Source organism: Mesorhizobium sp. Mes31, from assembly GCF_024519675.1.
Lineage (GTDB): Bacteria > Pseudomonadota > Alphaproteobacteria > Rhizobiales > Rhizobiaceae > Mesorhizobium.
Window position 1 is genome coordinate 228,515 of sequence record NZ_JALJRL010000004.1, and the last position, 212,009, is coordinate 440,523.

Sequence of the window (212,009 nt, forward strand, 5' to 3'; positions counted from 1 at the left end):
CGCTAATCGCATCGGCGATCAGCAATATCGCTTTGTCTAATGCCGGCTTTCTCTGCTGATGGTCCTCCTGAAGGCGCCGCTTCAAGTTGACACGATCGATGTCTAGCTGAGTAGACTCGCCTTCCAAGACCTCGGCGGCCTTATATCGCTCGCGAAGCGAGGCTGCAGACGCATCCAGGTCGGACAGTTCGCGCTGTAAGGTCAAGAAGTCGTCTAGCGCTCCGCGTCCTTCCAGTGTCCTGAGGATATTGCTCCGCTCCAAATCGAGACTGGCAAGTCTCGCCTCATTCTCGGTCAAGCGGAGCCTAGTTTCAGCAATCTCTTGTTGCAGATGCGCACGTCGGTTTGAAATGATCGAGTCATAGAACCTATTGACCTCATCAAAACGCCGCAGAGCCACCCCAGGTAGTTCTATGCCACTAGCCGCATAAAGCTTTTGCAGGTCAGCGGGATCGGGAGGGCTTTCAAACGCAAGCGCGCGTTCGAGGTGTTCTCGGGTTTCATGGAGGCTAACGGCCTCGCGGCCGATCCCTTGCATATCGCTTTTTACCTTGGCAGCTCGTCGAGAAAGATCGCGGTAGGAGTCCAATACCTCGAAGTTAGCGAGTTGAGACCGAAGCTTTTCAGCTTTGGTTTCTGCGATAGTCAGTTGAGGACGAAGCTCGGCCACCGTGCCTAAGATTCCGCCGAACGCACCATTTCTGGATGCCTTTTTCAGCTCTTCCAACGTACGTTCGCGTAGTCTTACAGCTTGAAACTCGGCCGGAATTTTCCAATCGAGGCCAAGAAGGTATGAGAGGTTTACCTGCCAGTCGCCGCGCTGTTGCTGCTCCGCTTGACGTTCGGGGTAGAGGAACGCTCCCGAGCTGCGGCGTCGCGAAAAATAGGCGAAGAGAGACCGGAAGCTCGGCGATCCTGCGTCTTCGAAGATTGTTCCGCGAACGTCGGCAGGCATCCCGAAAAGCGCGTGACCAAGAAAGACACGCCAATTTGTGTTGCTGATATATGCCCGCCCGCTAGTCTTGTCGATCTTAGTGGGAAAGTGGAAATCGTTCTCGATGCCCTGAAGTACGAATATCTTCGCGGGATCTGCTCCACTGCGCTCGACTCTGTACCCCTTCCCCAAAATCTTGAACGAACCAGTGAAGCTGTGGCCGACCAGGGCTTTAGTCCGAAAAAGCGAATCCTTATCGCAATTTGAACCGGTTAAGAAATGGATGATCTCCAACAAACTTGTTTTGCCGGCGCTGTTGCGTGTCTGCTTCTCGGTTGCATCAGGCCGAGTGTCAGCAAGGACAACATTGAGCCCGGAGTGAAACCGAACTGTCTTGAACGTCGGCAGCGAGCTTTCGATTGTTTCGATCATGATGGTGAGCTCGCTCGTATCGCGCCTTCCGCAAATTCGATTGCGGCAACCGTGTAGAGGAATGTCAGCGCCAATATGAACCAGTCGAATGATAAGGATGCAGCGGCCGGTCCCCGTGCATATCGAACCCGTTCCCATATTTCCGAGACTGTGCAATCGTCAGTCAGCTGGGAAAGGATTTCTGCCCCCACTCCCAGGAGAGCCCGTTCGTACTGCAAGTGCTTTCCGGGAAGGATCATGGGAGCACTTTCGAGGGATCATCTTCGAAAATGTCGCAACTCTCAAATAGGAATGCGAGTAGCGCCTGCGCTGCCACTTGGCGAGCCGGCGTTACTGTTCCGATTCCAGTAACGAATTCATAGAGCGATAGCATAATCGCGCTCGCTGGCAACTTCTGCGCTTTCACATATTGGTAGCGGACTCGCAAGGCTTGAGCGATGCGCTCTCCGATAAGGGGATCAGGATGCCGGGACAAATACTGACTGACCAAATGTGCATTTTGCCAACCGCTTGCGATCATGGAACGCCAGTGGCTCGGAAGCTTATTGAACTCCAACTTGTCCGGCGGGACGGGGCGGATCGCCGTCACGTCAAACGGTGTATCGTCAGCCGCAACCGCCACGTTCGTTACTAGGGCTCGCAGATCCGCAGCTTGGAGATTTTGAGCATCTTCGCTCGTCGCTGCGATCCCCAGAAGATCCTCGATGCTGCTAAGGTCCATGGTGAAGATACGCTGCTCAAATCCTTCAATGCCTATGAACCCAAATCCCAACGTCGGATTGGCAGTCTTCAACTCATCGAGCCTCTCTACGGCTTCGATCGGCAGACCGTCCACGAGATTGTGGACCATATGCCACTCTTTCATGATCTTAGGAACGCCGACGAGTGCCTTGGCGAAGTCATCCGCCATCTTACCAATCAGATAGGTGACCTTTCCCGAATCGGCATTCAATGCGCCGTAGCATTGGAAGACATGACCGACCGGCTGAAGGTAACCATCGCAACCCTTATCTCCGAGCACGCCGAACGCACGTAAACGAACAAAATCAGACCCATATGCCTTTGACATCATAGAAGAAAAGAAGTCCTGAAATGCGTCGCCGCTACTTTTGCGCAGCTTCAATTCGAGAGAAATTCGCCACCAAAATCTCTGACCTGGAGTCATGCTGAAGCTTATCCCAATCGGAGACCGGGTGTTGGATGATTCAACGACCTCATCTTCCCAGCCTCGAGAATTTCGGATTATGCCTTCGACGGCCTCAAAACGCGGGGACTGATCGCATCGAACACCTGCTGAGCGTCGAACGCGCCGAAGTTGTTTTGGCCTGTCAGGTTGCCGACCTTGATCATGACGTCCTGGCCAGGCTTGATAATCTGGTAGGTGGCGCCGGGCGTGTAGGTCGAATACGCCGTGTTGCCGATGACGTTCGTTTGCATCATACCGGGCGTCTGACCGAACTCTTGGCGGCTGGCGTCTTGGCCACCAATGATGACGAAGTGGGTATGGCCGCTCTGTAGCGTTGTCTCGGCAGCTTTCAACAGGACATAATCTTGGACCATCGTCTGATCGGTGTAGCCATTACCGCGGGCCGAAATGCGATAGACATCGCCGCCGATCGGAGCCGCGGTGACACCGCCGGTAAATCCCATCTCCTGATATGGCGTTTGACAACCGACTAGTGCCAGCATGAACGTGCCGGCCATCAACAATCTCAACTTCATCCCCAAGCCCCTCCCCAAGGCCTTCCCGTCGCGATCTAACGACTATTGCTTGGCTTCCACAAGGGCTGGTCTAGCAGAACTAATAGAAGCGCATGCTAATAATGCAGTGCAAAGACAATGAAATGCATTGACCGAAAGTACACGAAGGCAGGAACTTAGCGCGCCCAATGCGAACTTAACTCTGGGGGATAAGCGATGGTAACCTACCAAACGGAGCCGAGTAGCAGTACCAGCGGGCTTGCCGGCGCAATGCTCACCCTTGCGATCGGACTGGTAATGACTTTCGCGGCCGGTCTGTGGGTTTCGCAGATACCGCAGACGCGGGGTGAACTGATTTCGGAGCTTGCCGAGACCAATGGTGTAATTGAAAGCCTGACGACCCAAGTTCAGCAGGCCAACGCGCAAACTGACGAGATCATCGCCAGCCTCACCACGGTAAGCAAGCAAATTCAGGATTCCACCGTCGACGAGAAAACGAAAAACGCACTTCTAGGCTCGCTCAATGAAGCCTCTGCCAAACTCCTTGGCATGAGATCCGGCTCGGACTTGGTGCTTCAAAGATTTGATCTGACTTCGATCGAGACACCCAGATTCTCGCTGATCAGCCAGGCGGAGGCTGCGCCGCGGAAGAAAGCCCCGAAGCAGCTTCCCGATCCCTGGTATTTCAGGCCGGCTTATCGGATCTATATCGTTGGCGCGCTGGGGCTTTTCGCCGGCGGCATCTTCCTCGTTTTGTACGTCATCAGCAAAGATGCAACCAAGCTGAAGTTTTATCAAACCTGCCTCAAGGGCATCGGGACCTTTCTAGGTGGATTAGCCAGCGGCGGCGTATTGGTGTCCTAGCGTGAAATCGGAAAAGGCACGGCGCTCCACCAAGGCGCACTATGAATGACATACGCGCGACACTACTGCTGTCGCTGCAGCGTGCTCTGCTTAACGCCGTCCCACTCAACCTTCGAGCGGTTAGCTGCGATTGGGAAGGAACAGATATCAAGCTTCGCTTCGTGTTCGACGGCGAAGTCTCCGATGCGAACTTTGACGAAGTGCAGATCGTGGGAGCCGAGGTGATCGCCGACTTCCCGGCGCCATGGACCATCAGCGAGGATGTTGTTCGCCTTGATTACCCTGCCGACACGCGCCCCGGCTCGCTTGCGCATTGGGCGTACATGCGCAAGGAGGACGCCAAATGGGAAAGACCGATAGAGCAATAGTTCCAATGGCATACGGAAAAGCGACATACGAAATATAGATTGAATAATATTCCTCTTATCTGAACAGAATAACAACATAGACACAGATTCTATCCATATTATATTGACCACAACACCGTAATGGCCTATTGTCCGACGAAGAAATCGAGAAACGGATTGGCTGGATTGGCCTGAAGCACCCCCGACTAGCGCCCTTGCGCTAACTGGAAAGGCCAATCGATGTCCATTCAAGCGCAAGCTACGCGTGCGTCGCGTTCGACCAAATCTTCACTTCGCCAGAAGTCCGAAATCCCTTGGCGCCAACGCCCTTGGTTGCCGCTGACGCTGGCCGCCGATCTCCTGGGTGTTTCGTCGACCAGCTTGTACCGACTCGAGGCCGAGGGCCAACTTTGCTTCCGGCGGTTCGTTGGGCGCACAGTCGTCATGGTGGCGTCGATCCTGCCCCTCATCGACGGTGTCGAAGAATGGACTCCATCAAAGCGAGGTGCGGCCGCTCGTCAGCAGCGCACCGAACGGCTGCGCGCCGAGGCACAATCATGAGCCGCGCCGCTCGCACAGAGACTGCCGTACAGCCGGCAGTCTTCACCATTCCTGAGCTTGCGGACTATTTTCGGATATCCCGTGCGGGTGTGTGGCGCCTGCTGCAGGACAACCGTCTGCCGAAGACGAAGATCGGCGGCCGAACACTGATCCGCCGGGTCGACGCTGATTCCTTCCTGGCCCGGTGCGTTGAGGTGACGTCGTGACCGAAAGACGTCACAAAGATGCGTCGTTTGCCAGCCCCCACCCCGACAGCTGCCTGGCATTTTTACTGGCCGGCGCCAACCTCTTGGCGACCGACCTAGGTGTCGAACTCTACTGGCCGCCATTCGAGATACAGGAGAGCACACCGCCGCAAGTGGCCGCCTGGATGCGGCGCGTGAACCCGTTGCTGACGTACGTCGAGACCGAGTTTCGCGAGTACATCATCAACGATCTTCGAGCGGCCGGCATGTCCGAAAGCAGACTGGCCGCGCCCCGCCCCGCCGAGGTCGAAGCCTACATCGAGCGCCGGCTGCGGGAACTTCGGTTGGCCGAAATGGCTGTCGAGCAGAAACTGCTCCCCGGCAGAACCCAGTACCGCGATCAATTCAAGTCAGCAGCCAGGGTCATTGCAGGCGTCGTATCAGTCACACCGCTTGGCCGAAGCGAGAGCGATCGGTTCAACCGCGTGGCTGCGATACTCAATCGCGATGCGCCAAAGGGCCTCACAAGCGCCCTCACCGGCCACCATATCCGCCGGGCGGATGCACGGTATCGGGCCGATCTACTCGAGGTGGTCAACGCGGGGATCAGGCGAAACAGCATCATCAGCACCGACCTCCTTTTGAGGGCGGAAATGATCGGGGTGACCAGCACAGTTCGCGGCCTCCTAGCCTTGTGGGAGGCAGCCAAAAAGCATCCGCGTTTCGGTCGTCTGAAGGGCAGCGAGCTCGCTGGGAGGATCCGCGCGGAAGATGACTTCTCCCAGCGGTTCACCCGAGCTCTCGAACTGACGGCACGCCAAACCGCAGCCTGAGTTGTGCGATCGGCGCTCTAAAATCGGCGCTGTTTTCGCACGCGCCTGGCTCGCATCATCATTTGCCCAACACGAGGATGACGACCATGAAATTATCAAGAGAAAACGCGCCCCCAGAATATCTGACCATCCCAGAAGCCGCGGCGATTTCGCAAAGGTCAGCAAGCTGGATTCGGAACTGGATTTCGTGCGGACAGCTCACGGCATGGCGCATTGGTGCTCGGAACAGAATGCATGTGCTGCGCTCGGACGTGGAATTTCTGATCAGCCAGCGGCGGCCGAAACCGAAGTCGCCGAGCTCCTATCTGCGGCTCGTCGTCGACAATACACGAAACTGAAAAACGAAGACCGGCCGCCCCGTTGCAGGGGGCGAACCGGTCGAAATTTGTTACGGGAACGAAATGACTTTAGCAGAAAAGATCCCGGTCGGGCAAGCGGTGGCGTTCGGCGATTTGCTCGCGAAGACGCCGCAGATGTCTGCCTCCGCGGCGGAAGCAATTTCGTTCCTCAAGATTTTGGACCCGACGGGGCGCCACAACCTCGTCGCGTTCGATCCGGCCCGTGATCACGGGGCACCACTGGAGGGACGAACCTTCGCGCCGACCGATTGGAGCGGCATTGCTGCCTTCGTCGACAAGCATTGCGGGATCAACAACGTCTATTTCAGTGCGAACGAGCCCGCCGCAAGCGCCCCGAATGATAAGCTGCGGAAAGAGCATATCGGAAAGATCCGAGCTGTTTACGCCGACGTCGACCCGGCTTCGGGCGTGGATCTGTCCAAAGCCCGCGACGCCCTAGCCGCCCAAGCGAAGAGCTTGGCGGCCGGCACCATCCCGCCGACGGTCATCATCGATTCCGGCGGAGGTTTTCAGTACCTTTGGCGCCTTGTCGACAAGCTTGATCCAAAGACATTCCAGCCGTGGGCAGAAAGCCAGGGCCGCGCCCTTGCTCAGGAACTAGGCGGAGACGCCGTTCAGAATATCGACCGCATCCTGCGTCTCCCCGGCACCGAAAACCTTCCGACGCCGAGCAAGATCGCCAAGGGGCGCATCAAACGTAAGGCAAAAGTCGTCAGCGCTGACCCAGGGCGCCAATACCCGCCGACAACGTTGTCGAACGCCGTGGCGCCGGTGTTGCTGTCCCTAGCCACAGATGATTCCGATCGGCATATCTTTGCCGCGCGGCTGGCGATCGACATCAATGATGTCCAATCCCATTCGTCGCTCGATGACTTGCCGGCCGAACTTCAGACCAGATTTGCAAGGGCGCTAGCCGATCATCCTGGACTTCAGCAGCTTTGGGCCGGCGATCGTTCAGCTCGCATCGGCGATGCCAACGACGACAGCAGCTCGGCCTGGCGGATGAGCCTGGCGATCCGGCTGAGCGGGATCGAAGGCTTCAACGCACACGACTATGCGCGGCTGGTATATGTATGGCCTCACCTCGCCGACGATCAGCATAAGATGGACGAGCGCCAGCTGTCGAAGGATTGGGGCAAATTCGGCGCGCCGAACGTCGAAGCGCGCCGCCAGCTTATCGAGAAGTTCTTTGACGCAGAGGACCCCGGCTCCCTATTCGGCGAACAGCCTAGCGATGCGCCGTCCGTTGAAATGTACCGGACGCTGTCGATCGCAGATATGCTTTCAATGCCAGATCCCCAATTTGTGGTCGACCGGCATCTGCCTGAGCGCAGCCTAGGGTTCCTGTACGGAGCGCCGGGGGCCAAGAAATCCTTCATTGCGCTGGACTGGGCACTGCATCTCGCATTCGGCAAGAACGACTGGCACGGCGACCCGATCAAAACGAAGCCAGACGGCGTTGTGCTATTCCTGGCCGGCGAAGGCGCTGCCGGCATGAAGGTTCGGGCAAGAGCTTGGATGCAGCAGCATCAGATCCCGCAGCGCGAACAGAACGCCGGCCGATTTCACCTCATTCCGCAAAGCGTCGAGTTGATGAAGCCGGAGAACGTCCGAAAGCTGGCTAACACGCTGCGACTGGGTCTAGGGAAGCCCGTGATTGCGATCATCGTCGACACCGTCTCGAGGGCGATGCCTGGCGCGGATGAGAACATGCAAAAGGACATGTCGCTGTTCGTGCGAGCCTGCGACACCTTGAAAGACGAATTCGATTGCCTGGTGCTAGGCGTGCATCATGCAGGCAAGAAGGGTGATATGCGCGGCTCGACGGTGCTCCTGGGCGCGGGCGACTTTGTCTTCAGGATGGAATGCGACCGAGGCCGGTTGGCCGGGCACCTGCATTGCGAAAAAATGAAGGATGCTCCGGATGGCTGGAGCAACGCTTACCGGTTTGACGTCGTCAATGTCGGCGTCGACGGAGCGGGAAAGGTACTTTCTTCGCTGGTCCCATCCCGTTCGGGCCAAGTTGAAACGGACGCCACGCCGGAACTGACAGCGCGGATATTCGCCGCCATGCAGGCCGCCTGGGATGCCGGCGCCCCTTGGGCGAAGTCGAACCACAAGACTGGCGATCGGTGGGCCGTCCGACAAATCGTCACAGGCTTTGGGATCGCAGCGGATCAGGCCGAACGACTTCTCGATCTCTGGGAGCGCACCGGTGAAATCATGGAAGAAACCTTCGACAAGAAGAGCAAGCGCAAAGGCTATCGCGTCGCCGACGCGGAGCAAGACAGCGAGGGAACCGACGGTGTTTTTGAATAGGCCGAACGCAAGCGCCTCCGCTGCAGGCTCCCATTCGATGGACAATTTGTCTGTGAAGCACCCTCACGCATTGGCGGAAATGCGGCGGAAATGGTCCTCGCGGAAATGCCGCGGAAATAGGCGGAAAAGCGGAAATGCGACATCTAAGGCATTGAAATCGTTGGCGGAAATACTTTGCGGAAATGGTGGCGGAAATGGTAGGGTGTTTTGCGGAAATACCCGACCTAAGTCATTGATTTCATTGATGGCGGAAATGCCGCGGAATTCCCTTAAGGGGGATCGGCGGCTGCGCACCGCCCGCCCGCTCGGCTTCGCCGCCTCCCCCTCGATTAAGGCCCAAGGCAATTTGGGAATGCAAAGACAAGTTGTCCGACCGGCATGCAGAACGACAGTCATTGATGGGAATTGGGAGGTCGGCTCGGCGATACCTCATCAACCCCTTTTAGGAAATCGGCTGTGAGACGCCCCGGCCCGCACAAAGTGCCCGGTGGGTGGCGAGGCAGCTCAGCGCAGGTTGCCGTCGCCCGCGCAGCGATCATCCGTTGGAACCGCGCCCGCCATCTGCAACCCAAATGCGGTGCTGCCAGGAAGCGCGACGGCGAACCTTGCCTAAACCTCGCGATGGCCAACGGGCGTTGCTGCAAACACGGCGGCAAAACTCCCAAGGGCGACGACTGGCACCGGCCGGCATACCCCGCTCGCGGTTCGCCCAACTCGCCAGCAAGGCTGAACCACAAGCTGAACAATCTGCAACGCGCCGCGGCGAAGCGAGCAAAGCGCGTAGCGCGCATGTCTCCTGACGAGCGACTAGCCCACGAGCAATGGCAGCGAGATCACAAGCCTGGCAGCGCAGGCGAACGTGAGCGACGACGCGGCGAGCGGCACCAGGCCAAGCAAGCGCATGGGGTACTATCGACCGCGCCGGTGGCGCCCTCGCCCGAAGTCCAGGCATTCCAAGCGCGCATCGACGAATTGAAAGCCGAGCTTCTACGGCGACAGATTGAACGCGGCGAAGGGGTATTTGGATGACCGAAATGGAAAACGATGTCGAAGACGGCGAGGACGATCGGCGGCGAGCCGACATCATTCGTCGCGCCCGGGTCGAAGGTATTGAGGTGGCCTATGAAACCGCCTTGGCGGTATGCAGGGACGAGAAGGCGCCTGCGCAGGCGAAGGCATCAGCGCAACGGACGTTGATGCAGATCGGAGGGCTGCTTGATCGAACTGAGCGTCAGGCCGAGCAGGAGAAGCCAGCGCACGAGATGACGCCGGAAGAACTTAGTCGAGCGGTGAATCGCTTGACGCGCTCGCAGCGTGCGAAATCTGAAATCGACGGCGGCGTCTTCGATTAGGCGGCGGCAAGTGCCCGGTATACCGATCGCTCACTGATGCCGAGTTCGTGCGCGATGGCCGTCCGCATCTTGCCATTTCGGGCAAGCTCGCGAATTTTCTCGGCCTGGCTCATCGCCTTGGGCTTTCGGCCGGTATATTTGCCCTCTGCCTTCGCTTTTTCGATACCCGCACGTTGCCTTTCCAGCATCATCTGGCGCTCGAACTCTGCAAAGGCCGCGAACATCGCCAGTTGCAGCTTTCCGGTCGCGGAGCGTGTGTTTATCGTCTCGCCTGCAAAATCCAGGATCCGAAGTCCCACGCCACGTCTTTCCAGCTCGTCGACTACCGCTAGAAGGTTGCGGAGATCGCGCGCCAAGCGGTCCATCTTCGTGACAATTAACACGTCGTCCTGGCGCAGAAATCGAAGCGCTTCGTCCAGCTTCTCGCGCTGCTTAGCGCCAGACGCATGCTCGCTAAATATTTTCTCGCAACCTGCAGCCTTCAGGGTGGCCACTTGGTCTTCCAATCCTGCGGTCTGATCGGCTGTTGACGTTCGAGCGTAACCGGTGAGCATAGCTTGTATTCCCTGCCAATAGGTTCTAGAGGCTACGATACTGCACCTGCCAAAATGAAAATGCAAGCTATTGGCATGCGAATTTGGCACGAAACCTGACACACTCATTCGGCTGCCTAAACCTTGCCCCAGTGTCAGGTCGGTCACTTGGGCCTGTTCGAGATCAGGTTCACGGCGTCACGCAAATCGTCCGGTTGATACTTCGCATAAACTCGCTCGATCATAGGTAGGGAGTTGCCCAAAATCTTGCTGATTTTGAACAGCGGCACACCCCTTCGCGCCATCATCGTTGCGGCAGTGTGACGAAAAACGTGGGGTGAAATTCCGGTCGCTTTTGGTTTCTGGCCAAATCTAGCTCGCTTGCTGTCGTCAGCGAACCCGGCCTCAATGGCGACATGCTGAAGCAGCGCCCAACATTTTCCCTTGTTATCCAGCACCAAGTCGTTGATCCGCTCGGCGTAAGCACGCTCGAGCACTGGCAACAAAACATCCGAGATCGGGACCGTCGCACGCCGTTTCTTGGTCTTTTTTCGGCCAGGCACGTCTAGCTCGATCACACGAATTTCGAAATCTACGCGATCCCAAGTCAGATCGAGTAAAGCCTGCTGCCGGCCAGCGGTTTCCAAAGCCAAAGCGATGAATCGCTCTATGCGAGAAAGGCGGTTCGCCGTTGGTCCGCCCTGGCGTATTCGCATCTCATAGGCAGCGTCTTTCAAGCGCTTAATCTCATCTTCCCGCAACCAACGTTGTCGTGGCTCCCCGGGCTCGGGGAGCTCCAGCTTTCTGACGAAAGACAATGGGACGAATTCGCGATTTGCGCAGAATTTTAAAGCTGCACAAATATACGCCAGCTCTTTCAGAACTGTCGGAGACTTAACTTTTCGCCCAAGGGCGCCGGACATTCGCTTTTCGGTGTAGTCGTCGGCCTTCGCTTGCGTCAAGTCGGAAGCGGGCAGCTTGCCAAAGTACGGTTCGAGCTGCCTCCACGCCTGTTTCGCGGTGTCGGACGAAATCAGCTTGGGTACGACGTGCCGCTGGAAATAGATGCTCCAGACTTCTCCCAAGGGCGGGACGGCCGGCGGTGCCGCAGGTCGGACGGTGAGCGGCGCCGCTCGTGGCTTGCCGGCCAAGAGGTAGGAGTTCAACGCCCGTTTGGCCTGGTTTAAATCCCGCGTACGCGTCGTGACCCGTTTACCGATCCGGTCTTCCGTCCAGTGAACGTAAAACACTCCGTTCGCGGCCTGCTTGAGGTAGGGAGCTGATTTCACCATAGGCGCAGACCTGCTGCCAATTGCACGTCGGGCTCAATAGCCCCCTCGCTTGCCAGAATCAAGTATACGTGCGTGTGCGTCAAATATGACGTGCGACGAAATTGACTATATCGCCAGCTAAACGGCAATTGACTTTGGCTCAACGGTTAACTATACTTTGAATACGGCCTGAAACGCCGCTTAACAAGCTATCTCCACTAGGATAGTGCACATAGTCCCGGGGCTGCGCGCGAATGTCCAAGGCGTCGCCCAAAGGCGCGCAGGGCCGAGCTTGTTCGGCCGTTTCACCCCGGGGCCAAATCCGTCTGAAACGCGGAAGGTGAACAAGCAAATGGCGCTCATTATCGACTTTATGACTGAAGAAGTGGCCGATCTGAATCGGCTCGACAATGAAGAACTTGCCCACACATGCGGGAGGTCAAACATGGAAACTGACTGGCATTTTCGTACAGATCCCTCCCACCACAAAGGTATGGTGATCCTTTCGATTTTGACGACTTTGGAGGGCGCCGACGAAGTCGAGAGCGCTTTTCACAGCGCGCTCGCGCGCCAGTATCGCGCATACGATCTAGTTTCCGACGCTCGGACATGACGACCCGGAGGGCGCTCCGGCGCCCTCCATCTCCCGCCCCTGGTGGGTTGAATCCTACTGCCCGGCGCGTGAGCAGCGGCATTCGCGCAGCGCACGGCTCGACGATCGGCCCTCGATATGGCCCGCCTCCGCCCCGGCTGCCACCCTGCCGCCAGCGCGGCGGTCACCCCCCTGGACACCCCAACGTGATAGCGCCAGACGCCGTCGGACAGCGCGAGGAATTTTGGCCGAATTGAAACTTTTGATCCGCCGCCAACGCCAAACCCACCCTCGCCGCATCGCCGATCTGTGCGATTAGGCCGTCTCGAAATCCTGTAGTTTCGCACGCGCTCTTCCCTCACTGTCAGTGCAGAAAGGGCGCCCCAATGGACAACCATATCGCCGAGCATGACTATTCGATCCCGAACGCCGATCAGGCTTTCGACGGCAACCCGCCTTCTCGCGAAGAAGACGAGCACCACGAAGAGGTCGCCAACCTTATCTTCCAGTTCAACAAGCTCGCCCTGCCACACGTGGATCTGCTGTTCGAAGGGCGGTACACCCTGGGCCTTTTCGATAGCCGGAAATCGAAGCTGGACCTCCATGAGGACGATCAGAACCAAATGGTAGCCGCGGTGGCGCGAGCGCTAAACGCCTTTGAAGCAAGTGCAGTCGGTTGGCGGCTTCGATACCTCCGCAAAGGCTTCCAAGGGATTATCGCCGAGGTTCTGTGGTGGGCCAATGTCGACGACTATCGAGAAACGGTTACTCGCGATGAGCGACTCGATCACCAAGCGTATTTCCAGTGCCTGCGAAATGAAATTCGCACCGCAGACCTCGTCCTTTTCATCCGGCAGCGTCGTGCTGCCAAGACCGTAAAGGCGCTGAAGGCCATGGCGAAGAACGTCGCGAGGCGCGCGGCATGACGCTGGCGTCGAGCATCAGGTTTTGCTATCATTTGCCCACTCGAATATCTGCGGACTCGAGTGACCGCTCCCGCCGCCAGGCAGACGCCCGGCAAGTTCTCAACGAACCTCCCAATATCGCGCAGCATCTGCGCCGAGGTTCTTGAAAATCGGAGCGCGCTTTGACCCCCATCGATCATGAAATCTCGTCTGCAGCCATCGCAAAGCAGCGCGTTGAAAACGCCATTTCGTGCTTGCAACTCACGGAGCAAAACAGGTTCGCGCCGGAATACCTCGCGAGCGTGGCATTGAATGAAATTTTCATGGCCGCCGCTGGCGCGAACCTTCCTGCCGTCGCGCCGGAAGCGTCGTTGACCGCGAGCAAGATGCTACGCGATTGCTGCCCGGTCGTTGACGCATCGGTGGGCCGAGAACTTTCTTCCGAACGGCTGTATCTTCTGATGGGAACGGCAGCGGGCCTGCTCACACTGTCCGACGATCCCTTCCGTGCCGACCGCCTCGCGTACACCGGCATTCTCGCGGCACAACTAGGCGTCATCCATCATCAGCGCTGCCTCAACGAGCGCGGAAACCCGCTGCTTCGCGATGCACGCATGCGCCACGCCTGGGCAGCGCCCCGCGACCCTGACGGCTTGGAACAATAGGAGAGCCCGCCATGCCGATCCGCTCAACAAATGGCTATTTCAACTCGCCCCAATTTGCTGCCGCCGCGAGCAATCTCACGGCCTTGTTCGAACCGCCGAGTGGCGCGGATGCTGCCGGATGGGCCGACGCGAACGCCAAGAAGGCCGCCGCCTCGCGCATTCAGCAATTGTTCGATTACCGGAACGATCCGAATTTCAATCAGCAGTCCTTCGACCGCGGCAATATCGCTGTCGGCAACTACGCTCCGACGTCATCGTACCAGGCGCAGGACCAGAACGACGCCACGAGGCGACGCGGCGATGACATTACTGCGTCCACTTCGCGCGCCAACAACACGGACGACAACGCTCGCGCGCTCGAGGTTGGCCGCATTGGTGGCCTAGCTAATCTATATCGCCCGCTCGACCAAGGTCAGGTCCGGCCCGAACTTCTGCCCGAAGCCGCGCAACATTTCGGTATCACCTCCGCGCCGCAAGTCGCCGGCGCCCCGAAGCCGCTGTCCGAATCTGAAGTCCAAGGCAACTTGGTCCAGCAGATGCGCGACGCCGGCCTGATCGACGACAATATGGTGGTTGATCGCTATGTCGGAGACAAGACACCGGTCGAAGCGGTCGGCCCCGACGGCAAGCCCCGGTACATGTCGCCGGGCGCTGCTGTACGAGCCGGCGCAGCCCCGTACGACGCTCCGAAGGGCGCCGGCATGACCACGACGCTGCCCGATGGCACTATCATTCAGATGGGTGGGTCTGGCGGCAAGCCAACTGATGCGCAATTAAAAAGCGCCTATGCCGGTACGATGTCCACGGCGCCGACGATTGATCTCTTGCGGGCTTACGACACCGGCGCGCTGCCGAGCGGCTTCGATTACCAGTTGAACAACGCACGGAAGCTTGCGCCCGACGCGCTGCAGCCAGCCATCGTGGGCGGCATCTCCGACCCAGGCCAGATTTTCTACCAGAACTTGTCGACCGTTCTCCCCTATCAGCTCATGGCGCAGTCGGGCCAAGCCGTCACCGAACAGGAATACACGCGCAAAATGCGCGAACTGGTCCCGGTGCCGGGTGAGAGCAAGGAAGTTACGGCGGCCAAGCGCCGCACGCTCGAGACGTATCTGCAGGCTGTTGCCAGCTACGCTGGCGCAAACGGCAAGCCAATTTATGATGCGCTTGAACAGTATCGCTCCGGCAGCGCACCGCCGCCCAGCACCTCCGGCGCAGCTACCGCCCCGCCCGCTTCAACTGGCGTCCCTTCGCAAAAGGCCGTGGACTTCCTGAAAGCGAATCCTTCCGCCGCAGAGCAGTTCGACGCGAAATATGGGGCCGGCGCTTCAGCGCGCGTGCTCGGAGGGCAATAAACGTGGCCAACATCTTCGACCAATTCGACGAGCCGACGCCCCTCCCGGGATCGCCGCTGCTGCGGCCGTTCAAGCCCGACGAAAAGCGGCCGAATGCCGATGGGTCGTACTCGACCGAAATCAGCACCACATGGCAGCAGCCCGACGGGCAATGGGTCAACATCCCGTCGCTCTGGATGAGCCCGCAGGGGCCGAAGCAGTTCGATGCCGGCGACGAAGACGGCATCAACACGGCCGCCAAGAATTTTGAGCAGATCAACGGGCCGACGTTCAAGCGGTTTCCGGATCTGGCTTCTGCTGAAGCAGCTGCGAAGCTTCGCTCTTCCGAAGGCGGCGCCGCGGCGCCGGCCGGAAACGTCTTTGATCAGTTCGACGAGCCAGCCGCGGCCAAATCCGAAACATCGGCGATCGCCGACATGGGCGCGTCCTTCGTTGCCGGCGTTCCGCGCGGCGCGATTGAAACCGCAATGAGCCCGATCACCCTGAACCGCCTTTCCAACGACGCCGCGGGCTGGGTCTTTGACAAAGCCGAAGGTCCTGTTCGCTCCGCGCTCGGTATGGATCCGGCAACGCCTGGACCGGAGCGCGATCATTTTAAGGATATGCTTTTCAGCCCAATCACGGGCTTGGTCAATTCCGCGCTCGGCGCGGTCACCGGCAAAGAGGCCGACGTCCGCAGCGGGGTTTACGACGCGCAGAACAAGGCGCGCGAAGTCATGGACGCCACGCTATACAAGCCTAAGACCACGGCCGGAAAGGTCATGGGAACGATCGGCGAATTTGTCGCTCCCGGCGGCCTTCCGAGCAAGATGGCTCGAGAGGCGCCCAATTTGTTGAGCAAGGTCGGCCGCTATGCGGAAGAATCGCTCGGCAATGTCGTCGCGCCCGCGGTTACGTCAGAGGTCGCAGGACAGGCGACTGAGGGAACGCCGTATGAGGGCATGATGCGTTTTCTCGGCGCGCTGTTCGGCAATGCCGGGGCCGCAACGGTCCGCAGCTTCAAGGCGCCAGAAGCCGAGCTGCGTCGTGCTACCGAAGGAATGACCGACACCGAATGGCAGGCCGCCAAGCGTCTCCAGGACAATCAAACGGGCGTCAAACTGACAGGTCCGGAAGCCATCGCTCAGGCAACCGGCGGCGCCAGCGCATTGCCGAACCTTCTGCGGGTTGTGGAAGGTTCCGTCAACGGCCGCGCAAAGACAGCACCGTTTTTCGCGGCGCGTCCTGGACAAGTCGATTCCGCCGTCGGCGGCGTGCTCGATCAGATCGCCCCGCAGAGCGGGCAGCCGTCATCCCTTGGCCCACGGGCAGCGAATGCCGCCGAACGGGCTATTGCCGCCACGCCAGAAGGTCAGGAGCTGCTTGACGCCATCTTCGGCGCCGGGCCTCGGACAACGCCGCTGCAAGCCGGCCAGGCCATGCAGCAGCCGTTGCGGGACGTCTTCGAACGGCGCGACGGCATGCGCGACGCGTTGGGCGATCGTGACTACGCCGCAGCGCGCGCCGCGCAGCCTGGCATCGAGGTTCCCGGCTTGCGGCCCGAAACGGTTGCAGCCGCCCGCCCGGTGTACTCAATTCGACCCACGGCCGGCGACGAAGCGGCGGGGGAAGCCGCATCAATGCAGCCGACGCGGGTTGACGCGCCGCCGCAGCCGATCGCGCTCGAGAGCCGCACCGGCCAGGAAGCCATTCAGGTCGATCCGCGCCCGGTGCTTCGATACATCGACGATGCCCTCTCGAATGCTCGGGGCACGACCGCTGACGCCCTGACGACGGTCCGAAACAACATCATGGGGCCGCATGGCGCCGACACCGGTGTAACGGGGCTCGACAATCTCCGCGGTAACATCAATGGCATGATCTCGCGCGCCGTGCAGGACGGCGACGGCCAGACAGCGGAAGCGCTGCGCAACGTGCAAGGCCATCTCGACCAGGCGCTCGAAAGCGTCCCGGAATACGCTCGTGCGCGGGAAGGCTTCCGCGCGGCAAGCGCGCCACTGGCGCCGTTTGAGAACCCGGCCGTCGCCGACGTCGTTCGCCGCGATCCCTACAATCGCAGTTTCGCGACCCCTACGGAGAAAGTGCCAGGCGCGATCGATGCGGGCGGACCGACCGCGGCCGCGGCGTTCAACGGCGTGGCGCCGACCGAAGCGCGTATGGCCTACGAAAACCATCTGGCCACGCAAATTCTGGACGGCGTGACGAACGCAAAGGGCGCGGTGGATGGTGATCGCCTCGCAGTCGCCCTACGCGACAACCAGGACATGCTTTCGCAGTTCCCCGCGGTCGCCGATCGGCTGCGACGAGTGGTTGACACCAACGCCGCAACCGCGCCGGTGCGCGCTGGTCCATTGGGTCAGGTGGCCGCTGCCAAAGACACGGCGGCTGCCGTCAATGCGGTGTTGCCACAAAACCCACTGACAGGATCCGCGCAGGAAACTGCCGACGCAGTGAAACGCATCGCGCAGCAGGATCCGAACACGGCCGCCTCGCTGGTGCGCCAGAACCTCGCCGATCGATACAGCAAAGCGTCGACCGAAACGCAGGAAGGCTCGCGGGAATTCGCCGGCGCAAAGTTCCGTAAGGACGTCGCCGGCAACGCGCAGCGTGACGAGATTTTGAAAGCTGTGGTAGGCGCGCTGCCCGACGGCAATGCGGCGTCGGTGCTTCCGGAAATCCTGAACGTGTTGCAGGCAACGGGCCGCCGCAAGCAGATCGGCAGCGCGACGGAATTCAATCGGACGATCAACGATAGCCTAAGCGGCTCATCCCCTGTCGGGGCTCTTACCGGCCTGATGAAGTCATTCGGCGCCAGCTACGTTAAGGCAGGTGATGCAGTAAAGCGTGCCACGTTGCGCCGGAACTTGGGCACTCTCGCCGGCCTATTCATCGACCCAGCGTCTGTCGACCTGATCCGCGCTGCCGCAAACGCCAGCCCGAAGATCAATTTCGGCGAAGCGGCCGGCCGCTCGGGCTTGCAGGTCGGCGGGACGTTGAGCGATCCTCGCGGGGCGCGCTGAAAGGCCAAGTCCAGTCGAGCAGCGCCGCCCTTGCGGGATCTGCCGCACCGAGCGATTGTAGAGCGTCCTGGGAGCGGCAAAAGGCGTCGAAAACGGCGGGGCGCTTTCATCTTATTGGTCTTGGCGCTGGCCGGCTAGTTTGCCCTGGGCGACCGTGGTCGAGCAGCAAGCCGGCCTGGATCGGTCAATGCATGTCGTGATTGGGTCAACGGCGCCGCCTATGCGCACGGCGACCCTGGAATGGCGCGATCAGGTTGGGAGTGCGGGCTCGGTAAGCCGACGCGATATGGCGAGTTGTCTACCTTCGTCCGGGAGGGCACGAAAGCCTTGGCGTCGGGGGTGCATCTTAAGGGGCGAGTTTTATAGCACCGGCGCCGTGGAGGGCGGCAAAGACGCCCCGAAGAACGAATGCCGGCCAGATGGGACTTGGGCGACCGTTTCGGCGCACTAGCAGTCAGTGTGCAGCTCCGCTCTATCGTCAAGCGCGGCAAACGGTGGTCTGGCAGACTGAGTAGCGCGTTGAAATGCGACAGATCGAGGTTGCCGCCGTGGATGAGGGTTCTGAATGACTTACGCACAGGAGACGATCAGAACCTTTCGGACAGAATTGGCCGCGGTGCCGGCAATCGCTGATCGGATCATCCAGACGGTGACCGCACACCCATTCAAAACTGAAGCGGCGTGCGAGTTCGCACTTCAAGGGCTTCTACGTCGGGTGAAAACACTGCGGCGCTGCATCGGAGAAGCATTTAGGTTGATACCCCCAGGTCGTCGCAAGGCGGTGGATTCACTGTGCCGGGAAAAGACAGAAATTTATCTCCAGAGCTATTTCATCAACATCGCAGGATCCCTCGATAACTTGGCGTGGATATGGGTCCACGAGCGCGGGCTCAAGAAAGTAAATGGAAAGCCGCTGAGTCGAAGCGAGGTAGGGTTCCGTAAAACCCAGGTTGCCGTTCGCAGATCAGTGCCACCAAGCTTTGCGTCGTACCTCGACAGCATCGAGCCTTGGGCGCTCGCTGGGGAAAACTATCGTGACGCGTTGGCTCATCGAATACCGCTCTACATTCCACCTTTCAGTGTCCTTATCAGCAACGTGGAAGAGCATCGACGACTTGAGGCCGCCAGCCGCCTGGCTCAATTCCGTGCAGAGCACGAAGCATCGGCAGACTTCGAAAAGCAGCGCGGGAAACTTGAATTCTTTCAGGCGGTCATGATGCACTCCTACTCAGAAGGCGCCATTCCGATGCTGTTTCATGCCCAAATGATCGCAGATTTGAAAACGATTGACGAGCTGACAAGGCGGCTTTTCGCCGAGCTGTAGCCTTACGTCGACCTAATCCTCGCCGCCGGGCGGCTAGCGGCGGGGCCGAGCCTGTCGATCAGTCGCCCTCGACGTAGTGCTCGGCTTACACCCAAAAATTTACGGGTTCATCGAACGACGCGAACAAATTAGCCCTTTGCTTTTGCAACGCATCAAAAACCAGATCAAAGGCGTTCTGCTCGTCACGGTTCTTTTGGAAAAGATTTAGCGCATCGACGGCATGCAAGTCGTCGCCAGGGTGCCTTAAATCGACATCATACCAAGCAACAACGACGTACTTCTGTAATACAGGATCAAATGTGCCGTGCCTACGATACTTGCCTCCAGCCGATGCTTCGAAGTAATAATCCTGTCCATAGGGAATGACATCTTGTCTCTGTTCGATATATGGATTGTGTGGATTGACCCAATTCGTATAGAAATCAGCGGCCTCTTGCATTCGCTGGAAGCCTTCGTCGAAGTCCTTCCTTGAATCGATCATGAATGATTGTTTCCATGGCGAATCGAGGACGTGGCCAGCCGTATAAGCCAGCGAAGCTTTCTCGAAAGCCACTCGCCCGGTCAGCCAGGTGGACAAGAGAGGCGCGGTCAAGAATAGCCCGGCCAACCCTTTGGCTCCCTTCACTGCACCAATCTGATTTTGCAGGTCATTGAGATCGATGAGCATGGCTGGAAGGCTTTGCTGAAGATAAGCAGGCCTCATATAATCATTTAGGCGTTCGCAAATTGAGCGCGAGATGCCCAGCGCAACTCTAGCGTTGGCATCGTCGACTATCCCCCGAACTTTGTCGGGAAGTTTTGCGATTTCAGTTTCAATGTCGACAAGCTTGTCCTTTATATCCTCCAGTTGCAGAGAGATCTTATAGAGATAAGCTTGTATATCGGCCAGTTTTGCGAGAAAATCGCCACCGTTGTTTGCGTCTTGAACAGCGGCGTAAGCGTAGGCAAGTGAGATGACGGCTTCCACGATGACCAGGTACATTTGGTTGAACCTCCCAAAGAGAACTCGGCATAAATTTCTAATTGAAGACCTATACCATAGATCAATTGGCAATGTTGATTTTGCAAACGCCGGCCATGCACGTACTGCGATGGGTCATGCGGGAGGCGCTTGTGGGGTCAGGCAGATTAGTTTCGCGGCAGCTTGTGGATCACCAGCCTGACCGGCCCGCTTCTTTCACAACTCGTGCAAAACAGTGCGCGCTCGACAGTACTGAACCGGCTTCACCTCCGCATGGAGTGAGCAGTTCTCGCACCAGGCGCGTAGCGTGTGCCACTCGCGCCGACGAGCACAGGGAATGCCCGAACGCGACCCTGGCGACGCAGCCCGGCCGGGGGCCGGTGCCACCACCCGGTATAGTCAAACGCGCGCGGCGGAAACCTCGGCGAACACCGCCAGGAATTTGCTCCGCCGTGGAACTTTTTGGCCTCCCAACCATCGAGGACGCGCTTGGCAACGTCGTCGTTCCGGCCGTCGTGTCGGAAACTGCTGGTCAGGCGACGGAGGGGACGCCCTACAGGGCACGTCGCGTTTCCGTGGCGCGCTGTTCGGCAATTCGGGGGCCGCCGCGGCGCGCGCTCACAACGCGCCCGAAGCAGTGATCCGCCGCGCGACCAGTGGCACCACGGATGCGGAACGGCAGGCCGCGCAGCACCTTCAGGACAACAATTTTGGTATCGATCTGTCGAGCCCCGAGTCGTTGGCTCAGGCGCGCGCAGGCGCCAGCAAGTTGAGGGATATTTTGCGTGTCGTCGAAGGGTCTCCGACCGGGGGGAAATATCACGGCCCCGTTTTTCGCCGCGCGCCCCGCCCAAGTCGATACGGCTGTCGGCGGCGGGCTCGACCAGATCGCGCCGCAACACCCGCAGCCATCGACGCTTGGCCCTGCAGCGGCGGAAGCTGCCAACCGCGTGGTCGATCAGACGCGCCAGGGCATCAACGCGCAGACCAGGCCGCTCTACCAGGCGGCCGAACCGCAGATCATCCCGCAGGCCGATTTCGCACCGATCGCCCGCCGATCCGCGTTTCACAGCGGCGCTCGCGCCCGACTACGCCGGCATGCCGGATCATTCGATCGCCGTCGTAGACGCGGTGACGAAGGGCATGAACACCCGCGGCGAAGCTCTGTTCCAATTCGGCCAATCCGCTCTACGGCCCCGAGCTGGCGGCCAAGCAGAAGGCCGGCGCCACCGACGCGCGCAACACCGCCACGCAGCAATCGCCGGAATACGCCCAAGCACTCGGCATACAGGGGCGTTTGCGCCGCGAGCAGTTGAACCCGCTCATGCAGGGGCCAGTCGGCCGCGTTGCAGCCGCCGAGGACACCGCAGGCGCCAGCAGTGCTATTCTCCCGCAGAACCCGCTCGCCGGGTCCGCGCCCGAGGCTGCCGACGCCGTGCAGCGTCTCACTCGCCAGGATCCCGAAACCACCGCTGCGCTCGTTCGCCAGAACCTCGCTGATCGCTACGCTACGGCGCAGACCGAAACCCAGGGTGGGAGCCGCGAGTCTGCCGGTGCCAAATTCCATCGTAGCGTTGCGGGAAACGATGCAAGGCGGCAAGTGTTAGACGCTGTGCTGCGCAATCTGCCTGGCGGGCAGGCCGCCGCGGCGATGCCCGAATTGCTCGACGTCCTGCAGGCCACGATGCGGCGCGACGCTCCGGGCAGCAGCACGGCCGCCAACCAGTTGATACATGGCGACCCTGGCGCCAGGTCGCCCCTGGGCACGCTCATCGATCTCACAAAGTCGCTCGGCACCAGCTTTGTCACGCAAGCTGGAGACGCGGCGAAGCGGGCGCAGTTGCGCGGCAACCTGGCGGACTTGGGCGATATCCTGACCGGGCCGGAAGCCGTCCAGCGCACACGCGCCGCTGCAGACCGCCGCCCGGCGATCAGCTACCCGGAGGCTGGACTGCGCACGCTTTTTGAAAGCGGCCAGACGCTTCAAGACCCACGAGGCGCGCGCTGATGCTGCGCGTCTCGTTTCTCGATGCGCTTCAGGCGCCGGCTACTCCGAATACCTTCGCCAATGTCGCCGAACATAGAGAAGACGACGTTCGCTAGACCGACGCAAATCAGGATACCAATGATAGTTAGAACGAGTTCCACGTTTCTCGCCTACCGGGGGGCGCCATGGTCGATAGTGGCGAACTCGCACCGCCACCAGCGTACCTAGAATCAGGTCGAAGACGCGAATTGTTTTCCCACCGCCTGCTCCAGCACAGGTTGCGCAGCCTTCATATCTCGAAACATAACCACCAGAGCCGCGCCGAGGGTTTCAAGATCCTGCTTCTTCTGCATTAACTGAACGTGCTTCTTTACCTCATTGATGGAGGTCTGGAGCTTTTTGACAGGTGGCTCTTGGTCAGGCGGAAGGTTGACGGTGAAAGCACCCAATCCGCTATAAAGGCGTACCAGGCTTGCAGAAATCTCTTTGCGTTTCTCAGGGTCAACCGTCCCACTCGTGCCAACCTCTTCCGTGAAGGCGCTGAGCAGCTCTTCGAATTTCTTATTCTCGGCAACGAGACCTTGAAATTCCTGAACCTTCATCTCCTCGACGCGATTGACGCGGGCCTCGTACAGTTGCCACGCCGTCCCTGCGCCCCCGGCGGCGCCGGTCGCAAAGCACGTTATCACGGTCCCGAGTATGTGCGCGCGAGCGAATTCTTTGATCGCCTTCAGCACTTGTCTGCTCCTAGCGGCGGCAAACACAAACGATACCCGCCTTCCCCATTATATAGCTATTCGTGGCCGAACTTTTAATTTCCGGCTACCGGAGCTACTTTCTTTACCGTTACGTCCGTCTTAAGACCAACGGAATCTTTCGTAGCTTCGCGGCGTGGGCAAACTTCGGCCTCCCACAGATGTATGTTGGCGTACATTTCCATGGTCTGGCGAATGTCGGTTTCCAGTTCCATGTCGCAGATCGACGTGACGGCATTGGCGGAATTCGATACTTGAGCGTTAGCCGCCTCCTGCGCGCTGACGCCAGCGCCGGATAAGGCCAGCATTGCTGACACATAGCCTGCCATGGCTGCCTTCCTCATCGGGCGCCCAAAGTAGCCAGGCGAGTGAATTTCCACATTCACGCCGCCAAAGTAGCTTTTGTCATAGTAAGTATCGATGGCTTCGTGGAAAGGTAGACTCAAAAATTCCGCGAGCTCCCCTTTCTTCAGGGCAAGATACTGTGAAGCAAAATAGTTCGCTAAGTCGACTGCCCTGTTCAGATCGTTCAGATCGATGTCATCTTTCGTTACCTTAATCAAGTTTCCTGACGATTCTTTCCAAACGTAGTCGCCATAAGCGTGCGTATATATTTCACGGCGGTCGTCTTCACGAGTAACCTGGATGATTGCCTGTCGATTCTGCATCAACCGGATCAGCCGTCTATTAAACTGCTGCTTCGAAAGATTGATTGGAAGCCACTTCACCTTTCGGGCGGGAATCTTTTCCCCTGGATAGCGATGGCTCTCCACGGTAAAATCGGGGTCGAAATCGTTCATCACCTCGCCGAAGAAGACAGTCGAGCCATATCCCTTTCCAGGGACGATGATCAAATCTCCGGTCTTCGCCTCAGTGTAAAGGTCGTGAACCTCGTGCACAAATCTGGGCGCATCTATCACGACCGTAGTCACTGCATAATCAGCCGGGTTTCGGCTCGGCTTGTCTTCTGGATTCGATCCGCGTCTCCGCCAGATGCCTATGCGCCTCGCCATTCGAAGCCTGTTGCGGAGGTCCGTGTCGTTCAAGTCCGGCGCAGTGCTGAACGATATGCCGGGAAGATCGAGAAACACGGATTCGGAAGCTTGAAAATCAGCATAGAACCGTTTTCCCTCACCAGGATGCAGCACGAATATACGATGATCATCCGGTAGAATACGAATTGCCGGATCGACAATTATTGTCATTTCACCCCCGCCAGCCGGTCGCCAAGCGAATCAACTACCTCAGAACTCGGAGTTTGTCAGTTAGCAGATCAAATCTTCCCCCAGATTAGATGAGGCCCTAGTGTTCGCCTCGCCAATCTACTATTCTTGCAGTCGCCGGAACACTCGCGAATCTCGGGCAGTCGCATCACCCGCCTTGGCCAACCAGGGCTTCGATCAACCAGCTTCCTTTCGATCTCATCCTTAGTTGAGAAAGTGCCGCCCCAAGTGGGGTGCATTTAGGTCGGGAAGCCGTGTTGCGAGTGATGCCATATGTCCTCCCCGACAAAGCCACAGATCAGCTTTTCTTACACTTCCTGGCAACAGGATCAGCAGGGGGCGCCATTTCCAGGCACGCGCATGGACGCCGACCTGGCGGAATTGACGCGGTCCGCCGGCGACACGATCGACGCGCTGGCCGATGTGAGACGCTCTGACGGCAAGCTGAACAATCAGATCGTCACGCCAGACGCGCTTTCGCCGGCCGTTCTGGCGCTGCTGCGCGGCGACGGCCCCACAGGCCCCACGGGTCCGACAGGCCCGAGCGGGGAGCCTTCTACCGTAGCGGGGCCGACTGGCGCAACGGGCCCGGTCGGCGCAACCGGACCGACCGGACTCGGCGCGACCGGCGCAACCGGGCCTGCGGGAACGACTGGTGCCACCGGCGCAACGGGGCCGACAGGGGCGGGAACAACCGGGGCAACGGGCCCAACTGGGATTACGGGCGCGACTGGTCCTGCAGGCGCAACGGGTCCGGTCGGGGCGACAGGCCCCGCTGGCGGTCCGACTGGTGCTACCGGGCCGGACGGAGCGACTGGCCCGATCGGCATAGCAGGAGCCACTGGCCCTACCGGCGTGACAGGGCGCGATGCCGGGATCCGGTATCTATGGGACACCGGGACGACCGCGGCCGACCCGACGACCGGCAAGTTGCGCATCAACAACGCTACGCTGGCTTCGGCGACGGCGCTGTACATTTCGGAGACAGACAACGACGGCAACGCAATCGCGGCGTCGATCGCGTTGTGGGACGACAGCACGACGACCGCGACGCGCGGTCTGGTGACGATTCGCAAGATCGGCGCGCCCGCGACATTCATCCAAATCGAGGTAACCGCGGCGTTGACCGACAACGGGACGTGGGATTCGTTCACCGTCGCTCATGTGGCGTCCGGCGGCACCTTCTCGAACAATGATCCCGTTGCCGTGTCGTTTGAACGCACCGGTAACGTTGGCGCGACCGGCCCTGCGGGCGTGACCGGACCGACTGGCCCGGCCGGCCCAACCGGCGTCACCGGAACGACGGGAGCTGTAGGTCCGACCGGAGTTACCGGGGCGACCGGAGTTACCGGGGCAACCGGCGCGACTGGGCCAAACGGGGCCGTAACGAACACTCCAACGGCGAGCTATACCCTGGTCTTGGGAGACGCCAACAAGACGGTCGAAATGAACGTTGCCACAGCCAACAATCTCACAGTGCCTCCCAATTCGTCGGTAGCTTTCCCTGTCTCGACTGTAATCAACGTATCTCAGATCGGCGCCGGCCTGACGACAATCGTCGCGGGTGCTGGCGTGACTATTCGCAACAGATTTGGTCTCGTCATGGGCGGGCAGTATGCCTTGGCGACACTCTACAAAAGGGCCACCGACGAGTGGGTTGCTGGCGGGGATCTGGCCTCATGATCTATCTCGACGCTTTGCCGCCAAGGGGTCTTGCGAGACCGGCCATCATCCGGCCCGCTCCGAAGGAACTCATCGCCCCGCAAAAGTCGCGTTTCATCGGGCTAGACGAGACCATCGCCTTTGCCCCTGGCTTTCGGACAGGGGTCCCGAAATCCGTCTACGACGTCATCTACAAAAGGAACCTCGAGACAAGTCTTTGCCTATGCCTCGATGCAGGCGACAAGCGCTGCACGACGGGCAGCGCGAGTCAGGTCTGGAGCGATCTCAGCGCTTCCGGTGCCGACTACAATCGTGGTGCTGGATCGGGATCGAGCACTGACGATCCATCGTTCAACGGAACGCCCGGCGCGCTGACATCGGCCGAATATTTTTCCTGCGACGGCGGTGATTTCTTTTCGCCGGTTGCTACGACGACTTTCGACGATAATTGGCACAAGGATGGTGCCACGGAAACCGTCATGGCGATTGTGTGGATACCCACGACGCCGACCAACACCTTTCGCACCATTTTGGGTAATTTCAACGGCAATCCTGGAAGTACCCTCACGGTCATCAACACCAACAATTTAAGCTGGCGTATCGAAGGCTCGTCCACGAACAACTTCGCGTGGGGTCTAGCATCCGCCATCGCTGGCGCTTGGGCGATTATCTTCGTGTCGTTCAATGAAAACGGCGGGGCTGGAGCCAGTCATTGGAACGTAAACGGCACGATTACGGCATTTAACGGTAACCTGACCGGCCCTGGGGCTGGCGCGCCGAACGGTAACTTACAGATCGGTCGTGACGCGAACGGCGGATCCATCGTGCCCAATGGCTTCAGGTATGGCTGCATTGCGGCTTGGAACCGCGCCCTATCCCAGGCTGAAACCGCGTCCTTGTTTGACGGCATGCGGGCAAGATACGGCCTCTAAACGGGGAAGTTTGTCGTTCGGGGTGCGAATGCTTGCGCATGCGGCACTGGTGCGGCACGTTGGCTTGGAATGGTTTAGGTACCTTCTGATGAGCCGCTTATCCATCTCCGCAGAGCTTGAAAGCGCTGCCGACCGCATTGCCGATATCTCGCGCGCGAATCTGCAGATCATACTTCGGCGGGCGGCCCTTATGCTCCGGAACGTCGCTGGCGTGCCGCTGGAGCCGGCGACCGATGACGCGCTCAACTCCATTGCCGCTGAGATGGGCATTGGTCGGTCAGACCTAATTCAGATCGTGCTGCGCGAGTGGCTGGAAGCGAATGCTTATCTGCCGGTGCGAATGATCGATGAGGAAAGCGAGACCGAGGGTAGCGCATAGGCTTCCGCGATCACGCCATAACCCTGACCGTCCGAATAGGCCATGTGTGCGGGGCGGCGGACTTGATGTCCGCTTGGCCGGCGCTTGCCCTAAGCCCACCCCCGCCCAACTGGCGCCGGCCTTTTCCGCCCGTAGGTCGAACAGATCGTCCTTCACCGGGCTAAGCAGGTCGGGCCGATTGCTTCGCGGATTTCCGATAGTTGCGAAGTGCGTTGCGCCGCTGAAGCCCCTCAAGTAATAGCTGTCCACACGCAGAGGGACCAACAAATGGCAGAAGACACGGACTACCGCGCCGTCGAACTCAACGATCTAACGGCAGAAATTGTTTCCGCATATGTGAGCAACAATCCATTGCCCGTGGCCAGCTTACCGGATGTGATTGCATCGGTTCACATGTCGCTGTCCGGTCTTGGCGGGCTCGCAGTAGCGCCGAGCGAACCTCTGATGCCTGCAGTTAATCCGAAAAAGTCGGTGTTCCCCGACTACGTCGTCAGCCTGGAGGACGGTCGCAAATTCAAGTCGATGAAGCGGCACCTCGGTTTGCTCGGCATGACGCCAGACGAGTACCGGGCAAAGTGGAACTTGCCGCACGACTACCCGATGGTAGCTCCGAACTACGCCGCAACTCGGTCGGCGCTCGCCAAGGCTAGCGGGCTCGGCCGCAAGGCAGCTCCAGTCAAAAAGGCGCCTGCGAAGCGGAAAGCCAAGGCGTAGTCCGCGATCGCGCCATATCGCGTATTTTAGGATCCACTAATTATAAGCACGGCGGCGATCGCCAGTCCCTGCCCCGCCCAGCACGGAGCTTTCAGGCAATTGCCTTCACCGGCATCTGCGCTGGCCACACTGCCCCTGTAGTATTCCTCGCAGATTATATTAGGCGTATCTTATAGGATTATTTAACCTACTGCGCCTTACCATACTGTCACAGTTGGCAGCGTGACGAACGAAGCTTTGAGCGACGAATTCCAATACGGCAGGGAGCGCAAGCGTCTGGAAAAAGCTAGGCGACACCCGCTCAATTTTGTCTTCGACCCGCTCTATCCAATGATTGTTGCCATCGTCTCTATCACAGTGGTCGTCTGGTATTTTGACATCCCGATCGAACGGATGATCGACTTGGATGTGGGCCACCTTTTGCGGAAATTGCTTCACTAAAAGCAGACACCAGACCGCTGCCCGCACAACTGGCGCCGACCATTTTGCTCACCGCTTCTTCGGCTCAGGGGTGATAAACTCGATCTCCACCCTAACCCATATTTGGTGGGCCTGTTCGTCATCCCACCCATGCGAAACGTCAACGATCTTTTATCCGCATTTTAACTAATGTAGGCAACCATACTACTGACGTTCTGTCGACGCGGGGGCGAAGTGGAATGACAGACCTTGCTGATGAGGATGAACTTCCAAAAAGCGGTCCATCCGGGCGCTGGCACACAATAGCGCTGACGACAATACGTTTTGTCCCACCGAGCATTTCGATAGTTTGCGCCATCGTGGCCGGTTATTTCACGTTTATGACTGTCAGGCCAAAACCGCCGGTCGATATAGTTGCGCTGGCGGTGTCAATATTGAAATCCGGTGATGCTCCCGCTGAGATGCAAGACTGGGGCGGACACCCTAGGGATACAGACTGACATTCCAATGCCGGCAAGATCAACCCGGAAGTAATGAAAATATGCAAAACAACGCAGCCAAATTGCTAGCCGCGCTGGGCAACTGCATCGAATCCATCCAAGCACATCTCGCAACGATGGACGATGCTCAACTCGAAAATCTTTTGGAGTCCATGCCATCAAAATCGATAGCCGGCAGTGCCGAGATGGTGATGCTAATTCATCTCTATCGGGACATTGAAAACCGCAAGCGCGGCAGTAAGGTGCTCCCCTTTCCGGCACGCAAGGCAAGGCCAGCACCTGCCACATGACGTCACGTCAAGAATCAGCTATCGCTAAGGCTCGGCGGACCTTTTCCGTCCGGCCGGCGGCAGTTCAGGAAACCTCCCACTGAGCGGCGCCGGCCTTTCTTTTCCGCTAAGTCTACTGCGAACGCTCGACCGCAAATGTCGGTGCATCATTGCCCTCGCCGGCCTGAAGAAACTCAACGAGAACGGCCATAAGGCGCTCGGCGACAACCCTATTAATGGCCAGCTCTATCGTGCCGCTGTCGGTCTCAAGGTCGAGCAGTCCGATTAGCGGATCCGCCGACAAATGCATCGTATCAGCGGCGAGAAGTTTGGTGAAACCGGTTTTCGAGGGTCTGTGCTTCATGACGCAACCCTACCGCTTCTTGAGCTTCGGCGTAATCTCTTCGACCCGCACCTTGTCGCCAATTTCCTTGGCCATAGCTAACGCCTCGGCCTTGTCCTTGGTGGTCAGCACGGTGCGCCACGTGGGTTTCTCGAAGACACTGACGATGTAGGAGGTCACGGGCTTTTCAGGCATCGCGTCCACTTGGGGGCATTTGAAAGCCCGCGCCTCCGGGGGAGAACGCGGGCCGATCAGGGGTTGCCTCCCCAATCTTCAGCAGGCAATGGATAGGCCAATACCTGCCGCAACACAAACATTTAGCAGTGGCTAATATTCCGTCAAGCCGTCGGATCGAACGTCGGCTTCCAGTCGCGGTTGCGCTGCCCCTGCTTGCCCTCGTAGTCGGGAATGACGGTGAAGAAAACTGGCTTGCGGTCGCGGCCAGCAGACTTGCATTTCGAGCAGCCAAAGAGCCCAACCAGATCCTCATGCATCGAGCCGTGATCGGCGCCGAGCCGGTCGATCAGTGCCTGGATGTCAAGTTTGCTCGATTTGCAGCACATCGGATGCCCGCAGTTGACGTAGATGGTCTCACGAGCGGCCAGGGTGTCGGCGAGCGTCTTTGTCATCCTCGGAAGCGCTCGGTGTGCCAATGGATCTTGCCGTCGACCTTCGTCGGCTTGTGGATCATCAGGCGCTTGGGCAGGTGTTCGGGATGCACTTCGAGCAACGTGATCTTCACCTGCGGCTTGCAGCGGCGGCAGTCGAACTTCAGGGCGAGCGGATCGACGCCGCCGCCATAGACCATCATCAGGTCGGCCGACCTGCAATAGCGGACGTTGCCGCAGCTGCATTCCGCTTTCACAAGCATGTTGTGCCGGGTCGCCTTGCCCAGCGTGTCGATCGGTTCGTGCGCCATGAGAACGAATAAAGAACATTTCTCTTGCTCGTCAAGCCGGCCTGTGGAATGTTTTCCCCATGAGCGACGAACCGACACGCCTTGCCGACACTATCGGGCCAAGGGAGCACGCTCCGATTCTTGGCCATATCTGCGAGCATGGAGGCTGCGCCAGGCATGCGGGCTTCGGCTTCGCACGGCCGCGGCAGGAACCCCACTGGTTCTGCTTCGCCCATCGCGGTGATGGCGAGCGCTACCTTTAGACATCAAACAGGTCGGTTGGCCCGAGGCCGATCTCGTCGATGATGTCAGGCGTGTTGTTGCGCGGGCTGCCGACCTTGCTGTCGATCGGCCACATCTTCATCAGCTCGGACGGATAGGACTTCATCAGGTCGCGCGGATCAGGCTCCGGACCAAGCCAGCGCATGTAGTCAGACGGCGCCAGGATGACCGGCATACGATCGTGGATGGTCGCCATCAGCTCATTCGGCTCACAGGTGGCAATGGCGAATGTGCGCACCAGCTCGCCAGTCGCCTTATCGGCATATTCTTCCCAGATGCCAGCCAGGGCGAACGGATCGCCGGACTTCATGGCGATGGCATAGGGCTGCTTCTTCTTGCCCGATGCGTCGAGCTTCTGCCATTCAAAATAGCCGTCGACCGGCACAAGGCAGCGGCGTGAGGCGTAGGCCTTGCGAAACATACCATTGGAGGCAATGGTCTCGCAGCGCGCGTTCACGGGCGGCGGCCGGCCGCTTCCATCCCGAGCCCAGCCCGGGACCAGGCCCCATTTGGCCGACACGAACCCGGCCATGCTTGTGGAAAGCTCTTCACGAACGATGATCGGGTACATGAGGCTTGGCGCGCCGTTCCAGATCGGAAAGGCATTTCCCATGCGCTCGATGTCGCCGGGATGGGCAAATTCGAACCGCCGCACCATGTCGGGGATGGTCGATTTGACGAAGACGCGTCCGCACATTTTAGGCCAAGCTCACTCATCACCTTGGGACGACGAAAATGGGAACAAGGCGGGAACAAGTCAAGGTGTTGGGAAGCTGTTGCGGCGGCGCATCGCCTCGAAGATCACCTCGAAGACACTCCAGACTTCTTCATTGATCTCGACAGGCTTGATCCCCGCTTCGCCAGCGGCTTTCATCATCTGGTCGGCCACGTCGCCAGCAGTCATAGGGTCACCAGCAACCGGCAGGTGGTTTGCAATCCAATCGTCGAGGAACTTGCGGCCGCGGGTGGTCATTCTGGCAGGCCCGGATCGTGGTGCACTATAGCATCAAGGATCGTGCGGTAGAGGCTGTCGACCTCTTCGTCGATCTCTTCCCGCCTGATGCCGAGCGCCTTGGCGTCGGCGATCAGCTTGTGCGTCAACTCCTCGACGGAGATTACATCAGCGTTTGTCGTCTCCGGGATGTTGTTGGCGATCCATTGATCGAGGAAGTTGATACCGCGTGTGCTCATCTGGCGACAAGCTCGCGAATGCGTTTCGGTTCCGACCCGGCCTTCGCGCGGATCGAAAATCACATTCGCGAGTTTATGGACTGCTGCACGGCGCGCCGTTCGGCTTCGCCACAACCATCACAGTATTGATATTTGGACTGCGGCTGCGAATCGGAAGGAGGCGAAATGATCAATCCGCCGAAACGACAAGGCGAATACCTCGACCGTGACATCGACTGCCAGGAGGCCATGGGGCCCGGCTTTCAGGCGATCGTCGACTGCATGCTGGAGGCAGGCTGGAGGCGCGGCGAGATCCAGCGATCACTGAGGTGGCTCATTGCCGCCGACAACATGACCCAGAAAGAGAACGCCAAGACCGAAGTGCAACTTGCCATCGCCCGCGCGATGATCCGCGCTGGCCGCACGTTCTAGGGCCAATATTCTGCAGCGGGAACATTGAAGTTCAGGGGAGGTTGGCAGACCGCGTTCCGTCGCCAGCGGCAACTTCTCCCCTCTGTCTTATCCGTGCTCGATACCAGGCCGTCCAGAGCGTTAGCCCGCCGTAAATGCCGTAGCTGATGACTGGCGAAACGATGAGATACCGCTCGATGGGCCAATGCCATGCGAGCCAAGCACGAAGCATGGTCTCCGCCAAGAGTCCGATGCCCCAGACGAGCGTCATCAATCGAAGCGACGAGCGCAAACCCGGCCGTTCGCGCCAGAGCGCTTCGAAACGCTCCTCGCCGTGCTCACCTTCCCTCGCAATCGTCGCCCGCGCGAGGTAGAAAACTGCCGGCTTTCGGAACGCGAGCGACAACAGGAACACAAGGCCTATCGCCCCCGACACGAGCGATTCGCGCAGCAGCAAGAGCCTCGGACTGCCACCGAGCGTCACCACCAACAACGACAAGGCGATACCGAACAAGACAAGCGCGCTCAGCGCATCGATGCGGCGAGATCTCGCGAACTCGATTAGCCCCCACGCGACAGGCGGAACGGCGGACGCATAGAGCGCTCCTATGGTTCCAAAATGAGGAAGCGCCATGCGGTACGCGAGCCATGGCAGCAGCAAATTGACCCCGAGTTCGACAATCAGACCTGCGCGTACCCTCATAATCGCTCCGACTCCTGGGTAACTTGGCTGTAGTTACAAAATCGCCCGGTATGTAGGTGCAATGCCGGAGGCGTGTCGCCCTCCTGGCCGGGCTCAAGGCTGCGAAGGGTCGCTCACCCCAGGCTCATCAAGTTCCGCTTCCAGCGTGTCGCTTACAGGTTTGGGTTTGCCTGCAGCCGCAGCGACATTGCCGCCGTCAAAGCCCTTCAGCCAGGCATCGGCGAATTCAGCCCAGACCTGCGGCACAACGCGCTCCTTGCCGTCCTTGCGGGCTTGGGCGCCATATTGCCAGGCGAAGTTGACGCGTTCGTTGTCGGCTTTCGCCATCTCACGCTCCTTTGTGCATCAGTTCGGCAACCAGCGAGAAGCCGATCGCCATGAAAAGCAGGAATGCGACCGCAGGCATCAATGCCCGCGTGGCAGGATCAGAAGCGCTTTCTGGCAAGCGGCCGTTTCAGAGCAAAGCGGGCGAGATTGTCAAGCGTTCTTGGGACCGGCATGTCCTCGATTGCCTCAATGGCGCCCTTGGTCGCAGCGTCCTCGCGAAAGCGCATCATCCACTCTTCCGTGAGGGTGTCGCGTTGAATCGTGAATTTCGAGTCAGATATGTTTTCCGGAACCGGTACTCCCATGAAATCGGCGACGGCTTCGAGGTAGGGCTTTGGGTCTTGCTGCAAATCTTCATAGACGAACTGCCGAAAATCCAAGGCCAAGAGCTGCAGATAGGACCTCCAGAACGCGTAGCTTCGGTCGATCTGGAAATATGCTTGGCTGATGTCGGAGAAGCTATAAGGAACAGCGCCCTGAGTGGATTTTCCTTTGTGCCGGCTGGTCCACACACCCGACATCCTGGCCCGGTAAAACGAAATGGCCTGCGCAATTCGATCACGACGTTCCAGCAGAATAAATCCGAGATCGTGTTTTCCTCGAATTTCGAAGAGAAAATCCTTGCCGAACTTTTCCCTGGACCAGCGCAGATGTCGCGGAAACAACTTGATCCCAAAGCATCCGTTGTCGGTCGACCCCTTCTCGATGACCGCTCTTTCAAGAGCATCGTAGCTCAGAGGCTCGAAGCCCAAATAAGCCGGATCGAGCCATTCTTCCGACCGACCCATCAGGCCAGTTGAATTCGTCAGGCTTCCCAGCCAGTTCGAACCACTTCTCCCCTCTGTCAAAACCGCAACGCCCCGCAACGAAATCCCCCACCTTTACGTTTCCAATAAACAATCTGCGGGATCATTCGGACTTTCGCATCATTCGTCCCGGAAATCCTGCAGTGAGGCATGCCGCAAATCTTCCTCGCCGCGCAAGTGTTTCACGCGGCCGATCAGTCCCGGCTTGACCCACTGCGTCGCCGGCCGTTTCATGCCCTTGGGCGCCGGCCCGGCGTGTTCCTGGACACGCTTCCACAGCCGCTCGCGGATGGCACGGCTGGAATTGATGAAGGCCGAGCCGACATACTTGCCGGTCGTGCGATCGGCCATGAGAGCGAAGGCCGGCTTGCCTACCTCGCGCTCGACGCCGAGCAGCTGATACTCGTCGATCGCGTAGCATTTCGTCTTCAGCCAGTTCGTCGACGGGCCGCTGCGATATTTGCTGTCGCGGCGCTTGGATACCATGCCCTCTAATCCGGCCTGGTCGAGCAGATGGTAGATCGCCTTGGCTTCGCCCGGCAGCGGCTCGCTGAACTGAATGCGCCCGCCCGGCTCAATCATGCCGGCCAAAATCTCGCGGCGCTCTTCAAGGGTCATGTCGCGCAGATCATGGCCATTGAGGTGCAGCAGGTCGAAGGCGACGAAATAGAGGTCGTGCTGCCGACGCGTAATGGCCTTGCGCAGCTCGCCGAAGTCGGACAGGCCAGCTTCGTTGAGCACGATGATCTCGCCATCGACAATGGCGCTTTCCGCGCCGAGGCTCCTGGCCTCCTTTACCACGTCGCGATACTTCGCCGTCCAGTCGTGGCCGTTGCGCGTATAGATCCTGGTGCCGGCGTCGTCGATGATCAGCTGCGAGCGGTAGCCGTCGAACTTGACCTCGTGAATCCAGTCGTCACCTTCGGGAGGCTGCTCAACGAGCGTCGGCATCAATGGGGGAATGAACTTCAAGCGCATGAACTGACTCGCACGACCGCTACTCAATTAGCGTATGCTTAATTAGTTCCGAAGCACTTTAACGAATCGTTGACCGCGCCGTCCTATTCTGGGACAGCGCGGTCGACCCAACCCTGACTGCGCAGGCGGCTCCGGCAACCCACCCCTGTTGCAGTGTCGGAGCCGCTACCACACCCGCTAGAATACCAGCAAGGGTTGAATCAACTGTTACCGCACGTGCTTTCCAATTCTCTATCGTCGCACCTGATGCCACGGGCGACCAAACGCAAACAACCCGCCTCGCAGATGCGAGACGGGCTATCAGGAAGGCAGAATAATTACGTCAAACTGGCGTAGAAGGCCCAGGTCCGGCAGCTACGCTGGAGAGGCGATCCTTCTTTGTCAGGATGGGCTTTTCATAAATCTTCTTCATGGGCATCCCCCGGTTGTCCCTCAAGTCGTGAGGCTGCCGTACGTGGGCAGAAACTGTCAACTGCTGCGGGTAGGAACGCCCGCAAGGTAACGCGGCAGTGTTGCCGATGTGCAATAGCGGGTTTGGCGGCGGCTGACCAAAGGCGGGACGGGTCCAAGGCTCTGGAGTGATTGGAAGTTCCCGGATCTGAAACGAGTTGGTCGCTGCTTGCGCGTACTGCATTCTTCCGCAATTTTGGCCTTCGGGGGAGCAAGAATGTTGAAACATACTGCAGAGCGCCTGCGTCGCACTCTATTGGTTGGCTTGATCGCTCTTAACGCGACAATTCCGAAAGTCGCCTTTGGGTCGGAATATGCAACGGCGGCAACGACTCTTCCGTGCGAGTCATTGACCCACGAGGCACTTGGCGGAATGCAAGGTGCACTGGATCGAGGGCAAGCCTTCGGCATCCCTAAAGGCGACTGGACGAATGACGTAGCGGATGCTTTCAGGCGCCGGCTCGACGCGTGTGATGGCGCTGCGGCGAATCTCGACTGGTCTCTGAAGCAGCACTTTGATTACATTTGGAAAGAGCTCGGACCCGATCTGAATGCACAGCGGGCAGCTGTTGTGCAGCAGGCCGAAGCTGCGAAACTGGCGGAAAAGCACCGGCTCGAACAGGCAGCGATAGACAACAAGGCTGCGGAAGAACAGGCTGCGGTGAGAGACCGCTTGAAGGCCCAGGAAATAGCAGCCAAAGAGGCAGTTGCCGAACAACAAAGAAAAGTAGTTGCGGCTCGGCTGAACAACCCGGCTTGCGCCAAGGCGGATGGGATCCGCAAGGACATCGACAACCGGTCTGGTGGCGATATGGCCAACTTGCTCGGCCTGATTGTCATGACCAGCCAAAACGGCGACTCAACGAACGCGTGCAGGCTCGCAGACGACCTGTACCAAGATCTGGACAGGCTGAGAGCTGCTTCTGTGGATTGCAGCGCCGCTGAGGCGTCTCAGATTCTTGGCGTGAAAAATTCACTCTACGCCATGCGGAAAGAAATGAGCTGCTTAGGGTGGTTCGAATAGAGGCTTTTTGGATGACGTGTGCGTATGGCAGACGACCATCCAGCTGCGAGGCTGTCGGCGTTGGACTGCGACATCATTCGAGGCGCATTCCGAAGGTCCGCTCTGGAAGAAGGCATGCCCGAAAAGGATCGGCGCCGATTGCCCTGCTTCTGGCGCGTGAATTCACCGAGCTGGAAGAGATCGACGCGGACATTCTGGACTGGATTGTCGCCAGCTAGGCGAGCCTCATTGAGCCGGAGACGGTCGCGTCGCGAGTCCGATCCGCCGGCCAAGGTGTCGGCGAGGGTCTTTTCACCTCCGAACGCGTTCAATTTGCCAGATGATCTTGTCGCGAGCACCGGCCTGCAAGGGTTTCACGCGGCCGGCAAGGCCCGGCGTGAGCAGGCGGCTCCTGCAACCACCCCTCTCGCAGAGTCGGAAGCGCTACCATACCCGGGTGCCTCGAAGCTAACTTTGTGCGCCCTACCTAGACGCTCAACGGATCGTAAATAGGAAACAAAATTGCTGGACTCCTGAGACGAAGTTGCCCCATTATTTGCTTGGGGGAAATCAAATGAAGAAACTGCGAGTTCTCGCGAGCGCCGCGCTATGTCTGGCCGGCTGCTCAACAAATACCCATGTTTCCGACAGTGATCTCACCGCCATGAATACCGTGGCTCTCTGTCATGCCTTGGCCTCCAGCACTGACGAGCAATATCGAGGCAGAGTAGCAGCCCTGCTAGTTCGTCGCGGCGCGACGGCGGACAAGTGCATGCGACTTGTACAAGCCGACAACGCTGTAGCAACTGGAATAGCGGTGGCTGCAGTAGGTGGCGCGGCGGTAGCAGTTGCCGCCAACAACGGCTACGGCGGCGGCGGATATTACCGCCCGCCTCCCACGGCCTACGGCGTGGCCTGGGATCAGTTCTACGGACAGAACTATGCGCTGATGTGGCGGTGCCGGGATAAGGCCACCGGGCGGTTCGTCGACGACTTCTATTGCAACGGCGCGCCCATGATCGACAGCACTTGGCCCGGCTGGTCGGCTTAGGGTTCTGATATGGATCGATCTCGCTACGACAACCAGTCTGATCAATGGCGCAAGCGGAGAGGCGCGCAGCGGCGACGTGCACGTCTGCTCGCAAGCATTCCGAAGCGGCTTGTCTTCGTGACTTTGGCGGCGATGGCCGCCTTCGCGACGCAGTTCGTCGTCCAGCGCAGTGAAGGCACCCCCGGCCTGAGCGTATCCCACTGGATTGGAGGATCGCCTGCGCCGATCACTGGCGTCGCCTCGGTCATCGACGGAGACACGATCGAAGTCCACGGCCAGCGCATCCGCTTCAACGGCATCGACGCTCCCGAAACTGCCCAGCAATGCGAAGACGCCAAGGGCGCTCGCTACCATTGCGGCGCGAACGCAGCGGCAGCACTCGACGGCTTCCTGGCCGCCTCGAGTCCGGTCCATTGCGAGTTCGTCGCGTGGGACCGCTACAAACGCTTTGTGGGCGACTGCCGGCGCGCAGACGGCGTCAGCGTAGCCGCGTGGATGGTCGAGCACGGCCAGGCGCTCGACTGGCCCCGCTACAGCCATGGCGCCTATGCGGTGCAGCAAGCGAAGGCGGAAGCGGCGAAGGTCGGGCTGTGGGTCGGAACGTTTCAGGCGCCGTGGGATTGGCGTGCTGGGCATGCGGACAGCTCCAAGCCGTCGAGCCAGCCGCTCGGTATCATGAGCCGGCGGCTACTCGCGCAGAGCGGCTATTCATGCGAGCCGCGGCGAACGTGCCCCCAAATCGGATCCTGCGAGGAAGCCAACTGGTATCTGCAGAACTGCTCGTGGGGCGGGAAGCTTGACCGCGACAAGGACGGCATTCCCTGTGAATCGCTGTGCTAGGACTAATTGGATGATCGGCCGTGCATTCTCAGCTTGGTTGGATTGGCCTCTCTGGGCAAGAGTGGCTTCCGTTGCGGCTCTTATCGTAGCTTTGGACGCATTGCGCATGGCGTGGCCAGAGCGCGATTTCGTATCGGGGTTCTTTCAATCGTACTTGGCAATTGTTCTGTATTATGCGGGGTTTCTGTGCGCGACGGCAGCCGGCATTTGGGTTGGTGTGAGGGCAGTTGAGCGCAGTCGCCGCAATTGGCTTGGCTGGGGTGCAGGGCTGGTATGCGCGGTCGTTGTATATGCGTTTTTCGAGGGGGTCATCGACGAGATGCCTGGCGTGAAATGGCGCGTTGATGCGATGCGCGATTCGAACTGTCATACAGATTGGGACGGGCGAACCAACCCCGTTGTGTGCGACTAAGGGGGCTAGAAATGAACGACAAGTTTTACAATCGCGTCGGTGGCGACCGCATCTCCGCTCGCCAAGTGGACGAACTTATAGGGCTCGCTCGGGGTCTGGCCGCGGACGGGGCCATCAACAAGGCCGAAGTTGAGTTTCTTCAGAAGTGGCTGGCTGCAAATGCGGAGATCAGCGATCAGCCAATCATTCGGACCCTGTATCGGAGGGTCAATGATATTCTCGCCGATGGCGTGGTCGACGCCAATGAACACGCTGAACTCTTGGACACGCTAAACAGCTTCTCGAATCGCGATTTTGAACTCGGAGAAGTGCTTAAGCCGACGACACTGCCGCTCTGCAATCCGGCTCCCACGTTGACGTTCGCCGGCCGGCTGTATTGCTTCACGGGCACGTTCAATTTCGGTCAACGAAAGCATTGCGAACAGGCCATCGCAGATCGCGGCGGTTTTTCCGGAAGCCTGAGCCAAAAAACGGAGATTTTGGTGATCGGCGCCTATGCCACCGAATCATGGAAACATTCCTCATTCGGCGACAAGATCGTCAAGGCAACCGCATGGCGCGACCAGGGGCTGCCAATCTCGATCGTGGCCGAAAGTCACTGGGCAGGCTTCCTCTAAGGTGTACCTGATCTATCCGGGACGACCTCGCACCAAATCTTCGTCCGCAGCGCGAAGTAACCGTAAGTGCGGTTCGGTCTTGCAAGAACGCCCAAGCGTGGCTTACGGTTTTTTTGGAGAACAAGAAAAGTAGTGTCGAAATGTTTCGGTTGGGCGTAAATCTGGCGGCTGTTGCATGTACCTTGGCTCTGGTTTGTTCAGCCATGGCATTAGACTACAGGCCAGTTTCTTTAGACGATGGGACCCATTTTTTGGTGGTGTCAGGTGAGTTTAAAGAAGGCGAGTCTCTAGATCAATTCGCTGCCAGCACCCGAGCCAGCCGAGCCGTTTTTGTAACCTTCGACTCTCCAGGTGGCAGCATCGATACCGCGATGAGACTTGGTCGCATGATCAGGGCGTCCGGCCTGAACACCATTCAAATCAGGAAGATGGAATGCGCTTCGGCATGCTCGCTCGCCTTCGCAGGTGGCGTACAACGAGCCGCTGAACCCGGTTCTATCGGCGTGCACAGGTCGTCCTTTGCCCCAGAATCCGCTCTCACGCGAGATGATGCCGTTGCTAATGTGCAGGCAGCCACTGCAGAAATTATGTCTTATCTGTCCGAGATGGGCGTCGATCCGCAGCTACTGGCGTTGGCCCTTAGGTATGACAAGGCTGACATGCGCTATCTTTCCGTCAGTGAGATGCGTGACTTGCGCCTCACCAACAACGAGCCGAACTCGCCATCACCAACTACTGCGGAAGAGCCCCAGCCTTCCGCATCTACGACACAAGCTTCTGCATCCAAGGACCTCGAGGCCGCTGCGATCGGTTTTGTGAGACGCTTAATTGAGTCCGACGGTAACGATCCGAGCGCCACATTGCGCATGGTCGTTGATACATATGCCGCGAACCTCTCCTATTATGGAAAGCCCAGGACATTGGCGGAGGTCTTGGCCGACAAACAGAGGTATTTCCAACGATGGCCGGAGCGCGGTTACAGAATCCGTGAGGGCAGCATTCTAGCGACATGCGCAAATGACAACTGCATGGTGTCCGGCATCTATGATTGGACCGTAAGGAGCCTGGCACGCAACAACCAGGCCCGCGGCGTTGCCCGCTTCAGCTATACGATTTCACTCGGCCAGCCTCCCAAGGTCATTGCGGAGGATGGCAGGGTGATCAAGCAATGACGAGAGTCGCGTTAACGCTCGGCATTGGTCAAGTTAGGCTCAATAGCTTTCGGATCTTCCTGGCTTCGCCATCGCCAAGGCAACGGCTTCTCGCACGGTTGGTCCCAGCGCCTCGGCCAGTCGCCGGGCGGCGGCATCTTGCTGCTCCTCCGCCTCAAGATAAGAAGGATGGTGAATCGACTTCGCAAAGGTGAAAAACGCGACCATGCAAAGAGCGCAGAAACACGCGATGACGGCGAGCGAACAAGCAATAACGACTTCGGCCATAGGGACGCCCTTAAATGTCAGGTGCTAGTCGGCGGATGGTGTCCGCTACATAAGACGGCGCGAGGTGAGCATAGTGTTTCTCGACCATTCGGGTATCGCTATGGCCAAGCGCCTGTGCGACCACGATTAGCGGGGCGCCATTTCGAACCATTGTGCTGGCGTAGGTGTGCCGCAGTTCATGTAGTGTCACATCCGACAGCCTCGCCTGCTTCAACAGCGCCTTCCAGGGTCGATGATAAACAGCCTTGGCCCATTCCACTCCGCTGTGCTGCGTCAGTAAAGGTTCATTGCCACCCCTGCCCTGAGCTAGCCGTTCAAACAACTCGGCGCCACCTGCCGGCAATGGGATATGGCGCGGCTTCCCACTTTTGCTTTCGGCGACGAACACCGATTTATTGACTGCGTCGTAATCGGTGACCCGCAGTCGTGCGAGTTCGCTGAACCTCGCACCTGTGACCAACGCTGCCGACACCAAGTCACGGATCGAACCGTTGCTTGCGGCAACGAGGGCCTTCTGTTCTGCCGGCGTAAGAAAGCGGATTCGAGCGGCCGTGGTTCCGCGGTAAGGCCGCACTAGTCGCCAGGCGGTGTCATCGCTGACAAGGCGATTATTGAACGCCCAGTTGAGCGCGGCTTTGAGCGTCGTGAGCGTCCGATTTGCTGTATCACGCCGACGCCTGATCACTTCGGGATCGGTGAGATCGACTGTGACGGAATTGACCTTCTCTGCAAACTTCCCGGTCCGGCGCCGCTTCTGCGCCGAGACCATGCCGTCGCGCCAGCTGCGGATTTTCTCAATGGTCAAGTCGGCAACTTTTGCGTTGCCGAGCTTCGATCGGATGTGGAATGCGGCGCGGCTTTTCGCGTCGTCGACCGATTTCATACCTTCAGCGGTTCGAGCTTCGAAATACTTGTCGAGCGCGGCATTGACCGTCAACGCTGGTGCGGCCTCTGCACCTGCGCTCAGCGTTTTGACCCAGGCCCTGGCGGCGGCCTTCGCCTGCTCATGGGTAAGGATATCAGCGCCGTCAGCGGGAGCGGCATCGTCGGCGCGGCCTAGCTTAGTCTGCAGCCGCTTTCCATCAGTCGCTCTTGACGCCCCCAGCCACGAACCTCCTCTGCCGTGCGTTCCGCGACCGCGGCGATAGCCGAGTCTAACACCAGGGCTGATGACCTCCCACTCTGGCGTGTCCGAAGCCGGAAGCATCGCTCGGCTGGTCTTGCTGGCAAGATTGCTGCGTCTCTGCGCCATTTGCGTCTCGGAGGTTTTCGTTGTCGATTTCGTTGCTTTGCAACCCACGAAACCGCGTTATCGTCTCTGAGACTATATGCGATAAATCATAATGAAATCAAATATCTAATAGGATCTCACATAACCTCATGTTGTACCAGACACCGCCCTTTCACGGCGGTAACAGGGGTTCGATTCCCCTTGGGCGTACCAGAGATTTCAAGCACTTAGCTGAAAACTTCTCTCCCTATCCAACGTTTGGCCAATTTCCTTTCGGGCATGGGCAGACTCGGCGGGAGCGCCATTTTGATTTCCAAGGGTTTCCTGCGACCATCGGCGGGTCCATATGACATCGGGCTATCATGCGACCGTCAGGGGGTTGGATGCGCCCGCTGAAGTGCTGGCAGCAAATCAAAGCGCCTGTTGAGGGAGCGTGCAGCGGTGGCATATACGGGGGGCAGCTAAAATCTCAGCGCCTCGGCTTCGGCGTGATCGTCTCTACCCACACCTTGCCGCCGATCTCCCCACCGCCCTCACGGCTCGTTGATCAGCCGCTTGATCTTCTTGCCTTCGTATCCGTAGTCGTCGACCAGCTTCTGGCAGGCCGGCGAAAGCGGTTCCGGCTTGGGGCCGCCGGGTCCCGGCGTGCCGGCGAAGGCCATGGCCATGTCGCCGTTAGATTTCAGCGCGGCGGTGATATTGCCTTGATTGTCCAGTTCTGTCTGCAGCATCTGCAGCCTCGGAAGATTGACAGATAGCGTCGGACAGTCCTTCAGCCCTTCCATCGCCTCCGAAATCTGCTTCCTTACTTTATCGGCTTTGGTGGCGGCTAGGCATGGCGTTACCGTCATGCAGGCCATCAAGGTCGCGGCAACTGCGGCTTTCATCGCATGGCCCCCTATCCCACAACGATAGTGTCGCAACCTGCCCTGTCGCGTCAACAGGCGTCAGGTCCCCTCTACATCGGCGCCTTGGTTGCGCTCCTGTTCGCCAACGCTGTCTGGCGATGGCGGCAAGGCGACCTTGTGGGGATGGTCGCGCCTTTGCATAGCTTTTCGGATCGGGCGTCATCCTCAAGCAAGCGTGCAATTCTTGCCGAGCCGAAGGGCCACCAACGTCGATTCCAGCGGCGAGGAGAAGCTTGTCAAGTTGTTGATCGGTGAAGTGGCGCGTGCCGAAGCCTGAGACGTTGCGATCTATCACGCGGCGCCATGTAGCGAAACGATGCTCGTTTCATCGACCGTTCCAAAGGCAAGGTAACGGCCGAAATTCAGCTGGAACAGGATCGGCGCCTGAAATGCAACGCCCGCCCCAGCGTGAGCCGAGGCGGGCGCGATTGTTGTCGCACCATCAAGGCGGTGGCGGCGTAGTTGAGGAAACCGGGCCAGCCGTTACGGCGGACAGTCGATCTTTCTTGGTGAATGTTGGCTGTTCGTATGTCTTCTTCATAGGAATCCCCCTGTCCGCCCTCTGCGTCACAATAGCGTTGGGATGCCGAAGGTTGTCAAGCCATCGCTTAAAAGGCTCGCTGCCGGGCAATGGCAGGTTCTGAAGTCGCCAGAAATCAACCCGGCACAGGATCAACTCAGAGTGGCCAGCGAGCAACCGAGGGACAGTTGCAGCGCTGCCCCAGGCCAGTTTGACGCCACAGGTTCCGCGAAGAATTCCAGTTCAACCGGCGTCGGCGGCCAGCATGTGCATCTCTTGCTGGACTGCAAAGAAGAAACGGCGAACCTCTTCGCTGGCTGAAGTCCTGTCCTTGCCCGAACCGACAATGTGATCGAGAAGCTCGGAAGCCTTGGCCTTCCAGAAGGAAGTCGCCTTGTCGCCGTGCAGGGTCTCCAGCTTGGCGGCAACCTCCCGAACAAGGAAAACCTGACGATCAATCGGGAACGCACGCACGTTTGCTGAGGACATCTTCCGAACCATGGGACTGACGCAACGAATCAACCATTGCTGAACAAGCAATGGCGTAACCTCGAAGATGGAAACGGAACCTTAACGGCGCTGGCGTTGGCACATCTTCATACAGTCGCCCAGGACAAACGCAGGCGATGATCCTCGCGACACGTCATGTGCGTTCAAACACGGCCCTTGGCATTTCTATCGGGACAGCCGAAACGGGCGACCGCCCTCAAGCCTGCAGCGATCTCGCCTCGCCACCGCGCTTGCGCGGCGTCATCATGTCCCTGGCCATCAGTCCGCTCGCACGACAAAACGCCATGAATGCGCGACAGGCATCCTCGGTCTTGACCACGTCCACCGTGGCGCCAAAGCAGGCATTGAAGGCCTTCTGGTAGATCGGGCCCTGACGTCGCGCTGGCCAGTCCTGAAGAAAATCGAGCGCCTGTTCGACGCCGTAAATCTCCTCGACTGGCAGGCCGGGCGCGGGTGCAATGCGCACCGGCACCTCGAATTGCAGTCTGTCCATTTCCTGTCTCCCGAACCGGCGTCACGCAAGCAACGCCGTTCGTCGTCAAAAGTTGCTTTGACCGGTTTCTGGCCCAGAAATGTGTCGTCACTGCGGTCGCGAACCGCTGCGTGACGGCTACTGCGCCGGGAGCCGTCAGCTCTACTGGTTCGCCGGGTCGGTCTCGGCGTCAAAAGCCATGCGGACCACCGTGACCAGAGCGAAAACCGATGGCGCCGCGAAAATGACGGCAAGGATAACTGCCCCGGTTCCCGACAGGCCAAGTGTCTCCGCGACCGCCCAATAGACGGTTCCGATGCAGATGAGCGCCTGGACGGAGAGGAATGAAGCCGCAGAAACCGCGCGCGACAGGGTTTTGAATGTCTTGATGCGTTGCATTGAAATAATCCGGAAATGACGCGCCGCGCGACCGTGCGCGGCCGACAGCCGCCGCACGGTCACGACGCGAACAGGGATAGGTATGTGGTGAAAAGTGCGGTTCTGGACCGCTCAGGCCGGGATGGAGGGCGGTGCGCGCGGCTGGTTGGCATTCGCCTTGCGACCCGAGGCCGGTCCGTGTCCGGAAGCAACCGCGTCCGGCGAAGTCCGTTCAAACCGAAGGAAAACAGCTTCGGGAACCGGCAAGGCGGGATGGCCGCTGGCGAACTTGGCCAGCACCGGCCGGACAGCGCGAACCTCCAGCGCTTGCGCCTTGCCGGTGACACGCAGCAGCGCCGCCACCTCGCCAGACCGTTCCACGCCGACGCTGGCACCGCCCGATGCAGCGTCCGCGAAGGCTGGCATCTCCGGCCGGCCGAGGCACAGCATCGCCAGCAGCACCATGCCCATCAGGCATGAGCAGGCCGCCGCCAGCGGCGCTTCAAGCAATCTGCTACGCTTGGCCGTCATGAAAGGCTGCGATCTCCCAAAACCTCCCCCGCCCTAACGCAAGGCGGCCAGAAAGGAAAGCAAGCCGGGCACAAACCGGCAAGACATCGGCCCAGACGATGCAAATATCCAGACTGCCCGGCCGTGTCTGGTAGTTCTTCCTTGAACCTTTTGCCCCCAAGTGCCAAATCTGTCGGGATTTCACGCTGGCTCTTTCAAAGGCCCCTACCGGCAATACGGACAAAATGATCACCTATCTCGACGCCGCCACGGCACCGCTCAGAAATACCGGCCAGATCCGCCTCTATGGCGAGGAAGGCTTTGCCGGCATGCGCAAGGCATGCGATCTTACGGCGCGCTGCCTCGACGAACTGGTGCCGATGGTCGAGCCCGGCGTCACCACGGAAGCAATAGACCGCTTCGTCTTCGAGTTTGGCATGGATCACGGCGCGCTGCCGGCGACGCTCAACTATCGCGGCTACACGAAATCGTCATGCACCTCGATCAACCATGTCGTCTGCCATGGCATACCCGACAACAAGCCACTGAAGGATGGCGACATCGTCAACATCGACGTCACCTACATCCTCGATGGTTGGCACGGCGATTCCTCGCGCATGTATCCTGTCGGCACGATCAAGCGTGCGGCCGAACGCTTGCTTGAAGTCACCTATGAATGCCTGATGCGCGGCATCGCGGCGATCAGGCCCGGCGCCCGCACCGGGGCCATCGGCGCCGCTATCCAGACCTATGCCGAGGGCGAGCGCTGCTCGGTGGTACGCGATTTCTGCGGCCACGGCGTCGGCCAGCTTTTCCACGACGCGCCGAACATCCTCCACTATGGCAACGTCAACGAGGGCGTCGAGATGCGGCCCGGCATGATCTTCACTGTCGAGCCTATGATCAATCTCGGCCGGCCGCATGTGAAGGTCCTGTCCGATGGCTGGACGGCGGTTACGCGCGACCGTTCGCTGTCGGCGCAGTACGAGCACACGATCGGCGTGACCGATACCGGTTGCGAGATCTTCACGCTGTCGCCCAAAAAACTCGACCGCCCCGGCCTGCCGGCATAGCGTGCCGCACCGCAAGGTCGGCCGACCGGCGGATTGGTGCCAGCCTATGGGATGAGCAACAAACTTCCGGTGGTTCGTCCAGCTTCCAGTTCGGTGTGGGCTTTGGCCACGTCGCTGAGCGCGAATTCCTCGCCAATGGCCGCCGTGATGTTCAAACGAAAGGCGTCGATCAAGGCTGCGGCGGCTTCGGCGTAGAAAGTCTGGTCGCCGGTCGCGGCCATTATGCTTGGGTGGGCAAGAGCGCGGTTTGGGCGTAACTGGTCAAGAGAAACCTGTGGAATTGGCCCGGCCGCCTGGCCGAAACTGACGGCAGTACCGAACGGCCGTATGCATTGGATGGTCTTGGCGAGCATGGCACCGCCAATGCCGTCATAGCCGACATCCACACCTCGACCACCTGTAAGCTCCAAGACTTGCCGGACGAGATCGGCATCGCGCCCGACGATGAGATGATCGGCGCCATGAGAGCGAGCAAGTGCGGCTTTTTCGCCAGAACTGACCGTGCCGATCACCGTTGCGCCCAGATGTTTTGCCCAACGGACCAGAATAGCTCCAAGCCCGCCTGCCGCCGCATGAACCAGGATGACTGTGCCCGGCTTCACGGTATAGGTGCGGTTGAGCAACATGTAGGCAGTCATACCCTTGAGCGTCGATGCCGCCGCAGTGCGCGAACCGACCCTGTCCGGCAGCTTGATCGCCCGCGCCGCCGGCAGCAGGCGTGTGGTGGCATAGGCGCCGACCGGGGCGCCCGCATAGGCAACACGGTCCCCGGGAACAAGGAGCGTGACCTCGGAGCCAACGGCGTCGACGATACCGGCCCCCTCGGCGCCGAGCACGGCGGGATAGGAGGGCAGCGGGTAGATTCCCTTGCGATGGTAGATATCGAGAAAATTGACGCCAATCGCCTCATGACGGATCCGGATTTCCTTCGGGCCGGGAGATTGCGGCGGGCGCTCCAACAGCTGCATTTGGTCAACACCCCCGGTAGCGGTCAGCGTGACGGCAATACCCATCTTCATTCTCCAATCTGATGTTCGATGGATGAATGGCAGATGGCAGTTTGATTGAGAATTACCTATAAGCTCCCAGACAATGGGAAAAAATGATCAGATGCTGGATTGGGAGGACCTTCGCCATTTCCATGCTCTTGGGCGTCTGGGCACACTGTCGGCCGCCGCCCGGGCACTCGGCGTGGAACATGCCACAGTAGCGAGACGGGTGGCGCACCTGGAAGAAAAGATCGGCGCCAAGCTCGTTGACCGGCGCGGGCGGCGCCTTTCGCTTACGGCCAAGGGCCAGCAGATTGCAAGCATCGCCACGCGAATGAGCGAAGACGCCCTGACAATCGAGCGCGCCGCACTGAATGCGGACAACCGGCATGCGGGTACGGTCAGGGTAAGCGCCCCGCCTGCCTTGGCGACCGCGCTGCTGGCCGAGCGGCTTGTTCGCCTCCGGCAACGACATCCCGGCATCGATGTCGTGGTCATCGGCGAGACGCGCTACGCCTCGCTTGGGCGGCGGGAGGCAGATATCGCCGTGCGGATGGCGCGACCGGAACAGGGCGACCTGACTGTCACCAAGATCGACGAGATTGGCTTCAGCCTCTATGCCGATCCCGCCTATCTCGCCGCGACGCGCGAGGCGGATTGGTCCTTCGTTGGTTATGAGGAGACCATGGCCTCGTCGCCGCAGGAAAGGATGCTTGTACAGATTGCCGAGGGTCGTCCAGTCGCTATCCGCGCCTCTTCGCTGGAGTTTCAACTGGCTGCCGTCAAGGCCGGCGGCGGCGTCGCGCTGCTGCCCGATTTCATGGCGGCGGATCTGAATTTGACCAGACTGCCTTTGCCGGGCGATCCACTTACGCGCGAAGTCTGGTTGGTCGTGCACACGGATATCAAGGATGTGCCGCTGATCCGCGCAGTGCTGGATGCGCTTGCCGGCAAGGTTAGATGAACGGGTGAAAGAGGCGGCCGAACTGCAAATCGGTTGACTGCCAGCATGGCGGCATGCGCCGCATACGCGCCACGAACGCATGTTCGACATGATGACGGTTGCGAAGTTTCACGCTGTCACCAAAAAACTCGACCATTCCGGCCTGCTGGCCTAGTATTTCGATGGGTCGGGCGGCAACTGGATGCGGGGGCATATGGGGGACACGGGCGACGACGAGCGGAGTTTCTTCTCCGAGGCGCCGGTCCGGCCTGCGGCGAAAGCCGTGACGCTCGACGAAAAGCCGCATTATGTCGGCCATCGCGACCGCTTGCGCGAGCGCTTTGCCGCCGCCGGTCCGGACGCCCTGCCCGACTACGAACTGCTGGAACTCCTGCTGTTTCGCCTGATCCCACGCGCCGACACCAAGCCGGTCGCCAAGGCGCTGCTGGCGCGGTTCGGCACGCTGGCCGAAGTGCTTGGCGCGCCGGTCGGCCTGCTGCAGGAGGTCAAGGGCATCGGTCCGACGGTGGCGCTCGACCTGAAAGTCGTCGCGGCGACCGCGCAGCGCATGGCGCGCGGCGAGGTTCGCGGCCGCGAAGTCCTCTCGTCATGGCAGCAGCTTCTCGACTATTGCCGCTCGGCCATGGCATTCGAGGAGCGCGAGCAGTTCCGCATTCTGTTCCTCGACAAGAAGAACGCGCTGATCGCCGATGAGGTGCAGCAGGTCGGCACCGTCGACCACACGCCCGTCTATCCGCGCGAAGTGGTCAAGCGCGCGCTCGAACTCTCGGCGACCGCGATCATTCTGGTCCACAACCATCCGTCGGGCGATCCGACGCCGTCGCGCGCCGACATCGAGATGACCAAGGAGATCATCGACGCCGCCAAGCGGCTGGGCATCGCCGTGCACGACCACATCATCATCGGGCGGAAAGGCTATTCCAGCATGAAGGGCCTGTTGCTGATCTAGGCGACGGGACTGGTGCCAAGCGATTGTATCGCGATTCTCCACGCGACAAATCGGACCTGTGCCGAACGTCCGATCACACCTGATCGATGGAATAAAATGCACAAAATTCGCCTGCACAATCTTTTTGCTGGAAAATTGAAAATCGTTCAATCTTGGAAAGATCAATTCCCATTCGGGCTATGACGCAGGAAAATTTCCCAAACCAAACGGGCAACATCCAGCTTTTTGGAAGATCATTTCATTGAGGCGTAGCATTTCCACTGCTACCGTTTGAAACGCTTCAATTGGAACCACGCAATTGCAACGCAAGCGCCCGACCATAGCGGATGTCGCACGAACCGCCGGTGTCTCCATCGGTACGGTATCGAATTTCATCAATGGAACTGCCAGCCTCAAGGAAGGCACGCGCGATCGCATAGAAAAGGCGGTTGCTGCACTGATGTACCGGCCCAGCTCGTTTGCACGCTCGCTCCCGGGCCGCGCACCGCGCAGGCCAAAGAACCTCGATCATCTGCCGAGGCTTCTGGTCGCGGGCCGGGTGAGTGTCGACTTCCTCTGCCGCGTCGACGTGTTGCCGCATCGCGACGACCGGATCACTGCCAGCCATATCGAAAAGGCACTGGGCGGGCCGGCGGCCAATCTCGCGGTTGCCGCCGCCGGCGTCGGCGCCCCCTATGCTCTTGACGTGGAACTGGCGACGGCGGTCGGCGAGGATCCCGAGAGCGACTGGGCGCTGGGCGAGCTTTCGAAACTGGGCGTCCACGCCTTGCCGATTCGCAGCACGCCCAACAACCGCCTCTCCCAGGCGATCGTTATCATCGAGCGCAACGGCAGCCGCACGATCATCAGCGAACCGTTTGAGCTTGGCGAGGTCGACCTGACCGCCAATCTCGACATCCAGCCCGAGCAGCGCCCGGCCTGTCTTCACATCGAAGGCTTTCACTATGAAACGATGACCGCATCCATAGCGCGCTTTCATCAGGCCGGCTGGAAGGTGAGCCTGCATTCGGCCGGCCTGCCCAAAAGCGCGCGCACGCCGGAAATCTTCACGCAGATGGTCAGACAGATCGACCTGACCTTCATCAACGACGTGATGATGCGGGAGATTTTCGACTTCCGCTCCCGGATGGCGACGATGATCGAAGAGGTGCGGCTGATGCTTTCCCGCATCAAGCCGCGCGGAACGGTGGTGCTCACCCTCGGCGAATTTGGCGCGGTCGTCTTTCCGGCGAGTGGCAGCCCGCAGATCGAAGTTCCGGCACTGCCTGTCAATCGCGTCGATGCGACCGGCGCCGGCGACAGCTTTGCCGGCATCTTTCTCAGCCTCTGGCTGCACGGCGCGTCGCTGGAAGACGCTGCCCGCCATGCGGCGATTGGTGCGAGCCTGACGACAACCGTCGAAGGCGCGCAGGGCCATATCGCCGACTTTGCGACATTGAAGGCTGCCGCCTTGGCGAATAGCGCCATGATGGCAAGCTAGATCAATGGCTTATCGACTTTGCGACCAACGGCAGACAGCCGTCCCATCTGGCGAAATCAGGAGGACATGACCATGGCGAAAACAAAGGTGCTTCTGGTCGGCGAGAGCTGGGTGAGTTCGGCGACCCACTACAAGGGGTTCGATCAGTTCGGCAGCGTTACCTTTCATCTGGGCGCAACGCCCCTGGTTGATGCCTTGAAGGACAGCGAATTCGATCTTGATTACATGCCGGCTCACGAGGCTGTCGAGAAACTGCCTTTCACCATGGAGGGCCTGTCGCAATACAAGGCGATCATCCTGTCCGACATTGGCGCCAACTCGTTGCTGCTCCACCCCGATGTCTGGCTGCATGGCAAGACGGTACCCAACCGGCTCAAGCTTCTGCGCGACTGGACGCTGGCTGGCGGCGGCCTGATCATGATCGGCGGCTACTTCAGCTTCCAGGGCATCGACGGCAAGGCCCGCTGGCATCGCACGGCTGTCGAGGACGCCTTGCCGGTGACCTGCCTTCCCAATGATGACCGGCTTGAAATTCCCGAAGGCTTTCGGCCTTCGATCACTGGCCCCAGGGATCATCCGATCTTTGCCGGCATCGACGGCGAATGGCCCCTGCTGCTCGGCGCCAACGAGGTCATTGCCCGCGATCGGAATGATGTCGAGGTGTTGGCGCGGCTGCCGCAGGATCAGGGCGGCCATCCCCTGCTGGTCACCGGACGTCATGGCGAGGGCCGCACCTTGGCATGGACATCGGATATCGGCCCGCACTGGCTGCCGAACAGCTTTGTCGAATGGCCCGGCTACGCGCGCCTTTGGACCAACGTGCTTCGCTGGGTCAGCAAGGCCGTCTAGCCAATCAGCAACGCCGGGGAACCGCCATGACAGTACGTTTCTTGTGGCCAGGAACATCGCCAAGCGCTTCGGCGCGCTGACCGCGCTTGCCAATGTCGACCTGGAGATCCGCTCCGGCGAAGTGCTGGCGCTTCTCGGCGACAATGGCGCGGGCAAATCGACCTTCATCAAGATCCTGGCCGGGGCCCATCCGCCCAGCGATGGCGAACTGGTCATCGAAGGCAATCCGGTGGCCTTTTCCTCGCCCAAGGATGCCGCGTCATCGGGGATCGCGACGATCTTCCAGGAACTGGCGCTCTCGGAGAACCTTTCAATCGCCGAAAACGTCTTTTTAGGTCGAGAATTGAAACGCTCCATTTTTGGCATTCCGTTTCTGAAGCGCAAGGAAATGCGCCAGCGCGTCGACGATCTCCTGCAGGAACTCGACGCCCATATCTCCGATCCGGAAGCCCCCGTCGGCAGCCTGTCGGGCGGCCAACGCCAGGCCGTCGCCATCTGCCGGGCGCTCAATCTGAACGCCAGGCTGGTGATCATGGATGAGCCGACGGCAGCCCTTGCCGTTGCCGAGACCCGAAAGGTCCTGGCACTGACGCGGCGGCTGGCCGCGCGCGGCTGCGCCGTCGTTCTCATCAGCCACAACATTTCCGAAGTCTTCGAGGTTGCCGACCGCATCGTGGTGTTCCGGCGCGGCGGCAAGGTCGCCGAACGTCTGGCGGCCGAAACCAACCACGAGGAAGTCGTTTCGCTCATAACAGGCGCTCATCCCGACGTGCGTGCGCTCGAAAAAACAAACTGAAACGCACGTCATTTCCAGAGAGGATCAAACCACAATGCTTTCACAGTTCAAGAAAGTGCTCGCGGCCTCCGCATTGTCGCTCGTCGTTGCCACGGCAGCGCATGCCGCCGACAAACACAAGGTCGCCTTCGTCCCGCAATTGATCGGCATCCCTTACTTCAACGCCATGGAAGCCGGCGGCAATCGTGCCGCCAAGGATCTGGGTGTCGACTTCATCTATTCCGGCCCGGTCGACACCAATCCGGTCGACCAGCTGCAGATCGTCCAGAACCTGATCGACCAGGGAGTCGAGGCGGTCTCGGTCAGCGTCCTCGATGCCTCCAGCATCGCTCCCGTGGTCGAGAGCGCCAAGGCGAAAGGCATCAAGCTGTTCACCAGCGACAGCGATGCGCCCGACAGCGGCCGCGCGGTCTATGTGGCCCAGGCGACCGACGAAGGCCTCGGCACGACGATCATCGACGAGCTCGTCAAGCGCGTTGGCGAGGATGCAGCGATCGGCATCGTCTCCGGCGAAGCAACGGCGTCCAACCTCAACGCCTGGATCGGCTTCATGCAGAAAGAAGCCGCCGCGAAATACCCGAAGCTGAAGCTGCTCGCGCCGCAATTCGCCGGTGGCACCGCTGAACGCGCCGCGCAGATCTCCGGCGACCTGATGGCCGCCAACCCCGATATCAAGGCCATCATCGCCGTTGCATCCTCGACATGCCCGGGCGTCGCCCAGGCCATCGAAACCGCCGGCAAGATCGGCTCCGTCATCGGTGCCGGCTATTGCAGCCCGAACACGGCACGGTCCTACCTGAAGAGCGGCGCCTTCGGCTTCACCGTGCTGTGGGACCCCGAGCAGCTCGGCTATCTCACCGTCTGGGCCGGCAAGCAGCTGATCGACGGCAAGACCTTCGAGGCGGAAAACAAGATTGCCGGCCTCGACAAGCCCGTCACCTATGACGCCACGAAGGGCATTCTGCTGCTCGGGCCGCCGGCTGTCTTCACCAAGGACAATGTCGACAAGTTCAACTTCTGAGCCTTGCCATGAATGCGGTGCGGCAGTTTGGAAACGGTGTCTTCTCCATGAACAGGCGGGAGTGGTCTCTGCTTGTCGCCTGTTTGCTGGCGGTCATCGTCTTTTCTGTCGCATCGCCCCACTACGCGACGTCAGGCAATGCAGCCACGGTCTTGCGCAACAGCGTCGAACTGTTGCTGATCGGCCTTGGCATGACATTGTTGCTGGCCATGGGCGGCATCGATGTGTCGATCGGAATCGTCATGGGGCTGGCGGCCATCGCAATCGGCCGCGTGCTCGGTGCCGACGGCAATCCGGTGCTGGCGCTCGTCGGGGGCCCCGCGGTGGGCGCGCTGCTGGGATGCGTGACCGCCACCGTCGTCGTTCTCGGCCGCGTTCCGGCAATCGTCGGAACGCTCGGCCTGCTCGGCGTCTACCGCACAGCTGTGTTTGTCCTTCTCGGCGGGCAATGGCTTTCCGGCTTGCCCGCGAGCCTCACCAATCTGCTGGCAACCACCGTGCTCGGCGTCCCCGTCCCTGCTTTGGTGATTGCCGCTGCCTATCTGGTCGTCTGGCTGGCGCTTCGGCGAACCCCCTATGGGCTGCACTTGCTGGCGATCGGCAATTCGGAGGAAAAGGCGCGACTGTCGGGCATCCCGGTCATCAGGACCCGCTTCATGACCTTCGTCATCAGCGGGGTCCTGACCGGCATTGCCGCCACTTTCTATGTCGCCACCTACCGCAATGTGGAAATGACGATCGGCAGTACGCTGGCGCTGGATGCCATTGCCGCGGTCATTCTTGGCGGCACAAGCATATTGGGCGGCAAATGCAGCCTGATCGGCACGGTGCTCGGCGTGCTTCTGCTGAGAATTCTTCAGAACGGACTGCTTTTGATCGGTGTCCCTTCGCTCTGGCAGCCTGTCGTCACCGGCGTTCTCATCATCGGCGTGCTTGGCTTCGAAGCCATCTCCAACCGCTTCCCTGTGGTCCAGCTCCTGCGAGCCCGCGCATGAAGACGCTTCGGAACCTGCAGGGCCCGGCCCTCACCCTGGCTTTGTTGTGCGGGCTTTGGCTGATCGTGATTGTTGGCCTGCTAGCGCTCAAGCCTTCAGTCTATAATCTGGGCACAGTTACCACCATTCTTCAGTTCTCGACGATCCTGGCCCTGGTCGGCCTTGGGCAAGGGCTGGTCATCCTGGCCGGCGGCGCGGGCATCGACCTGTCGGTCGGCGGCGCGGTCTCGCTCTCCGCCATCGTTGGAATGCTCTGCGTAAAGCTGGGCTTGCCGCCCGTTCTGCTGCCTGTCGTCTGCATTCTGGCGGGCGCGATGCTCGGTGCCTTGAACGGATGGCTGGTGAACGGGCTCGCGCTTCTTCCCTTCATCGCGACACTGGGCACATTCTTCGTCTATTCCGGCGCAGCCCTTGCCGTCACCGGCGGCGCGGCCCAGGCAGGCGTACCCCCCTGGCTGCTCCTGTGGGGGCGCGGCGTCGTCATGGGCATTCCCGTGCCCTTCCTCACGCTTGCCATCCCCTGCTTTGCTCTGGCCGGCCTGGTACTGCTCTCGACGGCCTGGGGGCGCTGGATCTACGCGATGGGCTTCAATGAACGCTCGGCCAAACTGGTCGGCATTCCGGTCGACCGCGTTCGCTTCATCCTCTACTCCTTGAGTGGCGCGCTCGCCGGTGCCGCCGGTCTCGTCTCGCTCGCCTGGCTCGGCAGCGGCCGGCCCAATATCGGCCAGAACCTCGAGCTTGAATCGCTGACTGCCGCCATGCTTGGGGGCATTGCCATCACCGGCGGACGTGGCGGCGTCGGCGGCGTGTTCGCGGCCGTCCTGCTCCTGGTCACGCTGAAGACCGGTCTTCTGCAACTGAACATCAATACGGTCTGGCAGGTGGGAATTGTCGGCGCCCTACTGGTTTTCGTCCTTCTCGTCGACCGACTTTCCCAACGTTGGAGATCATAATGCCTTCCATTGAAGAGATCATTGCCGCGCGCGTCGAGGCAACCGCCGATCGCATCGTCGCAACGCTGAGCGATCTCGTCGCTTTCCCCTCGATTGTGAAATCCAATCCGAAGGACGCTGGCCCCGGTGAGCGTGATTGCCAGCTCTATCTGCAAAAACGCATCGAGGCGCTCGGCTTCTCGACCGATCTCTGGGACCCGGACGGCCCGGCACTCTACGAGAAATACAAGGGTCGCGCCGGCGCCAACAAGGGCAGGACGTTCGAGGGCAGACCCAATCTGGGCGGCGTCCTGAAGGGCACGGGCGGCGGGCGCTCCATCATGCTGACCGGCCACATCGACGTTGTGCCACCGGGTGCCGCCAGCCATTGGACGACCGACCCGTTCCAGCCCGTTCTCAAGGACGGATTTCTGCACGGCCGCGGCACGGTCGACATGAAAGGCGGCGTTGCCTGCATGCTGATGGCCATCGAAATCCTGAAGGAGCTCGACATTCCCCTGTCCGGAGACGTCGTCTTCACCACCGTCGTCGATGAGGAAATCGGTGGCATGGGTTCGCTCGCCATGGTCGATCGCGGCTTTCACGCCGACGCCGGCATCATGACCGAACCGACGGCGAACAAGATCGCGCCGCTCTGTCACGGCATTTTGTGGGGAAAGATCATCATCGACGGCATAGGCGGCCACGCGGAACTGACGCCGAACGCCTGGTACTCGAGCGGCCCGGTCGACGCCGTCCAGCTTTGCCGGCAGATCCTCGACGGCATCGACATTCTCAACCGGCGCTGGATGTTCGATCCGAAGAAGAACCATCCGCTGATGGACCTGCCGAACCAGATCATCGTCACCCAGATCAATGCCGGCGAACACCCCTCCTCCATGGCAGGACGCGGCGAGATCATCATCGACGCGCAGTATCTGCCAAGCGAGCATGACGAGTTCAGGCTGGGCGGCAACGTCAAGCGCGAAATCGAAGAGCATATCGCCAATGTCTGCCAGGCTGATCCCTATCTGCGCCAGCACCCTGCCCGCGTCGAATGGATCCTCGACGCGGATTGCGCCGAGATCCCGTCGGACAATCCGTTCATCGGCGTCTTCCAGCTGGCTGTCGAGGAAGCCAAGCTGTCGCCCGTCCTGAGCGGTTTTGGCGCACACAGCGACATCGGCCTGCCGACAGGCCTTGGCAACACGCCGACGGTCAACTTCGGTCCCGGCGATCCGGCGCAGGCGCATCAGCCGAACGAGCGCGTTTCGGTGCGGGATCTCGTCGATTGCACAAAGGCAATTGCAATCGCCGTCGAGAAATGGTGCCGCTGACGCGACGACAAGGTCGCCTTCGTCAGCGAGATGCCAATGGCGGGATGAGGCCCTTCGAAAACGCCGCGCCTGTCGTTGCCCTGGTCTCGCGCTGCGATTACGGCGGATCAGTCTTGCAGCTGCCGGCAATCTGGTCGACGGCTTCGCCGAGCCCGGCGAGATCGAAATCGGCCTCGCCGCGCCCCGACAGCAGCCCGAACCGCCAGGAAAGCAACAGTCGGCTTGCGGAAACAAGGCGTCTGATGCCGTCGGCACCGTCGCGAACCAGCATCCTGCCGCGCGGCCCGACCGACCAACTCTCAGCGAACTTGCTGCCCTGGTCGACCGTGACAGACATGGTGATCCTGCGGCTGGCTGAGACGGCGTCATTCAGCTGCAGCCATTCTGTCCAGCGCGGTTCGCTGTTTGCCCGGCAGGCAATCGTCAGGATCGGGCTGTAGCTCAAGGCGCCGCCGCCGGTGATCAGCTTGTTGGTCGCATAAAGCGATGCCGTGACGAGACCGTCTTCGCCCGTACCGAACCGCCAATTGTCAAGAACCGTATCGGCTTGGGCAATGCCACAGACCGAGACAAGAACCAGCGCGATTGCCGCAGCGTGTCCCACTTCAACCAACAGCCTCAACACGCCCTCCAACAGCCAAGCGGCTTGCGATACAAGCGCAGATAAGAATCAAAGCTTGGTATCGCTACAGGCCATCGCTCGCGAAGCGTTCCGGCTGTTGCAGTTTCGCAACAAAAAGGCCGCCTCGAGGGCGGCCTTTGCTGTTTCAACGAAATGCTCGGATTATTCGGCGTCCTTGGCGGCCTTCTTCTTCGGCGCGGCCTTCTTCTTGGGCTCTTCCGCCTCGTCGGCCTTCTTGTCGTCGGCCTTCTTGGCGGCCGCCTTCTTCGCCGGCTTCGCCTTGGTCGTGGTTTCAGCCTCCTCATCGTCGGCCATCAGCTCTTCCTTGCTGACCTTGACGTCGGTGACGGAGATCTGGCCGAGCAGATGGTCGACCACCTTCTCCTCGAACATCGGCGCGCGCAGCGTGTTCAGCGCTTCCGGATTGCTGCGGTAGAACTCGAAGACTTCCTGCTGCTGGTTGGCCGGATAGCGACGCACCTGCTCGAACAGACCGCGCTGCAACTCTTCATCCGACACGGTGACGCCGGCCTTCTCGCCGATTTCAGCCAGCACCAGGCCGAGACGCACGCGGCGTTCGGCTAGACGCAGATATTCGGCGCGTGCCTCTTCTTCCGTCGTCTCTTCGTCGGCGAAGGTGCGTCCGGCCGCCTCCAGGTCACGATTGACCTGCGCCCAGATGTTGTTGAACTCGGCGTCGACGAGCTTCGACGGCGCCTCGAACGAGTAGGACGCGTCGAGCTGGTCGAGCAGCTGGCGCTTGACCTTCTGGCGCGTCATGGCTCCGAACTGGTTCTCGATCTGGCCACGCACCACGTCACGCAGGCGCTCCAGCGACTCCAGGCCGAGGTTCTTGGCGGTCTCATCGTTGATTTCCAGCGCGCCGGGCTGGGAGACTTCCTTGACGGTGACGTCGAAGGTCGCCTCCTTGCCGGCCAGGTTCGCCGCCTGGTAATTCTCCGGGAAGGTCACGGTGACCTGCTTTTCGTCACCGGCCTTGGCGCCGACCAGCTGATCCTCGAAACCCGGGATGAATTCCTTGGAGCCCAGCACCAGCGGCTGATCGGTGCCGGCGCCGCCCGCGAAGGCCTCGCCGTCGATCTTGCCGACATAGTCGATCGTCACGCGGTCGCCATTGGCCGCCTTGCCGGTCTTCGGCTCGTAGCTGCGTGCCGATTCGGCAACGCGCTGGACCTGCTCGTCGATCTCGGTGTCAGGCACGTCGAACACCTGACGCGTCACCTTGATGTCGGAGAAATCCTTGATCTCGATCGCCGGAATGATTTCGTAGTTGAGGCGGAATTCGAAGTCGGCGCCGCCAGCCAGGATCTTCTCGGCTTCCTTCTCGTCCTCGGTCATGATGACCTCGGGCTGCATGGCGGCCTTTTCGCCGCGGCCCGAAATGATCGAACGGGTCGAATCGTTGAGGATCTCATTGACCACTTCGGCCATGAACGACTTGCCGTAGACCTTGCGCAGGTGCTGCACCGGCACCTTGCCGGGACGGAAGCCATTGATGCGGACCTTGTTCCTGGCGTCCGAAAGCCGCGCCATCAGCTTGGCTTCCATGTCACCGGCCGGCACGGTGATCTTGATCTCGCGCTTGAGACCGGAGTTGAGTGTTTCGGTGACCTGCATCGTAAAACCTTTGTTTTCACCAATGAGGCTGCCAAACGGCTTTCTGCCGTTCACAGCCTGCCGGTATATTCTTGCCGGGAATGGCTTTTGGTACGGAACCTGGCGATTTGACCGAAAATACGGCTCAAATTCTCCCAAACTGCGTTCCAAAATGTGAATAAGTCTTTGTTTTTCCTACTTCTTATCACATTTTGCAGAAGCGGATCGTCGCGTCCCGTCACATTCGACACGCCTTTTGTCACAGGCGAGCCTAATTTTCAACCATCTTCGCATTTCGGCGAATAGCCATCATTTCGGCCCTGACATTGACAGAATGATGGCTACATGGGATTGCCGGTTCATGCGGATGTGGCGGAACTGGTAGACGCCCTGGATTTAGGTTCCAGTGCCGAAAGGCGTGGGGGTTCGAGTCCCTTCATCCGCACCACTCGCCACCTTGGCCGTTTCATCCGCCTCTTCGTGTTCGTGACTCTGTTTTCCCCGGCGCGGCCATGCGCCGATCGAAAGTCCTGCTGATTGATCGCTTGAGAGACAGCCGGCAATGAGATCAACTCATTGCCTGGGAAACGCGGGGCAATGATGACGGTTGAGTACTGGAACAAAGCGCACATCTGTGGGCTGCTCTCGGTTCGCTTCGGGCTCACGAGCTACCTCGAGATCAACACGAGCACCACAGGCTTCAGATACGCGGAAGCACGGCAATTGGGTTTTCGCCCCTGCATGCGTCTGGTGTATCGGGCGACCGAGCCGCCGCTCGATGGCCTCCCGGTGGATTTCACCTCCGCGGACGAGGATATCGCGGCATGTCTCAATGACACGCGCCTGAAGGGACGGACGTTCGACATCGTGTTCGTCGATCCGCATCACACATACGAGTGCTCGGCGCGAGATATCAGGGAGGCTTTCCGCATGGTGTCGCCCGGGGGTGCCGTGGTGGTGCATGACTGCCTGCCCCCAAATCGGGCTGCAGCCAATCCCTCCTTCTTCCACGGCGAGTGGTGTGGCGTGACTTACAAGGCATACATCGATTTCGTGCTGGGCAATCCGGATCTTGACTATTTTACGGTGGATGCCGACTACGGCTGTGGCGTCATTTTGAAGCCGAAGGGGACTCGCGCGAAGATAAAGAACTGGCTGCGTGCCCGACGCGTTCGCGAGTTGAAAGACGAATGGCGATCGGTCGGCAATGATTTTGATGCGGCCTTCGACAAGTTCATGGCCGACAAAACCAGACTCTTGCGCCTTGTCGACTTTAGCCTGCTGCGCAGAAAACTTCGCTGAAACGACAGTCAGCCAGCCTTGCCAATCTCGCCATAAGCCCGGAGAAGCGACGCCGCCAAAAAATCGGCGGCCTACGTCTCGAAGACCTGACGTGTGAACCACTCGGCCAGCTTTGCAAGCTCCGGCCCCAGCACCCGATCCTCGCCGACAGGCGGCACGACACTTCTGATTTCGTCGACGAATGACCGCAGGGCCGGCGGTGGCGCACGCCGGGTGACGTGCAGCGCCTGCGAGGCCATCATTGCCAGCATTGCCACCGCCGCGTCGACGCAGCGGCCGGCGGTGGCCTCCTTGGTCCATGCGAAGAACGCCGTGGTGGCGACATCGTCCTGCCCGGCGCCGGCTGATTCCGTTCCTGGAATGAAGGTGCGCTGCGCAGCAAGCTTGGCCTGCTCGAGATAGCCGGTAATCGCCATCGGTACATAGCCGACATTGCCGTGGCCGTCGCTGTCGGCCCAATGCCGCCCGGTCATCAGGAGATCGGGCAGCAGCGACACCTTGCCATTCAGAAGCTTGGAGGCGTGACGGTCGCAGAGCAGGCAGATATCGGCCCATATCGCCGCAAGGTCGTCCAGAGCAGGCGTCGCCATGGCGTTGTGATAGCCGCCCGTACTGATGCAGCGCCCCAACGGGTGCGCGTCGTCGGGCGGGACATAGACCGGATTGTCCGATATCGAGGCCAGCGAAACGTCTGCGGCCCGCTCGGCCGACGAGAGTGCACGATGCGCATGGCCGAGAACGCGCGGCACGATGCGGTAGCTGACCGGCGCCTGATAGTTGCGCCTGCCATCTCCGGCATCGACCAGGAATTGCCGCAGCCCCTGGAGGGCCGCCGCCTCGTGCTCATCGCCCCAGAGCGCGTCGAGCGCCGCGTCGTAGTGTTCGAGCGGAGCGCGAAACGCTTCGATCGACAGCGCGAACACCTTGTGCGCGATCCGGATGCGGCGGCGCGCCGCGAGCGCCGCGTCGGCCACCAGGGCAGCAGCACAGGGCGAGCCGTTGATCAGCGAGCCCCGTTCCTTGACCTCCAGGTCGAAACGCGTCGAAAGCTCGGCAAACAGCGGATAGAGCGCCAGGATTTCGCCGGCGCCGCCCTGACCTGCGGCCGGCACCATTGGCATCGGGCCGCCGTCGAGCATCGCGGCAACGGCGAGCGCGATGCGCGGCGTGGTGGCGGCGTTGCCCTCGATGAAGTTCGTCAGGCGGGCAAGCACGATCGCCCTGACCACGCGATCAGGCAAAGGCTCACCGAACGAGGTTGCGGCGGCGAACGCCTTGATGCGCGCATGGCGGTCCCGCTCGTCATGCGCGAGCCGTTGGCTCGCCAATTCCCCCATGGCGGTGGTGACACCATAGATCACCGGTGGCGGATCGGTTTCAATCAGCTTCAGGAACGAGGCGCGGCAGTCGGCGATGCGCCACAGGGCCTTCTCGCCGATCTCCACCGTGTCCTTTTTCCAGGCGACGCGAAAAACAGTGTCGAGGTTGATGTCTTCACGCGTCGTCAGGGTAATTGGCATGTTTCACACCACGGCAGGCACGGACATTTCAGTAGAGTGGCTCCTCGAACAGCGTCTTGTCGCCATCCACCAGCGCCTTGATCTGGGCGGTGCCATCGCCGGAGAGCGCGAGGCGTATCCCGAACGGACGCACCCGCATGTCGTTCTGGATCGCCATCCCCTCGCCCTCCGGCAGATAGAAGCGTTCGATGCCATAATCCGGCGCGATGGTCATTCCCTCGCCGCGAAGGTCCCAGCCTTCGGCGACATGGCCTGATATATCGGCCTCGTCGGCGGCGGCCGGCGTCGGTGCCTTGCCGAACCAGGCGGCGGTCGGCGTCCAGTAGCCGTCGGCGCCCTTCTTCAGTCGGACCACGATCGGCGTGTCATCGCTGGAGAATTTGTCGGCCGGAATGTTGGCGATCATTTTCACCGGTATCCGCGAAATCTCGTAGCCGAGGATGATGTAGTCGCCGCGCAGGAGATCGCGTGGATCGACGGGTTCGATCTTCAGCAGCACCTCCTTGCCGTTGCGCAGGATCGCCGCCCGGCCGGCGATGATCCAGCTCAGGAAGCCTATCTGGACGAGCGCCAGCACCAGCGCCGAGATGATCAGCCGCTTTCCGGTCATCATGCCGTGGCTCCCCCGGTTGCTGGACCTTTCATGCGCTTTTCCACGCGGATGATGACGAGCGCAAGGATGCCGAGCAGCACCGCTGCGGCAAGGAAGAAGCCCGCCGTATCGAGCATCGATTGCAAGGTCACGACATAGATGATGGCGAGTTCGAAGGCGAAGCCGAGATAGGCAAGCCAGCGCAGCCCACGGCTCTCCCGGCCCGCCAGCACGATGGCCGCGACGATGCCGGCCAGCGCGACGACCGAGGCGATGGCAAAACCACTGTCGTAGGTGCTTTTGTCGGCCAACTCGAACTGGATCATTGCCAGGCCGGTGAGGAAGCCGAGCAAGGCGTGCAAGGGCAAGCGGCCGCCGAGCTGGACCATCTTGTCGACCTGATCCGGCGCGAGGACGGAAGCCGCGAACAGCAGCACCGACACGATGACAAGAGGAATTGCCACCTGCAGCGTCGAGTGATCCATGGCGAACAGCACGAGATAGAAGAGCAGCGACAGGATAATGAGGTGTCGCGCCGGCTGGCTGCGGGTCCAGAACGAGACGGCAAACAGCACGATCGCCATGACGACGAAGGCATGCGGAAATTCGCTGCGATTGAAATAGTCGAACCCTTTCAGGAACAGCCAGGCATCGGCGATGCCGACCGATGCGACGGTCAGCGGGTTCGAACGCAGCGCGACTGCCGCCAATGCCGTACCGGCACCCCAGGTGACCAAAGCAGACGCCTCGTCGCCAGACAGGTGATACATCTGGCCGATCAGTGCGATCGAACCGCCGAAAGCCGCGGCCGCCACGATCCACAGCGCCTCGCCGATCGCCGCATGGTCGCGCGTCTTCAGCACCGCACCGCCGACATAGCCGCCAAGGATGACGGCAAACAGTGCCGCTACCCTTGCCAGCCGCGGGATCGCGTCCCAGTTGGCGGCGACGAAAATCAGGATGGCGGCGCCGAACAGCAAGGCGGCCATCATCGCCAGGATCGAGCCGAAGCTGAGCGATTTGCGCTCGTTGGCCTCGACGTCGCGCGCCAGGGAATCGGCGGTCGCCGCGTCGATCAGGCCGGTCTGTTGCCAGCGCGCGATATCGGACCTGACCCGCGACGAATAGCTCGCCATACTGCCCCTCCCCAGTTCGGTCGTTTTTTCAGCCGACCCGGTCAAACCGTTGACGCAACGGCATTTTCCGATTCGGGTTTCTTTGTGTCAGGTCCGTGAACGCGCGTTAATGTTGCATTGCACAATTTGCATTGCTGCCATGCAGCCATAGCGCTTTTAAATCGATATGAGCCCGCCTATCTATGGTTCGTACACAAAGACGGAATGATCCGGAAGAAAGACGAAACGAGAAATACCATGAACCTGATCCGCAACTACCGCAACTGGCGCCGCTACCGGGACACTGTCTCCGAGCTGAGCCGCCTGAGCAACCGTGAACTGACCGACCTCGGCATCAGCCGCAGCGACATTCCTTACGTCGCTCGCAAGGCGGTCTAACTCTTCGGACCGCAAATGGTCCGAACCAGTTTTGAAAAAGAGAACGACAATGAACCTGATCCGCAACTATCGTAACTGGCGCGTTTATCGCGAGACGGTTTCTGAGCTGGGTCGCCTTTCGAACCGCCAGCTGCATGATCTTGGTATCGTCCGCGACGAAATCAAGAGCGTCGCCCGCCGGGCGATCTAATCCAGGAATTTCGCCAGGGTCGACCTCCTCCCCGACCTTGACGAATACGGTCACCCCTTACCTCCTCCCAAGGGTTGACCACCAAAACGGCGCCCGCCGCACCTCCTCCCGCGGCGGGCGCTGTTCCCCAAAAAAGGGTTTCGCCCCTTTCGAAATTAGCGAAAGAGATTTCGTCAAAGCCGACCTCCTCCCCGGCGATGACGAATACGGTCGGCCTTCACCTCCTCCCGAGGGTCGACCCCCAAAACGACACCCGCCGGACCTCCTCCCCCGGCGGGTGTTGTTGTTTTCAGGGGCTGGTTCCTTCGGTAGCTGTTTTGCCCGGCACCACGCACGGCAATTGCAATCGCCGCACCAAGCGATTATTCCGGCGCTCATGAGCAAAAATCCCATCCACATCATCGGCGGCGGCCTCGCTGGCTCCGAAGCTGCCTGGCAGGCGGCGCAAGCCGGCGTGCCGGTTGTCCTGCATGAAATGCGGCCCGTTCGCGGCACCGATGCGCACAAGACCGATGGTCTGGCCGAGCTCGTCTGTTCCAATTCGTTCCGTTCCGACGACGCCGAAAACAACGCCGTCGGCCTGTTGCACGCCGAAATGCGGCTGGCTGGCTCCTTGATCATGAGTGCCGGCGACGCCAACCAGGTGCCGGCGGGTGGCGCGCTTGCCGTCGACCGCGACGGCTTCTCCGACGCCGTGACGAAAAAGCTCGAAGCGCACCCGCTGATCACCATCCAGCGCGAGGAAGTGTCGGGCCTGCCGCCGGCGGATTGGGATCAGGCGATCATCGCTACGGGTCCGCTGACCGCGCCTTCGCTCGCCCAGTCGATCGCCGAGGCGACCGGCGCCGACGCGCTCGCCTTCTTCGATGCCATCGCGCCGATCATCCATTTCGATACGATCGACATGGACACTTGCTGGTTCCAGTCGCGCTACGACAAGGTCGGGCCAGGCGGCACCGGCAAGGACTACATCAACTGTCCCCTCGACAAGGACCAGTACCTTGCCTTCGTACAGGCGCTGGTCGACGGCCAGAAAACCGAATTCAAACAATGGGAAGGTACGCCCTATTTCGACGGCTGCCTGCCGATCGAGATCATGGCCGAACGCGGCGTCGAGACGCTGCGCTACGGACCGATGAAGCCGATGGGGCTAACCAATGCGCACAATCCGACGGTGAAGGCTTATGCCGTCGTGCAGCTGCGGCAGGACAATGCGCTGGGCACGCTCTACAACATGGTCGGCTTCCAGACCAAGCTGAAGCATGCCGAACAGGTGCGCGTGTTCCGCACCATCCCGGGCCTCGAAAATGCCGATTTCGCTCGCCTCGGCGGCCTGCACCGCAACACCTACATCAACTCGCCGACCTTGCTCGATGCCTCGCTGCAGCTGAAGTCGCGCCCCGGCCTGCGCTTTGCCGGCCAGATCACCGGCTGCGAGGGCTACGTCGAGAGCGCCGCGATCGGCCTGCTCGCCGGACGCTTCGCCGCCGCCGAAAGGCTCGGCCATGCACCCTCGCTGCCGCCGCTCACCACGGCTTTCGGTGCCTTGCTCAACCACATCACCGGCGGCCACATCGTTTCCGATGACGAACCCGGGAAACGCTCCTTCCAGCCGATGAATGTCAATTTCGGCCTGTTTCCACCCGTCGAAGCCCCGAAGACCGAGGGCAAACGCATGCGCGGCAAGGACAAGACGGTCGCCAAACGGCATGCGATCACTTCGCGAGCGCAGGCCGACTGCCGGCAATGGCTGGGATTGGCGGCGCAAACGGCAGAAGCAGCGGAATAGACTTGCCGGCCTGATGGACCCCTGGCGTAAAGTGGGATAATATCCTACCTATCCCTAAGAGAGACATCCATGGAAGCCGCTGAAAAACTGTCCGTCACCGTCACGCCCGCCATGGCGCGCATGATCCGCGAGAAAGTCCAGGACGGCTCCTTCGGCTCGGCGAGCGAGGTCATCCGCGCCGCACTTCGCGCTTTCCAGCGCGAGGAGGAAGAGCATACCGAGCGGATGGCGTCGATCCGGGCGCGGGTGACGGCATCGATCGAGGACACGAGACCGAACCTTTCTGGAGAAGAGATTCGCGACCGGCTTAAGAAATTCGCTGGGCAATATTCGAGCCGCGCTGATGATTCGGCGGCTTGAAGTCGAGTATCGCGAAAGTGCCAGCGACGATCTTACCAACATTTTCATACACATAACCGAGGCAACCGGAAGTCCAGACGTAGCGCTGAGATTCGTGTTGCGCATCGAAGACCGCTGCCAGAGCATTGGCAACGCGCCTCGGGGTGGCCGTTCTCGTGACGACATCGTGCCAGGATTGCGAACGGTGCCGTTCGAGCACTCTGCTGTCATCGCCTACATCGTGGAAGACGATCTCGTCCGTATCGTCAACATTTTCTACGGCGGCCGCGACTACGAGACACTGATGCGCGATGGTGGCTCGAACGAGCCCTCATGATAAAAGCAGCTATTCCGCCGGCTCGACACTTGCAGCCGGCAGGCCCGGCTTGCCCGCCTCGCTGGGATTCCGCCTGACATAGGCGGCCTTCAGGCTCTCCGAGGTTTCGCGCGAGCCATCGTGGCTCCAGCCGGGCGGCTTGATCAGGTAGTTCAGGCGATCGCCCGGCGTAAGCCCTGGCGCAAAGGCATCCGCGAACATGCCGATCCATTCGTGGAACGCCACTTTCAGCGGATTGAAGGTGCCGATATTCTTGACGATGCCGTAGCGCGGCCGGTCCTCTTCCAATTCCTCGACGAAGGTGCCGAACATGCGGTCCCAGATGATCAGCGTGCCGGCATAGTTGGCATCGAGGTAGCGCGGATTGGTGGCGTGGTGGACGCGGTGATGCGAGGGTGTGTTGAAGACGAATTCGAACCAGCCCCACATCTTGCCGATGGTCTCGGTGTGAATCCAGAACTGCCAGACGAGATTGAAGCCGAAGGTGAAGGCAATCACCGCCGGATGGAAGCCGAGCAGCACCAGCGGCGCCTGCAGCACGAACATGAAGGTGAACAGCCCGGTCCAGCTTTGTCTCAGTGCCGTCGACAGATTGTAGTGCTGGCTGGAATGATGGTTGACGTGCTCGGCCCACACCCAGCGCACCCGGTGCGCAGTGCGGTGATAGACATAGTAGCGCAGATCATCGAGCAGGAAAGCGGCCAGGAACACCCACAACGACAGGCCGAGATTGAAGATCCGGTATTGCCACAGCCACAGGAGTGCCCAGTAGGACACGACGCCAAGCAGCAGCCCGGCGACGACATTGCCGGTGCCCATCATCAGGCTGGTCAGCGTGTCTCGCGTCTCGAACGAACCCTTGGCGCGGCCGGTGCGCACCAGCCATAGTTCGATCAGGATCGCTGCGACGAAGAACGGAATGGCCAGCTGAGTGACCTGCGGGAAATCGTAACTGTCCATCACGCGGCCCCCTTGGCGGAATTGCGGTGTTGCGACCCGAGAGCGTTCAGCAGGTCCTGCGCATCAACGGCGTCGGCAAAGCTGAAGCGGCCTCCCTTCCAGGTGAAATCGGCAAGTCGAAACGAGACCACGCCGGCCCCCTCGGCCACCAGAGCCGTGACATCGCGAGGCGTGACGATGCGCGCGTCAAAAAGCAGTCGCCGATGCCATGCACGATTCCGATGCGCCCTTGCCCGATATCCAGAAATGCTGTCCTGGCATCCGCCGTCAGGCGAACCCGCGTAGCAATGTCATCGGGAAAATCTTCGGCGAAACGGGTCAGCGCCTGATCCGGGCCGGCCAGCGCCGCTGTCTTGCTGCCGCCGGTGAAATGCACCGCGGCGACCGACAGCGCAATGCCAAGGACGACGATCGCGACCAGAACGGGCAAACTCATGGATTTCCTCCGGGCCGGCTTGTCGTCTTAGGCGACAGTTCCCAACTCGGCCGAATCCTTAGCATGATTGACGTTTACGTCAAAGTGCCGGCCAGCCCTTGCCTGCTCGACGCAGCAGCAGCCAATGCCGGCGCAGGGCCGACAGCCGCGTAACGCCGTCGAGAGGCGAGCCACTCTCCATTTTCGTCAGGTAAGCGCGCGACAGGGCCAGCGGCAGAAATGCCGGACGCAGCGAGACCGGCAGCGCCGACGCCCCTTGCTCGAAGGCGGAAAGATGGTCCCACGCCAGCGCGATCATCGCCGCCACCGCGCGCTTGGCGCCGGGGCCGCCGTCACCGGCAACAAACTCTTCCGGCGAAGAGCCCGCCGCCGCCAGGATATCGACCGGGACAAAACACTGGCCACGTTTGCGGTGCAGTGGCAGCAGGAGCAATAGGCCAGTTATCGCCTGGGCGCAGCCGGCCCTACCCGCCAGTTCGGCAAAACGCGGTGCCTCGACGGGATCGAGCACCATCGCCGCAAGCTGGATGAGCGCGGCTGCCGTCTCGCCGCAATAGCCTTCGAGATCGATGCGCGACGGCATCGGATCGTCATAGAGATCGAAAATACGCGCCTCGAGCATGTTGTCGAAGGCCGGTTTCGGCAAGTTGAACGCAGCAATGCTGGTGTTCAGGGAATCGGCAACAGGATGGCCGGCACCCGCCTCGCCGCCGGTGGCAACGACATCGCGCCACCATTGCAGCCGTACTTCGCCGGGCAACGGCTCGTGAATGCGATCCCGGATGCCAGCGATCTCGGCATTGAAAGCGTAGAGCGAAAACAGCGCGTCGCGCTTGTCGGCCGGCGCGTAGAGCGCGGTGAGATAGCGGTCGTGGTCGGCGGCGCGCACCGCGTCCATGACGATTTGGGCATTTTGGGACATGTCAATCGACGGCAATCAGCGCGGCGGCCACGGCGCGGTCTTCCGCCAGAAGGACATTGTAGGTCCGCACCGCAGCCCCCGTCGACATCGGGTCGGACGCGATGCCCGCCGCCTTCAGCGCCGCGCGTAGCGCCGCCGGCAGCGGCCGGAGTTCCCTGCCCATGCCGACCAGCAGGATTTCGACCTTGTCGGCCTCGGCCAGCAGCCTGTCGAAATCCGTCACCGTCAGCGCGGTGGCGTCGGCCGGCTCCCAGCCATGGATGCCGGATGGCAGGCACAGAAGCGAGCCGCGATGCGACATGTCGGCGAAGCGGAACCCGCCATTGCCGTAGGCCTCGATCGGCGCGCGGCCGGGAAAATGCGCCTCGCGGATGACGATGCCTTTGCCGGTCACCGTTGTGTCACCCCTTCGGAGCCGCGCGTCAGGTCGCGACCGCCTTGCCGCCGCCGACCGGCTTCTCCTCGTCGGAGGTTGTAGCCTGCGGCCGTAGCTTGAACAGGATCAGCAGCGGTGCCGCGATGAAGATCGACGAATAGGTGCCGAACACGACGCCGAACAGCATGGCCATGGTGAACGAGCGGATCACCTCGCCGCCGAACAGCACCAGCGCCAGCAAGGCGAGGATCGTCGTCACCGAGGTCAGCGTCGTCCGCGACAGCGTCTCGTTGATGGCGTTGTTCAACAGCTGCGGCAGCGGCATTCGCTTGTATTTTCGCAGATCCTCGCGGACACGGTCGTAGACCACGATCGTGTCGTTCAGCGAATAGCCGATGATGGTCAGGATCGCCGCCAGCGACGACTGGTTGAATTCGAGCCCGGTGATGACGAAGAAGCCGAGCGTCATCACCACATCGTGCACCGTCGCCACGATGGCGCCGACCGCGAACTGCCATTCGAAGCGGAACCAGACATAGACCAGGATGCCGAGCAGCGCGACCAGCATGGCGATCGTGCCTTGCTTGGCCAACTCGCCGGAAACCGTCGGTCCCACCACTTCGACGCGGCGGAAATCATACTGGTCCTGCAGTTCGCCACGCACCTTGTCGATGACCGTCTGCTCGGCATTCTCACCGCCATCCTGCGTCCCGACGCGGATCAGCACGTCGTTCGGCTCGCCGAACTGCTGTACCTGCACTTCGCCAATGTTGAGTTCCGTCAATCGGCCTCTGATATCGGCGAGATCGGCAGTGCCGCTCTTGGCCTGCACTTCGATCAGCGAACCGCCCTTGAAATCGATGCCATAATTGATGTCGATGGTCATGAACAGCACGACCGACAGAACCGACAGGAAGCTCGACAGCGCGAACGTCCAGCGGCGGATGCCCATGAACGGAATCTTCGTGCCCGGCGGAATGAAGGTCACCGGCGCCTTCGGCAATTCCTTCGGACGGGCACGGCGCAGCCAGATCGACACCAGCAGCCGGGTGAAGGTGAAGGCGGTGAAGACGGTGGTCAGGATGCCGATGGCGTAGGTGATGGCAAAGCCCTTCACCGGACCCGTACCGAGATAGAACAGCACCACGGTGGCGATCAGCGAGGTGACGTTGGAATCGACGATGGTCGCCAGCGCCTTGGAGAAGCCGGTGTCGATCGCCTGGATCACGGAACGGCCGTTACGTCGCTCCTCGCGAATGCGTTCGTAGATCAGCACGTTGGAGTCCACCGCCATGCCAATGGTCAGCACGATACCGGCGATACCGGGCAAGGTCAGTGTCGCGCCAAGCAGTGACAACAGCCCGACGATCATCGCCACGTGCACCGCCAGAGCGATGTTGGCGAGGAAGCCGAGGAAGCCGTAGGCGACGAACATGAACGCAACGACGAGGATCGAGCCGATGATGCCTGCGACCTTGCCGGCATGGATCGAATCCTGGCCAAGGCCGGGGCCCACCGTGCGTTCTTCGATCACCGTCAGTGTTGCCGGCAACGCACCGGCGCGCAGCAGCACGGCGAGATCGTTGGCGCTCTGGGCGGTGAAATTGCCGGAGATCTGGCCAGTGCCGCCGAGGATCGGCTCACGGATCTGCGGCGCCGAGATGACCTGATTGTCGAGCACGATGGCGAACAGCTTGCCGACATTCTGCGAGGTCGCCTGGCCGAAACGCGCCGCACCCTTCGAATCGAAGCGGAACGAAACCACCGGCTCGTTGTTCTGCGAGTTGTATGTCGCCTGCGCATCGACGAGGTTCTCGCCCGAAACGATGACGCGGTTTTCGATCAGGTAGGGAACCGGCGGATCATCCTGCGAATAGAGGATCGAGGAGCCGGCAGGCGGACGGCCGTTGAGCGCATCCTGCACCGGCATCGACTGGTCGACCATCTGGAAGGTCAGTTTGGCGGTCTGGCCGAGGATTTCCTTCAGCCGTTGCGGATCCTGCAGGCCAGGCACCTGGACCAGGATACGGTCATCGCCCTGGCGCTGTACGATCGGCTCGGTGGTGCCGAGCTCGTTGACACGGCGGCCGACCACTTCGATCGATTGCGTCAGCGCCGTCGAGGTGCGGTATTTGATGCCGGCGTCGGTGACGGTGAACTTGAGCAGGCCGGGCTCGGAATCATCCAGCGTCATTTCCTGGATGGAGCCACCGCTGAACAGGCCGGCAGCGACCGGATCGGTCAATGTCTTCAGCGCCTTCTTGGCGGCGTCGACCTGGGCGAGATCGGTGATGCGGACCTGCACGGTGCGGCCCGATCCGGCAAGGCCGGTATAGCCGACCTTGGCATCGCGCAGCAGCGTCCTGATCTCGTCCCGCGTCGTTTCCAGCCGATCCTTGATCAGATCGTTGGGATCCATCCTGAGCAGGATGTGCGAGCCGCCCTGCAGATCGAGGCCGAGCGTCATCTGCCGCTTCGGCACCCAGCTGGGCAGTTGGGCCAGCGTACTGGCGGAGAACAGGTTGGGCGCGGCGAGGATCACTGTGATGGCCACGGCCACCCAGATCAGGATCATCTTGAAGCGCGAAAAATACAACATATGGCGTCGTCCGTCAGAGCGTGTCCGCGGATCGCTCCGCCTGGAATTTGGTTACTTCTTGGCGTTCTGGTTGGCCACCGGCTCGCCCTTGACGCGCACGTCGGCGATCGTCGAGCGCAGCGCGGTCACCTTGGTGCCACCGCCGAGGTCGATCTCGAGCTCGTTGTCGTCGATCACCTTGGTCACCTTGCCGACAAAGCCGCCGCCGGTGACGACAGTGTCGCCGCGACGAACCGCCGCCAGCATCTCGCCGCGCTTCTTCAGCTGCGTGCGCTGCGGCCGGATGATCAGAAAATACATGATCACGAAAATCAGGACAAACGGCAAAATGCTGATGAACATATCTGGAGAGGCGCCGCCGATGCCTTGGGCGTATGCCGGTGTCACGAACATCGAGAGTACTCCTGAATTTTGAAAACAGCCGCCAACCGTCCTGCGGAGTTTGGCGGCCCCTTGAAATTTGGCCGGAATATAGTCGGTAAAGTTGTCAATGCAACTGCGCGGCTGGGCAAATCGGCTGCTTTTCCGGCCTGTTGAGCCGTGTTAGAGCATGACCGGGAAAAGCGCGAGCCGGTTTTCGGAAAAGATCACGCTCGAACAAAAGCTTGCAACCGGTTTCGAACCCGACGGAATCGGACAGGTCCACGCTCCCACACTTCAAAACCGCGAAAACACAAAAGCCAGACATGACCGACAGCAGCATTGACGCCCTGAACCAGAAGCTCGACCGCCTGATCGAGGCGGTCAGCCGCCTCGCCCCGCAACCGGTGCCTCGAACCGATCTCGGCGAGGCCGATTGCTTCGTCTGGCAGGCCGACCCCGGTTTTCTGGAGCCGGTACGCAAGGTCAATCGCGTCGACATCGGCCTGATCCGTGGCGTCGACCGTGTCCGTGACATCCTTGTCGACAACACCGAGCGCTTCGCCGCCGGCTATGCCGCCAACAACGTGCTGTTGTGGGGCGCGCGCGGCATGGGCAAATCGTCGCTGGTCAAGGCCGTGCACGCGGACATCAATTCCAGGGCCAAGTCCGACCTGCCGTTGAAGCTGATCGAGATCCACCGTGAGGACATCGACACGCTGCCGAAGCTGATGGGCCTGCTGAAGGCGGCGCCCTTCCGCTTCATCCTGTTTTGCGACGACCTCTCCTTCGACCACGACGATACCTCCTACAAATCGCTGAAGGCAGCGCTCGAGGGCGGCGTCGAAGGCCGCCCGGCCAATGTCATCTTCTACGCCACCTCCAACCGCCGCCATCTGTTGCCACGCGACATGATCGACAATGAGCGCTCGACCGCCATCAACCCGTCCGAGGCAGTCGAGGAAAAAGTCTCGCTGTCCGATCGTTTCGGCCTGTGGCTCGGCTTCCACAAATGTTCACAGGACGAGTATCTTGACATGATCGACGGCTACGTCCGTCATCATGGCTTGGCCATCGATGCCGAGACATTGCGCGCCGAGGCACTGGAATGGGCGACGACGCGCGGCAGCCGCTCGGGCCGCGTCGCCTGGCAGTTCACGCAGGACCTGGCAGGTCGGCTTGGCAAGCCACTCAAGGATTGACTGCCCAAGCCAACTGAAAAAGCCCGCTCCTTGCGGAGCGGGCTGAGCCGGCGGGCCGGACTGGAGGTCAGGCGGCCTGCAAATCGCTTTTTTTGTTCTATTCGAGATAGCCCGACGGATCGACCGGGGCCGAGTTCTTGCGCACCTCGAAGTGCAGCTTCGGCGAGTCCGTCGTGCCGCTCATGCCTGACAGTGCGATTTCCTGGCCGCGCTTGACCTTCTGGCCGCGCTGGACCTCGATCGAACTGGCATGGCCGTAGACGGTGACCAGGCCATTCTCGTGGCGCACCAGCACCGTATTGCCGAACTCCTTGAGGCCGTCGCCGGCGTAGATGACGACGCCATTCTCGGCCGCCTTGACCGGCGTGCCTGTCGGCACGGCGATGTCGACGCCGTCCTTGCCAGCCCCGAAACCGGAGATCACGCGGCCGCGCACCGGCCAGCGCATCTTGCCGATGCCGGTGGCGTCAGGCGCGACAGCGTCGTCGTCCTCGGCCTGCTGAATAACCTTCGAATCTTTCTTCGGCGGCGTGTAGGACGCCAGCGCTTCCGACGGCGTCGTCTTTGCAGCCGGCTGCGTCGTTGCCGTGGTCACCGGATCGATCTTGGCCGGCTTGGCGCTGGCGACGGTCGCCGTTCCACCGGCCGGCACCTTCAGGGTCTGACCGATCTTGAGCAAGCCATCCTTCATGCCGTTGGCCTGCTTCAGCGCGACGACGCCGACGCCGGTCTTCCTGGAAATCGAGGACATCGTGTCCCCCGACTGGACCGTATAGGTGCCGGCGGCGCCGGTCGCCCTGGCCACCTGCACGGGCTTGGGCTCCTTGGGCTGGCTTGCGGCGGCCGAAGCGTCGACCTGAGCGGCGGACTTGCCCTCCTTGAGCTTCGGCTGCTGTGGCAGCACCGCGACCTTGTCCGGCGCGGTGGCCGGCAGGTCGCGCTTGCCGCCGTTTGCCGGCTTGGCGTCGGCGACTTTCGGCTCTGATTTGCTCGAATAGGCATAGGCCGGGATGATCAGCTTCTGGCCGGTCTTCAGCCCCTTGGTCGCGCTCAGCCCATTGACCTTCATGATGACATCGGCGGGCACCTTGTAGCGGTGCGCCAAGCCGCCAATCGTTTCGCCATCCCTGACGACGATCTCGGTGGCATGCGGGGTACCGGCCGCTGTCGCCACTCGCGGGGCGTCGGGCTGCGCCGTCTTGAACGGCGATCCCGCCGGAGCAACAGTGCCAGTCGTCGTCCTGTCGACGTGGGGAGCCGGACGCACCAAGGCCGGCGCCGATGCGACGCGGACCGGGTTTGCGGCAGGCGCAAGCGCCGGAGCCGGCTGCGCCTGGGCAACGGGCGGCGGCAGTGGCCTAGACGAAACCGGCTCGAGGCTGGAGCGGCTGACCGACTGCGTATGGCTGCCGTCGAGCGGAGCGGCCGAAACATCGCCTGGATAGGGCTGTACGGCATCCTGCTTGTTGATGATGGCGCGCTGATTGTTGGTCGAGGACGTGAAGACGTCGTCGACGCTGTTGAATCGAGAGGCCTGGGAACTGCACCCGGCCGCAGCGCCTGCAATCATGAGGACGGCGCAGCCTCGCGCCAGATTGCGCCCGTTTGCCTTCAAAACACTGAGTTGCATCGCAATAACCCGCACATACTCTTTACCAACTGGGCTTGATTAAAGCGCGTTAATGTTACTGGTCGGTTAACCCCTTAAAATCAGACGCAAATTTTCTTAAAATATTTGAGGCCGCTTGGAGAAGCACCGAGACCGGCTCAGGCGAGCTTGCAAGCGGTCTCCTCATTGAGCGCAAGTGGATTGCGCCGCGCTGTCACGGAAGCTCATGACCTCCCCGTGCGCAGGCGGCATCGCCTGGACAACAGGTTAGATGACGGCAGCCACGCTGCGCAGGATCGGCTGCAGCCGAACGAGGCCGATATCCTCGCGCTCGAACCGGCTGCCGACCTTGGTCAGCTTGGCCAGCACCTGTTCGCCCTCTTCGGGACCGATCGGGGCGATAACGATGCCGCCGCTCGACAACTGGTCGAGCAGGAAGCGCGGCAGGCTGTCGAAGGCGGCCCAGGCGACGATACGATCGAACGGTCCTTCATTCGGCAGCCCGCCGGAACCATCCGCCTGGCGCACGATGACATTGCCGATGCCAAGCGCCTCGAAACGCTGCCTGGCTTGCTCGACAAGCGTCTTGTAGCGGTCCGTGGTGACAACCCGCGCCGCCAGCCGCGACATCACCGCTGCCGTGTAGCCTGAGCCGGTACCGATCTCGAGCACGCGATTGCCCTGCTCGATGGTGAGCGCCGCGATCACCGCCGCCTGCATGTCGGCGCCTTCGATCGCCTCGCCGCATTCGATCGGCAGCATGCGGTCCGACCAGGCGATCTGATGGAACTGGGCACCAAGAAAACCACGCCGCGGTGTCGCCTCGAAAGCAGCGATCAGTGCCTTCGGCACCGTTCCCCGGCCGCGCAAGCGCAGCAAAAAGGCGGCGAAGCCTTCGCGATCATCGATTGGAAGCCCCTGATTCATGCAAGCGCCTTGCTCAGTTGGTCACGGATTTCATGCGCGGTGAGATCGAGATGCAACGGCGTCACCGACACCAGCCGGTTGTGCAACGCGTAGAGGTCGGTGCCGCGCTTGCCTTCGACCGGCTCGCGGCCGAAGCGCAGCCAGTAGTAAGGCAGCCCGCGCCCGTCACGGCGCTCGTCGACCCACAGGCTGTGCACGAGCTTGCCTTGCGAGGTGACCACCGTACCGGCGACTTCCTCGGGAAGGCAGTTCGGAAAATTGACGTTGAGCAGCACGCCGTCCGGCAACGGCGTCGCGACAAGCTTCTTCAGCAGCGCCGGCGCCAGCGCCTCGGTCGTCTCGTAAGGGACCACACGATCCTCGCCGACATAGCTGTAGCCCTGGCTGAGCGCGATCGAGCGGATGCCCAGCAGCGCGCCTTCCATGGCGCCGGCGACGGTTCCCGAATAGGTGACGTCGTCGGCGATGTTGGCGCCGGAATTGATGCCGGACAGGATCAGGTCCGGTGCACCCGGCAGGATCTTCTTGACGCCCATGATGACGCAATCGGTCGGCGTGCCGCGCACGGCAAAATGCTTCTCGCCGATCTTGCGCAGCCGCAGCGGCTCCGAGATCGACAGCGAATGCGCATAGCCGGACTGGTCTTGCTCCGGCGCCACCACCCAGACATCGTCGGACAGCGTGCGCGCGACGCGTTCGAGCGACGCCAGGCCCTCGGCGTGAATGCCGTCATCATTGGTCAGGAGGATGCGCATCATTTCGATTCGATCTTTTCCAGACCGCCCATGTAAGGCCGCAGCACTTCAGGAATGGTTACGCTGCCATCCTCATTCTGGTAGTTTTCGATGACAGCTATGAGCGCGCGGCCAACTGCGGTGCCTGAGCCGTTGAGCGTATGGACGAAGCGGTTGCCCTTGCCGTCCTTGTCCTTGTAGCGGGCGTCCATGCGGCGCGCCTGGAAATCGCCGCACACCGAGCAGGACGAGATTTCGCGATAGGCGTTCTGGCCGGGCAGCCAGACCTCGATGTCGTAGGTCTTGCGTGCGCCAAAGCCCATGTCGCCGGTGCACAGCGTCATGGTGCGGAACGGCAGGCCGAGCCGCTTCAGCACTTCCTCGGCGCATTGCGTCATCCGCTCATGCTCGGCGAGCGACGATTCCTGATCGGTGATCGACACCAGTTCGACCTTGTAGAACTGGTGCTGGCGCAGCATGCCGCGCGTGTCGCGCCCGGCCGAACCCGCTTCCGACCGGAAGCATGGCGTCAGCGCTGTGAAGCGCAGCGGCAGTTTTTCATGCGCGGTGATCTCCTCGCGCACCAGATTGGTGAGCGGCACCTCGGCGGTCGGGATCAGGCCAAGCCTGCCCTCCCCGTGCGGCGTGAAAAACAGATCCTCCTCGAACTTCGGCAGCTGGTTGGTGCCGAAAAGAACGTCGTCCTTGACCATCAATGGCGGGATGACTTCCTCATAGCCATGCTCGGTCGTGTGCAGGTCGAGCATGAACTGGCCGAGCGCGCGTTCCATCCGCGCCAACCCGCTCTTCAGGATGGTGAAACGCGAGCCGGACAGTTTCGCCGCCCGCTCGAAATCCATCATGCCGAGCGCTTCGCCGATCTCGAAATGCTCCTTCACCCAGTTCGGGCGCGTCGGTATCTTTCCAACGATGTGCTTGACCACATTGTCGTGCTCGTCCTTGCCGACCGGCACATCGTCGAGCGGCACATTGGGCAGCACCGCCAGCGCATCGTTCAGCGCCTTGTCGAGTTCGCGTTCGCGTGCCTCGCCGTTCTGGATGAAGGTCTTGATCTCGCCGACTTCGGTTTTCAATTTTTCGGCAAGTGCCGCATCGCCCGAGCGCATGGCGTTGCCGATCTCCTTCGAGGCGGCGTTGCGACGCTCCTGCTTCGTCTGCAGCTCGGTGACGTGCTCGCGCCGCGCCTCGTCCGAGGCGATCAGCCCATCGACCGTGGACTGCGCTTCACCGGTCGACCAGGAGCGCTTCACCAGCGCCTCGACAAGGGCCTTCGGGTTGTCGCGAATCCATTTGATATCAAGCATGGTTTTTCCGTCCTCAAGCTGGGCTAGAGGGGCGTAAACCGCATCCTTGATCGATGCAAGATGAGGCTGGGCGGCGGTTGTCGTTTTCCGCCGCGAGCACGGGCCTGTTACTTTACGAAGCTGCCGGCGCCGGTGGCTCGTCCGGCGCTTTGTCCGCCACGGCTTCCGCGGCGTCCTGCTTCTCGCGCGCCACCCGCTGCCTTTCCTGGTCGCGCTCGATCCACCGCGCGGCCCAGATGGAAACCTCGTAGAGCAGGATGGTCGGGAGGGCCAGGCCGATCTGGCTCATCGGATCGGGCGGCGTCAGCACCGCCGCGACGATGAAAGCAATGACGATCGCCCATTTGCGTTTCTCGGCCAGCCCCTTGGACGACAGCATGCCGACGCGCGTCATCAGGCTGGTCACCACCGGCAGCTGGAACACCAGGCCGAAAGAGAAGATCAGCGTCATGATCAGGCTGAGATATTCCGACACCTTCGGCAGCAGCGAAATCTGCACCTGGTCGTCGGTGCCGGCCTGCTGCATTGCGAGGAAGAACCACATCACCATCGGCGTGAAGAAGAAATAGACCAGCGAGGCGCCCATCAGGAACAGGATGGGCGACGCGATCAGGAACGGCAGGAAGGCGTTGCGCTCGTTCTTGTAGAGGCCGGGCGCGATGAATTTGTAGATCTGCGTGGCGATCAGCGGAAAGGCGATGACCATGCCGCCGAACATGGCGAGCTTGACCTGGGTGAAGAAGAATTCCTGCGGCGCGGTGTAGATCAGCTCGACCTTGTGCGGATCGAGCCCCGCCCACTTCGTCGCCCATTTGAACGGGACGACCAAAAGGTTGAACAGCCTCTTGGCGAAGAAGAAGCAGACCAGGAAGGCGACGAAGAAGCCACCCAGCGACCAGATCAGCCGCCGGCGCAACTCAATGAGATGCTCCATCAGCGGCGCCGACGATTTTTCGATCTCGTCCTTTTCCTTGTCCGAAACGCTCACTTGGCGGCTCCAGCCGTCTTCTTGGCCACAGGCTTCTTCGCGGCGGCCGGTTTCGGCTCGGCTTTCGCCACGGCTTTGGTCGCGACCGCCTTGGCCGCTGCCGGCTTCGTTGTTTTGGGCATTTCAGGCTTTGAAGCCGCCACGACTTTCGCCGACGCCTTGGCCGGCGCTTTTGCCGCCGGCGTCGCCTTTGCCGGTGGAGCCTTGGCCACTTTCTTCGCGGATGCCTTCGGCGCCAAGACAGGTTCGGTGGGCGCCGACGATGTCACCACTGATTCATCGGTCATTGCCGGGAAAATCGGCGCTGCTGGCGCGGCTTCCGGCCCGTTGACGCCAGGCATGGTCGTTGCGCCGTTCTTCAACGGTTCGGTCGCCTGCGGCGTCGAAGCGGCGGGTGCTGCCGGATCGGCGGCCGGCTTCGGCTTCATCGCCGCGTCGACGCCCGAGCGCACATCGGCTGCTGCCTGCTCGAATGGATTGAGCTGTTTGCGGATCTCGGCGGCCGGACTGAGGTTCCTGAGCTCGTCGACCGACTTCTTGACGTCGTCGAGCTCGGCTTCCTTCAGCGCTTCGTTGAACTGTTTCTGGAAGTCGGACGCCATGGCGCGCAACTTGGCCGTCGTGCGGCCGAAGGTGCGCAGCATGTTGGGCAAATCCTTGGGCCCGACGACCACGATCATGACGATCGCAATCACCAGCATTTCGGTCCAGCCGACTTCAAACATGGCTATCTGTTCCGACTAGAACCTGTGGCTCAGCTCTTGCTGGCTTTTTCCTTCACGGCCGAGACGGTCTCGTCGGCACGGTGTTCGACGGTGCGCTTGTCTTCGGCAACGTCGTCGTCGGCCATGCCCTTCTTGAAGCTCTTGATGCCCTTGGCCATGTCACCCATCAACTCGGGAATCTTGCCACGGCCGAACACCAGAAGCACGATCACCAGCACGATCATCCAATGCCAAATCGAAAATGAACCCATAGCAAATCTCTCTCGAATGTTTTCCCTGGCGATGATCTATGCGTTTTCGCGTTGGGATTCAAACACAACTGCGACAGAGTTTATGAAAGGGTGGCGGATGTCACGCATTTTCGACGCCATGGCCCGCTACGAATCCGCGCATCCTCGACAAATGGGCTGCAATTGCCAGTCAATCTTCCGTGACGCGCGGCGTCAGCAGGCCGAGTTCCTCGAGATCGATGTCCGTCAGCGCATCCTCGTCGTCGGTCAGCGCGTCGGGATCGGCCGGCGGCTGTGGAATGGAGAAATTCGACGGCATGCGGCCTGAAAGCAGCCCGGCGCCCTTCAGTTCCTCCATACCGGGAAGATCCCGGATTTCTTCCAGCGCGAAATGGTCGAGGAACGTGTCGGTCGTGCCATAGGTTACGGGACGGCCGGGCGTCCGGCGGCGGCCACGCATGCGCACCCATTCCGTTTCCAGCAGCGTGTCGAGCGTGCCTTTCGAGGTTTCGACACCACGGATGTCCTCGATCTCGGCGCGCGTCACCGGCTGGTGATAGGCGATGATCGCCAGCACTTCGAGCGCTGCGCGCGACAGCTTGCGCTGCTGCACCGTGTCGCGGCTCATCAGGAAGGCCAGATCGCCGGCGGTGCGAAATGCCCAGGCTTCGCCGACGCGCACAAGATTGACGCCGCGCCGTGCATAGATCTGCTGCAGTTCAGCCATGGCGACGGCGACGTTGATGCCGTCAGGCAGGCGCGCCGCGAGCTGCTTTTCGCTGACCGGTTCGGCACTGGCGAACACGATCGCCTCGGCCATGCGCACGGCTTCCGCCAGATGCAGCCGCTCCGCGGGGTTCTGTACCTGCTCGACCGGCTCCTCGGAAAACAGCGCCTCTTCCGGTTCGTCACCAACCTTGAACGGGAGAACCGAAGCGTTGGCGCGTTCACTCATGATGCCACCTCGACAGCCTTGATTGCCTGCACGCGGCCGCGCAGATAGATCGGCGCGAACACTTCGTCCTGCCGCACATCCATCTTGCCTTCGCGCACCAGTTCCAGCGTGGCCGCAAAGGAGCTGGCGATCGCCGTGCGCCGCTCCTCGGGGCTGGTCATGTACTCGATCAGAAAACTTTCCAGCGTCGCCCAGTCATGCAGAGCCCCGACCAGCCGGGTCAGGATATCGCGCGCATCCTTGAGCGACCAGACACCGCGCCTGGCGATCGTCACATTGTTGATCGCCTGCTTCTGCCGCTGCTGGGCATAAGCGGTCAACAGATCGTAGAGCGACGCCGAATAGGCGTTGCGCTTCTCGACGATGACCATTTCCGGCATGCCGCGCGCAAACACGTCGCGGCCGAGCCGATTGCGGTTGACCAGCCGCGCCGAGGCATCACGCATGGCTTCCAGCCGCTTCAGCCGGAACTGCAGCACCGCCGCCAGTTCCTCGCCGCTTTCGCCGTCGTCGCCCGGTTGCTTGGGAATGAGAAGCTTCGACTTGAGGAAGGCCAGCCACGCCGCCATCACCAGATAGTCGGCGGCAAGCTCGAGCCGCAGCGCCCTCGCCGTCTCGACAAAGGTCAGATATTGCTCGACCAGCGCCAGGATCGAAATCCGCGCCAGATCGACCTTCTGCGTGCGGGCGAGATGCAGGAGCAGATCGAGCGGACCTTCGAAGCCGGCCACATCGACAACCAGCGACGGGTCGCCAGTGACGCGTGAATCGTCGTTCTCGGCCCACAGACGGTCCATCGGTGCGGCCTTCGCGGCCTTGCTTTCCAATGTCTCCGCCACGTCCTCTCGCTTCCTTTGTCAGGCCACCGCGTCGAAATAGGTGGCAAATTCCGCACGTATCTCGGTTTCTTCAGCCGCGTCGCGTTTCTTAATATAGGTCAGCGCCCGCTTTGCGCGCTCGAGCGAAGTGCCTTCAAGCCCGGTGGTGCGCGATGCGATGCCGGCCATCTCCTCGAAAACACCGTTACAGTGAAGGACCAGATCGCAGCCCGCCGCAAGGATCGAGGCCGCCTTTGTCGGGAAATCCCCAGAAAGTGCCTTCATCGAGGTGTCGTCGCTCATCAGCAACCCGTCGAAACCGATCTCGCGACGAATGATCTCATCGATGACCTTGCCGGAGGTGGTCGCCGGATTGTTGGGATCGATCGCGCTGTAGACCACATGCGCCGTCATCGCCATCGGCAGATGGTTGAGCTCCCTGAACGGGGCAAAGTCATGTCGCTGCAGATCGCTCAGCGAGGCATTGACTATCGGCAATTCGAAATGCGTGTCGGCAAAGGCTCGCCCGTGGCCAGGAATGTGCTTCATGACCGGCAACCCCCCACCCGCCGTCAGGCCTTCGGCCGCGGCCCGGCCCAGTTCGATGACGGGGCGCGGCTCCTTGCCGTAAGCGCGCGCGCCGATGACGTCGCTGGCGCCTTCGATCGGCACGTCCAGCACCGGCAGGCAATCCGCCGTGATGCCATAGCGCAAGAGATCGAAAGCATGCAGCCGCGCCATCAGCCACGCCGCGCGCGCGCCGGCGTCGTGATCATTGCGCCACAATGCGCCGAGCGCACCGCCGGCCGGATAGTTCGGCGCCAGCGGCGGGCGCAGGCGCTGCACCCGGCCGCCCTCCTGGTCGATGAACACCAGCGCGTCCGGGCGTCCGATGCAGTCGCGCATCTCGGCGACCAGATCGCGGATCTGCTCGGTCTCGCCAATGTTGCGCGCAAACAGGATGAAAGCCCAAGGGCATTCATTGCGATAGAAATTGATTTCTTCGCGGGTGAGCGATTTCCCGGCACAGCCGAGGATCATGGATTTTGATTCGGTCATATCAGGAGTCTAAGGCTTCGCGCGATCAAAGGGAATCGCCCCGGGCCACATGCGGTCAAACGCCAGACCTGGCTTCACATGAAAAAGCCGGCGTGGCCCTTGGGTCACGCCGGCTTTGATTGGTTTGGTCAGCTCCTAGCGCGACACGAAGCAGTTGCCGCCGGCCGCCTTGTAGCTTGTGCACAGGTTGATCGCATCGTTGCGCGACTGCGCGGGCACGCGGACACGATAGAACGTACCCTTGCCGGCGATCTCGGCCTTGACGATGTTGGCGGTGCGGCCGGCAAGCACGCTGGCGTAGCGGCGCTGCAGGTCCTGATAGCTGGACTGGGCGCTTTCGACCGTCGGCTGCGAAGCGATCTGCATCGACCATGAACCCCCGCCGGTCGCGGTTGACGACGGATCGATGGACGCAACCTGATCCGGCTTGACCTCACCGACGACATCAACCGGCTGGTCGGACGGGCGCTGCGGCGCGACCGGAACCTTGGCCGGCGTGTTGGCCGACTGGGCCTTGGCCTCAGCCTTGGACTTGGCTGCCGGCTTGAGCGCTGGCTCGTCATCCGCCTGGGCGGCGGCGGGCGCCACGGTGCCAGTCTGATCCGCATCGGCCTGCGCCGACGGGGCAACATGCTGCGGCGCCGGATCGACCGGCTCGGTGGCGGCCACCTGCGGTGCGGCGGGCGTCGGATCCTCGCGCGGAACCAGCGAACCGTCCGACTTGACCACCATGGTCCTCACCTTGCGCGGCGCAACCGCGACGACATCGGCGTTGGTACCCTTGTCGGCATCCTGCAGCACCTGCGCGATGCGATCCTCGGATTTCGGCGCCGGAACGGCCGCAACGGCATTGCCGGCCGCATCCGCTCCATCAGTGGCGGCGGTGGCCTCATCGGCCGTACCCGGCGAAAGATCGATGGCACGAGCCGGGTCCTTCGCCTGCACATCCACAGGCTCTTCAGTGTTAGTGACCAGCTTTTCCTGGACCGGCTCGGCGGGCTTCGCCCCCTTGGCCACCGCGTCGTAGACCTTGTTGTCCTGGTTGGGCACCACGGCGCCGCCCGGATTTTCCGGCTTGACCTTGATTGGCGTATTGTCGGCCTTGACGATCACCGGCGCCTCGCTGCCGCCCTTGCCGCCGAATGACAGCGCAAAGGCGCCGAGGCCGCCAGCCACTGCCACGGCACCGATAATCGCGGCAATGAACATGCCACGCCCACGTGAGGATCTTGCGGCCTCCCGCTCGCCGAGCCCCGGAACAGACATTGCCTCGTCCAGTTCGGGATCGTAGTCGAGCTCGTCGACGGTGAAATCTTCCGCCTGTGAAACCGGCTGGCTGGCGGGCAGGTTGTCGAGGTTGAAGCCGTCGACGGCATCGGCATAACCCGTGGGCGCCGCCGCGCGGGCAGGCATTTCCATCGGCCGCGCCGCATAGGTCCGCGCTTCCGCTTGATAGGCCGGCTTGAGCCCCTCATAGCCCGGCTTGGCCTGGTCATAGCCCGGCTTGAAACCGGCATTGTAGGATTCATCGTCATAGGACGCGCTGGGCGCGTTGGCCACCGGCGCGGCGGCGACATCCACCGTGTTCATGTCGGTGAGAAGACTGGCGAACTCGGCATCAAGATCGTCATAGCCAGACGCCGACGGCTCGTCTTCCTCGAAGTGCAGTTCCGGAATGTCGAGATCGTCCGCCAGCGCCACGACACGTTCCGGCACATCGACGGTCTCGACATCAGGCATTTCTTCGTAACGAGCGGGCTGTCGCGACTGCGGCACGGATACAGGGGCTGCAGGGGCGACAGTCTCAATCGGCTCGGCCGTACGGTAGGACGGCACGGCAGCCACTGCCGGCGTCGCGGCCATGGATGCCATCGAAGCCGTCGGCTGAGCGGCAAATGCCGGCTGTTGCGGAACCGGTGTCACGCGGCTCCACGAGCGGGCAGGTTCTGCCGGTGTGGAACGCTCCGCCAGCCAATCGAGAGAATCAGCCTGATCTTGCCGGGAAGCGGCCACGTCACGCGGATCGAGGCTTTTGGCCAGCGCCGCGTCGAACGCATCATTGTCGAAATCGACATCAGCTTGTCCGGCGATATCCGCTTCGGTGGCCTGGGCGGCGGCAAGGTGTTGCGGCTCATCGGGCGTGGTTTCGTCAAGATCCCAGTCGAGGTCGCCAACGAGATCAGTCGGTTCATCGGCGCTTTTTGCCGCGGCAACAGCCGGCTGGGCGGCGACGGCTGGCTGAACCATGACGGCCTCGCTGGCCACCGGCGCCGTGCGCGCGGTCATGGCGCCCAGCAGCGCGTTCAACTCGTCTTCCAGGCTTCGTTCATCCGCGATGGGGGCATGCACCGGCTCGGCCACAGTGGCGGCTGGCGCTGCCGGCTGAAACGCGGTGGCGGCAACCTCGGCAACCGACTCTTCGGCCGTGTCGACAAACGCATCATCGAAATTCAGGTCGAAAGCATCGTCCGACGTCTTTTCGGCGCTGTGGCTTTCGCCCTCCGCCTCCACTTCATCACTGAGCAAGTCATGCGTTTCCGGCGCATCGAAAGCGACCGGGCGATCCGCGGCAAGATCGAAATCCATGTCGACATCAGCCATGGCGTCGTCCGCGTGGCCGGCGAAATCGCCGTTGGAGATCGCCTGGGCGTCACTCGCGGCTGCATGGGCCGGTATGGGGTACGCGATCGCATCCGCCGTCGTGTAGGGCTCCGCGGACGAATGGTCGTCCAGCATCAGCTCGTCCTCGAGCGAATTCGCAACCGCATCGTCGAATTCAGGATCGTAGGCCGGCTCGACAGAAGCATGCATGTCGGCAGCGGCAACAACGTGCTGGGCTTCGTCGGCTTCGTCATCGATCTGGAAATCCTGATCGAGCGACGCCGCGAGCTCGTCTTCCATCGGCTGATCGTCTTCGAAGGGCGAAACGTCTTCGAGCGAACTGGCGACGGCATTGTCGAAATCGGAGCCGAAAGCCGCCTCGACGGATGGCGCGGGTTCGGCAGCGCCGAGATCAGCATGGCCGGCGACGGCCGCGTGATCGTCGAAATCCGCCATGTCCAGATGGAAATCGTCATCGAGCGACACAGCAAGATCGTCGTCCGCCGCACTGACGGCAGCCGTTTCGAACGCCGGCTCAGGAGCCTCGGCAACCGGAGCGGCGTCGCTGTCATCGGCGCCGAACTCGCCCATCAGTTCCTTTTCGAGGTCGATGTCGAAATCGCCCTCTTCCACCGGCTGACCGGCGACGGCAGCTTTCTGCTGGGCAGGCGCTTGCGGCCTGACCGGCTGGCGCGGGTCGAATCCCATGATCCTGGTCAGTTCCGCAAACGGATCATCGGCGGCGATGTCGTTGTGGTCGGCTACTCTCAGCTGGGTTCTGTCTGCCATTATTGTTCCCGAACTCGCACTCATTCGGACGCCATGGACGTCGCGTAGGGTTGGCCCTTACCAGCGCAATGTGGGCAAAAGGTGACAGGTTTTTTAGTCAAACCTAACGCATTTCGGTGGGCGCGGCGGCTCCGATCAACGTCAGGCCGGACGTCAGAACGTCCGAAACAGCCTGCACCAGCCCTAGTCTGGCATGCGTCAATTGTCGGTCGTTAACCTTAACAAAACGTAAGTCCGGATTATCGGTACCGCGGTTCCAGTGTCCATGGAAACTGGAAGCCAGATCGTAGAGATAAAATGCCAGCCGATGGGGCTCGAGCGCAAGGGCCGCGGACTCGATCAGTCGTGGATATTCGGCAAGCTTGCGGATCAGGCCTATTTCGCCCTCGTCGGTCAGCGATGTCACGGCGGCGGCAAGGCTGGCGCGGTCGAAATTTGCTTCGCCCAACTGCTCACTCGCCTGCCGGAACACCGAATGGCAGCGTGCCGAGGCGTACTGCACGTAGAACACCGGGTTATCCTTGGACTGCTCGGTCACCTTGGCGAAGTCGAAATCGAGCGGCGCATCGTTCTTGCGATAGAGCATCATGAAGCGGATCGCGTCGCGGCCAACCTCCTCCACCACTTCGCGCAGGGTGACGAAATCGCCGGAGCGCTTCGACATGCGCACCGGTTCGCCGTCGCGAAACAGTTTCACCAGTTGGCACAGCAGCACCGTGAGTTTCACTTCGTCGCCGGCAATCGCGCGTGCCAGGGCTTCCAGCCGCTTGACATAGCCGCCATGGTCGGCGCCGAGCACGTAGATCAGGTCGACGAAGCCGCGATCGACCTTGTCCTTGAGATAGGCAACGTCGGCAGCGAAATAGGTGAACGAGCCATCGGACTTGACCAGCGCCCGGTCCATGTCGTCGCCGACTGCCGTCGAGCGGAACAGGGTCTGCTCGCGATCCTCCCAATCGTCGGGCTTCTCGCCCTTGGGTGGCGGCAGCTTACCCTTGTAGATATGGCCCTTCAGCGTCAGGTCGGCGATCGCCGAGCGGATCTTCCTCGCATTGTCAGCGTGCAGCGTGCGCTCGGAAAAGAACACGTCGTGATGCACGTTGAGCATCGCCAGATCCTCGCGGATCATGGCCATCATCGCATCGATGGTGCGATCCTTGACGATGGCGAGAGCCTCGTCGTCCGGCATCTGCAGCAAGGAGTGGCCAAACTCCTTGGCCAGCGCCTGACCGACAGGGACGAGATAGTCGCCGGGGTAAAGCCCGGCCGGGATCTCGCCGATATCCTCGCCAAGCGCCTCGCGGTAGCGCAGCAGAACCGAACGGCCGAGCACGTCGATCTGCGAACCGGCATCGTTGATGACATATTCCTTGGTCACGTCGTAGCCGGCAAAGGCCATCAGATTGGCGAGCGCATCGCCGACCACGGCGCCCCGGCAATGGCCGACATGCATCGGGCCCGTCGGATTGGCCGAGACATATTCGACATTGGTTTTCCTGCCACCACCGACCGTCGAGCGGCCATAATTGCGGCCCTCGCCGAGCAGCGCGGTAAGATGCGCCTGCCAGAAACCGTCCTTCAGCCGGAGATTGACGAAGCCAGGCCCGGCCACTTCGGCGGCGGCGACATCCTTGTCGTCTCGCAGCGCTTGCGCCAGCCGTTCGGCCAGCACGCGCGGATTCTGGCCCGTGGGCTTGGCCAGCACCATCGCCGCATTGGTTGCCAGGTCGCCGTGGCTGGGGTCGCGCGGCGGCTCGACGGCAATGCGAGACAGGTCCGGCGAAACGCCGTCATTGTCTTTCAAATCAAGTGCTTCGACGGCTTTTATGATTCGCGCGGTGAAATCGGCGAAAATGTTCATTGGTCTGACTCTGGGGTCTGGCGCTGGCGGCTTGCAGGGAATCCGGCTGGTTGGCCGGCAAAATCGAGCCCGCCCTAGCTCAAATCCGGCGTATGGTCAAACAAACGCCGGTGCTCCTTGAGCGCATAGGTGTCGGTCATGCCGGCCAGGAAATCGGCGACGCTGCGCGCCTTGATGCGATCGTCGGCCCGATCCAGCCCCTCGCGCCAGCCGTCCGGCATGGCGCGAGGGTCGGCGAAGTAGACGTCGAACAGGCCCCTGACGATCTGCTCGGCGTCGGCGCGCACCCGCATGACCTCCTCGTGCCGATAGAGATGCTTGTAGAGAAAAGCCTTCAGTTCCTTCTCGGCCGCAGCCATCGCAGTCGAGAAGGTGACCATGGTCTCGCCCGCCGCCCGCACCGCGTCGGCGCTCTGCGGCCTGATGCGCTCCAGATTGGCGGTCGTCGACTTGATCACATCTTCGACCATGGCGGTGATCTGCCGGCGCATCAGCTCATGGCCGGTGCGCACGGCATCGAGCACTGGATAGCGTGCACGCACGCCTTGCAGGATCGTTCCCGGCAGCGAAACAGTCTCCAGCATGTCCAGCGTCAGCAGCCCTGCCCTCAGGCCGTCGTCGATATCGTGCGTGTTGTAGGCGATATCGTCGGCGATCGCCGCGCATTGCGCCTCGATGCCGGCAAAGCGGTCCAGCTCGAGGTCGTGCAGCTGTGAGTAATCACGGATCGCTTGCGGCACCGGCCCTTTCAGGCCCTTGCCGTTGGCGTCCGTCATCGGCCCGTTGTGCTTGACCAAGCCTTCGAGTGTTTCCCAGGTCAGGTTCAGCCCGTCGAATTCGGCGTAGCGCGCCTCCAGCCTTGTCACGATGCGCAGCGATTGCGCGTTGTGGTCGAAGCCGCCCCATTCTGCCATTTTCTCGTTCAGCGCATCCTCGCCGGTGTGGCCAAAGGGCGTGTGGCCGAAATCATGCACCAGCGCCACCGCCTCGGCGAGATCCTCGTCGCCGCGCAACGCTCGCGCCAGGGCGCGGGCGATCTGCGCCACCTCGATCGAATGGGTCAGCCGGGTGCGATAGTGGTCGCCCTCATGGGCAATGAAGACCTGCGTCTTGTGCTTCAGCCGCCGGAATGCCGTTGAATGGATGATGCGGTCACGATCGCGCTGGAACGGCGTGCGGGTCGGGCTTTCGGCCTCGTCGAAAAGCCGTCCGCGCGACTTTGCCGGGTCGCAGGCATAGGCCGCGCGCGGCCGATAGCCGAATCCGATGTCGCCAAGCTCATTTGTCATGGCTGATGCCGCCGCAGTTGACTTGCCCCGTCGCGCTTCATACCTATCATGTGAAACCGAAAGCAAGGTGACGCCCATGGGCGCGGATGCCAAGACTGCCATGAAAGTTGATATGACCGAGGCCGCCGCCAAGCGGATCGCCAAGATTGTCTCGGGGCAAGCCGGCAAAACGGCGTTGCGCGTTTCGGTCGAAGGCGGCGGTTGCTCCGGCTTTTCCTACAAGTTCGATCTGGTCGACACCCGCAACGACGATGACGTCGCCATCGAGAAGGATGGCGCCACGGTGCTGATCGACGACCTGTCGCTGGTCTACATGGGCGGCTCGGTCATCGACTTCGTCGACGATCTGATGGGCCAGTCCTTCCAGATTCGCAATCCGAACGCGGTCGCCTCCTGCGGCTGCGGCACCAGCTTCTCCGTCTAAAGCCATTGCCATGCCTGCCATCGGCGCGGTCCGTCAGATCGCGCTGTCGGCCGGACGCGACCTCGATGCGACATTGGCCTTCTGGCGCGATGTGCTCGGCATGAACCTGCATGCGCGCTTCGATCCACCAGGCATTGCCTTCATTATGGCCGGCGATGTGCGGTTGCTGTTCACTGACGGCATACCGGCCGGAACCGTCTATCTCGACATGTCAGGCCTCGACGATTTCCATGCCCAGGCGAGGACCGCGGGTGTGCCGTTCACCGCGCCGCCGACGCTCGTCCATCGCGACACCGAAGGCCAGTTCGGTCCGGCGGGGGAAAGCGAATGGATGGCCTTCCTAAAGGACCCGGCCGGCAATACGATCGGCCTGGTCGAACGCCACCCGCCGCAAGAACAATGAGACCGTCATGAAAATCGTCACCTGGAACATCAACGGCGTCCGCGCCCGCATCGGCAACCTGACCCATTGGCTGACCGAGAGCGCACCCGACATCGTCTGCCTGCAGGAGATCAAGACAGTCGACGACCAGTTCCCGCGCGCCGAGATCGAGGCGCTTGGCTACAATGTCGAAACCCATGGCCAGAAGGGCTTCAACGGCGTCGCCATCCTGTCGAAGCTGCGCTTCGACGAAGTCATCAGAGGCCTGCCGGGCGATGATGCCGACGAGCAGGCGCGTTTCATCGAAGGCGTTTTCTCGACCGACAAGGGCGCGTTGCGTGTCGTCTCGCTCTATCTGCCGAACGGCAACCCGATCGATGACGAGAAGAAGTTCCCCTTCAAGCTTTCCTGGATGGCGCGGCTGGAGCGCTGGGCCGAGGGTCGGCTCAAGTTGGAGGAGGCCCTCGTGCTTGCTGGCGACTACAACGTCATTCCCGAGCCGATCGATGCGCGGTTTCCGGAAAACTGGCTGGGCGACGCGCTGTTCCAGCCGCAGACACGACAGGCCTTCCGCCGGCTGCTCAATCTGGGTTTCACCGAGGCGGTGCGCGCCGTCACCGACGCACCCGACACCTATACGTTCTGGGACTATCAGGCGGGCGCCTGGCAGAAGAACAACGGCATCCGCATTGACCATTTGCTGCTGTCGCCGGAAGCCGCCAACCGGTTTTCATCCGCCTCGGTCGAAAAGCATGTGCGCGCCTGGGAAAAGCCGTCCGATCACGTGCCGGTGGCGATCGATCTCGCGCTGCAGCCGGCCTGACGGCCTTCTACCGCGGGGTGTGGCAAATACCGCCCCGCCTCGTGCGCTGATACCGGCCCCCAACCCTCATATCGCCACAATCGCGCCGTTGACTTGGGATCAGCGTGGCGGCTGGGTTTCCATGACCATACGATTTGTTCTTTGTCCGATCGGCCTGGCATTTGCCATGGTCGCCCCTGCAGCGGCACTTGCCGCCCAGGAATGCCTGGCCAATGGAAAATCGTACCCACTTGGCCAGGTCGTATGCCTGACGGTTGCCGACAAAAGCCATCTTGCCCGCTGCGAGATGGTGCTCAACAACACGTCGTGGACGAAGATTCAGGACAGCTGTCCTGAAAACACGCTGGCGCCGCACCCGCATGTCACGCCGATCTCGACACCGGCTCCCAGCATGGTGCCGACGGAACCGACCGAAAACTGATCAGGATCGAGAATCGAGTGCTGCGGTGGGTGAGGCCTGCGTGGCCGCGACCCCTACTGGTCGGCGTTGCCGCCCTTGGTGAGGATGTCATCCGCCAGCGAGATCGCGGTGCGGCGGTCGGCTTCGCCGGCAGTCGCAAATGCCTCTTCCTGCATGCCGCGGATCCAGGGCTGATCGGCCGGCGAAGCGCGTTCGAGCGCCGCGGTCATCATCGCCAGGCCGCGAACGACCTTGCCGCTCTGGAACAACAGGTGGCCCAACGTCGCCTGTGCGCCGGCATGGCCCTTCTCGGCGGCGAGCTGGAACCAACGCCCGGCCTGCTTGACGCTGGCCTTCACGCCGCCCTCGCCCTTCAGGAACATCTGCCCCATCTCGAACTGCGCGTTCGGATTGCGATAATTGGCGGCGGCGCGCATGTAATATTCCTGGGCCGCCACCTCGTTCTCGGTGACCGGGCTGCCGGGAATACCCTTGCGCAGATAGTCGCCAAGCGCCACCAGCGCGTCGGAGACATAGCTTTCCTCGGGTGAGCCGGGCTCGACATCCTGGTCGACGATCTCCGAGAAGAACTTGAACGCCTCATAGTCGTCGCGCGCCACGCCGTCGCCCTCGGCATACATGCGCGCAAGCTTCCAGGTGGCGCCGATCTGGCCGTTTTCGGCGGCGTATTTGTAGGCCTCGGCGGCCTGTTCCTTGTGGCCGTTCTTGTAAGCGGAGAAGCCGAACTGGAACACCGCCCACGGGCTGGACTGCGGCTTCACTCCGGTCTTGTCATCGAACACCTTGTCGTCGAAGGCCACGGCCTGGCCTACGGCGCCAAAGATCGCGCCAAAAATGGCGAGCCCGACCAGTGCCGAAAAGACAGACGACCTCAGCAACTCAGATGTCCGCATAGCAGTGTGTTTCTTTCGCACCACCCGGATGGGTGACCGCGCCATCGCGCGCCGGCCCTACCGTCTGTGCATATTTCCAGATCGCGCCCGATTGATAGTCGGTCGTGCGCGCCTTCCAGGTCTTTGCCCTCTCCGTCAATTCGGTTGCCGACAACGCCACGTCGATCGTGCCATTCACCGCGTCGATCGAAATCACGTCGCCATCCCTGAGCAACCCGATCGGGCCGCCGACTGCCGCTTCCGGCCCGACATGGCCGATGCAGAAACCGCGCGTCGCGCCCGAGAAGCGCCCATCGGTGATCAGCGCCACCTTGCCGCCCATGCCCTGGCCGTAGAGGGCCGCCGTCGTCGACAGCATCTCACGCATGCCGGGGCCACCGCGCGGCCCTTCGTAGCGGATGACGAGAACCTCGCCTTCCCTGTAGTTGCGATGCGTCACCGCCTCGAAACATTCCTCCTCCGAATCGAAGCAACGCGCCGGACCCGAGAACTTCAACTCCGACATGCCCGCGACCTTGACGATCGCGCCTTCGGGGGCAAGGTTCCCCTTCAAGCCCACAACACCGCCGGTTTGAGTAATGGGTCTGTTGGCCGGGCGGACCACGTCCTGATGTTCATTCCAGGCAACGTGCTCCATATTTTCGGCCAAAGTGCGGCCAGTCACGGTCAGGCAATCGCCATGCAGGTAGCCGTGGTCGAGCAACGTCTTCATCAGCAGCGGAATGCCGCCCGCCTCGAACATGTCCTTGGCGACGTATTTTCCGCCGGGCTTGAGGTCGGCGATGTAAGGCGTCTTCTCGAAGATCTTCGCCACATCGAACAGATCGAACTTGATGCCGGCCTCGTGTGCGATCGCCGGCAAATGCAACGCGGCGTTGGTCGAACCGCCGGTGGCGGAGACCACGGTCGCGGCATTTTCCAGCGCCTTCAGCGTGACGATGTCGCGCGGCCGGATATTTTTCGCGATCAGTTCCATGATCTTTTCGCCCGAGGCGAAATTGAAACGGTCGCGCATCTCGTAGGGCGCCGGCGCGCCACAGGAATAGGGCAGCGCCAGACCGATCGCCTCGGCGACCGTGGCCATGGTGTTGGCGGTGAACTGGGCACCGCAGGAGCCGGCCGACGGACATGCCGCCTGCTCGATTTCAAGCAGCTCGGAATCGCTGACCGTGCCGACCGAATGCTGGCCGACCGCCTCGAACACATCCTGCACGGTGATCTGGCGCCCGCGATAGCTGCCCGGCAGGATCGAGCCGCCATAGATGAAGATCGACGGCACATTGAGACGCACCATGGCCATCATCATGCCGGGCAGCGACTTGTCGCAGCCGGCGAGGCCGACGAGCGCATCGTAGCAATGGCCGCGCATGGTGAGTTCGACCGAATCGGCGATGACCTCACGCGACACCAGCGATGACTTCATGCCCTGGTGGCCCATGGCGATGCCGTCGGTGACGGTGATGGTACAGAATTCGCGCGGCGTGCCGCTGGCGGCCGCGACGCCCTTCTTGACCACCTGCGCCTGGCGCATCAGCGAGATGTTGCAGGGGGCCGCCTCGTTCCAGCAGGACGCGACACCGACCAGCGGCTGCGCGATCTCGGCCGCCGACAACCCCATCGCATAGAGATAGGAACGGTGCGGCGCACGCGCCGGACCGACGGTCACATGGCGGCTGGGCAGCTTGGCCTTGGAAATGACTCTGGCGTCCATACTCTTCCTTGCCGCGGGCGGTGCGGCCTGCCCCATCGCCGAGCCTTTTGGCGCGTGTCCCGAGACAAGATCGAGGTGCGCCGGGTTTATGGCGGGAAATAGGCAATTCCCTCGGCTTGACTTTTAGCGCAGGGGTTGTTCAGAAAGTGTTGCCGAAACGCAACAATCGCACGAGGCAAAAGCTGTGCGGCTTATATGCAACGCAGCTTGGATACCGAGAACGCCGCTTGTCCAGACAAAAAAGGCCGGGCATAGCCCGGCCTTTTGCTAAAACTTTCAGCGGTTTAGAACTTGATCTTGAGACCGCCGGAGATCGCCGTCACGAGATCGTTGCCGAAGTCGTAGCTGGCGTCGACGCCGGCCACATAACCGTTTTCGCCAGCCAGCGTGCCGGAGTGACCACTGGTCATGACGCCAATAGCACCGGCCAAGCGAACCTCGATATTCGGCCTCGGTGTATAGGCGACGCCGCCGCCGAGCGTCCAGGTATCGGACTGCGCACCATAACCATGAGAGGTGCCGCGATCCCAGGAAAGCTGGCCGGCAGCACTCCATGCGTCGTTGAACTTGTGACCAATGCCACCGGTGACAGTCCAGCCATCACGATACATCAGGTCCAGCGAGGTCACAGCAACCGGAGAACCAGTAACGCATGACGAAGTGGGAAAACCCACTGGGCAGATCGGGACGCTTTGCAGCAAGCTCCAGTTGACCCACTTGACCGAACCGAAGGCGAGCCAGCCGGGGGCGATGCCCGATTGCAATTTCAGTTCCAACGAGTCCGGCATGTACTCCGTCGCACCGAAGATCGGGGTGGAACTTCCTGGCAACGTGAGTGTGCCGGAGATGTTGTCAAGCTTGACCTGAGAGTTGTAGACCAAGCTAGCGCGAAGAGCGATATCGGGGATTTCGTAAGCAATGCCGGCGCGCCAGCCCCATCCGCTGGCCTTCAGATCGACACGACCTGTCAATGCCGGAGTGAGGTTTACCAAGCTTTCCTTGAACCCCGAGATATCCTGATAGAACAACCCTCCGATAAAGCGGATCTGGCCCTTGCCAGCATCCATCTTATAGGAACAGGTACCTGCGTAGTTATTGCTCTTGATATCGGTTTCTACGTTGGAAAATGCGCCGTTCCACGTACTGCCCGGCGCGGTATGCGCACCCCAAGGCTGCGAATAGTCGACCATGCAGTCGACGCCTTGCACAACCTGGACCTTGGCTCCAATGCGCGGGACCCAATAGCCCTCGGCTCCGTCGGCGGTGCTGCTCAAGCCGAGATTGGCCCCCCCTGGTCCGAGCGCGTTCTTGTACTTGCGATCCGGCATCACATAGGTAGCTTCCGCTTCCGTGGCGAACGGCGCGGGATCGAACAGCAAATCGATGTCGTAGCCGCCGCGCTCCAGGCCACCGGCATGCGCCGGATGCATCGCTGTCCCGATCAAAGCAAGCGAAAAGCACCCCGCCCCCAGCAGCGCCTTCAGTCGCAGAATAGTCATGAATGTCCTCCCCGAATAACTAGTGGCTCAAGCTAGAACCAATTCAGGTTAACGCTGCAACAACGAATTCATGAGGCGTACATGTACATGTCCGCCGAACGCATTTTCGACAAAATGCCGGCCAGCGCCGCAAGGCTGAAAAACGGCCATTTGCGACAAATCGGCCAGAAAAAATTGAAAAATCCAGCCAAGAAAGGTTCAAAAACAGCGCTTTTTGGGGTGTCTGGCCCCATTGTTACATTATGGCAACAATGGGGCGAAAACTTTCCGTTTACGTCAAAATTAACGCAACGGAATGCCTTTTTTCGAGGCAAAAAGACCCTCTTTCGGGGCAAGTCGAAACATCGCGAATCTGCCCTTCAACCGGCGTCGCGAACCCTGGTCAACGCCACCGAAAGCTTGTCCTGCGCATCACGGTATTCGGCGAGCTTTTCGCGCTCGGCCTCCACGATCTCGGCCGGCGCACTGGCGACGAACCTGTCGTTGGACAGCTTCTTGTGCAGGCGGGCGATTTCCTCGGTCAGCTTGGCCAGCTCCTTCTGCAGCCGTGCTGCCTCGGCGGCGAGATCGATCAGGCTGCCAAGCGGCAGGCAGATCGTCGCCTCGTTGAGAACGATCTGTGCCGAACCCTTTGGGGCAGTATCGGCCAGCGAGATGTCACCGACCCGCGCCAGCCGCTTGATCGCCGAATCCTCACGAGCGAGCCTTAGACGCGTGACGTCGTTGGCGCCAACCACCACGAGCGGCGCGATGGCCGCCGGCGGCACGTTCATCTCGGAGCGCACCGAGCGGATACCGGAGACGAGGTCGACCAGCCAGTTGATGTCGGCGGCAGCATCCGCGTCTTCGAAATCCGGCGACGGCCACGCGGCATGACACAGCAGCGAGCCTCGTTCCTTGCCCTCGCCGGCTGTCTGCGCCCACAACTCCTCGGTCATGAACGGCATCATCGGGTGGAGCAGCTTGTAGATCTCGTCGAGCACGAAGGCGACGCAGGCGCGGCTTTCGGCCTTGGCCGCCTCGTCCGTGCCCATGAACACCGGCTTCAGCAGTTCCAGGTACCAGTCGCAGAACAGGTTCCAGACGAAGCGGTAGGCGGCACCCGCCGCCTCGTTGAAGCGGTATGAGGTGATGCCGTCCGTTATCTCCCGCGCGGCGCGCGTCAGTTCGGTGAGGATCCAGCGGTTGACCGCCAGCTTGGCATCGTTCAGCCAGAAATCGTCGTTGCGCGCGACTTCGTTCATCTCGGCGAAACGCGTCGCGTTCCACAGCTTGGTACCGAAATTGCGATAACCGGCGATGCGCGCCGGGTCGAGCTTCACGTCGCGGCCTTGCGCCGCCATCACCGTCAAAGTGAAGCGCAGGGCATCGGCGCCATACTCGTCGATGAGATCGAGCGGGTCGATGACGTTGCCTTTCGACTTCGACATCTTCTGCCCGTTCTTGTCGCGCACCAGCGCGTGGACATAGACGGTGTGGAACGGCTCTTCGTCCATGAAATGCAGGCCCATCATCATCATGCGGGCAACCCAGAAGAAGATGATGTCGAAGCCGGTCACCAGCACGTCGGTCTGGTAGTAGGTCTTCAGCTCGGGCGTCTGGTCCGGCCAGCCGAGCGTCGAGAACGGCCACAGCGCCGACGAGAACCAGGTGTCGAGCACGTCCTCGTCGCGGGTCAGGATCTCGCCCGGCTTGAAATTCTCGAGCTTGTCCTCGACCCAGGCCTTCCAAGGGCCCTCCAGCGCCAGATAATATTCGATCGCGGCACCCAGCGCCTCTTCCTCGGTCTTCTCGACGAAGACGCGCCCATCCGGCCCGTACCAGGCCGGTATCTGGTGGCCCCACCACAGCTGGCGCGATATGCACCAGGGCTGGATGTTTTCCATCCAGTCGAAATAGGTCTTTTCCCAGTTCTTTGGCACGAAGTTGGTGCGGCCCTCGCGCACCGAAGCGATCGCCGGCTTGGAGAGTTCCGCCGCATTGGCGTACCACTGCTCGGTCAGGAACGGTTCGATCGGCACGCCGCCGCGGTCGCCATGCGGAACGGCATGGCGATGCGGTTCGACCTTTTCGAGGAAGCCGCCGGCTTCCATCAGTTCGACGATCTTCTTGCGCGCGACAAAGCGGTCGAGGCCGTTGAGTTCATCCCAGACCGCCTGGCGCTCCGGCGTCACCTCGAGCCCAGCAAGAAAATCCTCGTTGTCGCTCAGGTTGACCGCGGCCTCGATGGTGAGGATGTTGATCGCCGGCAGCTTGTGGCGCTTGCCGACCTCGAAGTCGTTGAAGTCGTGTGCCGGCGTGATCTTGACCGCGCCAGAGCCCTTCTCGGGGTCGGAATATTCATCCGCCACCACCGGTATTTTGCGGCCGACGATCGGCAGCACGATGTTCTTGCCGACCAGGTGCCGGAACCGTTCGTCGTCAGGATGCACGGCGACGGCCGTGTCGCCCAGCATCGTCTCGGGGCGGGTCGTCGCCACCGTGATGAAGGTGTTTGGATTCTCCGGATCGAAAACCTCGCCCTCGATGGGATAACGGAAGTGCCAGAGATTGCCGTTGACCTCCTGCTGCTCGACCTCGAGATCGGAGATCGCGGTCAACAGCTTCGGATCCCAGTTCACAAGGCGCTTGTCCTTGTAGATCAGCCCTTCCTTGTAGAGAGTGACGAACACTTCGAGCACGGCCTTGGACAGGCCTTCGTCCATGGTGAAGCGTTCGCGTGACCAGTCCGCCGAGGCGCCGAGCCGCTTCAGCTGGTTGAAGATCGCACCACCGGATTCGGCCTTCCACTCCCACACTTTCTCGATGAACTGTTCGCGCGTCAGGTCGCGGCGATGGATTTGCTTCTCCATCAGTTGCCGCTCGACGACCATCTGCGTGGCAATGCCGGCATGGTCCATGCCCGGCTGCCACAACACGTTCTTGCCGCGCATACGCTCGAAGCGCACCAAGATGTCCTGCAACGTGTTGTTGAGCGCGTGGCCCATATGCAGCGAGCCGGTAACGTTCGGCGGCGGAATGACGATGGTGAAGGCCTCGGCCCCCTCGTCAGCGCCGGCGCCGGCGCGAAATGCGTCGGCCTCTTCCCAGACTTTGGCGATCTTCGGCTCGACGGTTTTTGCGTCGTAGGTCTTTTCAAGCATGGGAAATGGTCCGCGCTGTCGGGATTTTTGCTGGTCCGGTGTAAATCGGAAGGTCTTGACCAAGTCAACCGCAAGGGCGGACTCGGCCCCACGACGTCAAATAGACATGGCCCGGGTCAGGTCAAGGAAGGCCATCGCTCCAGCGGATGGCACCAACAGAAACGCCGCCACTGGGGCGGCGTTTCATCGGTGATCGGGATGGAGATTACTGCGCGCCGCGCGCCACGCGCTCGATCTCCTCGCGCACCAGCCGCTCGACTAGGGTCGGCAGGTTGTTGTCCAGCCAATCCTGCAGCATCGGCCTCAGCATCTCCTCGGCCATCTCGTCGAATGTCTTCTTGCTGCGGCTGGCAAATGCATCGGAAAGCTCGCCAAAGGCAGCGGCAACCTGCCGGCCCGTGTGCTCGGAAACGATTGCCGGACGAACTGACGGCGCGTCGCTGGCCATCGCCGGCCGCGCCGGGCTTCCGCCCGGAGGAGACTGCTCGAAGGCCCGGTTCATGGTCGGCTCGTCCCTGGGGGCCGGCTCGTCACTGGGATTGTCCACCTCCGGCTGGGCAACCGGCTTGCGCGCCTCGCCCCTGTCCTGCCCCATCTTGGCCTGCTCGCCGACGGCGGCGATCTCGCGCCGCCAATCGGCAACGGTGGCATCGGGGGTAGCGACAGGACGCGCCGGCGCCTCGGCAGCCGCCGGCGGGGTCGGCTCGGCGGCGACACGGGCGCTGACCTCGGCAAGTGTCATCGATGGCTTTGCCGGGGTGGGTTCGGAACGCACCGGGGCTTCCATCCGTCCGATCACCGGCTCGGCCGTCGTCACCAGCGCCTGCACTTCCGCCAGCTTGACCGGCTTCCTGACCTCGGGCGCGGCATGCAGGTCGGCACGGAATGCCTCGACGTCAGGGACTGGATCGGCGCTCGATGCCGGCTCCAGATCCTGGCGCGGCTCATCGGCCTCGCCCGGCTGCTTGCGGCCGGTATCGCTGTCTTCGATGATCCTCCTGATGGAAGCCAGTATCTCTTCCATCGAAGGTTCGCGCTGTGCGCTGCTTGCCGTTGCCATCGTCACATCCGCCGCCCTTGTGACCCATTGCAGATTTCCGCTCCGGCAAAGCCGGATCGAATCATGGCGACAGCGTAACCGACGGATCGCCGCACGAGAATCCCCAATCTGGGGACTTGTGGGATTTCAACAGATTAGAGCATGATTCCAGAAAGCGGAACCGGTTTCGGAAAAGATCACGTTCGAACAGGAAGACCGTGGAATCCGAACCGAACGCCTTCAGCGGCCATCCGGCGTGCGCAGGCCGAACCACTTGTCCTTGACCGCGTTGTAATGCTCTTCGGGCCTGTATTTCGTCACCTGCAAGCCAAGGCGGTCGACAGACAGGCGGCCGGTCGCCTGCAGGATGGCATAGCTCGCCACCACCACGTCGTGCTCATAGCCGGCCTGGTTGATCTCGGCGGTGATGACCGTCGCCTGCGCGTTGAGGACATCGAGCGTGGTGCGCTGGCCGACATTGCGTTCTTCGATAACACCGTTGAGCGCCAGCTTCGCGGCCTCGATCACTTGCCTGTTGGCCGCCAGGCTTTGCTGCGCGGCGGTGTACTCGGTCCAGGCGGCCGTGACGGCCTGGCGCACCTGGTCGCGGCTGACGTCGACCTCGATGCGGGCCTGGCTGAGCGATTCCTTGTCCTGGCGCACGATCGCCGAGGTGCGGCCGCCCGAATAGATCGGGATGGTCAGCGTGGCTCCGATGCTGGCCGAATTTGTCGTGCCATCCTGCGTCGGGGAGCCCGGCACGGTGTTGCGATAGGCGCTCGAAACGCCAGCGGAAGCAGACAGTTGCGGCAGCAGGGCGCCTTCGGCCGACTTCACCGAAAAGGCAGCGGCGTCGACCAGATGCTGGGTGGCCAGGATGGCCGGGTGCTCATTCGAGGCTACACCGACGGCGGCGGCGAGACTCGACGGCAACAGCTTTGCCACCGGCGAAGCGGCTTTGAGCTTGCCCGGCTCGTCACCGACGATCTGGCGATAGAGCGCGGCACTTGCCAGCGCCTGCGCCCGGGCGGCGCTCAGCGATGCCACGGCGGCGGCCCGCGAAGCGTCGGCCTGCGCCACATCGGTACGCGTGCCTTCGCCAACATCGAAGCGCGAACGCGCAGCGCGCGCCGTTTCGGTCAGGAATTGCAGGTTCTGTTCGGTCAACACGGCCACCTGCCGGTCGCGAATCACGTTCATATACGCCTGGGCCGCGCTGAACAGGATGTTCTCTTCGGTGTTGCGCAGGCTTTCGACCGACGCGCGGACCTGCGATTCGGCGGCCGCCACATTGTTCCTGGTCTGAAAGCCGTCGAACAGCGTCTGGTTGATCTGGACGCCAAAATTGCCAGTGGTCAGACGCGCGCTTGAGTTGGTGCCGTTGAGATGGCTGCTGGAGTAGTCGATATTTGCCGAGCCCGTGACTGTCGGCCGCCAGCCTGATTTGGCAATGGCGACGCTTTCATCGGTGACACGGACGCCTGCGCGGGCGGAATTGAGCTGGGAATTGTTCTGATAGGCCTTTGCAAGCGCGCCAAGGATGGTTTCCGCCGAGGCCGAGAATGGAGAAAGCGCGGTCGCGGAAACGAGGACGGCGGCAAAAAGGCTCTTGCGTACAGACAGCACGGTGTATCCCTCATTCGTTTTCCATGGGAACCGCGCCACGCCAGCCTCTCCTTGTGAGCAACCGGCGCCGCGTGTTTAGTGTTCCCTGCTGCTCAGCCCCAAAGCGCCCCCAGTTTGCGGATCAGCAACGATTGTTCAAACACAAGCGAACATGACAAAGCCTCTCCTGCAAGGCAAAATCACTCAGAATTCGAAGGCATGCGCACGTTCGAACCCCGGTAGTGGCTTAATTGCCGCATTAAACGCCCGTCTTCCGGTTACAATCCCCCCTGCTTTGAAAAAAAGCCGGGCCACACCTGAATTGCCTTGTCCTTCAACGGCGACAAGGCGGCCGCCTTCGGCTAGCTGGTCGAGCAGCGGTGTCGGCACCTCCTCGACGCTGCCGCCGATGAAGATGACGTCGTAAGGCGCCTTGGCGGCATGACCTTGCGACAAGGGCCCCTGCACCACGGTCACATTGCCGCAGCCAAGCGATGAAAGCGTCGATCTGGCGGTCTCGGCCAGCGCCGAATCGCTCTCGAGCGCCACCACGGACCCGGCCAGTCGCGACAGGATGGCCGCGGCGTAGCCGGTGCCGCAGCCGACATCGAGCACCGAATCGGTCGGATTTATTTCAGCCAGCTGCATCAGCTTGGCCAGCGGTGAAGGTTCCATGAGGTAGCGCGCGCCATCGGCGCCATCGGCAATGCGGATGTCCTCGTCGATATAGGCGAGATCGCGCTGGCCGGCGCCGACAAAGACCTCTCGCGGCACGACAAGCATTGCTTCCAGCAATGGCGCGCTGGTCACATCGGTGGTGCGAACCTGACCATCGACCATCTTGACGCGACGTTCGGAAAAATCAGCGTTCATGTCCCAACCAATCCGCTTGCCGCGCCAGAAGCGCGGTTCATTTCGACCCGAACTTCAAGCTCCGGCGCGGATGCGCGGGAGCTCGGGCATTGGAGGCCTCGCCCGGAATCGAACCGGGGTGCAAGGATTTGCAGTCCTCTGCGTAACCACTCCGCCACGAGGCCTCGTTGCTCCCGGCGTTCCACCCGGTTCCAATAGGTTGCGGCGAAAATGCCGTCAAGCGGCCACCGCGCATTCCGAACGGTTTCCTCGACGCCAATCCGGGCAGCATATGTCAAATCCCCAAGCTCCGGGAATCGCGGTGATATATTAGCGATTTGTTTAGCATGGCCCGCCGCCCGAAGAAACCGACAGCCATGCGCGGGACAACGGCAGCAAAAGACAAGAACGCGCCAGCCCCGTCTCGCTGCCGCGATGCGAAGAGTTCTTGCGTTACGCCATTGACCGCCCGTGTATCGGCGGTGCGAGCAGCCTGTCGCCGCTCGACCGGGCGAAGCTCGCCTCGGCCGTGGCGATTCTCAGGCAGATCCGCGAGGCACTGAAGGAGCACGCCGGCCGCCGAGGCGTGCCATTCTTGCACCATCGACCTTCAATCCGGTCGACGGCGCCGTTCCCACCAGACGACGAAGCGCCGGCGGTGGCGGCGAACCATGGCGAATTCATAAGACAGCACCAGCAATCCGAGCGGCACCATCCAGAAGCCGAGGATCGGCAGGAAACCGAGGATGCCGCCGACGGTCAGCAGCATGCCGATCGCGATTCTGAGGCCACGCGAGCGCGGCATTTTGAACTCGCGTCCCAAAACCGAAATCTTACGCGCTGGCATCTGGCTGTCTTGTGCTGTCATCGTCTCGAAAGATTGACCCGTTTGACCGTTCAGGAGCGTCATTGAACCAAAGCCGCAACCGCGCTTTTTGGTTCCGTATCCCTCGTATGACGGCTTATATGAGGGCCTCCGGGGAGGATTGCGAGAAACCATCGTGCGAAAAAGCCTCGGAAAAATGCGAAATGCTTCTTTGCAAAGCCGAAAAGGGCAGCTATAGGCTGCGCCACTCACATAAGAGCCTCCGTTCCCCGGTAGCTCAGTGGTAGAGCAACCGGCTGTTAACCGGTTGGTCGCTGGTTCGAATCCGGCCCGGGGAGCCAAATCTTTTCAATAGTTTAGCCGACATTCGAAGCCTTCGCCAGGTTTGCGGAATATCGCCAGGGCTATATCGCGGGCTGCTCCTGCCCGCTTCGACAAATCGTCAACGAGCCCCCCGCCCCTCGGCAAACTCTTGCGAATGACACGCAAGGAAACAGCTTCGAACCAGATCAACCTGGCTGCCAAACCAATGAAATACGTGGGGAGCCCAGGCGAAGTCCCTGGCTTCGACCGCAGTATGACGGCGCAGGCCATTAAGTTTGGCATTAGCTACAAGTTCTGATGATGGCGGCTGCACGCGAGCTTCCGCGATGCACCCCTCAGACCCGACCATGGTGCGACTGCAGCGGACCTGATGCGGGTCGCTAGCTAGGCCTGTGCCTTGTTGTCTCTTCAAGGCATGGCCCCGGCCGCAACGTTTGGCGCTTCACCTTCGGCGTGATCCCTTCTACCCGCAATTTGGCGTCGCTTTCGCAAGTGGCGCGATGGGGCCTTGCGCGGGTAGCTGAAAGCTATGTGAGCTATGTCATAGTCTGTTCCAGGGTATCTTCATTAGCATAATTGCATATTTTGCTACATGGGAGGAAAGCGGTGGCTCGTCCCCAACGCGACATCGGCGGTTATCTGACCAGTTACGGCGGGCTCTCGGGAACCCGAGTTGAGGTGTTTGAGGCCGACGGCGAGTGGTTCGTGCGTGTTGTCGAGCATGACGAAGAGCGCACCTACTCTTTTGCGCTGAAATCATTCGCCCTGGCATTCGCGGAAAGCCAGAGGAATCACATCAAGCCCCCCACGGTCGTGCGGCTGGAGCGCAACCCATCGCTCCTATTCACACATGACCGGTTCACGGCGGTGAACGATCGATTCTAGGATGCCGCGAGAGGTGGGGGCGTCCGCGCCTCCCCTCCCATTGTGCAATGCATGCCGACGCCTCGCCTTTCACTGACAAGGAGACAGCGGCGTTCCGCTCCATCGACAGGGACGAGTTCGAAGGCGACGATCGGAGTGGCACCTTTCCGCAATCGCACTATTCCTCGATATTTTAGAATCAGCTAATTTTATGACGTGGCAGGACCCCAACCCTGCCAAGGCCGGCGCTCGATGGAGCCACCCTGACCCGAGGGCGTCGGCCGCACTCTGCTGGGCGGAAGCGGGCCAAGCCTATATTCCCGAACCTCGGTACTGTGCGGCCTCCATCCACAATGCAAGCGCAAGGGCAGGAGTACGGCCCTTCACCTCATACTCACGGCCCCGATATTTTCCTGCCGCAATCCAGACAGTCTTTGATCGTTGGTAGATCGTAATCCCCCTTGCGCCCGCCCAATTGCACAGTTCTTCATCACTTCGACGCATTAGCCCAACCATTTCCCCCTCAGGGATGTGGAAGCAACTATCGTGCCGGAGGTGCACTGGCTAAACGTACAGCTACCCGCCATTCATCGGCGCCGCATGCGGCCGGCACCTAAGCCGGCGCCTAACAATTCTTCTCGCCGTTTGGATTTGGAACCGGTGCCTCTCGCACATCTCGCGGTGGCGGATCGACATGTTTGAGCTCTGGCGGTGCTTCCCTGTCACGACGACGGACGGGTGTCTTCTCCGGGTCGGGCTTCGGCGGCGGATCTTTGATTTTGTTTGCCATATCCACTTCCTCCCATCCCCGGAAACCGGATCGCCGCTCTTTTGTTCCGGGCCAAGGGACCCCACCGAGGCAGCGGGCCATATCGCCAACTTGACGACTTGATCAGTCGGTGGTTTTGCGTTCGTCCAGGACCACCGCAGGACCAGCCCGCTGCCGGGACTTTTGGGGGTAGCAGCGGGCTGTCGGTGTGGGAGCCCAGGAAGCAGCAAAGGGCTGAATGAATTCGCTGCTCCCCGGTCAGCCTATGGGACTAGGCTGAGATGCGCGACTTACGGATTCGTAAGCAGGTCAGGGCGAGGTTTTGGGGGATACATGATCGCTTCGATGTTTCGCTGGGGCGTGATCCTGGGCGTCATCGGCTTTGTCGGTGGGTTCGTTGGGCCGCTCATTTTCACGCCCGAGGCCAACCAGGGACCGCTGCTCGGCATCTTCATTACCGGGCCTCTCGGGTTCGTTCTCGGCCTGGTGGTCGGGCTGATGCTTTCGTTGCGGCGACGTCGTAACTGATATTCGTTCAAGCGCACCGGGGCGAGCTCTCCTTGGCGGTGCTTGTAGGCGAAAGACAGGCCCGCTGCGCGAGCAACGGGCCATCAACTTTGGCAGTGGCGAATTGACCGATCGCGCGGCGGCATTGGGCGGTGGACCTAGTGTCCCCTATCACCCGGCTTGTGGCCCGCATCGCGCGTGTCAGCCATGGTCAGACTTGTCGTAATTCCGACGGCGGTAGAGCAGAGGACGACGATAGCCAGAACCCTAGATATTGCACGTAGCATCTTACCCTCCTGTTCGCCGAAACCGGCCTATCCAGCGTCGGGAACGCCGGAAATTATATCTGGCTTTCTCAAGGGGAGTGACGACGCTCGGATACCTCAATCGGCTAGCCTGGCATGTTCTTTCGAGCGCGCGCTCGTCTGCTCCTGCCGTTCTGATCGAGACGCCTTGCGGGGCGCGGTTTGCTTTTGCGCTATCGGATGGCGACAGTTCCGACCAGCAGCGTCCAGTAGCCTCCAGCTTCCGCGATCACGCCATAACCCCGTCCGTCCGAATAGGCCATGTGTGCGGAGCGGCGGACCTGACGGTTCGTCTGGCCGGTGTCACGTCGTCTCTCCAAGACGCGGCGCCGGCCTACCGCGGCTTCCTGCAGCGAGGAAAACCGCTCCATTCGTCACGCGGCCGGCACCGGCCACCTGCCATGTCATCGACTGACCCAATTTAAGTCAGCGCGCCGTGCTTGAAAGCGCAGCGATGTCTGTTACTTGCGGCGTGGGGTTAGTGCGTTTGGCTTGGGTAAGAAAAATTGGCAACGGCTTTAGTGAATGCGGAATGCCCGCACTGTCATGGCAGCGGCAGGGTTTTCGACTGCTCCAGATGGTATGTGTCAAAGGGGCATTGCTGCCCGCAAGGAACCCATCAGACCGGTTGCCCAGGAAAAACGATCGCCTGTTCTGGATGTGCCGGCCTGGGGACGCTGGCAGAACCCGGGCTCAGTGCCGCGGCATAGCCCACGATCGGACGGCAGCAACCACGGAACAACCCGGCCTCCGGGTGCGGCCGGACGAAGGACGCGGCCCGGCAGGCTTATCGCCAAAGACCCTACCTTGCACGCGGAAGGCCGCCGCGCGATGCTGACACTGCTAGAGCGAATCATGCGAAAAATTCTGATCTCTGGGCTGCTGCTCGCGGCGGTCTTTTCCGCAAACCCGGTTTGGGCACTGGACAGCAGCGGCACGCCCGTCGTCGTCACCCCGCTTGCGTCACGCACCACAACCGCTTCCGGCCAGCCGATCACGCTGCCGCAGAAAAACGTGCAGGTCCTGGTTTCGACCTACGAGATCGCGCCGGGCGCGACCTTGCCGGTGCACAGGCATCCCTTCCCCCGCTACGCCTATGTCGAGGCCGGGACGCTGAAGGTCACCAATGTCGAGAGCGGCAACAGCAACACCTACAAGACGGGCGATTTCATCATCGAAATGATCGGCCAGTGGCACCAGGCCACCAATATCGGCGACGGTCCGGTCAAGCTGCTGGTGATCGATCAGGTCGAGGAGGGCGCCAAGAATACGGAGTTGCGCCAGTAGCGGCCTGCCTCACGGTCGCCGCCGAAACCGATGTGCCGAAGCAGCCTGTCCTTCAAGACGAACCGAAGCACACCGGCAAGGTGCAGAGCGATCATTCCGGTGAGCGGCGCCGCCCTGCCCAATTACCCCCAGGCGCCGACCATCTGTCGCGTCGTGGCGTTCAGCCGGTTGAAGGCGTTGATCAGCGCGATCTGGATGACCAGGGCGGCCAGCGCCTTTTCATCATAGTGACGGGCGGCTTCGTCCCAGACATCGTCCGGCACCGCGTCCGACCGGTCGGCAAGCCTTGTGCCGGCCTCGGCGAGCGCCAGGGCCGCCCGTTCGGCGTCGGTGAAATATGGCGTCTCCCGCCATGCCGCGAGGGCAAAGATGCGCTCGTCCTTTTCGCCGGCCTTCTTCAGTTCGCGTGCATGCATGTCGACGCAGGCGCTGCAGCTGTTGATCTGGCTGGCGCGCAAATGGATGAGCTTGCGCGTCACATAAGGCACCTCAGCCGCCTCGGTCGACTTGTCCAGCGCCAGCAGGGCCTGCAGCGAGCCGGGAAAGAGCGCCACCGGATTCTTGATTCTTGCTTGCATGGTCTTCTCCTTCTTGAAGCGTTCGTCAGGGCGTGTTTGCCAGACCCGGACGCCGAGCATCCGGGTTGACTTGTTGCGATCGCCAGTTCCGCCGACTGGTTTGTTTGAGAAAAAGCCCGGCGTCAGCTTTGCCTGGCGGCCACCTGTTCGAGCCGCTCAAGGATACGCGGCCACCCGCCCCCCATGCCGGCATATCCGCGTTCGTCAGCGGGCCGGAATCCCGACTGCTCCATTCGCACCCGGGTCGCCGCGCCTTCGGGCGTGAGCGACCATGTCACCACGGTCTGCAGCCCGCTGTCCGATTCCGTCCCGTCGCCCCAGCTATAGGCAAGCAGGCGCGGCGCATCGACCGTGAGCACCACGCAATTCGTCACGCCGGACCAGCCTGGCACCGGCGTCGCCCGGAAGGTGAAGCGATGTCCCTCTTCCGCCACGAAGTCATTCTGCATCAGCCATTCGGCAACGAGATGAGGCACGGTCAGTGCGCGCCATACCTTTTCGGCCGCGTGCGGGATCAGACGTTCGACGACGATCGATTTGGTTTCAGACATGTCCACTCCTTGTCGATCGACAACGACGCCGCGCTGTCCACGGGATCAATAACCCGTCAGCTATGGTTTGATCAATAACTCAACGGTTATGAGACTGTCAAGCAGGGAAATGCAGCCTGGCCCAAGTGGCGGCGCGCTGTTCGCGCTTTCGCGCCAAGCGGCCCGATGCTAGGGCTGGCGCCGACATCATCGACTGGATCGCCCCTTGACCAAACAACCTCGCCCGCCGCTGATCGAAATCTGTGTCGAAGGCATCGATGGCCTTTTGGCAGCGCAGGCTGCCGGCGCCGACCGGGTCGAACTGTGCGCCAGCCTGGTCGAAGGTGGCATCACGCCGAGCCTCGGCACGGTGCGCGCCGCCCTCGACCAGGCGACCGTGCCGTTTCACGTCATGGTGCGGCCGCGCGGCGGCGATTTTCTCTACAGCGACGCCGAATATCGCTCGATGCTTGCCGATGTCGCTGCACTGCGCGATCTCGGTGTGCCCGGCGTGGTGTTCGGCTGCCTGAACGCCGACGGCACCATCGACGAAGGCCGCATGAGCGAATTGACCGAGGCCGCGGGCTCCCTGAACGTCACCTGCCACCGTGCCTTCGACATGACGCGCGATCTGGCCGAGGCGCTCGAGGCGCTGATCCGCTGCAAGGTCGGCCGCGTGCTGACCAGCGGCCAGCGCGACACTGCCATCGAAGGCATCTCACTGTTGGCGGATCTGGTGCGGCAGGCCGGTGACCGCATCGTTGTACTCGGTTGCGGCGGGCTCGACCTTGGCAATATCGCCGAAGTGCGGAGGAAAACCGGCCTGGCCGAAATGCATTTCGCCGCCCTCAAGCAGGTGCCAAGCGCCATGCATTACCGCAACCCCCATGTCGGCATGGGCGGCTCCGACCTCGACCGTGAGTATCGCAACACCTTGACCGACACGCCGCTGGTGGCGGCGACCATCGCGGCAGCCAAGGCATGACCGCGACCCATGTCTCGATCAGCCGTGTAGCGCCCGAAGACGAAGCGGCGATCCTGGCGCTCAACAACGAGCACGCGGCCGAACTGTCTTGGCTGGAGCCAGAGCGGCTGTCCTTCCTGCTCGGCGAAGCATTCTATGCGCGCCGCATCGGCGACCTCGAAGCCTTCATCATGACCTTCGATCAGGACGCCGGTTACGACAGTCCGAATTTCGTCTGGTTCCGTGAGCGCTACCCACGTTTCGTCTATGTCGACCGTGTCGTCGTGGCGGCGCACGCACGTGGCCGCGGCCACGCCCGCCGGCTCTATCAGGACCTGTTCGATCACGCCGAGCGCGCCGGTCACACGGTGGTCACCTGTGAGGTCAATATCGATCCGCCCAACCCCGCTTCGGATGCCTTTCACGCCGCCCTCGGCTTCGCCGAAGTCGGCGACGCCGTCATCCATGGCGGCAAGAAAGCGGTGCGCTACTATGTCAGGCAGATCGCCGCCTGATCCGCTGGCCCTGGCCACGTAAAAAAGCTGCAGCTAATATGGGTGTTTCCGCCAACCGGAGGAAACGCCATGCCAAGCAATGTCTTCCGTTTCGACGAAAGCTGGCACATCCCCGAGGGCACGCCACTGGAAGTGTGGGAGGTGCTCTCGGATGCCGAACTGCTGCCGCTCTGGTGGGGTGACGTCTACAAGGACGTGGTGCCGCTGGACAGGAAAGGCAAGGCGACCATCGGTTCGCGCGCAAGAGCACGGGCTCGTGGCGCCCTGCCCTATGAGCTGAATTTCATCATCGAGGCCGCGGAGCTCGAACCTGGCCGGCTGGTGGTGGTGAAGACCCACGGCGATTTCGACGGGCAGTGGCGGGCCGAATTGTCTCCGTCGGGAACTGGCACCCATGTCCAGCTGACCTGGCAGGTCACGGTCGAGAGACCCATCCTCAAATTCCTGGCACCGCTGCTGCGGCCGGCCTTCGCCTGGAACCATCGCTGGACAACGCCGCGCGGCGAAGCCGGCCTGCGGCGTTATCTTAAGGCGCGGAAAAACAGCACCTCGGCCTGACTCATACTTGCCACATGCCTGTTGTTTGGGAAGCCAACATCCTCCCATTCTTTCAGCTAGGTCGAACGACGGTCGCAGGGATCGACACAATGTGTCGGCGATAAAGAAATTGTTTATTGTGCAGCGCAGCAAATCCAAATAGAGTTCGAGGTGTGATGCAGGAGGCTGGATTGGTATGCGGACCATCGGCGAAGTGCTCGACCGAAACAAAGGAATCGGGCCTGGCTTCGATTTTTTACGCATATCGCTGGCTGTGTCGGTGCTATTTGCCCATTCGTTTCTGATTGCCGAAGGCGAGCAATTTCAATACAGCACTCCGCCATTGGCACTGATGCATGCAAGCATCATCCCGATGTTCTTCACCCTAAGTGGATTTCTTATAACGGGCAGCGCGTTGCGGCTCCGTCTAAAGGACTTTATCCTGAATAGAGGCATGAGGATCGTCCCTGCCTTGGCCATGGATATATTCTTTGCCGCTATCGTTATCGGGCCGATTTTTACAACTCTTAACCTAAGAGACTATTTTTCAAGCTACGAATTTATATCTTACTTCGCCAATATCGTTGGGCTGATCCACTATGTTCTGCCGGGTGTTTTCGAAAACAATCCATTTCCCTATACGGTAAACGGGTCGCTGTGGACGGTTCCGTTCGAGATTGGATGCTATGTGCTCATGGCGCTGATCATCTTCACGCGCCTGCTGAAGCGCCCGCGGGTTCTCTTGTGCGCTGCACTCGTTTTCGCCGCACTGATCTTCGTTTCTCTTGCCTATGAGTGGGTTCCATTTGGTGGTGAAGGTCGAATCTTCACGGCCACGAACCATTTCCTCAAGAGCGACGGCAGAGCTCTTTACGTCTACTTTCTGGCGGGCATTCTGCTGTACCTGTTCCGTAACAAAATACCGTTCCATCCCGCGATTTTCGGCGCTGCAATCCTGTTGTTTTTCCTGGCCGCCTTTGATGCGTTCGCTGCTCTCCCGCAAATGCCGGTAAAGCTTCTGCTGATCCCGATTGTCGCCTATGCCACGGTTTACATCGGGCTATCTCCGATCCCGCGCATTCCGATATATGATCGAGGCGACTACTCCTACGGCATCTACCTCTACGGCTACCCATTTCAGCAGGCCTTGGTGACCCTGTTCCCAGGACTTAAATCACCATGGCTGCATTTTGGCATCTCCCTGGTTCTGGTGACAGGAGTGGCGATGCTATCATGGCATTTCATCGAGAAGCCTACACTTGCACTGCGTAAGAAATACAGTTTCACGGCGCGTAAAGGTGACGCGCACGAGGAACTGCCTGCCGCCACGATACCTTCCCCATCTAGCCAAAAGGAAGAAGTTCCCGTGAGGGCCTCGCCTGCCTTTCCCACAACTGGAAATGTCGGATAGGTCAAAAATTCAATGCGCAAAAAAGGGCCGTGAAGGCCCTTTTTCATTGCAGTGTTATCGCAAGTTTCAGGCGTTGGCTGCCGTCACCGCGCGCTTGGCCATCACCGCGATCAGATTGGCGCGGTAGTCGGCCGAGGCGTGGATGTCGGTCATCAAATTCTTCGCCGGCACTTTGACCCCGTCGAGCGCGGCGACCGCGAAATTCTTGGCAAGCGCCGCCTCGATCTCCTTCGAGCGGAACACGCCGTCGTCGCCGGCGCCGGTAACGGCAACGCTGACGCCGTCCTTGCCCTTGGCCACGAACACGCCGACGATCGCATAGCGCGATGCCGGGTTGCGGAACTTCTCATAGGCCGCCTTGGCTGGCGCCGTGAAGGTGATGGCGGTGACGATCTCGCCGTCCTTCAACGACGTCTCGAACAGGCCCTTGAAGAACTTGTCGGCCGCGATCTGGCGCTTGTTGGTGACAATGGTGGCGCCGAGCGCCAGCAGCGCCGCCGGATAGTCGGCCGCCGGATCGTTGTTGGCGATCGAGCCGCCGATTGTCCCCCGGTGGCGCACCGCCGGATCGCCGATCAGCGATGCGAGATGGGCAAGTGCCGGACAGGCCTTCTTCAGCTTCTCGTCCCGGGCGACGTCGTAATGCGTGGTGGCGGCGCCGATGGTGACGGTCTTGCCCGACACCTTGACGCCCTGCAGTTCCTTGATCCGCGACAGGTCGACAAGATCGGAAGGCGCTGCAAGCCGCGTTTTCATGGCCGGGATCAGCGTCATGCCTCCCGACAGCAGCTTGGCGTCGCCGGTCTTGACGAGCTTGGCGGCATCCGTGACCGAAGCGGCGCGGTGATAGTTGACCGAATACATGCTTCTTCCTCCTCAGTGTTTCGTCGTCGCGCGGATCGCTGCCCACACGGTGGACGGCGAAGCCGGCATGGCGAGATCGTTGCTGCCGATGGCGTCGGTGATGGCGTTGATCACCGCCGGCGGCGAGCCGATGGCGCCAGCCTCGCCGCAGCCCTTGATGCCGAGCGGATTGCCCGGGCACGGCGTGTTCGAGGTCGAGACCTTGAACGACGGCAGGTCGCCGGCACGCGGCATGGTGTAGTCCATGTAGCTCGCGGTCAAAAGCTGGCCGCTATTGTCATAGTGGGCACCCTCGAGCAGAGCCTGGCCGATTCCTTGCGCCAGTCCGCCATGCACCTGGCCTTCGACGATCATCGGGTTGATGATGTTGCCGAAATCGTCGGCGGCGACGAACTGGATGATCTCGGTGGTGCCGGTTTCCGGATCGACCTCGACCTCGCAAATGTAGCAGCCGGCCGGGAAGGTGAAGTTCGACGGATCGTAGAACGCCGTCTCCTTCAACCCGGGCTCCATGCCACCCGGCAGATTGTGGGCGGTATAGGCGGCGAGCGCCATCTGGAACCACGGCACGTTCTTGTCGGTGCCGGCCACCTTCAGCGCGCCGTTCTCGATGACGATGTCGCCCTCGTCCGCCTCGAGCAGGTGGGCGGCAATCTTCTTGGCCTTGGCCTCGACCTTGTCGAGCGCCTTGACGATCGCCGACATGCCGACCGCGCCCGAGCGTGAACCATAGGTGCCCATGCCCATCTGCACCTTGTCGGTGTCGCCATGAATGATCGAGACCGAATCGAGCGGCACGCCAAAGCGCTCGTTGACCAGTTGCGCAAAGGTCGTTTCATGGCCCTGGCCGTGGCTGTGCGAGCCGGTCAGAACCTCGATCGTGCCGACCGCGTTGACGCGAACCTCGGCACTTTCCCAAAGGCCGACACCGGCCCCGAGGCTGCCGACCGCCGCCGACGGCGCGATACCGCAGGCCTCGATATAGCAGCTCATGCCGATGCCGCGCAGCAGCCCCTTCTTGGCGGCGGCGGCCTTGCGCTTGGCAAAGCCGGCATAGTCCGAAGCCTTCATCGCGGCATCGAGAGAGGCCGCGTAGTCGCCGGCGTCATAGCACATGATGACCGGCGTCTGGTGCGGGAACGAGGTGATGAAGTTCTTGCGCCGCAGCTCCGCCGGCGAGACGCCGAACTGGCGCGCCGCGGTCTCCATCATGCGTTCCATGACGAAGGTCGCTTCCGGCCGCCCCGCCCCGCGATAGGCGTCGACCGGCGCGGTGTTGGTGTAGATCGCCTTCACATTAGCGTGGATGGCCGGGATGTTGTACTGGCCCGACAGCAGCGTCGCGTAGAGATAGGTCGGCGTCGCCGACGAGAACAGCGACATGTAGGCACCGAGATTGGCCTTGGTCTCGACCTTCAGGCCAAGAATCTTGTGGTCCTTGTCGAAAGCCATTTCGGCATGGGTGTGATGGTCGCGGCCATGCGCGTCGGTGAGGAAGCTCTCGGTGCGGTCGGCCACCCATTTGACCGGCACGCCGGTCTTCTTCGACGCCCAAAGGCAGACGATCTCTTCGGGATAGATGTAGATCTTCGAGCCGAAGCCGCCGCCGACATCGGGGGCTATGACGCGCAGCTTGTTTTCCGGCGCGACATTGTAGAAGGCGCTCATCACCAGGCGCGCCACATGCGGGTTCTGCGACGTCGTCCAGCAGGTGTAGTGGTCCTCCGCCTTGTCGTAATGACCAAGGGCGGCGCGCGGCTCCATGGCGTTGGGCACCAGGCGATTGTTGATGATGTCCATCTTGACGACATGGGCCGCCTTCTGGAACGCCGCCGCCGTGTCGTCGGCGTTGCCGATGTCCCAGTCGAAGATCAGGTTGTTGTCGGCCTCGGGATGGATCTGCGGCGCGCCCTTGTCCATCGCCTTCGAGGCGTCGACGACGGCCTTCAGCTCCTTGTAGGTGATCTCGACCGCCTCGGCCGCGTCACGCGCCTGGCCCTTGGTTTCGGCGACGACGATGACGACGGCATCGCCGACATAGCGCACCTTGTCGAAGGCCAGCGGCGACCACGCCCCCATCTTCATCGGCGAGCCATCCTTGGAGTGGATCATCCAGCCGCAGATGAGGTTGCCGATACCGTCGGCCTTGAGCTCCTTGCCGGTCAGCACGCCGATGACGCCGGGCATGGCTTGAGCCTTCTTGACGTCGATCTTCTTGATCTGCGCATGCGCGTGCGGGCTGCGCACGAAGGCCGCATGCTTCATGCCGGGAACCACCATATCGTCGACATAGCGGCCCGCACCGGTGATGAACCTTTTGTCTTCCTTGCGCGCCACGCGAGCGCCAACACCTTCAATGCCCATAGAAAATCCTCCACCTCAGTTGCGCGGGACCGGAACGCCTGGACTTCGGGCGTCACGTCGATCCGCGACGTGCGAAAAACAAAGCCGCGTGGATTACGCGGCTTTCTTCTTTCCCTTGGACATCGTCTTCGATGCGGCGAGGATCGCCTTCACGATGTTGTGGTAGCCGGTGCAGCGGCAGATATTGCCTTCGAGTTCAGCGCGCACCGTCGCCTCGTCGAGGCCTTCGGGGTGGCGGTTGATCATGTCGGTCGCCGTCATGATCATTCCCGGCGTGCAGAAGCCGCACTGGAGCCCATGATGCTCCTTGAACGCGGCCTGCACCGGATGCAGATCGGCGCCACTGGCCAAGCCTTCGATCGTCACGATGGTCGAGCCGGAGGCCTGTACCGCAAGCATCGTGCAGGACTTGACCGCCTTGCCGTCGACATGCACGACGCAGGTACCGCATTGCGAGGTGTCACAACCGACATGCGTGCCCGTAAGGCCGAGATTCTCCCGCAAGAAATGAACCAGCAGCGTTCGGTCCTCGGCAGTACCGGTGACCCGCTTTCCGTTCACCATCAACGAAACGTCCGACATGAATCCTCCCTGGGTATAACCTTGGTCCTCACGCTGCCGACGCGGTATTGGCGCTTCGGCCATGCGTTATTCGTACACCGCATAACGTACAAAAAACAGCACGTCGAAAACTCGGCTCATTGTACTTTCGATCATGGCCGGGCAAAACGTGCAATCCGGTCGCCCCATTGCCAAAACGCCGATTGAAGACAACAATGCCATGCGACGCCCGCGCGCCCGACGCGCATAAGAACAGCGTCGGAGGAAATGCGGAGGACGCCGCTGGCCAGTTCACGGACCCGCTATGCATGCGGTCTGTCGGTGCTCACCTCGGACGAGCCCGACCCGAATGCCTTTGCACGCGCGGTGGCCACCGAGGCTGCCGCCATCGATGCCGGCTTTGCCCTGCTGTTCTTTTCCCAAAGCCTGGTCGAGGCCAGCGCCCTTTCCCAGGCACTCAGGACCCATGCGCCGGCGCTCCACCACGCCGGCTGCTCGACCGCCGGCGAGATCACGCCGCAAGGCCTCGAGGACGGCCACGTGCTCGCCATGCTGCTTCCATCGGCGTCATTCACCGCGGCCAGCACGATGGTCGACGATCTGTCCTCCTCGGGCATGGACAGGATCACCGGTGAGGTCGAGGCGCTGAGGCGCTCGTTGCGTGGGCGCACCGGCCACGAGCAGACCAGGAACACCTTCGCGCTTTGCTTCATCGATGGGCTTTCCTATGCCGAGGAGGCGGTGAGTTCGGCCATCCACTGGGGTCTCGACGACATACCGCTGCTCGGCGGCTCGGCAGGCGATGACCTGAAATTCGAGACGACACGGCTGATCTCGAACGGCAGGGTCACCTCCGACAGCGCCATCATCGTGCTGATCGCCACGGAAATTCCCTTCCATGTCTTCAAGACCGACAACTTCGTTCCCACCGACGAGAAGCTGGTGGTGACGTCATCCGATCCCGATCACCGCATCGTGCGCGAGTTCAACGCCACCAACGCGGCGGAGGAATATGCCGCCTCTGTCGGTATCCTCCCGCAGACATTGACGCCGCTGAGCTTTGCCTCGCATCCTGTGGTGGTGAAGGTGGGCGGCGAATACTATTGCCGCTCCATCCAGAAGATGCACCCGGACGGCTCGCTGTCGTTCTTCTGCGCCATCGACGACGGCGTCGTGCTGTCGATCGCCCAGCCGATGGACATGGTCGAATCGACGCGCGCCGCGCTGCGGGATGTCGAGGAGAGGCTTGGCGGCATCGACATGATCCTCGGCTTCGACTGCGTGCTGCGCCGGCTGGACGCGCGCAACCGTCAGGTCTTCCGGGACATTTCGGAGCTCTATCGGGTCAACAATGTCATCGGCTTCGGCACCTATGGCGAACAGTACCGGTCCATGCATTTGAACCAGACTTTCACCGGCATCGCCTTTGGCGAACGCCAGGCGGCGGAATAAGATGCCGCTCAGGGACATCAACGACCTCGAAAGGCTGAAGAAGATCAACGCGGCGCTGGTCAGCCGCGTCGAGCGATCGATGGACCAGCAAGGCAATGCCTTTTCGCTGTTCCAGACCGCGATTTCGCTGGAAAATCGAGTGCGCACGCGCACCGAGGAATTGCACTCGACGCTGCGCAGGCTGGAGCAATCCAACATCGACCTCAGCGCCGCCAAGGAAAATGCCGAACTGGCGAACCTGTCCAAGACCCGCTTCCTCGCCGCCGCCAGCCACGACGTGCTGCAGCCGCTGAACGCCGCCCACCTCTCCGTCTCGGCGCTCGCCGAAGTGCAGACCAGCGACGAGGGCAGAAAGCTGGTGCGGCAGGTCGAGCGCTCGCTGGAGACGATGGAGGACCTGCTGCGCACGCTGCTCGACATCTCCAAGCTCGATGCCGGCGTGGTGCAACCCGATATCGGCGACGTCAGCCTGGAGGCGCTGTTCTCGTCGCTGCGTTCGGATTTCCAGCCGGTGGCGGAACTGAAGGGGTTGTCGTTGAAGTTCCGGCCGGTCAATGCCGTGGTCCGCTCCGACCGCACGCTGCTGCGCCGCATCCTGCAGAACATTCTTTCCAACGCTCTGGGCTATACGCGCTCTGGCGGCGTGCTTGTCGGCACCAGGCATCGCGGTGACACCATCCGCATCGACGTCGCCGATACCGGTTGCGGCATTCCCGATGACCAGCGCGAGGCGGTGTTCGAGGAGTTCCACCGCGGCACCTCGTCGGCCAATGCCGAACTGGACGGCGGCGGTCTTGGGCTCGGGCTCGCCATCGTGCGCCGCATGGCCAGCGCGCTCGGCCATCCCGTGACGTTTTCATCGAAGGTCGGTCGAGGCACCATCTTCCACATCGATGTTCCGGTCGGCATCGGCGCCCCCGCCGACGCCATCGCCAACCTCGCCGACATGGAGCGGCCGCGAGGCTACGGCCTGTTCGGCACCAAGGTGCTGCTGGTCGAGAACGATGCCGAGGTGCTGCAGGCCATGACCTTCCTGCTCGAACGCTGGCAATGCCTGGTGCGGGCCGCGACCTCGACCGACGATGCGCTCGACCTGCTCGGCGACACCGACTGGGTGCCCGACATCGTCATTGCCGACCAGCATCTCGACGGCGGCGATCTCGGCACCGCCACCATAGCCGAGGTCCGCGACTATCTCGGCCGCGCCGTGCCGGCGCTGATCGTCACCGCCGACAGCACCGAAGCCGTCGCCAAGGCAGCGCGTGCGGGTGGCATCGAACTGATGCGCAAGCCGGTGAAGCCGGCGCAGCTGCGCGCGCTGCTGGCGCATCTGCTGGCTTAGATCCTCGACCCTTCCCCTGTTGGAGCTGCGAGCAGCTTCGGGCGAGGTGAAAGATCAAAATCCTCCCTGATCCCGAAACAGCTCCGCATTGTCCAGCTTCGAAACCTCGATGACAGCCTGCGTGCGGCTATAGACATTGAGCTTGCGCAGGATTTCGGAGACATGCGCCTTGACCGTGGTTTCCCCGACCTGCAGCTCATAGGCGATCTGCTTGTTGAGCAGGCCCTGGCGCAGCATCTGCAGCACCCGCAACTGTTGCGGCGTCAGCGTGGACAGGCGCTGCACCATGTCGGCACGGTCGACGCTATCGGCGTCCGGTGTGCGGCCTTCATAGGTTTCCGGCACGTAGATCGCGCCTTCCATCACCGAGCGGATGGCGGCGGCCAGGTCGCTCTTGCGCGCCGATTTCGGAATGAAGCCGGCCGCGCCGTAGGACAGCGCCTCGGAAATGATCTTCGGCTCCTCATAGCCCGAGACGATGACCACGGGCAGGCGCGGATAGCGGGTCCTGAGCTGCAGCAGGCCATCGAAGCCGTGCACGTCGGGCATGCTGAGGTCGAGCAGCGCAAGATCGAACGGCTTGGCGCCGGCCAGAAGCTCGAGCGCCTCGGTGATCGAGCGCGCCTCCACCGTATCGACTTCCGGATAGGCCATCTGCACCGCGCTGTGCAGCGCCTCGCGAAACAGCGGGTGGTCGTCGATGATCAGGAACCGGGCGCGATCGTGGACTGCGGTCATGGGGGTTCATTTCAGTTCAGAGGCGATTAGAATAATCTCGCCAGCATGGCCAGATTATTGCCAAATAGTATATCGCCATCTCTTGGAAAGAGCCGGGACCGGCGTTTCCGATGACAATCGCCTTGCCCGGCCATCCAAATCGGTCGAAAGTTCCGGCAACCAAGCAGAGACCTTACATGACAGAGTTCGTCCTTCCCCCGCCAGCAATCGCATCGGTGGCCATTGCGGGTTCGCCGGAACGTTTCGCGGTGCGCCGCATCTTCTGCGTCGGCCGCAATTATGCGGCGCATGCCCGCGAGTTCGGCAATGACGAGCGCGATCCGCCCTTCTTCTTCACCAAGCCGGCCGACGCGGTGGTCGATTCCGGCGCGACGATCCCCTACCCGCCCTTGACCGGCAATTTGCACCACGAGATCGAACTCGTTGCCGCGATCGGCAAACCGGGTTTCCATATTGCCCGCGAGCGGGCGCTGGATCATGTCTGGGGTTACGGCGTCGGCATCGACCTCACCCGCCGCGATCTGCAGGATGAAGCCAAGAAGATGGCGCGGCCCTGGGACTGGTCGAAAGCCTTCGACCGCTCCGCTCCCTGCGGCCCGCTGATCCCAGCTGCAAAATCCGGCCACCCGCAAAAGGGCCGCATCTGGCTCGCCGTCGACGGCAAGGTCAGGCAGGACGCAGATCTCGCCGAGCTGATCTGGCCGATCGCCGATATCGTGTCGATCTGCAGCGAGGCCATGGAATTGCAGCCAGGCGACCTGATCTTCACCGGCACGCCCGCCGGCGTCGGCGCGGTTCGTACAGGCGACACGATGACTGGTGGCGTCGACGGCATCGGCACGATCGAAATCACCATCGGCCAGCCGAAGTGAACGCATGAGAGATATCGTCCTCCACAACTACTATCGCTCCTCCACCTCCTATCGGGTGCGGATCGCGCTGGAGATGAAGGGACTGGGCTACGACTACATCCCGCATCATCTGCGCCATGGCGAACATCTCGAGCCCGCCTATCTCGCGGTCAATCCGCAAGGGCTGGTGCCGGCGCTGATCCTGGAGGGCGGCACGCTGCTGACGCAATCGTTGGCGATCATCGAATTCCTCGACGAGATCCGACCCGAACCACCGCTGCTGCCGAAGGACCCGCTTGGCCGGGCTCATGTCAGGATGCTGGCGCAGATGATCGCCTGCGACATCCATCCCGTGAACAATCTGCGTGTGCTGACCTCGCTGCGCACCCTGTTCGGCGCCGGCGACCAGGACATCACCAACTGGTTCCGCCATTGGGTCAACGAGGGCTTTCAGCCGCTTGAAAAGATCCTGGCTTCCTCGCCCGAGACGGGAGAATTCTGCCATGGCGACACTCCGGGGTTGGCGGACATCTGCCTGACCGCGCAAGTCACCAGCAATGCCCGCTTCGGCGTCGACATGACCCCCTACCCAACGATCGCGCGCATCAACGCCGCCTGCATGGCGCTGCCTGCCTTCCAGAAGGCCGCACCCCAGAACCAGATCGATGCCGAATAGGGCTTCATTGGTCCACGCAGCATCAGCATCCAGAGCAGCATGTCTGGCGGAATCGATTTCCGCTTGACCGGACAGGGAATCGGCTATCGTTTCCTGCAGGGCCGCGTGAAGGGTGGAGTGATCAATGAAAGCCGTCGTCTTCGAAAAATTCGGCGAAGCGCCGACGATCCAGACCGTTCCCGATCCGAAACCGTCGGCCGACGGCGTCGTCATCAAGGTCGAGGCGACCGGGCTGTGCCGCAGTGACTGGCATGGCTGGATGGGTCATGACGCCGATATCACGCTGCCGCATGTGCCGGGTCATGAACTGGCCGGTGTTGTGGTCGCCGCCGGCAAGCAGGTGACCCGCTGGAAGGCCGGCGAGCGAGTCACCGTGCCGTTCGCCGTCGGATGCGGCCGCTGCTTCGAATGCACCTCGGGCAACCATCAGGTATGCGAACACCAGTCCCAGCCCGGCTTCAATGCCTGGGGCTCCTTCGCCGAATATGTCGCCATCGAGCACGCCGACACCAATCTCGTGCGCTTGCCCGACGAAATGGAATTCGCCACCGCCGCCAGCCTCGGCTGCCGCTTCGTCACCTCGTTTCGCGCCATCGTCGACCAGGGCCGGGTGACGCCGGGCGAATGGGTGGCGGTGCACGGTTGCGGCGGCGTCGGCCTGTCGGCAATCATGATCGCCAGTGCCATGGGCGCCAATGTCATCGCCATCGACCTCACCGACGAGAAGCTGGAGTTCGCCAAGAAGATCGGTGCCGTGGCGACCATCAATGCGTCTACGACGCCGAATGTGGTCAAGGCCGTCAAGCAGATCACCAATGGCGGCGCGCATATGTCGATGGACGCTCTCGGCCACCCCACCACCTCGTTCAACTCGATTGCGAACTTGCGCCGGCGCGGCCGCCATGTGCAGGTCGGCCTGATGCTGGGCGAGCACGCCCGCCCGCAGGTGCCGATGGACAAGGTGATCGCCTTCGAGCTCGAAATCCTCGGTAGCCACGGCATGCAGGCCTATCGTTACCAGGCGATGATGGACATGATCCGCCACGGCAGGCTCAAGCCCGAACTGCTGGTCGGCAAGAAGATGAGCCTCGATGAGGCGCCGGCCGCATTGATGGCGATGGGCGGCTTCGAGGGCATCGGCATTGGCGTGGTGACGAAGTTCTAGGGACGCGAGCCGCCCTCCCGCGAAGCCATTTATCTCGCAAATTTCTTCGCCCCGAACACGCACAGCACCACGCCGAGCGTGACGACCACCATCAACGAACTGACCTGCTCGTGCAGCAGGGTCGCCGCCAGCGCCAGACCGAAGAAGGGCTGCAGCAACTGCAATTGCCCGACCGCGGCGATGCCGCCCTGCGCCAGGCCGCGATACCAGAACACGAAGCCGATCAGCATACTGAACAGCGACACATAGCCGAGCCCGATCCAGGCGTTGGAGCCGACGGCGGCGAAGGACGGCGGCAGGGTCGCGAAAGTCAGCAGCAGCATGACCGGTAGCGACAGCACCAGCGCCCAGCAGATCACCTGCCAGCCACCGAGCTTGCGTGACAGCGCGGCCCCCTCGGCGTAGCCCAGACCGCAGACGACGATGGCGGCAAGCATCAAGCTGTCGCCCACCGGCGAGGCGGTAACGCCTTGCATCAGGGCAAAGCCCGCGACGAGCGCGCTGCCGACGCACGAAAACAGCCAGAACGCCGGACGAGGACGATCCCCGCCGCGCAGCACACCGAAAATCGCGGTCGCCAGCGGCAGCAGACCGATGAAGATGATGGAGTGGGCCGAGGTGACGTGCTTGAGTGCCAGAGCGGTCAGCAGGGGAAAGCCGACCACCACGCCCAGCGCCACGATCACCAACGACAACAGATCCCCCCGCTCCGGGCGTTTCTGCCGGAACAGGAGCAGCATGGCCAGACCAAGCAGTCCGGCAATCGCGGCCCGGGCCGATGTCACGAAGGTCGGGTCGAAATCCATGACCGCCACGCGCGTCGCCGGCAGCGAGCCGCTGAAGATCAGCACACCGACGAATCCGTTCACCCAGCCGCTCGCGGTCTTGTCCATTCCAGGCTCCATGTCTTTCGCCCTCTATCGGGCGGGCGATATGGTGTAGCCAGAGACAATGGGATACAATTCCACAAAACTGTAATGGCATATCGAGCAGTACGGATGACGGAACTCGCGTTTGAAGCTGACGGTGCGCGCTCCCTGGTCGCCCCCACTCTGGTCGAAGGTGTCATGGCCACCATCCGTCAGCGGATCGCCGCGCGCAGCCTGACGCCGGGAGCGCGGTTGCCCTCGATCCGCGCCTTCGCCAGATCCATGCAGGTATCCAAATCCACCGTGGTCGAAGCCTATGAGCGCCTCGCCGCCGAAGGCGCGATCCGTTCCCGGCCCGGCTCGGGCTTTTATGCCGCCGGATCGCTGGCGCCGCTGTCGCTGGCCGAGATCGGCCCCCGGCTCGACCGCGCCGTCGATCCGCTCTGGATCTCGCGACAGTCACTGGACGCCGGCGACGATATGTTGAAACCCGGCTGCGGCTGGCTGCCGGCTTCCTGGATGCCGCAGACAGGACTCCGCCGGGCGCTGCGCACTGTGGCGCGTGCCAACGATGTCGCGCTTGCCGATTACGGCACGCCGCTTGGGCTGCCACCGCTGCGCCAACTTCTGGCGCGACGCATGGCGCAGCATGGCATCGAAGCCTCGCCCGAACAGATCATGCTCACGGAATCGGGCACGCAGGCCATCGACCTCCTGTGCCGGTTCCTGATCGAGCCCGGCGATACGGTGCTGGTCGACGACCCCTGCTATTTCAATTTCCACGCTCTGTTGCGCGCACACCGCGCCAAGGTCGTCAGCGTTCCCTACACGCCGTCGGGGCCGGATATCGAGCTGTTCGCGCAGGCGCTGGCCGAGCACCGGCCGCGCCTCTACATCACCAACTCCGCCATCCACAACCCGACCGGCGCGATCCTGTCACCGGTCACCGCGCACCGGCTGCTGAAACTCGCCGACCAATCGGATCTGACCATCGTCGAGGACGATATCTTCGCCGATTTCGAACATGCGCCTGCCCCCAGGCTGGCGGCGTTCGATGGTCTCAGCCGTGTCGTCCATATCGGCAGCTTCTCCAAGACGTTGTCGGCCTCGGTCCGCTGCGGCTTCATCGCCGCACCGCGCGACTGGATCGAGCGCCTGACCGACCTCAAGATCGCCACGACCTTCGGCGGCGGGCGGCTTGCCGCCGAACTGGTGCTGACTCTCTTGAAGGACGGCAGCTACCGCAAGCACATGGATTTGCTGCGCGCGCGGCTGTCGCGCGCCATGGGCGAGACCAGCACTCGCCTGAAGGCGATCGGCATCTCGCCCTGGATCGACCAGCCGGCCGGCCTGTTCCTGTGGTGCAGCCTGCCGGAAGGCGTGGATGCGGCCGACGTGGCCCGCCGCGCTCTGGCCGACAACATCGTGCTGGCGCCCGGCAACGCGTTCAGCCTGTCCCGGACGGCCAGCCGCTTCCTGCGCTTCAACGTTGCCCAGTGCCAGGACGAGCGGATTTTCAAGGTGCTCGAGGCGGCAATGGCGCGTTGATTTCGCACGGTCGTCAATCAGCCGGAAGCCGCACAGACCTCCCGCACGCAGTCGCGTAGCCAGCGTTGCGCCGGATCGGCATCGAGGCGTGGATGCCAGAGCATGGAAATAGTGACCTCGACCGTGGCGACCGGCAGCGGAAAGCTATGCATGCCGGCGCGCGCGCCTTCGGTGTGCCGCTCGGGCACGCTGGCTATCAGGTCGGATGCGCGCGCCATGGCAAGCGTGGCCGAAAAGCCGGAAACCATGCACACGATTGTCCGCTGGAGCCCAAGCCGCTCCAAAGCTTCGTCGATCGGACCCTTCTCGCGGCCACGCCGCGAAACACTGATGTGGCGGCCGGCCGCGTAGCGTTCCGGCGTCACGACGCCTTCGCTCAGGGGATGGCCAGCTCGAACGGCGCCGATGAAGCGGTCGCGAAACAGCGCCTGAATGCGCATCTCGGGTCCGGTTTCACCGGCGACGCCGATTTCCAGGTCGATCGCCGCCTCGCGCAGCGACGTGACATCCTTGTCGAATTTCGGCGCGAAACGCAGCCGCACCAGAGGCGCCTCTGCCTCGATGCGGGCAACAAGACGCGGCGCGAACTCCTCGACGAAGCTCTCATTGGTGCGCAGCGTGAAAGTTCTGTCGAGGCTTGAGAGATTGAGAAGCTTGGCAGGACGCAGGAGCGCTTCCGCATCCTGAACGACACGACCGGCCTGCTGCCGCAATTCCTGCGCGCGCGGTGTCGGAACAAGGCCGCGACCGGCGCGGACCAGAAGCGGATCGCCCGTTGTCTCACGCAGCCGCGCAAGCGTCCGGCTCATCGCCGAGGGGCTGAGGCGAAGGCGATTGGCGGCGCGCGCCACGCTGCCTTCCGTCAGCAGGACATCCAGGGCGACAAGCAGGTTGAGATCAGGTGAAGACATGACGGGACTGTAGCATGGATCCGTCATGATGTGGCGTTTCATGCATGAATAAGATGCAAAGGCTGCGCCTTCCGCCATATCAGCTTGGGAATTAGATCTCCGACAGCTCCGGTTCCGGGGCCGATGGAAAGGAGATCGCCGTGGCAATCGTTGAGCAAAATCTGGACGGGCGCGTATCGGCGCCGCAACAGACCCAATCCACAGGCTGGGCGCTGGCGAGCCTGTCGCTCGCCACCCTGCTGTCGTCGCTGGGAACCAGCATAGCCAGCGTCGGCCTTCCCTCGCTGATGCAGACGTTCGGGGCGTCGTTCCAGTCCGTGCAATGGGTTGTTCTCGCCTACCTGCTCGCCATCACCACATTGATCGTCAGCGCCGGACGTCTGGCCGACATGTTCGGGCGCCGGCCTTTGCTGCTTGGCGGCATCGCGCTGTTCACATCGGCTTCGGTGCTCTGCGGCCTGGCGCCGACGCTGTGGTTGCTGATCGCCGCGCGCGCCGTGCAGGGGCTTGGCGCGGCGCTGATGATGGCGCTGACGCTGGCCTTTGTCGCCGAAACCGTGACCAAGGCCAGGACCGGCAGCGCCATGGGCCTGCTCGGCGCCATGTCGGCGATCGGCACGACGCTTGGCCCTTCGCTCGGCGGTCTATTGATCGCCGGTCTCGGCTGGCGCGCGATTTTCCTCGTCAATGTCCCTTTGGGCGTGCTGGCCTTCGCTCTCGCCTATCGCGCCTTGCCGGCCCGCGGCAAGACGGCGCAGACCGACCGGGGCAAGTTCGATGCGACCGGCACCGCCCTGTTGGCCCTGACGCTCGCCGCCTATGCGCTGGCCATGACGCTTGGCAGAGGCAATTTCGGCGCCCTCAACATCGGCCTGCTGGTCGCGGCCGGCTTCGGCGCCATTCTGTTCGCCAGGGTGCAGACGAAAGTGAAGACCCCGTTGATCCAGCTCGCCAGCTTCCGTGACCTCCAGTTGAGCGCCAGCCTGGCCATGAGCCTCATAGTCGCCACCGTGATGATGGCGACCCTGGTGGTTGCCCCGTTCTATCTGTCCCGCGGCCTTGGTCTGGATGCCGCGATGGTCGGCCTCGTGCTTTCGACCGGCCCTCTGGTTTCGACCCTCTCGGCGCTGGCGGCCGGTCGCCTTGCCGATCGCTTCGGAGCCCACAGGATGATGGTCATCGGCCTGCTCGGCCTGGCCACCGGCACGTTCCTGCTGTCGCTCGCCATGACCAGGCTCGGCATTGTCAGCTATGTCGTTCCGATCACCGTCACCTGCTTCGGCTACGCTCTGTTCCAGACGTCCAACAATGCGGCCGTCATGAGCGGTATCGGCGCCGGCGAGCGTGGCGTCGTCTCCGGCCTGCTCAATCTTTCGCGCAATCTCGGCCTCATCACAGGCGCGTCTTTGATGGGCGCCATATTCGCCATCGCATCGACAGGCGGGCAGCCAGGCATTGGACAGGATGTTCTGAGTTCAGCGGCAGCAGCCCATGGGATGCAGATCACCTTCCAGACGGCAACGGCCCTGGCGCTGGCCGCGCTGTTCCTCGCGCTGTTCTCGGCTCGCGCCGCGAGCCTCTTGGAACCCGGAGCTTCGTGACGTGCGACCTGTCTGGCGGCAGGCGATCGAAGCGGAATTTCCGTTGAACGCCGCTCAGGCCCCTGCCCGCTTGCGGCGCTCATAGAGCATGACCAGCGTTTCAGCCGTCAGCGCCGGCTTTTCCTCGCCTTCGATCTCGACCGTGTTGGCCGCCTTCATCAGATACTGGCCGGGGCCTCTGTCCTCCATGGAAAGCAGAGTGATGCGCAGCCTGATGCGCGCGCCGACCTTGACCGGAGCCAGGAACCGCACCTTGTCGAAACCATAGTTGAAGGCGGCTTGGGTGTTCTCCGGCACAATCCCCATGCCCAGCGCCAGCGCGCCTATGATCGACAGCGTCAGGTAGCCATGCGCGATAGTCGTGCGGAATGGGCTTTGCCGCCGCGCCCTTTCAGGATCGACATGAATCCATTGATGGTCGCCGGTGCATTCGGCGAACTGGTCGATGCGGTTCTGATCGACCGTGGTCCATTCCGATACGCCGAGCTCTTGCCCGGCCATCGTCCTCAACTGCTCGTAGCTCGGCGGCGTTTTAGGCCGTATTTCGGTCATTCCTGCTTTCCCGATCGCTTGCCCCGCCTCCGGACCACGAACTGACAGCCTCTGTCAATTCGTCCTGCATGAATCCGTTCCGCCGGATTCGCCCTGAATCGTGCCATGCCTTGCCAGGCGATGGCAGGTCGAATTCGGATTTTCGGACCTTCCAGGCTGCCGGGAGCCTGTAGCGTGGCGCGGATGCTACTGTGCCGTAAGGCTCAAGATCCTGTGCTGGCAAACCCCGCGGAAAGCTGAACGACAGGCCAGAGAACGCTACTTCTTCTCGTAGCCTGCGCGGATTTCCTCCATCGCCTCCTTGATGCGCGTGCGCAGAATGTCGACCGATTCGGTGCCGGATTTCTTGACCAGTTCAGCCGCTTCGCCGGCGTTCTTCAGCGCCGCCTCGAAGGATTTGCGGGCGAATTCCGTCTGTTTGGCGATCAGTTCCTGCGGATTGCCCGGCACTTTGTAATCCTGCGCCATGTCGACGACCTCACGCAACGTGTCCTGCAGCATTTCGCGTTGCCTGGAAAACAGCGAGGATGCGCCGGCGGCACTGGCTCGCGCCGATTTCTCTAGCGCTTCGAGGTTCTTGCGGTGATGGGCAAGGATCGCCTCGATATCGACATTGGGCACCTTCAGGTCGCGGCCGAACCTGCCGAACATGTCCATGAAGGAATCGGATTCCGGTTGTTTTGCCATGACTGTCTTCTCCCCTGTCGCCGCCGATTGGGCTCCCGGACAGGAGCATAACACCGAAGCACCGCGTGTCCATTCGCGCCCGGCGGAATCGGCACACGCTCGAGACGGGCGTCAGCCGGCGAGGAACAGCCGCTCGGCCACGTACAGCACGACGCCCGCAAGCCCGCCAATGATCATGCCGTTGAAGCGGATATATTGCAGGTCCCTGCCGATGTTCATCTCGATCAGCCGCGTCAATTGGGCAAGTTCCCAGCGCTTGACCTGGTCGGCGATGAATTTCGACACGCTGCTCTTCTGGCTCTCCACGAACGACGAGAGAGCCACCACGAACCCCCGGTTCATGTCGGCCCGGATCTGCGCATCGCCTGCGAGATGCCGCCCCACCTCGACGAACATGCTGGCGAGATGCGCGCGGATCACCGAATTCGGCGCCTTGGCATCCTGTTCGATGAACTGGCTGAGGCTTGCCCACATGTCATTGGCCAGCGCCCTGACTTCGGGTCTGGCGAGAAAATCGCGCTTCATCTTCTCGGCACGCTTGGCGTATTGCCTGGACGTCCGCAGCCGCTCGACGAAGCTTTGGGCGAAGCGATCGAATTCGGCACGCATCGGGTGGTCTGGATCGGCCCGCACCTCGTCGAGCAGCGAGCCGGCCGAGGCGACGATCTTCTTCAACAGATAGGCGTCGGCGCGAAACAGGTTGAACAGCGACGGCAGTTCCTCGCGGATCTTCTCGCGCATCGTCGCCAGTGCCTGTTCGTCGTTCAGGAACCGGCCGATCACCTTGATGAACTCATCGAACAGTTTCTGGTGGCGGCGGTCGTCGGTGAGTGCCGACAACAGCTCGGCGGCCAGCGGCGCCAGTGGCACTTTCTCGATCTGCTCCAACATACGGTTGGTGACGAAGCCACGCAGGCCGGATTGCTCGACCGCGGCGAGCGTCTGCGGCACCAGCCGCACGACAAAGCGCGACAGGCCGGCGGCGCGTTCGGCGTCGGCCAGCCAGTCTGCGACGAGTGCTGCAAAATCGACCTCGGCAAGCTTTTCGCGCACAGGTTCCGGCGCCAGGAAATTGACCTCGATGAAGCGGCCGAGATTGTCGGCGATGCGGTTCTGGTTCTCGGGAATGATCGCGGTGTGCGGGATCGGCAGTCCGAGCGGCCGCCTGAACAACGCCACCACCGCGTACCAGTCGGCGAGGCCACCGATGGTCGCCGCCTCGGCAAAGGCAGCGACGAACCCCAGCCACGGATAGGTGCGCTCGAACGACTTGGCGAGCGCAAACACCGCCACGCAAAGCGCCAGTGCGGCCGTGGCGACGAATTTTGTCCACCGCAGCGCGGAAAGCTTGGCATCAGCGTCGGCATCGAAACGCGCGGGCGCTAGGGAAGAGGCCGATTGAGACATGGATGAGCCGCTCCTCGTCGATCTCAGGCCTATTTAGTATTTCGCCTGACGAAATGCGCGTGGCAGTGGACTTCGCCCGTATCTTGTCCGGCCGCGCACACAAAGTTGACGAGAATATTCATCTATTATGCCCAGCTAGTCTGGAATTGTTCCAAGGTATAGGCCATATTCCGCCCTAGGCCAGCGCGGCGAATCCGGAAAATTTCGGATCAAAGCCGCGCCAGCAGGGTTTTGAAATCTGGCGTTGTTGCATCGCACCAGCGCCTTGTGAGGACAAGATGCGGCTTACCCGCCAGACCAACTATGCCATGCGCATCCTGATGTATTGTGCCGCCAACAATGACCGGTTGAGCCGCATTCCGGAGATCGCAGCCGCCTATTCGGTTTCGGAGCTTTTCCTGTTCAAGATCCTGCAGCCGCTGGTCGAGCACGGCCTGGTCGAGACCGTACGCGGCAGGAATGGCGGCGTCAGGCTTGGCCGCGCCGCCGAAGCGATCAGCCTGTTCGACGTCGTGCGCGTGACCGAGGAAAGCTTCGCCATGGCCGAGTGCTTCGAGAACGATGCCGCCGAATGCCCGCTGGTCGACAGCTGCGCGCTGAATTCGGCGCTGCGCGAGGCGCTGAACGCATTCTTCGCGGTGCTGTCGCGCCATACGATCGCCGATCTCGTTGCGGCACGGCCAAATGTGCGCAACTTGCTCGGCATCGACATGCTGATAGACCGCCGCGCGCCGGCTGCCTAACCAGACCTAAGCGGCAGATTGCGGCAATACGAACGGCATGTTGCCACTCGGCAACACGCCAACCTTGAGCCGGCAGTCGAACACTTTCTCGATCAGATCATCGCTCAGCACCTCCTTCGGCGACCCGGTGGCGGCGAGCCTGCCGCGATGCATGACGAAAATCCGGTCGGCATACATGGCCGTCAGGTTGAGGTCGTGCAGGATGGCGACCACGCCACCGCCCCTTCTGGTGAAGTCACGGGCGATGTTCATGATGATCAGCTGGTGCTTGATGTCCAGGCTGGAAACCGGCTCGTCGAGGAACAGATAGCGCGGCTGGCCGTCGAGCAACGGTGCCCAGACCTGGCACAGCACGCGCGCAAGCTGGACGCGCTGTTGCTCGCCACCCGAAAGCTCCTGGTAGAAACGCCCGGCAAATCCATCGAGATCGACGCGAGCCAGCGCCCGCTCCGGCAACCGCGCATCCTCGCCGGGCAAGACACCCGAGCGGCCGCCGACAAGGCCGAGCTTGACAACCTCGCGCACCGTGAACGGAAACGACAGCGTCGTCGCCTGCGGCAGCACTGCCCGCTGGACGGCGATCTCGACCGGCTTCATTGCCGAGAGATCGTGGCCGTTGAGGACGACGCGCCCGGCATAGGCGAGTTCGCCGGACAACGCCTTCAGGAAGGTCGTCTTGCCGGAGCCGTTGGGGCCGACGATTGCCGCCACTTCGCCGGGCCGCGCATCGAAATCGACACCGCTGACGATACCCTTGCCGGCGATCGCCACCGAAACATCCCTTGCCTCGATCATCCCAGCCTCACAGGTCAAGTCTCATAGATCAACCACGCCACGCTTGCGCAGCAGGATCCACAGGAAGAACGGTGCACCTGATATCGCGGTGACGATGCCGATCGGCAGTTCGGCCGGCGCCACGATGGTGCGGGCGACGGCATCGGCCAAAAGCAGCAGCGAGGCGCCGAGCAGCGCCGAAGCCGGCAGCAAATAGCGATTGTCCGGACCGATCAGCAGGCGCAGCAGATGCGGCACCACGATGCCGACGAAGCCGATGCCGCCGCTGACGGCGACCGAGGCACCGACCGCCGCCGAAACGCCGATGATTGCGGTGTATTTCAGCCGCTGCACCGGAATGCCGAGATGGCCGGCGGTCGCCTCGCCCAGCGCCAGCGCGTTGAGCCCGCGCGCCAGGAATGGCATCGCCGCCAGCGCCAGCACGATGACCGGCCCGACCGAAGCGATCTTCGCCCAAGTCGCGCCACCGAGCGATCCGAGTTGCCAGAAGGTCAGGTCGCGCAACTGGCGGTCGTCCGCCATGAAGATCAGGATGCCGGTCAGCGCCATGGCGAGCGCCGCCAGCGCGATGCCGGCAAGCAGCATGGTGGCGACCGAGGTGCGGCCCTGCCGCGTGGCAACCTGATAAAGCACCAATGTCGTGGCTAGGCCGCCGCAAAAAGCCGCCAGAGGCAGCGCGAGTGTTCCGAGCAAGGCCGTCAGCGGTGCCAGCATTGTGCCACCAAGCACGATCACGGCAACGGCGCCAAGGCTCGAACCCGCCGACACGCCGACCAGGCCGGGGTCGGCGAGCGGATTGCGGAACAGCCCCTGCATGACGGCGCCGGAAACCGCAAGCGCTGCCCCGACCAGCATGCCGAGAATGACGCGCGGCAGGCGGATGTCGTAGACGATCAGGCTGTCGCGGGCGCTCAACGCGGCATCGCCCGGCATCGCGCCGAACAGCCCGTCTCTGATAACGTCGACGGCCGACGCGTCCGATGCTCCAGACGTCAGCGACAGCAATGCGGCAATGACGAGCCCCAGGCACAAAAGCAGGATGACGATGCGGGCGCGCGCCGAGCGGTCGCCTTCGGATGCACTCGTCATCGCCTTCACCGGGCCGGCGATCGATTGATCGACCATGATCCGCGCGCTCAGTCCGTGACCTGCCCGCCATAGAGCGAGACGGCGAGGTCGTGGATGGCGTCGGCCGTGCGCGGCCCGAAACCGAGCAGATAGCCGCCATCCATACGGATCAGCTTGCGTGCGGCCCCCGCCGGCGTCGAGGCGATCGACGGATTGGCGAACAGTTCGTCGTCCGGTACCTGCGGCCCGGCATTGCTCATCATCAGGATCACGTCCGGCCTGGCGGTGATGATCGCCTCGTCGGACATCTGCTTGTAACCGGAAAAGCCTTCGACGGCATTGACGCCGCCCGCCAGCTTGACGATGCCGTCGGCGGCGGTCTCCCTGCCGGCCGCCAGGATCTTGCCGCCCTGCATCGACAGCACGAACAGGATGCGCTTGCGCTCCTTGATCGAGGCCGTCTGCTGTTCGGCAGCGGTGAGCTTGGCATCAAGCGCCTTGGCCAGGACTTCGGCCTTGGCATCGACGCCGAGCGCCTTGCCGACGATGCGGACCTTCTCGATGATGCCTTCGTGGCTGTAGTGCTCAGGCACTTCGATGAACGGGATGCTCGTCTTCTTCAGCACATCGACGGCTTCCTTGGGACCACTGCCGTGCAGCGCCAGGATGCCGGTCGGGTTGACTGACAGGACACCCTCCGGCGACAGCTGGCGCATGTAGCCGACGTCAGGCAGGTCGAACGCCGCCTTCGGATAATTGCTGGTGGAATCGCGGGCCACCAGATGTTTCTCCTCGCCGAGCGCATAGACGATCTCGGTGATCGAGCCGCCAATGGCCGCGATCTTCGACGGGTCTGCAAACACGGCCGTGCCTTCGCTGGCATTGGATGGCAGCGACGCGGCAAAAGCGAGGGAAAGGCCGATCGCCGGCCCGGCGACGATCCTGGAAAAGCAACCCATTGTCGTTCTCCTCAGGCTGCGGTCGGGCTTGGGATGCGCGGCAGGTTCTCCGCCAGGAACCGCCAGTCGTCGCGCTCGCTTTCGCCTTCGTGACGCTTGCCGAAGAACTGGATGATCATCTTGCCGTCGGCGGCATAGACTTCGAGCGAAGTGACATGACCGTCCTTGGTCGGCTTGCGCACCGCCCACACCTCGTGGATGTGGTCGGTGCGCAGATGCAGGTGGAAGGTCTCGTCCAGCACGTTGATCCATGGCCCCATCGGCTTGATGGATTTGACCGGGCCGGAATGGATCTGGATGCAGCCGCGATTGCCGACAAAGCACATGATCGGCATTTCGCCGCTGGCGGCGTGATGGAACATGGTCCTGACGGCGTCATTGTCGAGCAGCCAGGCATAATCCTGGCCGACCATGCGCACTGCCTGGCGGCGACTGAGCTTCAGCGTCTTCAGCATGCCGAAGAACTGGTGCACATCGGTCAACCGGCTCCAGCGGTCGCGCAGATCGTTTAGACTGGCGGTCGTTTCGCCACCATGGATCTCGTCGTCGGAGGTTGGCCCTGAAATGTCGACCGCCGGCCCCTGGTTCCACGATTCGAGCGCCGCAACCAGCTTCTGATAGGCATAGAGGCTGGAGGCTGGTCGCAGATGCACCTTGTGCACGGCCTCGCCGGCGGCGTCGAAGAATTGCAGGCTGCGGCGGATCTCGTCGCCATCGCGCTTTTCCACGGCAAAACCATGCGCCCAGACTTTCGGGAAGATGCGCAGGTCGATGTTCTCGCCAAGCACCATGGCATTGTGATTACCGGTGATGACCTTGTCATAGACGCCGATCTTCTCGTGCACCGCGCTTTCGTTGCGGGTCAGCGCCATGACCTCGCCGACGGCCTCGAGGCCGGTCAGCAGATCGTTGACACGCGGCTCGATACGGACGACGCCGTCGCCGCAATGAGCGGCGACCAGTTCGGCTTCCGAAATGCCGAGTTGCGCAGCCAGGTCACGCTCGCGCGCCTTCGGATTCTCTGTCCGTGCCCGCCGGATTTCATGCGGGGCGGGTTTTACGCGCTGGTCCATGTCTCGTCCCTACTGCCTTGCCTTACTTGTTGAGAATGAGCTTGCCCTGGCGGGTGATCTTCAGCCGGTAGAGCGCGCCGTGATGTTCGATGCCGATCTCGTGCTCGCCCTGGAACAGGGTGTTGCTGGAGAGCGTTCGCACCGCCAGCGGAACCCGATCAAAGCGGGCGGAGGCATCGTCGGAACGGCGGACGCGATAGCGAAAGTCATTGGGATTGTGCGTGTTCATCTGGGTCGATCCCTTTCCTGTGCCGGGCATCTGGCTAGGCGCTGCATAAATTCCGATTCATTTCTTGACTCGAATAATCATGTTTACTAGTCAGTGCAATACCGGAGCAAACGAGTCAACATTTAAGACGCCGGACACGATGAAAAATGCCAGCCAGCCCCGGGCCAGCCAGCATCGAACCTGGATTTTGGAGTTGGGGCATGGGGTTGGTGAATTGGGAATGGCGCGGCCGGACGGCGGCGAACGGCATAGGGGCTTTGTTGGCAAGCGTGGCGGCGATCGCCTTGTCCGCACCATCAGCTCACGCCCAACAGGCAACGCAGCCGGCGGGCGAGCAGACGGATCAATCGAAGAAGACTTACCAGGAAGAAGCGGCGCCCGCGGGCGCCACCCTGCTCGACAAGATCCTGGTCCTCAGCCGTACCGGCGAAACGGCGATCGAATCGCTGGCCTCGGCCAGCCATGTCGGCCAGGAACAGCTCGACCGCCGCATGGCGACGACGCCCAATGAGATGCTGCTAGGCGTGCCCGGTGTTGCCGCGCAGGCCGACGCCAGGCGCGTCAGCACCAGCATCAACATCCGCGGCCTGCAGGATTTCGGTCGCGTCGCGGTCATCGTCGACGGCGCGCGCCAGGACTTCCAGCGCTCCGACCACGGCACGCAGTCGACCTTCTATATCGATCCCGAGCTCGTCAAATCCGTGGACGTGATCCGGGGTCCCGTCGCCAACACCTATGGTTCGGGCGCCATCGGAGGCGTCGTCTTCTTCGATACAAAGGACGCCGAGGACTTCCTCAAGCCGGAAGAAACATGGGGCGCTTCGGTAACGGGACGTTACGAAAGCAACGGCAAGGGCTGGACCACCAGCGCATCCGGCGCCTACCGCTTCAATGAGAACTGGGATGTCTTGGGCAACATCGTCTACCGCGACTATGACGACTATAAGGATGGCGGTGGCGACACGGTCAAGGGCACCGGCTTCGACGTGCTGAGCGGCCTGCTCAAGACCACCATCCGTCCGACCGACAACAGCGAGTTGAAGCTAGGCTGGGTTGGCTCAAGCGACGGCTGGAGCGAGATCAGCAGTGGTGTTCCGATCAATGATGCAGACTTGAAGTCGAACACCTTCACCGCCCGCTATAACATCACTGACGAAGACAAGAGCTGGCTCGATCTCCACATCAACACCTCCTACAACAAGACCAATCTCGGCCTGACCAGCCTCGTCCCGCTCAACCGGTTCGATCCGACCACCGGTGATTCCATAATCCTCCCGACGGGTTCGACATCGACCTTCGATGTCGGTACGGCGGCGATCGATATCTGGAACACGTCGAGATTCGAAACTGGCGGCGTCGCGCACGAACTGACCTATGGCGGCGACTGGGTGAATGATGACGTCGAGACTGGCGGCACTGCGGGCGGCGATAGTTTCTACACCCCTTCGGGCAAGCGCAACGTGTCCGGCGCCTATGTCCAGGACAAGCTCACCTGGGACTGGCTCGAAATCATCGCCGGGCTGCGTTATGACAGCTATAGCCTCAAGGACAGCACCCACGAGACATCAGGTGACCGGCTATCGCCACGGATCACCGTCGGGATCACACCTTTCGACACCCCAAGCCTGTCGGGACTGCAATTCTATGGCACCTATGCGGAAGGCTATCGCTCGCCTTCGCTGACGGAAACCCTGATCAGCGGCAACCATCCGGCCGGTGTCACTTTCCCCTTCCTGCCCAATCCGAACCTGAGGCCCGAGACCGGCAAGACAGTCGAATTCGGTGTCAACTACAAGCAGAACGACATCCTCGAAGCCGGCGACGCGCTCCGCATCAAGGCGGCTTATTTCAACAACGATGTGGACGACTACATCGAGGGTACATCTTTCGCAGCTTCGTTCAGCGACCCGACAAGCGCCTGCCCGGTCGATTGGAATCAACTGATGAACAACCCGGGATACATCCCGATCTGCTACCAATACCAGAACTTCGCCAAGGCCAAGATCAACGGCTTTGAACTGGAAGGGGTTTATGACGCCGGATGGGGCTATGCCGGCCTCTCGGCCTCGATCACCAACGGCCACACCATTTCCTACGAGGGCGTTCGAGCAGACCTCGCCACCATCCCATCCTCGCAGGTTACCGCGCAGCTCGGACTGCGCTTCCTCCAGGACAAGCTGACCGTCGGTGGCGAGGTACAGTACAACGGCAAGCCGAAGGGCAATGCGGTGGCCAGGGACTACACGCTGGTCAATGCCTTCGCCAGCTATCAGGCGACCGACAATCTGAAGGTCGATTTCCGCGCCGACAATCTGTTCGATGTCAAATACGCCAACCCCTTGAACGGCAGCACGACAGTCGCGGTCTATGAACCGGGCATAACGTTGAAGCTGGCGGCGACCATGCGTTTTGGAGGCTGATGGCCATGACGGGCTTGATGACATCGCTTCGTCTGCTGACCTCGACGCTGGCGATGTCGCTTGCGATGGTTCCGGCGCGGGCACAAGAACCCGCGCCGGCCCCCGCGCTGACCCTCGAACTCAATGGCGCGCAACCTTCCGAAAAGGGTTGCCGCCTGACCTTCGTGGTCAACAACAATCTTGGCGCCGACCTTTCCAAGGCCGCGTTCGAGATCGCACTTTTCAATCAAGCCGGCGTCGTCGACCGGCTGACCGTGCTCGACTTCAAGGACCTGCCCGTCGGCAAGACCAAGGTGACGCGCTTCGATCTGGCCGGCACCGACTGCGCCAAGGTCAGCCGCGTGCTGATCAACAGCACCACCGAATGCACCGGCACCAGCGTCGAACCGAACGCCTGCATGCGCAAGCTGAAGACGGATACCAGGACCGGTATCGCTTTCGGCGTCTGAAGCAGTGGGACTGCACCCGGCATTCACGCAGAATACCGTGGCATGGCCGCTGGCCGGCTCCCATGCGTTGCCGTTTGGACCAAGCGATCTTGATTTGACAATTCCGCATGGGTCGCTGCAGGTCTCGCCCCACGACATGCGTGCAATCAGTCCTCACCCCGAAGCCGGCGCAGCGCTGGCGATAGCGCCGGCCGAGCCGCTCGCGCAGGCACGGCCAGCGGCCTGGAACGGCAAGTGGGCGGCGGCGATCGTCATCTCCTGCCTGCTCCATGCCGCCGTGGCGGCGGCTTTTCTGATCTCGCCTCCAGGGACATTCGATTCCAGTAACGCCATGCAGTCGGAAGGCCGCGATCAGTCGGGCGCCAATGTGGTCGGCAGCGCGCTGGATAAGGGCCCGGCGGCAATAAATGTTGCGCTGGTGCCGAACCCGCGACCGACCAACCCACAGCCAGCAAAGCCGGCCAAGCCGGCGTCGCCAATAGAACCCTCACGGCCGGTGCAGGAAGCAACGAAGCAGCCCCAAAAACCTTTGCCGGAACCCGCCAAACAGCCAACGGTCACGCCTGACATATTGGTGGCTGGCGCCCCGCGTCCCGACAACCAGAGCCTGGCTCCCAAGACTGAAACGCCGGCACAGCCGATTGCTCGGTCCGAACGCACCGAGACGCCTGCCCCGGTTCCAGAACAGCCGCCGATCCCCAGCGCCAGGCCAAGTCCGGCAACTGCCCTTTCAAAGACAGCGGATGAAAAGCGGGGCACGGCGGATGGCCAGGACCGGCTCGCGCAGGCAGCCAGCAAGGGCAAGAAACAGAAAGAGGCAGGCAGTGCCACAGAAGACAGCTACCGCGGCGACGTCATCCGAAAGCTGAGCCGCGTCAATCGTGCTGTCCCGCCCTCGGTGCAACTGACCGCCCGCAACAATGCCGTTGTGACATTCGTCATTGGTAGCCGTGGCGGCATCGATGACCTGCGCATTCTGCAAAGCTCCGGATCGGAAAACTTCGATCAGGTGGTGCTCGGCATCGTCCGCAAGGCGGCGCCCTTCCCGCCCATCCCGCCGAAAGTCGGCAACAGTTTGGTCTTCACCGGGGCAATCGGTCCGTTTTGAGGGCTTCCGCCTCGCCGTCTCAACCATCCATCAATCGTTGCAATCCACCAATGTTGAAAGGAACCCGATGTACATCGCCATGAACCGCTTCAAGGTGCAGAACGGCTCGGAAGACGATTTCGAAGCCGTCTGGAAGAACCGCGATTCCAGCCTTTCGGAGATGAAAGGCTTCCGGGAATTCCATCTGCTGCGCGGCCCGGTCAACGAGGCCGAGGGCTACACGCTGTTTGCTTCGCACACAGTATGGGCGAGCCACGATGATTTCGTCGCCTGGACCAGGTCGGAGAATTTCCGCGCCGCCCACAGAAATGTCGGCACGTCAAAAGTCCACTATCTCGGTCACCCGCAGTTCGAGGGCTTTTCCGTCGTCGAGGGCGCTTAGGCCAAGGTCAGGCGCTCGCCAGCAAACTGGCATTGCCGCCGGCTGCCGTGGTGTCGACGCAGACGGCACGTTCATGCGCATAGGCGGCGGGATTGAGCACCTCGCTGACCAGCGGCACGATCGGTCCGCTGCGATCGGCAATCACCTTGCGCACGACGCGTGCAGCCTCGGGCGTGCCCGAGAAAGCGACGACATCGACACGCAGCGAGCGCGCTTCGACCGGATCCGGGCGGCCGTCGATGGCGGCCAGGGGCAGGCCCTTGCCGGTCAGTGCGGAGAGCGCCGCCGGTGCGCCTGGCGCCACCGCGAGCACCGCATTGCCGGCGGCGAGCGCCTGGATGGTCTGCGCCAGCAGCGTGTCGGCATCGGGACCGAGACACAGCACCCGTCCGCGCGGTGACAGCGACAGCGTGTTGGCCTCGCCGGTCGGCCCGGGCAGGTCGACCTGGCCGAAATCGATGCCGGCGGCGGCCCCGATGGCCGCAGCCCCCTTGCCACGCAGATGCTTCCTCAGGATGGCGACCCGGTCGGGCCGCGTCGACCAGCCGCCAAGCGCGGGATCGGGCAGATTGTCGGCGAGTTCCGTCGCCGTCACCTTGTGGCCCTCGGCGAGATGCGTGCCGGCCTCCGGCCCTTTCCGGAAGCGGCGGAGATAGTGCGGGCCACCGGCCTTCGGCCCGGTGCCGGACAGCCCCTCGCCGCCAAACGGCTGCGAACCGACGACGGCGCCGATCTGGTTGCGGTTGACATAGATGTTGCCGGCATGGATGCCATCGACGAAATGCTGCACGCGGCCCTCGATGCGGGTGTGCAGGCCGAAGGTCAGGCCATAGCCCTTGCGGTTGATGGCGGCGATCACCGCGTCGATCTGGTCGGCATCGAACGTCGCGACATGCAGCACCGGCCCGAACACCTCGCGCTCCATCTCCTCGATGCCCTTGACCCGGAAGACATGCGGCGCGACGAAGCGCCCATCCTTCGGTGCTTCCAGCTTGGCGATCAGCCGGCCCTGCAGCCCCATTTTGGCGCAGTAGTCGCGGATCGAGCTTTGCGCCTCGTCATCGATGACTGGGCCGACATCGGTCGAAATGTGCCAAGGATCGCCAATGCTGAGCGCTTCCATGGCGCCCTTCAGCATCTCCAGCATCTTCTTCTCGACGTCCTTCTGCACATAGAGCACGCGCAGCGCCGAGCAGCGCTGGCCGGCGCTCTGGAAGGCCGAGGCGAGGATGTCGCGCACCGCTTGCTCAGGCAGCGCGGTGGAATCGACGATCATCGCATTCAATCCGCCAGTCTCGGCGATCAGCATGGCATCCGGTGCGGCGGTCTCGGCCAGCTGCTTTTCGATCAGCTTGGCGACCTCGGTCGAACCGGTGAAGCAGACGCCGGCAATGCGCGGATCGGCGGTCAGCGGCGCGCCGACCGACGGGCCATCGCCGGGCAGAAGCTGGATGACGTCTTCCGGCACGCCGGCCTCGCGCAGCAGTTCGACGGCGCGGAAGGCAATCAGCGGCGTCTGCTCGGCCGGCTTGGCGATGACCGAATTGCCGGTGACGAGCGCCGCCGCGATCTGGCCGGTGAAGATGGCGAGCGGGAAATTCCACGGCGAAATGCAGACGATGGCGCCGCGCGCTTGCGTGCCTGTCTCGGCATTGGCCGCCTCGGCGGCGTAGTAGCGCAGGAAGTCCACCGCCTCACGCACCTCGGCGACGCCGTCGGCCAGCGATTTGCCGGCCTCGCGGGTGGCGAGCGCGAAAAACTCGACGGCATTCGCCTCATAGAGATCGGCGGCGCGGTTGAGGATAGCTGCACGTTCGGCGACGAGACGTTTGGCCCAGGCCGGCTGTGCTTCCACGGCGAAGCGCACGGCGGTCGCCACCTGCTTGGCGGCGGCTTCGCTGATCGTGCCGACCACTTCGTCAGGCTTTGCCGGATTGACGATCGGGCGCTGCTTGCCGTAGCCGGCCGCCCGCGTGATCGGCTTGGCATGCCAGCGATCGGGGCCAGCGAATGCCGCCTTGGCCTTGTCGATCGCCGCCAGCGTCACCGTGTCGGTGATGTCGAAACCCTTCGAGTTGCGGCGGCCGGTGCCGAATATCTGGGAAGGCCGGGCAATCGCCGGATTGGCGGCCGGACCCTGGCTCTCGACCGTCTCGAGCGGATCGCGGGCGATGTCCTCCGGCTCGACGTCCTCGTCGGTCAGCTGATGCACGAAGGAGGAATTGGCGCCGTTCTCCAGCAGCCGGCGCACCAGATAGGCAAGCAGGTCCGAATGCGCGCCGACCGGGGCATAGATGCGGCAGCGCGTGCCTTCGGCCTGCCGCACCGTCTCGTGCAGCGCTTCGCCCATGCCATGCAGGCGCTGGAATTCGAAGGAGTCTCGATTCCCGGCCATCGACAGGATGGCGGCGACCGTGTGGGCGTTGTGCGTGGCGAATTGCGGATAGATGCGGTCGGTCATCGACAGCAGCTTCTTGGCGCAAGCCATGTAGGAAACGTCGGTGTTGGCCTTGCGGGTGAAGACGGGGTACCCTGTGAGCCCAAGCGTCTGCGCGCGCTTGATCTCGGTATCCCAATAGGCGCCCTTGACCAGCCGCACCATGATGTTGCGGTCATACTTCTTGGCCAGCGCGTAGAGCCAGTCGATGGCAAAGGCGGCGCGCGGCCCATAGGCCTGGACGACAACGCCAAAACCATTCCAGCCGGCCAGTTCCGGCTCGGCCAGCACCCGCTCGATGACGTCGAGCGACAGATCGAGGCGATCGGCCTCCTCGGCGTCGATGTTGAGGCCCATGCGCGAATGTCTGGCTGCGAGAGCCAGCGACAGCAGCCGCTCGGCCATGACAGGCAGCATCTCCTCCTTCTGCGCCACCTCGTAGCGTGGATGCAGCGCCGAAAGCTTGACCGAGATGCCGTGGTTCTGGCGAATATCCGGCCCGTTGGAGCCGGCATCAAGCGAGGAAATGGCGTCGGCATAGGCCTTGTGATAGCGAAGCGCATCGGCCTCGGTGCGGGCCGCCTCGCCCAGCATGTCGAAGGAATAGAGGTAGCCCTTCTGCGTCATCGGCCGGCCGCGCTTGACGGCTTCCGCGATGCTGCGGCCGAGCACGAACTGCTCGCCCATCTCGCGCATGGCGGCCGCCACCGCCTTGCGGATGACCGGCTCGCCCAGCCGCCGCACCATCGAGCGCAGCGTGCCTTCGATGCCGCCCTCGCCTTCGTCCAGGACACGCCCGGTCAGCATCAGCGCCCAGGTCGAGGCGTTGACGAAGATCGAGCTCGAGCCGCCGGAATGCGCCGACCAGTCGTGCGGCGCGATCTTGTCGGCGATGAGATCGTCCATCGTCTCGGTGTCGGGGACGCGCAACAGCGCCTCGGCCAGGCACATCAGCGCCACGCCTTCCTTGGTGGAAAGGCCGTAGGCGGAAAGAAACACTTCCATCAGCCGCGGATCAGAAGAGCCGCGCACCGCACGCACCAGATCCGCGGCACGGGCCGAGATCGCCTTGCGGTCCTTCGCCGAGAGTTCTGTGGCCTCGGCCAGCCGCTTCACGGCCTCGTCTTCGTCGGGCAAATAGTTGGCGCGGATCTGCTGTCGGATGGCATCGAGCGCTTGCATGGCGGTCCCGTGGATCGAGCAAAGGGGATCGGGCCGGCGGCCACCGGACCGAATGGCGCAAGCTAGCACAGCTCCGAAATTTCAGCCGGTCCAAAGAAATCGACATGGCAGGTCATTCTATCTATCATGACCTTCCAAAGTCGAAGGATGGACTATAATTTCGATGACAGAAGACCAATTGGACCGCATCGACCGGAATATCCTGTCGGCATTGGCAAGCGATGGCCGGCTTTCGATGTCCGAACTGTCGGCAAAGGTCGGCCTGTCGAAGACGCCGGTGCAGGCGCGGGTGAAGCGGCTGGAGAAGGACGGCTTCATCAGGGGCTACCAGGCAATCATCGACCGAGAGCGCATGGGCGAAGGCCATGTCGCCTTCGTCCAGGTGAAATTGTCCGATACCCGTTCCGCCGCGCTCGACGCCTTCAATCGGTCCGTGCAGGCCGTGCCGGAGATCGAGCAGTGCCACATGATGGCATCGAGCTTCGACTACCTGCTGAAAGTCCGCACCAGGGACATCGCCGCCTATCGGCGCGTGCTGGGCGAGCGCATCTCGGCCCTGCCCCACGTCGCCCAGACCTCGACTTTCGTGGCGATGGAGACGGTCAAGGACCGATGACCATGATCCCGAAAAGTGGAAGCCGGCTTTCGGAATAGATCCAGATCATTCGGACAGCGTCTTCAGGAAGGCCACCAGCGCCCCGCGTTCGCGGTCTGAAAGCTCCAGCGGATGGACCTCCGACACGCCCTCGACGCTCGGGGCAGCCTTGGCGTAATGCGCCACCACCTCGTCGAGCGACGAAAACTGCCCGGCATGCATGTAGGGCGGCCGCGTTGCGGCGCCGCGCAACGAGGGCGTCTTGTAAGCGCGGATGAGTTCAGGTGCGGACTTGACCATGAAGCGCAGTTCACCGCAGGCACTGACGTCGCCGTCACGGAAGGCGCCGAAGCAGTTGAACGGATCGGCCTCGACTTGGCTTACCGCATCGATGCGTCCGCGATCCGGCGGCAAGCCCGCGACGGGGGGCACGCCGGTGTTGTGAAAGCCGTTGTCGGTGAAGCGCGGGCCGTTGTGACAGGTCACGCAATTGGCCTTGCCGATGAACAGTTTCAGCCCAAGGAGTTCATCGTTGGAAAAGACGGCATCGCCTTTCGGTTCGGCGCCGGCGACGAGGTCCAGCGCAAAGCGGTCGAAGCGTGTCGGCGCTGGTTCGATCGAGCGTTCGAAGGCGGCGATCGCCTTGCCGATATTGGCGTAGACGCCGTTAATCGCGTCGCGCTGTGCACCGCTCATCGCGTTCCAGGCAGCCTTGTCGGCATCGGTTCCAAGCGGGCTGGCGTTCAATGGCATGCCGGAAAGATCCGGCAGCGGCCCGAAGATGCGCTCATAGCGCTCGCCGAAGCGCGCCTTGATGTAATGGGCGTAGGCGGCGCGGTTTCCCGCTTGCTCCAGCGGGTTTTCGAGCGGCGTCAGCGCTTGCGCCCAAAGGCTGTCGCGGCGGCCATCCCAGAAGAACCACGGATCGCGCGCCACGCCGGCCAGCGGCATGGTGCGCCGGTTGGTGTGGCCGACGCCCACCGCTTGCGGCAGGTCGTCCTGGAACTGACGGTCGATCTTGTGGCAGGTCGAGCACGACACCGTGCCGTCGCGGCTCATCCCCACGTCGAAGAACAGCGTCGAGCCAAGTGCCGCGGCCGCCGGCACATCGGCGAAACGGTTGGTGGTGTCGGGTTTGAGCGGCGGCAGCCTCGACAACGTCAGCGAGGCGATGGTCTGCTTCTCTGCGTCGGAAAAGTCCGGCTTGCCGCAACCGGTGAGGACAACGGCCACCATCAGCGCCAGAACACATGAAAGGCGCTTCATTGGCCGCTCACAGCACCACGTTGAACAGCACCGTGTCCGAACCGGCGGTGGCCGAGATGGCGAAATGCAGCTGCCACCAGCCGCTCATCGTGAATTTCAGCCCCTCGATCCGATAGCGCCCGTCGCCAAGATAGTCGGTCGCCTGCGGGCTGGTCGGCAGGCCGTGATTGTGCTGCGGCATGCCCCCGGAGATCGCGATCGCCGCGCCTTCCACCGGCGCTCCGGTCTTTGTCTTCAGGGTCAGCAGCCAGGATTCCAGTTCGCCCAGTCGCACAACGCCCCGCTCCGGCGCGAAGCTTGCCACGAACAGCCCGTTGTCGGTCGGCTTCGTCCGCGAGACATCCGGACCGGCAGGCTGCGACGATCGCGGCGCCGTCAGGTAGACCACGGCGAGAATGCCAGCCAGCAAAGCAGCCAGACCCAGACCTGCCAGAAGATAACGCCATAGTGATGCCAAACCGGTTCCTCTTCTGCAGACAACGTTCTGCCAGGCGGATCACATCCCGCCAGCCTGTGGGAAAACGCTGTGGCGGAAAAAAGCCCGCTTGCCAAGCATGGCGCTGCCGGCGGCAAAAAGCTACAGCACCGAAGTCACTGGAGGACTGTGCATGGCGGGAAACGGCGTTGCCTCGATCGGCGAATGCATGCTCGAACTGTCGGGTCAGACTGGCCCGAACTGGCGCATGGGCTTTGCCGGCGACACGTTCAACACGCTGTGGGCGCTGCATGCGTTGAGTGGCGATCGGCCGGCAACCTATGTCTCGGCCTTCGGCGATGATCCCTTCTCGCAAGGCCAGATCGCCTTCTTCGCCGAAAACGGCATCGGCATAGGCTCCAGCCCGGTCATACCGGGGGCACGGCCCGGACTCTACGCCATCACGTTGAACGGTGCAGAGCGCTCCTTCACCTACTGGCGCGGCGATGCCGCTGCCCGGCAGCTCGCCTCCGATCCGGCGGCACTATTGAAAAACCTTGAGAATCAATCACTTGTCTACCTTTCCGGAATCACCTTGGCAATTCTCGACGATGCCGCGCGCGCCGCGTTGCTGGCGGCCGTGGCCAAGGCGCGGGCGGCGGGCTCGACTGTCGCCTTCGATCCAAACTACCGGCCGCGGCTCTGGCGCGGGCGCGAGGATGCGCAAGCGGTGATCGTCGAAGCGCTTGCCGTCACCGACATCGCCTTGCCGACCTTCCCCGACGAGCAGATGCTGTTTGATGACAAGGCGCCGCGGGCGACTGCTGACCGGATCGGGCAACTGGTCGGCGAAGTCGTCGTCAAGAATGGCGAAGCGCCGGCGCTGATTGCCGCAAACGGGACGCTGCGCGAAAGCGCTGCAATCCATGTCGCCGCTCCCGTCGATACGACGGGCGCCGGCGATTCCTTCAATGGCGGCTATCTTGCGGCTCGTCTTGCCGGCCATGACCCGTTGGAAGCCGCACGCCGCGCCCATCGCGTCGCGGCCGCCGTGGTACAGGTTCGCGGTGCGCTGGCGCCGTTCGAGACGCTGCGGGCAGCGTTCGAGGGCTAAGGCAGGCGGAAGCGGTACTCCGTCACGTGGTGATAGGCCTCGCCGGGCCACAGTGTCGCCTGCGGAAAATACGGCCGGTTCGGTGCATCCGGCCATACCTGCGGCTCCAGGCAGAAGCCACAGAAGGCCTTGTAGTTTCGCCCTTCCAATCCCGCGCGCGGTGTCACGTACTGGCCGGTATAGAGCTGGACGCCAGGCTCCGTGGTCCAGACCTCCATCTCGACACCGGAGGTCGCCGCTTGCACCCACGCGGCCTGCCGAAGCGGTCCGCGCGTCGAGGCAAGGCAGAAATTCTGGTCGTAAGGCAGCTGCTCGCCCTCGGTCTCCATGCGCAGCGGCCGTGCCTGGCGGAAATCGAAGGGCGTGCCGTCAACCGGCTTGACCACGCCGGTCGGGATCATGTCGCCGTCAACCGGCAGGTAGGCACCGGCATTCAGCATCATCCTGTGGTCGAGAATATCGCCGGCGCCGCCATCATCGAGGTTGAAATATGAATGCTGGGTGAGATTGCACAGCGTCGGTTCCTCGCAGGTGGCGGTCAGTTCCACGCTCAGCGTGCCGGGGATCTTCAGCCGGTAGGTGCAGGTGACGTCGAGCGCGGCGGGGAAACCCATCGTGCCGTCGGGATCGTGCAGGGTCAGCGTAACGAAATCCCTGCCATGCAGCGAAACTGTCCACGGCCGGTGGAAATAGCCTTTCGAGCCGCCATGCAGCGTGTGCTTGTCGAGGAAATTTCGTTCAGTCTGGTAGCGCTTGCCGGCGATGGTGAAGCGGCCGTCGCGGATGCGGTTGGCATAGCGGCCGACAACGGCTCCGAAGAAGGCCGAATCCGTCTCGTACGCTTCCAGGCGGTCATAGCCGAGCACCAGCGGTGCATCGTGCCCGGTCAGGCGCAGATCCTGGATGATCGCGCCGAGCCCGATGATGTTGGCTGTGAGACCGCCGCCCCTGATCGTGAAGCGACGCACCGGCTCGCCTGCCTGCGTCGTGCCGAAAACCTCGCCGTCCTTCATCGCCATGCCCGCAAACGTCAGTTGATCCAGAGGATTTCGGCCGGTTTTGACATCCTGGGCGGGCAGGTCATAGGCCTGCCCGCCAAGGGCAGTCTATCAGAGGCCGAGGCCGCCGATGCAGACATATTTGGTGTCGAGGTAGTCCTCGATGCCCTGATGTCCGCCTTCCTTGCCGAGGCCGGATTCCTTGACGCCGCCGAACGGCGCTTCCGGCGTGGTGATGAGGCCTTCATTGACGCCAACCATGCCGTATTTCAGCCCTTCCATGACGCGGAAGGCGCGGCCGAGATCGCCAGTGTAGAAATAACAGGCGAGGCCGAATTCGGTGTCGTTGGCAAGCGTGATGGCTTCCTCTTCCGTCTCGAACTTGAACACCGGCGCGACCGGGCCAAAGATCTCTTCCTTCATGAAGCGCATCTTGGGCGTCGCGTTGGCGATGACCGTCGGCTGGAAGAACGAACCGCCGAGCGCATGGCGCTTGCCGCCGGCGACGACCTTGCCGCCCTTGGCGGTGGCGTCGGCGATCAGTTCCTCGACCTTCTCGACCGCCTTCACGTCGATCAGCGGTCCCTGCTGCACGCCATCCTCGAGACCTGAACCGACCTTCAGCCCGTTGCTGGCCGCTGCAAGCCCTTCGACAAATTTGTCATAGACGCCGGCCTGAACCAGGAAGCGGTTGGTGCAAACGCAGGTCTGGCCTGAGTTGCGGTATTTGGCGGTGATCGCACCAGCGATGGCGCGCTCGAGATCGGCGTCGTCGAATACGATGAACGGCGCGTTGCCGCCGAGCTCCATCGAGACCTTCTTGACGGTGACGGAAGACTTCTGGATCAGGATCTTGCCGACCTCGGTCGACCCGGTGAAGGTGATCTTCTTGACCAGCGGGTTGGCGCAGATTTCGTCGCCGATCTCGCCGGCGGCACCGGTCAGGATGTTGATGACGCCCTTGGGGAAACCGACTTCCTCGGCGAGCGCGCCCCAGGCGAGACCCGAGTACGGCGTCTGCGAGGCCGGCTTGACCACGGCGGTGCAGCCGGCGGCGAGAGCCGGCCCGAGCTTGCGGGCCAGCATCGACGACGGGAAGTTCCACGGCGTGATGGCGGCGATGACGCCGACCGGCTCTTTGGTCACCAGGATGCGGCGGTCCGCCCATGGCGACGGCACGACGTCACCGTAGGTGCGGCGGCCTTCCTCGGCGAACCACAGGATGTAGGCCGCGGCCGAGCCGATCTCGCCCTTCGATTCGAACAGCGACTTGCCCTGTTCGATGGTCAAGAGTTCGGCCAGCACGTCCTGATTGTCCATCATCGCGTCATGCAGCTTGCGCAGCAGCTTCGAGCGCTCGAGAGCGGTCGTCTTGCGCCAGGACTTGAAGGCGGCTTCGGCCGCCTCGATGGCGCGGCGGGTCTCGGCCTTGCCCGACTTCGGCACGGTGCCGATCTTGAGCCCGGTGGCCGGGTTGTTGACATCGACCGTCTGGCCGCTGTCGGCCTGCACCCATTCGCCATTGATGAGATTGGCCTGCCGCATGAAATGGCTGGTTTTCTGAAGCATGGTCTATCCTCCGTTCGGCGCTGACGGGCCGGTCTGTGAATTCTGCGCTGGGCGTGCGCTGTGCCATGGAAGCCGGCACGCCGGAGCCACTGCTCTTTACCTAGGGCAAGGCCCGCAAGCAATCGCAAGATGGCATATAGGGGTTAGGCCAGCGCCAGACGAGAGCGGGCTGACATGCTTCGCTCAAGGGCGTTGAGATTCAGGTCAGGCCGCGCCGAGAATGGCGGGGGCCGAGAACCGGAACGGAGCGTACATTTGGGTACGTGAGTACCGGAAGCACAGGCGCCCGCCGTTCGCAGGCCGGCCTCACCTGAATATCGACATACCCTAGCCGAAGACGTGGACGACAACCGTCAGCCAGAAGGCGGTGGTGACGACAGCGCAGGCCGTGGCGATGGTCATCTGGTTCGACGCCAGCGCCTGCCCGGTGTTGAACTGGACGGCGATGAGATAGGAATTGACGCCCGACGGCAGTGCCGCCACCACGACGGCCACCTTGGCCGTCAACGGCGGCAGGCCGAGCAACCAGACAAGTGCGAGGACCAGCGCCGGCATCAGGAACAGCTTCAGCGCCGAAAGTGCCAGTGCAGGCCGGACATTGCCGGAAACGCCGAAGCGACGCAGGCTGAGCCCCATGGCGAACAGCGCCACCGGCCCGGCTGTATCGGCCAGCGCATTGACGAGCCGCATGACGAGGTCCGGCAGCGGCGCGCCGCCGAGGCGCCATGCGAGCCCCGCCAGAATGCCGATGATCAGCGGGTTGATGAACAGCCGCCTCAGGAAACTCCTGATGATGCGCAGCGGGTGCACTGGTTCGCCACCGCCCCGGCCGAACATCTCGAACAGGACGATCGAGGCCATCATCATGATCGGCAGGTGCACGGAGACCAGCAGCGACAGCACTTCGAAGCCGCTCGGGCCGAATATGCCAAGAATGAAGGGAGCGCCCAGCAGGACGACATTGGAGTATGCCGACGACACGCCACCGACGACGCCGGCGCGTGCATCCCGTCCGAATATCCTCGTGGTGACGAAATGGCCGGCGGCCCAGGTGATTGCCACCGCAGTGAAATACGCACCCCAGAGGGGCCACGGCGCCACGCCGTGGAAATCGGACGTCACCATCGTCTGGAACAACAGCAGCGGCATCGCCACGCTGACCGCGAAATCGGCTATCCCCTCGCCGCTCGCCGGCTTCAGATAGCCGGTAAACCCGGCGAGATAGCCGAGCGCGACAAGACTGAAGACAAAGAGGACGGTTTCGGTGAGCGGAGACATTTTTCAGGGATAGGCGAGCCACGGTCGCGGCGCAATCGCGCCCGAATTTGATCGCGCCCGAATTTGATCATGCCCGAATTTGATCATGGTAGACTGGCAGCGTTATAGAGGGCTTGCGATCTTCAGGGCGGACACGAAACGACAAATGACTTTTGTCGAAACTTCAAGACAGCATCTTTTCCAGCAGGCGTGGCTGACAGCTTTCGTCGCCGCGCTGTTTTGCCTTGCCGCGACGACGCTTCAGGCTGCCGAAACGAAGAACCTCAAGGGCGTGGCGCTGATCATCGGCCAGTCGAAATACGAACACATCACCGCCCTTCCCAACCCAGCCAACGACGCCCGCGACATGGCCAAGATGCTGACCGATCTCGGCTTCGACGCCCGCAGCGTCACCGATCGTGATGCCGCGAAGCTGAAGCGCGACCTGGAACGTTTCACAGAGGATGCCGAAGGCGCCGACGTCGCCTTCGTCTATTATTCCGGCCACGGCATCGAGGCCGGCGGCGAGAACTATCTGGTGCCGGTCGATGCCGACGTTTCATCGCTTAAGGACGCCGACCAGGCTCTGGTGCCAATTTCCATCGTCATGGACGCGTTGAAAAAGACCGTGCCGGTGACGATCATCCTGCTCGATGCCTGTCGCACCAATCCGTTTCCGCCGGATGCCCAGGTACGGCGCGCACCAACCGCTTCGGCTTCGCCCATTGGTGCTGGCGGACTGGAGCCGGTGCGCGGTGCGAAAGCCCTCGGCAACACGACTGCGACGGACGAAAGCCTCGGCACCGTGGTCGGCTTTGCCGCCGAGCCCGGCCGCCCGGCGCTCGATGGCGCCGCCGGCGAAAACAGCCCCTACGCGGCGGCATTGCTGCGCCATCTCGCGGCGATGAAAGGCACGGAATTCGGCTCGGTCATGCGCATGGTGACCGAGGAAGTCTATCTCGACACCAAGGCAAAGCAGCGTCCCTGGGTCAATGAGAGCCTGCGCCGGCTGCTCTATTTCGGCATCGCGCCACCCGAACCGACCGGCGACGACGGGCTGATCACTGGCGAAAGACGGCAGCTGCTGTTGACCATCTCCGACCTGCCCGGCCCGAAACGGGCGCAGGTGGAACTGGCTTCGCTACAGGACGGCGTGCCGCTCGACGCACTCTATGGCGTGCTCAAGGCGTTGGGCGCTGAAAAGATGCCGGAGGATCCGACCGATCTGCAAAAGCTGCTGGACGCCCAGGCCGAGCGCCTGAAGAAGATGATATCCGAGCGCGCCGCGCTGCGCACCGACGATCCGGAGATCAAGCGCCTGGTTGCCTCCGCTGACAAGGCCATCGGCCAGGGCGCGATCGCGACGGCGCGCAAATTCCTCGATGAGGCCGTCGGCCGGGTCGAGCAGACCGGCAACGCGGTCGACGAGGCCGAGGCGTTGGTCAAGCAGAAACGCCTTGCCGATGCCGCTATCTACGCCAGGCGGGCCGATGCCTCGGCGCTGGCCTTCGACTACCAAGCCGCCGCAAATGACTACGCCAAGGCGTTTTCGCTGGTCGAGAAGTGGGATGACAAGCTGCGCTGGAACTACAAGAACCAGGAAGCCGAGGCGCTGAACGGCTATGGCTATGCGACCGGCGACCTGGATGCGCTGCAGCGTTCCATCGACGCCTACCGCATCATCCTGAACTTCATCCCCAATGGCGAACAGAACCGCGACTGGGCGATCACCCGCAACAACATGGCGGTGGTGCTGCAGACGATCGGCGAGCGCGAGACCGAAACGGCGCATCTCGAAGAAGCGGCCCGGATCTTTCGCGATTCGCTTGTCGTCTTCGAACGCGAGAAGGACGACCTCAACTGGGCCGCCGCACAGAACAATCTGGCCAATGTGCTGTTGAAGCTCGGCGAACGGCAGAGCGACCCGAAGCGATTGAATGAAGCGGTGACGGCAATGCGCGCCACGCTGGAGAAGCGGCCGCGCGACAAGGTACCACTCGACTGGGCGGCCTCGCAGATGAATCTCGGTATCGCGCTGTACGCGCTTTCCGAGCGTGAGCCCGCCGGCGAGCATCTGACACAAGCGGAAGCGGCCTACCGGCTGGCGCTCGAGGAATACACGCGCGAAAAGGCGCCGGTGGAGTGGGCGATGGTCGAGAACAATCTCGGCAACACGCTTGTGTCGCTCGGCATTCAGCTCAACGACAAGGCGAAGATCAACGAGGCGGCCGACGCCTTCCGCGCCGCGCTTCAGGTACGAACCAGGGAAACCTTCCCGGTATCGTGGGCGACCAGCCGGCTCAACCTCGGCAATGCGCTCAGCGGTGTCGCCCGCTTCGACATGGGCACCGGCGCGCTCGAGGAGGCAGCGGCGGCCTATGGCGACGCATTGACGGTGTTCACCCGGCAGCGTTTTCCGATGGACTGGGCGTCGGCCCAGAACAACCTCGGTTCGATCTACCAGACGCTGGGCCAGCGCACCCGCGACCCGGCCAGGCTCGAAGAGTCGGCCGCCGCATTTCAGGCGGCCCGCCGGGTTTACACCAGAAGGGCATTTCCCCTCGACTGGGCCATGAGCCACTACAATCTCGGCAACACGCTGCAGCTTCTTGGTGGCCTGACGGACAAGCCAGACCGTTACAGCGAGGCGGTCAACGCCTATCGCGATGCGTTGCGCGAATACAAGCGAGAGACGAACCCGCGGCAATGGGCGCTGAGCGAGGCGGGCCTCGGCTCGGCGCTGCACTGGCTGAGCATGAGCAATGCCGATCCCAAGACCCTGGCCGATTCCGTCGCGGCGCGTCGGGCAGCGCTTGAAGTGCTGACCCTCGAGGCTGCGCCCATCGACTGGGCCAACGCCCAGAACGGCATCGGCATGAGCCTGCTCAATCTTGGCAATCTCGAGCGGACCGACAAATATCTTGGCGATGCCGAGGCCGCCTTCACGGCGGCGCTGAAGGTTTTCACCAGGGAAAGCCAGCCCATGCAATGGGCCTTCGAACAGAACAATCTCGGCGACATCCACTGGAACCGGGCCAGCTATGGCGGCGGCAAGGCCGAATATCAGAAGGCGATCGAGTTCTTCGAGAGCGCCAAGCAGGGTTTCACCGAAGCCGGCTACACGATTCCCATTCCGCTCACCGACCAGAAGATCGATCTGGTGAAGAAGCAGATGGCCAAGAAGTAGGGCTCCCGCCGACCGCGCCTTGTCTTTCGTCCGGCTTTACCGTCCCTATATGTCCTGTCACCCGGAACCCATTGCCGGAACCGCAGAAGGATAGCCGATGATTCGATTTGTGCTGGCTTTGCTTCTGCTCGCCGTGCCCACGGCGGCCAGTGCGACGGATGCCGGCTGGGCGCTGTTGCGTGACGGCGGCCATGTGGTGCTGCTTCGCCACGCAATGGTCACCGGCACCACCGACCCGGCCAATTTCGACATCGACAACTGTGCCACCCAGATCAACCTGTCGGCACGCGGCAAGCAGCAGGCGAGCAAGATCGGCGCCCTGTTTGCCGCCCGTGCCGCGCCGATCGATCGCGTGTTGTCCAGTCGCTATTGCCGGTGCCTCGACACTGCCCGCATCGCCTTCGAGGCCGAACCGAAGCCCTTCGCGCCGCTCGATCTCCTGAAAACCGACGAGAAGGAGAAAGCCGCCCAGATCGCGGCCATCATGACCGAGATCCGCGGCTATTCCGGCTCCGACAATCTGGTCATGGTCACTCATCTCGAAAATATCGTCGCGCTGACCGGGGTCGCGCCGCGCGAGGGCGAAGCGGTGGTCGTCGAGCCACAAGGCGACGGCCTGCGCGTACTCGGCCGCGTGACGTTCTGAAGGCTGGCATCGCACCAGCAGTGTTGCCGAATTGCCACCACTGAAAAAAGCCGCGAATTCGCCCCGACAATGCCGCTTGCGACAACCCGTCGCAGGCTCTATAGCCGCGCTCCCGGTCACGAGAACCGAAGTGAGCACAACGGCTGGAGCTTTCGTCTCCGCCCGTGCAGGCGGCATTGCCGCCCTGTATACGGCGCCGCTTTGGGGATTGGGGTCGCGGATGTAGCTCAGGGGTAGAGCGCCGGATTTGGGTCCGGAGGTCGCAGGTTCGATTCCTGCTGTCTGCACCACGGATAGCTCAGTTTGGTAGAGCATCAGATTTAGGTTCTGATTGTCGAAGGTTCGAATCCTTCTCCATTGGCCTGATAAGCCAGCACCCTGCCACGGTGTTATCTGAAAAACGGTCCGGGGACTGGAATGCTGAAGACCTGACGGGACGTCCGAAGCCTTCGGGCCGAGGCCGTATCGACAGGTCCGACGCCATCGGCTCGCGGCCAGGCCCGCGGTGACGATCAAGGCACAGCGTTGCCGGCAAGGGAGGCCAAGGCCTTCGGCGCCCGCTTCGCTGCCTCGCGATCCGCTCCCGAAGGTCCGCCACGGATTGATGCCACCAGTCCCCGGATCATTCGTGCCCGGACCATGACGACATGAACGAGAAACGAAAGGGAAGATCGACGCATGACTTGACGCCTCGCATGGGGCCATGCCCGACAGGAGTAAGACAATGACTGTTCTCGATAAGGTTCTTGGACGCGAGCGCGTCCTCGTAAGGGAAAACGAACGTGCCCTCACCCTCCACAAGGGTGAGATCAAGGCCGTACTGATGCCGGGCGAACATTGGCTCGCCAACCGGCGCGGAAGCCTTGAAGTGTCCCGGCACGATCTGAAGAACCCGGAATTCGTTTCGGCGTACGAGAAGGCGTTGTTCGACAAGCTCCCGGATGTGGCCGCGCGTCATTTCACCGTCGTTCGCACCGGGCGCACGGACGTCGCAATCATCGAGCGGGACGGCAACCTGCATGCCGTGCTGGCGCCGGACCGCAAGCTCGTGCTGTGGACGGATGCCGGGCCGTGGAAGGTGACGATGATCGACACGTCGGCCGATCTCGCCATCGATCCAGCGGTCATGCGCCGGCTCGGCCAGGCCCGGAAGACGGAGTTGATGTCCGTCCATCCGGTCGTCGACGGTCAGGCCGGGCTGCTCTTCATCGACGGTGTCCTCGTGCGGACGCTTGCCGCGGGCGTGCATGGCTTCTGGAACGTCGGACGCATGGTGCAGATCAAGGTCGTCGACCTCAAGCGCCAGTCGCTCGACGTCGCCGGGCAGGAAGTGCTGACCAAGGATCGCGTCACGATCCGCGTCAACATCGCCGCCGAATACCGGGTCGTCGACCCGGTCAAGGCGGTGAGCGCCGTGAAGGACTTCTCCGAAGCCCTTTACCGCGCCCTGCAGTACGCCTTTCGCAAGACGCTGGGCGCGCTGACGCTCGACCAGATCCTTGAAAAGAAGGTGACGATCGACGAGGAGGCCGCCGGCAAGGTCCGCTCCGATATGGCCGGGATCGGGGTCGAGGTCAGCGATATCGCGCTCAAGGATGTCATCCTGCCGGGCGAGATGCGCGAGATCCTCAACCAGGTGGTGTCGGCCGAAAAGCAGGCCGAGGCCAACATCATCCGCCGCCGCGAGGAGACGAACGCCACGCGTTCCCTGCTCAACACGGCCAGGGTGATGGCGGAGAACCCGGTGATGCTGCGCCTGAAGGAGCTCGAGGCCCTGGAGACCATCGCCGGCAAGGTCGAGCGGCTGACCGTCCACAACGGAACGGGCGGACTGCTGAACGACCTCGTCAAGCTCCGCGACAGCTGAGCTGACGTAACGTAATGGGAAGGGCCGCCGGGCCAGCCGGCGGCCCTTCTTGCCTTTGCAGAGCAGGCTTCCCATCTGCGCCCGGCGCATCAGGCCTTTTCCTGCCGGGAAAAACCGATTAGACAGCGCCCAAACAAGATGCGGACAGATTCCGCCCGCAAAGAAGGAAAAGCCCTTGTCCACCACGTTCGACAAAGTCGCCAAGATCATTGCCGACACCAGCGAGATCGATATCGACACCATCACCCCCGAAAGCCACACGATCGACGATCTCGGTATCGATAGCCTCGATTTCCTCGATATCGTCTTCGCGATCGACAAGGAATTCGGCATCAAGGTGCCGCTGGAAAAGTGGACGCAGGAAGTCAATGACGGCAAGGCTTCGACCGACGACTACTTCGTCATGAAGAACCTGTGCGCCAAGATCGACGCGCTGGTCGCCGCCAAGAACGCCTGACGTCAGTCGAGCGCGATCTTGACGCGCTCCACCGCCTGACCCACAAAGCCGCCCATGAGCAGCCCCCACGACGTCGTCATATCAGGCATCGGCCTTGTCTCCTCGCTGGGAGAGGGCTCGGATGCGCACTGGCACAAGCTCGCGCAATCGGGCCTGGAGCCGGTGCTCGAAACCGCGCGGTTCGCGCCCTACACCGTCCATCCGCTGCCCGAGATCGACTGGAACCTGCAGATCGCCAAGCGTGGCGACCAGCGCCAGATGGAAACGTGGCAGAGGCTCGGCACCTATGCGGCAGGACTTGCGCTGGACGACGCCGGCATCAAGGGCAATGACGAGCTCTGCGCGACCATGGACATGGTGGTGGCCGCCGGTGGTGGCGAGCGTGACGAGGCGGTCGATGCTGCCATTCTCGCCGCTTCGGAAAGCCGTAACGACCGCGACGTGCTGCTCAACGAGAAGCTGACCACCGAGCTGCGGCCGACGCTGTTCCTAGCCCAGCTCTCCAACCTGCTCGCCGGCAACATCTCCATCGTCCACAAGGTGACGGGGTCGTCGCGGACCTTCATGGGCGAGGAAGGTGCAGGTGTCGCCGCCGTCGAGACTGCCGCCGCGCGCATCCGCTCCGGCCAGTCGACGCACATCCTGGTCGGCGGCGCCTTCCAGACCGAACATTCCGACATGCTGCTCGGCTACGAGCTCGCCGGCTACCTGCATCGCGGCCCCTGGAAACCTGTCTGGCAAAGACAGGGTGCCGAGGGTGGCGGCGTCGTCACCGGATCGGGAGGTGCCTTCCTGGTGCTCGAACAGCGCGAGCACGCGACAAGCCGGGGGCGCAAGATCTATGCCGAACTCGGGCCGGTCGTCTCAGGCCGCGCCAGGCGGCGGCAGGGAGAACTCGACGCCGAGATCGCCGCGTTGCTCAAGCAGGTGGCATTGCCGAACGGCAAACTGCTTGCCATCTCAGGCGCGTCGGGCGCTCATGCGGCAACCATCGCGGAGAAAGCAGCGCTCGATGCCAATCCGGCGATCGCCGCGCGCGGCTTCTCGACGCTGACCGGACACATGAAGGAAGCGCAGTTTCCTTTCGCCGTGGCGCTGGCTGCACTGGCTGTCGACCACAAGGCCGCTTACCCTGTTTTTGATGCCGCCGCCGAGAAGCCTTTCGAGGGCGTTCCCGCAACCGTCCTTGCAACGGCGATCGGCTATCACCAATTCGAGGGCATGGCGCTGGTCACCGCCGCCTAAGGCGGCGCTCCACGCTCCATGCTGCAACGATAACGCTCGAGGGCTACCGGATGGCCAATCTGAATGATCACATGGGCAGGCCGATCGTCGCCGTCACCGGCATCGGCGTGGTGACCTCCCTTGGTGTCGGCAAAACCGACAATTGGGCGGCGCTGACTTCGGGCAAGTCTGGCATTCACCCGATCACCCGCTTTCCCATCGATCAACTGAACACCCGCATCTCCGGCATGGTCGATTTTCTGGCGTCGAGTTCGAAAGGTGCCAGCCCACTCACCTACGAGCTGGCCGAGCTTGCGGGCGTCGAAGCGGTGGCCGAAGCCGGTCTTGATTCCAGCGATTTCGGCGGACCGCTCTTCCTCGCATCGCCGCCGGTCGAGCTCGACTGGGCCGAGCGCTTCTCGCTCTACAATTCCGACAAGGATAAGGACGACACCGCCGCCGAAAGACTGCTTCGGGTGGCGCGCAGCCTGAAAGAGCTGGATATTTTCGAGACCACCCAGTTCGGTTCGATCGCCGACCGCCTTGCCGACCGGCTTGGCACACGCGGTCTGCCGATCACGCTATCGACGGCTTGCGCTTCGGGTGCCACCGCGATCCAGCTCGGTGTCGAGGCGATCCGACGCGGCGAATGCGACCGTGCGCTGTCGATCGGCGCCGACGGTTCTGCGACCGCCGAGGCGCTGATCCGTTTTTCATTGCTTTCGGCGCTCTCCACGCACAACGACATCCCCGAAAAGGCATCGAAGCCTTTCTCCAGGGATCGCGACGGCTTCGTGTTGGCCGAGGGATCCGGGGCGCTGGTGTTGGAATCGCTCGAGGCTGCATTGGCTCGCGGCGCGACTGTCCTCGGCATCCTGGGCGGTTGCGGCGAGAAGGCCGACGACTTCCATCGCACCCGCTCGAAGCCGGACGCTTCGCCGGCCATCGCCGCGGTTCGCGCCGCCCTCGCCGATGCCGGCCTGGGTGAAGACGAGATCGACTATGTCAACGCCCATGGCACGTCGACACCGGAGAACGACAAGATGGAACATCTGGCGCTGTCGACCGTGTTCGGCGAGCGCATAAGCTCCATGCCGGTTTCATCGAACAAGTCGATGATCGGCCACACGCTGTCGGCGGCCGGAGCTGTCGAGGCCGCGTTCTCGCTGATGACCATGCGCGAAAGCGTCATTCCGCCGACCATCAACTACGACAATCCTGACCCGGCGATCGTGCTCGACGTGGTGCCGAACAAGAAGCGCAACGCCGAGGTTCGCACCGTCCTGTCGAACTCCTTCGGCTTTGGCGGCCAGAACACTTGCCTTGTCATGGCGCGGGAACCGGTCTAAGCGAGCGCTTTCCGCTCAACAGAACCGACGGGCTCCATGCGCGCACTGCAACTCATCGAGGACCGCCGCCTTGAAACGGTGGACCTGCCGCCCCCGCCGCCGCCCGCGCTCGGCGAAGTCACGCTGCGCATCAAGGCGGTAGCGCTGAACCACATCGATGTCTGGGGCTGGCGCGGCATGGCCTTCGCCAAACGCAAGCTGCCGCTGGTCGTCGGCGCCGAGGCCTCCGGTGAGGTCGAGTCGGTCGGTCCCGGCGTTTCCGGCCTCCTGCCCGGACAATTGGTGTCGATCTACGGCGCGCGCACCTGCGGCCTTTGCCGGGCCTGTCGCGAAGGCCGCGACAATCTGTGCGAACATGTTTCGGGCGTTCACGGCTTCCATCTCGACGGCTTCGCGCAGGAAAAGATCAACCTGCCGGCGCGCCTGCTCGTCCCCGCGCCGCCCGGCGTGACCGATATCGGCGCCGCGGTGGCGCCCGTCACCTTCGGTACGGTCGAGCACATGCTGTTCGACAATGCCAGGCTTCAGCCCGGCGAGACGATCCTTGTCCATGCCGGCGGATCCGGCATCGGCTCGGCGGCCATCCAGCTGGCGAAGCGGATGGGTTGCACGATCATCACCACTGTCGGCTCGAACGACAAGATCGACAAGGCCAAGGCGCTCGGCGCCGACCATGTGATCAACTATCGGGAAGACCGTTTCGAAGGCGTCGTGCGCAAGCTGACCAAGAAGAAGGGCGTCGATGTCGTCTTCGAACATGTCGGCGCCGACACCTTTGCCGGCTCGATGCTGTGCCTGAAGCGCGGCGGCCGCCTGGTAACCTGCGGCTCGACCTCGGGCGTATCGACGCAGATCAACCTGATGCAGTTGTTCCAGCAGCAATTGAAACTGCTCGGTTCCTTCGGCTGCCGCATGGAGAACATGGCCAACGCCATGCAGAAGATGGCGGCGGGACAGGTCGCACCGGTCATCGACACCGAAGTCGGCTTCGACGACATCGATGCCGCGCTGAAGCGCATGGAAGGCCGGGACGTGTTCGGCAAGATCATCCTGCGCGTCGGCTAAAGCCTTGACCTCTGTGTTCAAGAAGCTTCGTCGGGATATAAGGTATCGCTACGGTCGGCAGCTGCGCCAGTTGAACTACTGGGTGGTTGCGCGCGCGGCGATGATGATCATCTCGATACTGCGCCTGCTGCCGGCCGACAGTGCGCTGAATTTCTCCGATCGCGTGGCGCGCCTTATCGGCCCCAGGGTGGGGCGTCATCAGGTCGCCGTCGACAATCTGCGCAAGGCCTATCCGGAAAAGAGCGAAGACGAGATCCAGGCCATCGCCTCCGACATGTGGGGCAACATGGCCCGGCTCGCCGCCGAGTATATCTTCCTCGATGCCCTGTTCGACTATGACCCAGCCGCCACCAAGCCCGGCCGCGTCGAGGTCAAGGGAGTAGAGCACTTCACCGAGATCGCGGCCGAAAAGCAGCCGCATATCGTCTTCACCGGCCATCTCGGCAATTTCGAACTGCTGCCGGTGGCGGCGGCGACCTTCGGCATGAACATCACGGCGCTGTTTCGCCCGCCCAACAACCCCTACCTTGCCGACTATATCCTGTCGACGCGCCGCTCGACCATGGGAGCGCTGCTGCCATCGATGGCCGGCGCTTCGTTTGCGTTGGCGGGGGTGCTGGAAAACGGCGGCAACATCGGCGTCCTTGTCGACCAGAAATTCTCCAATGGCCTGGACACGACATTCTTCGGCCGTCCCTGTCAGAGCAACCGGGTGCTGGGCACCCTTGCCCGTCACTACGACTGTGACGTCTATCCGGCACGCTGCGTCAGGCTGCCAGGCAATCGCTTCCGGCTGGAGATCGAGGACAAACTGACATTGCCGCGCACCGCCGACGGCAGCGTCGACGTCCACGCCACCACCCAGCTTCTCAACGACGTGGTCGAACGCTGGGTGCGCGAAGACCCTGGTCAGTGGATGTGGTTCCACAAGAGGTGGGAGATCAGCGGCAGGCGCGGAAAGCGTCCCCCGCAGGCGAAGGCGCCGGTCGCGGATGCCTGAGATCGATCATCAGGATGTGCCAACCATGCACGCCTCGCAATTCATGAGCCCGATGATCCGGTACTGACATTCGTAGCTTCACTGGTCAGGGAATCTTAAAGAACCACGGTGCAAGTATCCCGAACGATGTTGATCGGCTGGGATGGAGCCCGTTGCATGGCAAATCTCGAGACGCGTCGCCTGGATCGGGATGGCCTCGAAGATCGTTCGTATGGCCGTTTCGGCAGGGCATGGTCCTATATCCGTCAGCGGGGCTTGCTGGAGCCGATCAGGCTCGTCCGCCGGCATGGACTTGGCGCAAGCGTTGGCTTTGTCCTGCGAAATCTCCGTTATATCCTCGCCGACCTTCTCGCGCGAAAATGGGATCGCCAGCACGGCGTCGACACCGCCGGCTCGATCCAGCTCGGCGCGCTGGATGTCGTCGGCCCGCATCGCGGCAAGGGCAATGAAGCCGTCTGTACGTCGCCCAGAACCTTCGACTTCATCATGCGGTCGCTGCCCCGCGATCTCCAGGACCACACATTCATCGACATCGGCTCTGGAAAGTCGCGAACACTGCTGCTGGCGTCGCGATATCCATTCGCAAGCATCGTCGGCGTTGAGTTCGCGCGCGAGCTGGTGGAAATCGCCAGAAGCAACATCGAGCGCTTCAGCGATCCGTCGCAGAAATGCCGGGCGCTCAGTGTCGTCCAGGCGGATGCGGCAGCTTATGAATTTCCCGAAGCACCCCTCGTGGTCTATTTCTATAATCCTTTTTCAAAGGATGTTTTCGACATCGTGCTGAAAAATCTCGTGTCGTCGCTCGAACGGCGGCCGCGGGACTGTTTCATCGTCTACGGAAGCTCAAGCCACCGCGCCATCGATTGGGCGAGGCCGGCAATCCGCGAGGCCGGCATTTTCACGGAACTTCCAGTGCCGCCGATGCCTCACTTCCTCGATGCGATCCGAACCGTCGACTATGCAGTCTTTCAATTTCGGCCCGCGGCATAGCCCCTGCCACCGGCCTTCCGGACGAAACGCGTAACGTTTCGGGCCGCGTATGGCGTGCCGGCGGTGAAACGCATCAGCGGGCCGAAACTACCGACCGCGCTCGCGCCGACGAAATGCAGGCCTGGAACACTCGACTCGAACCCCGCCGAGAGCACGGGAGCCCCTTCCCGGCGCGCAATCGCGGCAAGCATATCGGGCGCGAACAATCCGAGCCTGGCAATATCGATCTGGTAGCCGGTGCCGAGCAGGACATGATCGAAGGTGGCGGCATCCTTCTCGAACCGCAGTTCAATGGCGTGTCCCTTGGCGGCGGCGCCAACAATCCTGCTGCCGGCATTGACCTTTATTCCGTCGAAGTCCGGCTTGAGCCAGCCCGACGCGCCGGCCCCAAGGCTGCGCTTGTTGAGCCCGGCCCGGGCTGCCTCCGGAAACCGGTGCACAAAGCCTGGAACTTCGACCAGCCAGGACAGTGGGAACGGGCCGACCCTGGAGGGAGACGCAAGACGCTCCGAAGCGAAGTCGCGCAAACTCCACCCTTGCTTTCCCGACAGCGCTCGATAGCCCAGCCAATGGATGTCGCCATGGCAGACAAGCTCGACATCCGCCCCGCTTCGCTTGAGCAGCACAGCGGATTCGCAGGCACTCTGCCCGCGCCCGACGACAGCGACGCGCTTGCCGCGAAACGCCTCGTAGCCGGCATGCTCGCTGGCATGGCTGACCAGTTCGCCGGGCAATCCGTTGAAGACGGCGGGTATCATCTGCTGGTTCATCAGACCGGTGGCGATGACCACGCGGCGCGCATGGACCGCATCTCCATCGGCTAGGGCGAGACGGAATCCTCCGTTCGCCGCCTCGACGCGACTTACCATCCGCGTATCGAGGTCCGGAACCGTCTGGGCCTGAATCCACAGCCCATAATCGACGAAGTTCTCGAGCAACAGCGGTTCGCGCGGCGAGATCCCGAGGACTCCTGCATAGGAGTCGAGCGAGAGCGGACCGTTCGTGTGGCCGATATAGGTCGCGTGCCAGGGCGAGCGCAGCCTCATGCCCCTCGGCATATGGTCGCGCCAGAAGGACATTGCGCCGCCAAGAGCAAGCGTCTCGACGCGCGCTGCCTTGAGGGCGGCGGCAACGGACAGCCCAAAGGGTCCAGCGCCAATCACAGCCACCTCGCAATCAGTCCTGGGCATGGAACCGGTCATGTCAGTTGGTCTCGCGGGTCTGTTTTCTGGCAGCCTGATCTCAGTTGGGCGTTCACTCAGGCACGTCACCGTCCTAAACATTCCCAGGTTAAGAATGCGGAAATAGAACGGGTCCTGCTGCAGGGTCGGCAGATTAACTGGCACGATCAGTTAATTGTTTTCACTGCTTACGAAGTATCCGCCTCGTCAGCACTCTCCAGACAGTCAATGGTATGTCGATAAGGCCCGGCACGGGGTCGCTCGCCGCGAATGTCGCCCATGCTCGCACCGATGCGAATGACAGCAAATAAGCTCGTATTGTCAGCCGGCCGCGTGAGATCAACTTGCCGGCCGCCACCATATCCCGGACCAGATACATCCAGGACGTATTTGGCCGCGCCGAGGCTGTCTCGATCTTGTGGCCCGACTTGATTGCCCAAAGCATGCCGCCAAGATCGACGCCCGCCGCGGCGGCGAGCCCGAACCATGTCCAGGGCCGCGGATTGACGTCGAGCACCTTCATCGAACCATCGCGGGGGTCGCGTTTGAATTCGACCTCCACCAATCCGTGATGTGCGATCGATCCAAGCAGCCGGCGCGCGGCATCGATCAGTTGCGGTTCGTCAACGACCTCCACGAACGTGCTGGTATAGCCGAAGTCGACCGGATATTGCCGTGTCCGGCGGGCGGTAAATTCCGCCACCGGCGCTCCCCGGTTCCACAGCGCCGCATAGGAAAACTGACTTTCTCCTCCCCCCGGTATCATTTCCTGAACGACGACATTCTCGATGCCGATCTCTTCGGCAGCCCATCCGTAGGCTGTCAAAAACGACGCCTGGTCGTTGGCGAGAATGGCTTTCGCGCGAGCAAAACGGCTGCGCCCGCCCATGTTCGGCTTCAGGACGACAGGAAAGCGAAGCTCGGCGGCGGTTGCCTCCTGAAGCGAAGCGAACTCGTGCGTCAACGGAATGGCGACTTCCAATTCCTGGGCCCGGCGATACAGAAGCGGTTTTTCACAAACCCATTTCAGCTGTTCCCATGGCGGCAGCATCACGTCGAAGACATCAGACAATTGGTCGATGGATTGCGACACCAGCCGCACTTCCGGATCACCGCCGGGGATCAGGAGAAAGCCGTCCAGTCCCTGGGTCGCAGCCAGATCGCGCAGGAAGGCAACCGCGCCGCCATCATCGGGGCCGGGCCACGTCATCTGTCGATGAGCGTAACGCGAGAAACGCGGCAAAGGGGTATCGGCGCTCACCAGCCAGACAGGCACTTTCTGGGCACCAAGGCTCCTGGCCAACGCCAGCGTCCCATGCGCGCCACCGAGAATGACCGCCCCGGCGGGTCGACTTGAAACACGATCGTCGATTTCAGGCTGGGAAAGCATCTGTCAATTCCGGCAAACGGCAAGTTTCCCGGCGCACCGATTGACTGGCCTGAAAATGTAAGCGCATGAAAACCAACAGCTAAAGCGGTTCGGTGACCCCATCGACACCGAACCGATCTAGCATAAGTCACGACTGAGCCGCGGCCTGGACGATGCGCGACAGGCCTAGTTCGTCACCACAATCCGCGTGTTGCCGAAACCCACTTCCCGCACCATCGAATAGAAGGTCGCGGCATTCGCGGTGTGCAGCCGCACGCAACCATGCGACGCCGGCCGGCCGAGCTGCCTGACTGCGCCGGTTCCATGGATGGCATAGCCGCCATGGAAGAAAACCGAATAGGGCATTGGCGACATATGATATTTGCGCGAATACCAGATCCGGGCCGTGCGCTGCGGCCGATAGGTGCCGCGCGGTGTGAAATAGCCTGGACGCGCGGTGGACACGCTCCACCGGTAAACCGACAGGCCATATCTTACCGTCATCGTCTGCGACGACACGTCTATGTTCGCAACGAGACTGGCTGCCCAGCCCGGCCCCGAAGCACCGAACAGCATCGCGACAAACACTGCTGCCATGAGAACTGTCTTTTTCATGCGATCAAACCCCTTTGATTGCCCCTTGCCTGCCTGCCATCACGTTGTTTTTCATCTTTTTAATGGCAGGTGAATGAGATACCACACAGTCCTTGACAAATTCGCCAATCCAAAGCAGCGAATTTGAACGATTTCCCGCGATAGTTGCCGCTACGACACGTCGCACTTTCATGTGGATCGACAGTGCCGGCCGCTGAAGCTGTCAGGGCGCCAACCCGCCACGCTGGCTGTGGCGCAAACAGGCTTGCAATGCCACGCCGTTCGCTGCTCAACTCTGCGGATGAACGAACGACTCCTTCAGGCAATCGATGACCGGCGCGACGACGTTGTCGCGCTGACCGTCGACCTGATCCGTTTTCCGACCATCAACCCACCCGGCGAGGCCTACCGGCCCTGTGCCGAGTACATCGGCACCCGGCTGAGGAAACGCGGCTTCGAAACCGAGTTCATCCGCGCCGAGGGCACCCCCGGAGACACCGATCGCTACCCGCGCATCAACGTCGTCGCCCGTTTCGACGGAAGGTCGCCCGGCGCCTGCGTCCACTTCAACTCGCATATCGACGTTGTCGAAGCCGGCGACGGCTGGACCGTCGATCCGTTCGCTGGTGTCGTCAGGGACGGCAAGGTCTACGGCCGAGGCGCCTGCGACATGAAGGGCGGCCTGGCCGCTTCGATCATCGCCGCCGAAGCCTTCATGGAAGTCTTTCCCGACTTTCCCGGTGCCATCGAGATATCCGGCACCGTGGACGAAGAGTCCGGCGGCTTCGGTGGCGTCGCCCATCTGGCCAGCCTCGGCTATTTCTCGAAACCCAGGGTCGACCACGTCATCATCCCCGAGCCCTTGAACAAGGACCGTATCTGTCTTGGCCATCGTGGCGTCTGGTGGGCGGAGATCGAGACCAAGGGCGAGATCGCGCACGGCTCGATGCCGTTTCTCGGCGACAATGCGGTACGCCACATGGGCGCCGTGCTGCAGGCTTTCGAGGACGAACTGTTTCCGGCCCTCGATCGCAAGATGACGCGCATGCCGGTGGTGCCGGAAGGCGCCAGGCGCTCGACCATGAACATCAACTCCATCCATGGCGGCCAGACCGAGGATTTCCGACCCGGCCTGCCCTCGCCCAACGTGCCCGATTCCTGCCGGCTGACCATCGATCGCCGCTTCCTGCTCGAGGAGGATCTCGACACGGTCAAAGGCGAAGTGACAGGCATTCTCGACCGGCTGAAGCGCGAGCGCAAGAAGTTCGACTATGAGATCCGTGACCTGATGGAAGTGCTGCCGCTGATGACTGAACGCGACGCGCCGGTGGTCAAGGCGGTGGCGCAAGGCATCATGGCGATCTTCGACCGCGAACCCGACTATGTCATTTCGCCTGGCACCTACGACCAGAAGCACATAGCCCGCATCGGTCACATCTATGATTGCATCGCCTATGGTCCGGGCATTCTCGACCTCGCCCACCGACCGGACGAATGGGTCGGGATATCGGACATGGTGGAATCGGCCAAGGTGATGGCGATCGGCCTCAACGTGCTGCTGCGGGGTACGATCGCGGGATAATCCCTGCATGGCGAAAGACTTCGACCTGGCAATCGGGCTGTCAGGACAAAAACATTTCCAGCCACGCCGCCGGGCAGTACGAAACGCAATTTACTCCACCGCAAAATCACGCTTCTATCGCCCGGGTTTGAGCACGTATTTGAACACATGGGGAGTTGCACAATGAGATTGTGGAAAACCATTCTGGCCGCGACCGTCCTGGCACTGGCCACTGGCACCTCGGCATTTGCCGCGCGAACCGACCTGGTCATCGGCATTCCGCTCGAACCGCCGCACCTCGATCCGACCGCCGGCGCCGCCGCGGCGATCGATGAGGTTCTCTACGCCAATGTGTTCGAAGGTCTGACCCGCATCGGGCCAAAGGGCGAGGTGCTGCCGGATCTGGCCGAAAGCTGGACCATCTCCGACGACGGCAAGACCTATACCTTCAAGCTGCACACCGGGGTGAAATTCCACGACGGCACCGACTTCGACGCCAACGACGTGAAATTCTCGCTCGACCGGGCCCGCGCCGACAATTCGGTCAATGCGCAAAAGGGCCTGTTCGCCGCCATCGACAAGGTCGATGTGATCGATCCGGCGACGGTCAAGGTCACGCTGAAGAACCCGCAAGGGTCCTTCCTCTACAATATGGGCTGGGGCGACGCGGTGATCGTTGCGCCGGAGACAGCCGATACCAACAAGGAAAAACCGATCGGCACCGGTCCGTTCAAATTCCAGAGCTGGGCCAAGGGATCGTCGATCACCCTGGTCAAATCGGACAATTACTGGGGCACGCCGGCGTCCCTCGACAAGGCCGAGTTCCGCATCGTGCCGGATGCCGCTGCCTACGTGCCTGCGCTGCTCTCCGGCGACATCCAGGCTTTTCCGTTCTTCGATGCCGACAGTGTCGCTCAGGTCAAGGACGACCCGCGTTTCAAGGTGGTGATCGGTTCGACCGAAGGTGAAACCATCCTGTCGATCAACAACAAGAAGCCGCCCTTCGACAAGCTGCAGGTCAGGCAAGCGATCTCCTACGCACTCGACCGCAAGGCGATCATCGACGGCGCCTCGGCGGGCCTCGGCCAGCCGATCGGCTCGCACATGTCGCCGGCCAACAAGGACTATGTCGACCTCACCGGCCGCTACCCGCATGACGTCGCCAAGGCCAAGGAACTGTTGAAGGAAGCAGGGCTGGAAAATGGCTTCAAGGCGACGTTGAAACTGCCCCCGCCCGCCTATGCGCGGCTCGGCGGCGAGATCATCGCCTCGGAGCTTCGCGACGTTGGCATCGACCTCGAAATCATTCCGGTCGAATGGGCGCAGTGGCTGGACCAGGTGTTCACCAAGAAAGACTACGACCTGACCATCGTCTCGCACACCGAGCCCAACGACATCGATATCTATTCGCGCAAGGACTACTATTTCAACTATGACAATCCGGCCTTCGACAAGATCATCGCCGACCTGAACCTCACTTCCGACGAAGCCAAGCGCAAGGAATTGCTGGGACAGGCGCAAAAGATCCTGGCCGACGATGCAGTAGTCGGCTTCCTCTTCGAACTGCCCAAGGTTGGTGTCTGGGACGCCAAGCTGCAGGGCTTGTGGGAAAACGCGCCGATCCAGGCCAATGACCTGACCAAGGTGAAGTGGAGCGAGTGAGGATACGCTCGATTTCGTCATCCTAGGGCGAAGCAAGGAGCGAAGCGACGCTGCGTAGACCCTAGGATCCATTCCGTGACCTACGAGTACCCCCCCGCAGTGCAGAATCTGGGAGACTTAGCTGTGAAGGTACAAAGAGGCGACGCTGGCTTTAGACCGTCGCGCTCTTCGAAATCCGTCACGGCATGGATCCTGGGGTCTCCGCGACGGAGCTTCGCTCCTGCTTCGCCCCAGGATGACGACGCTAGCGTCGAGCGCCCATGACCGCCTATCTTCTCAAGCGCCTGGCCATCGCCCTCGCCACGCTGGTGCTGGCTTCCATGGTGGTGTTCGCCGTGCTGGAGGTTCTCCCCGGCGACCCGGCGCGCCTGATGCTGGGCATGAACGCCAGCGCCGACCAGGTCGAACTGCTGCGCAACCAGATGGGTCTCAACGCGCCACTTGCCTTGCGCTATCTGCGCTGGGCCGGCGGCCTGCTCAGCCTCGATTTCGGCCGCTCCTACACCTATTCGGTGCCGGTCATCGATCTCGTGCGCGAACGGCTTGCCGTCTCGCTGCCGCTGGCGCTGATCGCGCTCGCTCTCTCCACCATCATCGCGATTCCCGTCGGCCTGTTTTCTGCCAGCCGGCGCGGCCGGACCGGTGACACCGTGGCGATGGGTGCCGCGCAGCTTGGCGTCGCCGTGCCCAATTTCTGGTTCGCGCTGATGCTGATCTATGTCTTCGCCGTCTGGCTGCGGCTGGTGCCGGCCGGTGGCTTTCCCGGCTGGGGCGCCGGCGTCTGGCCGGCACTGAAATCGCTGCTGCTGCCGGCGGTGGCGCTTGCCCTGCCGCAGGCGGCGATCCTGGCGCGCGTCACCCGCTCGGCGTTGATCGAGGTGCTGAACGAGGACTATATCCGCACCGCTCGCGCCAAGGGCCTGCCCTATCGCGCCGTCTTGTGGCGGCACGCGCTGCGCAACGCCATGATCCCGGTGTTGACCATTCTCGGCCTGCAGTTCGCCTTCCTGCTTGCCGGCACCATCATCATCGAGAATGTCTTTTACCTGCCCGGCCTCGGCCGGCTGGTGTTCCAGGCGATCACTCAGCGCGACCTGATCGTCGTCGAGAGCGTCGTCATGCTGCTTGTCGCCGCCGTCATTGCGGTCAACCTCGTCGTCGACCTCTCCTACGCGGTCGTCGATCCGCGCCTGAGAAGCCGCCAATGACGCTGCACATCGAGATCCCCGAGGAGACGTTCAGCGGCATCATGGCCAAGGCGTTCAGGAACAGCGCCTTCGTTGCCGGTTTCGTCATCACCTTGTTGATCCTGGCGATGGCGGTCGTCTCCTTTGTCTGGACGCCGTACGACGTGACGAAGCTGGTCATCGCAGACAAGACGCAGGCACCCTCGCTGGCGCATTGGTTCGGCACCGACCATTTCGGCCGCGACATCCTGTCGATGGTCATGGTCGGCGCCCGCAACTCGATTGCCGTGGCGCTGGTCGCGGTCGGCATCGGCATGGGTATCGGCGTGCCGCTCGGCGCCTTTGCCGCGGCGCGTGGTGGGCTGGTCGACGACGCGCTGATGCGCCTCAACGATCTCGTCTTCGCCTTCCCGGCGCTGCTGTCGGCCATCATGATCACCGCCATCTTCGGGCCGGGCGCCGTCAACGCCATCATCGCCATCGGCATCTTCAACATTCCGGTGTTCGCACGGGTCGCCCGCGCCGGCGCACTGGCGATCTGGCCGCGCGAGTTCATCCTTGCCGCGCGTGCCGCCGGCAAGAGCAGCACGCAGATCACCGTCGAACATGTGTTGCCCAACATCGCCACGCTGCTCCTGGTGCAAGGGACCATCCAGTTCGCGCTGGGCATCCTGGCCGAGGCCGGGCTTTCCTATCTGGGCCTGGGTGCTCAGCCGCCAATGCCGAGTTGGGGCCGCATGCTGTTCGACGCGCAGACCCGCATGGTGGTGGCGCCGTGGATGGCGATCTTTCCCGGCATGGCCATCGTCGTCACCGTGCTTGGGCTGAACCTTCTGGGTGATGGCATCGCCGACATCCTCGATCCGAAATCGCGGCGGCAGCGATGAGCCTGCTGGAAATCGACAACCTGTCGCTGACCATCGGCGACACCCCGATCCTCAAGGACATGGAGCTTTCCGTCGCGCCCGGCGAGGTCATGGGGCTGGTCGGCGAATCCGGCTCAGGCAAATCGATGACCGCGCTGACGGTGATGCGGCTTCTGCCGCATGCCGCGCGTGCCACCGGGCGCGTCTCGTTCGACGGTATCGACATCCTCGCGGCAACCGAGGACCAGATGTGCGCGCTGCGCGGCGATGATATCGGCATGGTGTTCCAGGAGCCGATGACGGCGCTCAATCCAGTCAAGACCATCGGCGAACAGGTGGCCGAAGGCATACGCTGGCACACCAAAGCCAGTCGCGCGGATGCCGAAGAGCGTGCGCGCAAAATGCTCGACCGCGTCGGCCTGCCGTCGGCAAAATTCCCGCTGTCGCGCTATCCGCACGAACTCTCCGGTGGCCAGCGCCAGCGCGTCGTCATCGCCATCGCCTGCGCGTTGAAGCCAAAACTGCTGATCGCCGATGAGCCGACGACGGCGCTGGACGTCGTGCTGCAGGCACAGATCCTCGACCTCTTGCGCGATCTCGTCACGGAGAGCCGCATGGGACTGCTGTTGATCTCGCACGACCTCGCCGTGGTGACCGAGATGGCGGACCGCATCACCATCCTGCGCCGCGGCGAGGTGATGGAGGCCGGCGATACGGCGCGCACACTGTCCGAACAGTCCCACCCTTACACGCGTCAATTGGCGCAGGCCTCGATGCATGTTCCGGCGCGCGCCGGGCCGCATGGCGCCGCGTCGGGCCAAGCCTTGCTTCAGGTCGAGAGCGTGACCCGCGACTACCCCGGCCGGCGCACCTCGCTGTTGTGGCGCGCGCCTGATATCCGCGCCGTCGACGATGTCTCCCTGTCGATAGCGCCGGGCCAGTCGATAGCGCTGGTCGGCCGCTCCGGCTGCGGCAAGTCAACGCTCGCCCGCATGATCCTGGCGCTGGACCGGCCGAGCTCGGGCACGATCCGGTTTCGCGGCGAGACCATCACCGGCAAGAGCGAAGCCGAACTGAAGCCTGCCAGACGCGACATGCAGGTTGTTTTTCAAGACCCTTACGGCTCGTTCGATCCGCGCCAGAAGGTCGAAAAACTGGTCGCCGAACCCCTGCATGTGCTGGAGAAGAAACCGACGCGCGCCGAGCGCCGCGAGATGGTGGCGCACGCGCTGCACGAGGTTGGCCTCGACCAGCGCGACATGGACAAATACCCGCACGAGTTTTCGGGCGGCCAACGCCAGCGGCTTTCGATCGCCCGCGCCATCATCACCCGCCCCAAGCTGGTCGTCGCCGACGAGCCGGTTTCGGCTCTGGACGTCTCGATCCGTGCGCAGATTCTCGACCTGTTCGCCGAGCTCAACCAGAAGCTCGGCATTGCCTATCTGTTCATCACCCACGACCTGACCGTCGCCCGCGCCATCACGGACGAGGTGCTGGTCATGCATGATGGCAAGATCGTCGAGCGCGGCAAGACGAACGAGGTGTTCGATCATCCTCGGTCCGAGGCGGCGCAGGCCCTGGTTACTGCTGCCCCGGACCTGCACCGAGCAATTGCACGCCGGATGCAGGAACAGGGGTGAGCAGCCGCGCTGCCGTCGAACTCAGATGGCGTCTATTCGTCCGGCTTCACCACATCGACCGGGCTGATGTCGAGCAGGTCGAGCGTGCGGCGCAACAGGCGCACTTCGCTCTCGGCCAGTTGCGAATCCGCCTTGGCGATCTCGGCCATATGGCGAGCCAGCTGCTTGCGCCGCTCGATGTCGAGATCGCGAAACAGCGCGACAGCCTGCGAGCCGTTGGTTTCGTAGCCGAACTCGTTGAGGTATTCGATGACGCTGTCGATGCTGGATTCCGGAATGCCGAAGGCTTCCTTGCAGATGCGCCGGAAGGCAACCATCTCGCTCTCGCTGACCGATCCGTCGGCCAGGATCATGCGGAACAGCATCAGAAGCTCCGCTGACAGGACAGGATCGTCCGCCACCTTGCGCACGCCCGGGTCGCCGTCGAAGATCGAGCGTATCTGGTCCAGCAATGCGAACGCCATCATGGTCCCTTTCCGATTCGTCCAGTGCATGTAGCCCAAAAGGTGCGCAGCGGTTTTGAGATAACGACATGCGCGACACAAAAACCAGCCGCGTCGTGTGATTCCGTCCAAGCGCGACGCATCTGGATAGAGGTAGCGCGGAATCGGCCTTGCGCAAGCGGGGTTGTCGTGGTCGAACGCCCGATATCGCAGCCGGACGTTTCCACGCATCGATGATCGACTTCAGCATCCAGACAATCGCCATGCTGGCATTCGCCGGCTTTGCCGCGGGCTTTGTCGATTCCATTGCCGGCGGCGGCGGGCTGATCACGATTCCGGCGCTGCTGCTTGCCGGTTTCTCGCCGGTCGAGGCGCTTGGAACCAACAAGCTGCAGGGCATGTTCGGCTCCGGGTCGGCGACCATCCACTATGCCTCGAAGGGTCATGTCGACCTGCGCCGGCAATTGCCCTCGGCCCTGCTGGCACTTGCCGGAAGCGCCGTCGGTGCGCTGCTGGCCACGATCGTGCCGGGCGATCTCCTGCGCGCCCTCCTGCCCCTGGTGCTGATCGCCATCGCGCTCTACTTCGCGCTCAAGCCCAACATGAACGACGTCGACCGGGTCGAACGCCTGTCGCCGTTCCTGTTCGGTCTGACCCTGGTGCCGGCCATCGGCTTCTATGACGGCCTGTTCGGGCCGGGCGCCGGTTCCTTCTACATGCTGGCCTTCGTGGCACTTGCCGGCTACGGCGTGCTCAAGGCGACCGCGCATACCAAATTGCTCAACTTCGCTTCCAACATCGGTGGCTTCATCGTCTTTGCCACTGCCGGGGTCATCTACTGGAAGATCGGCCTGATGATGGGGGTTGCCCAGTTCCTCGGCGCTCGCCTCGGCGCCAGCCTGGCCATGCGCATCGGCGCCAAACTGATCAAGCCCCTGCTGGTGCTTGTCTGCGTGGCGCTGGCGGTGAAGCTGCTGGCCGACCCGGCGAACCCCTTGCGTGTCATGATTGGTGTGTGATCACACGTCCTGATAGAATGCCGCTGTTCGAATCATGTTGGAGGAGCCACACATGAATCTCAGCGCACCTACCCAGATCGTTTTCATCATATCCCTTGTTATCGCCATCATCGGCATTCTCGCCGCGCTTGGCGTTCTTGCGTTCATTCCACTCGCATCGGTGTGGATCGTGCTTATCGCCTACATCGTGCTTGCCGCCGGTTGTTTGATGCGAGGCGCCTGATACGTCTCCCTTGAAGTGGGGACTCGGAGCGCCCGGCCAAAAGCCGGGCGCTTTTGATTCTGAGCCAGGGTCTGCTAGATTTTCCCGCGGAAGGATGGCCGATGCCAATCGAGACGCAGCGCCAGCAGGACCAGGATCGCTCGGTCGCGGGACGGTTCGAAATGCGCCGGCGCCTTCCCAAGCCGGGGCTTGAAGGCATCGTCACCGACATCTGCGGCTACCGCGAAATGGCATCAGGCCATTTCCGCACCATCGAATACGCATCGCTGACCGTGCCGCTGGTCATCAGCTTCGCCGAGCCCTTCGCCATCGCGCTCGGCAGGGCGCCGGGCGATAATGACCGCTTCGGCAGTTTCGCCGCCGGCCTCTATGCCGGGCCGGTGGTGATCGAATCCTTCGGCCGCGCCTGCTGCGTTCAGGTCAATTTCACGCCGCTTGGCGCGCGCCGCTTCTTCCGCCGACCGATGAGCGAACTGACCGACAGCATGGTCGTTCTCGACGACGTGCTCGGCGCCGAAGGCATGGCACTGCGCGAAAGGCTTGGCAACGCGCCGGACTGGACGGCGCGTTTCGACATGGCCGAGACCTTCGTCGCCGCCCGCCTCGGCGATGCCACCAAGACGCCGCTCGAAATTATCTGGGCCTATGACCGCATCATCGCGTCCGGAGGCCGGACCCGCATTTCATCGCTTGCCGAACGGCTGGGCTGGAGCCGCAAGCATCTCGCCGGCAGCTTCTCCAACGCGATCGGCATCGGCCCCAAGACGCTGTCACGCATCGTCCGCTTCAACCGGGCGCTCGGTCTGTCGAGGCAGCAGACCGCCGACTGGGCGGATATCGCCGCCGATTGCGGCTATGCCGACCAGGCGCATCTGGTGCGCGAATTCCGCGACCTTGCCGGCGAGACGCCGGGGGCGCTTTCGGCCAGGTAACATTTCTTCAAGACGTTGGAACGGCCTTTGCCCAGAGTGGGGCATCGACCAAACCCACTGAAGGAGATCGACATGACCACCAGCAACGAAGCGCCCCGCCTGTACCCAGCCCTGCGCTACAGGAATGCTGCAAGAATGATCGACTGGCTGGGCGAAGCCTTCGGCTTCAGCGTCCGCGCCCGCTATGGCGAAGGCGATGTCGTGCACCATGCCGAACTGGTCTTCGGTTCCTCGATGATCATGCTGGGCACGGTCCGCGACGACGACTACGGCAAGATGGTTGGCGAACCCGGCTCGGGCGGTGGCAAGTCGATCTATATCGCCGTCGACGATGCCGACGCCGCCTACGCCAGGGCGAAAAAAGCCGGCGCGACGATCATTCAGGAACTGACGGACCGCGACTACGGCAGCCGTGAGTTCATCTGTCGCGATCCGGAAGGCAATGTCTGGTCGTTCGGCACCTACTGGCCGAAGGCGGACGATATGGCCTGAACTGGCCCTTCAGCGCGCCAATGCAAAAATCGCATCGCAGTCGAGATGGGTTTCCAGCTCGGCTGCAACCTCGTCAAGCGCCCGCTCGACCTCGGCGCGATAGTCGATGCCACCACCCTTGATGCCGAGACTCTCCAGGAATTTCCCGCGAAAGGCGTCGGCGCCAAACAGGCCATGCATATAGGTGCCCAACACCTTGCCATCGGCCGACACCGCGCCGTCATCGGCGCCATTGATGATGGCGGACGGCCGCAGCGTATCTGGCCCGGTGGTGCGGCCGAGATGGATTTCGTAGCCTTCGAGCGGCAGGTCGAATTGCACCGACCGGGCACTGACATTGCGCACCGTCTTCTCCGGCTCCATCACCGTTTCAATATCGAGCAGGCCGAGCCCCTCGGCCTCTGTGACGCTGCCTTCGATGCCGTCGGGGTCGCGCACGGTGCGGCCAAGCATCTGGAAGCCGCCACAAATGCCGACGACATGGCCGCCGCGCTTGCGGTGCGCGGCGAGATCCCGGTCCCAGCCATTCTCGCGAAATTTCAGGAGATCGCCGATGGTCGACTTGGAGCCGGGAATGACCACCAGGCCGGCATCCGCCGGCAGCGGCTTTCCTGGTGGCACGAACACCACCTCGACCTGCGGTTCGGCCTTGAGCGGGTCGAGATCGTCGAAATTGGCTATGCGGCCAAGCATCGGCACCGCCACCTTCAGCGCGCGCGCCTCGCCTGACGCCAGCCGCTCCAGCACCACCGAATCCTCTGACGGCAGCCGCGCCGCCGCCTTCAACCACGGCACGACGCCAAAACAGCGCCAGCCGGTGAATTTCTCGATCGCCTTCAGGCCGTCATCGAACAGCGAGACGTCGCCACGGAACTTGTTGATGAGGTAGCCGACGATCATGCGCCGGTCCTCTTCCGGCAGGATCAGATGCGTCCCGGCGACCGAGGCGATGACGCCGCCGCGATCGATGTCACCGACAAGCACCACCGGCACGTCGGCACGCGTGGCAAAGCCCATATTGGCGATGTCGCGGCTGCGCAGGTTGATTTCGGCCGGCGAGCCGGCACCCTCGACAATGACGAGGTCGGCGCCCTCGCCCACCTTCACCCAGGAATCGAGCACCGCATCCATCAGCCGGCCCTTCAGCGCCTGGTAGTCGCGCGCCCGCGCTTCGCCAAACACCTTGCCCTGGACGATGACCTGCGCGCCGACATCGGTCTGCGGCTTGAGCAGAACCGGATTCATGTGGATGCTTGGCGCAACACCGCAAGCGATCGCCTGCAGCCATTGCGCGCGGCCGATCTCGCCGCCTCCGGCATTGTTGTCGCCCGGTATGTTGGCGACGGCAGCGTTGTTCGACATGTTCTGCGGCTTGAACGGCCGCACCTTCAGCCCGCGGTTCCTGGCCGCACGGCAAAGGCCGGCGACCAGCACGGTCTTGCCGACATCCGAACCGGTGCCCTGCAGCATGATTGCCCTGGCCATCAGTCCCTGCCCCGCGCGACAGTTCCGGTGATCTTCGATTTCTGCGCCAGTGGCCCGCCACGCCAGATATAGAGCGCCAGGAGAGGCTCCTCGGCCGTTCGCATGGCGTGACTGACTTTCGAGGCGTGGTGGATCACCTCGCCGGCCGCGCGGATGCGAAAGTCGCCCTCGCCCATTCGCCACTCGGTGCCCCCGGTCAGCGGAATGTAGATTTCCTCGGCGACGTGATGATGGTCGGGATAGACGATATCGGGCCCAAGGATCAGCAGGCCGGCGGCGACCTCGTCGTTGACGAAATGGCCGCGCGTGCCGAACACTTCAAGCCAGCCGTAATTGTCGATGAACTCTTTTCCGAAATCCGCCTCGTTGTAGGTCTGCCCCCAGCGCAGATCGTTGCGCTGGTCCGCGACCAGCCGCACCAGCGGCCTGGCTTCCGCCGACGCAAGTTCGGCGGCGCGATCGAGATGACGCAGGCAGCCGAGCGAATGTGGCTCGAGGACACGGGCTGGCATTGCCCAGCCTATGCGCCCCACGGCGTCGCGCACCAGGGCGTCATCCACGGAGGCGAGATAGCCGTGGAACCGTCCAAGCAGATCATCGAATTTTGTCGTCACATCTCGCTCCGGACATGCATTGATGCACAGCCGCTCCGCGGAAGGTCGGGTTGCGCGGCGGCATCATTGGTCTAGATTGGTGCGCGCGCAAAGCCAAAAACGACAGGCCAGCGGGCTAGTTGGCCAGCACATAGGGAGCACGCCATGGACGCCGCGGTCGATGCGAGCACCAGCCAGTTCGAACTCAACGAGGAACAGCGTGCCATCCAGGAGATGGCGCAGGCGTTCGCCGCCGATCGCGTCGCGCCGAATGCCCTCGACTGGGACCGCAGGAAACACTTCCCCGCCGACGTGATTCGCGAGACCGGGCCGCTTGGCCTCGGCGGCATCTATGTCCGCGACGATGTCGGCGGTTCGGCGCTCGGCCGGCTCTACGCGGTACTGATTTTCGAGGCTCTGTCGCATGCCGATCCAGCCTTTTCGTCGTTCATCTCGATCCACAACATGGTGGCCTCGATGATCGACCGCTTCGGCAATGACGAGCAGCGCCAGCGCTTCCTGCCGAAGCTCACCTCGATGGAATGGCTGGCGAGCTATTGCCTGACCGAACCGGGTTCGGGATCGGACGCCGCGGCGCTGAAGACCCGCGCGGTGAAGAGCGGCGGCGACTATGTCCTCAACGGTGCCAAGCAGTTCATCTCGGGCGCCGGCGACAGCGATGTCTACGCCGTCATGGTGCGCACCGGCGCCGAGGGGCCGAAGGGCATTTCCACCATCGTCGTGCCGAAGGATGCGCCCGGCCTTTCCTTCGGCGCCAACGAGCACAAGATGGGCTGGCACATGCAGTCGACCCGCCAGGTCATCTTCGAGGACTGCAAGGTGCCGGCGGAAAACCTTTTGTCGGGTGAAGGCGCCGGCTTCGGTATCGCCATGGCCGGCCTCGATGGCGGCCGGCTGAACATCGCCGCCTGTTCGCTGGGCGGCGCGCAGTCGGCGCTCGACAAGGCACTGTCCTACACCGCCGACCGCAAGGCCTTCGGCTCGAAGATCAACCAGTTCCAGGCGCTGCAGTTCAGGCTGGCCGATATGGAGACCGAGTTGCAGGCGGCCCGCATCTTCCTCTATGCCGCCGCCTCCAAGCTCGACCGCAAGGCGCCGGATGCCGGCAAATGGTCGGCGATGGCCAAGCGCTTCGTCACCGACACTGGCTTCACCGTCGCCAACGATGCGCTGCAGCTGCTAGGCGGTTACGGCTATCTGCACGACTACGGCATCGAGAAGCTGGTACGGGACCTTCGCGTCCACCAGATCCTCGAAGGCACCAACGAGATCATGCGCGTCATCATCGCGCGCGCCCTGATCGGCCGCTGAAGCCAGCAGAAACCGGGAGAGAGACAATGACAACGATCGCCTTCATCGGCCTCGGCAACATGGGCAATCCGATGGCCGCCAACCTGGTCAAGGCGGGGCATGCCGTACATGGCTTCGACCTTATGCCGGAGAATCTGACGGTCGCCCGCGACCATGGCGTCGTCATCATGGCCAACGCACCAGCCGCGGTGAAGGACGCCGATGTGGTGATCACCATGCTGCCGGCCGGCAAGCATGTGCTGTCGGTCTATGAGGACATCGCCCCAAGGGCCAGGAAAGGCGCGCTGTTCATCGACTCCTCGACCATCGACGTCGAATCGGCGCGCAAGGCGCATGCCGTCGCCGCAAAACACGGCCTGCTGTCGATCGATGCGCCCGTCTCTGGCGGCACGGGCGGTGCGGCGGCCGGCACGCTGACGTTCATGGCCGGCGGCTCGGACGATGCCTTCGCCGCCGCGGAGCCGATCCTGAAACCGATGGCGGGCCGCATCGTCCATTGCGGCGGTGACGGTGCCGGACAGGCGGCAAAAATCTGCAACAACATGATCCTCGGCATTTCGATGATCGGCGTCGCCGAAGCCTTTGTGCTGGCCGAAAAGCTAGGCCTTTCGCATCAGGCGCTGTTCGACGTCGCCTCGACCTCGTCCGGCCAGTGCTGGTCGCTGACCACCTACTGTCCGGTGCCCGGCCCGGTGCCCACCTCGCCCGCCAACCGCGACTACAAGCCCGGCTTTGCTGCTGCCCTGATGCTGAAGGACCTGAAGCTGGCGCAGGAAGCAGCACTTGGGTCTGGCGCGGTGACGCCGTTAGGCGCCGAGGCGGCCCAGCTCTATGCACTGTTCAACGCCCAGGGCCACGCTGGCGCCGATTTTTCCGGCATCATTAATTTTCTGCGCGGGAGCAATCCATAAGTCGCTAATATAATTGGATTTTTTCGCGGACCTCGCGAGAAATGCGTCAAATTTAGGTTTGCTTAAGCTCTCGATAACTCTGCGGTAACGATGTCTCTATAAAACGGATTGCGAGGCGGACATATCGCATCCGCCCGGCGCTCCGGATCAGGTCTCGCGTACCGGAAGCCCGTAAGTTTCGCCAAGTGTTTGAGTAGCGAAGCGCCATGCGTATCTGGCAAAGCCGCGTTCCCGATGGAGCGCGGTTTTTGCGTTTTGCCGACCTGGCTGCACGATCCCGCTTTATATTCCGATCGCCGCATTCGGAATTGGCACATGATCCTCATTGAGCAGCACGATCGGTGCATCGACCCCTTCCACCTTGACGACCAGCAGACGCACGCTCCATGTGCCGGCTGTTCGGGTAGCGGTCGAGAATGCAGTGCCCTTGCCCTTGGCGCCATGGACCGGAATGCTGAACTGAGCCTCCCCCGATCCATTCGCGTCGACATTGAGATGGCCGCCGACCCAGAAATTGTCGGTCACGACGTCGCCGAGAGCGGCCTTGACGCGATCGTCGGCGCGAAGCTTGTCCATGGTCATGTGATAGGCATCGCTGCCTTTCAGCAGGTAGGGAATGCTGCCGACCATCGTCGCACAGCCGCCGATCCCAACCACCCAGACGACAAGGCCGGCGATCGCCCAGTTGCGCTGGGTCTTGCGAAATTGCTCGGCATCGCGCCACGCCCGGTTCCGCCAGGCCCAGCGGCTACCGCGCGCGCCAAGCACGATGATCATGATGATGTTGACGAACGGGATCAGCGCCAGCAGTGCTATGAAGGTGCTGTTGCCGATACCCCAGATCCAGTTGAGGAAGAAAGCGCCCCAGTTCCAGCGATCAAGTTCGGCCGGAATTTCAGCGGGCTCGTTGAGCGCTTGTCCTGCCATCATATCCCCTCTGATGCATGTCGCCCAAGAATCGGCTTGGATACAGACATGCATAACGCGCTTCAGGCAAATGTGCCTCAGCGGGTTCTAGACCATCATCCCGAAAACCGTAATCGGTTTTCGTTTGGCCAACAGTTAAATGGGTCTAATGGATCGCCTCGGTCAGGCTTTGTTGGACAACCGGTGAAAGTTCGCTTTGACGGCGCGGCTGGCCGGCTTCAGCGCGGCGCCGAGCGACAGTTCCGCCGCGACGCCGTTGAACAGCGACGGCGTGCGACCGGAAAAGACTTCCGGCCAGAACCGCGATACCGATTGCAGGAAAGACATGTGCGCCGCAAAAGCGCCTTCGGCCATTGCAACGGTCTTCTCGTTCACCGCGCGCGCCGTCTCCGTGCTCCATGGCTGGCCGCTCCCGGCATCCATGGCCATCAAGGGCAGACGCATCATCGCCACCATCGGCGCCAGCATCAGGTCGCCACCGATGCTGCTTGCTTCCTGCATGCGTCGGCTCTTGCCAGTTTTTCTCATGAAAACGAACCCCTTGTCGCAGCCGAATCGGTTGCTGCCTGACACACTACGCGCCGAAGGGGGAATCGTTCCCCATTGCGACAGCATGTTTCTCGCCGGGCGTTCCTGTCGAAGAACGCCCGGTCGAGGTTCGAACCTACCGCTTGCGCAGATCCGCTTGCGCCAGATCCAGCGCCCTGGCTATGCGCTCGCAAGCCATGTCGATGGTGTCGCGGGTCCAGATCAGCGGCGGCGACAGGATCATCGTGTCGCCCGTGGCGCGCAGCATCATGCCTTGCCCGATGGCGTGGTCGCGGACGGTCACCGCCGCACTTCCCGATGGCAGGAACCGCTCCTTGGTCGCCTTGTCCTTGACGATCTCGATCGCGCCCATCAGCCCGATCGAACGCACCTCGCCGACCAGATCATGCCCGGCAATGCGTTCCTGCAGGGCCTTGGCGAAATAAGGGCCGGTATCGTTCCTGACGCGATCGACCAACCCTTCTTTCTCGATGATCTCGAGGTTCTTCAGCGCCACGGCACAGGCCACCGGATGACCGGAATAGGTGTAGCCGTGATAGAACTCGCCGCCTTTGTCGACCAGCGTCGCCGCGATGCGGTCGCCGACCAGAAGCGCCGACAGCGGCTGGTAGCCTGAGGTCAGCGCCTTGGCCGTGGTGATGGTGTCCGGTTCGATGCCGAAGGTCTGCGCGGCGAACCATTCGCCGGTGCGGCCATAGCCGGTGATAACCTCGTCGAGCATCAGCAGCACGTCGTACTTGCGGCAGATGCGCTGCACTTCCGGCCAATAGCTGGCCGGCGGTATTTTCACACCACCCGCCCCCATCACTGGCTCGCCAATGAAGGCGGCAACCTTGTCGGCGCCGGCTTCGAGGATCGCATCCTCGACCGCCTTTGCCGCACGCAGGCCGAAATCGTGATCGCTCTCGCCGGGCAGCGCCAGCTCATAGGCATAAGGCATCATCACATGGACGATGTTGGGCACCTCGCCGCCGAGCTGCTTGTGCATGGCATCCATGCCGCCAAGCGAAGTGCCGGCAACGGTCGAGCCGTGATAGGCCATCTTGCGCGAGATGATGCGGTTCTTCTCCGGCTTGCCTTCCAGCACCCAGTAATGGCGCACGAGACGCAGCGCCGTGTCGTTGGCTTCCGAACCGGACGAGCCGTAGAACACCTGGTTGACGTGCTTCGGCGCGATCTCCGCCAGCTTCCTGGACAACAGCACCGGCGTCGGCGTCGAGCATTTGAAGAAGGAGTTGTAGTAAGGCAATTCCTTCATCTGGGTGTAGGCGGCCTCGGCCAGTTCGTTGCGGCCATAGCCGATGTTGACGCACCACAGCCCGGCCATGCCGTCGAGGATCTCGGCCCCTTCGGAATCGTAGATGAACGGCCCGTTGGCGTGGGTGATGATGCGTGAGCCGGCCTCGCGCAGTTCCTTGTGGTCGGTGAACGGGTGGAGATGATGCGCGGCGTCGATCTGCTGAAGCTGCTTCAGCGAATAGTTCTGATAGGTCATGGGTCTGATCTTTCCTCTGGATTCTATCCGGCCGTGCCGGGGCGAATTCATCAGAGGAAGGCAGGTGGCGAATACCCGATGCGGGCGCACAGCCGCAAAAGCTCGGCGCGCAGCGTGCGCGGTGACGGTGTCACCGCGACCCGGAATGCGCGAGCCGATATCCTGACGTGAGCCATGGCCGGCACCTTAGAGCAAAGGATGGTCGAGGTGAACCACCCTTTGCGTGGCCGCCCAGGAAATGAGTTCAAGCCTTGGCGGTCAGCGCCCTTTGCAGGAAGACGTACTTCATCGCCGTCTGCGCCGCCTGCGGCCGGCGGTCGCCGCGGCCACCATGTCCGCCTTCGGTCTCCTCGAAGAACAGCGTCCTTGCATGACCGGCCTCCTGCAGGCGGGCGGCCATCTTGCGCGCATGGCCTGGATGAACCCGGTCATCCGCCGTCGAGGTGGTCAGCAGCACCGGCGGATAGGCGGCGCCGGCATCGACGTGCTGGTAGGGCGAATAGGCGGAAAGCCACGCCGCGTCTTCCGGTTTTGACGGATCGCCATATTCGGCCATCCATGAGGCGCCGGGCGGCAATTCGGTGTAGCGCAGCATGTCGAGCAGCGGAACCTCGATGATGACCGCGCCAAAAAGCTCGGGGTGCTGGGTCAAGCAAACGCCGGTCAGCAGGCCGCCATTCGAGCCGCCCTGGATGCCGAGCGAGGAAGCCGTGGCGATGCCGCGCCTGACGACGTCTTGCGCCACCGCGGCGAAGTCGTCGAACCCATTCTGGCGATTGCCCTTGAGCGCCGCCTGGTGCCAGGCCGGGCCGAACTCGCCGCCGCCGCGGATGCAGGCTTGCACATAGGCGTTGCCCTTCTCCAGCCACAGCCGGCCACGCACGCCGGCATAGCCCGGCAGCAGCGGCACCTCGAAACCGCCATAGCCATAGAGCAGCGTCGGCACCGGACCCTTCTGGTCGCGCCGCCGGACGACGAAATAGGGGATCATCGTGCCGTCCTTCGAGCGCGCCTCGAACTGTTCCGAAATCAGCGGCGACGCATCGAAACGCGCCGGCTGCGACTTCACGGTGGCCAGCGTTTCGCCGTTGTCGTCAGACCAGATGATCGAACTCGGCGTCAGGAAATCGGTGAAGGAGAAAGATACGCTCGATCCGAACTGCTCGGCATGGCTGATGCCGACATTGCCGTTTTCAGGCAGCGCGACAGGCTTCAGCGACCAGCCGCCCTCCTTGCGTTCACAGACGACGACCTTGCCGCGCACATTGTCCATCAGGTTGATGAACAGCCGGTCCTGCGTGCGGGCAATGCCGGCGATGGACACGCGATACGTCGGCTCAAACAATGTCTCCACGGGTCCGAGCGCGCCGGTCTCGACCCAGCGCGCCAGATCAAGCGAATAGAGACCATCGGGCCTGCACAGCGTGCCGTCGGGCGCCGTCCACGGGCTGCGCACGCCGAAGACGAGCTGATCCCGAAAGATCGCGGTGTCGGTCATGTCATCCGGCAGCGGCAGGCGTTTGTTCTCGCCGGAAGGCAGCCGCAGGAAGATGTGCGAGGCGAAGAAATCGAGCGTCCTGGCCAGGACCAGATAGCGTCTGTCGCCATCGAACTCGAGAGCGGCACCCACGGCGAGATCTTCCTTCTGCGCCTCGAAGATCGGTGTCGCGTCTTCCAGCTTCGTGCCGCGCTTCCACAGCTTGACCACGCGCGGATAGCCCGATTCAGTCTTGTCCGCCTCCACGAAGGCCGCCGAGACGATGACGGTGTCCTTGTCCAGCCAGCCGAAACCCGATTTCGAGGCGGGAGCACGAAATCCGCCATCGACAAAGGATTTTGTCTCTATGTCGAATTCGCGCATCTCGCTGGCATCACCGCCATCCGGCGACATCGAGACAAGGCATAGGTTGAAGTCCGGATAGAGCCGGCTGGCGCCACTGAACACCCACTTGACCCCTTCCTTCGCCGCAAGCTGGTCGAAGTCGATGATCGTTTCCCATTCGGGTTTCTCGGCCTTGTAGGAAGCGACCGTGGTGCGGCGCCAAAGGCCGAGCACATTGGTCTTGTCCTGCCAGAAATTGTAGACATGGCCTTTGAGCGCGGAACCGACCGCGATGTTGTCCTCGGCCGTCATCAGGTCGAGCGCGGTCTGGAACGCCGCCTGATAGGACGGGTCGCCCTGCAATTCGCCGACCGTGACCTCGTTCTGGCGATGCACCCAGTCGAGCGACTGGGTGGCTGTCCTGTCCTCCAGCCAAAGGAAGGGATCTTCGGTGCTGGATTCTGGCTGCGTGAAGGGCTTGGTCATGGTATCTCCGATAGGCAATGCTTCGGCATGCAACATCGACATGCCGTGTCCGATATTCAATAGCCGCGACGCCTTGGCCAAGGATTCAGGCTTTCCCGCGACCAACGACACTGGCGAGCGCCAGCGCCAGGCACAGCAGACCGAGCGTGATCGGCAGGCCGCCGGCGCCCAGGACATCCATGGCGCTTCCGGCCAGCGGCGGCATGGAGATACCGCCGACGCCCCACATCAAGGAAAAGGCGGCGTTGCCGGCGATCAAGGTCGATCCGGTGAATCGCTCGCCGAGCTCGATGATCGACATCGTATAGATGCCGTAAGAGACCGCACCCCAGACGAAGATCATCGGCCAGATCAGGGGCGTTTCGATGAGAAGCGGCAACAGCATGCATCCAAGTATCGTGGTGGCTATGCAGACGAGCCGCACAGACCGCGCCGTCAGCCTTTCCGCCAGCAAGCCAAGCGGCACTTGCATGGCGATGTTGCCGGCGATCATCACCGACAGCAGCGCCGACATGCGGGCTTCAGCGATGCCGTGGTAGGTCCCGTAGACCGGCAGCAGCGCCAGTGCTGCTTGTTCGAAGCCGGCAGCCACCACGACGGCGAACAAGAGCAGCCAGGCCAGCGGCACAAAGCCCAGAACGGAAACCTGATGGCCGGCTTCGTCCACCTTCGGCAGGCGCGGCAGCACGGAAGCCAGGCAGACGCCGCACAGCACGAAGGCGGAAATGCCGACGAGGAATGGGGGCCAGCCCTCCGTGCCGACGGCAAGCAGGCAGAGCGGCCCGGCCGCGAAGCCTGCCGAGATGATCGTCGAATAGACGCCCATGACGCGGCCGCGCCGGGCCGGTGGTGCCAGCGCGATCACCCAGATCTCGCTCAGCACGTAGAGCGGGTTGGTCACGACACCGATCAGGAAGCGCAGCGGAAACCACAGATAGACATTCTGCGTCCAGCCGATCAGCGCCAGCACGACAGCCGAAAGAGCAGCACAGGTGAGCGCCGTGCGCCCTGCCCCGAACCGCCGCGCCAGCGCCGGGATCAGCGGCGACGACAGGATGAACCCGACTGGCGTCATCGCCGCCGACAGGCCGATCATCGCCGGCGAGACGCCCTGGCGCTGCAGGATGAAGCTCAGCAGCGGATAGGACAGCCCCTGCGCGATGGCGAACACCGACACGGTCGCGATCACGCCGGTGATCGCTGCCCACTGTATCCCTTCGTCAGTTTCCGAATCCGCTGCGGCCATGGTCCTATCGTTGCTGCGCGGCAGGATTAACGGTTTGAACAAACAGCGGTAAGCCCCGCCGGCGGAAAGCGCTTGCTCCAGCCAGATCCATGTCAGGAGGCTCGACGTTGCGAGGAGCGGTACAAAGCGAAGGCGATCAGAACCGCGTCGAGGCCGGCGATCACCACGGGCAGCCCCAGCGGACCGATGCCCTGCATGAGCAGGCCGGCGCCCGGCGGGCCGACGATACCGCCAACGCCCCACAACAAGGCGAAGGCCGCGTTGCCGGTGACGAGCAGCGTGCCCTTGAACCGGCTGCCGAGTTCGACCAGCGCCATCGTATAGACGCCGTAGCCGACCGCGCCCATCACCAGCAACACGCCCCAGATCAGTGGTGTCAAGATCAGCAGTGGCAGCAGAAGCGCGCAGGCGGTCGTCGCCATCGCGCAGGCCAGGATCATCGGGCGGCCGCCGAACCGCTCGGCGAGCAGCCCGAGCGGGATCTGCAGCAAGATGTTGCCCAGGGACAGCGCCATCACCAGCGCGGCGAGCACGGCTTCCGGCAGGCCATAACCGGCACCGAAGACCGGGACCAGCGCATAGGTGCTTTGCTGGACCGCGGCCGAGACGAGCACGGCAAGCAGCAGCGCCGGCGCCAGCTGGGCGAAACCGACAAAGCTGCCGGAGGGTTGGCCGTCATCTTCGAACCCGGTGAGCTTTGAGGAGACAAGGCGCAGAATGACGGCGCAAAGCATGAAGCCGCCAACACCGACGCTGAAGGGCGCCCAGCCCGATGTGCCGACCAGAGTCAGGGTGAATGGCCCCGCTGCGTAGCCAGCGCCCATCAGCGTGTTGAACACGCCCATCACCCGGCCGCGCCGCGAAGGCGGCGCCAGCGACAACGCCCAGACCTCGCCGAGGATATACAGCGGGTTGATGACCACGCCGATGATGAAGCGGATGATGTACCAGGCCACCCAGTTCTGCAGATAGCCGATCCCCAGAAAGCAAAGCGCGCCGATCAGGGAGCAGCCGACGGCCAGGTTTCGCGCACCGGCCAGCCGCACCGCCGTCGGCACGAACGAGGCCGACAGGATCAGCCCGAGCGGCATCATCGCCGCCGACAGGCCTATCAACCCGGGCGACATGCCTTGCTTCTGCATCAAAAGCGTGAACAGCGGCGAGCTCAGCCCTTGCGCCGCGCCGAACATGGCAAGCGCGGCGGTAACGCCGGCGAGCGCTGCCCACTGCGTTCCCGCTTCGCCTTCGCTCGAGCCGGTCGCGACCATGCTGTCATCCATGTGAGGGCCGGTCATCCGGCCGGCAGGCCCCACTAGCTACTGGGTCGACCAGAGGAAAGGAAGGGCCGGATCCGAGGTCCGTTTGCATCAACCAGATCGACCGGCCGGCCGACGCCGATCAATCCCGGATTGAACGAATCTCAGATGCAAAACGCGGCGGCGCTATGGGAAATAGCGGGCGATCGCACCCTTCTTGCCATCGACATAGGGCTTCAGCCACTTGTCGTCGATGGAAATCCCGTCATTGTCGGAAGGCCCCTTGCCGATCGTCCTGCGCCAGGCGCGGAACTTGTAGTGGTCGAAGACGTCGAGCATGTGCACGGCATAGGCCGCGGCAAACGTCTTGTCGCCTTCCACGATGACCAAATTCTCGTCGTTTTCGTAGGAAGCCTTGTAGCCGAGGTTATGGCTGCCGGTGATGACGGTGGCGTTGTCCTCCATCGGATCGATGATGACGATCTTGTCGTGCACGATCGCATGGCCGACCGTCAGCACCTCCGCCTGGAAGTCGCGGGCGATCGTGGCGCCGGTCAGGTTTGCCGCCCGCACGATCGAGACATTGGGCGCCTCCGAGACCTTCTCCGGATAGACAAAGGGCGACTTGCCGTCCTTGTTCGACTTGTGGGTGACCGGATCCTTGGTCGGCGCGACATAGTTGGGCATCGCGGTTTCGTCGCTGATCGCGCCTTGCACGATCAGCTTCGGATCGGCCTTCGCTGCCGCGACGGCCTGGTCGACGATCGAGTTTTCGCCGAGCAGCGAAGGGTTGAACACCAGGAACAGCACCGCCCGCTTCGCCGCCCTGATGCGGGCGAAGACATCCTCGAGGTCGACCGGACGCACCGAGATGTCCTTCTTGTTGCGGTTCGGGTCGTTCGGCGAAAACCACACCGTCATGCCGTCCAGCGCCACCGAGGCGCCGTTGAGCGGGCTTGGCATGTGGTTTTCCTTGCGGAACGGCACGCCCTGCGTCTGCACGACGTGACCGGCAGCGCTCTCCGAAGCCGGAGGTGGGAACACATCGGCCTTCATGCGCTGCCAATAGGCGTCGAACACCTCTGCCATATCGGGATCGTCGCGGATGAAGGCGTTGTTGGACTGACCGCAAATGCCCGTCGACGTCCAGTTGGTGCTGCCGGTCATAACCGCTTGCGGTTTGCCCTGGCCATCGCGGTAGACGGCAAACTTGTTGTGGCCGATATGGTTGTTGTTGAACAGACGGTCCGTCACCACCACGCCCGCATCGTGCAGGCGCTTCCGGTACGGTGCATTGCCGGCGTCCCAGGCCTTGGTCTGGTCGTCCCTGCCCGAATTGGAAAGGATGACCTCGACCACATCCTTGGCGGCGATGATGGCATCGCACAATTCGTCGTCGCCAAGCTCATAGAGGGCAAGCCTGACGGTACCGCCTTCGGTCTTGGCGCGCTTCAGGAGGCTGGTCAGCACATCAGGCACATCGCCATGCAGGTAGGCGCGTATCTTGCTGGTCGGATCCTGCAGCACCGCCCTGATCTTGTCGCGTTGGCCGACCTTGATGCCGGCCTCCTGAAGCGCGTGCGACATCCATTGCGTCGACAGCACGCCATTGGTGAACGCAACGCGCGCCTTGCCGAACATCTGCCCCAGGAAGATCGGTGGGCTGACGGCACCCTGGCCGAGATAGCCGAGCGGGCGCGCCGGCCCGGTATAGGCGGGGTTGCCGTCAACGACCTGGTCCGGGCGCACCGGCACCGGATCGAGGCCGGGCTTCATGTCGCCGACCGGACGCACACGGTAGGCGATCATCTCGCCCTCCGGCCTGACATCGAGGCTGTCGCGCCGGCGCCGCACGGTCAGATCGCGCCAGAATGTCTTCTGCACCGGCCAGACGCCGGTGTCCTGCGGAATCCATCTCGGATTACGCTGCCCCTTGAACGGCACCCAGGAGGCCAGGCAGCGTTCCTCGCCGGTGTCGGGGTAGAGGCGTACGATCTCGAAACCGAGGCAGCCCGGGATCATCCCGTCAAGATCCCAGGAAAGGAACGCGACTTCGTTGTTGGTCGCGGCACGCACCTTGATGACGTCAGGCATGGCTGTCCCTCCAGGAAAGTTCAACGAGCAAATATGTCAGAAGTAAAAGACAGTACTGTAACGCGCTTTACATTGGCATCCGTCCGATCGGCCGCGCTCAGGCGCCCGCCGGCAAGCCGAAGTGGCCAAGGGGATGTCGTGGCCGCGCGGCTGCCGTTCCGGCATGTCGCTTCCCTCGCCCTAGTGGTCGCCGCCTCCGCAATGGCTGGACGGCCGCCGGTCCATTATGCCGCCCGCTATCGCATCGTACGAGGACCATCATGACCGCCGCCCTGCAACCCTTGGAACCGGCATTGGCCAACGACCGTGCCCGTCGCGGCGGCCGCGCCGGAAAGCGCGCCGGCGGCTCGGCCGCGTTCGAGCAGCCGCCTTTCCGTCAGCTGAAAATTCCGCTGACGCCGACCAAGCTGGTCTCGGACGACGAGCTGGAATCGATCCACCTCGCCTCCCTGCGCGTGCTGAGGGAGATCGGCGTCGATGTTCTGCACGACGAAGCCCGCCGCATCATGAAGGCGCATGGCGCCGACGTGCGCGATGGCAGCGAGCGGGTGCGCTTCGACAGCGACATGATCCTTGAGCTGGTCTCGCACTGCCCGTCGGAATTCACTATCCATGCCCGCAACCCCGCGCACAACGTGCAGTTTGGCGGCAACAACCTGATCCTTTCGATGATGGCGTCGGCGCCCAACTGTTCCGACCTCGATCGCGGCCGCCGGCCCGGCAACCAGCAGGACTACCGCAACTTCCTCAAGCTCGCGCAGATGCACAACATCCTGAACTGCACGGGCGGCTATCCGGTCGAGCCGACCGATATCCATCCGTCCGTCCGCCACCTGGAATGCATCCGCGACCTCGCCACGCTGACCGACAAGGTGTTCCACATCTATTCGCTCGGCAAGGAGCGCAACGTCGACGGCATCGAGATCACCCGCATCGCGCGCGGCATCAGCCACGAGCAGTTGCTCGAAGAACCGTCCGTCTTCACCATCATCAACACCAATTCGCCGCTGAAGCTCGACGTGCCGATGATGGAAGGCATCATCCAGATGTCGAGCAAGGGCCAGGTCGTCATTGTCACGCCCTTCACCCTGTCGGGCGCGATGGCGCCGGTGACGATTGCCGGCGCGCTGGTGCAGCAGAATGCCGAGGCGCTGTCCGGCATTGCCTTTGCCCAGATGGTGCGCAAGGGCGCGCCGGTCGGCTATGGCGGCTTCACCTCCAATGTCGACATGAAGTCCGGTTCACCGGCCTTCGGCACGCCTGAATACATGAAGGCGCAGCTCGTCGGCGGCCAGCTTGCCCGCCGCTACAACATCCCCTACCGCACCTCCAACACCTGCGCCGCCAACACGGTCGACGCGCAGGCGGCCTACGAGAGTGTGTTCTCGCTGTGGGGCGCGATCCAGGGCGGCGGAAATTTGATGATGCACGCGGCCGGCTGGCTCGAGGGCGGCCTGCGCTGCTCCTACGAGAAGACCATCCTCGACATTGACCTGTTGCAGATGGTGGCGGAATTCCTGACCCCACTCGACCTCTCCGAAGAGGCGCTCGGTTTCGACGCCATCCAGTCCGTCGGTCCAGGCGGTCATTTCTTCGGCACCCAGCACACGCAGGACCGCTACAAGACAGCCTTCTATTCGCCGATACTTTCCGACTGGCGCAATTTCGAGACCTGGGCGGAAGCCGGTTCGCCGACGGCGCTCGAAAAGGCCAACAAGGTGTGGAAGGAGCGGCTGGCCTCCTATGACGAACCTTACATGGACCCGGCCATCCGCGAGGAACTCAACGCCTTCGTCGCCAAGCGGCGGTCCGAAGGCGGCGCGCCGACCGATTTTTGATCATCCGTGTTGCTGATGAACTGATCATTCGTATGGATTTGATGAACGGTCGACCCCCACTCCGTCGAGCTGCGCTCGACACCTCTCCCCCGATCGACGGGGGAGAGGTGGCGTCGCGAAGCGGCGACGGAGTGGGGGAAACCGCTGATCAAACGCGAAGCCGCCGAAAAACAGGCACAACCCAGCGAGCGCGTAATCTCCGGCGAGCAGGCAATCAAGCCGAAGCGCTGCTCTGGCTTGAGTTGAAAGCCCGCAAGCTTGGCGGCTATCGCTTTACGCGCCAGTTTTCTATCGGCCCTTTTTTTGCAGACTTCGCCTGCCGCGAGAAATGGCTTGTCGTTGAAGTCGACGGACACCAACACGCCGGCAGTTCATATGACCGCCGCCGCGACGATTTCATGCGCGCCCACGGCTATTCGATCCTGCGTGTCTGGAGCCATGACGTCCTGAAACATCGTACTTCCGTCTGTGAAACCATCCTTGCCGCGCTGGATGGCAGGCTCGCCGAAAACACCGCCGTATCCGACCTCCGCTTTGTCTTCACACCTCACTCACCCGATTCAATCTCTTCAAAAACGGACTTATCTTGATGAAATCTCATGTAAAAGCGGTTGTCATCGGCGGCGGCGTCGTCGGCTGCTCGGTTCTCTACCATCTCGCCAAGGCTGGCTGGACCGACATCATGCTGATCGAGCGCTCGGAGCTTACCTCGGGCTCGTCCTGGCATGCGGCCGGCGGCTTCCACACGCTGAACGGCGACCCCAACGTCGCCAAGCTGCAGGCCTATACGGTGCAGCTCTACAAGGAGATCGAGGAGATTTCCGGCCAGTCCTGTTCGCTGCACCTGACCGGCGGCGTGATGATGGCCGATACGCCCGAGCGCATGGACTTCCTGCGTCTCGCCCACGCCAAGGGCCGCTATCTTGGCATGGACACCGAACTGATCACGCCGTCCGAAGCCAAGGCGATGTTCCCGCTGATGGACGAGACCAATTTCGTCGGCGCCATGTGGGACCCGGTCGAAGGCCATCTCGATCCGTCCGGCACGACAATCGCCTATTCAAAGGCGGCGAAGAAGCTTGGCGCCGAGATCGTGCTGCGCAACCGCGTCGTCGAACTGACGCAGGAGGTCGACGGCACCTGGAATGTCGTCACCGAACAGGGCACGGTGAAAGCCGAGCATGTCGTCAACTGCGGCGGCCTGTGGGCGCGCGAAATCGGCCGCATGGTCGGCGTCGAACTGCCGGTGCTGGCCATGGAGCACATGTACCTCCTGACCGAGCCGATGCCGGAGGTCGAGGAATTCAACAAGTCGACCGGCCGCGAGATGATCGGCGTGCTCGACTTCAAAGGCGAGATCTACACCCGCCAGGAGCGCAACGGCATCCTGCTCGGCACCTATGAAAAAGCCTGCAAGCCGTGGTCGCCGGTCAACACGCCGTGGGATTTCGGCCACGAGTTGCTGCCGCCCGACCTCGATCGCATCGCGCCGTCGCTGGAGATCGGCTTCAAGCATTTCCCCGGCATCGAGAAGGCCGGCATCAAGCAGATCATCAACGGCCCCTTCACCTTCGCGCTCGACGGCAACCCGCTGGTCGGCCCGGTGCAGGGCCTGACCAACTTCTGGTGCGCCTGCGCCGTCATGGCCGGCTTCAGCCAGGGCGGTGGCGTCGGCCTGGCACTCTCGAACTGGATGGTCCATGGCGATCCCGGCTTCGACGTCTGGGGCATGGATGTCGCCCGTTTCGGCGAATGGGCCGGCCTGCGCTACACCAACGCCAAGGTGCGCGAAAACTACTCGCGCCGCTTCTCCATCCGCTTCCCCAACGAGGAACTGCCGGCGGCACGCCCGGCGCAGACGACCCCGCTCTACGACACGATGCTGGCGAACAACGCCGTCATGGGCGACAGCTGGGGTCTGGAGACCCCGCTCTGGTTCGCACCGAAAGGCAAGGAGCCGAAGGACATCGTCTCCTTCCACCGCTCCAACGACTTTCGTCCGATTGGCGAGGAAGTGTGCGCCACGCGCGAGCGCGTCGGCGTCACCGAGATCGCCAACTTCGCCAAATACGAAGTGTCAGGACCGGGGGCGGAAGAGTTCCTCAACCGGCTGATGACCAACCGCATGCCGAAGACCGGCCGCATCGTGCTGACACCGATGATCAATGAATTCGGCAAGCTGATCGGCGACTTCACCATCGCCAAGGCTGGTGAAGACCGCTTCATGATCTGGGGCTCGTCGGCCGCGCAAAAGTACCACATGCGCTGGTTCGAGAAGCATTTGCCGAAGGATGGCCCGAGGGGATCAGAGGTGCGCATCCACCGCTTCGACCAGACGCTGGTCGGGCTGTCGATCGCCGGGCCGAAATCCCGCGACTTGCTTCAGAAGCTGGTCGACGTCGACATCTCGACCAAAGCCTTCCGCTTCATGGATTTCCGCGAGATGGCGGTCGGCGGCGCGCCCTGCATGGTCAATCGCATCACCTACACCGGCGACCTCGGCTACGAGATCTGGATGGCGCCGGCCTACCAGCGTCTGGTCTACAAGGCGATCAAGGATGCCGGCGAGGAGTTCGGCCTCGTCGATTTCGGCATGCGCGCTTTGCTCTCCATGCGCCTCGAAAAGAACTTCCCGACCTGGTTCCGCGAATTGCGTCCGATCTACGGGCCTTTCGAGGGCTCGATGGACCGCTTCATCAAGCTCGAGAAGAACGACTTCATCGGCCGCGAGGCCGCCGCCAAGGAACACGCCGAAGGGCCAAAACTGCGCCGCGTCTCCTTCATCGTCGACGCTGCCGATGCCGACGTGATGGGCGACGAGCCGATCTGGGCCAAGGTCAGCAAGGATTATGGCACGGTGGAAAAGCCGCATGGCTACGGCGCGCCGCGCTTCGACGACAAGGGCAAGGAAGTGCGTGGCTCCAAAGCCGCCGAAGGCGCTTCCGCCGTGCGCGGCATCATCGACGGCGAATGGCGTGTGGTCGGCTGGGTCACGTCGGGCGGCTATGCCCACTATGTGCAGAAGTCGATGGCGCAGGGCTATGTACCGGCGGCCCTTGCCGAGGACGAAAGTGCGGGGCTGTTCGAGATCGAGATCCTCGGTCACCGGCGGCCGGCCCGCATCAACGTCGAAGCGCCGTTCGACCCAAGCGGTGAGAAAATGCGGACCTGAAATTGCGAGTGGGTCGTAAGGTCATCAGAGGGAACGAAGAACTGCGACCTATGTGGTTTCCAGTGCTCCGACCATACCGGGTCGATCGCACGTAACGAAAAGAGCGGCCCTTTACAGTCCGCTCTTTCGCAACGTCGATGCAAGCAGTGTAAATTTAAGTTTATATGCAGATAAATATAAATAAGTAAGCACTAAGGGTTCATAACTTTTCGTGCCAACAAACTGCCGCGAATACTTTCAATATTTTTGGAGATATCAATGTTTATTTTGTCATTTTTGGAAGAAAAAAGTATTGATTCGTGAACTTCAATCTCCAATTCCTCAATCTTTTCCTCAGAAGTTGGAGACGGTCCGAATTTTAGATCGACAATCCTGATTGAACTATTCATTATTTGATTTCGTAACTTCTTCAATTCAGAAACATTATTCATTACATCAACACCCAATACATGTTTTGCTTCAATAGAAGTGGTATCGAGTTCATCAAAAACATGAAAGCCGGTGTTTAAGGTGTGGTACGGGCTATATAAAGCCCAAAATAAAATCTTCTCTTCCCCGTTTATTGACTCAAAGCCAGCCACTTTAGTATCAAGTCTTAGAAAAAACTCTCGGTCGCGAGCCTCCGAGAATAACAGAGCACATCGATCACAAAGCATCCATAATTTGTCAGATACCTGACGTTCTTTACCATAATTTATCTGCTTCCACCAAGTATTAACTGCCAAGGCAGTAACTACAAATATCGCAATCGATATTAGTATTTGCACAAACAGCAAAGGAATGTACCACTTTTCAAATGGTGTCATGCTTTTTTTATTCTCTCTTCAGTAACTACGCCGTTTACTATCGTAACTCTGAACAAATCACCCTCTTTAGTAGACCCCTTCTTCTTTCCATAAAAATGCAACTTAGCATATCTACTACCGCCGGACACATAAAAGCTTCCAACAACCCAAGAGTCGCCATATGACATTCGATGACTCTTTCCTGACGCAAAAGTTAGTAGGTCGGCCTTTTCGAAGGTTTTTACGATTTTATTTCTATCCAACGATATATCAGCGTCGCTTTGAATCGCTGGAGAATCCCGCTCTGCTACGCCGGTATCCATTTCGGTTACGGCAAGAACCGCTTCATTTTTCGCCAAGTCATACATCTATTTGTCCCCAGATTTTAACCATCTTGAAGATACCAATACATTGTTAGCCGTCAATCGCTTGCCCCCGTCTACCGGTTCTTTTTGTTTGAAGTGGCTTGGCAACCACGCCAAAATCGTCAGATCGAATAGCATCAAGAATTGGGTAACATTCAATAACGGGGGATCGCGATGCGCCATCGCAAGATCATGCCGTTCGAGCCAGGCTCGATCGAGGCACTGCGTGACGCCTCCCGCCAGAAGGCGGCGTCCCTCAACCAGCATGTGCTGGGCTATGGCGCGCAGGCGGAGGCAGAATGGATGGCGGCAGGCATTGCCGCCCCTGATCTTCCGGCGATGCGCAAATACCGGCTGGGCCGCATCCGCGCCGAGCTGAAACGTCGCGGCTATGCCGGTGCCCTGCTCTACGACCCCGTCAACATCCGCTATGCGACCGACAGCACCAACATGCAGCTGTGGGTGGCGCACAATCCGACGCGGCATTGTTTCGTCGCCACCGACGGGCCGGTAGTGCTTTTCGACTATTTTTCCTGCGAGCACCTGTCCGACCATTCCGGCGTCGTCGACGAGGTGCGGCCGGCCGTCTCGTGGATGTATCTCTATGGCGGCGAGCTGACGGAGCAGAAAGTCCGCCGTTGGGCGGCCGGCATCGCCGACCTGGTGAAGGAACATGGTGGCGGCAACAGCCGCATTGCGGTTGACCACATCAACCCGGAAGGCGTCGAGGAGCTGGCCCGCCTTGGTATTTCGATCGGCAACGGCGAAGCGGTGATGGAAAATGCGCGGCTGATCAAATCGCCGGACGAAATCCTCGCCATGCGCCGCGCCATCGTCGCCTGCGAGGCGGCGATGGGCGAAATGGAGCATGCGCTGAAGCCGGGGATTTCCGAGAACGAACTGTGGGCCGAACTCCATCGCGGAAACATCGCGCGCGGCGGCGAATGGATTGAAACGCGGCTGCTGGCGTCTGGTCCGCGCACCAATCCATGGTTCCAGGAATGCTCGTCACGCATCATCGAGGCTGGCGACCTCGTCGCCTTCGACACCGACCTGATCGGCCCCTACGGCTTCTGCGCCGACCTGTCGCGCACATGGCTTTGCGGCGACGCAAAACCGACCAATGCACAACGTGACCTGTTCCGGATCGCCGCAGACCAGATCGAACACAACACGCAATTGATGCGGCCGGGCATTTCGTTCCGCGATCTGGTCGAACGCTCGGCAGTGCCGCCCGGCGATTGCTTCCCGACCCGCTATGGCGTCCTCTATCACGGCGTCGGCCTGGCCGACGAATACCCGACCTTGCCGCATGCGAGCGACTGGACCGCCGATACGCCCGATGGCGTGTTGGAGCCAGGCATGGTGCTGTGCGTGGAAAGCTATATCGGCCGGCTTGGCGGCCACGAGGGCGTCAAGATCGAAGAGCAGATCCTGATCACCGAGAGCGGCAACGAGAAGCTTTCAACCTACCCGATGGATGCGAGGCTGCTCGGCTAGTCCGGCAATGGCCTCACGGAGCGCCGTGACCGTCTTTTCCGGCGTTGTCCTCGCGGTGATGAACGGCAGGCCTTTGCGCCGTCCGGTCCAGCCGACCACTGCTACCTTCTGTGCCGCCGGCTCGAAACGTTGCGCCAGCGCCCAGCTTTCGCAATCGATCGCCGCGACATCCGCCTTGCCTTCGGCCACGGCGACAATCGAGCTTCGGTGACCGCCGCTTTCGCTGCGCGACGAAAAGATATCAAGACTTTCGCCCATCGCTTCCAGGTCGCGCGTCAGCCCGATGAGACCCGACATGGAATCGAAATTGTTGAAGGTAAAGCGCTTGCCGCGGATCAGATCGAGCGGGATGAGAGCCCTGCCGTCCGCCGGCGATCGAGCCTCCGGCCCCTCGCCTGTCCGCATCACCACCGCACTCGAATAAAGCTCGCCCTGCCCGCCTTCGTAGGCGTCGTAGCTTGGCTGGGCAACCACCTGCACATGGCTGGACAGGCCTAGCTCCATCGGTCCCCAGCAGGTCTGCGCGAACAGCAGCGCCGGGTGCAGCCACAATTTGTGGAAATCGAGTTCGTCCGGCGGCAATGTCGCGGGATCCGGCGCGATCAGTTTTCCCGTGATATCGCGAATGCCGCCCGGAACCGGTGGCAGGTCGCCATTGCGGCGCGCGATGGTTTGCGGCGCGTCGATACCTTTCTGCCGGAAGGCATCGCGCAGCAACGCCCATTGGGCGTCGACCTCGTCGCGCACTTCAGGCCAATCATACATCGGCAACGCCGCAACCAATTCGCTCATGCCGGAATCAGACCATTATGCCTTGGATTGAAGGGAACCGACCAAAGCCAGTCTAGCAGGCGGCAGCCGCTTGCCGCCAAAAAACTCATTCCTTCGGCGGCTCGGCCGGGACCGGCGCGCTGCCAAGCCCGTTGATGCTGCGGGCCCTGACGCGCGGCTTGAAGGCCCTGCCCGGCTCCGGCGCACGCCGAAGGACCGGATGCACGACCGGCTCCTTCGCCTTGAAGGCATAGGCTTTGATCAGCGCGAAATAGTTGGGATAGACATAACCATTGTTCATCCGCAGCCACTCGTCACGGCGGTCGCGAAACAGTTTTGGCAGCCGGTACCAGGCCTCTGTCGGGCTCTTGTGGTGGACGAAGTGCAGATTGTTGTTGAGGAACAGGAACGACAGCGGCGAGCGCTCTACGATCACTGTGCGGCCCGCCGGATGCTCGGACCATTGATGCTCGGCGAAAGTGCGGATCGAAATCAGCGACTGGCCGAGCCAGACCGGGACCAGGATATAGAGCCACAGCGGGATGCCGAAGCCGAACTGAACGATCGGCACCACGATGGCGAGGCCGATCGCGTGCAGCAGCCACGCCTTGCGGATCGCCTTGTCCCCGGCCATCACCTGCCTGGCGTCGTCGATGAAGAAGCCGATGCAGGACAGCCAGGGGCCGAGCACCAGACGGCCAGCCATCGTGTTGTTGATCTTGAGCAGGAATTTCATCAGCGGCGGCAGTTCCTCATGCAGCCAGAGCGCCTGGTAATAGCTTTCCGGATCGTCCAGCGGATCGGTCAGCCGCTCGTCGGCGTGGTGGCGCAGATGAATGGTCTTGAAGCGGCGGAATGGCCAGACGAGGCCGATCGGCAGGAAGACAAAGGCTTCGTTGGCCAGCGCGTTGCGCGTCGGATGGCCATGCAGCACTTCGTGCATGAGCGAGGATTGCAGTGCGGCGGTAAAGGCCAGGATGGCGAGCGCCAGGATCGGATACGAAGGCCAAAGCAGGAAGCCGGTGGCAAGCCATGTTCCGTAGCAGAAGAATGCGAGAACCACGGTCGGCCACTCGATGGCCGGTACACTGCGTTGCCTGATGCCCTTGCTCGTCATGCTATCGACCACCGCCCCTCAGTCGCCGGAATCCCTGTTGATTCCTGACAGCATTGTGTCAGGAGTGTTGGGTTGCAGCAACGCGACAACGCGCACAAACTGTTGCGATTGCGCATTTTCAGCCGCACATGTTATACATTGTAAACATACTTAGGGATTCATTTACGCCTGAGGCAGCTCCGGAGAGGCTTCGGCGCAAATTTTTCCTCTATCAGACTGGAGCACCGAGATGGACAAGCGCGACCTGTCGACCATCTTCCGCGAACGCCTGAAAATGCTCTTGACACGGTCCGACCTCAACCAGTCGGCCTTCGCAACCGCGGTCGGCATCGACCGCTCGGCGCTCTCGCAGCTGCTGTCGGGCGCCTCGACCCGCCTGCCCCGCGCCGAGACGCTGCTCAACATAGCCGCCGAGTTCAAGGTGTCGCTCGACTGGCTTCTCGGCCTCAGCCAGGACGAGGGCCTCACCGGCGAAATCCGAGAAAGCCTGGAGATCGAGGAGGCGCCCGACGGCTTCGACCGCACGCTGCTGGCCAAATGGCACGCCGAGGCGGCCGGCACCAAGATCCGTTACGTGCCGGCCGGCATTCCGGATCTTCTGCGTACCGAGGCACTGGTCGACTACGAGGCGGGCATCACCAACAAGAGCCGCCTGGCGCAGGCCGGCGAAACGCAATACCGCATCGACTATAACCGGCGGCCGGAAACCGACATGGAAGTCTGCATGCCGCGCCACACGCTGGAGATCTTCGCACGCGGGCTGGGTGTGTGGGACCGTTTTCCGGAAGCCGACCGCCGCGCCCAGCTTCTGCACATGGCCACGCTGCTCGACGACCTCTACCCGACCTTCCGCCTGTTCCTCTATGACGGACGCATGCGCTATTCGATCCCCTACACCATCTTCGGGCCCTATCGCGCCGCCATCTACGTCGGCGACATGTATCTGGTGCTCAACGCCACCCAGCCGATCCAGACGCTGATCCGCCACTTCGACAATCTGATCCGCGCCGCCGACATCAATGCGCATGAAGCAGCCGGCTTCGCGCAGAGGCTGGCCGGCATGTCGTTCCCGTCGGGCACTGTCTGAGCTCTGCGCAAGGGCGTCCGCATCGGCAACGCCGCCGCCGCTATTTCATTGACTACACATAAAGACTTCTTTATATCCTTATCCGACTTTGAAACATGAAAGCCAATCCGATGACGACGACCAACCCGATCGATGCGCTGCTGGCTGAAAAGGGCGTGCTGCTGGCCGATGGCGCCACCGGCACCAACCTGTTCGCCATGGGGCTGGAGGCCGGCGAGGCGCCCGAACTGCTGAACGAGACGGCGCCCGACACCATCACCAGCCTGCATCAGAATTTCGTCGATGCCGGCGCCGACATCATCCTCACCAATTCCTTCGGCGGCACCCGTCACCGGCTGAAGCTGCATCATGCGCAGGATCGCGTGCACGCGCTCAACAAGCGCGCTGCCGAAATCGCCCGCGCCGTTGCCGACAAGGCCGGCCGCAAGGTGATCGTCGCCGGCTCGGTCGGTCCGACCGGCGAGTTGCTGGTGCCTCTCGGCACCATGACCTATGACGAGGCGGTCGACGCCTTCGCCGAGCAGATCGAAGGTCTCAAGGCCGGCGGCGCCGAAGTCGCCTGGATCGAGACCATGTCGGCTCCCGACGAGATCCGTGCCGCCGCCGAAGCCGCCATACGGGTCGGCCTGCCCTACACCTACACCGGGTCCTTCGACACCGCCGGCCGCACCATGATGGGGCTGCTGCCGAAGGACATCCACGGAGTCGTTGATGGCCTTTCCGAAGCACCGCTTGGCGTCGGCGCCAATTGCGGTGTCGGCGCGTCCGACATCCTCGCTTCGCTGCTCGACATGACCGAGGCGAAGCCGCAGGCAACCCTGATCGTCAAGGGCAATTGCGGCATCCCCGAATTTCGTGGCACCGAGATCCATTATTCCGGCACGCCGGAACTGATGGCCGACTATGTTCGCCTTGCCGTCGATGCCGGCGCGAAAATCGTCGGCGGCTGCTGCGGCACCACGTTCCAGCACCTTGCCGCCATGCGCAAGGCGCTCGACGCGCACACCAAGGCGGATCGCCCGACTGTTGCCGCGATCGTCGAGCGCATCGGTCCGATGCGCAACAAGGTGGCGACGGAAAACACCGCCGAGACCAGCGAAGCCCGTCGCGAGCGTCGCCGCGGCCGGGCCTGACGCGATTCGTCTTTTCGATTATTCGCTGTTGTCGGCGTAGCTCGACTGCGCCGACTTGAAGTCGGTGCCCGCACCCACCGCATCGCTGCGCATCGTCATCAGCGCGCCAGAAGCGCTCGGGTCGGTGATCTGCTCCAGCATGACGCGAAAGCGGTCGTTGTTCAGCGCCGACATGGCGGTGTTGCGGGCAGCGGCGACATCGTCGCTGATACGCCTGGTTTCCTCGGACGGCGCGGACGAGGCAGCCGGTATGCCCCTTGCCGTCTGCGTCGGGCTCGCAACATTCCTGATCAGCAATTCCGGCCCCCTCAAGCCCAAACCATGAGCCATTGCATAGCAAGCAGGAATTGCGATCCAGTTCCGGAAAAACCATGCAATTTAACGATCCTGCCCATAGCCCCGAACCCGCGGGGCCGCGTCAGCGAACGTCGGTATCTACTCGGGCGTTTGGACCACCCTGGCTGCGATCGTCGAACGAACCCAGCCAATCCCGCCGCCAGCACCGGCGTGGATGCGGCTAGATCAACGGTGGAAAAAGCTTCCGCAAGAACCCGTGGAACCAGGCAGCTTGCGCGGCGTCGTGCAGGCTCATGAGCCGATCCTGTTCCTCGCGCGTCTGCGCACCCGGCTTGCCATAGTTCGCGCCCGGACGATTTTGCACGCGCCCAAAACCGGTCGGCGTGACCTCCGCATGGAATTGCAGTCCGTAGATCTTGTCGCCGATGCGGAAAGCCTGATTGGGAAACAGGGCGCTCGAGGCGAGGTGCTCGGCGCCTTCCGGCAGTTCAAAGCCATGCCAATGGGATTGTGTCACATGGATCGGCGCAGGCAGGAAATCTTCGGCGCCCGCGGCCGGATAGAGTGGATAATAGCCGAATTCATGCATGCCGGTCGCTGGCGGACCGACATGCGCACCGCGATGCCACGCAATCTGCTGCGCACCCTGGCAGATACCGAGCAACGGAATATCGGAATTCATGCAGAAGTCGATAAACCGGTACTCGTCCAGCAAGAATGGATGCAACGCTGTATCGTAGACGTTGTACATGCCGCCATAGACCACGCCGCCCGCGACAGCGTCGTCCGCATCCAGCGCCTCTCCGGCATAGGCCCGACGCAAGACCGGCTCGTAGCCGTTTTGCCGGAGATAGCCGAACACACGGTCGTCCGCCGGCTCGTCGCTGTGCCGCACCAGAACAACACGTTTCGTCATGGCTCTGCCTTTCATCTCGCTGATGAATGAGTGACTGCAGGCCGCGTTGCAACGAAAAAAAGGCCGGCAAGGGAATGAATCCCTCGCCGGCCTGCCTCACCCGCCCGTGGTCGGTTTCCCCTATCAGAACGATCCCATCTGAAAGAAACCGGCCGTCATCACCACTACCGGTTACCGCCCAGCGCCGAGGCAAGGCGCACAAGCGAGAGGAACTCGGACCTGTACCCAAACGGGTCGGCTCCTCGAGCGGCAGTGGCGATCTCCATGATCTTGTCGTAACCGAACTTCGCGGTCGCATCCTCGTCGCGCAGCTTCTGGCCGAAGGCCGCGACAGCAACCGAGAACCGCTGGTCGGTGCTGGCCTGGTCGAAGGATGCCACCTCGTTGGCTGACGTCACCGGCGTGGTGATCAGCTTCGAGACGTCCTCGTTCGGCAGCTTGTAGCGGATCTTGACGAAGGCATATTCGTCCGCATTGGCGACGCCGCCATTGTTCACCGCCGCCTGGCCATAGCGCAGCGGATCGATCTGCTCGCCGCCGCTGCCCTTGGGCGTGATCTCGTAGATCGCGGTGACCGAGTGGCCGGAACCGATCTCGCCGGCATCGACGCGGTCATTGTTGAAATCCTCGCGGTTCAACGCCCGTGTCTCGTAGCCGATCAGGCGATATTCCGAGACCTTGTTCGGATTGAACTCGACCTGGATCTTCACGTCCTTGGCGATGGTGAACAGCGTCGAGGAGGCATCCTCGACCAGCACCTTTTCCGCCTCGGCCAGCGTGTCGATATAGGCCGCGGTGCCATTGCCGTTCTGGGCGATGGTTTGCATCATCTGGTCGTTCAGATTGCCGCGGCCGAAGCCGAACACCGACAGGAAGACGCCGGTCTTGCGCTTGCTCTCGATCAGCCGCTTCAGGTCGTCATCATCGGTCTGTCCGACATTGAAGTCGCCATCGGTGGCCAGCATCACCCGGTTGACGCCGTCCTTGACGAAGGACTGCTGGGCAAGCTTGTAGGCTTCCTTGATGCCGGCCTCGCCGGCGGTCGAGCCACCAGGCTGCAAATTGTCGATGGCGTTGAGGATCTTGTCCTTCTCGGCAACCTTGGTCGGCATCAGCACCGTGCCGGCCTCACCTGCATAGGTGACGATCGAGATGGTGTCGTCGGCCTTTAGCTTGCTGACCAGCAGCCGGAAAGCCGACTTGAGCAGCGGCAGCTTGTCGGGTTCATCCATCGAGCCCGAGACGTCGATCAGGAAGACCAGATTGGCCTTGGGCTGCTCGGCCGGCTTGACGTCAAAACCTTTGATGGCGACGTGCATCAGCTTGGTGTGCGTGTTCCATGGCGTCGGCATGACGCTGACTGTCGAGTTGAACGGCGTCGAAGCAGAATCCGGCCCCTTCCAGTCATAGGGGAAGTAGTTGATCATCTCCTCGACGCGGACCGTGTCGGCCTGCGGCACGAACCCCTCCTTCAGCGAACGGCGCACGAAGGAATAGGAGGCGGTGTCGACATCGATCGAGAAGGTCGAGACCGGATCCTCGAGCGCGGCATGCACCGGATTGGTCTTGAAATCCTGGACGCGGTCGCGGTTTTCCTCTTGGCGGACAACCTGATCGGCGGGCGCCATGGCCGGCTGCTGCGGCGCCATCAGCTTGGACTCGGCAGCCGGCATGCGGGCGACCCGCGACGTGCTGGGCGCGTTTGCAGTGCCATCCAATGCGAATTCACCGGTCGGTGCCGGTGGTGCGGGCTCGGCCAGCACACCGCGTCCCACCGCATTCTGGTGTGCCGTGCCACCAGCAACGGTCGATTCGGATTTCGGCGGCGAAGCTGGCGCAAGCAGCGCGTCAGCAGCGTCGCGGCTTTCCGCATCCGTGTCGGCCTTCTTGTCCTTCGCCAGTTCGGTGGGAGCCGGCTTCGGTTCGGCGGTTGTCGGCTTGATGGTCGCGGGCTTGTCGGCCAGCGTCTCGGTGATCTTCTCGTCGCCGCCGAATTTGGGCGGCTGTTCCCTCAGCAGATGGAAGGTGGCGTATCCGGCGATCGGCAGGGCGACGAGCCCGGCAATGGCCGGCGTGGCGAAAAGTTTCTTTTGCATGATCTCGCTCCAGAGCTTTTGTGCTCGCTCTGTGAGACGAAGACCGCCAACCGATCCTTGGGTGACACTAGAAATATTTTCCTGGTCGTAGGCACGCATGGCGGCCTCGAAGGCCCGCGCCTTGGCATCCTGGGCAGGTGCCGGCGCCGCAATATTGCGCAGCTTGCTGAGTTCGTTGTCGTCGACCATGGTCACACTTCCCCGGCCGAGCGCATCAGCGTCTTCAGCCGTTTCTTCGCTTCATGGATGTGCCAGGAAACCGTCGTCTCCGAGATCGCCATCGCCTCGGCGGCGGCCGCGTGGCTCAGACCCTCGCCATAGACAAGCAGCACCGCATCGCGCTGCTTGTCCGGCAGTTGCCGCACCGCCGCCCACAGTGCCTCGGCCGGATCTTCCGGTTCGGCCGAGGCTTCGCCCGAGATCAGCGCGTGAACGCCGTAGGCCTCGGTCTTGGCCATGTCGCGGGCGGACTTGCGCATCATGTCGCGCGCGGCGTTCAAGGTCACGGAGTAAAGCCATGTCGTGAAAGCGCCGCCGCCACGATAGTCGCGGATCGCCCGGCCGAGCCGGACGCAGACTTCCTGGGCGATGTCTTCGGCATCCGCCTTCTTGCCGCACCAGCGATAGGCGGCGCGATAGACGAAGTCGTAGTGACGCTCCAGCAATTTGCCGAAGGCCCCCCTGTCTCCGCCCTTCGCCCGCCCGATCAGTTCGGCGTCGGAGGCTTCGCTCTCATCCAGCATCATCGCCATCATTTGCCTGTTGGACGAAGGCTAATGGTGATTCCTTGGGGCGATGGAAAGATTTTTTTGGAAACAGCCGGGATCCTGACCATCGACGCCCTGGAACACCTTCCCGCTTGACTCACGCATATCTCGGCGGTTATACGTCAACCAATAGCCAACGGGTTATCGATCCAAAATGCCGGAAGCTCACGACACGCTCTTCAGAACGCTCGCCGATCCCACGCGCCGGGCGATCTTCGAGCGCCTGTGCCGGGAGGGCGAGCAGACAGTCGGAGCCCTGACTGCGCAGTCCGGGGTCTCGCAGCCGGCGGTGTCAAAGCATCTCGGCCTTCTCAGGCAAGCCGGCCTGGTGCGCGACCGCCATGAGGGACGACAGACCCATTACAGCGCCCAACTCGCGGCGCTGGCGCCGCTGACCGACTGGACGAACCAGATGAACGCGTTCTGGCAGAGCCGGTTCGACGACCTCGAAAATTTGCTCAAAAGAATGGACCAATGACCAACACTGCGACCGAAACGCGCTCCGTCGTCGTCGAACGTGAGATACCCTATCCGCCGGAAAAGATCTGGCGCGCGCTCACCCAACCGCACCTGATCGAGGAGTGGCTCATGAAGAACAACTTCAAGCCAGTCGTGGACCACCGTTTCAATCTTAGCGCGGACTGGGGCGGCGTCGACTGTCAGGTCCAGACGGTCGAGCCCAACAAGACGCTGTCCTATACCTGGGACACCAAGGATCTCGAGAGCGTGGTCACCTGGACGCTCACGGCTACGAGCACGGGGACCCACCTGCGCATGGAGCAGACCGGCTTCCGGTCGGACCAGCAGCCATACTACCGTGGCGCCATGGTCGGATGGCCGAAATTCCTCGCGGCTCTGGAAGAGGTCCTGGCGCGGATAGATTGAAACCCGCCGGCAAGCGGATCGCTGGTCCGCTTCGGCTCGTTTTGGGGAGGTCTCATTGGACTGGAACTACTGGGTTCGGCAAATTCATCGCTGGCTGTCGATCATCTTTACACTGACCGTCATCGCCAACTTCGTCGCCATGGCATTGGGGCAGCCTCCCGCCTGGGTGGCCTACTCGCCGCTCTTGCCGCTCTTCTTACTGCTGTTCAGCGGCTTGTACATGTTCGTGCTGCCGTATGTCGCCAAGGGACGCGGCGCGCAGCGTGCAAGCGGATAGGAATGGGCGGAATGGCCAGGACGCAAGGGCAATCGACCACGGTCGCGGCCAAGGCCGCACCGGTCCTGCTCTCAGGCGGCAACCCGCAAATCGCCAAGGGCGACGGCAACGCCCCGGTGCAGGCGTATATCGCCGCAATGCCGGGCTGGAAGCGCGGCCTGGGCGAGCGCCTCGACGCGCTCATCGAGCGGGACGTCCCTGACGTATGCAAGGCGGTAAGATGGAACTCACCGTTCTACGGCATCGAGGGCCAGGGCTGGTTCGTGACGTTTCATGTCTTTGCCCACTATGTGAAGGTGACCTTCTTCAGCGGCATGTCGCTGCGGCCGATACCGCCCGGCGGCACGGTAAAAAGCAAGGACGCGCGCTGGATCGATATCCGCGAAAGCGGCGAGTTCGACGAGGCGCAAATGGCGGTCTGGGTCAAGCAGGCGGCCGCCCTGCCCGGCTGGATCCCGTAGCGACGGCAGGAACAGGCCTATCCAGCGCCAAGCGCATCGCGGCCTGAGGCGGATGTTGGCTTGGACCGATTGAAAGCCCGACGACACGGTTCAAAGCCCACCCCTCCAGACAGGGCGGCGGCGAACGCGACAAAGGAGGAATATCGATGAAGATCAAGCTGACCACCATCCATGTGGACAACCAGGAAAACGCACTGCGCATCTACACCGACGTGCTGGGTTTTGCCAAAAAGGCTGATTTCAGCAACGGGCCTTATCGCTGGCTGACCGTGACCTCCCCCGATGATCCCGACGGAACCGAGCTGCAGCTCGCGCCCAATGACAACCCTGCCGCCAAGGCCTACCAGCAGGCCATCTTCCAGCAGGGCCAGCCGGCGGTCATGTTCTTCACCGACGACATCAAAGGCGACTACGAGCGCATCAAGGCGAACGGCGCCACCTTCACCATGCCGCCGACCGAGGTGACCGGCTCGACAATCGCCCAGTTGAACGACACCTGCGGCAACCTCGTTCAAATCACCCAGTTGGCGCGCTGGTGACGGGCGGCAATTGAAACGCGGCGAGAGAGAGGAATTCGAGGTGCCCAATGACTCCATCGGAACAGATCGACCAGTTGATTGCAGGCCTTCCGGACTGGCGCGGCAAGACACTCGCCAGCGTCCGCAAGACCTTCCTTGAAGCCGACCCGGAGATGATCGAGGAGTGGAAATGGATGGGCAGCCCGGTATGGTCCCGCGACGGGATCGTCGCGATCGGCAACGCCCACAAGGACAAGGTGAAGCTCACCTTCTCCCACGGCGCCAGCCTGCCCGATCCCGACAAGCTGTTCAACAACGGCTTTGGCGGCAATGTGTGGCGAGCGATCGATCTCTTCGAGGGTGACAAGATCGATGAGAGTGCCCTGAAGGAGCTCGTCCGCGCCGCCATCGAATACAACAAGGCCAAAACGAAGAAGAAAGCGCCCGCGTCTGCTCGGGCGAAGGCATAGAAGTAACGAGATCAAGCGCGCGACGACGGAGCCAAGGCGACGGCCAACCCGGCCAAGGTGGGCGCTTTTGATCTTACGCCGCCTGCCCCGCCACCCAGCCCGACGACCACGCCCACTGGAAATTGTAGCCCCCCAGCCAACCCGTGACATCGACGGCTTCACCGATGAAGAACAGGCCCGGCACGGATTTCGCCTGCATTGTCTTCTGGTCAAGCCCGTTGGTGTCCACCCCGCCAAGCGTCACTTCGGCGGTACGGTAGCCCTCCGAACCGGCCGGCTTGATGCGCCAGTCATTGACTGCTGCTGCGATGGTTCTGATCTGGGCGTCCGAAAGATCGGCGAGATTACCGTCGATTCCGGTGCGCTCGGCGATTGATTGTGCAAGCCGTTTCGGCAGGTGATTTGCCAGCACCGTCTGCACCGCTTGCCGCCCATTGCCGTGCTTGGCGGTGCGAATGAGGTCCGCCACATCCACCCCCGGCAGCATGGCGATATGGATTTCGTCGCCCTCGCGCCAGTAAGACGAGATTTGCAGGATGGATGGTCCGCTGACGCCGCGATGCGTGAACAGCATCGCTTCGGAAAACCGCGCCTTGCCGCAAGCGACTTCCGCGTCGACGGCATTGCCGGCCAATGGCGCCAGCCGTTCGAGCGTTTTTGCGTCGAAGGTCAGCGGCACCAGCGCCGGCCGCGTTTCGACTATGGCAAGGCCAAACCGTTCGGCAAGCTCATAGCCAAAGCCCGTCGCCCCCATCTTGGGGATCGACTTGCCGCCGCACGCCACGACCAGGGACTGACAAGCGACCGTGCCGGTGGAAAGAGTGAGCACGAACCCTTCCAGGGTTTTGCGGACATCCTTCACCTCGGTTGACAGTGCCAGTTCCACGCCCCTGCCCTGCATTTCCGAGACCAGCATGTCGATGATCTGGCGCGCGGAGCCGTCGCAGAACAGTTGCCCCAGCGTCTTCTCGTGATACGCGATGCGGTGGCGTTCGACGAGCGCGATGAAGTCGCGCTGCGTATAGCGGCTGAGCGCCGAAATGCAGAAATGCGGATTCGCCGACAGAAAATTCTTGGGGCTGGCGTGGATGTTGGTGAAGTTGCACCGGCCACCGCCGGAGATCCGGATCTTTTCGCCAGGCATTGCGGCGTGATCGAGGATCAGCACCGAACGGCCGCGCTTGGCCGCCTCCGCGGCGCACATCATTCCGGCGGCACCGGCGCCGATGATCACGACATCATAGGATTGCATAAGACCAATCGTTCCCGCTCGACCCAGTCATTTTGGGGCGCGCCACTTGTGCTGCCTGATACCGCGAACAGGCCGGACAGCCAACAGACAAGAACAGCCGAACGAAGGGCTCTAGCTCAGCGTCTCGGCGAAGAGCGTCGTCAACCGCTTCCAGTGGCGCTCGGCGCCGGCCGCATCGAAGACGCTGTGGTCCGGCACGCACCAGCCATGCGCCATACCGACATAGTTCTCGATTGTGTGGTCGACTTCCGCAACCCGCAGCGCCTCGCCCAGTCGCGCCGACTGTTCCGGCGGGAAACTCCTGTCGACACCCGCCATGCCGACATAGAGACGCGCCTTGATCGACGCTGCCTTGCGATGCGGGCTGTCGGCGGCGTCGCTGGCCAGATTGCCGCCATGGAAGCTCGCCGCCGCCCTGATCCTCTCGGGATAGCTGGCGGCGGCGTTCAGTGACCGTGCGCCGCCCATGCAATAGCCGACGGTACCGATCGGCCCGGTGACACCTTCGCCGGCGAGCGCATCGAGGAACGCGGCGCTGTCGCGGATGGTCATGTCCTGCGTGGTGCCGCTGACCAGTGCCATCAGTGCTACCTTCGTCTTCTCCTCGACGAAGGCAGTCTTGGCGTCAAACGGCCCGTAGGGCGCATTGCGGTAGAACAGGTCCGGCACCAGCACCGCATAGCCCTCGTTCGCCAGCCGCTCGGCCATGCCATGGAGCGCCGGCCGCGGACCGAAGGCGTCCATGTAGAGGATGACGCCGGCCTTGGCCGGGGACACGACCGACGGGTGGAACAGCCTGGCCCTGGCCGTGCCGTCATTGGTCTTGATCTGGAGGTCTTGTTTCGTCATCGCCCGCTCCGTTCACCGGTTGGGCGATAGATATTCGCGCGAGCCGCCAGGGCAAGGCATTCCCTGAACCTGGCAGTCAACATTCCGTGCAAGGTCGCGTGACGAGTTACAGACCGGCGAATGCCGCCATGTGGAAGGCCTGGACCTCGGGGGGATAGCGATAGTCCGCACCGTAAGGGCAGGCATTGCGATCGAGGCAGCCGCCGGTTCGGCACGGCGCCCCGTCCGCGCCACGCACATGTGCCAGACAGGCCTGATGCGCAAAGCCGTCGGCCGAATAGGCATCGACCGGACAGGATTTCAGGCAAGGCTTGTCGGCACATGCGTCGCAAAGGTGAATCGCTTCGCGAGCCTCTTGAAGCGCGATCGCTTCCTCGAACAGCAGCGCACCGCGATAGGCGTGCCAGAGCCCATATTGCGGATGCATGAGGATACCGAGTGGCGACGGCTTCAGCCCCTCCGCCCGCATCGCCCATTGCTGGAACGGCAGATAAGGCTTGTCGGAGGGCGAAACGGCACGCGCCCCGAATGCGTCCGCAACCGCACCGATGACCTGCCGCGACCAACTGTCCAGCGGATTCTCGATCACCTGTGGCTGCTGCTCGCGCCAGCGCAGGAAATGCGGCCAGGGTGCCGCACCCGCCTGCCCAACCAGCAGCACGGACCTGGCTGGCCCGCCTGAGGGGCCATGAGGTGCCCCCTCGCTGTCCGCGAAAGTAAAGCCGCCGCGCAGGATGAGCCCGTTGGCGCAAAGCGCAGCCGCCAGATCTTCAACCCGGCCGCGCACAGCAATCATTCCTTCTTGACCGGATCGGAGAAGGCGCTCCGCCAGACTTCCTTGTGGATGATGTTGGCGACTTTAGCCCCGCCTGACTCGGGCTCCTTTCAGGTGAAGGCGTCGGGCATCGACCCCTTCTTCTTGGCGATGAAGTCCTTCAACGCTTCGTCGATGGCCGGATCGAGATAGGGCGCCTCGTAGCTTTCCAGCCAGCGGCGTGCGAGCTCGTTGGCGCGCTGCGGCGCGGTCTTCTCACCCTCGGCCAGCCACTGCTCGTAGGAATTGTTGTCGGCGATGTTGGAACGGTAGAAGGCGGTCTGGAAATTCGCCTGGGTGTGGTCGCAGCCGAGATAGTGGCTGCCCGGGCCGACCTGGCGGATGGCGTCCATCGCCTGGCCGTTTTCCGACAGGTCGATGCCTTCGGAGAACTTCTGCGTCATGCCGAGCTGGTCGATGTCCATCATGAACTTTTCGTAGCAGGACGCCAGCCCACCCTCGAGCCAGCCGGCCGAGTGGAGAACGAAATTGGTGCCGGCCAGGATGGTCGAGTTCAGCGTGTTGGCGCTCTCGTAAGCGGCCTGCGCATCCGGGATCTTCGAGGCGCACAGCGAACCGCCGGTGCGGAACGGCAGGCCGAGGCGACGCGCAAGCTGTGCCGCGCCGTAGGACACCAGCGACGGCTCCGGCGTGCCGAAGGTCGGCGCACCGGACTGCATCGAGATGGAGGAAGCAAAGGTGCCGAACAGCACCGGTGCACCCGGGCGGATCAGCTGCGTGAACGACGCACCGGCCAGCACCTCTGCCAGGACCTGCGTCAGCGTGCCGGCAACCGTCACCGGGCTCATCGCGCCGGCAAGGATGAACGGCGTGACGATGCAGGCCTGGTTATGGCGCGCATAGACCTTCAGCGCGCCGAGCATGGTCTCGTCGAATACCATCGGCGAGTTGGCGTTGATCAGGCTGGTCAGCACGGTGTTGTTCTCGACGAAATCGTCGCCGAACACGATCTTGGCCATCGCCACCGTGTCTTCGGCCCGTTCAGGCGCGGTCACCGAGCCCATGAACGGCTTGTCCGAATACTTTATGTGCGAATAGATCATGTCGAGATGGCGCTTGTTGACCGGCACGTCGACCGGTTCGCACACCGTGCCACCGGAATGGTGGATCGACGGCGCCATGTAGGCGAGCTTTACGAAATTCTGGAAATCCTCGATCGTCGCGTAGCGCCTGACGCCATCGAGGTCGCGCACGAAGGGCGGGCCGTAGACCGGTGCGAAGACAGTGGCGTTGCCGCCAATCTGCACCGAGCGTTCGGAATTGCGGGCATGCTGGGTGTAGATGGACGGCGCGGTCTTGAGCAGCGAGCGGCAGAGGCCTTTGGGGAAATGCACGCGCTCGCCCTTGACGTCGGCGCCGGCTTCTTTCCACAGCTGCAGCGCCTCCGCATCGTCGCGGAAGATGATGCCGATCTCTTCCAGGACCGTGTCGGTGTTCTTCTCGATCAGCGCCAGGCCTTCCTCGTCGAGCACCTCGTAGACGTTGATCTTGCGCTTGATGTAGGTGAGCTGGGTGCCCGGACCGCCGCCCGAACGCGCCGCACGCCGGGCGGCAGCCCCACCGCTCGCACCGCGTCCGCGCCGCGCGTTTGACGCCTCTTGGTCGACTGCCGCGTGCTCGCTCATGATCGCTCTTCCCTGAATATCGCCTGGCCCGAATATGGACAGGTCCGGAACCGTTGCGGCCGCATATCGCCGCTGCTTGCCGGATCGTAGCCATGCACCCTATTCGAAACGGCCCGTCAGCGCCAACGCCTGTCGCAAAATCGACAAGAAATCCAATAGATTTGCGGTCGCTTTCCTTTTGCGGGAAGTCGCAAATCAGCTATGGATGCATGCCCTTAGCGGGTTAGGTATGAACGCGAATATTTTGTGCTTTGCGACATGGTCGCGATGCCGGCAGGAGCTCGATACAGATGTCCGACGACGAGATCATCCTTTCCGAACTTTCCGACGACGAGTTGGTGCAACAGATGCACGACGATCTTTATGACGGGCTGAAGGAAGAGATCGAGGAAGGCACGC

General features: G+C 62.1%; 210 protein-coding genes, 5 tRNA genes and 1 pseudogene (1 of these 216 cut by a window edge). 106 read left to right on the plus strand and 110 right to left on the minus strand.

Translation table 11 applies throughout. The features are described from left to right. From NR193_RS08895 to NR193_RS08905, 4 genes are all read right to left on the minus strand, one after another. Positions 1 to 1,366, minus strand: the 5' portion of a protein-coding gene (locus NR193_RS08895; protein ID WP_256750496.1) for an ABC-three component system protein. 410 nt of this gene lie to the left of the window's left edge; the window shows 1,366 of its 1,776 coding nt (coding positions 1–1,366); it begins with the start codon at positions 1,364 to 1,366; the stop codon falls past the left edge of the window. Continuing rightward, complete coding sequence (locus NR193_RS33560) at positions 1,363 to 1,605, minus strand: ABC-three component system middle component 6 (RefSeq protein WP_309145397.1); 243 nt, start codon at positions 1,603 to 1,605, stop codon at positions 1,363 to 1,365. The genes NR193_RS08895 and NR193_RS33560 overlap by 4 nt, the downstream gene beginning before the upstream one ends. Beyond that, positions 1,602 to 2,531, minus strand: coding sequence for an ABC-three component system protein (locus NR193_RS08900; protein WP_256750497.1), 930 nt, complete (start codon positions 2,529 to 2,531; stop codon positions 1,602 to 1,604). Before NR193_RS08900 ends, NR193_RS33560 begins: the two co-directional genes overlap by 4 nt. Positions 2,532 to 2,608: 77 nt before the next feature. Continuing rightward, positions 2,609 to 3,088, minus strand: a complete 480-nt coding sequence (locus NR193_RS08905; RefSeq protein ID WP_256750498.1) for a hypothetical protein — start codon at positions 3,086 to 3,088, stop codon at positions 2,609 to 2,611. Between the two features lie 195 nt (positions 3,089 to 3,283). On the opposite strand from NR193_RS08905, the gene NR193_RS08910 reads away from it, so the two are divergent. The 7 genes from NR193_RS08910 (at position 3,284) to NR193_RS08940 (ending at position 8,535) form a co-directional block, all read left to right on the plus strand. After that, on the plus strand, positions 3,284 to 3,931 hold the full coding sequence (locus NR193_RS08910) for a hypothetical protein (protein WP_256750499.1): 648 nt from the start codon (positions 3,284 to 3,286) through the stop codon (positions 3,929 to 3,931). 41 nt (positions 3,932 to 3,972) lie between these two features. Beyond that, positions 3,973 to 4,299 carry a hypothetical protein gene (locus NR193_RS08915; protein WP_256750500.1) on the plus strand — a complete coding sequence of 109 codons (327 nt, stop codon included), beginning with the start codon at positions 3,973 to 3,975 and terminating at the stop codon, positions 4,297 to 4,299. 219 nt (positions 4,300 to 4,518) lie between these two features. Beyond that, positions 4,519 to 4,839: a hypothetical protein gene (locus tag NR193_RS08920; RefSeq protein ID WP_256750501.1), complete on the plus strand. Its 321-nt coding sequence runs from the start codon at positions 4,519 to 4,521 to the stop codon at positions 4,837 to 4,839. Next, positions 4,836 to 5,045 carry a helix-turn-helix domain-containing protein gene (locus NR193_RS08925; RefSeq protein ID WP_256750502.1) on the plus strand — a complete coding sequence of 70 codons (210 nt, stop codon included), beginning with the start codon at positions 4,836 to 4,838 and terminating at the stop codon, positions 5,043 to 5,045. Before NR193_RS08920 ends, NR193_RS08925 begins: the two co-directional genes overlap by 4 nt. Continuing rightward, positions 5,042 to 5,857 carry a hypothetical protein gene (locus tag NR193_RS08930; RefSeq protein WP_256750503.1) on the plus strand — a complete coding sequence of 272 codons (816 nt, stop codon included), beginning with the start codon at positions 5,042 to 5,044 and terminating at the stop codon, positions 5,855 to 5,857. Before NR193_RS08925 ends, NR193_RS08930 begins: the two co-directional genes overlap by 4 nt. A gap of 86 nt (positions 5,858 to 5,943) precedes the next feature. Then, the gene (locus tag NR193_RS08935; RefSeq protein WP_256750504.1) at positions 5,944 to 6,195 is read left to right on the plus strand and encodes a helix-turn-helix domain-containing protein; all 252 of its coding nucleotides are present in this window, start codon (positions 5,944 to 5,946) and stop codon (positions 6,193 to 6,195) included. A gap of 63 nt (positions 6,196 to 6,258) precedes the next feature. Further along, complete coding sequence (locus NR193_RS08940) at positions 6,259 to 8,535, plus strand: AAA family ATPase (protein ID WP_256750505.1); 2,277 nt, start codon at positions 6,259 to 6,261, stop codon at positions 8,533 to 8,535. A 63-nt stretch (positions 8,536 to 8,598) separates the two neighbouring features. On the opposite strand, the gene NR193_RS08945 is transcribed toward NR193_RS08940, so the two are convergent. Further along, entirely contained in the window at positions 8,599 to 8,931 is a 333-nt protein-coding gene (locus tag NR193_RS08945; RefSeq protein ID WP_256750506.1) for a hypothetical protein, read from the minus strand. A 629-nt stretch (positions 8,932 to 9,560) separates the two neighbouring features. Here NR193_RS08945 and NR193_RS08950 point away from each other — a divergent pair. Then, a complete protein-coding gene (locus NR193_RS08950) occupies positions 9,561 to 9,887 on the plus strand; it encodes a hypothetical protein (protein WP_256750507.1) in 327 nt (108 codons plus the stop codon). On the opposite strand, the gene NR193_RS08955 is transcribed toward NR193_RS08950, so the two are convergent. Next, positions 9,884 to 10,441 (minus strand): recombinase family protein, encoded by a 558-nt coding sequence (locus NR193_RS08955; RefSeq protein ID WP_256750508.1) that lies wholly within the window; start codon positions 10,439 to 10,441, stop codon positions 9,884 to 9,886. The genes NR193_RS08950 and NR193_RS08955 overlap by 4 nt on opposite strands. 143 nt (positions 10,442 to 10,584) lie before the next feature. Further along, on the minus strand, positions 10,585 to 11,712 hold the full coding sequence (locus NR193_RS08960) for a site-specific integrase (RefSeq protein ID WP_256750509.1): 1,128 nt from the start codon (positions 11,710 to 11,712) through the stop codon (positions 10,585 to 10,587). A gap of 331 nt (positions 11,713 to 12,043) precedes the next feature. Between NR193_RS08960 and NR193_RS08965 the strand changes: the two genes are divergently transcribed. The 6 genes from NR193_RS08965 (at position 12,044) to NR193_RS08990 (ending at position 19,552) form a co-directional block, all read left to right on the plus strand. Next, positions 12,044 to 12,304 carry a hypothetical protein gene (locus NR193_RS08965; RefSeq protein WP_256750510.1) on the plus strand — a complete coding sequence of 87 codons (261 nt, stop codon included), beginning with the start codon at positions 12,044 to 12,046 and terminating at the stop codon, positions 12,302 to 12,304. 365 nt (positions 12,305 to 12,669) lie between these two features. Next, the gene (locus NR193_RS08970; RefSeq protein ID WP_256750511.1) at positions 12,670 to 13,209 is read left to right on the plus strand and encodes a hypothetical protein; all 540 of its coding nucleotides are present in this window, start codon (positions 12,670 to 12,672) and stop codon (positions 13,207 to 13,209) included. A gap of 161 nt (positions 13,210 to 13,370) precedes the next feature. Continuing rightward, complete coding sequence (locus tag NR193_RS08975; RefSeq protein ID WP_256750512.1) at positions 13,371 to 13,853, plus strand: hypothetical protein; 483 nt, start codon at positions 13,371 to 13,373, stop codon at positions 13,851 to 13,853. An 11-nt stretch (positions 13,854 to 13,864) separates the two neighbouring features. Then, entirely contained in the window at positions 13,865 to 15,208 is a 1,344-nt protein-coding gene (locus NR193_RS08980; RefSeq protein ID WP_256750513.1) for a hypothetical protein, read from the plus strand. Positions 15,209 to 15,210: 2 nt separating this feature from the next. Then, positions 15,211 to 18,228, plus strand: coding sequence for a hypothetical protein (locus tag NR193_RS08985; RefSeq protein WP_256750514.1), 3,018 nt, complete (start codon positions 15,211 to 15,213; stop codon positions 18,226 to 18,228). Positions 18,229 to 18,793: 565 nt separating this feature from the next. Further along, positions 18,794 to 19,552 (plus strand): hypothetical protein, encoded by a 759-nt coding sequence (locus NR193_RS08990; protein WP_256750515.1) that lies wholly within the window; start codon positions 18,794 to 18,796, stop codon positions 19,550 to 19,552. Positions 19,553 to 19,637: 85 nt separating this feature from the next. Here the strand turns inward: NR193_RS08990 and NR193_RS08995 are convergent, their stop codons facing one another. Next, the gene (locus NR193_RS08995; RefSeq protein ID WP_256750516.1) at positions 19,638 to 20,534 is read right to left on the minus strand and encodes a hypothetical protein; all 897 of its coding nucleotides are present in this window, start codon (positions 20,532 to 20,534) and stop codon (positions 19,638 to 19,640) included. Between the two features lie 1,276 nt (positions 20,535 to 21,810). Between NR193_RS08995 and NR193_RS09000 the strand changes: the two genes are divergently transcribed. Beyond that, entirely contained in the window at positions 21,811 to 22,521 is a 711-nt protein-coding gene (locus NR193_RS09000; protein ID WP_256750517.1) for a hypothetical protein, read from the plus strand. Positions 22,522 to 22,730: 209 nt separating this feature from the next. On the opposite strand, the gene NR193_RS09005 is transcribed toward NR193_RS09000, so the two are convergent. Together NR193_RS09005 and NR193_RS09010 are read right to left on the minus strand one after the other, a co-directional pair. Further along, complete coding sequence (locus tag NR193_RS09005; RefSeq protein ID WP_256750518.1) at positions 22,731 to 23,237, minus strand: hypothetical protein; 507 nt, start codon at positions 23,235 to 23,237, stop codon at positions 22,731 to 22,733. Positions 23,238 to 23,311: 74 nt separating this feature from the next. Next, entirely contained in the window at positions 23,312 to 24,460 is a 1,149-nt protein-coding gene (locus NR193_RS09010; protein WP_256750519.1) for a hypothetical protein, read from the minus strand. 948 nt (positions 24,461 to 25,408) lie between these two features. Between NR193_RS09010 and NR193_RS09015 the strand changes: the two genes are divergently transcribed. The 6 genes from NR193_RS09015 to NR193_RS09040 all read left to right on the plus strand — a co-directional run bounded on the left by NR193_RS09015 (position 25,409) and on the right by NR193_RS09040 (position 29,375). Beyond that, entirely contained in the window at positions 25,409 to 26,161 is a 753-nt protein-coding gene (locus NR193_RS09015) for a hypothetical protein (protein WP_256750698.1), read from the plus strand. After that, a complete protein-coding gene (locus NR193_RS09020; RefSeq protein WP_256750520.1) occupies positions 26,158 to 27,072 on the plus strand; it encodes a LamG domain-containing protein in 915 nt (304 codons plus the stop codon). Before NR193_RS09015 ends, NR193_RS09020 begins: the two co-directional genes overlap by 4 nt. An 88-nt stretch (positions 27,073 to 27,160) precedes the next feature. Continuing rightward, positions 27,161 to 27,451: a ribbon-helix-helix protein, CopG family gene (locus NR193_RS09025; RefSeq protein WP_256750521.1), complete on the plus strand. Its 291-nt coding sequence runs from the start codon at positions 27,161 to 27,163 to the stop codon at positions 27,449 to 27,451. A gap of 267 nt (positions 27,452 to 27,718) precedes the next feature. Beyond that, complete coding sequence (locus tag NR193_RS09030) at positions 27,719 to 28,165, plus strand: MucR family transcriptional regulator (protein WP_256750522.1); 447 nt, start codon at positions 27,719 to 27,721, stop codon at positions 28,163 to 28,165. A gap of 237 nt (positions 28,166 to 28,402) precedes the next feature. Continuing rightward, positions 28,403 to 28,606: a hypothetical protein gene (locus NR193_RS09035; protein ID WP_256750523.1), complete on the plus strand. Its 204-nt coding sequence runs from the start codon at positions 28,403 to 28,405 to the stop codon at positions 28,604 to 28,606. 520 nt (positions 28,607 to 29,126) lie between these two features. After that, entirely contained in the window at positions 29,127 to 29,375 is a 249-nt protein-coding gene (locus NR193_RS09040) for a hypothetical protein (RefSeq protein ID WP_256750524.1), read from the plus strand. A gap of 112 nt (positions 29,376 to 29,487) precedes the next feature. Here NR193_RS09040 and NR193_RS09045 read toward each other — a convergent pair whose 3' ends face one another. The 7 genes from NR193_RS09045 to NR193_RS09075 form a co-directional block, all read right to left on the minus strand. Next, positions 29,488 to 29,718: a hypothetical protein gene (locus tag NR193_RS09045; protein WP_256750525.1), complete on the minus strand. Its 231-nt coding sequence runs from the start codon at positions 29,716 to 29,718 to the stop codon at positions 29,488 to 29,490. 9 nt (positions 29,719 to 29,727) lie between these two features. Further along, positions 29,728 to 29,892 carry a hypothetical protein gene (locus NR193_RS09050; RefSeq protein WP_256750526.1) on the minus strand — a complete coding sequence of 55 codons (165 nt, stop codon included), beginning with the start codon at positions 29,890 to 29,892 and terminating at the stop codon, positions 29,728 to 29,730. A gap of 143 nt (positions 29,893 to 30,035) precedes the next feature. Further along, complete coding sequence (locus NR193_RS09055) at positions 30,036 to 30,326, minus strand: hypothetical protein (protein ID WP_256750527.1); 291 nt, start codon at positions 30,324 to 30,326, stop codon at positions 30,036 to 30,038. Next, entirely contained in the window at positions 30,323 to 30,616 is a 294-nt protein-coding gene (locus tag NR193_RS09060) for a hypothetical protein (protein WP_256750528.1), read from the minus strand. Before NR193_RS09060 ends, NR193_RS09055 begins: the two co-directional genes overlap by 4 nt. Before the next feature lie 238 nt (positions 30,617 to 30,854). Further along, positions 30,855 to 31,574, minus strand: a complete 720-nt coding sequence (locus NR193_RS09065) for an SOS response-associated peptidase (protein WP_256750529.1) — start codon at positions 31,572 to 31,574, stop codon at positions 30,855 to 30,857. 60 nt (positions 31,575 to 31,634) lie between these two features. Then, positions 31,635 to 31,850: a hypothetical protein gene (locus NR193_RS09070; RefSeq protein ID WP_256750530.1), complete on the minus strand. Its 216-nt coding sequence runs from the start codon at positions 31,848 to 31,850 to the stop codon at positions 31,635 to 31,637. Then, on the minus strand, positions 31,847 to 32,068 hold the full coding sequence (locus NR193_RS09075; protein ID WP_256750531.1) for a hypothetical protein: 222 nt from the start codon (positions 32,066 to 32,068) through the stop codon (positions 31,847 to 31,849). Before NR193_RS09075 ends, NR193_RS09070 begins: the two co-directional genes overlap by 4 nt. 165 nt (positions 32,069 to 32,233) lie before the next feature. Here NR193_RS09075 and NR193_RS09080 point away from each other — a divergent pair, with 165 nt between their 5' ends. Beyond that, positions 32,234 to 32,479: a hypothetical protein gene (locus NR193_RS09080; RefSeq protein ID WP_256750532.1), complete on the plus strand. Its 246-nt coding sequence runs from the start codon at positions 32,234 to 32,236 to the stop codon at positions 32,477 to 32,479. A 31-nt stretch (positions 32,480 to 32,510) separates the two neighbouring features. On the opposite strand, the gene NR193_RS09085 is transcribed toward NR193_RS09080, so the two are convergent. From NR193_RS09085 to NR193_RS09100, 4 genes are all read right to left on the minus strand, one after another. Then, entirely contained in the window at positions 32,511 to 33,161 is a 651-nt protein-coding gene (locus tag NR193_RS09085) for a VC0807 family protein (protein ID WP_256750533.1), read from the minus strand. Positions 33,162 to 33,254: 93 nt separating this feature from the next. Next, on the minus strand, positions 33,255 to 33,488 hold the full coding sequence (locus NR193_RS09090; protein WP_256750534.1) for a hypothetical protein: 234 nt from the start codon (positions 33,486 to 33,488) through the stop codon (positions 33,255 to 33,257). Positions 33,489 to 33,586: 98 nt separating this feature from the next. Further along, positions 33,587 to 34,354: a Stf0 family sulfotransferase gene (locus NR193_RS09095; RefSeq protein WP_256750535.1), complete on the minus strand. Its 768-nt coding sequence runs from the start codon at positions 34,352 to 34,354 to the stop codon at positions 33,587 to 33,589. 60 nt (positions 34,355 to 34,414) lie between these two features. After that, complete coding sequence (locus NR193_RS09100) at positions 34,415 to 35,272, minus strand: ATP-dependent DNA ligase (protein WP_256750536.1); 858 nt, start codon at positions 35,270 to 35,272, stop codon at positions 34,415 to 34,417. Between the two features lie 667 nt (positions 35,273 to 35,939). On the opposite strand from NR193_RS09100, the gene NR193_RS09105 reads away from it, so the two are divergent. From NR193_RS09105 to NR193_RS09125, 5 genes are all read left to right on the plus strand, one after another. Beyond that, entirely contained in the window at positions 35,940 to 36,746 is an 807-nt protein-coding gene (locus tag NR193_RS09105) for a hypothetical protein (protein WP_256750537.1), read from the plus strand. A 553-nt stretch (positions 36,747 to 37,299) separates the two neighbouring features. Beyond that, on the plus strand, positions 37,300 to 37,776 hold the full coding sequence (locus NR193_RS09110) for a hypothetical protein (protein WP_256750538.1): 477 nt from the start codon (positions 37,300 to 37,302) through the stop codon (positions 37,774 to 37,776). A 9-nt stretch (positions 37,777 to 37,785) separates the two neighbouring features. After that, positions 37,786 to 38,616, plus strand: coding sequence for a thermonuclease family protein (locus NR193_RS09115; protein ID WP_256750539.1), 831 nt, complete (start codon positions 37,786 to 37,788; stop codon positions 38,614 to 38,616). A gap of 423 nt (positions 38,617 to 39,039) precedes the next feature. Further along, positions 39,040 to 39,645, plus strand: coding sequence for a BRCT domain-containing protein (locus NR193_RS09120; protein ID WP_256750540.1), 606 nt, complete (start codon positions 39,040 to 39,042; stop codon positions 39,643 to 39,645). Between the two features lie 203 nt (positions 39,646 to 39,848). After that, complete coding sequence (locus NR193_RS09125; RefSeq protein WP_256750541.1) at positions 39,849 to 40,817, plus strand: hypothetical protein; 969 nt, start codon at positions 39,849 to 39,851, stop codon at positions 40,815 to 40,817. 39 nt (positions 40,818 to 40,856) lie between these two features. Here the strand turns inward: NR193_RS09125 and NR193_RS09130 are convergent, their stop codons facing one another. The 7 genes from NR193_RS09130 to NR193_RS09160 all read right to left on the minus strand — a co-directional run bounded on the left by NR193_RS09130 (position 40,857) and on the right by NR193_RS09160 (position 45,634). Then, on the minus strand, positions 40,857 to 41,084 hold the full coding sequence (locus NR193_RS09130; RefSeq protein WP_256750542.1) for a hypothetical protein: 228 nt from the start codon (positions 41,082 to 41,084) through the stop codon (positions 40,857 to 40,859). A gap of 10 nt (positions 41,085 to 41,094) precedes the next feature. Beyond that, positions 41,095 to 42,336: a site-specific integrase gene (locus NR193_RS09135; protein WP_256750543.1), complete on the minus strand. Its 1,242-nt coding sequence runs from the start codon at positions 42,334 to 42,336 to the stop codon at positions 41,095 to 41,097. A gap of 512 nt (positions 42,337 to 42,848) precedes the next feature. Next, positions 42,849 to 43,202 carry a hypothetical protein gene (locus tag NR193_RS09140; protein WP_256750544.1) on the minus strand — a complete coding sequence of 118 codons (354 nt, stop codon included), beginning with the start codon at positions 43,200 to 43,202 and terminating at the stop codon, positions 42,849 to 42,851. A gap of 784 nt (positions 43,203 to 43,986) precedes the next feature. After that, on the minus strand, positions 43,987 to 44,283 hold the full coding sequence (locus NR193_RS09145; protein WP_256750545.1) for a DUF6074 family protein: 297 nt from the start codon (positions 44,281 to 44,283) through the stop codon (positions 43,987 to 43,989). A 166-nt stretch (positions 44,284 to 44,449) separates the two neighbouring features. Beyond that, positions 44,450 to 44,746, minus strand: coding sequence for a DUF982 domain-containing protein (locus NR193_RS09150; protein ID WP_256750546.1), 297 nt, complete (start codon positions 44,744 to 44,746; stop codon positions 44,450 to 44,452). 141 nt (positions 44,747 to 44,887) lie between these two features. Further along, positions 44,888 to 45,124, minus strand: a complete 237-nt coding sequence (locus NR193_RS09155; protein WP_256750547.1) for a hypothetical protein — start codon at positions 45,122 to 45,124, stop codon at positions 44,888 to 44,890. Positions 45,125 to 45,235: 111 nt separating this feature from the next. After that, positions 45,236 to 45,634, minus strand: a complete 399-nt coding sequence (locus NR193_RS09160; protein WP_256750548.1) for a hypothetical protein — start codon at positions 45,632 to 45,634, stop codon at positions 45,236 to 45,238. Positions 45,635 to 45,858: 224 nt separating this feature from the next. On the opposite strand from NR193_RS09160, the gene map reads away from it, so the two are divergent. Further along, positions 45,859 to 46,686 carry a type I methionyl aminopeptidase gene (map, locus tag NR193_RS09165; protein ID WP_256750549.1) on the plus strand — a complete coding sequence of 276 codons (828 nt, stop codon included), beginning with the start codon at positions 45,859 to 45,861 and terminating at the stop codon, positions 46,684 to 46,686. A gap of 44 nt (positions 46,687 to 46,730) precedes the next feature. On the opposite strand, the gene NR193_RS09170 is transcribed toward map, so the two are convergent. After that, the gene (locus NR193_RS09170; protein ID WP_375162693.1) at positions 46,731 to 47,699 is read right to left on the minus strand and encodes a quinone oxidoreductase; all 969 of its coding nucleotides are present in this window, start codon (positions 47,697 to 47,699) and stop codon (positions 46,731 to 46,733) included. 97 nt (positions 47,700 to 47,796) lie between these two features. On the opposite strand from NR193_RS09170, the gene NR193_RS09175 reads away from it, so the two are divergent. The 9 genes from NR193_RS09175 to NR193_RS09215 all read left to right on the plus strand — a co-directional run bounded on the left by NR193_RS09175 (position 47,797) and on the right by NR193_RS09215 (position 57,001). Continuing rightward, positions 47,797 to 48,639, plus strand: coding sequence for a LysR family transcriptional regulator (locus NR193_RS09175; protein WP_256750550.1), 843 nt, complete (start codon positions 47,797 to 47,799; stop codon positions 48,637 to 48,639). 193 nt (positions 48,640 to 48,832) lie between these two features. Next, a complete protein-coding gene (gene radC / locus NR193_RS09180; protein ID WP_256750551.1) occupies positions 48,833 to 49,588 on the plus strand; it encodes a DNA repair protein RadC in 756 nt (251 codons plus the stop codon). A gap of 298 nt (positions 49,589 to 49,886) precedes the next feature. Continuing rightward, positions 49,887 to 51,068: a carbohydrate kinase family protein gene (locus NR193_RS09185; protein ID WP_256750552.1), complete on the plus strand. Its 1,182-nt coding sequence runs from the start codon at positions 49,887 to 49,889 to the stop codon at positions 51,066 to 51,068. 72 nt (positions 51,069 to 51,140) lie between these two features. Continuing rightward, positions 51,141 to 51,917, plus strand: coding sequence for a glutamine amidotransferase (locus NR193_RS09190; RefSeq protein WP_256750553.1), 777 nt, complete (start codon positions 51,141 to 51,143; stop codon positions 51,915 to 51,917). Between the two features lie 43 nt (positions 51,918 to 51,960). Continuing rightward, the gene (locus NR193_RS09195; RefSeq protein ID WP_256750554.1) at positions 51,961 to 52,713 is read left to right on the plus strand and encodes an ATP-binding cassette domain-containing protein; all 753 of its coding nucleotides are present in this window, start codon (positions 51,961 to 51,963) and stop codon (positions 52,711 to 52,713) included. A 34-nt stretch (positions 52,714 to 52,747) separates the two neighbouring features. Then, on the plus strand, positions 52,748 to 53,734 hold the full coding sequence (locus tag NR193_RS09200) for an autoinducer 2 ABC transporter substrate-binding protein (protein WP_256750555.1): 987 nt from the start codon (positions 52,748 to 52,750) through the stop codon (positions 53,732 to 53,734). 47 nt (positions 53,735 to 53,781) lie between these two features. Further along, entirely contained in the window at positions 53,782 to 54,729 is a 948-nt protein-coding gene (locus tag NR193_RS09205) for an ABC transporter permease (protein ID WP_256750556.1), read from the plus strand. Beyond that, positions 54,726 to 55,685 (plus strand): ABC transporter permease, encoded by a 960-nt coding sequence (locus NR193_RS09210; RefSeq protein WP_256750557.1) that lies wholly within the window; start codon positions 54,726 to 54,728, stop codon positions 55,683 to 55,685. The genes NR193_RS09205 and NR193_RS09210 overlap by 4 nt, the downstream gene beginning before the upstream one ends. Then, positions 55,685 to 57,001 (plus strand): M20 family metallopeptidase, encoded by a 1,317-nt coding sequence (locus NR193_RS09215; RefSeq protein ID WP_256750558.1) that lies wholly within the window; start codon positions 55,685 to 55,687, stop codon positions 56,999 to 57,001. The genes NR193_RS09210 and NR193_RS09215 overlap by 1 nt, the downstream gene beginning before the upstream one ends. A 97-nt stretch (positions 57,002 to 57,098) precedes the next feature. On the opposite strand, the gene NR193_RS09220 is transcribed toward NR193_RS09215, so the two are convergent. Beyond that, complete coding sequence (locus NR193_RS09220; RefSeq protein WP_256750559.1) at positions 57,099 to 57,623, minus strand: hypothetical protein; 525 nt, start codon at positions 57,621 to 57,623, stop codon at positions 57,099 to 57,101. Between the two features lie 162 nt (positions 57,624 to 57,785). Further along, positions 57,786 to 59,261 (minus strand): trigger factor, encoded by a 1,476-nt coding sequence (tig, locus tag NR193_RS09225; protein ID WP_256750560.1) that lies wholly within the window; start codon positions 59,259 to 59,261, stop codon positions 57,786 to 57,788. A gap of 342 nt (positions 59,262 to 59,603) precedes the next feature. Here tig and NR193_RS09230 point away from each other — a divergent pair. Both NR193_RS09230 and NR193_RS09235 read left to right on the plus strand, forming a co-directional pair. Further along, positions 59,604 to 59,688: transfer RNA gene (locus tag NR193_RS09230), tRNA-Leu, on the plus strand. 149 nt (positions 59,689 to 59,837) lie between these two features. Further along, positions 59,838 to 60,542: a class I SAM-dependent methyltransferase gene (locus NR193_RS09235; RefSeq protein ID WP_256750561.1), complete on the plus strand. Its 705-nt coding sequence runs from the start codon at positions 59,838 to 59,840 to the stop codon at positions 60,540 to 60,542. 71 nt (positions 60,543 to 60,613) lie between these two features. On the opposite strand, the gene NR193_RS09240 is transcribed toward NR193_RS09235, so the two are convergent. Genes NR193_RS09240 through NR193_RS09250 form a run of 3 tightly spaced genes read right to left on the minus strand, consistent with a single transcriptional unit; the run spans position 60,614 to position 63,790 of the window. Continuing rightward, a complete protein-coding gene (locus NR193_RS09240) occupies positions 60,614 to 62,062 on the minus strand; it encodes an aromatic amino acid lyase (RefSeq protein ID WP_256750562.1) in 1,449 nt (482 codons plus the stop codon). Between the two features lie 28 nt (positions 62,063 to 62,090). Next, positions 62,091 to 62,675 carry a GDYXXLXY domain-containing protein gene (locus NR193_RS09245; RefSeq protein ID WP_256750563.1) on the minus strand — a complete coding sequence of 195 codons (585 nt, stop codon included), beginning with the start codon at positions 62,673 to 62,675 and terminating at the stop codon, positions 62,091 to 62,093. Continuing rightward, positions 62,672 to 63,790, minus strand: a complete 1,119-nt coding sequence (locus NR193_RS09250; protein ID WP_256750564.1) for a DUF2157 domain-containing protein — start codon at positions 63,788 to 63,790, stop codon at positions 62,672 to 62,674. Before NR193_RS09250 ends, NR193_RS09245 begins: the two co-directional genes overlap by 4 nt. 237 nt (positions 63,791 to 64,027) lie before the next feature. On the opposite strand from NR193_RS09250, the gene NR193_RS09255 reads away from it, so the two are divergent. The 5 genes from NR193_RS09255 to NR193_RS09275 all read left to right on the plus strand — a co-directional run bounded on the left by NR193_RS09255 (position 64,028) and on the right by NR193_RS09275 (position 66,823). Then, entirely contained in the window at positions 64,028 to 64,168 is a 141-nt protein-coding gene (locus tag NR193_RS09255) for a DUF1127 domain-containing protein (RefSeq protein ID WP_013531315.1), read from the plus strand. Between the two features lie 49 nt (positions 64,169 to 64,217). Further along, positions 64,218 to 64,358, plus strand: coding sequence for a DUF1127 domain-containing protein (locus NR193_RS09260; protein WP_256750565.1), 141 nt, complete (start codon positions 64,218 to 64,220; stop codon positions 64,356 to 64,358). A 376-nt stretch (positions 64,359 to 64,734) separates the two neighbouring features. Then, positions 64,735 to 66,147, plus strand: a complete 1,413-nt coding sequence (gene trmFO, locus NR193_RS09265; RefSeq protein ID WP_256750566.1) for a methylenetetrahydrofolate--tRNA-(uracil(54)-C(5))-methyltransferase (FADH(2)-oxidizing) TrmFO — start codon at positions 64,735 to 64,737, stop codon at positions 66,145 to 66,147. Between the two features lie 69 nt (positions 66,148 to 66,216). Continuing rightward, positions 66,217 to 66,507: a type II toxin-antitoxin system ParD family antitoxin gene (locus tag NR193_RS09270; RefSeq protein ID WP_256750567.1), complete on the plus strand. Its 291-nt coding sequence runs from the start codon at positions 66,217 to 66,219 to the stop codon at positions 66,505 to 66,507. After that, positions 66,491 to 66,823, plus strand: a complete 333-nt coding sequence (locus tag NR193_RS09275) for a type II toxin-antitoxin system RelE/ParE family toxin (RefSeq protein WP_256750568.1) — start codon at positions 66,491 to 66,493, stop codon at positions 66,821 to 66,823. The genes NR193_RS09270 and NR193_RS09275 overlap by 17 nt, the downstream gene beginning before the upstream one ends. A gap of 9 nt (positions 66,824 to 66,832) precedes the next feature. On the opposite strand, the gene NR193_RS09280 is transcribed toward NR193_RS09275, so the two are convergent. The 6 genes from NR193_RS09280 to yajC all read right to left on the minus strand — a co-directional run bounded on the left by NR193_RS09280 (position 66,833) and on the right by yajC (position 72,509). Further along, entirely contained in the window at positions 66,833 to 67,783 is a 951-nt protein-coding gene (locus NR193_RS09280; protein WP_256750569.1) for a sterol desaturase family protein, read from the minus strand. A 46-nt stretch (positions 67,784 to 67,829) separates the two neighbouring features. Beyond that, positions 67,830 to 68,219, minus strand: coding sequence for a hypothetical protein (locus NR193_RS09285; protein ID WP_256750570.1), 390 nt, complete (start codon positions 68,217 to 68,219; stop codon positions 67,830 to 67,832). A gap of 79 nt (positions 68,220 to 68,298) precedes the next feature. Further along, positions 68,299 to 69,141 carry a phytoene/squalene synthase family protein gene (locus tag NR193_RS09290; RefSeq protein ID WP_256750571.1) on the minus strand — a complete coding sequence of 281 codons (843 nt, stop codon included), beginning with the start codon at positions 69,139 to 69,141 and terminating at the stop codon, positions 68,299 to 68,301. A gap of 1 nt (position 69,142) precedes the next feature. Beyond that, positions 69,143 to 69,535, minus strand: a complete 393-nt coding sequence (locus tag NR193_RS09295) for an Mth938-like domain-containing protein (protein ID WP_256750572.1) — start codon at positions 69,533 to 69,535, stop codon at positions 69,143 to 69,145. A 28-nt stretch (positions 69,536 to 69,563) separates the two neighbouring features. After that, the gene (gene secDF / locus NR193_RS09300) at positions 69,564 to 72,116 is read right to left on the minus strand and encodes a protein translocase subunit SecDF (protein ID WP_256750573.1); all 2,553 of its coding nucleotides are present in this window, start codon (positions 72,114 to 72,116) and stop codon (positions 69,564 to 69,566) included. Between the two features lie 51 nt (positions 72,117 to 72,167). Further along, complete coding sequence (yajC, locus tag NR193_RS09305) at positions 72,168 to 72,509, minus strand: preprotein translocase subunit YajC (RefSeq protein ID WP_010909882.1); 342 nt, start codon at positions 72,507 to 72,509, stop codon at positions 72,168 to 72,170. A gap of 293 nt (positions 72,510 to 72,802) precedes the next feature. Between yajC and NR193_RS09310 the strand changes: the two genes are divergently transcribed. Further along, positions 72,803 to 73,678, plus strand: a complete 876-nt coding sequence (locus NR193_RS09310; RefSeq protein WP_256750574.1) for an ATP-binding protein — start codon at positions 72,803 to 72,805, stop codon at positions 73,676 to 73,678. A 97-nt stretch (positions 73,679 to 73,775) separates the two neighbouring features. Here the strand turns inward: NR193_RS09310 and NR193_RS09315 are convergent, their stop codons facing one another. The 13 genes from NR193_RS09315 to NR193_RS09375 form a co-directional block, all read right to left on the minus strand. Then, positions 73,776 to 75,308, minus strand: a complete 1,533-nt coding sequence (locus tag NR193_RS09315) for a peptidoglycan DD-metalloendopeptidase family protein (RefSeq protein WP_256750575.1) — start codon at positions 75,306 to 75,308, stop codon at positions 73,776 to 73,778. Positions 75,309 to 75,554: 246 nt separating this feature from the next. Continuing rightward, complete coding sequence (locus NR193_RS09320; RefSeq protein WP_256750576.1) at positions 75,555 to 76,214, minus strand: protein-L-isoaspartate(D-aspartate) O-methyltransferase; 660 nt, start codon at positions 76,212 to 76,214, stop codon at positions 75,555 to 75,557. Continuing rightward, on the minus strand, positions 76,211 to 76,969 hold the full coding sequence (gene surE / locus NR193_RS09325; RefSeq protein ID WP_256750692.1) for a 5'/3'-nucleotidase SurE: 759 nt from the start codon (positions 76,967 to 76,969) through the stop codon (positions 76,211 to 76,213). The genes NR193_RS09320 and surE overlap by 4 nt, the downstream gene beginning before the upstream one ends. Next, complete coding sequence (serS, locus tag NR193_RS09330; protein ID WP_256750577.1) at positions 76,969 to 78,273, minus strand: serine--tRNA ligase; 1,305 nt, start codon at positions 78,271 to 78,273, stop codon at positions 76,969 to 76,971. The genes surE and serS overlap by 1 nt, the downstream gene beginning before the upstream one ends. A gap of 112 nt (positions 78,274 to 78,385) precedes the next feature. Continuing rightward, entirely contained in the window at positions 78,386 to 79,261 is an 876-nt protein-coding gene (gene tatC, locus NR193_RS09335; RefSeq protein WP_256750578.1) for a twin-arginine translocase subunit TatC, read from the minus strand. After that, a complete protein-coding gene (gene tatB / locus NR193_RS09340) occupies positions 79,258 to 79,986 on the minus strand; it encodes a Sec-independent protein translocase protein TatB (RefSeq protein WP_256750579.1) in 729 nt (242 codons plus the stop codon). The genes tatC and tatB overlap by 4 nt, the downstream gene beginning before the upstream one ends. A 29-nt stretch (positions 79,987 to 80,015) precedes the next feature. Continuing rightward, positions 80,016 to 80,237 carry a twin-arginine translocase TatA/TatE family subunit gene (locus NR193_RS09345; RefSeq protein WP_013895102.1) on the minus strand — a complete coding sequence of 74 codons (222 nt, stop codon included), beginning with the start codon at positions 80,235 to 80,237 and terminating at the stop codon, positions 80,016 to 80,018. 169 nt (positions 80,238 to 80,406) lie between these two features. Further along, complete coding sequence (scpB, locus tag NR193_RS09350; RefSeq protein WP_256750580.1) at positions 80,407 to 81,171, minus strand: SMC-Scp complex subunit ScpB; 765 nt, start codon at positions 81,169 to 81,171, stop codon at positions 80,407 to 80,409. Then, positions 81,168 to 81,968 carry a ScpA family protein gene (locus NR193_RS09355; protein ID WP_256750693.1) on the minus strand — a complete coding sequence of 267 codons (801 nt, stop codon included), beginning with the start codon at positions 81,966 to 81,968 and terminating at the stop codon, positions 81,168 to 81,170. The genes scpB and NR193_RS09355 overlap by 4 nt, the downstream gene beginning before the upstream one ends. Positions 81,969 to 82,028: 60 nt before the next feature. Continuing rightward, entirely contained in the window at positions 82,029 to 83,048 is a 1,020-nt protein-coding gene (nagZ, locus tag NR193_RS09360) for a beta-N-acetylhexosaminidase (protein ID WP_256750581.1), read from the minus strand. Positions 83,049 to 83,183: 135 nt separating this feature from the next. Further along, on the minus strand, positions 83,184 to 86,438 hold the full coding sequence (locus NR193_RS09365; RefSeq protein WP_256750582.1) for an SPOR domain-containing protein: 3,255 nt from the start codon (positions 86,436 to 86,438) through the stop codon (positions 83,184 to 83,186). A 103-nt stretch (positions 86,439 to 86,541) separates the two neighbouring features. Next, complete coding sequence (argS, locus tag NR193_RS09370; RefSeq protein ID WP_256750583.1) at positions 86,542 to 88,299, minus strand: arginine--tRNA ligase; 1,758 nt, start codon at positions 88,297 to 88,299, stop codon at positions 86,542 to 86,544. 74 nt (positions 88,300 to 88,373) lie between these two features. Further along, entirely contained in the window at positions 88,374 to 89,588 is a 1,215-nt protein-coding gene (locus NR193_RS09375; RefSeq protein ID WP_256750584.1) for a deoxyguanosinetriphosphate triphosphohydrolase, read from the minus strand. Between the two features lie 76 nt (positions 89,589 to 89,664). Here NR193_RS09375 and erpA point away from each other — a divergent pair, with 76 nt between their 5' ends. From erpA to NR193_RS09395, 4 genes are all read left to right on the plus strand, one after another. Next, positions 89,665 to 90,012 carry an iron-sulfur cluster insertion protein ErpA gene (erpA, locus tag NR193_RS09380; protein ID WP_091575307.1) on the plus strand — a complete coding sequence of 116 codons (348 nt, stop codon included), beginning with the start codon at positions 89,665 to 89,667 and terminating at the stop codon, positions 90,010 to 90,012. 10 nt (positions 90,013 to 90,022) lie between these two features. Beyond that, positions 90,023 to 90,415 carry a VOC family protein gene (locus tag NR193_RS09385; RefSeq protein WP_256750585.1) on the plus strand — a complete coding sequence of 131 codons (393 nt, stop codon included), beginning with the start codon at positions 90,023 to 90,025 and terminating at the stop codon, positions 90,413 to 90,415. 7 nt (positions 90,416 to 90,422) lie between these two features. After that, complete coding sequence (gene xth, locus NR193_RS09390) at positions 90,423 to 91,217, plus strand: exodeoxyribonuclease III (RefSeq protein ID WP_256750586.1); 795 nt, start codon at positions 90,423 to 90,425, stop codon at positions 91,215 to 91,217. Positions 91,218 to 91,338: 121 nt separating this feature from the next. Beyond that, positions 91,339 to 91,638 carry a hypothetical protein gene (locus tag NR193_RS09395; protein ID WP_256750587.1) on the plus strand — a complete coding sequence of 100 codons (300 nt, stop codon included), beginning with the start codon at positions 91,339 to 91,341 and terminating at the stop codon, positions 91,636 to 91,638. 53 nt (positions 91,639 to 91,691) lie between these two features. Here NR193_RS09395 and NR193_RS09400 read toward each other — a convergent pair whose 3' ends face one another. From NR193_RS09400 to NR193_RS09440, 9 genes are all read right to left on the minus strand, one after another. After that, positions 91,692 to 92,531, minus strand: a complete 840-nt coding sequence (locus NR193_RS09400) for a tetratricopeptide repeat protein (RefSeq protein ID WP_256750588.1) — start codon at positions 92,529 to 92,531, stop codon at positions 91,692 to 91,694. Next, positions 92,518 to 94,242 (minus strand): dihydroxy-acid dehydratase, encoded by a 1,725-nt coding sequence (gene ilvD, locus NR193_RS09405; RefSeq protein WP_256750589.1) that lies wholly within the window; start codon positions 94,240 to 94,242, stop codon positions 92,518 to 92,520. The genes NR193_RS09400 and ilvD overlap by 14 nt, the downstream gene beginning before the upstream one ends. A gap of 284 nt (positions 94,243 to 94,526) precedes the next feature. After that, positions 94,527 to 95,741, minus strand: a complete 1,215-nt coding sequence (locus NR193_RS09410; protein ID WP_256750590.1) for an OmpP1/FadL family transporter — start codon at positions 95,739 to 95,741, stop codon at positions 94,527 to 94,529. 359 nt (positions 95,742 to 96,100) lie between these two features. Further along, entirely contained in the window at positions 96,101 to 98,884 is a 2,784-nt protein-coding gene (locus NR193_RS09415) for a valine--tRNA ligase (protein ID WP_256750591.1), read from the minus strand. Positions 98,885 to 99,089: 205 nt separating this feature from the next. Next, a complete protein-coding gene (locus tag NR193_RS09420; protein WP_256750592.1) occupies positions 99,090 to 99,944 on the minus strand; it encodes a PopZ family protein in 855 nt (284 codons plus the stop codon). Positions 99,945 to 100,163: 219 nt separating this feature from the next. Further along, on the minus strand, positions 100,164 to 101,549 hold the full coding sequence (locus NR193_RS09425) for a TolC family outer membrane protein (RefSeq protein WP_256750593.1): 1,386 nt from the start codon (positions 101,547 to 101,549) through the stop codon (positions 100,164 to 100,166). A 183-nt stretch (positions 101,550 to 101,732) separates the two neighbouring features. Then, positions 101,733 to 102,401, minus strand: a complete 669-nt coding sequence (locus tag NR193_RS09430) for a protein-L-isoaspartate O-methyltransferase (protein ID WP_256750594.1) — start codon at positions 102,399 to 102,401, stop codon at positions 101,733 to 101,735. Between the two features lie 90 nt (positions 102,402 to 102,491). Beyond that, positions 102,492 to 102,565 (minus strand) — tRNA-Cys (locus NR193_RS09435). Positions 102,566 to 102,990: 425 nt separating this feature from the next. Beyond that, positions 102,991 to 103,248 (minus strand): PGPGW domain-containing protein, encoded by a 258-nt coding sequence (locus NR193_RS09440; protein WP_256750595.1) that lies wholly within the window; start codon positions 103,246 to 103,248, stop codon positions 102,991 to 102,993. Between the two features lie 224 nt (positions 103,249 to 103,472). Here NR193_RS09440 and NR193_RS09445 point away from each other — a divergent pair. The 4 genes from NR193_RS09445 to NR193_RS09460 all read left to right on the plus strand — a co-directional run bounded on the left by NR193_RS09445 (position 103,473) and on the right by NR193_RS09460 (position 107,262). Further along, positions 103,473 to 103,547 (plus strand) — tRNA-Asn (locus NR193_RS09445). Positions 103,548 to 104,136: 589 nt separating this feature from the next. Then, positions 104,137 to 104,415, plus strand: a complete 279-nt coding sequence (locus tag NR193_RS09450; RefSeq protein WP_256750596.1) for a hypothetical protein — start codon at positions 104,137 to 104,139, stop codon at positions 104,413 to 104,415. 1,081 nt (positions 104,416 to 105,496) lie between these two features. Further along, positions 105,497 to 105,691, plus strand: coding sequence for a hypothetical protein (locus tag NR193_RS09455; protein WP_256750597.1), 195 nt, complete (start codon positions 105,497 to 105,499; stop codon positions 105,689 to 105,691). Between the two features lie 1,139 nt (positions 105,692 to 106,830). Beyond that, complete coding sequence (locus NR193_RS09460) at positions 106,831 to 107,262, plus strand: cupin domain-containing protein (RefSeq protein ID WP_256750598.1); 432 nt, start codon at positions 106,831 to 106,833, stop codon at positions 107,260 to 107,262. Between the two features lie 122 nt (positions 107,263 to 107,384). On the opposite strand, the gene NR193_RS09465 is transcribed toward NR193_RS09460, so the two are convergent. Together NR193_RS09465 and NR193_RS09470 are read right to left on the minus strand one after the other, a co-directional pair. Then, a complete protein-coding gene (locus NR193_RS09465) occupies positions 107,385 to 107,840 on the minus strand; it encodes a carboxymuconolactone decarboxylase family protein (RefSeq protein ID WP_256750599.1) in 456 nt (151 codons plus the stop codon). 122 nt (positions 107,841 to 107,962) lie between these two features. Beyond that, positions 107,963 to 108,391, minus strand: a complete 429-nt coding sequence (locus NR193_RS09470) for an SRPBCC domain-containing protein (protein WP_256750600.1) — start codon at positions 108,389 to 108,391, stop codon at positions 107,963 to 107,965. Positions 108,392 to 108,596: 205 nt separating this feature from the next. Between NR193_RS09470 and NR193_RS09475 the strand changes: the two genes are divergently transcribed. The 4 genes from NR193_RS09475 to NR193_RS09490 all read left to right on the plus strand — a co-directional run bounded on the left by NR193_RS09475 (position 108,597) and on the right by NR193_RS09490 (position 111,797). Beyond that, the gene (locus NR193_RS09475; RefSeq protein ID WP_256750601.1) at positions 108,597 to 109,355 is read left to right on the plus strand and encodes a copper homeostasis protein CutC; all 759 of its coding nucleotides are present in this window, start codon (positions 108,597 to 108,599) and stop codon (positions 109,353 to 109,355) included. After that, positions 109,352 to 109,849, plus strand: a complete 498-nt coding sequence (locus NR193_RS09480) for a GNAT family N-acetyltransferase (RefSeq protein WP_256750602.1) — start codon at positions 109,352 to 109,354, stop codon at positions 109,847 to 109,849. The genes NR193_RS09475 and NR193_RS09480 overlap by 4 nt, the downstream gene beginning before the upstream one ends. Before the next feature lie 69 nt (positions 109,850 to 109,918). Further along, positions 109,919 to 110,407: an SRPBCC family protein gene (locus NR193_RS09485; RefSeq protein WP_256750603.1), complete on the plus strand. Its 489-nt coding sequence runs from the start codon at positions 109,919 to 109,921 to the stop codon at positions 110,405 to 110,407. A gap of 175 nt (positions 110,408 to 110,582) precedes the next feature. Next, the gene (locus NR193_RS09490; RefSeq protein WP_256750604.1) at positions 110,583 to 111,797 is read left to right on the plus strand and encodes an acyltransferase; all 1,215 of its coding nucleotides are present in this window, start codon (positions 110,583 to 110,585) and stop codon (positions 111,795 to 111,797) included. A 66-nt stretch (positions 111,798 to 111,863) separates the two neighbouring features. Here the strand turns inward: NR193_RS09490 and NR193_RS09495 are convergent, their stop codons facing one another. The 3 genes from NR193_RS09495 to NR193_RS09505 form a co-directional block, all read right to left on the minus strand. Beyond that, the gene (locus NR193_RS09495; protein ID WP_256750605.1) at positions 111,864 to 112,661 is read right to left on the minus strand and encodes a xanthine dehydrogenase family protein subunit M; all 798 of its coding nucleotides are present in this window, start codon (positions 112,659 to 112,661) and stop codon (positions 111,864 to 111,866) included. Between the two features lie 12 nt (positions 112,662 to 112,673). Next, positions 112,674 to 115,025: a xanthine dehydrogenase family protein molybdopterin-binding subunit gene (locus NR193_RS09500; RefSeq protein ID WP_091575352.1), complete on the minus strand. Its 2,352-nt coding sequence runs from the start codon at positions 115,023 to 115,025 to the stop codon at positions 112,674 to 112,676. A gap of 93 nt (positions 115,026 to 115,118) precedes the next feature. Beyond that, positions 115,119 to 115,607: a (2Fe-2S)-binding protein gene (locus NR193_RS09505; protein ID WP_256750606.1), complete on the minus strand. Its 489-nt coding sequence runs from the start codon at positions 115,605 to 115,607 to the stop codon at positions 115,119 to 115,121. Positions 115,608 to 115,853: 246 nt separating this feature from the next. On the opposite strand from NR193_RS09505, the gene NR193_RS09510 reads away from it, so the two are divergent. Further along, complete coding sequence (locus NR193_RS09510) at positions 115,854 to 117,038, plus strand: FIST signal transduction protein (protein WP_256750607.1); 1,185 nt, start codon at positions 115,854 to 115,856, stop codon at positions 117,036 to 117,038. A gap of 1 nt (position 117,039) precedes the next feature. Then, entirely contained in the window at positions 117,040 to 118,380 is a 1,341-nt protein-coding gene (locus NR193_RS09515) for a hybrid sensor histidine kinase/response regulator (RefSeq protein ID WP_256750608.1), read from the plus strand. Positions 118,381 to 118,434: 54 nt separating this feature from the next. Here the strand turns inward: NR193_RS09515 and NR193_RS09520 are convergent, their stop codons facing one another. Then, positions 118,435 to 119,118: a response regulator transcription factor gene (locus NR193_RS09520; protein WP_167364913.1), complete on the minus strand. Its 684-nt coding sequence runs from the start codon at positions 119,116 to 119,118 to the stop codon at positions 118,435 to 118,437. 176 nt (positions 119,119 to 119,294) lie between these two features. Between NR193_RS09520 and NR193_RS09525 the strand changes: the two genes are divergently transcribed. The 3 genes from NR193_RS09525 (at position 119,295) to NR193_RS09535 (ending at position 121,810) form a co-directional block, all read left to right on the plus strand. Further along, positions 119,295 to 119,990: a fumarylacetoacetate hydrolase family protein gene (locus tag NR193_RS09525; RefSeq protein ID WP_256750609.1), complete on the plus strand. Its 696-nt coding sequence runs from the start codon at positions 119,295 to 119,297 to the stop codon at positions 119,988 to 119,990. 4 nt (positions 119,991 to 119,994) lie between these two features. Beyond that, positions 119,995 to 120,645 carry a maleylacetoacetate isomerase gene (gene maiA, locus NR193_RS09530; RefSeq protein WP_256750610.1) on the plus strand — a complete coding sequence of 217 codons (651 nt, stop codon included), beginning with the start codon at positions 119,995 to 119,997 and terminating at the stop codon, positions 120,643 to 120,645. Positions 120,646 to 120,769: 124 nt separating this feature from the next. Then, positions 120,770 to 121,810: a zinc-dependent alcohol dehydrogenase family protein gene (locus tag NR193_RS09535; RefSeq protein WP_256750611.1), complete on the plus strand. Its 1,041-nt coding sequence runs from the start codon at positions 120,770 to 120,772 to the stop codon at positions 121,808 to 121,810. Between the two features lie 29 nt (positions 121,811 to 121,839). On the opposite strand, the gene NR193_RS09540 is transcribed toward NR193_RS09535, so the two are convergent. Next, positions 121,840 to 122,703, minus strand: a complete 864-nt coding sequence (locus tag NR193_RS09540; RefSeq protein ID WP_256750612.1) for a DMT family transporter — start codon at positions 122,701 to 122,703, stop codon at positions 121,840 to 121,842. Positions 122,704 to 122,808: 105 nt separating this feature from the next. Here NR193_RS09540 and NR193_RS09545 point away from each other — a divergent pair, with 105 nt between their 5' ends. Continuing rightward, a complete protein-coding gene (locus NR193_RS09545; protein WP_256750613.1) occupies positions 122,809 to 124,227 on the plus strand; it encodes a PLP-dependent aminotransferase family protein in 1,419 nt (472 codons plus the stop codon). Between the two features lie 17 nt (positions 124,228 to 124,244). Here NR193_RS09545 and NR193_RS09550 read toward each other — a convergent pair whose 3' ends face one another. Beyond that, positions 124,245 to 125,138, minus strand: coding sequence for a LysR family transcriptional regulator (locus tag NR193_RS09550; protein ID WP_256750614.1), 894 nt, complete (start codon positions 125,136 to 125,138; stop codon positions 124,245 to 124,247). 140 nt (positions 125,139 to 125,278) lie between these two features. Between NR193_RS09550 and NR193_RS09555 the strand changes: the two genes are divergently transcribed. Then, a complete protein-coding gene (locus tag NR193_RS09555; protein WP_256750615.1) occupies positions 125,279 to 126,739 on the plus strand; it encodes an MFS transporter in 1,461 nt (486 codons plus the stop codon). Positions 126,740 to 126,793: 54 nt separating this feature from the next. Here the strand turns inward: NR193_RS09555 and NR193_RS09560 are convergent, their stop codons facing one another. From NR193_RS09560 to NR193_RS09570, 3 genes are all read right to left on the minus strand, one after another. Then, entirely contained in the window at positions 126,794 to 127,291 is a 498-nt protein-coding gene (locus NR193_RS09560) for a MaoC family dehydratase (protein WP_256750616.1), read from the minus strand. 258 nt (positions 127,292 to 127,549) lie between these two features. Continuing rightward, on the minus strand, positions 127,550 to 127,978 hold the full coding sequence (locus NR193_RS09565) for a phasin family protein (RefSeq protein ID WP_256750617.1): 429 nt from the start codon (positions 127,976 to 127,978) through the stop codon (positions 127,550 to 127,552). A gap of 111 nt (positions 127,979 to 128,089) precedes the next feature. Next, complete coding sequence (locus tag NR193_RS09570) at positions 128,090 to 129,385, minus strand: DUF445 domain-containing protein (protein ID WP_256750618.1); 1,296 nt, start codon at positions 129,383 to 129,385, stop codon at positions 128,090 to 128,092. A 278-nt stretch (positions 129,386 to 129,663) separates the two neighbouring features. On the opposite strand from NR193_RS09570, the gene rirA reads away from it, so the two are divergent. Then, complete coding sequence (gene rirA, locus NR193_RS09575; protein WP_256750619.1) at positions 129,664 to 130,128, plus strand: iron-responsive transcriptional regulator RirA; 465 nt, start codon at positions 129,664 to 129,666, stop codon at positions 130,126 to 130,128. A 6-nt stretch (positions 130,129 to 130,134) separates the two neighbouring features. Here the strand turns inward: rirA and NR193_RS09580 are convergent, their stop codons facing one another. From NR193_RS09580 to hemP, 5 genes are read right to left on the minus strand one after another with little or no spacing between them, the layout of a single operon-like run. After that, complete coding sequence (locus tag NR193_RS09580) at positions 130,135 to 130,923, minus strand: heme ABC transporter ATP-binding protein (protein WP_256750620.1); 789 nt, start codon at positions 130,921 to 130,923, stop codon at positions 130,135 to 130,137. Between the two features lie 21 nt (positions 130,924 to 130,944). Then, positions 130,945 to 132,048: an iron ABC transporter permease gene (locus tag NR193_RS09585; RefSeq protein ID WP_256750621.1), complete on the minus strand. Its 1,104-nt coding sequence runs from the start codon at positions 132,046 to 132,048 to the stop codon at positions 130,945 to 130,947. Between the two features lie 11 nt (positions 132,049 to 132,059). Continuing rightward, the gene (locus NR193_RS09590; RefSeq protein WP_256750622.1) at positions 132,060 to 132,950 is read right to left on the minus strand and encodes a hemin ABC transporter substrate-binding protein; all 891 of its coding nucleotides are present in this window, start codon (positions 132,948 to 132,950) and stop codon (positions 132,060 to 132,062) included. Positions 132,951 to 132,961: 11 nt separating this feature from the next. Continuing rightward, entirely contained in the window at positions 132,962 to 134,023 is a 1,062-nt protein-coding gene (locus NR193_RS09595) for a hemin-degrading factor (RefSeq protein WP_256750623.1), read from the minus strand. A gap of 22 nt (positions 134,024 to 134,045) precedes the next feature. After that, the gene (gene hemP / locus NR193_RS09600) at positions 134,046 to 134,252 is read right to left on the minus strand and encodes a hemin uptake protein HemP (protein ID WP_023757683.1); all 207 of its coding nucleotides are present in this window, start codon (positions 134,250 to 134,252) and stop codon (positions 134,046 to 134,048) included. A 200-nt stretch (positions 134,253 to 134,452) separates the two neighbouring features. On the opposite strand from hemP, the gene NR193_RS09605 reads away from it, so the two are divergent. The 4 genes from NR193_RS09605 to NR193_RS09620 all read left to right on the plus strand — a co-directional run bounded on the left by NR193_RS09605 (position 134,453) and on the right by NR193_RS09620 (position 138,611). Then, positions 134,453 to 136,672 carry a TonB-dependent hemoglobin/transferrin/lactoferrin family receptor gene (locus tag NR193_RS09605; RefSeq protein ID WP_256750624.1) on the plus strand — a complete coding sequence of 740 codons (2,220 nt, stop codon included), beginning with the start codon at positions 134,453 to 134,455 and terminating at the stop codon, positions 136,670 to 136,672. Positions 136,673 to 136,677: 5 nt separating this feature from the next. Next, complete coding sequence (locus tag NR193_RS09610; RefSeq protein ID WP_256750625.1) at positions 136,678 to 137,121, plus strand: hypothetical protein; 444 nt, start codon at positions 136,678 to 136,680, stop codon at positions 137,119 to 137,121. 367 nt (positions 137,122 to 137,488) lie between these two features. Beyond that, positions 137,489 to 138,229 (plus strand): TonB family protein, encoded by a 741-nt coding sequence (locus tag NR193_RS09615; RefSeq protein WP_256750626.1) that lies wholly within the window; start codon positions 137,489 to 137,491, stop codon positions 138,227 to 138,229. Between the two features lie 67 nt (positions 138,230 to 138,296). Beyond that, complete coding sequence (locus NR193_RS09620) at positions 138,297 to 138,611, plus strand: antibiotic biosynthesis monooxygenase (RefSeq protein ID WP_256750627.1); 315 nt, start codon at positions 138,297 to 138,299, stop codon at positions 138,609 to 138,611. 7 nt (positions 138,612 to 138,618) lie between these two features. On the opposite strand, the gene putA is transcribed toward NR193_RS09620, so the two are convergent. Continuing rightward, a complete protein-coding gene (putA, locus tag NR193_RS09625; protein ID WP_256750628.1) occupies positions 138,619 to 142,230 on the minus strand; it encodes a bifunctional proline dehydrogenase/L-glutamate gamma-semialdehyde dehydrogenase PutA in 3,612 nt (1,203 codons plus the stop codon). Between the two features lie 163 nt (positions 142,231 to 142,393). Here putA and NR193_RS09630 point away from each other — a divergent pair, with 163 nt between their 5' ends. Further along, on the plus strand, positions 142,394 to 142,846 hold the full coding sequence (locus NR193_RS09630) for an Lrp/AsnC family transcriptional regulator (RefSeq protein ID WP_256750629.1): 453 nt from the start codon (positions 142,394 to 142,396) through the stop codon (positions 142,844 to 142,846). Positions 142,847 to 142,891: 45 nt separating this feature from the next. Here NR193_RS09630 and NR193_RS09635 read toward each other — a convergent pair whose 3' ends face one another. Together NR193_RS09635 and NR193_RS09640 are read right to left on the minus strand one after the other, a co-directional pair. Beyond that, complete coding sequence (locus tag NR193_RS09635) at positions 142,892 to 144,091, minus strand: cytochrome-c peroxidase (protein WP_256750630.1); 1,200 nt, start codon at positions 144,089 to 144,091, stop codon at positions 142,892 to 142,894. A 7-nt stretch (positions 144,092 to 144,098) separates the two neighbouring features. After that, positions 144,099 to 144,548, minus strand: a complete 450-nt coding sequence (locus NR193_RS09640) for a FixH family protein (RefSeq protein WP_256750631.1) — start codon at positions 144,546 to 144,548, stop codon at positions 144,099 to 144,101. 151 nt (positions 144,549 to 144,699) lie between these two features. Here NR193_RS09640 and NR193_RS09645 point away from each other — a divergent pair, with 151 nt between their 5' ends. Further along, the gene (locus tag NR193_RS09645) at positions 144,700 to 145,620 is read left to right on the plus strand and encodes a sugar kinase (RefSeq protein WP_256750632.1); all 921 of its coding nucleotides are present in this window, start codon (positions 144,700 to 144,702) and stop codon (positions 145,618 to 145,620) included. On the opposite strand, the gene NR193_RS09650 is transcribed toward NR193_RS09645, so the two are convergent. The 3 genes from NR193_RS09650 to NR193_RS09660 all read right to left on the minus strand — a co-directional run bounded on the left by NR193_RS09650 (position 145,617) and on the right by NR193_RS09660 (position 149,465). Next, entirely contained in the window at positions 145,617 to 146,639 is a 1,023-nt protein-coding gene (locus NR193_RS09650; RefSeq protein WP_256750633.1) for an aldose epimerase family protein, read from the minus strand. The two genes, NR193_RS09645 and NR193_RS09650, sit on opposite strands and share 4 nt — an antisense overlap. Before the next feature lie 90 nt (positions 146,640 to 146,729). Next, entirely contained in the window at positions 146,730 to 148,187 is a 1,458-nt protein-coding gene (locus NR193_RS09655) for an NAD-dependent succinate-semialdehyde dehydrogenase (RefSeq protein WP_256750634.1), read from the minus strand. A gap of 327 nt (positions 148,188 to 148,514) precedes the next feature. Beyond that, positions 148,515 to 149,465: an AEC family transporter gene (locus NR193_RS09660; RefSeq protein ID WP_256750635.1), complete on the minus strand. Its 951-nt coding sequence runs from the start codon at positions 149,463 to 149,465 to the stop codon at positions 148,515 to 148,517. A gap of 145 nt (positions 149,466 to 149,610) precedes the next feature. Here NR193_RS09660 and NR193_RS09665 point away from each other — a divergent pair, with 145 nt between their 5' ends. The 11 genes from NR193_RS09665 (at position 149,611) to NR193_RS09715 (ending at position 161,229) form a co-directional block, all read left to right on the plus strand. Continuing rightward, on the plus strand, positions 149,611 to 152,631 hold the full coding sequence (locus NR193_RS09665) for a caspase family protein (RefSeq protein ID WP_256750636.1): 3,021 nt from the start codon (positions 149,611 to 149,613) through the stop codon (positions 152,629 to 152,631). A gap of 97 nt (positions 152,632 to 152,728) precedes the next feature. Continuing rightward, positions 152,729 to 153,277: a histidine phosphatase family protein gene (locus NR193_RS09670; RefSeq protein ID WP_256750637.1), complete on the plus strand. Its 549-nt coding sequence runs from the start codon at positions 152,729 to 152,731 to the stop codon at positions 153,275 to 153,277. 216 nt (positions 153,278 to 153,493) lie between these two features. Next, a tRNA-OTHER gene (locus NR193_RS09675) sits at positions 153,494 to 153,567 on the plus strand. A 2-nt stretch (positions 153,568 to 153,569) separates the two neighbouring features. Next, positions 153,570 to 153,638, plus strand: a tRNA-Leu gene (locus tag NR193_RS09680). A 363-nt stretch (positions 153,639 to 154,001) separates the two neighbouring features. Then, entirely contained in the window at positions 154,002 to 155,144 is a 1,143-nt protein-coding gene (locus NR193_RS09685) for a slipin family protein (RefSeq protein ID WP_256750638.1), read from the plus strand. A gap of 175 nt (positions 155,145 to 155,319) precedes the next feature. Then, positions 155,320 to 155,601, plus strand: a complete 282-nt coding sequence (locus NR193_RS09690; protein WP_006335407.1) for an acyl carrier protein — start codon at positions 155,320 to 155,322, stop codon at positions 155,599 to 155,601. Positions 155,602 to 155,655: 54 nt separating this feature from the next. Then, a complete protein-coding gene (locus tag NR193_RS09695) occupies positions 155,656 to 156,846 on the plus strand; it encodes a beta-ketoacyl-ACP synthase (protein WP_256750639.1) in 1,191 nt (396 codons plus the stop codon). 50 nt (positions 156,847 to 156,896) lie between these two features. Then, on the plus strand, positions 156,897 to 158,174 hold the full coding sequence (locus NR193_RS09700) for a beta-ketoacyl-ACP synthase (RefSeq protein ID WP_256750640.1): 1,278 nt from the start codon (positions 156,897 to 156,899) through the stop codon (positions 158,172 to 158,174). A 36-nt stretch (positions 158,175 to 158,210) separates the two neighbouring features. Beyond that, positions 158,211 to 159,239, plus strand: coding sequence for a zinc-binding dehydrogenase (locus tag NR193_RS09705; RefSeq protein WP_256750641.1), 1,029 nt, complete (start codon positions 158,211 to 158,213; stop codon positions 159,237 to 159,239). 13 nt (positions 159,240 to 159,252) lie between these two features. After that, entirely contained in the window at positions 159,253 to 160,239 is a 987-nt protein-coding gene (locus NR193_RS09710; RefSeq protein ID WP_256750694.1) for a lipid A biosynthesis lauroyl acyltransferase, read from the plus strand. Between the two features lie 156 nt (positions 160,240 to 160,395). Continuing rightward, the gene (locus NR193_RS09715) at positions 160,396 to 161,229 is read left to right on the plus strand and encodes a class I SAM-dependent methyltransferase (protein ID WP_256750642.1); all 834 of its coding nucleotides are present in this window, start codon (positions 160,396 to 160,398) and stop codon (positions 161,227 to 161,229) included. On the opposite strand, the gene NR193_RS09720 is transcribed toward NR193_RS09715, so the two are convergent. The 3 genes from NR193_RS09720 to NR193_RS09730 form a co-directional block, all read right to left on the minus strand. Continuing rightward, a complete protein-coding gene (locus NR193_RS09720; protein WP_256750643.1) occupies positions 161,208 to 162,398 on the minus strand; it encodes an NAD(P)/FAD-dependent oxidoreductase in 1,191 nt (396 codons plus the stop codon). The genes NR193_RS09715 and NR193_RS09720 overlap by 22 nt on opposite strands. Before the next feature lie 193 nt (positions 162,399 to 162,591). Then, positions 162,592 to 163,800, minus strand: coding sequence for an ATP-grasp domain-containing protein (locus tag NR193_RS09725; protein WP_256750644.1), 1,209 nt, complete (start codon positions 163,798 to 163,800; stop codon positions 162,592 to 162,594). A 165-nt stretch (positions 163,801 to 163,965) separates the two neighbouring features. Further along, on the minus strand, positions 163,966 to 164,394 hold the full coding sequence (locus NR193_RS09730) for a L,D-transpeptidase (protein WP_256750645.1): 429 nt from the start codon (positions 164,392 to 164,394) through the stop codon (positions 163,966 to 163,968). Between the two features lie 280 nt (positions 164,395 to 164,674). Between NR193_RS09730 and NR193_RS09735 the strand changes: the two genes are divergently transcribed. The 5 genes from NR193_RS09735 (at position 164,675) to NR193_RS09755 (ending at position 171,289) form a co-directional block, all read left to right on the plus strand. Continuing rightward, positions 164,675 to 165,955, plus strand: coding sequence for an acetylornithine deacetylase/succinyl-diaminopimelate desuccinylase family protein (locus NR193_RS09735; protein ID WP_256750646.1), 1,281 nt, complete (start codon positions 164,675 to 164,677; stop codon positions 165,953 to 165,955). Positions 165,956 to 166,117: 162 nt separating this feature from the next. After that, a complete protein-coding gene (locus NR193_RS09740) occupies positions 166,118 to 167,596 on the plus strand; it encodes an ABC transporter substrate-binding protein (RefSeq protein WP_256750647.1) in 1,479 nt (492 codons plus the stop codon). Between the two features lie 260 nt (positions 167,597 to 167,856). After that, positions 167,857 to 168,804, plus strand: coding sequence for an ABC transporter permease (locus NR193_RS09745; protein ID WP_256750648.1), 948 nt, complete (start codon positions 167,857 to 167,859; stop codon positions 168,802 to 168,804). Then, positions 168,801 to 169,670 carry an ABC transporter permease gene (locus NR193_RS09750; RefSeq protein WP_256750649.1) on the plus strand — a complete coding sequence of 290 codons (870 nt, stop codon included), beginning with the start codon at positions 168,801 to 168,803 and terminating at the stop codon, positions 169,668 to 169,670. The genes NR193_RS09745 and NR193_RS09750 overlap by 4 nt, the downstream gene beginning before the upstream one ends. Continuing rightward, positions 169,667 to 171,289 (plus strand): ABC transporter ATP-binding protein, encoded by a 1,623-nt coding sequence (locus tag NR193_RS09755; protein WP_256750650.1) that lies wholly within the window; start codon positions 169,667 to 169,669, stop codon positions 171,287 to 171,289. Before NR193_RS09750 ends, NR193_RS09755 begins: the two co-directional genes overlap by 4 nt. Before the next feature lie 32 nt (positions 171,290 to 171,321). Here NR193_RS09755 and NR193_RS09760 read toward each other — a convergent pair whose 3' ends face one another. After that, the gene (locus tag NR193_RS09760; RefSeq protein WP_256750695.1) at positions 171,322 to 171,753 is read right to left on the minus strand and encodes a TerB family tellurite resistance protein; all 432 of its coding nucleotides are present in this window, start codon (positions 171,751 to 171,753) and stop codon (positions 171,322 to 171,324) included. A 212-nt stretch (positions 171,754 to 171,965) separates the two neighbouring features. Here NR193_RS09760 and NR193_RS09765 point away from each other — a divergent pair, with 212 nt between their 5' ends. The 4 genes from NR193_RS09765 (at position 171,966) to NR193_RS09780 (ending at position 174,398) form a co-directional block, all read left to right on the plus strand. Then, complete coding sequence (locus NR193_RS09765) at positions 171,966 to 172,751, plus strand: TSUP family transporter (protein ID WP_256750651.1); 786 nt, start codon at positions 171,966 to 171,968, stop codon at positions 172,749 to 172,751. 52 nt (positions 172,752 to 172,803) lie between these two features. Further along, on the plus strand, positions 172,804 to 172,974 hold the full coding sequence (locus NR193_RS09770) for a hypothetical protein (RefSeq protein ID WP_080511798.1): 171 nt from the start codon (positions 172,804 to 172,806) through the stop codon (positions 172,972 to 172,974). A 101-nt stretch (positions 172,975 to 173,075) separates the two neighbouring features. Then, on the plus strand, positions 173,076 to 173,906 hold the full coding sequence (locus tag NR193_RS09775; RefSeq protein ID WP_256750652.1) for an AraC family transcriptional regulator: 831 nt from the start codon (positions 173,076 to 173,078) through the stop codon (positions 173,904 to 173,906). A gap of 72 nt (positions 173,907 to 173,978) precedes the next feature. Next, positions 173,979 to 174,398, plus strand: a complete 420-nt coding sequence (locus NR193_RS09780) for a VOC family protein (RefSeq protein WP_256750653.1) — start codon at positions 173,979 to 173,981, stop codon at positions 174,396 to 174,398. 9 nt (positions 174,399 to 174,407) lie between these two features. On the opposite strand, the gene NR193_RS09785 is transcribed toward NR193_RS09780, so the two are convergent. After that, positions 174,408 to 175,883: a cobyric acid synthase gene (locus NR193_RS09785; protein WP_256750654.1), complete on the minus strand. Its 1,476-nt coding sequence runs from the start codon at positions 175,881 to 175,883 to the stop codon at positions 174,408 to 174,410. After that, the gene (locus NR193_RS09790) at positions 175,883 to 176,497 is read right to left on the minus strand and encodes a dimethylsulfonioproprionate lyase family protein (RefSeq protein WP_256750655.1); all 615 of its coding nucleotides are present in this window, start codon (positions 176,495 to 176,497) and stop codon (positions 175,883 to 175,885) included. The genes NR193_RS09785 and NR193_RS09790 overlap by 1 nt, the downstream gene beginning before the upstream one ends. Before the next feature lie 144 nt (positions 176,498 to 176,641). Here NR193_RS09790 and NR193_RS09795 point away from each other — a divergent pair, with 144 nt between their 5' ends. Further along, positions 176,642 to 177,808, plus strand: a complete 1,167-nt coding sequence (locus tag NR193_RS09795; protein WP_256750656.1) for an isobutyryl-CoA dehydrogenase — start codon at positions 176,642 to 176,644, stop codon at positions 177,806 to 177,808. A 26-nt stretch (positions 177,809 to 177,834) separates the two neighbouring features. Then, on the plus strand, positions 177,835 to 178,719 hold the full coding sequence (gene mmsB / locus NR193_RS09800) for a 3-hydroxyisobutyrate dehydrogenase (protein ID WP_256750657.1): 885 nt from the start codon (positions 177,835 to 177,837) through the stop codon (positions 178,717 to 178,719). 282 nt (positions 178,720 to 179,001) lie between these two features. Here the strand turns inward: mmsB and NR193_RS09805 are convergent, their stop codons facing one another. The 8 genes from NR193_RS09805 to NR193_RS09840 all read right to left on the minus strand — a co-directional run bounded on the left by NR193_RS09805 (position 179,002) and on the right by NR193_RS09840 (position 188,594). After that, positions 179,002 to 179,646 (minus strand): cytochrome c oxidase assembly factor Coa1 family protein, encoded by a 645-nt coding sequence (locus NR193_RS09805; RefSeq protein ID WP_256750658.1) that lies wholly within the window; start codon positions 179,644 to 179,646, stop codon positions 179,002 to 179,004. 162 nt (positions 179,647 to 179,808) lie between these two features. Continuing rightward, positions 179,809 to 180,261, minus strand: coding sequence for a hypothetical protein (locus NR193_RS09810; RefSeq protein WP_256750659.1), 453 nt, complete (start codon positions 180,259 to 180,261; stop codon positions 179,809 to 179,811). A gap of 49 nt (positions 180,262 to 180,310) precedes the next feature. Further along, on the minus strand, positions 180,311 to 181,690 hold the full coding sequence (locus tag NR193_RS09815) for an aspartate aminotransferase family protein (protein ID WP_256750660.1): 1,380 nt from the start codon (positions 181,688 to 181,690) through the stop codon (positions 180,311 to 180,313). 50 nt (positions 181,691 to 181,740) lie between these two features. Beyond that, positions 181,741 to 181,866 carry a capsid protein gene (locus NR193_RS09820; RefSeq protein WP_091575440.1) on the minus strand — a complete coding sequence of 42 codons (126 nt, stop codon included), beginning with the start codon at positions 181,864 to 181,866 and terminating at the stop codon, positions 181,741 to 181,743. 68 nt (positions 181,867 to 181,934) lie between these two features. Continuing rightward, positions 181,935 to 183,998, minus strand: coding sequence for a prolyl oligopeptidase family protein (locus NR193_RS09825; protein WP_256750661.1), 2,064 nt, complete (start codon positions 183,996 to 183,998; stop codon positions 181,935 to 181,937). 85 nt (positions 183,999 to 184,083) lie between these two features. Continuing rightward, positions 184,084 to 185,244, minus strand: coding sequence for an MFS transporter (locus NR193_RS09830; protein ID WP_256750662.1), 1,161 nt, complete (start codon positions 185,242 to 185,244; stop codon positions 184,084 to 184,086). Between the two features lie 92 nt (positions 185,245 to 185,336). Further along, entirely contained in the window at positions 185,337 to 186,512 is a 1,176-nt protein-coding gene (locus NR193_RS09835) for an MFS transporter (RefSeq protein WP_256750663.1), read from the minus strand. A 174-nt stretch (positions 186,513 to 186,686) separates the two neighbouring features. Next, positions 186,687 to 188,594 carry a phospholipase D-like domain-containing protein gene (locus tag NR193_RS09840; RefSeq protein WP_256750664.1) on the minus strand — a complete coding sequence of 636 codons (1,908 nt, stop codon included), beginning with the start codon at positions 188,592 to 188,594 and terminating at the stop codon, positions 186,687 to 186,689. Positions 188,595 to 188,854: 260 nt separating this feature from the next. Between NR193_RS09840 and NR193_RS09845 the strand changes: the two genes are divergently transcribed. Genes NR193_RS09845 through NR193_RS09855 form a run of 3 tightly spaced genes read left to right on the plus strand, consistent with a single transcriptional unit; the run spans position 188,855 to position 193,604 of the window. Beyond that, the gene (locus NR193_RS09845) at positions 188,855 to 190,432 is read left to right on the plus strand and encodes a trimethylamine methyltransferase family protein (protein ID WP_091575443.1); all 1,578 of its coding nucleotides are present in this window, start codon (positions 188,855 to 188,857) and stop codon (positions 190,430 to 190,432) included. Further along, on the plus strand, positions 190,429 to 191,022 hold the full coding sequence (locus tag NR193_RS09850) for an endonuclease domain-containing protein (protein WP_306280007.1): 594 nt from the start codon (positions 190,429 to 190,431) through the stop codon (positions 191,020 to 191,022). Before NR193_RS09845 ends, NR193_RS09850 begins: the two co-directional genes overlap by 4 nt. Beyond that, on the plus strand, positions 191,022 to 193,604 hold the full coding sequence (locus NR193_RS09855; RefSeq protein WP_256750665.1) for an FAD-dependent oxidoreductase: 2,583 nt from the start codon (positions 191,022 to 191,024) through the stop codon (positions 193,602 to 193,604). The genes NR193_RS09850 and NR193_RS09855 overlap by 1 nt, the downstream gene beginning before the upstream one ends. 191 nt (positions 193,605 to 193,795) lie before the next feature. On the opposite strand, the gene NR193_RS09860 is transcribed toward NR193_RS09855, so the two are convergent. Together NR193_RS09860 and NR193_RS09865 are read right to left on the minus strand one after the other, a co-directional pair. Further along, positions 193,796 to 194,410, minus strand: coding sequence for a hypothetical protein (locus NR193_RS09860; protein WP_256750666.1), 615 nt, complete (start codon positions 194,408 to 194,410; stop codon positions 193,796 to 193,798). Beyond that, positions 194,407 to 194,757, minus strand: a complete 351-nt coding sequence (locus NR193_RS09865; protein ID WP_256750667.1) for a hypothetical protein — start codon at positions 194,755 to 194,757, stop codon at positions 194,407 to 194,409. The genes NR193_RS09860 and NR193_RS09865 overlap by 4 nt, the downstream gene beginning before the upstream one ends. A gap of 171 nt (positions 194,758 to 194,928) precedes the next feature. On the opposite strand from NR193_RS09865, the gene NR193_RS09870 reads away from it, so the two are divergent. Further along, positions 194,929 to 196,254, plus strand: a complete 1,326-nt coding sequence (locus NR193_RS09870; protein WP_256750668.1) for a Xaa-Pro peptidase family protein — start codon at positions 194,929 to 194,931, stop codon at positions 196,252 to 196,254. Here NR193_RS09870 and NR193_RS09875 read toward each other — a convergent pair. Both NR193_RS09875 and NR193_RS09880 read right to left on the minus strand, forming a co-directional pair. Beyond that, positions 196,219 to 197,046, minus strand: a complete 828-nt coding sequence (locus NR193_RS09875; RefSeq protein WP_256750669.1) for a phosphate/phosphite/phosphonate ABC transporter substrate-binding protein — start codon at positions 197,044 to 197,046, stop codon at positions 196,219 to 196,221. The two genes, NR193_RS09870 and NR193_RS09875, sit on opposite strands and share 36 nt — an antisense overlap. Before the next feature lie 85 nt (positions 197,047 to 197,131). Then, positions 197,132 to 198,142: a fatty acid desaturase gene (locus NR193_RS09880; protein WP_256750670.1), complete on the minus strand. Its 1,011-nt coding sequence runs from the start codon at positions 198,140 to 198,142 to the stop codon at positions 197,132 to 197,134. Between the two features lie 229 nt (positions 198,143 to 198,371). Between NR193_RS09880 and NR193_RS09885 the strand changes: the two genes are divergently transcribed. Next, a complete protein-coding gene (locus NR193_RS09885; protein WP_091575450.1) occupies positions 198,372 to 199,229 on the plus strand; it encodes a helix-turn-helix domain-containing protein in 858 nt (285 codons plus the stop codon). Between the two features lie 110 nt (positions 199,230 to 199,339). After that, a complete protein-coding gene (gene bmt, locus NR193_RS09890) occupies positions 199,340 to 200,362 on the plus strand; it encodes a betaine--homocysteine S-methyltransferase (protein WP_256750697.1) in 1,023 nt (340 codons plus the stop codon). A gap of 18 nt (positions 200,363 to 200,380) precedes the next feature. On the opposite strand, the gene NR193_RS09895 is transcribed toward bmt, so the two are convergent. The 4 genes from NR193_RS09895 to NR193_RS09910 all read right to left on the minus strand — a co-directional run bounded on the left by NR193_RS09895 (position 200,381) and on the right by NR193_RS09910 (position 204,423). Beyond that, the gene (locus NR193_RS09895; RefSeq protein WP_256750671.1) at positions 200,381 to 200,659 is read right to left on the minus strand and encodes a hypothetical protein; all 279 of its coding nucleotides are present in this window, start codon (positions 200,657 to 200,659) and stop codon (positions 200,381 to 200,383) included. A gap of 220 nt (positions 200,660 to 200,879) precedes the next feature. After that, entirely contained in the window at positions 200,880 to 201,590 is a 711-nt protein-coding gene (locus NR193_RS09900; RefSeq protein WP_256750672.1) for a glutamine amidotransferase, read from the minus strand. A gap of 149 nt (positions 201,591 to 201,739) precedes the next feature. Then, on the minus strand, positions 201,740 to 203,860 hold the full coding sequence (locus NR193_RS09905) for a VWA domain-containing protein (protein ID WP_256750673.1): 2,121 nt from the start codon (positions 203,858 to 203,860) through the stop codon (positions 201,740 to 201,742). Between the two features lie 2 nt (positions 203,861 to 203,862). Continuing rightward, complete coding sequence (locus NR193_RS09910) at positions 203,863 to 204,423, minus strand: RNA polymerase sigma factor (RefSeq protein WP_256750674.1); 561 nt, start codon at positions 204,421 to 204,423, stop codon at positions 203,863 to 203,865. Between the two features lie 169 nt (positions 204,424 to 204,592). On the opposite strand from NR193_RS09910, the gene NR193_RS09915 reads away from it, so the two are divergent. From NR193_RS09915 to NR193_RS09940, 6 genes are all read left to right on the plus strand, one after another. Continuing rightward, positions 204,593 to 204,916, plus strand: coding sequence for a helix-turn-helix transcriptional regulator (locus NR193_RS09915; RefSeq protein WP_256750675.1), 324 nt, complete (start codon positions 204,593 to 204,595; stop codon positions 204,914 to 204,916). After that, complete coding sequence (locus NR193_RS09920) at positions 204,913 to 205,323, plus strand: SRPBCC domain-containing protein (protein WP_256750676.1); 411 nt, start codon at positions 204,913 to 204,915, stop codon at positions 205,321 to 205,323. The genes NR193_RS09915 and NR193_RS09920 overlap by 4 nt, the downstream gene beginning before the upstream one ends. 55 nt (positions 205,324 to 205,378) lie before the next feature. Continuing rightward, the gene (locus NR193_RS09925; protein WP_256750677.1) at positions 205,379 to 205,600 is read left to right on the plus strand and encodes a hypothetical protein; all 222 of its coding nucleotides are present in this window, start codon (positions 205,379 to 205,381) and stop codon (positions 205,598 to 205,600) included. 11 nt (positions 205,601 to 205,611) lie between these two features. Further along, positions 205,612 to 206,061, plus strand: a complete 450-nt coding sequence (locus tag NR193_RS09930) for a DUF1801 domain-containing protein (protein ID WP_256750678.1) — start codon at positions 205,612 to 205,614, stop codon at positions 206,059 to 206,061. A gap of 146 nt (positions 206,062 to 206,207) precedes the next feature. Beyond that, positions 206,208 to 206,600, plus strand: coding sequence for a VOC family protein (locus tag NR193_RS09935; protein ID WP_256750679.1), 393 nt, complete (start codon positions 206,208 to 206,210; stop codon positions 206,598 to 206,600). A 47-nt stretch (positions 206,601 to 206,647) separates the two neighbouring features. After that, on the plus strand, positions 206,648 to 207,049 hold the full coding sequence (locus NR193_RS09940) for a DUF1801 domain-containing protein (RefSeq protein ID WP_256750680.1): 402 nt from the start codon (positions 206,648 to 206,650) through the stop codon (positions 207,047 to 207,049). 73 nt (positions 207,050 to 207,122) lie between these two features. Here NR193_RS09940 and NR193_RS09945 read toward each other — a convergent pair whose 3' ends face one another. The 4 genes from NR193_RS09945 to NR193_RS09960 form a co-directional block, all read right to left on the minus strand. Continuing rightward, a complete protein-coding gene (locus NR193_RS09945) occupies positions 207,123 to 208,301 on the minus strand; it encodes an NAD(P)/FAD-dependent oxidoreductase (protein ID WP_256750681.1) in 1,179 nt (392 codons plus the stop codon). Between the two features lie 111 nt (positions 208,302 to 208,412). Then, a complete protein-coding gene (locus NR193_RS09950) occupies positions 208,413 to 209,150 on the minus strand; it encodes a dienelactone hydrolase family protein (protein ID WP_256750682.1) in 738 nt (245 codons plus the stop codon). Between the two features lie 106 nt (positions 209,151 to 209,256). Next, positions 209,257 to 209,937, minus strand: coding sequence for a hypothetical protein (locus NR193_RS09955; protein WP_256750683.1), 681 nt, complete (start codon positions 209,935 to 209,937; stop codon positions 209,257 to 209,259). Positions 209,938 to 210,035: 98 nt separating this feature from the next. Beyond that, entirely contained in the window at positions 210,036 to 211,610 is a 1,575-nt protein-coding gene (locus tag NR193_RS09960; RefSeq protein ID WP_256750684.1) for a trimethylamine methyltransferase family protein, read from the minus strand. 290 nt (positions 211,611 to 211,900) lie between these two features. Between NR193_RS09960 and NR193_RS09965 the strand changes: the two are divergent. Further along, a pseudogene (locus tag NR193_RS09965) lies at positions 211,901 to 212,009 on the plus strand (cobalamin-binding protein); the annotation flags it as partial.

Coding starts and splice junctions, on each gene's coding strand:
- NR193_RS33560 (WP_309145397.1), bottom strand. CDS start 1,605: ATGATCCTTCCCGGAAAGCACTTGCAGTACGAACGGGCTCTCCTGGGA.
- NR193_RS08900 (WP_256750497.1), bottom strand. CDS start 2,531: ATGACTCCAGGTCAGAGATTTTGGTGGCGAATTTCTCTCGAATTGAAG.
- NR193_RS08905 (WP_256750498.1), bottom strand. CDS start 3,088: ATGAAGTTGAGATTGTTGATGGCCGGCACGTTCATGCTGGCACTAGTC.
- NR193_RS08910 (WP_256750499.1), top strand. CDS start 3,284: ATGGTAACCTACCAAACGGAGCCGAGTAGCAGTACCAGCGGGCTTGCC.
- NR193_RS08915 (WP_256750500.1), top strand. CDS start 3,973: ATGAATGACATACGCGCGACACTACTGCTGTCGCTGCAGCGTGCTCTG.
- NR193_RS08920 (WP_256750501.1), top strand. CDS start 4,519: ATGTCCATTCAAGCGCAAGCTACGCGTGCGTCGCGTTCGACCAAATCT.
- NR193_RS08925 (WP_256750502.1), top strand. CDS start 4,836: ATGAGCCGCGCCGCTCGCACAGAGACTGCCGTACAGCCGGCAGTCTTC.
- NR193_RS08935 (WP_256750504.1), top strand. CDS start 5,944: ATGAAATTATCAAGAGAAAACGCGCCCCCAGAATATCTGACCATCCCA.
- NR193_RS08940 (WP_256750505.1), top strand. CDS start 6,259: ATGACTTTAGCAGAAAAGATCCCGGTCGGGCAAGCGGTGGCGTTCGGC.
- NR193_RS08945 (WP_256750506.1), bottom strand. CDS start 8,931: ATGACTGTCGTTCTGCATGCCGGTCGGACAACTTGTCTTTGCATTCCC.
- NR193_RS08950 (WP_256750507.1), top strand. CDS start 9,561: ATGACCGAAATGGAAAACGATGTCGAAGACGGCGAGGACGATCGGCGG.
- NR193_RS08955 (WP_256750508.1), bottom strand. CDS start 10,441: ATGCTCACCGGTTACGCTCGAACGTCAACAGCCGATCAGACCGCAGGA.
- NR193_RS08960 (WP_256750509.1), bottom strand. CDS start 11,712: ATGGTGAAATCAGCTCCCTACCTCAAGCAGGCCGCGAACGGAGTGTTT.
- NR193_RS08965 (WP_256750510.1), top strand. CDS start 12,044: ATGGCGCTCATTATCGACTTTATGACTGAAGAAGTGGCCGATCTGAAT.
- NR193_RS08970 (WP_256750511.1), top strand. CDS start 12,670: ATGGACAACCATATCGCCGAGCATGACTATTCGATCCCGAACGCCGAT.
- NR193_RS08980 (WP_256750513.1), top strand. CDS start 13,865: ATGCCGATCCGCTCAACAAATGGCTATTTCAACTCGCCCCAATTTGCT.
- NR193_RS08990 (WP_256750515.1), top strand. CDS start 18,794: ATGACTTACGCACAGGAGACGATCAGAACCTTTCGGACAGAATTGGCC.
- NR193_RS08995 (WP_256750516.1), bottom strand. CDS start 20,534: ATGTACCTGGTCATCGTGGAAGCCGTCATCTCACTTGCCTACGCTTAC.
- NR193_RS09010 (WP_256750519.1), bottom strand. CDS start 24,460: ATGACAATAATTGTCGATCCGGCAATTCGTATTCTACCGGATGATCAT.
- NR193_RS09020 (WP_256750520.1), top strand. CDS start 26,158: ATGATCTATCTCGACGCTTTGCCGCCAAGGGGTCTTGCGAGACCGGCC.
- NR193_RS09025 (WP_256750521.1), top strand. CDS start 27,161: ATGAGCCGCTTATCCATCTCCGCAGAGCTTGAAAGCGCTGCCGACCGC.
- NR193_RS09030 (WP_256750522.1), top strand. CDS start 27,719: ATGGCAGAAGACACGGACTACCGCGCCGTCGAACTCAACGATCTAACG.
- NR193_RS09040 (WP_256750524.1), top strand. CDS start 29,127: ATGCAAAACAACGCAGCCAAATTGCTAGCCGCGCTGGGCAACTGCATC.
- NR193_RS09045 (WP_256750525.1), bottom strand. CDS start 29,718: ATGAAGCACAGACCCTCGAAAACCGGTTTCACCAAACTTCTCGCCGCT.
- NR193_RS09050 (WP_256750526.1), bottom strand. CDS start 29,892: ATGCCTGAAAAGCCCGTGACCTCCTACATCGTCAGTGTCTTCGAGAAA.
- NR193_RS09055 (WP_256750527.1), bottom strand. CDS start 30,326: ATGACAAAGACGCTCGCCGACACCCTGGCCGCTCGTGAGACCATCTAC.
- NR193_RS09060 (WP_256750528.1), bottom strand. CDS start 30,616: ATGGCGCACGAACCGATCGACACGCTGGGCAAGGCGACCCGGCACAAC.
- NR193_RS09065 (WP_256750529.1), bottom strand. CDS start 31,574: ATGTGCGGACGCGTCTTCGTCAAATCGACCATCCCCGACATGGTGCGG.
- NR193_RS09070 (WP_256750530.1), bottom strand. CDS start 31,850: ATGACCACCCGCGGCCGCAAGTTCCTCGACGATTGGATTGCAAACCAC.
- NR193_RS09075 (WP_256750531.1), bottom strand. CDS start 32,068: ATGAGCACACGCGGTATCAACTTCCTCGATCAATGGATCGCCAACAAC.
- NR193_RS09080 (WP_256750532.1), top strand. CDS start 32,234: ATGATCAATCCGCCGAAACGACAAGGCGAATACCTCGACCGTGACATC.
- NR193_RS09085 (WP_256750533.1), bottom strand. CDS start 33,161: ATGAGGGTACGCGCAGGTCTGATTGTCGAACTCGGGGTCAATTTGCTG.
- NR193_RS09090 (WP_256750534.1), bottom strand. CDS start 33,488: ATGGCGAAAGCCGACAACGAACGCGTCAACTTCGCCTGGCAATATGGC.
- NR193_RS09100 (WP_256750536.1), bottom strand. CDS start 35,272: ATGCGCTTGAAGTTCATTCCCCCATTGATGCCGACGCTCGTTGAGCAG.
- NR193_RS09105 (WP_256750537.1), top strand. CDS start 35,940: ATGTTGAAACATACTGCAGAGCGCCTGCGTCGCACTCTATTGGTTGGC.
- NR193_RS09110 (WP_256750538.1), top strand. CDS start 37,300: ATGAAGAAACTGCGAGTTCTCGCGAGCGCCGCGCTATGTCTGGCCGGC.
- NR193_RS09115 (WP_256750539.1), top strand. CDS start 37,786: ATGGATCGATCTCGCTACGACAACCAGTCTGATCAATGGCGCAAGCGG.
- NR193_RS09120 (WP_256750540.1), top strand. CDS start 39,040: ATGAACGACAAGTTTTACAATCGCGTCGGTGGCGACCGCATCTCCGCT.
- NR193_RS09125 (WP_256750541.1), top strand. CDS start 39,849: ATGGCATTAGACTACAGGCCAGTTTCTTTAGACGATGGGACCCATTTT.
- NR193_RS09130 (WP_256750542.1), bottom strand. CDS start 41,084: ATGGCCGAAGTCGTTATTGCTTGTTCGCTCGCCGTCATCGCGTGTTTC.
- NR193_RS09135 (WP_256750543.1), bottom strand. CDS start 42,336: ATGGCGCAGAGACGCAGCAATCTTGCCAGCAAGACCAGCCGAGCGATG.
- NR193_RS09140 (WP_256750544.1), bottom strand. CDS start 43,202: ATGAAAGCCGCAGTTGCCGCGACCTTGATGGCCTGCATGACGGTAACG.
- NR193_RS09150 (WP_256750546.1), bottom strand. CDS start 44,746: ATGGACAGACTGCAATTCGAGGTGCCGGTGCGCATTGCACCCGCGCCC.
- NR193_RS09155 (WP_256750547.1), bottom strand. CDS start 45,124: ATGCAACGCATCAAGACATTCAAAACCCTGTCGCGCGCGGTTTCTGCG.
- NR193_RS09160 (WP_256750548.1), bottom strand. CDS start 45,634: ATGACGGCCAAGCGTAGCAGATTGCTTGAAGCGCCGCTGGCGGCGGCC.
- map (WP_256750549.1), top strand. CDS start 45,859: ATGATCACCTATCTCGACGCCGCCACGGCACCGCTCAGAAATACCGGC.
- NR193_RS09170 (WP_375162693.1), bottom strand. CDS start 47,699: ATGGGTATTGCCGTCACGCTGACCGCTACCGGGGGTGTTGACCAAATG.
- NR193_RS09175 (WP_256750550.1), top strand. CDS start 47,797: ATGCTGGATTGGGAGGACCTTCGCCATTTCCATGCTCTTGGGCGTCTG.
- radC (WP_256750551.1), top strand. CDS start 48,833: ATGGGGGACACGGGCGACGACGAGCGGAGTTTCTTCTCCGAGGCGCCG.
- NR193_RS09190 (WP_256750553.1), top strand. CDS start 51,141: ATGGCGAAAACAAAGGTGCTTCTGGTCGGCGAGAGCTGGGTGAGTTCG.
- NR193_RS09200 (WP_256750555.1), top strand. CDS start 52,748: ATGCTTTCACAGTTCAAGAAAGTGCTCGCGGCCTCCGCATTGTCGCTC.
- NR193_RS09205 (WP_256750556.1), top strand. CDS start 53,782: ATGAACAGGCGGGAGTGGTCTCTGCTTGTCGCCTGTTTGCTGGCGGTC.
- NR193_RS09210 (WP_256750557.1), top strand. CDS start 54,726: ATGAAGACGCTTCGGAACCTGCAGGGCCCGGCCCTCACCCTGGCTTTG.
- NR193_RS09215 (WP_256750558.1), top strand. CDS start 55,685: ATGCCTTCCATTGAAGAGATCATTGCCGCGCGCGTCGAGGCAACCGCC.
- tig (WP_256750560.1), bottom strand. CDS start 59,261: ATGCAGGTCACCGAAACACTCAACTCCGGTCTCAAGCGCGAGATCAAG.
- NR193_RS09235 (WP_256750561.1), top strand. CDS start 59,838: ATGATGACGGTTGAGTACTGGAACAAAGCGCACATCTGTGGGCTGCTC.
- NR193_RS09240 (WP_256750562.1), bottom strand. CDS start 62,062: ATGCCAATTACCCTGACGACGCGTGAAGACATCAACCTCGACACTGTT.
- NR193_RS09245 (WP_256750563.1), bottom strand. CDS start 62,675: ATGATGACCGGAAAGCGGCTGATCATCTCGGCGCTGGTGCTGGCGCTC.
- NR193_RS09250 (WP_256750564.1), bottom strand. CDS start 63,790: ATGGCGAGCTATTCGTCGCGGGTCAGGTCCGATATCGCGCGCTGGCAA.
- NR193_RS09255 (WP_013531315.1), top strand. CDS start 64,028: ATGAACCTGATCCGCAACTACCGCAACTGGCGCCGCTACCGGGACACT.
- NR193_RS09260 (WP_256750565.1), top strand. CDS start 64,218: ATGAACCTGATCCGCAACTATCGTAACTGGCGCGTTTATCGCGAGACG.
- trmFO (WP_256750566.1), top strand. CDS start 64,735: ATGAGCAAAAATCCCATCCACATCATCGGCGGCGGCCTCGCTGGCTCC.
- NR193_RS09270 (WP_256750567.1), top strand. CDS start 66,217: ATGGAAGCCGCTGAAAAACTGTCCGTCACCGTCACGCCCGCCATGGCG.
- NR193_RS09275 (WP_256750568.1), top strand. CDS start 66,491: ATGATTCGGCGGCTTGAAGTCGAGTATCGCGAAAGTGCCAGCGACGAT.
- NR193_RS09280 (WP_256750569.1), bottom strand. CDS start 67,783: ATGGACAGTTACGATTTCCCGCAGGTCACTCAGCTGGCCATTCCGTTC.
- NR193_RS09285 (WP_256750570.1), bottom strand. CDS start 68,219: ATGAGTTTGCCCGTTCTGGTCGCGATCGTCGTCCTTGGCATTGCGCTG.
- NR193_RS09290 (WP_256750571.1), bottom strand. CDS start 69,141: ATGTCCCAAAATGCCCAAATCGTCATGGACGCGGTGCGCGCCGCCGAC.
- secDF (WP_256750573.1), bottom strand. CDS start 72,116: ATGTTGTATTTTTCGCGCTTCAAGATGATCCTGATCTGGGTGGCCGTG.
- yajC (WP_010909882.1), bottom strand. CDS start 72,509: ATGTTCGTGACACCGGCATACGCCCAAGGCATCGGCGGCGCCTCTCCA.
- NR193_RS09310 (WP_256750574.1), top strand. CDS start 72,803: ATGACCGACAGCAGCATTGACGCCCTGAACCAGAAGCTCGACCGCCTG.
- NR193_RS09315 (WP_256750575.1), bottom strand. CDS start 75,308: ATGCAACTCAGTGTTTTGAAGGCAAACGGGCGCAATCTGGCGCGAGGC.
- NR193_RS09320 (WP_256750576.1), bottom strand. CDS start 76,214: ATGAATCAGGGGCTTCCAATCGATGATCGCGAAGGCTTCGCCGCCTTT.
- surE (WP_256750692.1), bottom strand. CDS start 76,969: ATGCGCATCCTCCTGACCAATGATGACGGCATTCACGCCGAGGGCCTG.
- serS (WP_256750577.1), bottom strand. CDS start 78,273: ATGCTTGATATCAAATGGATTCGCGACAACCCGAAGGCCCTTGTCGAG.
- tatB (WP_256750579.1), bottom strand. CDS start 79,986: ATGTTTGAAGTCGGCTGGACCGAAATGCTGGTGATTGCGATCGTCATG.
- NR193_RS09345 (WP_013895102.1), bottom strand. CDS start 80,237: ATGGGTTCATTTTCGATTTGGCATTGGATGATCGTGCTGGTGATCGTG.
- scpB (WP_256750580.1), bottom strand. CDS start 81,171: ATGAGTGAACGCGCCAACGCTTCGGTTCTCCCGTTCAAGGTTGGTGAC.
- NR193_RS09355 (WP_256750693.1), bottom strand. CDS start 81,968: ATGGACCGTCTGTGGGCCGAGAACGACGATTCACGCGTCACTGGCGAC.
- nagZ (WP_256750581.1), bottom strand. CDS start 83,048: ATGACCGAATCAAAATCCATGATCCTCGGCTGTGCCGGGAAATCGCTC.
- NR193_RS09365 (WP_256750582.1), bottom strand. CDS start 86,438: ATGGCAGACAGAACCCAGCTGAGAGTAGCCGACCACAACGACATCGCC.
- argS (WP_256750583.1), bottom strand. CDS start 88,299: ATGAACATTTTCGCCGATTTCACCGCGCGAATCATAAAAGCCGTCGAA.
- NR193_RS09375 (WP_256750584.1), bottom strand. CDS start 89,588: ATGACAAATGAGCTTGGCGACATCGGATTCGGCTATCGGCCGCGCGCG.
- erpA (WP_091575307.1), top strand. CDS start 89,665: ATGGGCGCGGATGCCAAGACTGCCATGAAAGTTGATATGACCGAGGCC.
- NR193_RS09385 (WP_256750585.1), top strand. CDS start 90,023: ATGCCTGCCATCGGCGCGGTCCGTCAGATCGCGCTGTCGGCCGGACGC.
- xth (WP_256750586.1), top strand. CDS start 90,423: ATGAAAATCGTCACCTGGAACATCAACGGCGTCCGCGCCCGCATCGGC.
- NR193_RS09395 (WP_256750587.1), top strand. CDS start 91,339: ATGACCATACGATTTGTTCTTTGTCCGATCGGCCTGGCATTTGCCATG.
- NR193_RS09400 (WP_256750588.1), bottom strand. CDS start 92,531: ATGCGGACATCTGAGTTGCTGAGGTCGTCTGTCTTTTCGGCACTGGTC.
- ilvD (WP_256750589.1), bottom strand. CDS start 94,242: ATGGACGCCAGAGTCATTTCCAAGGCCAAGCTGCCCAGCCGCCATGTG.
- NR193_RS09410 (WP_256750590.1), bottom strand. CDS start 95,741: ATGACTATTCTGCGACTGAAGGCGCTGCTGGGGGCGGGGTGCTTTTCG.
- NR193_RS09415 (WP_256750591.1), bottom strand. CDS start 98,884: ATGCTTGAAAAGACCTACGACGCAAAAACCGTCGAGCCGAAGATCGCC.
- NR193_RS09420 (WP_256750592.1), bottom strand. CDS start 99,944: ATGGCAACGGCAAGCAGCGCACAGCGCGAACCTTCGATGGAAGAGATA.
- NR193_RS09430 (WP_256750594.1), bottom strand. CDS start 102,401: ATGAACGCTGATTTTTCCGAACGTCGCGTCAAGATGGTCGATGGTCAG.
- NR193_RS09440 (WP_256750595.1), bottom strand. CDS start 103,248: ATGACAGCACAAGACAGCCAGATGCCAGCGCGTAAGATTTCGGTTTTG.
- NR193_RS09455 (WP_256750597.1), top strand. CDS start 105,497: ATGATCGCTTCGATGTTTCGCTGGGGCGTGATCCTGGGCGTCATCGGC.
- NR193_RS09460 (WP_256750598.1), top strand. CDS start 106,831: ATGCGAAAAATTCTGATCTCTGGGCTGCTGCTCGCGGCGGTCTTTTCC.
- NR193_RS09465 (WP_256750599.1), bottom strand. CDS start 107,840: ATGCAAGCAAGAATCAAGAATCCGGTGGCGCTCTTTCCCGGCTCGCTG.
- NR193_RS09470 (WP_256750600.1), bottom strand. CDS start 108,391: ATGTCTGAAACCAAATCGATCGTCGTCGAACGTCTGATCCCGCACGCG.
- NR193_RS09480 (WP_256750602.1), top strand. CDS start 109,352: ATGACCGCGACCCATGTCTCGATCAGCCGTGTAGCGCCCGAAGACGAA.
- NR193_RS09485 (WP_256750603.1), top strand. CDS start 109,919: ATGCCAAGCAATGTCTTCCGTTTCGACGAAAGCTGGCACATCCCCGAG.
- NR193_RS09490 (WP_256750604.1), top strand. CDS start 110,583: ATGCGGACCATCGGCGAAGTGCTCGACCGAAACAAAGGAATCGGGCCT.
- NR193_RS09495 (WP_256750605.1), bottom strand. CDS start 112,661: ATGTATTCGGTCAACTATCACCGCGCCGCTTCGGTCACGGATGCCGCC.
- NR193_RS09500 (WP_091575352.1), bottom strand. CDS start 115,025: ATGGGCATTGAAGGTGTTGGCGCTCGCGTGGCGCGCAAGGAAGACAAA.
- NR193_RS09505 (WP_256750606.1), bottom strand. CDS start 115,607: ATGTCGGACGTTTCGTTGATGGTGAACGGAAAGCGGGTCACCGGTACT.
- NR193_RS09510 (WP_256750607.1), top strand. CDS start 115,854: ATGCGGAGGACGCCGCTGGCCAGTTCACGGACCCGCTATGCATGCGGT.
- NR193_RS09515 (WP_256750608.1), top strand. CDS start 117,040: ATGCCGCTCAGGGACATCAACGACCTCGAAAGGCTGAAGAAGATCAAC.
- NR193_RS09520 (WP_167364913.1), bottom strand. CDS start 119,118: ATGACCGCAGTCCACGATCGCGCCCGGTTCCTGATCATCGACGACCAC.
- NR193_RS09525 (WP_256750609.1), top strand. CDS start 119,295: ATGACAGAGTTCGTCCTTCCCCCGCCAGCAATCGCATCGGTGGCCATT.
- maiA (WP_256750610.1), top strand. CDS start 119,995: ATGAGAGATATCGTCCTCCACAACTACTATCGCTCCTCCACCTCCTAT.
- NR193_RS09535 (WP_256750611.1), top strand. CDS start 120,770: ATGAAAGCCGTCGTCTTCGAAAAATTCGGCGAAGCGCCGACGATCCAG.
- NR193_RS09540 (WP_256750612.1), bottom strand. CDS start 122,703: ATGGACAAGACCGCGAGCGGCTGGGTGAACGGATTCGTCGGTGTGCTG.
- NR193_RS09545 (WP_256750613.1), top strand. CDS start 122,809: ATGACGGAACTCGCGTTTGAAGCTGACGGTGCGCGCTCCCTGGTCGCC.
- NR193_RS09550 (WP_256750614.1), bottom strand. CDS start 125,138: ATGTCTTCACCTGATCTCAACCTGCTTGTCGCCCTGGATGTCCTGCTG.
- NR193_RS09560 (WP_256750616.1), bottom strand. CDS start 127,291: ATGACCGAAATACGGCCTAAAACGCCGCCGAGCTACGAGCAGTTGAGG.
- NR193_RS09565 (WP_256750617.1), bottom strand. CDS start 127,978: ATGGCAAAACAACCGGAATCCGATTCCTTCATGGACATGTTCGGCAGG.
- NR193_RS09570 (WP_256750618.1), bottom strand. CDS start 129,385: ATGTCTCAATCGGCCTCTTCCCTAGCGCCCGCGCGTTTCGATGCCGAC.
- rirA (WP_256750619.1), top strand. CDS start 129,664: ATGCGGCTTACCCGCCAGACCAACTATGCCATGCGCATCCTGATGTAT.
- NR193_RS09580 (WP_256750620.1), bottom strand. CDS start 130,923: ATGATCGAGGCAAGGGATGTTTCGGTGGCGATCGCCGGCAAGGGTATC.
- NR193_RS09585 (WP_256750621.1), bottom strand. CDS start 132,048: ATGGTCGATCAATCGATCGCCGGCCCGGTGAAGGCGATGACGAGTGCA.
- NR193_RS09590 (WP_256750622.1), bottom strand. CDS start 132,950: ATGGGTTGCTTTTCCAGGATCGTCGCCGGGCCGGCGATCGGCCTTTCC.
- NR193_RS09595 (WP_256750623.1), bottom strand. CDS start 134,023: ATGGACCAGCGCGTAAAACCCGCCCCGCATGAAATCCGGCGGGCACGG.
- hemP (WP_023757683.1), bottom strand. CDS start 134,252: ATGAACACGCACAATCCCAATGACTTTCGCTATCGCGTCCGCCGTTCC.
- NR193_RS09605 (WP_256750624.1), top strand. CDS start 134,453: ATGGGGTTGGTGAATTGGGAATGGCGCGGCCGGACGGCGGCGAACGGC.
- NR193_RS09610 (WP_256750625.1), top strand. CDS start 136,678: ATGACGGGCTTGATGACATCGCTTCGTCTGCTGACCTCGACGCTGGCG.
- NR193_RS09620 (WP_256750627.1), top strand. CDS start 138,297: ATGTACATCGCCATGAACCGCTTCAAGGTGCAGAACGGCTCGGAAGAC.
- putA (WP_256750628.1), bottom strand. CDS start 142,230: ATGCAAGCGCTCGATGCCATCCGACAGCAGATCCGCGCCAACTATTTG.
- NR193_RS09630 (WP_256750629.1), top strand. CDS start 142,394: ATGACAGAAGACCAATTGGACCGCATCGACCGGAATATCCTGTCGGCA.
- NR193_RS09635 (WP_256750630.1), bottom strand. CDS start 144,091: ATGAAGCGCCTTTCATGTGTTCTGGCGCTGATGGTGGCCGTTGTCCTC.
- NR193_RS09645 (WP_256750632.1), top strand. CDS start 144,700: ATGGCGGGAAACGGCGTTGCCTCGATCGGCGAATGCATGCTCGAACTG.
- NR193_RS09650 (WP_256750633.1), bottom strand. CDS start 146,639: ATGGCGATGAAGGACGGCGAGGTTTTCGGCACGACGCAGGCAGGCGAG.
- NR193_RS09655 (WP_256750634.1), bottom strand. CDS start 148,187: ATGCTTCAGAAAACCAGCCATTTCATGCGGCAGGCCAATCTCATCAAT.
- NR193_RS09660 (WP_256750635.1), bottom strand. CDS start 149,465: ATGTCTCCGCTCACCGAAACCGTCCTCTTTGTCTTCAGTCTTGTCGCG.
- NR193_RS09665 (WP_256750636.1), top strand. CDS start 149,611: ATGACTTTTGTCGAAACTTCAAGACAGCATCTTTTCCAGCAGGCGTGG.
- NR193_RS09670 (WP_256750637.1), top strand. CDS start 152,729: ATGATTCGATTTGTGCTGGCTTTGCTTCTGCTCGCCGTGCCCACGGCG.
- NR193_RS09685 (WP_256750638.1), top strand. CDS start 154,002: ATGACTGTTCTCGATAAGGTTCTTGGACGCGAGCGCGTCCTCGTAAGG.
- NR193_RS09695 (WP_256750639.1), top strand. CDS start 155,656: ATGAGCAGCCCCCACGACGTCGTCATATCAGGCATCGGCCTTGTCTCC.
- NR193_RS09700 (WP_256750640.1), top strand. CDS start 156,897: ATGGCCAATCTGAATGATCACATGGGCAGGCCGATCGTCGCCGTCACC.
- NR193_RS09705 (WP_256750641.1), top strand. CDS start 158,211: ATGCGCGCACTGCAACTCATCGAGGACCGCCGCCTTGAAACGGTGGAC.
- NR193_RS09715 (WP_256750642.1), top strand. CDS start 160,396: ATGGCAAATCTCGAGACGCGTCGCCTGGATCGGGATGGCCTCGAAGAT.
- NR193_RS09725 (WP_256750644.1), bottom strand. CDS start 163,800: ATGCTTTCCCAGCCTGAAATCGACGATCGTGTTTCAAGTCGACCCGCC.
- NR193_RS09730 (WP_256750645.1), bottom strand. CDS start 164,394: ATGAAAAAGACAGTTCTCATGGCAGCAGTGTTTGTCGCGATGCTGTTC.
- NR193_RS09735 (WP_256750646.1), top strand. CDS start 164,675: ATGAACGAACGACTCCTTCAGGCAATCGATGACCGGCGCGACGACGTT.
- NR193_RS09740 (WP_256750647.1), top strand. CDS start 166,118: ATGAGATTGTGGAAAACCATTCTGGCCGCGACCGTCCTGGCACTGGCC.
- NR193_RS09745 (WP_256750648.1), top strand. CDS start 167,857: ATGACCGCCTATCTTCTCAAGCGCCTGGCCATCGCCCTCGCCACGCTG.
- NR193_RS09750 (WP_256750649.1), top strand. CDS start 168,801: ATGACGCTGCACATCGAGATCCCCGAGGAGACGTTCAGCGGCATCATG.
- NR193_RS09755 (WP_256750650.1), top strand. CDS start 169,667: ATGAGCCTGCTGGAAATCGACAACCTGTCGCTGACCATCGGCGACACC.
- NR193_RS09760 (WP_256750695.1), bottom strand. CDS start 171,753: ATGGCGTTCGCATTGCTGGACCAGATACGCTCGATCTTCGACGGCGAC.
- NR193_RS09765 (WP_256750651.1), top strand. CDS start 171,966: ATGATCGACTTCAGCATCCAGACAATCGCCATGCTGGCATTCGCCGGC.
- NR193_RS09770 (WP_080511798.1), top strand. CDS start 172,804: ATGAATCTCAGCGCACCTACCCAGATCGTTTTCATCATATCCCTTGTT.
- NR193_RS09775 (WP_256750652.1), top strand. CDS start 173,076: ATGCCAATCGAGACGCAGCGCCAGCAGGACCAGGATCGCTCGGTCGCG.
- NR193_RS09780 (WP_256750653.1), top strand. CDS start 173,979: ATGACCACCAGCAACGAAGCGCCCCGCCTGTACCCAGCCCTGCGCTAC.
- NR193_RS09785 (WP_256750654.1), bottom strand. CDS start 175,883: ATGGCCAGGGCAATCATGCTGCAGGGCACCGGTTCGGATGTCGGCAAG.
- NR193_RS09795 (WP_256750656.1), top strand. CDS start 176,642: ATGGACGCCGCGGTCGATGCGAGCACCAGCCAGTTCGAACTCAACGAG.
- mmsB (WP_256750657.1), top strand. CDS start 177,835: ATGACAACGATCGCCTTCATCGGCCTCGGCAACATGGGCAATCCGATG.
- NR193_RS09805 (WP_256750658.1), bottom strand. CDS start 179,646: ATGGCAGGACAAGCGCTCAACGAGCCCGCTGAAATTCCGGCCGAACTT.
- NR193_RS09810 (WP_256750659.1), bottom strand. CDS start 180,261: ATGCTGTCGCAATGGGGAACGATTCCCCCTTCGGCGCGTAGTGTGTCA.
- NR193_RS09815 (WP_256750660.1), bottom strand. CDS start 181,690: ATGACCTATCAGAACTATTCGCTGAAGCAGCTTCAGCAGATCGACGCC.
- NR193_RS09820 (WP_091575440.1), bottom strand. CDS start 181,866: ATGGCTCACGTCAGGATATCGGCTCGCGCATTCCGGGTCGCGGTGACA.
- NR193_RS09825 (WP_256750661.1), bottom strand. CDS start 183,998: ATGACCAAGCCCTTCACGCAGCCAGAATCCAGCACCGAAGATCCCTTC.
- NR193_RS09830 (WP_256750662.1), bottom strand. CDS start 185,244: ATGGCCGCAGCGGATTCGGAAACTGACGAAGGGATACAGTGGGCAGCG.
- NR193_RS09835 (WP_256750663.1), bottom strand. CDS start 186,512: ATGGTCGCGACCGGCTCGAGCGAAGGCGAAGCGGGAACGCAGTGGGCA.
- NR193_RS09840 (WP_256750664.1), bottom strand. CDS start 188,594: ATGCCTGACGTCATCAAGGTGCGTGCCGCGACCAACAACGAAGTCGCG.
- NR193_RS09845 (WP_091575443.1), top strand. CDS start 188,855: ATGACCGCCGCCCTGCAACCCTTGGAACCGGCATTGGCCAACGACCGT.
- NR193_RS09855 (WP_256750665.1), top strand. CDS start 191,022: ATGAAATCTCATGTAAAAGCGGTTGTCATCGGCGGCGGCGTCGTCGGC.
- NR193_RS09860 (WP_256750666.1), bottom strand. CDS start 194,410: ATGACACCATTTGAAAAGTGGTACATTCCTTTGCTGTTTGTGCAAATA.
- NR193_RS09865 (WP_256750667.1), bottom strand. CDS start 194,757: ATGTATGACTTGGCGAAAAATGAAGCGGTTCTTGCCGTAACCGAAATG.
- NR193_RS09870 (WP_256750668.1), top strand. CDS start 194,929: ATGCGCCATCGCAAGATCATGCCGTTCGAGCCAGGCTCGATCGAGGCA.
- NR193_RS09875 (WP_256750669.1), bottom strand. CDS start 197,046: ATGAGCGAATTGGTTGCGGCGTTGCCGATGTATGATTGGCCTGAAGTG.
- NR193_RS09880 (WP_256750670.1), bottom strand. CDS start 198,142: ATGACGAGCAAGGGCATCAGGCAACGCAGTGTACCGGCCATCGAGTGG.
- NR193_RS09885 (WP_091575450.1), top strand. CDS start 198,372: ATGGACAAGCGCGACCTGTCGACCATCTTCCGCGAACGCCTGAAAATG.
- bmt (WP_256750697.1), top strand. CDS start 199,340: ATGACGACGACCAACCCGATCGATGCGCTGCTGGCTGAAAAGGGCGTG.
- NR193_RS09900 (WP_256750672.1), bottom strand. CDS start 201,590: ATGAAAGGCAGAGCCATGACGAAACGTGTTGTTCTGGTGCGGCACAGC.
- NR193_RS09905 (WP_256750673.1), bottom strand. CDS start 203,860: ATGGTCGACGACAACGAACTCAGCAAGCTGCGCAATATTGCGGCGCCG.
- NR193_RS09910 (WP_256750674.1), bottom strand. CDS start 204,423: ATGGCGATGATGCTGGATGAGAGCGAAGCCTCCGACGCCGAACTGATC.
- NR193_RS09915 (WP_256750675.1), top strand. CDS start 204,593: ATGCCGGAAGCTCACGACACGCTCTTCAGAACGCTCGCCGATCCCACG.
- NR193_RS09920 (WP_256750676.1), top strand. CDS start 204,913: ATGACCAACACTGCGACCGAAACGCGCTCCGTCGTCGTCGAACGTGAG.
- NR193_RS09930 (WP_256750678.1), top strand. CDS start 205,612: ATGGCCAGGACGCAAGGGCAATCGACCACGGTCGCGGCCAAGGCCGCA.
- NR193_RS09935 (WP_256750679.1), top strand. CDS start 206,208: ATGAAGATCAAGCTGACCACCATCCATGTGGACAACCAGGAAAACGCA.
- NR193_RS09940 (WP_256750680.1), top strand. CDS start 206,648: ATGACTCCATCGGAACAGATCGACCAGTTGATTGCAGGCCTTCCGGAC.
- NR193_RS09945 (WP_256750681.1), bottom strand. CDS start 208,301: ATGCAATCCTATGATGTCGTGATCATCGGCGCCGGTGCCGCCGGAATG.
- NR193_RS09950 (WP_256750682.1), bottom strand. CDS start 209,150: ATGACGAAACAAGACCTCCAGATCAAGACCAATGACGGCACGGCCAGG.
- NR193_RS09960 (WP_256750684.1), bottom strand. CDS start 211,610: ATGAGCGAGCACGCGGCAGTCGACCAAGAGGCGTCAAACGCGCGGCGC.